At 52.4% G+C, this 230,686-nt stretch carries 209 protein-coding genes, 5 tRNA genes, 1 pseudogene and 1 CRISPR repeat array (1 of these 216 running past the window's edge); of the genes and pseudogenes, 102 read left to right on the forward strand and 113 right to left on the reverse strand.

Annotated features, from left to right (window positions below; all coding sequences use genetic code 11):
- Positions 1–6: 6 nt before the first annotated feature.
- Positions 7–852 carry a conserved phage C-terminal domain-containing protein gene (locus C3432_RS12815; RefSeq protein WP_103777009.1) on the reverse strand — a complete coding sequence of 282 codons (846 nt, stop codon included), beginning with the start codon at positions 850–852 and terminating at the stop codon, positions 7–9.
- Positions 849–1,151, reverse strand: coding sequence for a helix-turn-helix domain-containing protein (locus C3432_RS12820; RefSeq protein ID WP_103777010.1), 303 nt, complete (start codon positions 1,149–1,151; stop codon positions 849–851). Before C3432_RS12820 ends, C3432_RS12815 begins: the two co-directional genes overlap by 4 nt.
- A 98-nt stretch (positions 1,152–1,249) precedes the next feature.
- Between C3432_RS12820 and C3432_RS12825 the strand changes: the two genes are divergently transcribed.
- On the forward strand, positions 1,250–1,945 hold the full coding sequence (locus tag C3432_RS12825) for an XRE family transcriptional regulator (RefSeq protein ID WP_103777011.1): 696 nt from the start codon (positions 1,250–1,252) through the stop codon (positions 1,943–1,945).
- Between the two features lie 309 nt (positions 1,946–2,254).
- On the opposite strand, the gene dcuC (C3432_RS12830) is transcribed toward C3432_RS12825, so the two are convergent.
- A complete protein-coding gene (dcuC, locus tag C3432_RS12830; RefSeq protein WP_181012916.1) occupies positions 2,255–3,727 on the reverse strand; it encodes a C4-dicarboxylate transporter DcuC in 1,473 nt (490 codons plus the stop codon).
- A 180-nt stretch (positions 3,728–3,907) separates the two neighbouring features.
- Here dcuC (C3432_RS12830) and C3432_RS12835 point away from each other — a divergent pair, with 180 nt between their 5' ends.
- Positions 3,908–5,254, forward strand: coding sequence for a class-II fumarase/aspartase family protein (locus tag C3432_RS12835; RefSeq protein ID WP_103777013.1), 1,347 nt, complete (start codon positions 3,908–3,910; stop codon positions 5,252–5,254).
- A gap of 108 nt (positions 5,255–5,362) precedes the next feature.
- Here the strand turns inward: C3432_RS12835 and C3432_RS12840 are convergent, their stop codons facing one another.
- The 3 genes from C3432_RS12840 to C3432_RS12850 all read right to left on the reverse strand — a co-directional run bounded on the left by C3432_RS12840 (position 5,363) and on the right by C3432_RS12850 (position 7,307).
- The gene (locus C3432_RS12840) at positions 5,363–6,286 is read right to left on the reverse strand and encodes a LysR family transcriptional regulator (RefSeq protein ID WP_103777014.1); all 924 of its coding nucleotides are present in this window, start codon (positions 6,284–6,286) and stop codon (positions 5,363–5,365) included.
- A 339-nt stretch (positions 6,287–6,625) separates the two neighbouring features.
- The gene (locus tag C3432_RS12845) at positions 6,626–6,847 is read right to left on the reverse strand and encodes a hypothetical protein (RefSeq protein WP_103777015.1); all 222 of its coding nucleotides are present in this window, start codon (positions 6,845–6,847) and stop codon (positions 6,626–6,628) included.
- Positions 6,848–6,911: 64 nt separating this feature from the next.
- Positions 6,912–7,307, reverse strand: a complete 396-nt coding sequence (locus tag C3432_RS12850; protein WP_103777016.1) for a rhodanese-like domain-containing protein — start codon at positions 7,305–7,307, stop codon at positions 6,912–6,914.
- A gap of 84 nt (positions 7,308–7,391) precedes the next feature.
- Between C3432_RS12850 and ftrA the strand changes: the two genes are divergently transcribed.
- The 7 genes from ftrA (at position 7,392) to C3432_RS12885 (ending at position 15,134) form a co-directional block, all read left to right on the forward strand.
- Entirely contained in the window at positions 7,392–8,444 is a 1,053-nt protein-coding gene (gene ftrA / locus C3432_RS12855; protein ID WP_103777017.1) for a transcriptional regulator FtrA, read from the forward strand.
- 854 nt (positions 8,445–9,298) lie between these two features.
- Positions 9,299–10,015 carry a nucleoside recognition domain-containing protein gene (locus C3432_RS12860; RefSeq protein ID WP_103777018.1) on the forward strand — a complete coding sequence of 239 codons (717 nt, stop codon included), beginning with the start codon at positions 9,299–9,301 and terminating at the stop codon, positions 10,013–10,015.
- Positions 10,015–10,479 (forward strand): YjiG family protein, encoded by a 465-nt coding sequence (locus C3432_RS12865; protein WP_103777019.1) that lies wholly within the window; start codon positions 10,015–10,017, stop codon positions 10,477–10,479. The genes C3432_RS12860 and C3432_RS12865 overlap by 1 nt, the downstream gene beginning before the upstream one ends.
- A gap of 13 nt (positions 10,480–10,492) precedes the next feature.
- The gene (locus C3432_RS12870; RefSeq protein ID WP_103777020.1) at positions 10,493–11,605 is read left to right on the forward strand and encodes a M20 family metallopeptidase; all 1,113 of its coding nucleotides are present in this window, start codon (positions 10,493–10,495) and stop codon (positions 11,603–11,605) included.
- A gap of 639 nt (positions 11,606–12,244) precedes the next feature.
- Complete coding sequence (locus tag C3432_RS12875; RefSeq protein WP_103777021.1) at positions 12,245–13,267, forward strand: TRAP transporter substrate-binding protein; 1,023 nt, start codon at positions 12,245–12,247, stop codon at positions 13,265–13,267.
- Between the two features lie 81 nt (positions 13,268–13,348).
- Positions 13,349–13,822, forward strand: a complete 474-nt coding sequence (locus C3432_RS12880; RefSeq protein WP_103777022.1) for a TRAP transporter small permease — start codon at positions 13,349–13,351, stop codon at positions 13,820–13,822.
- A 31-nt stretch (positions 13,823–13,853) separates the two neighbouring features.
- Entirely contained in the window at positions 13,854–15,134 is a 1,281-nt protein-coding gene (locus C3432_RS12885) for a TRAP transporter large permease (protein ID WP_103777023.1), read from the forward strand.
- A gap of 45 nt (positions 15,135–15,179) precedes the next feature.
- Here C3432_RS12885 and C3432_RS12890 read toward each other — a convergent pair whose 3' ends face one another.
- Together C3432_RS12890 and C3432_RS12895 are read right to left on the reverse strand one after the other, a co-directional pair.
- Positions 15,180–18,038, reverse strand: a complete 2,859-nt coding sequence (locus tag C3432_RS12890; RefSeq protein WP_103777857.1) for an autotransporter outer membrane beta-barrel domain-containing protein — start codon at positions 18,036–18,038, stop codon at positions 15,180–15,182.
- A gap of 113 nt (positions 18,039–18,151) precedes the next feature.
- Positions 18,152–18,697 carry a hypothetical protein gene (locus C3432_RS12895; RefSeq protein WP_103777024.1) on the reverse strand — a complete coding sequence of 182 codons (546 nt, stop codon included), beginning with the start codon at positions 18,695–18,697 and terminating at the stop codon, positions 18,152–18,154.
- A 769-nt stretch (positions 18,698–19,466) separates the two neighbouring features.
- Here C3432_RS12895 and C3432_RS12900 point away from each other — a divergent pair.
- Positions 19,467–20,120, forward strand: a complete 654-nt coding sequence (locus tag C3432_RS12900; protein ID WP_103777025.1) for an acyl-homoserine-lactone synthase — start codon at positions 19,467–19,469, stop codon at positions 20,118–20,120.
- Between the two features lie 105 nt (positions 20,121–20,225).
- Here C3432_RS12900 and C3432_RS12905 read toward each other — a convergent pair whose 3' ends face one another.
- The 11 genes from C3432_RS12905 to tviA all read right to left on the reverse strand — a co-directional run bounded on the left by C3432_RS12905 (position 20,226) and on the right by tviA (position 34,757).
- Positions 20,226–20,948, reverse strand: coding sequence for a LuxR family transcriptional regulator (locus tag C3432_RS12905; protein ID WP_103777026.1), 723 nt, complete (start codon positions 20,946–20,948; stop codon positions 20,226–20,228).
- A 465-nt stretch (positions 20,949–21,413) separates the two neighbouring features.
- The gene (locus C3432_RS12910; protein ID WP_103777027.1) at positions 21,414–23,396 is read right to left on the reverse strand and encodes a tetratricopeptide repeat protein; all 1,983 of its coding nucleotides are present in this window, start codon (positions 23,394–23,396) and stop codon (positions 21,414–21,416) included.
- Between the two features lie 20 nt (positions 23,397–23,416).
- Positions 23,417–24,724 (reverse strand): Vi polysaccharide ABC transporter inner membrane protein VexD, encoded by a 1,308-nt coding sequence (locus C3432_RS12915; protein ID WP_103777028.1) that lies wholly within the window; start codon positions 24,722–24,724, stop codon positions 23,417–23,419.
- A gap of 22 nt (positions 24,725–24,746) precedes the next feature.
- The gene (gene vexC, locus C3432_RS12920; RefSeq protein WP_103777858.1) at positions 24,747–25,442 is read right to left on the reverse strand and encodes a Vi polysaccharide ABC transporter ATP-binding protein VexC; all 696 of its coding nucleotides are present in this window, start codon (positions 25,440–25,442) and stop codon (positions 24,747–24,749) included.
- 24 nt (positions 25,443–25,466) lie between these two features.
- Complete coding sequence (gene vexB / locus C3432_RS12925; RefSeq protein ID WP_103777859.1) at positions 25,467–26,261, reverse strand: Vi polysaccharide ABC transporter inner membrane protein VexB; 795 nt, start codon at positions 26,259–26,261, stop codon at positions 25,467–25,469.
- Between the two features lie 10 nt (positions 26,262–26,271).
- Entirely contained in the window at positions 26,272–27,339 is a 1,068-nt protein-coding gene (gene vexA, locus C3432_RS12930) for a Vi polysaccharide ABC transporter protein VexA (protein WP_103777029.1), read from the reverse strand.
- 49 nt (positions 27,340–27,388) lie between these two features.
- Positions 27,389–29,119 (reverse strand): Vi polysaccharide biosynthesis glycosyltransferase TviE, encoded by a 1,731-nt coding sequence (tviE, locus tag C3432_RS12935; protein ID WP_103777030.1) that lies wholly within the window; start codon positions 29,117–29,119, stop codon positions 27,389–27,391.
- A 5-nt stretch (positions 29,120–29,124) separates the two neighbouring features.
- Complete coding sequence (locus C3432_RS12940; protein WP_103777031.1) at positions 29,125–31,611, reverse strand: Vi polysaccharide biosynthesis protein TviD; 2,487 nt, start codon at positions 31,609–31,611, stop codon at positions 29,125–29,127.
- A gap of 32 nt (positions 31,612–31,643) precedes the next feature.
- Positions 31,644–32,690, reverse strand: a complete 1,047-nt coding sequence (locus C3432_RS12945; RefSeq protein ID WP_103777032.1) for an NAD-dependent epimerase/dehydratase family protein — start codon at positions 32,688–32,690, stop codon at positions 31,644–31,646.
- Between the two features lie 2 nt (positions 32,691–32,692).
- Positions 32,693–33,970, reverse strand: coding sequence for a Vi polysaccharide biosynthesis UDP-N-acetylglucosamine C-6 dehydrogenase TviB (gene tviB / locus C3432_RS12950; RefSeq protein WP_103777033.1), 1,278 nt, complete (start codon positions 33,968–33,970; stop codon positions 32,693–32,695).
- A 247-nt stretch (positions 33,971–34,217) separates the two neighbouring features.
- Complete coding sequence (gene tviA, locus C3432_RS12955) at positions 34,218–34,757, reverse strand: Vi polysaccharide biosynthesis regulator TviA (protein WP_103777034.1); 540 nt, start codon at positions 34,755–34,757, stop codon at positions 34,218–34,220.
- Positions 34,758–35,419: 662 nt separating this feature from the next.
- On the opposite strand from tviA, the gene C3432_RS12960 reads away from it, so the two are divergent.
- Positions 35,420–35,776 carry a hypothetical protein gene (locus C3432_RS12960; RefSeq protein ID WP_103777035.1) on the forward strand — a complete coding sequence of 119 codons (357 nt, stop codon included), beginning with the start codon at positions 35,420–35,422 and terminating at the stop codon, positions 35,774–35,776.
- Between the two features lie 42 nt (positions 35,777–35,818).
- Here the strand turns inward: C3432_RS12960 and C3432_RS12965 are convergent, their stop codons facing one another.
- Both C3432_RS12965 and tctD read right to left on the reverse strand, forming a co-directional pair.
- Positions 35,819–37,231 carry a sensor histidine kinase gene (locus tag C3432_RS12965; protein WP_103777036.1) on the reverse strand — a complete coding sequence of 471 codons (1,413 nt, stop codon included), beginning with the start codon at positions 37,229–37,231 and terminating at the stop codon, positions 35,819–35,821.
- Complete coding sequence (gene tctD / locus C3432_RS12970) at positions 37,218–37,892, reverse strand: transcriptional regulator TctD (protein WP_103777037.1); 675 nt, start codon at positions 37,890–37,892, stop codon at positions 37,218–37,220. The genes C3432_RS12965 and tctD overlap by 14 nt, the downstream gene beginning before the upstream one ends.
- A 153-nt stretch (positions 37,893–38,045) precedes the next feature.
- Here tctD and C3432_RS12975 point away from each other — a divergent pair, with 153 nt between their 5' ends.
- Genes C3432_RS12975 through C3432_RS12985 form a run of 3 tightly spaced genes read left to right on the forward strand, consistent with a single transcriptional unit; the run spans position 38,046 to position 40,994 of the window.
- Positions 38,046–39,023 (forward strand): Bug family tripartite tricarboxylate transporter substrate binding protein, encoded by a 978-nt coding sequence (locus C3432_RS12975; RefSeq protein WP_103777038.1) that lies wholly within the window; start codon positions 38,046–38,048, stop codon positions 39,021–39,023.
- Between the two features lie 11 nt (positions 39,024–39,034).
- Positions 39,035–39,469 carry a tripartite tricarboxylate transporter TctB family protein gene (locus C3432_RS12980; protein WP_103777039.1) on the forward strand — a complete coding sequence of 145 codons (435 nt, stop codon included), beginning with the start codon at positions 39,035–39,037 and terminating at the stop codon, positions 39,467–39,469.
- Between the two features lie 10 nt (positions 39,470–39,479).
- The gene (locus C3432_RS12985; protein WP_103777040.1) at positions 39,480–40,994 is read left to right on the forward strand and encodes a tripartite tricarboxylate transporter permease; all 1,515 of its coding nucleotides are present in this window, start codon (positions 39,480–39,482) and stop codon (positions 40,992–40,994) included.
- A gap of 36 nt (positions 40,995–41,030) precedes the next feature.
- On the opposite strand, the gene C3432_RS12990 is transcribed toward C3432_RS12985, so the two are convergent.
- Both C3432_RS12990 and C3432_RS12995 read right to left on the reverse strand, forming a co-directional pair.
- Positions 41,031–42,506 (reverse strand): alpha/beta hydrolase, encoded by a 1,476-nt coding sequence (locus C3432_RS12990; RefSeq protein WP_258041622.1) that lies wholly within the window; start codon positions 42,504–42,506, stop codon positions 41,031–41,033.
- Positions 42,507–42,508: 2 nt separating this feature from the next.
- Complete coding sequence (locus tag C3432_RS12995; protein WP_103777041.1) at positions 42,509–43,399, reverse strand: LysR family transcriptional regulator; 891 nt, start codon at positions 43,397–43,399, stop codon at positions 42,509–42,511.
- Positions 43,400–43,497: 98 nt separating this feature from the next.
- On the opposite strand from C3432_RS12995, the gene C3432_RS13000 reads away from it, so the two are divergent.
- The 14 genes from C3432_RS13000 to C3432_RS13065 all read left to right on the forward strand — a co-directional run bounded on the left by C3432_RS13000 (position 43,498) and on the right by C3432_RS13065 (position 60,300).
- The gene (locus C3432_RS13000) at positions 43,498–44,100 is read left to right on the forward strand and encodes a short chain dehydrogenase (protein WP_103777042.1); all 603 of its coding nucleotides are present in this window, start codon (positions 43,498–43,500) and stop codon (positions 44,098–44,100) included.
- Between the two features lie 317 nt (positions 44,101–44,417).
- Positions 44,418–45,395 carry a glutarate dioxygenase GlaH gene (gene glaH, locus C3432_RS13005; RefSeq protein ID WP_103777043.1) on the forward strand — a complete coding sequence of 326 codons (978 nt, stop codon included), beginning with the start codon at positions 44,418–44,420 and terminating at the stop codon, positions 45,393–45,395.
- A gap of 19 nt (positions 45,396–45,414) precedes the next feature.
- Positions 45,415–46,683, forward strand: a complete 1,269-nt coding sequence (gene lhgO / locus C3432_RS13010; RefSeq protein WP_103777044.1) for an L-2-hydroxyglutarate oxidase — start codon at positions 45,415–45,417, stop codon at positions 46,681–46,683.
- Positions 46,684–46,819: 136 nt separating this feature from the next.
- Positions 46,820–48,268 carry an NADP-dependent succinate-semialdehyde dehydrogenase gene (gabD, locus tag C3432_RS13015; RefSeq protein WP_103777045.1) on the forward strand — a complete coding sequence of 483 codons (1,449 nt, stop codon included), beginning with the start codon at positions 46,820–46,822 and terminating at the stop codon, positions 48,266–48,268.
- A gap of 25 nt (positions 48,269–48,293) precedes the next feature.
- Positions 48,294–49,577 (forward strand): 4-aminobutyrate--2-oxoglutarate transaminase, encoded by a 1,284-nt coding sequence (gene gabT / locus C3432_RS13020; protein ID WP_103777046.1) that lies wholly within the window; start codon positions 48,294–48,296, stop codon positions 49,575–49,577.
- 152 nt (positions 49,578–49,729) lie between these two features.
- Entirely contained in the window at positions 49,730–51,130 is a 1,401-nt protein-coding gene (gabP, locus tag C3432_RS13025) for a GABA permease (protein ID WP_103777047.1), read from the forward strand.
- 45 nt (positions 51,131–51,175) lie between these two features.
- On the forward strand, positions 51,176–51,856 hold the full coding sequence (csiR, locus tag C3432_RS13030; RefSeq protein ID WP_103777048.1) for a DNA-binding transcriptional regulator CsiR: 681 nt from the start codon (positions 51,176–51,178) through the stop codon (positions 51,854–51,856).
- A 281-nt stretch (positions 51,857–52,137) separates the two neighbouring features.
- The gene (gene eno / locus C3432_RS13035; protein ID WP_103777049.1) at positions 52,138–53,430 is read left to right on the forward strand and encodes a phosphopyruvate hydratase; all 1,293 of its coding nucleotides are present in this window, start codon (positions 52,138–52,140) and stop codon (positions 53,428–53,430) included.
- Between the two features lie 133 nt (positions 53,431–53,563).
- Entirely contained in the window at positions 53,564–54,880 is a 1,317-nt protein-coding gene (locus tag C3432_RS13040; RefSeq protein WP_103777050.1) for an MFS transporter, read from the forward strand.
- Positions 54,881–54,938: 58 nt separating this feature from the next.
- Positions 54,939–56,306 (forward strand): glycerate kinase type-2 family protein, encoded by a 1,368-nt coding sequence (locus C3432_RS13045; protein ID WP_103777051.1) that lies wholly within the window; start codon positions 54,939–54,941, stop codon positions 56,304–56,306.
- A gap of 63 nt (positions 56,307–56,369) precedes the next feature.
- Positions 56,370–57,275, forward strand: coding sequence for a D-alanine--D-alanine ligase (locus C3432_RS13050; protein WP_103777052.1), 906 nt, complete (start codon positions 56,370–56,372; stop codon positions 57,273–57,275).
- A 56-nt stretch (positions 57,276–57,331) separates the two neighbouring features.
- On the forward strand, positions 57,332–57,991 hold the full coding sequence (locus tag C3432_RS13055) for a GntR family transcriptional regulator (RefSeq protein WP_103777053.1): 660 nt from the start codon (positions 57,332–57,334) through the stop codon (positions 57,989–57,991).
- A 321-nt stretch (positions 57,992–58,312) separates the two neighbouring features.
- Entirely contained in the window at positions 58,313–59,752 is a 1,440-nt protein-coding gene (pyk, locus tag C3432_RS13060; RefSeq protein WP_374755474.1) for a pyruvate kinase, read from the forward strand.
- Positions 59,749–60,300, forward strand: a complete 552-nt coding sequence (locus tag C3432_RS13065; RefSeq protein WP_103777055.1) for a GNAT family N-acetyltransferase — start codon at positions 59,749–59,751, stop codon at positions 60,298–60,300. Before pyk ends, C3432_RS13065 begins: the two co-directional genes overlap by 4 nt.
- 50 nt (positions 60,301–60,350) lie before the next feature.
- On the opposite strand, the gene lysM is transcribed toward C3432_RS13065, so the two are convergent.
- Positions 60,351–60,797: a peptidoglycan-binding protein LysM gene (gene lysM / locus C3432_RS13070; RefSeq protein ID WP_103777056.1), complete on the reverse strand. Its 447-nt coding sequence runs from the start codon at positions 60,795–60,797 to the stop codon at positions 60,351–60,353.
- A gap of 96 nt (positions 60,798–60,893) precedes the next feature.
- Positions 60,894–61,052 (reverse strand): YqaE/Pmp3 family membrane protein, encoded by a 159-nt coding sequence (locus C3432_RS13075; protein ID WP_103777057.1) that lies wholly within the window; start codon positions 61,050–61,052, stop codon positions 60,894–60,896.
- A 176-nt stretch (positions 61,053–61,228) separates the two neighbouring features.
- Here C3432_RS13075 and C3432_RS13080 point away from each other — a divergent pair, with 176 nt between their 5' ends.
- The 3 genes from C3432_RS13080 (at position 61,229) to C3432_RS13090 (ending at position 62,348) form a co-directional block, all read left to right on the forward strand.
- Complete coding sequence (locus tag C3432_RS13080; protein WP_103777058.1) at positions 61,229–61,528, forward strand: ArsR/SmtB family transcription factor; 300 nt, start codon at positions 61,229–61,231, stop codon at positions 61,526–61,528.
- A gap of 9 nt (positions 61,529–61,537) precedes the next feature.
- Positions 61,538–62,062 carry a rhodanese family protein gene (locus C3432_RS13085; protein WP_103777059.1) on the forward strand — a complete coding sequence of 175 codons (525 nt, stop codon included), beginning with the start codon at positions 61,538–61,540 and terminating at the stop codon, positions 62,060–62,062.
- Positions 62,063–62,168: 106 nt separating this feature from the next.
- A complete protein-coding gene (locus C3432_RS13090) occupies positions 62,169–62,348 on the forward strand; it encodes a hypothetical protein (RefSeq protein ID WP_103777060.1) in 180 nt (59 codons plus the stop codon).
- A 36-nt stretch (positions 62,349–62,384) separates the two neighbouring features.
- Here the strand turns inward: C3432_RS13090 and stpA are convergent, their stop codons facing one another.
- Positions 62,385–62,786 (reverse strand): DNA-binding protein StpA, encoded by a 402-nt coding sequence (gene stpA / locus C3432_RS13095; protein ID WP_103777061.1) that lies wholly within the window; start codon positions 62,784–62,786, stop codon positions 62,385–62,387.
- A 778-nt stretch (positions 62,787–63,564) separates the two neighbouring features.
- Between stpA and alaE the strand changes: the two genes are divergently transcribed.
- Positions 63,565–64,014 (forward strand): L-alanine exporter AlaE, encoded by a 450-nt coding sequence (alaE, locus tag C3432_RS13100; RefSeq protein ID WP_103777062.1) that lies wholly within the window; start codon positions 63,565–63,567, stop codon positions 64,012–64,014.
- Between the two features lie 33 nt (positions 64,015–64,047).
- On the opposite strand, the gene C3432_RS13105 is transcribed toward alaE, so the two are convergent.
- Positions 64,048–64,389 carry a DUF2002 family protein gene (locus C3432_RS13105; protein WP_103777063.1) on the reverse strand — a complete coding sequence of 114 codons (342 nt, stop codon included), beginning with the start codon at positions 64,387–64,389 and terminating at the stop codon, positions 64,048–64,050.
- Positions 64,390–64,550: 161 nt separating this feature from the next.
- On the opposite strand from C3432_RS13105, the gene C3432_RS13110 reads away from it, so the two are divergent.
- Positions 64,551–64,877 carry a DUF883 domain-containing protein gene (locus tag C3432_RS13110; protein ID WP_103777064.1) on the forward strand — a complete coding sequence of 109 codons (327 nt, stop codon included), beginning with the start codon at positions 64,551–64,553 and terminating at the stop codon, positions 64,875–64,877.
- A 53-nt stretch (positions 64,878–64,930) separates the two neighbouring features.
- Here the strand turns inward: C3432_RS13110 and pdxR are convergent, their stop codons facing one another.
- Complete coding sequence (pdxR, locus tag C3432_RS13115; protein ID WP_103777065.1) at positions 64,931–66,265, reverse strand: MocR-like pyridoxine biosynthesis transcription factor PdxR; 1,335 nt, start codon at positions 66,263–66,265, stop codon at positions 64,931–64,933.
- A gap of 88 nt (positions 66,266–66,353) precedes the next feature.
- Between pdxR and C3432_RS13120 the strand changes: the two genes are divergently transcribed.
- The 14 genes from C3432_RS13120 to emrB all read left to right on the forward strand — a co-directional run bounded on the left by C3432_RS13120 (position 66,354) and on the right by emrB (position 80,597).
- Positions 66,354–66,785 carry a carboxymuconolactone decarboxylase family protein gene (locus C3432_RS13120; RefSeq protein WP_103777066.1) on the forward strand — a complete coding sequence of 144 codons (432 nt, stop codon included), beginning with the start codon at positions 66,354–66,356 and terminating at the stop codon, positions 66,783–66,785.
- Positions 66,786–67,089: 304 nt separating this feature from the next.
- Positions 67,090–67,335 (forward strand): glutaredoxin-like protein NrdH, encoded by a 246-nt coding sequence (gene nrdH, locus C3432_RS13125; RefSeq protein ID WP_103777067.1) that lies wholly within the window; start codon positions 67,090–67,092, stop codon positions 67,333–67,335.
- The gene (gene nrdI / locus C3432_RS13130) at positions 67,332–67,742 is read left to right on the forward strand and encodes a class Ib ribonucleoside-diphosphate reductase assembly flavoprotein NrdI (RefSeq protein WP_103777068.1); all 411 of its coding nucleotides are present in this window, start codon (positions 67,332–67,334) and stop codon (positions 67,740–67,742) included. Before nrdH ends, nrdI begins: the two co-directional genes overlap by 4 nt.
- The gene (gene nrdE / locus C3432_RS13135) at positions 67,715–69,859 is read left to right on the forward strand and encodes a class 1b ribonucleoside-diphosphate reductase subunit alpha (protein ID WP_103777069.1); all 2,145 of its coding nucleotides are present in this window, start codon (positions 67,715–67,717) and stop codon (positions 69,857–69,859) included. The genes nrdI and nrdE overlap by 28 nt, the downstream gene beginning before the upstream one ends.
- A gap of 10 nt (positions 69,860–69,869) precedes the next feature.
- Entirely contained in the window at positions 69,870–70,829 is a 960-nt protein-coding gene (gene nrdF, locus C3432_RS13140; RefSeq protein WP_103777070.1) for a class 1b ribonucleoside-diphosphate reductase subunit beta, read from the forward strand.
- Positions 70,830–71,184: 355 nt separating this feature from the next.
- Entirely contained in the window at positions 71,185–72,387 is a 1,203-nt protein-coding gene (gene proV / locus C3432_RS13150; RefSeq protein ID WP_103777071.1) for a glycine betaine/L-proline ABC transporter ATP-binding protein ProV, read from the forward strand.
- A complete protein-coding gene (gene proW, locus C3432_RS13155) occupies positions 72,380–73,444 on the forward strand; it encodes a glycine betaine/L-proline ABC transporter permease ProW (RefSeq protein WP_103777072.1) in 1,065 nt (354 codons plus the stop codon). Before proV ends, proW begins: the two co-directional genes overlap by 8 nt.
- Before the next feature lie 159 nt (positions 73,445–73,603).
- A complete protein-coding gene (gene proX / locus C3432_RS13160; protein ID WP_103777073.1) occupies positions 73,604–74,599 on the forward strand; it encodes a glycine betaine/L-proline ABC transporter substrate-binding protein ProX in 996 nt (331 codons plus the stop codon).
- A gap of 146 nt (positions 74,600–74,745) precedes the next feature.
- The gene (locus C3432_RS13165) at positions 74,746–75,930 is read left to right on the forward strand and encodes an MFS transporter (protein WP_103777074.1); all 1,185 of its coding nucleotides are present in this window, start codon (positions 74,746–74,748) and stop codon (positions 75,928–75,930) included.
- A 124-nt stretch (positions 75,931–76,054) separates the two neighbouring features.
- Positions 76,055–76,792, forward strand: a complete 738-nt coding sequence (locus tag C3432_RS13170) for an AzlC family ABC transporter permease (protein ID WP_103777075.1) — start codon at positions 76,055–76,057, stop codon at positions 76,790–76,792.
- Positions 76,782–77,117 carry an L-valine transporter subunit YgaH gene (gene ygaH / locus C3432_RS13175; RefSeq protein ID WP_103777076.1) on the forward strand — a complete coding sequence of 112 codons (336 nt, stop codon included), beginning with the start codon at positions 76,782–76,784 and terminating at the stop codon, positions 77,115–77,117. The genes C3432_RS13170 and ygaH overlap by 11 nt, the downstream gene beginning before the upstream one ends.
- A 90-nt stretch (positions 77,118–77,207) precedes the next feature.
- Positions 77,208–77,738, forward strand: a complete 531-nt coding sequence (mprA, locus tag C3432_RS13180) for a transcriptional repressor MprA (protein WP_103777077.1) — start codon at positions 77,208–77,210, stop codon at positions 77,736–77,738.
- A 125-nt stretch (positions 77,739–77,863) separates the two neighbouring features.
- Positions 77,864–79,036 (forward strand): multidrug efflux MFS transporter periplasmic adaptor subunit EmrA, encoded by a 1,173-nt coding sequence (emrA, locus tag C3432_RS13185; protein WP_103777078.1) that lies wholly within the window; start codon positions 77,864–77,866, stop codon positions 79,034–79,036.
- Positions 79,037–79,052: 16 nt separating this feature from the next.
- The gene (gene emrB, locus C3432_RS13190; protein WP_103777079.1) at positions 79,053–80,597 is read left to right on the forward strand and encodes a multidrug efflux MFS transporter permease subunit EmrB; all 1,545 of its coding nucleotides are present in this window, start codon (positions 79,053–79,055) and stop codon (positions 80,595–80,597) included.
- 246 nt (positions 80,598–80,843) lie between these two features.
- Here the strand turns inward: emrB and luxS are convergent, their stop codons facing one another.
- The 15 genes from luxS to mltB all read right to left on the reverse strand — a co-directional run bounded on the left by luxS (position 80,844) and on the right by mltB (position 92,522).
- The gene (luxS, locus tag C3432_RS13195) at positions 80,844–81,359 is read right to left on the reverse strand and encodes an S-ribosylhomocysteine lyase (protein WP_103777080.1); all 516 of its coding nucleotides are present in this window, start codon (positions 81,357–81,359) and stop codon (positions 80,844–80,846) included.
- A 148-nt stretch (positions 81,360–81,507) separates the two neighbouring features.
- Positions 81,508–83,064 carry a glutamate--cysteine ligase gene (gene gshA / locus C3432_RS13200; RefSeq protein WP_103777081.1) on the reverse strand — a complete coding sequence of 519 codons (1,557 nt, stop codon included), beginning with the start codon at positions 83,062–83,064 and terminating at the stop codon, positions 81,508–81,510.
- Positions 83,065–83,141: 77 nt separating this feature from the next.
- A complete protein-coding gene (locus tag C3432_RS13205; protein ID WP_103777082.1) occupies positions 83,142–83,570 on the reverse strand; it encodes a YqaA family protein in 429 nt (142 codons plus the stop codon).
- On the reverse strand, positions 83,567–84,133 hold the full coding sequence (gene yqaB, locus C3432_RS13210) for a fructose-1-phosphate/6-phosphogluconate phosphatase (RefSeq protein ID WP_103777083.1): 567 nt from the start codon (positions 84,131–84,133) through the stop codon (positions 83,567–83,569). Before yqaB ends, C3432_RS13205 begins: the two co-directional genes overlap by 4 nt.
- Before the next feature lie 319 nt (positions 84,134–84,452).
- Positions 84,453–84,529: transfer RNA gene (locus C3432_RS13215), tRNA-Arg, on the reverse strand.
- Positions 84,530–84,726: 197 nt separating this feature from the next.
- Positions 84,727–84,803, reverse strand: a tRNA-Arg gene (locus C3432_RS13220).
- A 197-nt stretch (positions 84,804–85,000) separates the two neighbouring features.
- Positions 85,001–85,077 (reverse strand) — tRNA-Arg (locus tag C3432_RS13225).
- Positions 85,078–85,272: 195 nt separating this feature from the next.
- Positions 85,273–85,349 (reverse strand) — tRNA-Arg (locus C3432_RS13235).
- Between the two features lie 3 nt (positions 85,350–85,352).
- A tRNA-Ser gene (locus C3432_RS13240) sits at positions 85,353–85,445 on the reverse strand.
- Positions 85,446–85,779: 334 nt separating this feature from the next.
- Entirely contained in the window at positions 85,780–85,965 is a 186-nt protein-coding gene (gene csrA / locus C3432_RS13245; RefSeq protein ID WP_000906486.1) for a carbon storage regulator CsrA, read from the reverse strand.
- A 362-nt stretch (positions 85,966–86,327) separates the two neighbouring features.
- Positions 86,328–88,955: an alanine--tRNA ligase gene (gene alaS / locus C3432_RS13255; RefSeq protein ID WP_103777085.1), complete on the reverse strand. Its 2,628-nt coding sequence runs from the start codon at positions 88,953–88,955 to the stop codon at positions 86,328–86,330.
- Between the two features lie 130 nt (positions 88,956–89,085).
- The gene (recX, locus tag C3432_RS13260) at positions 89,086–89,586 is read right to left on the reverse strand and encodes a recombination regulator RecX (RefSeq protein ID WP_103777086.1); all 501 of its coding nucleotides are present in this window, start codon (positions 89,584–89,586) and stop codon (positions 89,086–89,088) included.
- 68 nt (positions 89,587–89,654) lie between these two features.
- Entirely contained in the window at positions 89,655–90,716 is a 1,062-nt protein-coding gene (gene recA, locus C3432_RS13265) for a recombinase RecA (RefSeq protein WP_103777087.1), read from the reverse strand.
- Between the two features lie 81 nt (positions 90,717–90,797).
- A complete protein-coding gene (gene pncC / locus C3432_RS13270) occupies positions 90,798–91,295 on the reverse strand; it encodes a nicotinamide-nucleotide amidase (RefSeq protein ID WP_103777088.1) in 498 nt (165 codons plus the stop codon).
- 147 nt (positions 91,296–91,442) lie between these two features.
- Complete coding sequence (mltB, locus tag C3432_RS13275) at positions 91,443–92,522, reverse strand: lytic murein transglycosylase B (protein WP_103777089.1); 1,080 nt, start codon at positions 92,520–92,522, stop codon at positions 91,443–91,445.
- A gap of 254 nt (positions 92,523–92,776) precedes the next feature.
- On the opposite strand from mltB, the gene srlA reads away from it, so the two are divergent.
- The 7 genes from srlA (at position 92,777) to gutQ (ending at position 97,731) form a co-directional block, all read left to right on the forward strand.
- Positions 92,777–93,340, forward strand: a complete 564-nt coding sequence (gene srlA / locus C3432_RS13280) for a PTS glucitol/sorbitol transporter subunit IIC (protein ID WP_103777090.1) — start codon at positions 92,777–92,779, stop codon at positions 93,338–93,340.
- Complete coding sequence (gene srlE, locus C3432_RS13285) at positions 93,337–94,305, forward strand: PTS glucitol/sorbitol transporter subunit IIB (protein ID WP_103777091.1); 969 nt, start codon at positions 93,337–93,339, stop codon at positions 94,303–94,305. The genes srlA and srlE overlap by 4 nt, the downstream gene beginning before the upstream one ends.
- An 11-nt stretch (positions 94,306–94,316) precedes the next feature.
- On the forward strand, positions 94,317–94,679 hold the full coding sequence (gene srlB, locus C3432_RS13290; RefSeq protein ID WP_103777092.1) for a PTS glucitol/sorbitol transporter subunit IIA: 363 nt from the start codon (positions 94,317–94,319) through the stop codon (positions 94,677–94,679).
- A 17-nt stretch (positions 94,680–94,696) separates the two neighbouring features.
- Positions 94,697–95,476, forward strand: a complete 780-nt coding sequence (srlD, locus tag C3432_RS13295) for a sorbitol-6-phosphate dehydrogenase (protein WP_103777093.1) — start codon at positions 94,697–94,699, stop codon at positions 95,474–95,476.
- Between the two features lie 95 nt (positions 95,477–95,571).
- A complete protein-coding gene (gutM, locus tag C3432_RS13300) occupies positions 95,572–95,931 on the forward strand; it encodes a transcriptional regulator GutM (protein ID WP_103777094.1) in 360 nt (119 codons plus the stop codon).
- Between the two features lie 68 nt (positions 95,932–95,999).
- The gene (srlR, locus tag C3432_RS13305; RefSeq protein ID WP_103777095.1) at positions 96,000–96,773 is read left to right on the forward strand and encodes a glucitol operon DNA-binding transcriptional repressor SrlR; all 774 of its coding nucleotides are present in this window, start codon (positions 96,000–96,002) and stop codon (positions 96,771–96,773) included.
- The gene (gene gutQ / locus C3432_RS13310) at positions 96,766–97,731 is read left to right on the forward strand and encodes an arabinose-5-phosphate isomerase GutQ (protein WP_103777096.1); all 966 of its coding nucleotides are present in this window, start codon (positions 96,766–96,768) and stop codon (positions 97,729–97,731) included. Before srlR ends, gutQ begins: the two co-directional genes overlap by 8 nt.
- Here gutQ and norR read toward each other — a convergent pair.
- Complete coding sequence (norR, locus tag C3432_RS13315) at positions 97,728–99,245, reverse strand: nitric oxide reductase transcriptional regulator NorR (protein ID WP_103777097.1); 1,518 nt, start codon at positions 99,243–99,245, stop codon at positions 97,728–97,730. The two genes, gutQ and norR, sit on opposite strands and share 4 nt — an antisense overlap.
- A gap of 186 nt (positions 99,246–99,431) precedes the next feature.
- On the opposite strand from norR, the gene norV reads away from it, so the two are divergent.
- Together norV and norW are read left to right on the forward strand one after the other, a co-directional pair.
- Positions 99,432–100,880 carry an anaerobic nitric oxide reductase flavorubredoxin gene (norV, locus tag C3432_RS13320; protein WP_103777861.1) on the forward strand — a complete coding sequence of 483 codons (1,449 nt, stop codon included), beginning with the start codon at positions 99,432–99,434 and terminating at the stop codon, positions 100,878–100,880.
- Positions 100,877–102,010, forward strand: coding sequence for an NADH:flavorubredoxin reductase NorW (gene norW, locus C3432_RS13325; RefSeq protein WP_103777098.1), 1,134 nt, complete (start codon positions 100,877–100,879; stop codon positions 102,008–102,010). The genes norV and norW overlap by 4 nt, the downstream gene beginning before the upstream one ends.
- A gap of 77 nt (positions 102,011–102,087) precedes the next feature.
- Here norW and hypF read toward each other — a convergent pair whose 3' ends face one another.
- The 3 genes from hypF to C3432_RS13340 form a co-directional block, all read right to left on the reverse strand.
- Positions 102,088–104,328: a carbamoyltransferase HypF gene (hypF, locus tag C3432_RS13330; RefSeq protein WP_103777099.1), complete on the reverse strand. Its 2,241-nt coding sequence runs from the start codon at positions 104,326–104,328 to the stop codon at positions 102,088–102,090.
- Positions 104,329–104,481: 153 nt separating this feature from the next.
- Positions 104,482–105,027: an electron transport protein HydN gene (gene hydN, locus C3432_RS13335; protein WP_103777100.1), complete on the reverse strand. Its 546-nt coding sequence runs from the start codon at positions 105,025–105,027 to the stop codon at positions 104,482–104,484.
- 144 nt (positions 105,028–105,171) lie between these two features.
- Positions 105,172–106,185: a LacI family DNA-binding transcriptional regulator gene (locus C3432_RS13340; RefSeq protein WP_103777101.1), complete on the reverse strand. Its 1,014-nt coding sequence runs from the start codon at positions 106,183–106,185 to the stop codon at positions 105,172–105,174.
- Between the two features lie 262 nt (positions 106,186–106,447).
- Between C3432_RS13340 and ascF the strand changes: the two genes are divergently transcribed.
- Positions 106,448–107,902, forward strand: coding sequence for a PTS cellobiose/arbutin/salicin transporter subunit IIBC (ascF, locus tag C3432_RS13345; RefSeq protein WP_103777102.1), 1,455 nt, complete (start codon positions 106,448–106,450; stop codon positions 107,900–107,902).
- 22 nt (positions 107,903–107,924) lie between these two features.
- The gene (locus tag C3432_RS13350) at positions 107,925–109,349 is read left to right on the forward strand and encodes a 6-phospho-beta-glucosidase (RefSeq protein WP_103777103.1); all 1,425 of its coding nucleotides are present in this window, start codon (positions 107,925–107,927) and stop codon (positions 109,347–109,349) included.
- Between the two features lie 83 nt (positions 109,350–109,432).
- On the opposite strand, the gene C3432_RS13355 is transcribed toward C3432_RS13350, so the two are convergent.
- Entirely contained in the window at positions 109,433–109,897 is a 465-nt protein-coding gene (locus tag C3432_RS13355) for an OB-fold putative lipoprotein (RefSeq protein WP_103777104.1), read from the reverse strand.
- A 342-nt stretch (positions 109,898–110,239) separates the two neighbouring features.
- On the opposite strand from C3432_RS13355, the gene C3432_RS13365 reads away from it, so the two are divergent.
- Positions 110,240–110,479, forward strand: a complete 240-nt coding sequence (locus tag C3432_RS13365; RefSeq protein ID WP_103777106.1) for a SymE family type I addiction module toxin — start codon at positions 110,240–110,242, stop codon at positions 110,477–110,479.
- A gap of 91 nt (positions 110,480–110,570) precedes the next feature.
- Here C3432_RS13365 and hycI read toward each other — a convergent pair whose 3' ends face one another.
- The 9 genes from hycI to hycA all read right to left on the reverse strand — a co-directional run bounded on the left by hycI (position 110,571) and on the right by hycA (position 118,454).
- Positions 110,571–111,041, reverse strand: coding sequence for a hydrogenase maturation peptidase HycI (gene hycI / locus C3432_RS13370; RefSeq protein WP_103777107.1), 471 nt, complete (start codon positions 111,039–111,041; stop codon positions 110,571–110,573).
- Positions 111,034–111,444 carry a formate hydrogenlyase maturation HycH family protein gene (locus C3432_RS13375; protein WP_103777108.1) on the reverse strand — a complete coding sequence of 137 codons (411 nt, stop codon included), beginning with the start codon at positions 111,442–111,444 and terminating at the stop codon, positions 111,034–111,036. Before C3432_RS13375 ends, hycI begins: the two co-directional genes overlap by 8 nt.
- The gene (hycG, locus tag C3432_RS13380; RefSeq protein ID WP_103777109.1) at positions 111,441–112,208 is read right to left on the reverse strand and encodes a formate hydrogenlyase subunit HycG; all 768 of its coding nucleotides are present in this window, start codon (positions 112,206–112,208) and stop codon (positions 111,441–111,443) included. The genes C3432_RS13375 and hycG overlap by 4 nt, the downstream gene beginning before the upstream one ends.
- Positions 112,208–112,750 (reverse strand): formate hydrogenlyase subunit HycF, encoded by a 543-nt coding sequence (gene hycF, locus C3432_RS13385; protein ID WP_103777110.1) that lies wholly within the window; start codon positions 112,748–112,750, stop codon positions 112,208–112,210. Before hycF ends, hycG begins: the two co-directional genes overlap by 1 nt.
- Positions 112,751–112,759: 9 nt before the next feature.
- Complete coding sequence (hycE, locus tag C3432_RS13390; RefSeq protein ID WP_103777111.1) at positions 112,760–114,469, reverse strand: formate hydrogenlyase subunit HycE; 1,710 nt, start codon at positions 114,467–114,469, stop codon at positions 112,760–112,762.
- Between the two features lie 17 nt (positions 114,470–114,486).
- Positions 114,487–115,410 carry a respiratory chain complex I subunit 1 family protein gene (locus C3432_RS13395; protein WP_103777112.1) on the reverse strand — a complete coding sequence of 308 codons (924 nt, stop codon included), beginning with the start codon at positions 115,408–115,410 and terminating at the stop codon, positions 114,487–114,489.
- A 2-nt stretch (positions 115,411–115,412) separates the two neighbouring features.
- The gene (hycC, locus tag C3432_RS13400; RefSeq protein WP_103777113.1) at positions 115,413–117,239 is read right to left on the reverse strand and encodes a formate hydrogenlyase subunit 3; all 1,827 of its coding nucleotides are present in this window, start codon (positions 117,237–117,239) and stop codon (positions 115,413–115,415) included.
- A complete protein-coding gene (locus tag C3432_RS13405) occupies positions 117,236–117,847 on the reverse strand; it encodes a 4Fe-4S dicluster domain-containing protein (RefSeq protein WP_103777114.1) in 612 nt (203 codons plus the stop codon). Before C3432_RS13405 ends, hycC begins: the two co-directional genes overlap by 4 nt.
- 145 nt (positions 117,848–117,992) lie before the next feature.
- A complete protein-coding gene (gene hycA, locus C3432_RS13410) occupies positions 117,993–118,454 on the reverse strand; it encodes a formate hydrogenlyase regulator HycA (protein WP_103777115.1) in 462 nt (153 codons plus the stop codon).
- A 223-nt stretch (positions 118,455–118,677) separates the two neighbouring features.
- Between hycA and hypA the strand changes: the two genes are divergently transcribed.
- From hypA to C3432_RS13445, 7 genes are all read left to right on the forward strand, one after another.
- Positions 118,678–119,028, forward strand: coding sequence for a hydrogenase maturation nickel metallochaperone HypA (gene hypA / locus C3432_RS13415; protein ID WP_103777116.1), 351 nt, complete (start codon positions 118,678–118,680; stop codon positions 119,026–119,028).
- A gap of 3 nt (positions 119,029–119,031) precedes the next feature.
- Positions 119,032–119,904, forward strand: a complete 873-nt coding sequence (hypB, locus tag C3432_RS13420) for a hydrogenase nickel incorporation protein HypB (protein WP_103777117.1) — start codon at positions 119,032–119,034, stop codon at positions 119,902–119,904.
- Positions 119,895–120,167: a hydrogenase 3 maturation protein HypC gene (gene hypC, locus C3432_RS13425; protein ID WP_103777118.1), complete on the forward strand. Its 273-nt coding sequence runs from the start codon at positions 119,895–119,897 to the stop codon at positions 120,165–120,167. The genes hypB and hypC overlap by 10 nt, the downstream gene beginning before the upstream one ends.
- The gene (hypD, locus tag C3432_RS13430; protein WP_103777119.1) at positions 120,167–121,288 is read left to right on the forward strand and encodes a hydrogenase formation protein HypD; all 1,122 of its coding nucleotides are present in this window, start codon (positions 120,167–120,169) and stop codon (positions 121,286–121,288) included. The genes hypC and hypD overlap by 1 nt, the downstream gene beginning before the upstream one ends.
- Entirely contained in the window at positions 121,285–122,295 is a 1,011-nt protein-coding gene (gene hypE / locus C3432_RS13435; RefSeq protein ID WP_103777120.1) for a hydrogenase maturation carbamoyl dehydratase HypE, read from the forward strand. The genes hypD and hypE overlap by 4 nt, the downstream gene beginning before the upstream one ends.
- Before the next feature lie 79 nt (positions 122,296–122,374).
- Entirely contained in the window at positions 122,375–124,450 is a 2,076-nt protein-coding gene (flhA, locus tag C3432_RS13440) for a formate hydrogenlyase transcriptional activator FlhA (protein WP_103777121.1), read from the forward strand.
- A 101-nt stretch (positions 124,451–124,551) separates the two neighbouring features.
- Positions 124,552–124,980, forward strand: coding sequence for a TOBE domain-containing protein (locus C3432_RS13445; RefSeq protein WP_146050920.1), 429 nt, complete (start codon positions 124,552–124,554; stop codon positions 124,978–124,980).
- A gap of 42 nt (positions 124,981–125,022) precedes the next feature.
- Here C3432_RS13445 and C3432_RS13450 read toward each other — a convergent pair whose 3' ends face one another.
- Positions 125,023–125,367 (reverse strand): nitrous oxide-stimulated promoter family protein, encoded by a 345-nt coding sequence (locus C3432_RS13450; RefSeq protein WP_103777862.1) that lies wholly within the window; start codon positions 125,365–125,367, stop codon positions 125,023–125,025.
- A gap of 107 nt (positions 125,368–125,474) precedes the next feature.
- Positions 125,475–126,842, reverse strand: a complete 1,368-nt coding sequence (gene dcuC, locus C3432_RS13455; protein ID WP_103777863.1) for a C4-dicarboxylate transporter DcuC — start codon at positions 126,840–126,842, stop codon at positions 125,475–125,477.
- Positions 126,843–127,185: 343 nt separating this feature from the next.
- Between dcuC (C3432_RS13455) and C3432_RS13460 the strand changes: the two genes are divergently transcribed.
- Positions 127,186–128,079 (forward strand): MurR/RpiR family transcriptional regulator, encoded by an 894-nt coding sequence (locus tag C3432_RS13460; RefSeq protein WP_103777123.1) that lies wholly within the window; start codon positions 127,186–127,188, stop codon positions 128,077–128,079.
- A gap of 40 nt (positions 128,080–128,119) precedes the next feature.
- On the opposite strand, the gene C3432_RS13465 is transcribed toward C3432_RS13460, so the two are convergent.
- A complete protein-coding gene (locus tag C3432_RS13465; RefSeq protein WP_103777124.1) occupies positions 128,120–129,490 on the reverse strand; it encodes a class-II fumarase/aspartase family protein in 1,371 nt (456 codons plus the stop codon).
- A gap of 409 nt (positions 129,491–129,899) precedes the next feature.
- Between C3432_RS13465 and C3432_RS13470 the strand changes: the two genes are divergently transcribed.
- The 7 genes from C3432_RS13470 (at position 129,900) to mutS (ending at position 138,064) form a co-directional block, all read left to right on the forward strand.
- Positions 129,900–130,937: a porin gene (locus tag C3432_RS13470; protein WP_103777125.1), complete on the forward strand. Its 1,038-nt coding sequence runs from the start codon at positions 129,900–129,902 to the stop codon at positions 130,935–130,937.
- 10 nt (positions 130,938–130,947) lie between these two features.
- Positions 130,948–131,730 (forward strand): SGNH/GDSL hydrolase family protein, encoded by a 783-nt coding sequence (locus C3432_RS13475; protein ID WP_103777126.1) that lies wholly within the window; start codon positions 130,948–130,950, stop codon positions 131,728–131,730.
- 195 nt (positions 131,731–131,925) lie between these two features.
- Positions 131,926–132,843: a metal ABC transporter substrate-binding protein gene (locus C3432_RS13480; protein WP_103777127.1), complete on the forward strand. Its 918-nt coding sequence runs from the start codon at positions 131,926–131,928 to the stop codon at positions 132,841–132,843.
- The gene (gene sitB, locus C3432_RS13485) at positions 132,840–133,658 is read left to right on the forward strand and encodes an iron/manganese ABC transporter ATP-binding protein SitB (protein WP_103777128.1); all 819 of its coding nucleotides are present in this window, start codon (positions 132,840–132,842) and stop codon (positions 133,656–133,658) included. Before C3432_RS13480 ends, sitB begins: the two co-directional genes overlap by 4 nt.
- A complete protein-coding gene (gene sitC, locus C3432_RS13490; RefSeq protein WP_103777129.1) occupies positions 133,655–134,515 on the forward strand; it encodes an iron/manganese ABC transporter permease subunit SitC in 861 nt (286 codons plus the stop codon). Before sitB ends, sitC begins: the two co-directional genes overlap by 4 nt.
- On the forward strand, positions 134,506–135,354 hold the full coding sequence (gene sitD, locus C3432_RS13495) for an iron/manganese ABC transporter permease subunit SitD (RefSeq protein WP_103777130.1): 849 nt from the start codon (positions 134,506–134,508) through the stop codon (positions 135,352–135,354). Before sitC ends, sitD begins: the two co-directional genes overlap by 10 nt.
- A 148-nt stretch (positions 135,355–135,502) precedes the next feature.
- The gene (gene mutS, locus C3432_RS13500; RefSeq protein ID WP_103777131.1) at positions 135,503–138,064 is read left to right on the forward strand and encodes a DNA mismatch repair protein MutS; all 2,562 of its coding nucleotides are present in this window, start codon (positions 135,503–135,505) and stop codon (positions 138,062–138,064) included.
- Between the two features lie 134 nt (positions 138,065–138,198).
- On the opposite strand, the gene rpoS is transcribed toward mutS, so the two are convergent.
- Both rpoS and nlpD read right to left on the reverse strand, forming a co-directional pair.
- A complete protein-coding gene (gene rpoS / locus C3432_RS13505) occupies positions 138,199–139,191 on the reverse strand; it encodes an RNA polymerase sigma factor RpoS (RefSeq protein ID WP_000081550.1) in 993 nt (330 codons plus the stop codon).
- Positions 139,192–139,253: 62 nt separating this feature from the next.
- A complete protein-coding gene (gene nlpD, locus C3432_RS13510; RefSeq protein ID WP_258041623.1) occupies positions 139,254–140,336 on the reverse strand; it encodes a murein hydrolase activator NlpD in 1,083 nt (360 codons plus the stop codon).
- Between nlpD and C3432_RS27990 the strand changes: the two genes are divergently transcribed.
- A complete protein-coding gene (locus tag C3432_RS27990; RefSeq protein ID WP_258041613.1) occupies positions 140,269–140,412 on the forward strand; it encodes a peptidase in 144 nt (47 codons plus the stop codon). The genes nlpD and C3432_RS27990 overlap by 68 nt on opposite strands.
- A 113-nt stretch (positions 140,413–140,525) precedes the next feature.
- Here the strand turns inward: C3432_RS27990 and pcm are convergent, their stop codons facing one another.
- The 10 genes from pcm to cysD all read right to left on the reverse strand — a co-directional run bounded on the left by pcm (position 140,526) and on the right by cysD (position 148,066).
- Complete coding sequence (gene pcm, locus C3432_RS13515) at positions 140,526–141,152, reverse strand: protein-L-isoaspartate O-methyltransferase (protein WP_103777133.1); 627 nt, start codon at positions 141,150–141,152, stop codon at positions 140,526–140,528.
- Positions 141,146–141,907 carry a 5'/3'-nucleotidase SurE gene (gene surE, locus C3432_RS13520; RefSeq protein WP_103777134.1) on the reverse strand — a complete coding sequence of 254 codons (762 nt, stop codon included), beginning with the start codon at positions 141,905–141,907 and terminating at the stop codon, positions 141,146–141,148. Before surE ends, pcm begins: the two co-directional genes overlap by 7 nt.
- A complete protein-coding gene (gene truD, locus C3432_RS13525; RefSeq protein ID WP_103777135.1) occupies positions 141,888–142,937 on the reverse strand; it encodes a tRNA pseudouridine(13) synthase TruD in 1,050 nt (349 codons plus the stop codon). Before truD ends, surE begins: the two co-directional genes overlap by 20 nt.
- A complete protein-coding gene (ispF, locus tag C3432_RS13530) occupies positions 142,934–143,413 on the reverse strand; it encodes a 2-C-methyl-D-erythritol 2,4-cyclodiphosphate synthase (protein WP_103777136.1) in 480 nt (159 codons plus the stop codon). Before ispF ends, truD begins: the two co-directional genes overlap by 4 nt.
- A complete protein-coding gene (ispD, locus tag C3432_RS13535) occupies positions 143,413–144,123 on the reverse strand; it encodes a 2-C-methyl-D-erythritol 4-phosphate cytidylyltransferase (protein ID WP_103777137.1) in 711 nt (236 codons plus the stop codon). Before ispD ends, ispF begins: the two co-directional genes overlap by 1 nt.
- A gap of 18 nt (positions 144,124–144,141) precedes the next feature.
- Positions 144,142–144,453 carry a cell division protein FtsB gene (ftsB, locus tag C3432_RS13540; RefSeq protein ID WP_103777138.1) on the reverse strand — a complete coding sequence of 104 codons (312 nt, stop codon included), beginning with the start codon at positions 144,451–144,453 and terminating at the stop codon, positions 144,142–144,144.
- Positions 144,454–144,745: 292 nt separating this feature from the next.
- A complete protein-coding gene (locus tag C3432_RS13545) occupies positions 144,746–145,069 on the reverse strand; it encodes a DUF3561 family protein (RefSeq protein ID WP_103777139.1) in 324 nt (107 codons plus the stop codon).
- Positions 145,070–145,115: 46 nt separating this feature from the next.
- Positions 145,116–145,721 carry an adenylyl-sulfate kinase gene (cysC, locus tag C3432_RS13550; protein ID WP_103777140.1) on the reverse strand — a complete coding sequence of 202 codons (606 nt, stop codon included), beginning with the start codon at positions 145,719–145,721 and terminating at the stop codon, positions 145,116–145,118.
- Complete coding sequence (gene cysN, locus C3432_RS13555) at positions 145,721–147,148, reverse strand: sulfate adenylyltransferase subunit CysN (RefSeq protein ID WP_103777141.1); 1,428 nt, start codon at positions 147,146–147,148, stop codon at positions 145,721–145,723. Before cysN ends, cysC begins: the two co-directional genes overlap by 1 nt.
- Before the next feature lie 9 nt (positions 147,149–147,157).
- A complete protein-coding gene (gene cysD / locus C3432_RS13560; RefSeq protein ID WP_103777142.1) occupies positions 147,158–148,066 on the reverse strand; it encodes a sulfate adenylyltransferase subunit CysD in 909 nt (302 codons plus the stop codon).
- 253 nt (positions 148,067–148,319) lie between these two features.
- Here cysD and C3432_RS13565 point away from each other — a divergent pair, with 253 nt between their 5' ends.
- A complete protein-coding gene (locus C3432_RS13565) occupies positions 148,320–149,366 on the forward strand; it encodes an aminopeptidase (protein WP_103777143.1) in 1,047 nt (348 codons plus the stop codon).
- A 22-nt stretch (positions 149,367–149,388) separates the two neighbouring features.
- Positions 149,389–153,688: direct repeats of the CRISPR family, unit length 29 nt; unit sequence CGGTTTATCCCCGCTGGCGCGGGGAACAC.
- A 93-nt stretch (positions 153,689–153,781) separates the two neighbouring features.
- Here the strand turns inward: C3432_RS13565 and cas2e are convergent.
- From cas2e to cysJ, 11 genes are all read right to left on the reverse strand, one after another.
- The gene (gene cas2e, locus C3432_RS13570; RefSeq protein ID WP_046274804.1) at positions 153,782–154,066 is read right to left on the reverse strand and encodes a type I-E CRISPR-associated endoribonuclease Cas2e; all 285 of its coding nucleotides are present in this window, start codon (positions 154,064–154,066) and stop codon (positions 153,782–153,784) included.
- 3 nt (positions 154,067–154,069) lie between these two features.
- The gene (gene cas1e / locus C3432_RS13575) at positions 154,070–154,984 is read right to left on the reverse strand and encodes a type I-E CRISPR-associated endonuclease Cas1e (RefSeq protein WP_103777144.1); all 915 of its coding nucleotides are present in this window, start codon (positions 154,982–154,984) and stop codon (positions 154,070–154,072) included.
- Between the two features lie 38 nt (positions 154,985–155,022).
- Positions 155,023–155,616 (reverse strand): type I-E CRISPR-associated protein Cas6/Cse3/CasE, encoded by a 594-nt coding sequence (gene cas6e, locus C3432_RS13580; RefSeq protein ID WP_103777145.1) that lies wholly within the window; start codon positions 155,614–155,616, stop codon positions 155,023–155,025.
- A complete protein-coding gene (gene cas5e, locus C3432_RS13585; RefSeq protein ID WP_095715735.1) occupies positions 155,603–156,277 on the reverse strand; it encodes a type I-E CRISPR-associated protein Cas5/CasD in 675 nt (224 codons plus the stop codon). The genes cas6e and cas5e overlap by 14 nt, the downstream gene beginning before the upstream one ends.
- A gap of 2 nt (positions 156,278–156,279) precedes the next feature.
- Positions 156,280–157,368, reverse strand: coding sequence for a type I-E CRISPR-associated protein Cas7/Cse4/CasC (gene cas7e / locus C3432_RS13590; protein ID WP_095715734.1), 1,089 nt, complete (start codon positions 157,366–157,368; stop codon positions 156,280–156,282).
- A gap of 10 nt (positions 157,369–157,378) precedes the next feature.
- Positions 157,379–157,864 carry a type I-E CRISPR-associated protein Cse2/CasB gene (gene casB, locus C3432_RS13595; protein WP_233626863.1) on the reverse strand — a complete coding sequence of 162 codons (486 nt, stop codon included), beginning with the start codon at positions 157,862–157,864 and terminating at the stop codon, positions 157,379–157,381.
- Complete coding sequence (gene casA / locus C3432_RS13600) at positions 157,854–159,368, reverse strand: type I-E CRISPR-associated protein Cse1/CasA (protein WP_103777146.1); 1,515 nt, start codon at positions 159,366–159,368, stop codon at positions 157,854–157,856. Before casA ends, casB begins: the two co-directional genes overlap by 11 nt.
- A 317-nt stretch (positions 159,369–159,685) precedes the next feature.
- The gene (gene cas3, locus C3432_RS13605; protein WP_103777147.1) at positions 159,686–162,373 is read right to left on the reverse strand and encodes a CRISPR-associated helicase/endonuclease Cas3; all 2,688 of its coding nucleotides are present in this window, start codon (positions 162,371–162,373) and stop codon (positions 159,686–159,688) included.
- Positions 162,374–162,564: 191 nt separating this feature from the next.
- Positions 162,565–163,299: a phosphoadenosine phosphosulfate reductase gene (gene cysH / locus C3432_RS13610; protein WP_103777864.1), complete on the reverse strand. Its 735-nt coding sequence runs from the start codon at positions 163,297–163,299 to the stop codon at positions 162,565–162,567.
- Positions 163,300–163,376: 77 nt separating this feature from the next.
- Positions 163,377–165,089 (reverse strand): assimilatory sulfite reductase (NADPH) hemoprotein subunit, encoded by a 1,713-nt coding sequence (gene cysI, locus C3432_RS13615; protein WP_103777148.1) that lies wholly within the window; start codon positions 165,087–165,089, stop codon positions 163,377–163,379.
- Positions 165,089–166,888 (reverse strand): NADPH-dependent assimilatory sulfite reductase flavoprotein subunit, encoded by a 1,800-nt coding sequence (cysJ, locus tag C3432_RS13620; RefSeq protein WP_103777149.1) that lies wholly within the window; start codon positions 166,886–166,888, stop codon positions 165,089–165,091. Before cysJ ends, cysI begins: the two co-directional genes overlap by 1 nt.
- A gap of 305 nt (positions 166,889–167,193) precedes the next feature.
- Between cysJ and queD the strand changes: the two genes are divergently transcribed.
- From queD to C3432_RS13640, 4 genes are all read left to right on the forward strand, one after another.
- Positions 167,194–167,556 (forward strand): 6-carboxytetrahydropterin synthase QueD, encoded by a 363-nt coding sequence (queD, locus tag C3432_RS13625; protein WP_006687049.1) that lies wholly within the window; start codon positions 167,194–167,196, stop codon positions 167,554–167,556.
- Positions 167,557–167,637: 81 nt separating this feature from the next.
- Positions 167,638–168,909, forward strand: coding sequence for an FAD-dependent oxidoreductase (locus C3432_RS13630; RefSeq protein ID WP_103777150.1), 1,272 nt, complete (start codon positions 167,638–167,640; stop codon positions 168,907–168,909).
- A complete protein-coding gene (locus C3432_RS13635; protein ID WP_103777151.1) occupies positions 168,900–169,160 on the forward strand; it encodes a ferredoxin family protein in 261 nt (86 codons plus the stop codon). The genes C3432_RS13630 and C3432_RS13635 overlap by 10 nt, the downstream gene beginning before the upstream one ends.
- A gap of 16 nt (positions 169,161–169,176) precedes the next feature.
- Positions 169,177–169,752 (forward strand): glycerol-3-phosphate responsive antiterminator, encoded by a 576-nt coding sequence (locus C3432_RS13640; RefSeq protein ID WP_016154221.1) that lies wholly within the window; start codon positions 169,177–169,179, stop codon positions 169,750–169,752.
- A 50-nt stretch (positions 169,753–169,802) separates the two neighbouring features.
- Here the strand turns inward: C3432_RS13640 and C3432_RS13645 are convergent, their stop codons facing one another.
- The 5 genes and pseudogenes from C3432_RS13645 to C3432_RS13665 form a co-directional block, all read right to left on the reverse strand.
- On the reverse strand, positions 169,803–170,657 hold the full coding sequence (locus C3432_RS13645) for an electron transfer flavoprotein subunit alpha/FixB family protein (protein ID WP_103777152.1): 855 nt from the start codon (positions 170,655–170,657) through the stop codon (positions 169,803–169,805).
- Complete coding sequence (locus tag C3432_RS13650; protein ID WP_103777153.1) at positions 170,654–171,436, reverse strand: electron transfer flavoprotein subunit beta/FixA family protein; 783 nt, start codon at positions 171,434–171,436, stop codon at positions 170,654–170,656. Before C3432_RS13650 ends, C3432_RS13645 begins: the two co-directional genes overlap by 4 nt.
- Positions 171,414–172,772 (reverse strand): annotated as a pseudogene (locus tag C3432_RS13655) (MFS transporter); the annotation flags it as partial. The pseudogene C3432_RS13655 and the gene C3432_RS13650, both read right to left, overlap by 23 nt.
- Positions 172,773–172,817: 45 nt before the next feature.
- Positions 172,818–174,272: an FAD-binding oxidoreductase gene (locus tag C3432_RS13660; RefSeq protein ID WP_103777155.1), complete on the reverse strand. Its 1,455-nt coding sequence runs from the start codon at positions 174,270–174,272 to the stop codon at positions 172,818–172,820.
- Between the two features lie 55 nt (positions 174,273–174,327).
- Positions 174,328–175,113: an SDR family oxidoreductase gene (locus C3432_RS13665; RefSeq protein ID WP_103777156.1), complete on the reverse strand. Its 786-nt coding sequence runs from the start codon at positions 175,111–175,113 to the stop codon at positions 174,328–174,330.
- 318 nt (positions 175,114–175,431) lie between these two features.
- On the opposite strand from C3432_RS13665, the gene C3432_RS13670 reads away from it, so the two are divergent.
- Together C3432_RS13670 and C3432_RS13675 are read left to right on the forward strand one after the other, a co-directional pair.
- Positions 175,432–176,730: an MFS transporter gene (locus C3432_RS13670; protein ID WP_103777157.1), complete on the forward strand. Its 1,299-nt coding sequence runs from the start codon at positions 175,432–175,434 to the stop codon at positions 176,728–176,730.
- Positions 176,731–176,756: 26 nt separating this feature from the next.
- Positions 176,757–178,235 (forward strand): FGGY-family carbohydrate kinase, encoded by a 1,479-nt coding sequence (locus C3432_RS13675; protein WP_103777158.1) that lies wholly within the window; start codon positions 176,757–176,759, stop codon positions 178,233–178,235.
- A 103-nt stretch (positions 178,236–178,338) separates the two neighbouring features.
- On the opposite strand, the gene queE is transcribed toward C3432_RS13675, so the two are convergent.
- A complete protein-coding gene (gene queE / locus C3432_RS13680; protein WP_103777159.1) occupies positions 178,339–179,010 on the reverse strand; it encodes a 7-carboxy-7-deazaguanine synthase QueE in 672 nt (223 codons plus the stop codon).
- Positions 179,011–179,123: 113 nt separating this feature from the next.
- Positions 179,124–179,780 carry a winged helix-turn-helix transcriptional regulator gene (locus C3432_RS13685; RefSeq protein ID WP_258041614.1) on the reverse strand — a complete coding sequence of 219 codons (657 nt, stop codon included), beginning with the start codon at positions 179,778–179,780 and terminating at the stop codon, positions 179,124–179,126.
- Between the two features lie 383 nt (positions 179,781–180,163).
- On the opposite strand from C3432_RS13685, the gene C3432_RS13690 reads away from it, so the two are divergent.
- From C3432_RS13690 to C3432_RS13735, 10 genes are all read left to right on the forward strand, one after another.
- The gene (locus tag C3432_RS13690; RefSeq protein ID WP_258041615.1) at positions 180,164–180,796 is read left to right on the forward strand and encodes a winged helix-turn-helix transcriptional regulator; all 633 of its coding nucleotides are present in this window, start codon (positions 180,164–180,166) and stop codon (positions 180,794–180,796) included.
- Between the two features lie 401 nt (positions 180,797–181,197).
- Positions 181,198–181,728 (forward strand): fimbrial protein, encoded by a 531-nt coding sequence (locus C3432_RS13695; RefSeq protein ID WP_103777161.1) that lies wholly within the window; start codon positions 181,198–181,200, stop codon positions 181,726–181,728.
- Positions 181,729–181,816: 88 nt separating this feature from the next.
- A complete protein-coding gene (locus tag C3432_RS13700) occupies positions 181,817–182,491 on the forward strand; it encodes a fimbrial biogenesis chaperone (RefSeq protein ID WP_103777866.1) in 675 nt (224 codons plus the stop codon).
- 59 nt (positions 182,492–182,550) lie between these two features.
- Entirely contained in the window at positions 182,551–185,142 is a 2,592-nt protein-coding gene (locus tag C3432_RS13705; protein ID WP_103777162.1) for a fimbria/pilus outer membrane usher protein, read from the forward strand.
- Between the two features lie 36 nt (positions 185,143–185,178).
- Positions 185,179–186,204, forward strand: coding sequence for a fimbrial protein (locus tag C3432_RS13710; RefSeq protein ID WP_103777163.1), 1,026 nt, complete (start codon positions 185,179–185,181; stop codon positions 186,202–186,204).
- A gap of 39 nt (positions 186,205–186,243) precedes the next feature.
- Entirely contained in the window at positions 186,244–186,780 is a 537-nt protein-coding gene (locus C3432_RS13715) for a fimbrial protein (protein WP_103777164.1), read from the forward strand.
- 31 nt (positions 186,781–186,811) lie between these two features.
- The gene (locus C3432_RS13720; RefSeq protein WP_049282604.1) at positions 186,812–187,312 is read left to right on the forward strand and encodes a fimbrial protein; all 501 of its coding nucleotides are present in this window, start codon (positions 186,812–186,814) and stop codon (positions 187,310–187,312) included.
- A gap of 80 nt (positions 187,313–187,392) precedes the next feature.
- The gene (locus C3432_RS27475) at positions 187,393–188,418 is read left to right on the forward strand and encodes a fimbrial protein (RefSeq protein ID WP_146050921.1); all 1,026 of its coding nucleotides are present in this window, start codon (positions 187,393–187,395) and stop codon (positions 188,416–188,418) included.
- Between the two features lie 40 nt (positions 188,419–188,458).
- The gene (locus tag C3432_RS13730; RefSeq protein ID WP_103777165.1) at positions 188,459–188,974 is read left to right on the forward strand and encodes a fimbrial protein; all 516 of its coding nucleotides are present in this window, start codon (positions 188,459–188,461) and stop codon (positions 188,972–188,974) included.
- Positions 188,975–189,235: 261 nt separating this feature from the next.
- On the forward strand, positions 189,236–189,871 hold the full coding sequence (locus C3432_RS13735) for a helix-turn-helix transcriptional regulator (protein ID WP_103777166.1): 636 nt from the start codon (positions 189,236–189,238) through the stop codon (positions 189,869–189,871).
- Between the two features lie 46 nt (positions 189,872–189,917).
- On the opposite strand, the gene eno (C3432_RS13740) is transcribed toward C3432_RS13735, so the two are convergent.
- The 5 genes from eno (C3432_RS13740) to rlmD all read right to left on the reverse strand — a co-directional run bounded on the left by eno (C3432_RS13740) (position 189,918) and on the right by rlmD (position 197,693).
- Positions 189,918–191,213 (reverse strand): phosphopyruvate hydratase, encoded by a 1,296-nt coding sequence (eno, locus tag C3432_RS13740; protein WP_103777167.1) that lies wholly within the window; start codon positions 191,211–191,213, stop codon positions 189,918–189,920.
- Positions 191,214–191,303: 90 nt separating this feature from the next.
- Positions 191,304–192,941, reverse strand: coding sequence for a glutamine hydrolyzing CTP synthase (gene pyrG, locus C3432_RS13745; protein ID WP_103777168.1), 1,638 nt, complete (start codon positions 192,939–192,941; stop codon positions 191,304–191,306).
- Positions 192,942–193,168: 227 nt separating this feature from the next.
- Positions 193,169–193,960 (reverse strand): nucleoside triphosphate pyrophosphohydrolase, encoded by a 792-nt coding sequence (gene mazG, locus C3432_RS13750; protein ID WP_103777169.1) that lies wholly within the window; start codon positions 193,958–193,960, stop codon positions 193,169–193,171.
- Between the two features lie 93 nt (positions 193,961–194,053).
- Complete coding sequence (gene relA / locus C3432_RS13755) at positions 194,054–196,288, reverse strand: GTP diphosphokinase (protein WP_103777170.1); 2,235 nt, start codon at positions 196,286–196,288, stop codon at positions 194,054–194,056.
- 97 nt (positions 196,289–196,385) lie between these two features.
- Positions 196,386–197,693, reverse strand: a complete 1,308-nt coding sequence (gene rlmD / locus C3432_RS13760; protein WP_103777171.1) for a 23S rRNA (uracil(1939)-C(5))-methyltransferase RlmD — start codon at positions 197,691–197,693, stop codon at positions 196,386–196,388.
- Positions 197,694–197,750: 57 nt separating this feature from the next.
- Here rlmD and barA point away from each other — a divergent pair, with 57 nt between their 5' ends.
- Positions 197,751–200,507 (forward strand): two-component sensor histidine kinase BarA, encoded by a 2,757-nt coding sequence (barA, locus tag C3432_RS13765; RefSeq protein ID WP_103777172.1) that lies wholly within the window; start codon positions 197,751–197,753, stop codon positions 200,505–200,507.
- 78 nt (positions 200,508–200,585) lie between these two features.
- On the opposite strand, the gene C3432_RS13770 is transcribed toward barA, so the two are convergent.
- The 8 genes from C3432_RS13770 to syd form a co-directional block, all read right to left on the reverse strand.
- On the reverse strand, positions 200,586–201,737 hold the full coding sequence (locus tag C3432_RS13770) for a glycerate kinase (RefSeq protein WP_103777173.1): 1,152 nt from the start codon (positions 201,735–201,737) through the stop codon (positions 200,586–200,588).
- Between the two features lie 81 nt (positions 201,738–201,818).
- Positions 201,819–203,159: a glucarate dehydratase gene (gene gudD, locus C3432_RS13775; RefSeq protein ID WP_103777174.1), complete on the reverse strand. Its 1,341-nt coding sequence runs from the start codon at positions 203,157–203,159 to the stop codon at positions 201,819–201,821.
- Positions 203,160–203,179: 20 nt separating this feature from the next.
- Positions 203,180–204,520, reverse strand: a complete 1,341-nt coding sequence (locus tag C3432_RS13780; RefSeq protein WP_103777175.1) for an enolase C-terminal domain-like protein — start codon at positions 204,518–204,520, stop codon at positions 203,180–203,182.
- Complete coding sequence (gene gudP / locus C3432_RS13785) at positions 204,517–205,875, reverse strand: galactarate/glucarate/glycerate transporter GudP (protein WP_103777176.1); 1,359 nt, start codon at positions 205,873–205,875, stop codon at positions 204,517–204,519. The genes C3432_RS13780 and gudP overlap by 4 nt, the downstream gene beginning before the upstream one ends.
- A gap of 483 nt (positions 205,876–206,358) precedes the next feature.
- Positions 206,359–206,808, reverse strand: coding sequence for a flavodoxin (locus tag C3432_RS13795; RefSeq protein WP_103777178.1), 450 nt, complete (start codon positions 206,806–206,808; stop codon positions 206,359–206,361).
- Positions 206,809–206,826: 18 nt separating this feature from the next.
- Positions 206,827–207,609 carry a tRNA pseudouridine(65) synthase TruC gene (gene truC, locus C3432_RS13800; protein WP_103777179.1) on the reverse strand — a complete coding sequence of 261 codons (783 nt, stop codon included), beginning with the start codon at positions 207,607–207,609 and terminating at the stop codon, positions 206,827–206,829.
- Complete coding sequence (locus C3432_RS13805; RefSeq protein ID WP_103777180.1) at positions 207,609–207,938, reverse strand: YqcC family protein; 330 nt, start codon at positions 207,936–207,938, stop codon at positions 207,609–207,611. Before C3432_RS13805 ends, truC begins: the two co-directional genes overlap by 1 nt.
- A 636-nt stretch (positions 207,939–208,574) precedes the next feature.
- On the reverse strand, positions 208,575–209,120 hold the full coding sequence (gene syd / locus C3432_RS13810) for a SecY-interacting protein (protein WP_103777181.1): 546 nt from the start codon (positions 209,118–209,120) through the stop codon (positions 208,575–208,577).
- Positions 209,121–209,188: 68 nt separating this feature from the next.
- Between syd and queF the strand changes: the two genes are divergently transcribed.
- From queF to xni, 5 genes are all read left to right on the forward strand, one after another.
- On the forward strand, positions 209,189–210,037 hold the full coding sequence (gene queF, locus C3432_RS13815) for an NADPH-dependent 7-cyano-7-deazaguanine reductase QueF (protein ID WP_103777182.1): 849 nt from the start codon (positions 209,189–209,191) through the stop codon (positions 210,035–210,037).
- A gap of 214 nt (positions 210,038–210,251) precedes the next feature.
- Positions 210,252–211,616, forward strand: a complete 1,365-nt coding sequence (gene ppnN, locus C3432_RS13820; protein ID WP_103777183.1) for a nucleotide 5'-monophosphate nucleosidase PpnN — start codon at positions 210,252–210,254, stop codon at positions 211,614–211,616.
- A gap of 561 nt (positions 211,617–212,177) precedes the next feature.
- Entirely contained in the window at positions 212,178–213,467 is a 1,290-nt protein-coding gene (gene sdaC / locus C3432_RS13825) for an HAAAP family serine/threonine permease SdaC (protein WP_103777184.1), read from the forward strand.
- A 58-nt stretch (positions 213,468–213,525) separates the two neighbouring features.
- Positions 213,526–214,893 carry an L-serine ammonia-lyase II gene (gene sdaB, locus C3432_RS13830; RefSeq protein ID WP_103777185.1) on the forward strand — a complete coding sequence of 456 codons (1,368 nt, stop codon included), beginning with the start codon at positions 213,526–213,528 and terminating at the stop codon, positions 214,891–214,893.
- A gap of 111 nt (positions 214,894–215,004) precedes the next feature.
- Complete coding sequence (gene xni, locus C3432_RS13835) at positions 215,005–215,760, forward strand: flap endonuclease Xni (protein ID WP_103777186.1); 756 nt, start codon at positions 215,005–215,007, stop codon at positions 215,758–215,760.
- 47 nt (positions 215,761–215,807) lie between these two features.
- On the opposite strand, the gene fucO is transcribed toward xni, so the two are convergent.
- The 6 genes from fucO to C3432_RS13870 all read right to left on the reverse strand — a co-directional run bounded on the left by fucO (position 215,808) and on the right by C3432_RS13870 (position 222,581).
- The gene (fucO, locus tag C3432_RS13840) at positions 215,808–216,956 is read right to left on the reverse strand and encodes a lactaldehyde reductase (RefSeq protein ID WP_103777187.1); all 1,149 of its coding nucleotides are present in this window, start codon (positions 216,954–216,956) and stop codon (positions 215,808–215,810) included.
- Between the two features lie 27 nt (positions 216,957–216,983).
- Positions 216,984–217,631 carry an L-fuculose-phosphate aldolase gene (fucA, locus tag C3432_RS13845; RefSeq protein ID WP_103777188.1) on the reverse strand — a complete coding sequence of 216 codons (648 nt, stop codon included), beginning with the start codon at positions 217,629–217,631 and terminating at the stop codon, positions 216,984–216,986.
- Positions 217,632–217,802: 171 nt separating this feature from the next.
- Complete coding sequence (locus tag C3432_RS13850) at positions 217,803–218,801, reverse strand: LacI family DNA-binding transcriptional regulator (RefSeq protein WP_103777189.1); 999 nt, start codon at positions 218,799–218,801, stop codon at positions 217,803–217,805.
- 269 nt (positions 218,802–219,070) lie between these two features.
- On the reverse strand, positions 219,071–220,021 hold the full coding sequence (locus C3432_RS13860; protein WP_103777191.1) for an ABC transporter substrate-binding protein: 951 nt from the start codon (positions 220,019–220,021) through the stop codon (positions 219,071–219,073).
- Positions 220,022–220,094: 73 nt separating this feature from the next.
- Positions 220,095–221,078, reverse strand: coding sequence for an ABC transporter permease (locus C3432_RS13865; protein ID WP_103777192.1), 984 nt, complete (start codon positions 221,076–221,078; stop codon positions 220,095–220,097).
- A gap of 3 nt (positions 221,079–221,081) precedes the next feature.
- Positions 221,082–222,581: a sugar ABC transporter ATP-binding protein gene (locus C3432_RS13870; RefSeq protein ID WP_103777193.1), complete on the reverse strand. Its 1,500-nt coding sequence runs from the start codon at positions 222,579–222,581 to the stop codon at positions 221,082–221,084.
- 465 nt (positions 222,582–223,046) lie between these two features.
- Between C3432_RS13870 and fucI the strand changes: the two genes are divergently transcribed.
- The 4 genes from fucI (at position 223,047) to fucR (ending at position 227,655) form a co-directional block, all read left to right on the forward strand.
- Positions 223,047–224,822 (forward strand): L-fucose isomerase, encoded by a 1,776-nt coding sequence (fucI, locus tag C3432_RS13875; protein WP_103777194.1) that lies wholly within the window; start codon positions 223,047–223,049, stop codon positions 224,820–224,822.
- 183 nt (positions 224,823–225,005) lie between these two features.
- On the forward strand, positions 225,006–226,424 hold the full coding sequence (gene fucK / locus C3432_RS13880; protein ID WP_103777868.1) for an L-fuculokinase: 1,419 nt from the start codon (positions 225,006–225,008) through the stop codon (positions 226,422–226,424).
- 1 nt (position 226,425) lies between these two features.
- Positions 226,426–226,848 carry an L-fucose mutarotase gene (gene fucU, locus C3432_RS13885; protein WP_103777195.1) on the forward strand — a complete coding sequence of 141 codons (423 nt, stop codon included), beginning with the start codon at positions 226,426–226,428 and terminating at the stop codon, positions 226,846–226,848.
- A 42-nt stretch (positions 226,849–226,890) separates the two neighbouring features.
- Positions 226,891–227,655 (forward strand): L-fucose operon activator, encoded by a 765-nt coding sequence (fucR, locus tag C3432_RS13890; RefSeq protein WP_103777196.1) that lies wholly within the window; start codon positions 226,891–226,893, stop codon positions 227,653–227,655.
- A gap of 68 nt (positions 227,656–227,723) precedes the next feature.
- Here fucR and rlmM read toward each other — a convergent pair whose 3' ends face one another.
- The 4 genes from rlmM to C3432_RS13910 form a co-directional block, all read right to left on the reverse strand.
- Entirely contained in the window at positions 227,724–228,824 is a 1,101-nt protein-coding gene (gene rlmM, locus C3432_RS13895) for a 23S rRNA (cytidine(2498)-2'-O)-methyltransferase RlmM (RefSeq protein ID WP_103777197.1), read from the reverse strand.
- The gene (locus C3432_RS13900) at positions 228,817–229,212 is read right to left on the reverse strand and encodes a DUF423 domain-containing protein (protein WP_103777198.1); all 396 of its coding nucleotides are present in this window, start codon (positions 229,210–229,212) and stop codon (positions 228,817–228,819) included. Before C3432_RS13900 ends, rlmM begins: the two co-directional genes overlap by 8 nt.
- 18 nt (positions 229,213–229,230) lie before the next feature.
- Positions 229,231–230,148: a glycine cleavage system transcriptional regulator GcvA gene (gcvA, locus tag C3432_RS13905; protein ID WP_103777199.1), complete on the reverse strand. Its 918-nt coding sequence runs from the start codon at positions 230,146–230,148 to the stop codon at positions 229,231–229,233.
- Between the two features lie 350 nt (positions 230,149–230,498).
- Positions 230,499–230,686, reverse strand: the 3' portion of a protein-coding gene (locus C3432_RS13910) for a YgdI/YgdR family lipoprotein (RefSeq protein ID WP_103777200.1). The gene runs 40 nt beyond the window's last position; only the last 188 of its 228 coding nucleotides appear in the window; its start codon lies beyond the right edge, outside the window — the gene reads right to left on this strand; the stop codon is at positions 230,499–230,501.

Below are 230,686 nucleotides of genomic sequence, written 5' to 3' on the forward strand. Positions count from 1 at the left end.
TTGTCATCATCCCCTGAACCCCTGCGGAATACGGTTATCGCACTGAGCGATCGCGTTAATGTCCCGCTCTCGATTTTTATTCCAGTATTCACGAGCCGGGCGTCCCTTCTGCTCCCAACGAATGGCGCTGCTCAGATAGCCTTCGAACTTCTTCGGCCCGAACAATGTTTCAGGACGCATGTACTGGTATTGCTGGTCGTTCCCGTTCCAGTGCTCATGCTTCAGGTCGATAACACGTTTTAAATCGTTGACGCTGTAACCTTCCCGCAAACGGGCGCGAATGTTTTCCAGAGAGGTTTTTGATTTCTGGAAGCGGGATCCGCTGACCTGGTTCAGATGGGTTAACACCACAATCGCCCGATCGGTGATCAACACTTCCGGGTTGGGTTGCCCGGCAACCGGACAGGGATCTTTTTTGTTTACTTGTGGATCTTGTTTTGATTTTACTGACGGATCCTCGCCAGATCCTGACGGGTGAAAACCGCTATTCAGACCGGATTTTGATGCCTCATATTTTGATACATCAGATTTTGACGGGTCAGAATCTGACAGGTGAGCGAATGCATAAGCCTGGAGTTTTGCCACGTTTAGCTGATAAACATTGGAAGCATTACGGTTGCCCTGCCGCCGTGCTTTACGAGATAACCAACCGTCGGCCTCAAGCTTCGCTATTGCCGTTCTGACGGTGCTGGCGCCTGCGCCAAGCTGACGCGCGATGGTGTCGATGGAAGGCCAGCAGACACCTTCGTCATTGCTGAAGTCAGCCAGCCGCGCCATGATAGCCACGCTGGACAGCTTCATCCCCGATGCTGCACAGGCATCCCACACATAGCCCGTTAATTTAGTGCTCATGCTTCAACCCTTTTAAACTTCGCCATGAACCGCTCAACAGGCTGCATACCGTCAGCGATAACCGGGTTGTTAGCCGTACGATCGGTTTCATTTAGTTGAAATCGATTAGGGTACAGAATGTGTAATTCATTGATTTCTCCCTCGAAAAATCGGGCTAATCTTTCAGCCAGTTCCACGGAGGGAACCTGTTCGCCTCTTTCAATGCGACTTAACGTTGCCGGATCAACATGGACACCAGTTGCAACATGCAACAATGTGAAGCCATGCGACTTACGCAACTTCCTGAGTGGTGATTGCATATCCCCTCCTTTAATTTGCGTATTACGCATATTATTGCAGACTTGTGATTTGCGCAAGTCGCATTGCATGATACGCAAAAAGAACATGTAATAGGCGCATGAATATAGGAAACCGCGTTAGGGCACTTCGTTTAGCGAAGAACATGAAAATTGCTGATTTGGCTGATGCAGTCGGAGTCGACGCAGCCAATATTTCCCGTCTCGAGACAGGAAAACAAAAGCAATTCACAGAACAGGCACTTAGCAGAATTGCTCAAGCTTTAGGCGTTGAAGTTACCGCCCTCTTTACCTCTGACGAAAAAGATAATACTGTATATAAAACCAGTACAGATAATAGGTCATCTATTGAGGGAAAAGATGTGTTTAGAGTCGAGGTACTTGATGTGAGCGCGAGCGCAGGTTCTGGCCATATCCAAGGAAGTGACGTAATCGACGTTATTCACGCCATCGAATATAGTAACGATAAAGCAATGTCTATGTTCGGCGGAAGGTCTTCCTCTGGGGTCAAAGTCATCAACGTTCGGGGTGATAGCATGGCATCGACTATCGAGCCTGGTGATTTGATCTTCGTTGATATTCATATCAACGAGTTTGATAGTGACGGGATTTATGTATTTGGTTTTGATGGTAAAATCTACGTTAAACGTCTTCAGATGGTGCCAGACGAACTGCTGGTAATCTCAGACAATCCCAAATACCGGGAATGGTCGATCAATAAAGATAACGAACACCGCTTTTACATTTATGGAAAGGTGTTAATCAGTCAGTCTCAAACATTTAAAAGACACGGCTGATACAGACTTAGCTCCCGACAAGACCACTTCAGGTGGTCTTTTTTTGCCCTCATTAATGTGTGATACGCATTTTTGATTTTGCGCAATGCGCAATTTTAATTTATCATGATCCCATCTGATAGTGATGAAACCCGCGTAACAAAGGAATACAGCTTAAATAATGTCAAAAATAGCCCGATAACGTTTTCTGGTCATTCGACGCATAGCAAAAGCAAGCTCGTGTCGGGTAAAAGCTTGCCTGCACATTATCCCTGGCAGGCAAGCCAATCAACGCCCCATTCCGGTATACTCCACGAGTATCAATTACGATTAAAGAATAGAAATGGAAAGTGTCATCATTAAGATATAAGCAATAGTTAGTTGAACGCAGTTACGCTTAATAATTTCAAAGGGGGTGACACCAATAAACCCTGATACCGCGATAATAACGCCAGATATGGGTGAGAAACTGCGCCCCAGGCTGGCGGAAAAGTGTAACGGCACCAGCATTTTGAACACTGAAATACCCGCTCCCTGGGCAACTTCAGCGCTTAGCGGGGCGAAGGCATTAAACACTGTAGCAGTTCCCATAATCACTGACCCAAAGAAAATCAGCAGGCTGAAGAGGATAATCATCATGGTGGCATAATGATCCTCGTTGGGGATAAAGCTGAACAAGATGTCAATAAACCCAATTTTGATAATACCCGCGACCAGCACCTGGGCGCACAACAGGATTGACACCACCGTGATGAAAGATTGCCCCATTTGGTCAAAAAGTCCCATGACCTTTTCAGTGGATTTTTTAAGATCCAATGACCTGATCGAGTCAATGAGAAAAGCAATAAAGAATGACAGAATAATGGCTGATACCACATCAATTTTCAATTGCAGGAAGGAAGGCAAATGCTCTTCGATCAAACTGGAGAACGTAAACAGGATGATCATCGGAACCACGGGCAACAGAGCATAGTAGCCAGGAATATGAGAGGCGATTTCAGCCGTTTTTTCGTTTTCTTCCGGCTGCTCGTCGTTAACGCCTTCTTTTTTATCCCAGTATGCCTGCATGATCATGTGGGATATGCCAATCACAATGAACAGAATTGCGACTATAGGGATCTGTTTATCAACAAAAAAGGAAAACAAGTCATACCCGGTTATTTCGGAGATGAGTACGCTGCCCGTGGCGGATGGCCCATAATCAATACAAATCCCGGAAGCAATCACTGAAGCCACTGCCGCCCTGGAGCATCCAATCGAGCGCAATACTGGAAACAGTGTGGTCAACATTAACAGCGCCAGGCCCGACGGGCTTGAAATAAACAGTGCCAGCACCTGCATCAGAATATAACAAACGCCCAGCAGGATATATTTGGCATTTATTCTCTTTAGCGGTTTGATACACAGCTCAACCAGTTTTGCCGAGGCGCCAATGTCGTTCATATACCTCGAAAATCCGGCAATCACCATAATAATCAATCCCAGTCTGGCGATGCTGTCAGAGAAAACAGACTTGATTTCAATGAATATGTCTAAAAACGTTGAGCCTGAGGAAGCTTTGGTCATATCGACATCAGGAAAGAACAGGGCCGTAATGATTAATAAACTAATGCCTCCTGTCAGGATCACCGCCTGGGCATAATACTTTTTAGCAATGCCCATACTAACCAGAACGATAACTAAAAATGAAGCTGTCAGAACGAACGCCTGGGTACCGAACGCTAACTTCAGTGCACCTAAGGCGATAAAACCCAAAATAATGAAGAGCACTATCCTGGCTTGTTTCCCTATTACCTTTTGCATGAGCGCCACCTGTGTAGTTTCATTACTTAAATGATATAATCTCATAACCATAAAATCATGTGACATTGATCTCAAAAGTAAAAAATGCCATAAAAACGCTCACTTTCACTTTATCAACATAACACAATGCATATAACATGAGTTATGAAGTCATAATCTTTAAGTGATAAGGAGAGTGCAATGAGTACGGGAATGTTTGAGTCATGCATCACAGGACATTGGTTTAATACCAAAGCTAAAGCGATCTGGTCGGATACCGGTACCATTCAGGCCTGGCTTGATGTTGAAGCGGCACTTGCCCAGGCCCAGGCGCGACTGGGTATGATCCCTCAGGCTGGAGCAGATATTATTTCCCGCTCGGCAAACGTTGAGTTACTTGATATCGAAGCCATTAAAAACGGGATACGGGAAACTTGCCATCCGTTCGTCCCGGTATTAAAGGAATTTGAGCGGGCGTGTGGGAAAGAGGCAGCCGGATACATTCACTGGGGTGCCACAACACAAAATATTTTTGATACCGGAGCCGTGTTGCAGCTGCGTAGCAGTCATAAATTAATGTCCGATTTTCTGGCTAAGACACTGGCTGCATTGAGGGATTTGGCCGCGACGTCAAAAGATTACGTTCAAGCCGGACGGACCCACGGTCAGCATGCTTTGCCAATTACCTTTGGTTTTAAAGTTGCTGGTTGGTACGCTGAACTCTATCGCATTGAAAAAAGACTGAATGACGCTACTGAGGATGCTTTCATCGTTAGTATGGGGGGAGCGGTCGGTACGTTTTCCGCGATGGAAGGTCATGGCCGGGAAGTGCAGGAAGGGATTGCACGTTTGCTGGAGCTGTCTTCCAGCCCAGTCCCGGTTCGCACATCCTATGACGGCGTGACGCATTATGTTGCCGTCCTTGGTCAACTCGCTGCCTTTGCCGAAAAAGTCGCAGAAGAACTGATTTTTCTTCAGAGAACTGAAATTGCTGAGCTGGAAGAAAGTTTCCATCATGGGAAAGTCGGCAGCTCGACGATGGCGCAAAAACGTAATCCCCAGAACGCTCAGAATCTGGTTGGGCTGGCTCAACTGATGCAGTCGCGAATTCCTTTATCATACAGATCAATGGTGAGAATGAATGAAGGGGATGCGGCGGAAAGTAATGTCATGGATGTCACACTGCCGGAAGCTGCGATACTTTCAGTGTCGATCGCCGAAAATTTACTCAATCTTATCAGTGGATTACAGGTTTATCCCGCAACAATGCTGGAGAATATCCGCCTGACTAAAGGACTGATTCTTTCTGAGTCAATAATGATGGCCCTGGCAAAAGATATTGGCCGTTCAGAAGCTCACCATCTTCTCTATGAAGCGGCAATGGAATCGGTGCGACATCACTCTTCATTCTCCGACTGCATCCGTAATCAACTCACCAAAGCGAAAATAAACGTCTCCATTGATATCGAAAGTCTGTTGGACGAAACACGTTATATTGGTGAAGCGGTAAACTGTGTGGAGTATGTTTTGCAAAATTTAAAACATTAACCTGCAGTCGCTCCCTTTATTCAGAATGAATCTGTAAGCCCGATACTCACTCTCGGGCTTACATTGTTGTAACGCATTGTCTGACGATCGCTTCGCGATCGGCGCAAACTATTTGAAAGCAGGCTTAAATACCCTGGTCTGAGCGGTGATAAAATCGATATAATCCATACAGAAAGGATTAATGCTATTAAGCAGCGAAAAAAACATCATTTCATCATAAATATCGATATCAATATCTTTTATTATAAAATTATCCTGAGCACGGTTGGCGAGAGGAAAATCAGGAACTAAACACAATCCCAGGTTTTCGCTAACAAAGCTCAGCGCAACCAGCGAATCAGAAACCTCTGCAACCACATTAATTTTTATACCAGCCTCTGAAAATACCTTTTTTACCTTTGATGAAAGGATATTCCTTGACGTGTGCATAATTACGTTTCTGAAATTAAAATCACTCAATTCAATTTTATCTTTCTTTGCCAGTTCGTGATTTTTATGCATCAGGCAAACAATTTTAGACTTGAATATTGGGTGAGAAGATAACTCAGCGGTTCGGTTATTGATATCGGCATTTGCTAAAGCAATGTCTGCTCGCCCCTCTCTGATTTCATTTAACATATCAACTGAGTTAACCACTGAGAAGTTAACTTTTACATTATTTCTCTCTTTAATATAGCGGGCTGTCAAAGGGGCTAAAAACGAATACGCTATGGTAGGCGTGGTAATCACTCTGATTATTTGAGATGAATGGTTAGCCCAGTTATTTTCATCAATTCTTTGCAGGGAAGAGAATATGTTTAATATTTCTTCATAAAAGAAAAGAGCTTCCTTCGTGGGGGTTATTCTGCCTTTATCTCTGGTAAAAAGCACTTTCCCTGATTTTTCTTCAATATTGGCGATGACCTTACTTACCGCTGGCTGGCTGATCCCTAAGTATTCTGCTGCCTGGGTGACAGAGCCTTTTTCTATAAGGGCTTTGATAATTTCAAAGTCTCTGAATGATGCCCAGCGCACTGACAGGTTTTTTTTCATTTTTTCTTCCCACCGCAGAGATAAAGTTTGACGCAATCCAACTCGAATAGCATTTTCAGATCCTGTCCCTTAACTTTCACCATCGCCTGCAATTCTATCATATTTCGACATGATTACACGACGTCAAAGTGGATTCGGTAACCCCTCCGTGCGGTCGCGCCTTCCGGGCTTTTACCTGCTAACGCGCAGGATGTTGCCTTAAATATTGTTGCCTGTTTTTAGCCCGATTATCTCTCCCGCACACTGTTGAGCGCTATTTTTAAAATCGCAACGATTTCACGGTTGACTGTGCAGCCGTAAATAGACCCGCTTTAGCTCCATGCACTGTTGAGATCCCGGTCATTGACCCTGGCTCAAAATCAGTGCAGCACAAAACACGGCCACCATCCGCTGCGAAAATCGGTTATTAATTTTTGCATGGGTTTGCCCGGGTGAAGCTGTTCGTGTGAGATGGGGAATATCAATACGGATACCAACCTGCGGAATATTCCGGCTGAGTGAATAAAGCGGTAATAGCCTGGAAATAATAATACCGGTGAAATAAAGGAACGGGCCAATCACAGAGTCCTGCTGGAAATAGCCCGTTCAGACATATTAGCTATCAGTTTTTTGCAACAGCGTCCTTTCAGGCTGTAGCAAAAGCCAGACCTTCATCCTCCCAGCCTTTAATCCCCCCAATCATTATTTTCACCGGGCGACCGAGCTGAGCCAACTTCAGCGCCGCGCGATCGGCGCCATTACAGTGAGGCCCGGCACAATACACGACAAACAGGGTATCTCTTGACCATTGATCTAAGGACTCCGTATTTATCAGCCGATGAGGGAGATGAAGCGCTCCGGGTATATGGCAACGGGCAAAACTCTCTGCGCTACCCACCACATGTAAAAGGACAAAATCTTTTTCACCAGCGGCCATTGCAGAATGTACGTCGGAACAGTCAGTCTCCATGCTAAGACGCTGCTGGAAATGGGCGATGGCTTCTTCAGGCGTGGCGGCTGAAATATCAGTGACAGTACTCATTTTATCTTTTCCTCTTGTGGTCAAATCCGCTGTTGTGTTACCTCTTATCTCATCAAATAATTGCCATCAAAACAGCCGCTGACCATGACAGATTCCACCAAAATCACGACAACTTTTTCTCGTCCGCTGGTCGTTGTCCTCGCCTATGACGGGCTATGTACTTTCGAGTTTGGGGTCGCAGTGGAGGTTTTTGGGCTTCCCCGCCCGGAACTGGGAGATAGCTGGTATCGTTTTGCGGTTGCGTCTGTTGATCAAGGTGAGTTGCAGGCAACCGGAGGGATCCGCATCGTCGTTGATGGCGGGTATGAATTGCTTCAGGAGGCAGACACGATTGTCGTTCCTGGCTGGCGCGGGGTGAACTCACCTGTCCCGAAAGCATTATGCGATGCGCTTCGGGCAGCACATCAACGCGGTTGCCGGGTGATATCCATCTGTTCCGGTGTCTTTGTACTGGCTGCGGCAGGTTTGCTGGACGGGCGTAAGGCGACGACACACTGGCGCTACACCAGCGAACTCCAGCAGCGTTTCCCGGCAATAAACGTTGTGGACGATGTGCTCTATGTCGGTGACGACGCATTACTGACTTCAGCCGGTAGCGCTGCCGGGATTGATTTGTGTCTGCATGTGGTACGCAGCGACTTTGGTCTTGATGTTGCCAATAATGTGGCTCGCCGCCTGGTCCTTCAGCCTCACAGGGACGGTAGCCAGACCCAGCAACAGCTTCGCCCTGTCGCCCGCAGTCGGGAAAGCCAGCGTTTTGGCCTTCTGCTTGACTGGCTACATCATAATATCGCCGGGAAGCACACCCTTGATTCTCTGGCCAGCCATGTCGGTATGAGCCCCCGAACGCTGACCCGTCGATTTCAGGAATCAACGGGACTCACCCCTGCCCGCTGGCTGATGAATGAACGACTCAACCGCGCACAGCAGGCGCTCAGTACTTCCCATTTCAGTATTGAGCAAATAGCTCAGCAAACGGGGTTCGGCAGTGCTAACGCTCTGCGCTACCACTTTCACCAACGATTTGGCATCAGTCCGCAGACGTTACGCAAGATGCGTACTCCTCAACCCGAATTCACCAACAGAAAACGAGAAGCCACGGGCTTAGTCGCCATCTCTGAACATAAAGATGATTAAAATGGCAGGTTACGCCGATACGCGAAAATAATATTCCTGGCGACCGATATAACTTGACCGTTTGGTCAAAAACATCAAATCTGACGGTTTGCTGTCAGGGGGCAAATAACGTCAAATTGATGATATCGTCATCGCCGGAAGTCAGTGAAGGGATATATACGGCGACTTTAAAAACATTCATCCTTTCCTGACGTCCACCCCTGATATTATTAATAAACGTTTTCCATACCTGATACAATTATGCAACTCAACAACAACCGGTCAATTCTTAATCAATCACGTAATAATTCCTCAGGGATGGCAGAGGAATATCCCGAATAATTCTGTACGGTGATTGATGAATCGCCTGAAAAGGAAATATCTCGCCTTGCTAATGAGAAACAGCATCCCGATAAAATATAACACATTGAAATGTAATACATTAAAATAAAACACACTGCTTTACACTGAGTTTTCCCACCCGGCTAAATCAATGAAAAAGTGTGAACTACATCCAGCAAAATACCGATATTATGAGAAGAATGAGGATAAGAAAACCAGGGCTAACCGGGAAGAGTAACGTATTTTTATGTAATTTACCGGTGATTTTTTAGACAACCTGAAAAGATTAAATTCTTAGGCATGTAATCATTTCGGCCAAAATTACCAATTTTAATTTTCTATTTCCTCATACCTGAAATCGATTTCTGCGAGATGTACAGACAGTAAGCGAGCGGCAGGTTGTGCGTTATTAATCACACTTTAACGTAAGTTATTTATCGCTTTTGGAATTCAATGATTTCGGTCATTTTTCATATCAAATTCGCCACCTATCTTATCGGTATTCATAGAGATGATCGACTAAGGGGAAATATATGAATGTAAACACTGATGAACATAAGGTGGGGCCGGGTGCATATTTTGCTCTTGCATTTGCCGTGGTCTTTTTTTCCGGATTACTCGGCGGCCAGGAGTGGTACGGCGTTTTCGATTTCACGACGCTAAACGGTACGTTCGGCAGAGTCGTCAGCAAAGCGAGCCTTGAAGGGGATACGCTGGTCACCGCAACGAGCGCGTTCAGGGGAACCGGCGGTACCGGCGCAATGGATGGTTTTCTGTTTGCACTTGGGCTTATTCCGGCGGTGATGTTTGCCCTGGGCATGATAAATGTTCTGGAGCATTATGGCGCTCTCCGTGCCGCACGTCGCCTGTTAACTCCGATGTTGCGCCCGCTCCTGGGTATTCCTGGGACCACCGGCCTTGCTTTAATCGGCAGTTTGCAAAGTACCGATGTCGGTGCGTCACTGACGCGCAACCTGGCAGATGAAGGCCAAATCAGCGAGAAAGAAAAAGATGTCTTCGCTATGTTTCAATTTTCCGCAGGTGCAATGATCACTAACTTTTTTTCCTCCGGTGCGATCCTCTTTACGTTAATCGCCGTTGATGGTTCTACGGCTGTTCCGACCTCTATCGGGGCGTGTCTTGCGGTGATGTTTATCATGAAAATCGTGGGCGCTAACCTGATGCGTCTGCTCCTGACCTTTACGGATAAAGATGTCGCTATGAAAACTGACACCAAAGGAGAAGCATGATGAATACGCAAAATTCCAACCCGGTGATCACGGATGTTTTCGTCGCTGGCGCCCGGAAAGGCTGGAACATAGCCACCAGCAGTACACTGCCCAATGTCGTGATGGCATTCATTATCATTAAAGCACTGGAATTAACGGGAGCGCTGAAGGGCCTGGGGCTTATTTTCGCGCCGCTGATGGGATTATTTGGACTCCCCGGTGAAGCAGCCGCGGTGCTTATCGGCGGATGGATGTCGATGGGAGGGGGAATTGGTGTCGCCATCGGTTTGTTTGATAAAGGTATTATCAGCGGTGAACATCTGGCGATCCTCGCCCCTGCGATTTACCTGATGGGCTCTCAGGTTCAATATCTGGGTCGTATCCTTGGGGTGATCGGTACCCGAGCCAAACGTATTCCCCTGATGATTGGTATCTCCGTGCTGAACGCATTTATCGCCATGTTGCTGATGCGCATTATTGTATAGATAAGGAAGTCATATGAACCTTGAGCGCTATATTGAAGAACTTGAAACACTCGTCAACGTGGATTGCGGCACGCAGACGCTGGAAGGCGTGGCGCTGGTTGCCGAACGACTCCAGACGTTGTGGCTACAGGAAGGCTGGAATGTCGAGCAGGTTAATCTCGGCGACCAGGTTGGCCCGGCTTTACTGGTCACGAACAAGCCGCAGACGATACACTTTGACGTTCTGCTTGTTGGTCATCTGGATACCGTCTTTCCCCCAGGAACCGTCGCCGAACGCCCAATGAGCCGCGATACGGAACGGCTTTACGGCCCGGGCGTTTCAGACATGAAGAGTGGATTATTAAATATTTTGTGGGCGATTCGCGAGCTGGATGAAGCTGACAAATCCCGTCTCAGCATCGCCATCGCCATGAACCCCGACGAAGAAACCGGCTCAGTATGGTCTCATGAGTGGATTGGCGAACTGGCAAAACGCTCGCGCGTCGTGCTTGTCTGCGAAGCCGCGCGTGCGGACGGTTCTCTGGTTAAAGCGCGTAAAGGCATGGCGGGATATCACCTGACCTTCAAAGGTAAAGCGGCTCATGCCGGAAACGATCCCGAAAAAGGCCGTTCGGCGATAACCGCTCTCGGTAACAGTATCATTGCCATCAACGCGCTGGCGGATATATCGCGAGGAACCACGCTAAATATTGGGGTGATCAAAGGGGGAAGCGCAGCAAATGTGGTGGCTGACGAAGCATTTGCAGAGCTTGACGTTCGTTTCTGGGAAAATGAAGAGTACGCGCGGATAAGCCAGAGCCTGGAAAAAATGTGCCGCGAGGGTTTTCTTGAAGGCGTAACGACCTCCCTGGAGCAGGTAAATCACAAACCGGCAATGTCGGTGAATGAGAAAACAGCATCCTTGATTTCTCTGGTGGAAAAAGCGGGTGAAGAAGAAGGTATCCCGATTACCTGGCAAGCGGTCGGCGGCGGCAGTGATGCGAACCACACCGCTGCACTGGGTATTCCTACCCTCGACGGCCTCGGTCCGGTAGGCGCTGGTTTTCACAGCGCAGAGGAATATTTGCAGACAGACTCCATCATTCCGCGTATTCGCCTGTTACGTCGAATAATTTCGATGCTCTGACAGATATCCATGCGATCCTGAACCGGGGAGAATTTTGCTCCCTGGTTCAGGGAGAATAACCCCCCCGTCGTTATCGTACCAGGATTTTTGCTCCTGAAATGACATGGTTATCCCTGAAAATACAAGGTGCTTGCCGGATTGTTTTAGCTGCCTGAGCATCCGTTGGTGCTGTCATGCAATCATGGCACCCTGCGTAGCCGCCAGGCTATACGCAATGGTTGCTGATTTTTCTGTGCTACCAACAAGGGAAAACCCGACTATTCTGTTATTTCTGCTTCCGTAGTGAGCGGTTCCCTCGACGACTAATTATCCATAATTGAATAAAAATCACACTTTCTTTATCTGACGCGTGATCTTATTCACAATGAAGAGGTTAACTATTGCCCAATGGAATCGGTACCATTAATGTGGTTGTAGAGGAGTTTAATTTGTTGAAAGTGCCAGGAGTCAAGACAGAACATGGAATAGCACCTTGTACTATCTCGACTCTGCCGTACCGCCATTCCCCAAACGTATCCGAGGCAAAAAACGGAAAAACAGCGATTCAGATGTGTGGTGGGAGCCGCTGGTAGTCATACTGCTTCAGATAAGAAGGGGATTTCCACTGTCAGATAATCTTCGCAGAATGGACACTCGCCAATGAAAAAAATAACGAACATCTTTACCTCCGCCCTGATTGCCACCTCGCTGTCAATTGGCTATCTGGCTACCGCGGGAGCCGCTGATATCAGTTCTCGTTCACTCAAAATGCCGCTGGTTAACGCGCTGGATCACCCTCAGGGACTGGGTGCTAAAGCGTTTGCCGATGAAGTGGAAAAAAATAGCGACGGTAAAATTAAGATCAAGATTTTCGCGAACGGCGTGCTTGGCGGTGAACAACAGGTGGCCTCCGCCATGCAGGGCGGTACCATTGAACTGTCGATGATGTCTCCGGCCCAGCTGGTCGGCACCATACCGGAATTTGTCGTGCTCGACTTCCCGTTCTCCTTCAAGAATGAAGCACAGGCCGATGCGGTACTGGACGGACCGTTGGGAGAAAAACTGATGACCTATATGCCGGATAAAGGTTGGGTCGGCCTGGCCTACATGGAGCAGGGCTATCGCAGCGTCAGCAATAATAAACGTCCGGTCAACACCCGGGAGGATCTGCAGGGACTGAAGATCAGAACCATCCTTAATCCGCTGTATATTGACATGTTCAAGGCGCTGGGCGTCAACGCCATTCCAATGCCAATGCCGGAGCTGTACACCGCCCTGGAAACCAAAACGGTGGACGGTCAGGAAAACCCGGAAACCACTCTGGACGCCAACAAGCTGTATGAAGTACAGAAATACTTCAGCGGTACGCGTCATATCTACAACCCGCAGATGCTGATGGTCAGTAAGAAGCTGTGGGATAAACTGTCCGAAGATGAGAAGAAAATCTTCCAGGACGCTTCCTATGTTGCCCGTGACGTACAGCGCAAGGCAGCCCGCGAGATGACCGAAAAAGCCAGAACTAATCTGATCGCCCACGGCGTACAGTTAAACGAACTGCCTCCTGAAGAGCTGGCTAAGATGAAGGAAATCGTACAACCCGTCACCGACAAATATGCCGCCGAACTGGATCCCGAGTTAATTGCCCTGTTCAAGCAGGAGCTTGAGCGTACCAATAACCTGTAACCCTCAGCGCGGTGACGCGAAGACGTCACCGCGTTTCCTCCCTGCGCAAATTGCTCTGATGTTTACAGGAGTGGGTAAACAATGAAAGAGATCGAAAGATATCTGCTGCGTATTATTGATATCATTGTGGTCGGCTGCTTCTTTGTCATGACTGCCGTGGTGTTCGTGAACGTCATTCTGCGCTATGCCTTCAACTCAGGAATTACCTCCTCAGAAGAGCTATCGCGCCTGTGCTTTGTCTGGCTGACGTTCCTCGGTGCAATACTGGCAATGAAAGAAAATGCGCATATTCGCGTTGATTCCTTTGTCAGACGACTGTCGGCGCGCGGCAGGAAAAGCTGTGCGGTGATTACCAACGTATTGATCATCTACGTTTGCTGGCTGCTGTTTGACGGCAGTCTGACCCAAACGCTAATTAATCTTGATACCCAATCCCCGGCCTTAGGGATCCCTATGGCGTTTTTATACATTACCGGCGCGATATCCAGCGTAGGTATCATCATTTATGCCCTAAGGAACCTCTACCAGCTGCATAAATCGATGAACATAGATTAGCCGTAGCCGATAAAAATAAAGGATTGCTATCATGACATTAGCTATTTTTCTTGGGGTTCTGGCATTCGGTATCATCATTGGAATGCCCATCTCTTTCGCCCTGCTGCTTTCCGGCGTGGCGATGATGTGGCAGTTGGATATGTTCGATGCTCAGCTGATCGCCCAGAACGCCATAGACGGCACCAATAACTTCGTCCTGCTCGCCGCACCGTTCTTTATCCTGGCCGGAGAGGTGATGAACGCAGGAGGGTTGTCCAAACGAATCATCCGCCTGGCGATGGCCTTTGTCGGACACGTCCCCGGCGGGCTGGGCTACGTGGCCATCTTTGCCGCCATGCTGATGGCCAGCCTCTCTGGTTCGGCCCTGGCGGATACAACCGCACTGGCCGCCATGCTGCTGCCAATGATGCGTGAGGCGGGCTACAATATGAACCGCTCCGCCGGACTGATTGTCTGCGGCGGCGTTATCGCGCCAGTACTACCGCCCAGCATCCCGCTGATCCTGTTTGGTGTTGCCGCACAGGTATCCATCACCAAGCTGTTTATCGGCGGCGTGATCCCCGGAGTCATGATGGGGATCAGCATTCTGGCCGCGTGGTGGCTGGTATCGCGCAAAGACGCCGATACCGTGGTGTATGAAAAGAAACCGCGCTCAGAAGCAATCAGCGCTTTCAAGGACGGCGTCTGGGCGCTCATTCTCCCGTTGATTATTTTGTTCGGTCTGAAGTTCGGCATCTTTACACCTACTGAAGCAGGCGTTATCGCCGCGGCCTACTCGCTGTTTGTAGGTTGTTTTATCTATAAAGAGCTAAAGCTAAAAGATATTTATCGTGTCCTCCTCAACGCGGGCAAAATGACGGCGATGGTGATGTTCCTGGTGGCAGGCGCGATGGTGACCTCATGGCTCATCACCGTAGCCGACCTGCCAGGCCAGCTGGTAGGCCTGCTTGAACCGTTTATTGAGCATCCACGGCTGTTTATGCTGATGTTAGTGCTGGTGCTGCTGGTCGTTGGGCTGGTGATCGATATGACACCGCTAATCCTGATTATGGCGCCAGTGCTGATGCCGGTAGTGACAATTGTTGGTATAGATCCGGTCTATTTCGGCGTGGTATTTGTGATGACCTCCGCGCTCGGGCTGATTACCCCACCGATAGGCACGTCACTGAATGCCGCCTGTAGCATCGGCAACCTGCGTATTGAGGGCGTTTCAATCGCCATGCTCCCCTTCCTGCTGGCGGAAATTGGCGTTGTATTACTGCTGGTTATCTTCCCGGAAATCATCACGATCCCGCTCTCATATATGTTCTAAAAGAAGAAGCCCGTGGTAATCCACGGGCTTCTGTGAAAGGTTTAATTAGAAACTGTAACGGATACCCAGCTGACCACTGTAAGGCGTCTCGAGATGCTGGCCTTTTTCGTAGCTGACTTCTCCCCAGGCTGACCAGCGATCGTTCAGTTTTGCGGTCATCCCCAGGCCGTATTTGCCCGTTGTACCGGACAGGTCATGATTAAACTTCTCGGTATGGTTAATCACCACGTCGTTGTTCTTCATAAATTCATGACGAACGGCCAGTCGCGCATAGGGCTGTAGCACTGTCCCGTCCGCCAGCGCCACATTCTTACCGAAGGTAAATCCGGCTTCCCCTTTCAACGACTGGACGGCATCTGCTTTAACCGACATGCCACTGTCGAGTTTATAATGGGTCTTATCTCCAATAAACCACGATGCCTGAACGTATGGCTCAACAAACCAGTCCTCAAGCGCGATATGCTTCCCGGCTTCTACAGAAATACCGCCGCCAACGGTATTATCTTTCGCATGGGTGCGCCCGCCGTTAAAGTACGGGTTATTCTCCGTGCGGAAATAGTTGGCTTTTAACACGCCATCAACGTAACAGCCGCTGTCGTCTAGCCAGGTCGCATACAGAGCGACGCCATAGCTGTCCGCTTTGCCGTTGGTACTGGATGAGTTCAGATCCGAACGCGTATAGGAAGCCATACCGCCAGCCATGAGCGCGCTGCTTTCCAGATCAAAACGCTTATCACCGCCCAGCATCACGCCATTCATATCCTGACGGTAGCCCACGAGATCCGCTGAAACACGGTAGCGGCTACTGATGTACTTGCCCCAGGCGCCATATTCACCGTCACGCATCTGGCGAATTTCACCGAGACGGGTGCGCAGCGTTGACAGCTCAGCGTCCCAAAGGGTTGGCGTCACGTTGGCCATAGCGATAACCGCTTTGGCGCTTTCCGATAAATCCGGCTTTGTGCCTGGCCCTGGATTCGGATTAGGTGAGGGATTGGGACCCGGATCAGGGCCGGGGCCGGGGCCGGGACCAGGATCTGGCGTATTCGCACCTGGCGACAAATACCAGTTATCCTTATCGCCATCAGCGCCGTGTACCAGATAGTATTTATACGCACCAAGATCGACGCTGCCGTTCGTCATCGCAAAAGTTTCTGCCGCACTGCCATTGGCATAAATCAGATGATAAGGGATTGCGCCGCGACCGCGTAGCTCACTGCCAGAATCCCGCACGGTGACGTTAAATTGCCCCGAGACGGCTTCAGAAACGTTCAGGAAATCCCCCATCCCGCCGGATACGTTGGTATTCATCACGAAGGTACCGTTACCATCCAGCGTGGTGAGCTCAAGACGGTTAAACTGCCCCGCATTGTGCCCCTCTGGAGCGCTAAAATAGACCACGCCATTATTAGTTAAGGCCTTAATTGTAGCGACGGACTCCACGGTATCAGCATTGTGTTTCAGATACAGAGCCGAAGCAGGACCTTGTAAATCTACCGCTGCCGCCCAGGCGCCTTTGCCCAGATTGCCCGTCCAGTCGTGCAGGCTTCCCCCTTCCATCGTCAGCGAGCCATCCTCTACCGTCAGCGCTTTCGTTGAATAGCCGCCGTAGGCGATCAGGCTGCTCCCGCCGCTGCGAATAGTGGTGTCAGAGATATGCCCAAGCGCGAGCACCTCCTGGCGTCCGCCATCAATTACCGTATTACTGGCTTCACCGTACCAGGCCAGTTGCTGAAGACCACCGGCATGGACCGTGGTATTGGTCGCATTAGCCCGGATACCGCCAGTCCAGCCGTCCTGCTCAACCCACTGTCCGCCGGACCAACCGCCCTTCTGACCGCTGATGAGCTGGGTGCCATAGACCTGTGTCCCGTCCGCATTGCCAGTTTGAATACGTTGCAGGCCACCGGCATGAATGGTGGCATTTTTCGCTTGTTGCCCGTTTATGCGCACTTTTGAATCGCTGTCGGAAGTCCAGTCTCCGTCACGCCATTCACCGTCTACGCCGGTGATCACCTGCGTGCCATAAACCTGCGCATTTTCTGAAATTCCCGAGGTAATCGTTTGTCGCGCACCGCCATAGACAGTGGTATCCCGATCCGCTACCTGGTCTTCACCTTCACCGGCATAAACCTGCTGGAATGCCCCGCTATACAGGAACGTATCCACAGCCAGGCCGCTGGCAAGCTGATAACTGCCCGCGCCGATATGAGAGTTTTTCGCCGTGCCGTTATAAATGATTTGCTGGCCGCCATTTTGCACAATCGTATCTTCAACCAACGCGCTGCTGGTGACGGTCAGTATCTGGGTGCCGCCATCAATAAGGTTCGCTTGTGCATAGGCGCTGCCCCCAACCGTCTGCCTTCCGCCGGTTTTCACCACCGTATCATAGGCTTCAGAGTTGCCATTCAGCGTAAGCGCGCCATGATTCTCAACCAGCGTATGGAAGGCTTTGCCACCGGTATTAAGCTGTAAGACCCCGGTTTCAATATTCCCTTTGCTATTGGTATATTCCCCTTTTACCGTGGTATTTACCGCCTGAGAGCCTTCCGCATTGAATATCCCGTCGCCGATATTAAGCTGAACAGAGTTCAACGTATTGTTATAACTGTAAGACCGGTTTAATAAGGTAACGACCTGCTTAGAAAAATTAGGGTCGAGCAGAACAATTTCCTGATTCGCGATATATTTTTCATCTTGAATTGAGAATGAAGGAAAACCTCTACCCCATGTTTGTTCCACCCACGCCCAGCGATCGGTGTAGTCCGGATTCGACAGTAAATCGTCGGGCATCGTGGTGACCTGCACGGGTGGATAAGGCTTAGGGAGCATTTCTGCCGCCGCCAACGGACAGGCGGTTAAGCATAACGCCGGAAAAAACGTATGGTAAAAAACGCGTTTCATATCTAAATCCATAGTCCATACTTCCATATTTAACGAACATAACCATCAGACCCGCAATAGTTAAATGCGGGTAGACTCCAGAAAAACAAAGCTATTATTATGATGAGTACTATTCAGTTCAGAATAAGCAGGTGTTCGAGCTTTCTTACTTTAAATTTCTGAGCAACAGAAGTTTTCCATCCTTGCAGAGTGGAATACGCCCGGCAGTGTTGCTCCTGTAAATAACTCATACTTCCGCCTTCAAGATAATGTCGCAGGAGTAAGACATCCCTTGAAGAGAGTAAGCAGGCGGGGCCAGGAAGCGACCACGCTATCTGACGTCCGATCGCCACAGTATCCAGTCCGCGAATAACATCATCAACAGAACAACGCGTTTCAAAGATAGCGCTGACGGCTTTGCATTTCACAAGCCAGAAAAAAGCCAGGGGCATCAGACGGCAGCTTGAAATAATGATCAGCTGATACCCGCTTTTACTTAATTGAGAAAACGATCGAAAAAAAGAACTCAGCGTATATTTATTGAGATTAATAAACATATAATCTGCACAGGACTCAGCGCTGATAAACTTTCTGGTCAGTATAGAAATGCCTTTCGAAAAATAGATATCATCTTCAGGCCAGCTGGCAACATGACGCTTCTTTACACATTCCGTTGTCATACAGACTCTACTCCCTGGGTCCTGGACAGCCCCATCTATGATTCTGATCAGGGGGAGAGCCTGTTATCCGGTGAGGTTATCCATTCTGATATTATCCGGCACGCCCACCCTGCTGCTGTCGGTGTAAATATGGTAATTCGCCCCTGAATGTGACATAAGGAAAATCGATTGTCAAACCTGATCAATATGATGAAATTAATAGATGATTGCTATCATTAACAGGGCATTGATCGCTGTAATCGATCTTTTTTTCGGAATTTATCTTATTGATTATAGTTAAAACAAAAAGATACATAAAATTTATATTTTGGTAAAAATCCTATTTTTCAGTTGGTTACGTAAATTCACATGCCTTTTACGAAACATTTAGTTACATAAATCTGAAAATTTGTTTGTCATTTCAGAGACAGACGACGCTCTCCCATCAATTTTCTATTTTCGGAGATTTGTGCTGAAAAGGCCCCCCCCCAGCTCCGGAACGTCTTTTCATGGAGCTGACCCCTCTCTTCAGGACATACCGGCGTGGCTATATTGCTGGCTCTCATTCTTCACCATCAATTTATTCATTAATTTTTAAATCCCCCCATCCAGAGTGTCTGAAATAATGAATCAGCACATCAATAAAAATATAAAATTAAAAAGCCCCTTCGATTAATTCTTTATCAATACCTGTAAAAAGAATTATTATTTCTCTGCCCCGGCATGCTACTGGCAAAGCTTCACTGATGTTACCGAATGTAAATGCTACATATTGATAAAAGGTGACATTATGTTTAATGTTTATGTTGTGAATTTTTCATCGCTGAGTCATGGAACAGCAGAAGAATTTTACAGGTTAAGAAAGAATATTTTTAAAGATCGTCTGCAATGGTCAGTCAACAGTTCTGATGGTAAAGAGCACGACGAATTTGATAATGCAAATGCCAATTATATTCTTGGCATTGAAAATGGAATGATAATATGCAGTACCAGGATTATAGATATGAAACATCATAATATGCTGAATGACACATTTTCAGCGTTCTTTAATGACGTTGAGATTCCGGAGGGACATTACATTGAATCAACACGCTTTTTTGTGGATAAAGAAAGAGCTAACTTGCTACCTGGAACGCGGTATCCCGTCGCGCTGATACTCTTCCATACCTTAATCAATTACGCGCAGCGCCATCACTATGACGGCATCCTGGCGGTGGCAAGTCACGCAATGATGCATATCATCAGGAGATCGGGCTGGAATGTTACTGTACTTAAAAAAGGAATATCTGAAAAAAATGAACCCGTGTATCTTCTGCTTGGGCATACGGATGAAGCAAGTCAACAGGCGTTAAAAACCAGGATCTTCAGCCAGAGCGATACGCTGGACGACAGTCTACTCAATGACTGGCCGCTGCCAGTAAATACCCGGTCAGACGCTGAATAATGCGGGTTGCAGGCCCCGTCGTTTTGTGCGGCGCTCGCGCTGGCCCCGAAGGGACGAAGTAACAACGCCAACGCACCGGCGACCTGAAGTATAACGAGTATATAACTATTCAACCGGTTTAATCAGTTGAAGCTCCACCCCAAGTCGTACAGCATGCCGGGCGTTCGCCACGCCCATTTTTTTAACGATATTGGACATATGAAATTTCACCGTGCGTACTTTAATCCCCAGGATCATACCTGTCTCCTGATACGTCTTACCTACGCTCGTCCAGTAAAGGATTTCATTTTCTCGTTGGGTAAACGGGCTTTGTTTATCGGGTTTTTCTGTTTCTTTATGAGGGAGTGAAATCAGGGTCAGGTACGTTTCATGTACTGAGGCTAACAGTAATGAGATATCCCCTTTATTTTGAATGAGGATTTCCATTATCTCATTTCGTTTTGAGGCGGGAACAATAAAGGACAACGTGACCAGGTTATTTTGATAATCATGCAATACAAACGTATAGCCATTAATTATGCCGAACTGGCTGGCCTGATCGAATAATTTGCCAAAATTGAAATCCGGGCGTGTCAACAGTTTCTCATCCCACGAAAACGGCGTTAATTTGTTCAGCGCGGTGATGACAACCGGGTCAGTATACTGCAGGCCTTGTTCTCTGTACTGCGTCACCCACTCATCAGGATAATTGGTTACGCCAAAGATGCAGGACATATCTTTTTTCGATAACACGACATAGGCCCAGGTGAGATCGCCTAACGTATTCAACGTCGCTTCAAGTTGATGCTTTATAATCGCGTCAATATTGGCTTCGTACTCCTTTAACATCAGGTCCTCCTTGTCAGCACATGGGGCGTGTGACATAAATATAACACATGTTAAACAAATCCCCCTGACGATGTTGTTCATCTGACGTTGAGGGTACAGGTATAAGGCCAGTGCAGGCACTGTACCTAAGTCCAGATTATCATCTTAGAAAAATTGTTTTATTATCAAAGCGTAAAGAAGCAAGAAGCACGCATTACTATAAAAAAACCGAACCTCCGTCAGAGAAAGTTCGGTCGGCTAAAGGCCAGACACCAGGGAATATTACTGCGCTGGTAAGCAGACAAAATGACAGGCGGCACAACATTGGCTGTGCCTTTTCTGTTTTTTTATTTGTTACAGTTAAGCAGTCTAAACACCAGTAAAAAGCCCCCAGTCCACCACGGACTGAGGGCTTTTTTTTTGTTTGTCCTGACCCTCCCCCGTAACATCGGGGGAGGGATCATTATCCACGTTCAGTCACAACGTTTAATCCGACAGCGATTCATCCTTTCGCGCGATGTTTCGCCAGATGCCACCAGAAAGTCTTAAATTTTCGGGGCCACTTTTTAGAATCCGGGTCACACATTTCAGATAGTTGTTTTTCCAGCGTTCAGTGAAAGAGGCCTGGCTTTCAAATTTCAACGGATCGACCATTTTCTCAAGGACAAAATGGATATGCCCCTCTCGCCACACAGGCACGCCAAACACTGTCGGCAAGTGCATTTTCCAGGCCAGACGTGAGCAAAAAGTGGAGTAGGTAATCTGCTGACCGTGAAATTCAATGGTGGGCGCCGCAAGGTTCAATGCGCCATCTATTGCGACAACGATGGACTGTCCGCTATGTAAGGTCTGCACACAGGCTCTCACCACTTCAGCTTCGCTTTTATCACTTACCGAAATCAACCTTTCCCCATATCCCCCTTTTATTACGCCTGGGGTAGAAGCAACCCATTTACTGTTCATGTTCAGCAGCGACATGATCATTGGCCCGGCATACATCGCGCCAAGATGAGCTGAGACGACAATGCATCCTCGCTGATCCAGTTGCAGACGCTCAAAGAACTGTTCCACATGCGCGATATTAGCAAGACGGTACATAGGTTCATCGGCTTGCTGTCCGCGGCATTCAAGCCAGTCGAGCAGAAAATTGTCCGCCAGATATCCCCACTTCGCGCGGCGTTCCCATTCACTGCGCTCCATGCCGGATTGCCTGCCGCCGATTTCCCATGCCCAGTCGAGTCGCTCAACCGGCAGGTTAACGTGGTCAATTTTCTCATCCAGCGCCTGAAGCCCTTCTTCGAACGAATTGGCCAGATGCTCGCCTCTGGCCTGAACATAACGCGCGAAAACAGCTTCAGCGTCGTTCCTTTTCCCCGCCTGAAGCAGCGCCGCTGCCGCATAACGGTTCCATTTGCTGGTCACCCCCTTCTCTGACGCCAGGCGCATAAACTCAGCGCTGGCGGCCTCGTACTGACCTTCCTGGCGAAGCGCCCGGGCATAAAGCGCCCTGACATAAGGCAGATTAGGATGGCTCGTTAGCCAGCGTTCAAGCAACGGAATGGCCTGCGCATTCTGCCCCGTCCTGATGAGTACATCGGCATAACATGTCGCCGCCCGTAAATTATCGGGATTAAAGACAATGGCCTGGCGAAAATGCTCAGCAGCCTGAAGTTTCGCCTCCCGGCTCCGGCTGGATTTATAACAGGCCAGCCCCAGACTACGGCGTATTATCGCGCCATCCAGCCCCCTTGCTAATGCGGATTCTCCCGTCTGAATGGCCTCCCGATATTTGCCGATGGCGCTTAATGTATCAACCACCAAACCCGCCGCTTCCTGCGTGTCCACGTTCAGATGCGGAAGCAGCGAAACGGCCAGCTCTTTATCGCCTTTTTCACGGCTTTTATGTAAGAGGCTGACGCAGGCAGACAGGGCTTCACCCTGCAGGGGGTTGGCAAGCGCCTGCGTTCTGGCCAGTTCAATGGCCTGTTTTTCTTTTTCTGATAAAACCAGGCTACGTAAACAGAGGGATAAAATTAGGCTATTACCGGGGAAAGCACGCCAGGCCCGTTCAGCTAACTCTGCGACCGTATTGAAATGCCTGCATTTAATCAAACAGCTCGCGACCAGCTGTACATCCTCTGGCTGACACATATTCACGGCAAGCAGTTTATTCACAACCTGAAGAACAACATCCAGATTACGTGACGCGAGCGGCGAGATAATCCAGCGGCGCAATAGGTTCCGACTATTATTAGCCGTCAGTACGCCGTCGGAGAGTAAAGAGAGACCTGATGTCACCTCTCCCTTACGTAAATAAGCAATCGCAAATAAAAGAATATGTTGCGCATTCCCGGCAGTCTCCTCCACCTTTGTAGGATGCTGGCGGTAATATTCACACAACTCCTCCCAGTTTTCTTTTTTAAGCAGGGTGGTTGGCGATATTTTTTCAACTGTGGTGTATAAGCTCATCGAATTTCCTTCATAAACTGTTATTCACGCATACGCCTGATGGCGATCAGCAATGAAATAACTATGTACGCGACGGCAAGTAATACAAAAAACATGAGCCATTTCGCGCCATCGTCGTAGCGACGAGAATCAGAAACCACCATAGGCTGGGAAATGACCAATAAATAACGCCTCTCACGTAATGCCTGTAATTTTCCCTGTTGCAGCGTCTGCAAAGCGGATTCCCAGCGTGTTTTCGCGATCTCCCCCTGAAGACGAAGATCTTCAAAGAGAGACAGGCTTTCTGATGATCCTTGAGAACCCAGCTTGTTTGACAGACGATTACGCTGCTCACTAATCAGCTTTTTCAGGACCGTCATTCTTGCCACAAGGCGCGGGATTTGCGGATTCTGATCTAAACCGTTCGCCATCAATTGATCGTATTCTGCTTTCGCTTCCGCCCGCTGTGTTTCAAATCCAGCGATCAGTTGGTAAATCGCCGTTACCGTCTCCTGTGGCTCAATATCCTTCTGGATATGCTGTATTTTCAATAAATCCAGGCGTACCGCTGACAGATTTTCCTGTGCGGTTTTGACATCGTTTTCCAGCCATAAAATACGTTCCTGCTGCATCCTCGCCGACACCGTATTGACGTGCTGTTCGGCAAATTCCAGAATACGTTGAGCAAAAAACTCTGCCTTTTGCGCATCCAGCGCCATAACGTTCAACCGTAACATTCCCTGTTGTATATCTGCGGAAACGGAAACTTTAGATAAATAATAGCGATAGGGATCGCTGTTAATACCCAACGGGGCGTTATAACGGGAAAACAGGGCAATATCGCGTTGCGAAAAATACGTTAAAAAACCCAGTTCCTTTTCCATCCGATCCATCATTTCTTTTGAAAGAATAAATTCACGAACCTGGAATCCTTCCGACATCTCATTACCACTGCCAAAAAAAGCCGCTCCGGAAAAGTTATCCTGGCTGGCTTCGGATTGCACAATAAAGGTCGCATCGGCGCTATAAAAACGGGAAGTGAGTAACCATGACATAAACATGATCGCCAGCAGGGGTAACCCGATATAGAGAAAGAGACGACGTAATGACTGTTTCGCTTGTTCTATGCGCCGCTCTTTGATTATCAACGACGCTCTGCGGACCGCATCCGCATCCGTGGCGGCCCAGTCTGACTCTTTATGATTATCGCCTCCGTGCTGTTCAGCAGCTTTTTCTGCCTGGCGTAACAAATGCGCCTCTTCTTTTTTCCGCAGCCGGGAATCACGACTCTCTTCTGCCACCCTTGCCCTTTCCTCTTTCCATTTTTTGATACGTTCTGAGTTATCCACAATATATCCGTATGTTTTCTATTTATATATCAAAGGAATTATCATCATCTTCTGCCACCGCCCGATTTGACTGATGCCGTTCAAAAAGCGCAGTAGCCTGTGCCAAATCGGGACACATGATGATTTTTCCATGGAGCAGCACGCCGAAAGTGTGGCAATGCTCTTTTATAAGACGAGGGTTACGGGTTAAAACAACCAGACCTTTATGCTGTAACTCACGGGCAAGCGCCCCCTGCATACGCCGTTGTGAAGAACTGTCCCCGGTATAGAGTTTGTCATCGGCAATATACAGCCGACAAGGAAGCAACAGATTAATGGCAAACGCGAGATGCGCCTTCATCGTGACGGAATATGCGCTCACTTTATCGGTAAAGCGTTGCTCGAGCTGGGTCAACTGGTAGCAGAAATGGGAAAACTCATCACCATCCAGCCCATAGAAACTGGCCATCATGCGGGCATTTTCTTCACCCGTTAACCCTGGCAGGATGAAGGCGTTTCCCCCGAGCGGCAGCGCATCGCCTCGCTGTCCAACAAAGTCACCCTCATCGGGTGCCTCGATGCCGCACAGCATCCGGGTTAACGTCGTTTTGCCCGAGCCCTGCGCCGCCAGAATCCCGACATGGTCACGGTCATCCATAACAAAGTCCATCTGGTCAAAGACAACCTGAGGGCCTTTGGCAGTATCAAAATACCGGGTACAGTTTAATAATCCGAACACCAACACGTTTCTCCAGAAGCAAAATCAATGATTATCCGTGCCGTACAGCCTGCGAAAAATCACACCTGATAAAAATAACGTGGCGGAAAATGCCAAAGGATAAAGAGGTTCAACGTAAAAAGAGTGATACCCCTCAAACATCCCCTCCCTGACGATTTCATTAACATGAAGCAATGGATTCCAGCCAAGCACGCTAAATATGGAATAAGGCAATTCATTCGCGGTATAAAATACCGCCGATATTAAAAACATGGGTCTTAAAATCACAGGCACAATTTTATAAACCAGCGGGAAGCGGCCGGATAACGCATCACAAAAATAACCAAAGGAGAATCCCAGAAGCCACGCCCTTAGCATCCCGTCAAAAATCAGGATCGGTTTACAGACCTCCCATCGGGAGAAAACCATAAAATTAATAAATGATACGATAATATAAATAACTACCGCATTGACAAATTCCACGGCGGCCAGTGAAAAAGTCACGTGTCCCCTTTTTACCGGAGCGACTACCGCAAGCGAAGCGTAAAAAGATCGCGAACGCATTGTGGCGGTGATGGTATAGCGAAACAACAGATAGGGCAAAATACCGGCAATCACAAAACTGATATCGTCAGTAAATATAGGTACCGTACGTGACAACAGCTGAAAAGAGACGACCGTAATGGTGATCCATGCCAGAGGCACCGCTAATACCATCACGTAGCTTAATATATTATCATGAAATCTTGCTCTGATATCCCTCGACATTAATAAGATAATTAATTCGCAGAAAGCGAGCAGCTTTCTGAAATAATCAGCAGGCTTTGTTGAAATATTCATAAATCCATGATTAAAGCGCATTGGTGCCACGGATCAGAAAAGCATCAAATGCCGCTTTTACCTTAGCAAAGTCGGTCAACGAGGCGTTCGAGATATAGATGACGTCACCATCTTCTATCTTCAGGGTTCTGGCCCGAAACACGGAATCAGGCAGGCTCATATCGACATGATAGATGTTCGGCTTACGCACTTGCTGTTTTGCCCGTTCAGCTTCGTTATGTTTGAACAGAAAAACAGACTGGGGATCGGCAAGGTTATCGTTCAGGCCTTTCGCCAGCGCCAGGGCGTCAACCATGCTGGAGTGACGTTTAACTAACGCGTGCTTCCCCTGGACGCCCGCGGCGCCGAGGACATTCACATACTCCGTAACCGGGCGCAGGGTAATGCGATCGTCAGGCTGTAAAGCGATATCTAACGCAGGGTACTGATAGATATCAGCAAGACGGGCGCGGAACCGATGCTGCTCACGGGTAACGCTGATTTCCGTCATATCAGCACTGGCATTTTCAATTGTCGCCGCAGCCAGGAAATGACTTAAATGGTTCATGCTCTGATCAAGAGGAAAGCGCCCCGTTTTCCCACCACCACCTTCCACGGTCACCATTGCACCAGTACGGGCGGTTAGCGTGACCAAAACCTGGGGATTAAGTACCACGCGCGAAAGACGCTTTCTGATCTCTTCCGCCAGTTGAGTTACATCCAGCCCCCCCACGGCTATCGTCCCGGCATAAGGGACCCTGACGGTTTGATCCCCAGCCACGAGAATATTCTCGAAATCCGCACGATCGCCGTTTGAATTATCAGATAAATATCCCGCGCCGCCCGAAGATAAAATGGTGACGTGGAGGACATCACCCGCGGTGAGCAATGTCCATTGCCAACGATTAACGTTAAAAATGGTGTCAGGAACATTTTTCGCAATGACATCCGCATCATCTGATTTAAACGCCGATGTCACCTCCACCAGGCGATATTCAGGATCGTCCTTATTAATAAGGCTGGATTTAAATGCCGCCCTGGGGATCGTGCACCCCGAAAGCAATACAGCCACCATTAAAGCAACAATAATTTTATTCATAAATGTCTGTTTTATAGGGATGATGGAAATTCAAACGCAGCCAAAAAAACTACGTTGGCAAGGTAGTAATGGTTTGGACAAACGAATTCATCATATTTTCCACCGAGAAACGTTCCTGCAAAAATGACTGCGTTTGATCGCAAATACCGGTTCTGCTACGCCATAAAGTCACCAGTTTTTCGGCATAATGACACGCCTGTTCCAGATTAACCGTCTGCGCATCATCCAGAATATGGCCAGAGAGCCCCTCGATAAAACACTCCGCCGCACCGCCGGCTGGCGTTGAAATTACCGGCACGCCGACCATTTGCGCTTCAATAAGCACATTGGGTAATCCCTCATATCGCGAAAAGAGCATAAACACATTCATTTTCTGTAGCCAAAACCCCACATCACGCGAGACGCCAACAAACAGGATCCGCTCCAGGATCCCCATTTGTTCAGCCCGCTGCTGCGCCTCAGCCCGCAGCTCGCCGTCACCGACCAGAATAAAACGGCTGGTGGGATGTTGTTTCAGATAGCCAGCGGCGAAATCGATCCAGGCGAAGGGACTCTTATCGCCAACGAAGCGAAAAACACCACCGATTGTGGTATCAGCGTCTGACGTTTTGTGGAGGAACTGCTGCCAGATTTTGTGTGAGACCTCTGACGAAGGCTCAGTAGCCGGAGGAACGACACCGTTATAGACCACCTGGAATTTGCGCTCATCGAGCTGTAACCATTCGGCGTAGTGGCGGGCGACGCAGTGGTTATTACTCATAAAATCAACGCCAGGAACCTCCGCAAGGGCCTGGTACAGCGGTTCATATTCCGGTTTGAACAGGCGTTTACGCACCACCGGCGGCAACCCGCGCAGTCCGAGCTGAATCCTGGGCACCTCCGCAATAAGCGCCGCCAGCGCCACCATCAGGCAGGCGCCATCTTGCCAGACAGACAGATAATCAGGCTGGCGCTGGCGCAAGTGGGGCACTAAATGCTTAATCCCGTAGTTGCAGACCGGCGGAAGGTGGGAGAGCAATAAACGCAATTCAGGGGAATCCAGGGTGGTATCGTCGAAAAAAGGCTCCGTTATCTTCGCGATTTCAACCACCTCAACCTGTTCATCGGTCACTTCTTTCAGGAAAAAATCCTGCTTTAACTCCGGTGACAGCGAGCGAATGATAAGTTCAACCGGCTCTTCCACCCTGAGGCCGCCGATCTCACCGCCCTCCCGATATTTCTTCGAAATCTCAATCGCTAACCTCGAAATTTGCCGCTCGGCTCCGCCACTCCCCAGCGACCCCGTACATAATGAAATCCGCCCCAGCCGCCCAACGGGAAGCGCCCGCGTCTGTCGATGGCGGTATGACAATATGGCGTGTTTCATGGCAATAATTCGGGTATTGGTTCCGGCAGGAATGATTTCCCCTTCAAGCTGTTCCAGCAAATTGCAGATGCTATTGATTTTACCTAAGTAATTTTTATATTTTTTTAAAGACTCCTCGCCGATGCCAGCGAGGATGAACTGAGCATCTTTAGCCAGCCCGCGATTATATAAACGACGCGCATATTCATAACGTGCCTCATCGATATTCTGCGCGACTAATGCTTCATAAAGCGTATACGCACGTTCGGTGTCATTTAAGTCATGGAACAGTTCCGCTTTTTTTAGCGCCGCCGGCGAGGAGATATTGTCATCCGGCAATTCGCTATCAATGAAAGCAATGGCCTCCGCTACTTTTCCCTCTTTTTTCAGCCGGGAAACCCTTTTCGTCAATGCCTCGATATCCATTTCCGACATAATAACTACCCTTTCCTTGATGTATTTTTGCTCAGCGTCGTCTGACAGATAGCAATCTGTCTTGTAACGGAATCGGTTGGCCCACTCACTTTTTCCAGGCGTTGCCAGTACAGCAATGCCTGCTCATAATCGCGAAGATGCATTGAATTCAGCGCGGCATACTTCAACGCGTAGGTATTTTCGTTATCAAAGACGAGCAGTTTCCTGGCGTAATCCAGATTTTCGAGGGAGGTAATCACGCCGCCGCCTTCCTTGATGGAGTCATCAAACAATCTGATAATTTGTTTATATTCACGCACCAGCCGCTGAACATCAGGATCGATACGTTTCAACTTGATAAGCAAGGACAGTGCCTCATCCAGGCGACCTTCATTTTTCTTCTGGCGAACAAATTTGAGTGCCCTGGTCGCGACGTGGCGACACTCTTTCTCAAATAAAACATTCACGGAAGGATTCTGGAAAGACGGAGAAATGCTCATTAAGTCTGCGATCAGGTCAACGAGAAAGGGAATGTCATTGATATGACGCAGGCTGCGTAACGTTATTGCCTGTAGGCTGGTAATCGCCGGATTACGCATTAATGTCATATGAGACAGCGTACACGCCTCTTTCCAGGACTCAATATTCACCAGCGTTCGCGCACAATAAACCGCGCTCACGGGATCAAATTCTAACAGCGGCCAAACAATTTTCGCGCCAGCAACGATATTTTCATAGTCCTCACTCTCGTACATTTCTTTTAATTTTTCACGCCATGCCGTTTTTACTTCATTATTGAAACTTGAAATACGCGCATGCGGATAAACGATAAATGCGGAGTAGGTATAAACCAGGGAAGTGCTCAGCGAAACGAAATCATCAACTGAATGCAGGGAGAGCGCCATCGTGTTCCACGCCACAAAGACATCTTGTAATTTATCTTTATACGAAGAACTCAGCGCCAGCTGATGGCTCATATTCTTGATGGAAGAGGCGGCTCTGAAAATGAGTCCGGCATCAGGAATTGCCGACAATGCCGTTAACGCAAACCCGGATTCATGCTGGAGTAGCCACTCCAGCGTCTGTTTGAATATCAATTCATTTTTAAATGATATCGCCAGCGACAACCCCTTCTCCATAAACGCGTCGCTCAGACAATTTGACTCAACGCCGGCAAAAAAGGCCTCTGAAAATGCCTTACCATCGCGAAAATACTGGGTGCTGTTCAGGAAATTAACCCAGCCGGAGTGGGTCGCTGGATTTAATAACAGAACTCGCTTCCAGTACTGATATGACTTATCAAAAAGTTGCAGTGCATCGGCTGAATCTGCAGCGACGGTCAGGACTTCCTCATCTTCAATCTCGTTTGACAGCATCATTTCAGCCGTCGACAACGCCTCTTCCCAGTGCCCAAGCCCATGCAGGGCTTTAAGACGGCAACGCAGGGTGCTATCCGTCGTACCAATGATCTGTTCAACATCCACAATATCCTGATAAGCCTGTTCAAAATAACCTAACCGGCTAAACAGGACAGAACGTAACTGCACCAGTATGGGGTCTTGCTGCTTATTTCTCAGCGCAGCGAACAGTTTCTGCGAAGCCAGGACAATTTCATCATTAGCCAACAGTTTGTTGATAAGCAACGTCAACTCGCGCATCTGATCTTGTTTTTCTTGTCGGGTGCCATCGACATGATGAATTTTGCTGTTAATAACATCCTTAAAGATCGACGCCACGATAGCGTCACCAAACAAGTCGGTATAATGCGTGAGATCGTCACCGTTTCTTTCCAGCGACCTCTTTTGCCCCCACTTTGCCATCAGGTGCGTGGGATTAATGCAGGGGATATCCATCTTACTGGCGATAGTCTCTACATTTTTGATCAACCGACTGCGGGACTGAATGAGCGCCCCGGCACGCGTCAGGGCATTTACATGGGTCATAAACATGACGCGATCGCGACCAAGAAGCTGCACGATCTCCTGCATATCCTGCTCAATGGCCTGTTCGTCCATTTGCTCGACGTGGATGCTTCTCAGTAATTCGCGATCGTCCTGCGACATTCCGACATAGCACGGTTCTTCTTTCAGATAAGCTTCCAGTTTCTGCTGATTGCCTTTTGTCGCCAGCGACCAGTAAATGCGTGCACGTTCTGGCTTACTAAAGAAATCGTAAAAATGTCTGGTTAAGTAATTTATCTGCAGGCAATAATCGTACGCCATAATCTTTTTCTGGCTCGAGATCTCAACGATATAAAAATCAGAGAGAGCATGAATATCCGCATTCGTATATTGAATCGAAGGCCGAAAAATAAAAGGCTGCACGTTTTCCGGGATGCTCACTGTCCCCAGAATAAACCGAATTTGCTGCAATGCTTCACTGCTGGTATGGGTAAACCCATAAATTTTTTTAAAGTTAGCCTGGAAATTAAAATAAGGCTGTGCTCGCTTAACCGGGTTGACAATCCGGCAGCTGCCGATCGGCGTAAGCGTAAACATCCCTGACGATTTCATTATAGTCTTCCACGTTAAGGTAATATGAGTGCTTATAATCCCGGATATAACGCTGCCTGTTTATCGATATACCATTTCAGGGTATGTTTAAGCCCCTCTTTGATGTCAAATTCAGGCTCATAGGAAAGCAATCTTTTGATTTTATTGATATCAGCCTGGCTATGCTGGACATCGCCATCCCGAAAATCCTGATAGACCGGCTCACTGGTATTGCGCTCATCCCGCCAGTGGTTTAACCCATCACGAATGGCATAATACAGCGTATTCAATGAGGTTCTGTCACCAACCGCAACGTTGTACACCTGATTTTTTGCGGCGGCGTGTTGTGTGGTCGCTGACAGTAAATTCGCCTGAACGACATTTTCGATATAGCAGAAATCACGGCTGGTTAAACCATCACCATTAATATAAACCTGCTCGTTTTTGAGCAGCGATAATATCCAGCGAGGGATCACCGCAGAGTATGCTCCGTTCGGATTCTGGCGACGGCCAAAGACATTAAAGTAGCGCAAGCCAATCGAATGAAATCCATAGCTACGGGCAAATACCTCTGCATACAGTTCATTGACATATTTCGTCACCGCGTAGGGACTTAGTGGCCGACCTATCCGCTCCTCAATTTTTGGCAGACCAGGATGATCGCCGTAGGTACTGCTACTTGCGGCATAAGTAAAGCTGGAAACTTGTGCATCCCTTGCCGCCGTGAGCATATTTAGAAAACCATCAATATTCGCACTGTTCGTGGTGAGAGGATCTTGCAAAGAGCGTGGTACGCTGCCTAATGCTGCCTGATGGAGTACATAATCAACGTTCGCACACGCGTTCTGGCAGTCAGCAAACGATCTGATATCCCCCTTGATAAAGGTAAATCGTGACCATTGATCCTCACTGACCGATGAGCGCACATCGTCCAGATTATGCTGATAACCGGTCGAAAAATTATCCATACCGATGACGGTCTGGTTCAGGCAGAGCAACTCTTCTAATAAGCCGGAACCAATAAAACCGGCGACGCCGGTGATTAGCCACCGTTTTGGCTCAAGAACCAGCTGTAGTCTTAATTCTTCATAAGCCGTCATGATTACAGTCTCACATCTGACTGTTCGGCCGGAAGCACGTATTTCAAATCATAGAGGACATGCTTATCTTTTCCAAAACCACGGATATCATCACAGCCCATCAGTTTAAATTGCTGATGACCAACAGCGACAATGATTGCATCATAAAAGCCTTCTTTAATCTCCGGAACAGGTGAAATACCATATTCCTGCCTGACCTCGTCGACATCCACCCAGGGATCGAAAATATCCACTTTGCAGCTATAATTACCCAGTTCTTTTACAACATCGATGATGCGTGTATTTCTAATATCAGGGCAGTTCTCTTTAAAAGTGAAACCTAAAATAAGAACACTGGAACCTTCAATTCTTATTCCTTTTTTTATCATAGCTTTGATCAACTGTCCGGAAACATAGTTGCCCATATTATCGTTCAGACGACGCCCCGCCAGAATAATTTCAGGGTAATAACCAATCCCCTGGGATTTATGCGTCAGATAATACGGGTCCACACCAATGCAGTGCCCGCCGACCAGACCTGGACGGAACGGCAGGAAGTTCCATTTGCTGCCTGCGGCGCGTAAAACAGCCTCAGTATCAATATTCAGGCGATTAAAAATGATAGCCAGCTCGTTGACCAGAGCAATATTCAAGTCACGCTGCGTATTTTCAATTACCTTTGCCGCTTCGGCGACTTTAATACTTTCCGTTTTGTAGGTTCCGACCGTGATGATCTGCTGGTAAATTTCATCCACAAGATCGGCGGTTTCCGCGGTTGAACCTGAAGTAATCTTTTTGATGGTAGTCAGGCGATATTTTTTATCACCAGGATTGATGCGCTCAGGACTGTAGCCAACGTAAAAATCTTTGTTGAAGGTCAGTCCGGATACGCGCTCGAGAATAGGGACACATTCTTCTTCCGTGCATCCTGGGTAGACCGTTGACTCATAGACCACAATGTCACCTTTTCCAATGACGCTGCCAACCGTTTCACTTGCTTTAATCAATGGAGTGAGGTCTGGCTGCTTATATTCATTAATCGGTGTCGGGACGGTAATGATGTAAAAATTGCATTCTTTAATCTCCTCAATTGAGGAGGTAAACGTCAGATGGTGGGCCTCGCGTAATTCTTCCTCTGTGGTTTCAAGGTTCACATCCAGCCCTTCTTCGAGTTCAAGAATACGCTTGTGATTAACATCAAAACCAACAACCTGGCGATGTTTGCCGAACTCAACGGCCAGAGGCAACCCAACATATCCCAGCCCAATAACGCCAATTTTTACATCATCTTTGGTGATCATTCGTATCAGTCCTTTACGTAAATGTACTTATAATTTAAAACATTAATTCCTGATGTTTAATTCAGGCACGCTACCGCCCCTGGCGGTGACAGCCAGTATCTTAATTTTGTATACGCGTCCACAAACAACACCTCATAAATATAAAAATGAGAAGGTGTTGAGATAACTATATTTACGTGACAACATATAATGCTTAACATTAGCAAATAGCTGTCACGTTCAGCTCACCAGAATAAATCAGGGTAAACTATTGTTGCGCTGCTGATTCAGGTAATAACAGATGCCGGGGCTCCCGTACGCCAAACTTTACCGCCAACTCTTTTCTCCAGCGGTACATTGTTGACGGCGAGTTCATAAATCTGTCCTGTAACTCTTCCATCCCACATTCGGTGAGGAAATATTTCATCTTCACGATATCCTTACGGTTAATCTTGAAGTGGTAGTCTTTTTTTTCTTTCGGTATTTTTTCACCATCCCTGCGGCGACAAATCTCTTTTATAATGTTCTCTACCGACGTCGAGATATCAAAAGCCGCGATAACGTTGTCACACTCAGCTAACCAGAATTGCGCCAAAGGCATCAACCGCGAACTCGAAATGATAATTATAATTTTATTAATATCTTTAGTTCGGGAAAAAAAATTCAGGGCATTAAGTAAACTGTATCGATTGAGGTTCACAAACAAATAGTTTCTGTCATTTGTTGTCAGTGATACTTCATCAATAATGGTTGCAGCTCCGACTCCGAAGTAGAAATCATTCGGTGGCCAGAAATGTTGATATCTCATGAAATCTCCTTATTCTGCAATAACCCATTTCATCCATGGAAATAGGGCAAGTGATGCTTAATGCCCTCTTGCTCTGTTAACAACAAACCCAATGATAAAATTATCAAGTGTAATATTGTTAACTGTTAACAGATATTTTTGCATAGCAGAGAAGTGATATCAAACCCGATAAAGCCATCGTTAAAAACTATCAAAAAATTATTTTTCAGACACGGTTCCAAAGAAAAAAAGCGCATAATTGTGAGGAAGTGTTGAATTCACTGAATCAAATTGCCATCATGCATTTAAGAATTTCCATAAAATAAGAATAATCCTAATTCTGATTGCAACATTTTCTTACAATTTTCACAGAGATTGCCCTTTATTACATCATCATTATTTATTCGGCATTATGGAAAGGAATATTCCGATATTTCACCTGGCTGCCGGATTAAGATAATACTTTGCCTTTATTCTGTTAGCGCGGCCCGCGTTAATCAAATATACGGCATTGCGGAAATATAACGCTTCTGTTGTTGAAACGTTTAGAGGATTTAACCGTTGTCCGATCGCCACATCATTTTTATCAGACTAAATATTTACAGTTTATTCCTAAAGCCACCGCTTCGTTGGTCTGCCATGCTTTACCTCGCATATAATTGAAAACGTTAAGCGAGGATATTATGAAAAAAACAACGATCGCATTATCTGCCCTTCTGCTGGCTTCACCTGTTTTTGCTGCGACCACACATGCCACCAATGACGATGTTGCCAAAGCGCATGAAAACGCCAACACCGCGAAAGAAAAGCTGCATCAGGCGCAGAATCAGGGCGAAGAAATGAAGCTAAAGTCTGAACATGCCGCTGAAGGCAAGCGCGACAGCTTCGGCAGTAAAGTAAGCGAAGATTCACAGAAGGCCTGGAATAAGACCAAAGAGGGCACTGAAAAAGGCTGGAATGCCACCAAAGAAGGTGCTGAGAAAGGCTGGAACAAAACTAAAGAAGGCGCATCCACGCTTGAGAAAAAAGTCAGCGAGTGATCGCCATCATGTCAAAATAAGCCGCTAATGCGGCTTTTTTTATCATCCTGGCACGATCGGGAACCGCATCCGGACGCACAGCCCGCCAAGCGTTTCACTCCGTGACAGTTGGGGATGTGTGCGGTGCAAACGCGCAATATCGTTAACCAGCGCCAGACCGATCCCCGCCCCCGCCTCGTTACCCACATTGTCGAGTCGATGAAACGGTTGTAGCGCCTGATAAATCTGTTCCTCTTCGATTCCCGGCCCACTATCTTCCACCTCCAGGATGACCACGTCGCCGTCACGCTGGAGCCGTGCGGTTACCGTTCCCTGCGGCGGCGTATATTTCAACGCATTATCCAGCAGATTCGCACACAGCTCAGCGAGCAACACCTCATCCCCTTCAATCCACACGGCGTCCTGCTCACCTTCATAGCCCAGGTCGATGGCTTTGCTACGCGCCTGCGCCAGACGGGTAAAACAGCCCGCCTGCACCACCTCATACAGGTTTACCGGCAAAAACTGCCGCTCCCCCTGCTCTTTCCATTTCACCGCAGAAAGCTGTAACAACCGCTCCGTTAGTTGAATGGTGTTATCCAGCGTCGTGCTCATCGCCCGTAAACTCTCATGCCACTGCTGCGGCTGCTGGCTGGCTAACGCCACCGCCGCCTGCGTTTTCAGCACCGCCAACGGTGTTTTTAACTGGTGTGATGCATCGGCGCTGAAGCGCTCCTGGCGCGAAATCAGCGCGCGCAGACGATCGATATAGCGGTTAAAAGCCACAATCAGCAGCCGGGTTTCCGACCAGGGCAGCAGTTCCGGTAAGGGGGTCAACAGACCGGGTTCACGGCGCACCATCAGGGAAGAGAGCTGACGCATCGGTCTTAATATCCGCCGCAACAGCCAGCCGACAAGCACGAGCGTCAGCAGCACCAGTAACCCCTGCGATACCCAGGATGAAAACAACAGTTGCCCCGCCAGGTAACGCCGCGACTGCAACGTTTCGGCAACGTAGATCTCCGCCATGCCGAAAATAGCTCCTTCATTTACCGGCTGCAACAGCCGCGCCACGCGGATCGCTTCCCCGCGATAATGGGTATGATAAAACCATGCCAGAGCCGGATAGAGCCGGGTTCGCGAAGTTGCTGGCGGCATCGCGGGCAGATCGTCATACCCGGAAATCACCTTTCCATTCGGATCCACCACTTTGTAATAGAGCCGGTCGTTCATATTAAGCTCAAAGCTGTCGAGCACCACCCAGGGCACATTCACTTCCAGTTTATCGTGGCGCACCACCAGCCGCTCCGCCACCGTTCTGGCAGAAGAGAGAAGCGTCCTGTCATAGGCCTGCGTCGCTGCCTGCAACGCGCTGACGTAGCTGTTAAAAGCGGAAAGTCCCCACAGCAATATCAGCGGCAAACCAAGAAACAGCAGCAGTTGCAGATAAAGAGACTGAGGTTTAGCCCACCTCATCGCCGCACTCCAGCACGTAACCTAATCCCCGCAAAGTGGTAATACGCACGCCGCTGCCCTGTAATTTTTTCCGCAGTCGATGAATATAGAGTTCGATACTTTCCGGGCTGACCTCCTCGCTCAGGCTGAATACCTGTTCAAACAGCTGCTGGCGCGATACCGGCCGCGTTCTGCGATACATCAGCACCGTCAGCAATGCCTGTTCACGCGGGGTGAGCGCCAGCGGCTGCGTCTTCAGCAAAAAATAACCTTCCTCATGAAACGCCAGATCGCCCAGCTGTTGCAGCTCCTGCACCTGACCTGCGCTACGCCGCAGCAGCGCCCGCAGCCGCGCATCAAGCTCTTCGATTTCAAACGGCTTGGACAGATAATCATCCGCCCCGACATTCAGCCCTTTCACCCGGTCTGCCACCGCGCTGCGCGCCGTCAGCAGCAGTACCGGCAGCGTTTTCCCACGCTTACGCAGGCGTTGTACAACTTCCAGCCCGTCCAGTCCGGGCATATTGATATCCAGAACGGCCAGCGCGTAACTCTCACTGTGCAGAAGGTGATCCGCCGCCGTGCCATCAAACACGCAGTCAACGGCAAAGCCGTTTTGCGCCAGCGCTTTCTCCAGCCAGTGAGCCAGTTCACGGTTATCTTCCGCCAATAAGAGACGCATATCACATCCTGCAAAGTTTCTGCCGCATTGAAAGGGAATTGAAAGGTTATTGTTTTAACAATCACGCAACCGAACCGCTACATGTCGGCTCACATAATCACAAAAATCTTCTTCTGTACCTGAAAATCCGGTCGCCCGGCGTGAGGATAGACAATGAGAAAACCGTTACTTCGTACCCTTACTGCAAGCATTTTACTGATGAGTGCCTCTGTGCTGGCGCAGGAGGCACCGTCGCGCACCGAATGTATCGCCCCGGCAAAACCCGGCGGCGGATTTGACCTGACCTGTAAGCTGATCCAGGTGAGCATGATGGAAACCGGCGCCATTGAAAAGCCAATGCGCGTCACCTACATGCCCGGCGGCGTTGGCGCGGTTGCCTATAACGCGATTGTCGCCCAGCGTCCTGGCGAGCCGGGCACGGTGGTCGCGTTCTCCGGCGGGTCGTTGCTCAACCTGTCGCAGGGAAAATTTGGTCGCTATGGGGTGGATGACGTGCGCTGGCTGGCGAGTGTTGGTACCGACTACGGCATGATCGCCGTGCGTACCGACTCTCCGTGGAAATCGCTGAAAGACCTGCTGACCGCAATGGAAAAAGATCCTAACAGCGTGGTCATTGGCGCAGGCGCGTCAATCGGCAGCCAGGACTGGATGAAGTCAGCGCTGTTGGCGCAAAAAGCCAATGTGGATCCCCACAAAATGCGCTATGTGGCATTTGAAGGCGGTGGCGAACCGGTTACTGCCCTGATGGGCAATCATGTGCAGGTGGTTTCCGGCGATCTCAGCGAGATGGTGCCTTACCTGAGCGGCGATAAAATCCGCGTGCTGGCCGTCTTCTCTGAGGCGCGTTTGCCAGGACAACTGGCTAACGTCCCAACCGCCAAAGAACAAGGATACGATCTGGTCTGGCCGATCGTTCGCGGCTTCTACGTGGGGCCTGAAGTCAGCGACGCCGATTACCAGTGGTGGGTGGAGACCTTCAAAAAGCTCCAGCAAACCGATGAGTTTAAAAAGCAGCGCGATCTGCGCGGCCTGTTTGAATTCAATATGGCCGGCAAGCAGCTCGATGACTACGTCAAAAAACAGGTCAGCGATTATCGTGAACAGGCAAAAGCCTTTGGCCTGGCGAAATAAGCGCGGAGGCAATGATGAGCGATCGCATTTTTGCGGGTATCTGGCTGCTGCTTTGCATTGCCGGGCTGTTTATCGCCTGGCAAATTCAGAGTGAATACAGTTATGAACCGGTCGGCCCGCGTCCGTTCCCGCTGGGTATTATCGGCCTGATGGCGCTCTGCGCGCTGGCGCTGTTGCTACGCCATCCGGACACCGTTGACTGGCCCCACCGCCACGTGCTGCAAAAGCTGCTGACGATGGTGATTGTGTTGCTGATGTATGCCTGGGGTTTTGAATGGCTGGGCTTTCCGATAGCGACCGCCATTCTCACGCTGGTCATCGGCATTCTGTTCGGCGCGACCCTCCCGGCGGCGGGGATTTCCGGCGCGGTTCTCGGCATCCTGCTGTGGTATGCCTTTGACCGCCTGCTTGATGTCACTTTACCTCTCGGCGCCTGGCTGAGTTAACGGAGAAACGATGGATACCTGGATATATCTTTCTCAGGGTTTTGCGGTGGCCATGACTCCGGAAAATCTGGTGATTGCGCTGATCGGCTGCTTCGTCGGCACCATTGTCGGCCTGTTGCCAGGGCTTGGCCCCATCAACGGCGTGGCGATCCTGCTTCCGCTGGCCTTTGCCCTTCACTTACCCGCGGAGTCAGCGTTGATCCTGCTGGCGACCGTCTACATTGGCTGTGAATATGGCGGGCGCATCTCGTCGATTCTGCTTAATGTGCCCGGCGACGCCGCGGCCATCATGACCGCGCTCGACGGTTATCCGATGGCACAACAGGGACGTGGCGGCGTGGCGCTCTCTATTTCAGCCGTCAGTTCGTTCTTTGGCTCGCTTATCGCCATTGGCGGGATCATTCTGTTCGCCCCGCTGCTGGCACAGTGGTCGCTGGCCTTTGGTCCGGCAGAATACTTTGCGCTGATGGTGTTCGCCATCGCCTGTCTTGGCAGCATGATGGCGCAAAATCCGCTGAAATCATTTCTGGCAGCGCTGATCGGTCTGGGCCTGGCGACCGTCGGCGTAGACGCCAACACCGGGGTTTATCGCTTTACCTTTGACAGTGTCCATCTCTCCGACGGCGTACAGTTCATCGTCGTGGTAATCGGCTTGTTCTCTGTCTCAGAAATATTATTAATGCTGGAACATACCAGCAGCGGCCAGAAACTGGTACGCAAAACCGGACGTATGTTGTTTAACGCCAAAGAAGGCGCTCAGTGCGTAGGCGCGACGTTGCGCTCATCGGTGATTGGCTTCTTCGTCGGCATACTGCCGGGGGCTGGCGCCACCATCGCCAGCGCCATCACCTACATGACCGAGAAAAAGCTCAGCGGTAACAGCGACAGCTTCGGCAAGGGCGACATTCGCGGCGTCGCCGCCCCGGAAGCGGCCAACAACGCCTCGGCCTGTGGGTCGTTTATTCCCATGCTGACGCTTGGCGTTCCGGGTTCAGGCACCACGGCGGTGATGATGGGCGCGTTAACGCTGTATAACATCACACCGGGACCGGCGATGTTCACCGAACAGCCGGATATCGTCTGGGGGCTTATCGCCGCGCTGTTGATCGCCAACGTGATGTTGCTGGTCATGAACATCCCGCTGATTGGCCTGTTCACCCGTATGCTAACCATTCCGCTGTGGTTCCTGGTTCCGGCTATCGCGGCGGTTTCGGCGGTGGGTGTCTACGCGGTCCATAGCACCACGTTCGATCTGGTGCTGATGGTGGCGCTCGGCGTGCTGGGTTACGTCCTGCGAAAAATGCACTTCCCGATGTCGCCGTTGATCCTGGGCTTTGTGTTGGGCGAGATGCTGGAGCAGAATCTGCGCCGGGCACTCTCAATCAGCAACGGTAATTTAACAATCCTGTGGCAGAGTGGCGTGACAAAAGTCCTGCTGGCAATGGCAATTGCGATTATTGTCATTCCGCCGCTGCTGCGCCTCTTGCGCAGGCGCAACGGCAAGCCGCAGGCGGATATCGGTTAACGGGTTGCCGGATGGTGTTGCGCCATCCGGCAACGATCACTGCCGCGCCTCAATCCGTTGCAGCATATAAGGAAAGAATGGGTTCGACGTCACGCGCATCAGCGTATCCATCCCCACCAGCAGCGTGGATGTCTCTCCCCGCAGAGCAATCGTCCCCATACTGATCCCATAGCGGTTCAGCTCATCCGGTTTGAGTCCATACAATGAATCGCTCAGCGGAAACGGCACCGCCACATGCGACAGCGAATACATCTCCTGCGGCCAGGCCAGCGCCAGTCTCTGAACCTGCTCCTGGTCCTCCCCGGCCTGGGTATCTCGCGCAACGGCGTCCAGCGTATCTGGCGCCGCGTTGGTGATAATTGTCGTGCGATAGTTACGCGGCGCAGGCGGTAACAACAGGGTCATAGCGGTGTACGATGAGGTGCGTAGCAGCGGGCGCAAACTGGCAGCCTGATTGATATCGAACAGCACCAGCTCACTGCCATTGTTGCCCAGGTGACGATAAAACGAATCCACCACCGCGCGGGTACTCACCGTGGAATCCATGATTGACTGAAAGGTCAGTGCCGGCGGCAACGCATTAAGGCGAGCGCTCTGCGCATCCCGTGAAATCTGCTGCTGCAACGCTTTCGTCAACAGCCAGGACTGACGCGCGGCATTAACCGGAAACGAGTTGTATTTAAACGGATTATATTCCGGCGTGACGTTCATCCACGCGGCTTTGGCAAACGACGGAAACAGCGCGGGCAGACCTGCCAGCCCGGCAAAACGGGCAAAGGCCGTCACGCCGATCATCGGCGACATCAGAATAAGCTGCTGAGGACGACGCAGCGAGCGGTCTTCCAGCGCGTCCAGCGTATACTTGAGCGCCAGCGCACCACCGTTGGAATAGCCCACCAGGTGCAATGGCACATTGCGCCCTGCGAGCCGGGTCGCCTCGCGAACCGCCAGCCGTGCGGCAGCCAGCCACTGCTCCCACTCCACCGCCGTTAATGCCCCAGGCGCGGTGCCGTGCCCAGGCAGGCGCGGCACGACGGCAATAAAACCGCGTTGCTGGTAAGACGCCGCGATGTATTTCATGCTGTAGGGTGAGTCCGTTAAACCATGCAGTAACACAGCGACGCCGCGCGGTTGCCCCTGCGGCATAAGCACGTACGAACGATTGCCATTGGGTGATAACTGCGACGGATAAACCCGACTACCGGCATAAAAACGGTTGATGGGCGTCCGCTCATCTGGCTTCAGTTTATCCGCCACTTCTGTTTTCAGATTGCCAAACAGCGCCTCTTCCCGCGCCAGGTACTGTGGGAAGGTCGCGTTTTCCAGCTCTTTAGCGGACATTTCATTGCCCGTCCAGGTATGCCAGAGATGCAGATCTGGGCCACTTTCCGTCTGATAAATCCGCACCCCAAGAAACACCATCAGCACCACCAGCAGCGTCAGTACCACATGTTTGATGAGCGATGCCAGCCCGGACCGCATCCATTTAACCCGCCGAAAAAGCCCTTTGATCATTATCTTAATCCCAGCATTCCGTTCATCAGATGTGCCACAAACTGCGTCAGTTTAGGCAGAGGACGTAAATCCTGCCGCCACAGCAGGTGAATCGGTCTCGGCTGCGGCGTGAATGCCTCCAGCACCCGCACCAGTTTGCCGCTGCTCAACGCCTCCGCCAGCAGAACCTCCGGTTGCAGCAATAATCCCGCCCCGGCTATCGCCGCCATCCGCAGACCATGCCCGTCATTACAGCGCAGGATCGCATCACGTTTCCACCTCACCTCGCCTTCCACTCCCGGCAGTTTCCACTCGTTCCGCGCCGTCCACACCGTATGCGATAAACACAGGTGTGAGGCAAGGTCGGCGGGCGTGCGGGGCATCCCGTGACGCGCGATATACTCAGGCGAGGCACAAATCACCATCCGGTAATCGCATAAATATCTGGCGACCACATCGGTAAGGCGAATGTCGCCAATGCGGATGGCAAGATCAACACCTTCGTCCACTAAATCCACCATCCGGTTGGTCAGATCCAGCTCAATACGCACCTCCGGCCAGGCCTGCAGAAAAGTCGCCGCCAGCGGTGAAATAACACAGGCGCCGAACGACGTTGGCGCGCTGACTCTCAGTGTTCCCGCCGGGGCAACGCGCAGCCGCTCAACGGCGCTTTCGGCTATTGAGACCTGCTCCAGCACGCGTCGCGCCTCTTCAAGGTAAACGCGTCCGGACTCAGTGAGGCTCTGGCGGCGGGTATTACGTTCCAGCAGACGTGTACCCAGCAGTGACTCCAGCAGCGCGATATATTTGCCGACCATCACCGCCGACATCTCCAGCCGCGCAGCCGCCCCGGTAAAACTGCCGCTCTCCGCAACGGCGATAAAGGTTTCCATTGCCCGCAGCTTATCCATATTACAAACCTCTGGTTAGTAATCATCTAACGTTATGCCAGTTTATCCCATTTCTGTTTTATTAAAGAATTGAGGCTCACCACATACAGGAGTCGGTCATGAAAATCATCATCATTGGTGCCAGCGGCACCGTCGGACGTGCTGTGGCAGAAGAACTTAGCCGCAAGCATGATGTCATCCGCGTGGGTCGCACTCAGGGCGACCACCGGGTGGATATCACCTCGCAAGAGAGCGTGCAGGCGCTGTTTGAAAAAACCGGTCAGGTGGATGCGATTGTTTCTGCCGCAGGCGGGGTGTTCTTTGGCCCGCTGTCCGATATGACGGATCGTGATTTTAACCAGGGTATACAGGACAAACTGTTAGGGCAAATTCGCCTGGCGCTTACCGGGCAGCACTACCTTAACGAAGGAGGGTCGATTACGCTTATCGGCGGCATCATCGCCCACGAGCCGATCGCTCAGGGGGCAAACGCCGCCGCGGTGAATGCCGGACTGGAAGGCTTTGTTCGCGCCGCGGCCTGTGAATTGCCACGGGGGATCCGAATCAATTTAATCAGCCCCACCGTACTGACTGAATCCGCAGAGGCCTTTGACGGTTTCTTCCCCGGCTTTGAAAGCGTGCCTGCGGCAACGGTCGCCCACGCTTATCGCCGCAGCGTGGAGGGCGTACAAACCGGGCGAGTCTACAAAATCGGCTACTAAGAAAAGCGCTTCCTCGCCTCTTGTGTCAGGAGTGAGAGGCGAGGAAGCACGTCTGCGCAATCGCGCTTGAACATTAACCCTCTTACCTTCTGCTTTAAAATCAGGGGTTTTGGCCCCTGAAACAACGTCCGGGCATCCCTGATTCGGTCCTGTCTCGCAGCACCATGATGTTAAATATTTGTTTGTTTTGATCACAAAAACAAAACAAACAAGCTTACTTTGTGTGCGTTTATCGAAAATGTAGATATTTTTAGATTATGGCTACGAAATGAGCATCGCCATGTCTCCCTGATAATCTACTGAGAGGATCGATTCTGATGAATGCACTGACCGCCGTAAAACCGAACGCAGATGATTTAGCCCGGAACTACACCGGCTTTACCCTCACGCCTTCGGCGCAATCCCCGCGCCTGCTGGAGCTCACCTTTTGCGCGGAAACGACAGCGCAATTCTTGCAGCAGGTGGCGCAGTGGCCGGTGCAGGCGCTGGAATACAAGTCCTTTCTGCGTTTCAGGGTCGGTAAAATCCTCGACGATCTGTGCGCCAGTCAGCTTCAACCGCTGTTGATTAAAACGTTGCTGGATCGCGCTGAGGGCGCGCTGCTGATCAACGCCGTGGGAATTGATGACGTGGCCCAGGCCGACGACATGGTCAAGCTGGCGACGGCGGTGGCTCATCTTATCGGACGTTCCAATTACGATGCGATGAGCGGGCAATATTATGCGCGTTTTGTGGTGAAAAATGTCGACAACTCAGACAGCTACCTGCGCCAGCCGCATCGTGTGATGGAGTTACATAACGATGGCACCTATGTCGAAGAGATCACCGATTATGTGCTGATGATGAAGATCGACGAGCAGAATATGACCGGTGGCAACTCGCTGCTGCTGCACCTTGACGACTGGGAGCATCTGGAGCAGTACTTCACCCATCCGCTGGCGCGTCGTTCCATGCGCTTTGCCGCACCGCCGAGCAAAAACGTCAGCCACGATGTGTACCATCCGGTGTTCGATGTCGACCAGCAGGGCCGCCCGGTCATGCGCTATATCGACCAGTTCGTACAGCCAAAAGATTTTGAAGAGGGCGTCTGGCTCAGCGATCTTTCCGATGCGCTGGAAACCAGCAAAAACATCCTTTCCGTTCCGGTTTCGGTGGGTAAATTCCTGCTCATCAACAACCTGTTCTGGCTGCACGGTCGCGATCGCTTTACCCCGCACCCGGACCTGCGCCGCGAGCTGATGCGCCAGCGCGGGTATTTCGCTTATTCCACCAGTCACTATCAAACGCACCAGTAAGCGCGAAGGAAATAAGCGGATGTATGACTTTGCGATCGTTGGCGGCGGCATCATCGGCATGTCGACCGCCATGCAATTGATTGAGGTTTATCCGGACGCCAGAATCGTCTTGCTGGAAAAAGAGTCCGGACCGGCCTGTCACCAGACAGGCCACAACAGCGGCGTGATCCATGCCGGGGTCTACTACACCCCCGGCAGTCTGAAAGCACAGTTTTGTCTGGCCGGAAATCGCGCCACCAAAACCTTTTGCGATCAAAACGGTATCCGCTACGACACCTGCGGGAAGATGCTGGTCGCCACATCGGAACAGGAAATGGCGCGGATGCGGGCGCTGTGGGATCGCACCGCCGCGAACGGCCTGGAGCGCGAGTGGCTCAGTGCGCAAGAACTCCGCGAGCGTGAGCCGAACATCACCGGGCTGGGCGGGATTTTCGTCCCCTCAAGCGGAATAGTCAGCTACCGTGAAGTGGCGGCAGCGATGGCGAAAATCTTTCAGTCCAGAGGCGGAAAGATTATCTACCACGCAGAAGTCAGCGGCCTGAAAGAGCACGCGACGGGCGTGGTGATCCACACGCGGCAGGGGCAGGAATTTGAAGCCTCCACGCTGATAAGTTGCTCCGGGCTGATGGCTGACAGACTGGTAAAAATGCTCGGCATCAAGCCCGGATTTATCATCTGCCCGTTCCGGGGAGAATATTTCCGCCTCGCGCCAGAGCATAATCAGATCGTCAACCATCTGATCTACCCGATACCCGATCCGGCAATGCCGTTTCTTGGCGTTCATCTCACCCGCATGATTGACGGCAGCGTCACGGTAGGGCCAAACGCGGTACTGGCCTTTAAACGTGAAGGTTACAGCAAACGCGACTTCTCTTTTACCGACACGCTGGAGATCCTCGGCTCTTCCGGTATCCGCCGGGTGCTGCAAAAAAATCTGCGTTCGGGCTTCAGTGAAATGAAAAACTCGCTGTGTAAAAGCGGCTACCTGCGGCTGGTGCAAAAGTACTGCCCCGGCCTGACGCAAAACGATCTGCAACCCTGGCCTGCGGGCGTGCGGGCGCAGGCGGTGTCACCGGACGGAAAGCTGATTGACGATTTTCTGTTCGTCACCACGCCGCGTTCAATTCACACCTGCAACGCCCCTTCCCCGGCCGCGACTTCCGCGATTCCCATCGGCGCGCATATCGTCAGCAAAGTACAGACATTGCTGGCAGAACAGAGTAATCCCGGACGCACGCTGCGTGCGGCACGTCGCGATGACTCATTACACGCCGCCTTTACTCGCTAGCCCCTGAATAATTCGGGTTGCAGGAAGGCGGTAAGCAGCCCCCCAGAGGCGAATCAGGGATGGGCCGGGTAACAAAGCCAACACGCCTGCAACCTGAAGTATGGCGGGGATAAACATCTTAAGACAGGAAGCAAGTATGCAACTTAACGATCCAACTTTGTTCCGTCAGCAGGCATTGATCGACGGACAGTGGCGTAATGCCAATAACGGCGAAGTGATTATCGTCACCAACCCCGCCAACGGCGAGCTGCTGGGCAACGTCCCCAAAATGGGCGCAGAGGAGACTCGCGAAGCCATTGATGCAGCCAGCCGCGCGCTGCCCGCCTGGCGTGCGCTCACCGCCAAAGAACGGGCGAATATTCTGCGCCGCTGGTTCAACCTGATGATGGAGCACCAGGACGATCTCGCCCGCCTGATGACGCTGGAACAGGGGAAACCGCTGGCGGAAGCGAAAGGCGAAATAATTTATGCCGCCTCGTTTATTGAATGGTTTGCCGAAGAGGGCAAGCGTATCTATGGCGACACCATTCCGGGCCACCAGGCCGACAAGCGGCTGATCGTCATCAAGCAGCCAATTGGCGTCACTGCCGCAATCACGCCGTGGAATTTTCCGTCGGCGATGATCACCCGCAAAGCCGGTCCGGCGCTGGCGGCAGGCTGCACAATGGTGCTCAAGCCCGCCAGCCAGACCCCCTACTCCGCGCTGGCGCTGGCGGAACTGGCTCTCCGCGCCGGGATACCCGCCGGCGTGTTCAGCGTCATCACCGGCTCTGCCGGAGCCGTCGGCAATGAACTAACCAACAACCCGCTGGTGCGCAAGCTGTCGTTCACCGGCTCAACGGAAATTGGTCGACTGCTGATGGCGCAGTGCGCCAAAGACATCAAAAAGGTATCGCTGGAGTTGGGCGGCAACGCGCCGTTTATCGTTTTTGACGATGCCGACCTCGATAAAGCCGTAGAGGGGGCGCTGGCATCGAAGTTTCGTAACGCCGGGCAGACCTGCGTCTGCGCCAATCGTCTGTACGTGCAGGATAGTGTGTATGACCGTTTCGCCGAAAAGCTTCAGCAGGCGGTGAACATGCTGCGTCCCGGCGACGGTCTGCAACCCGACGTCACCACCGGCCCGCTGATTGATGAGAAAGCGGTCGCCAAAGTTCAGGAACATATCGCCGATGCGCTGGAGAAAGGCGCCAGAGTGATTACCGGCGGCAAGGCGCATGAGCTGGGCGGTAATTTCTTCCAGCCCACCATTCTGGTGGACGTCCCCAACAACGCGAAGGTTGCCAAAGAAGAGACGTTTGGCCCGCTGGCTCCTCTGTTCCGCTTTAAGGACGAAGCCGACGTCATCAGGCAGGCCAACGATACCGAGTTCGGTCTGGCCGCCTATTTCTACGCCCGCGATTTAAGCCGCGTCTTTCGCGTCGGTGAAGCGCTGGAATACGGCATTGTCGGGATTAACACCGGAATTATCTCTAACGAAGTTGCCCCCTTCGGCGGGATTAAAGCCTCCGGCCTGGGCCGTGAGGGTTCCAGATATGGCATCGAAGATTACTTAGAAATCAAATATATGTGCATCGGCCTTTAATAAAAAAACGACTGGAGAACACCTGATGAGCACCAATAAAGAGTTAATGCAGCGCCGCAGCGACGCCGTTCCTCGTGGCGTAGGACAGATCCACCCTATTTTCGCCGACCGCGCTGAAAACTGCCGGGTCTGGGATGTGGAAGGCCGTGAGTTTCTCGATTTCGCCGGGGGTATCGCGGTGCTGAATACCGGACACCTGCATCCGCAGATCGTCTCTGCCGTGGAAGAACAGCTGAAAAAACTGTCGCATACCTGTTTTCAGGTACTGGCCTATGAGCCGTATCTGGAACTGTGCGAAATCATGAATAAAAAGGTGCCCGGCGATTTCGCCAAGAAAACCCTGCTGGTGACCACCGGCTCCGAAGCGGTGGAAAACGCGGTGAAAATCGCCCGTGCGGCCACCAGACGCAGCGGCACGATTGCGTTTAGCGGGGCATACCACGGTCGTACTCACTACACCCTGTCGCTGACCGGGAAAGTGAATCCGTATTCTGCTGGCATGGGGCTGATGCCGGGTCACGTTTATCGCGCGCTCTACCCCTGCGCCCTGCACGGCATCAGCGATGATGACGCCATCGCCAGTATTCAGCGTATCTTCAAAAACGATGCCGCCCCGGAAGACATCGCCGCCATCGTGATTGAACCGGTCCAGGGCGAAGGCGGTTTTTACGCCGCCTCGCCGGCCTTTATGCAGCGCCTGCGCTCACTCTGCGACGAACACGGGATTATGCTGATCGCCGATGAGGTGCAGAGTGGCGCTGGCCGCACCGGTACCCTGTTCGCCATGGAGCAGATGGGCGTTGCACCCGATCTTACCACCTTCGCCAAATCCATTGCCGGGGGCTTCCCGCTGGCGGGCGTGACCGGTCGCGCGGAAGTGATGGACGCCATCCCGCCGGGCGGACTGGGCGGCACCTACGCCGGAAATCCGATTGCCTGCGCCGCCGCGCTGGCGGTACTGAACATCTTCGAACAGGAAAACCTGCTGCAAAAAGCCAACGAGCTGGGGCAGACCCTGCGCGATGGCCTGCTGGCTATCGCGGAAACCCACCGCGAGATCGGCGATGTCCGCGGGCTGGGGGCGATGATTGCTATCGAACTGTTCGAAAACGGCGACCACAGTAAACCGGATGCAAAACTGACGGCTGAAATCGTCGCCCGCGCCCGCGACAAAGGGCTGATTCTGCTCTCCTGTGGGCCGTACTACAACGTACTGCGCATCCTCGTTCCACTCACTATAGAAGACGCGCAGATCCGTCAGGGGCTGGCGATCATCGCCCAATGTTTTGATGAGGCGAAGCAAGGTTAACACTGTATTCGACCAATAAAAAACGCCATCCACAGGCCGGATAAGGCGGAGCCGCCATCCGGCAGACAGGGTCAATAACAATAATACGCGTGCCCCGGCGCGGGAATGCCGGGGTGCTCTCCCAAGTGAAATACTTTCGAGAGGTTTAAAAGATGGGGCAACTGTCACAATCACATGATTTAGGGGGCGGGCTGAAATCACGCCACGTCACCATGCTGTCTATTGCCGGGGTTATCGGCGCAAGTTTGTTTGTGGGTTCAAGCGTGGCGATTGCAGAAGCCGGTCCCGCGGTATTACTGGCCTATCTGTTTGCCGGATTGCTGGTGGTGGTGATTATGCGGATGCTGGCCGAAATGGCCGTCGCCACGCCAGATACCGGTTCCTTTTCCACTTACGCAGATAAAGCCATTGGACGCTGGGCGGGATACACCATCGGCTGGCTGTACTGGTGGTTCTGGGTGCTGGTTATTCCGCTGGAGGCCAATATCGCCGCAATCATCCTGCACTCATGGGTGCCGGGCATACCGGTCTGGTTGTTCTCCCTGGTCATTACGCTGGCATTAACCGGCAGTAATTTGCTGAGCGTCAAAAACTACGGTGAATTTGAGTTCTGGCTGGCGCTGTGCAAAGTGATTGCCATTCTGGCGTTTATTATCCTGGGCGCAGCGGCGATTAGCGGTTTTTATCCGTATGCCGAGGTGAGCGGTATTTCACGACTGTGGGATTACGGTGGCTTTATGCCCAACGGTTTTGGCGCAGTGTTAAGCGCAATGCTGATCACCATGTTCTCGTTTATGGGGGCGGAGATTGTCACCATCGCGGCGGCGGAGTCCGACACCCCGGATAAACACATTGTGCGCGCCACCAACTCCGTCATCTGGCGCATCTCTGTTTTCTATTTGTGTTCAATTTTTGTGGTTGTCGCGCTCGTTCCCTGGAACATGCCTGGGCTGAAAGAAGTGGGTTCCTACCGCTCTGTGCTGGAACTGCTGCATATTCCCCATGCCAGACTGATCATGGACTGCGTGATCTTACTGTCGGTCACCAGTTGTCTGAACTCGGCGCTGTACACCGCCTCCCGAATGCTCTACTCCCTGAGCCGCCGCGGTGACGCCCCGGCGATCATGGGTAAAACCAACCGCAGCAAAACGCCGTACGTGGCCGTGCTGCTCTCTACCGGCGCCGCGTTTTTGACCGTTATCGTCAATTATTACGCCCCGGCAAAAGTGTTTAAATTCCTTATCGACAGCTCCGGCGCTATCGCCTTGCTGGTCTATCTGGTGATCGCCATATCCCAGCTGCGGATGCGCAAAATTCTGCTGGCAGAAGGTGGGGAGATCAAACTGAAGATGTGGCTCTACCCGTGGCTGACATGGCTGGTCATTGGCTTTATCAGCTTTGTGCTGATTGCCATGTTATTTCGTCCGGCGCAACGGTTAGAGGTTATTTCGACAGGAATATTGGGGCTGGGAATTATTTGTACCGTGCCAATTATGTCACGCTGGAAAAAGCTGCTATTGTGGCAAAAGACACCGTTGCAAAATACGCGTTAAACCTGTTCCCGGCACCGGCCGGGAAATCCGTTCAGGAGTAAGACCATGACCGCCATTTCCCAACCGACGGCCATAGATGGATACCGCTGGCTGAAGAACGACATTATTCGCGGTATTTATCAGCCTGATGAAAAGCTGCGTATGAGCCTGCTGACCTCTCGTTATGAGCTTGGCGTTGGGCCGCTGCGCGAGGCGCTTTCTCAACTGGTGGCGGAACGGCTGGTCACGGTGGTTAACCAGAAAGGGTATCGCGTAGCGCCAATGTCAGAGCAGGAGCTGCTCGATATTTTTGACGCCCGCGCCAACATGGAAGCGATGCTGGTGAGTCTGGCCATTGAGCGCGGCGACGATGCCTGGGAGGCGGAGATCCTCGCGCGGGCGCATATGCTCAGCAAGCTGGAAGCCGTTGACGCCAGCGAACATATGCTGGAGGAGTGGGATCAACGCCATCAGGCATTCCACACTGCCATTGTCGCCGGGTGCGGCTCAAAGTATCTGCTGCAAATGCGCGAACGCCTGTTCGACCTTGCGGCGCGCTACCGGTTTATCTGGCTACGTAAAACGGTGCTGTCAGTTGAAATGCTGGAAGATAAACACGATCAGCATCAGACGCTGACCGGGGCGATTCTGGCGCGCGACGCCGTCCGCGCCAGCGAACTCATGCGTCAGCACCTGCTAACGCCGATTCCCATTATTCAACAGGCCATGTCTTTACCTCAGGAATAGTCTGTTCGTTCCCTTTCTTCGTGCGATGAGCAACGGCGGTGAAACTCAATCACCTGTTGCCTGCGCCAAAAGCCCTCATTCGGCCCCAAAATTTCCCCATAAAAATCATATAATTAAAATCAATCAAGGCAATATTTAAAAAAATTATGCCAACCCGGTCACAAAAAACCCATTTGGCATATACCCGATTGTCGACAATCGATCAATAATCAACCCGCAATGATGCGGTAGACATACCGACATTTCTTTCTCTCCGTAGATCAAAAACCAGGAGTCGAGTTATGAGTTCAAATCAAATTACTGACATTAAAGCCAGGGAAATTATCGATTGTCGCGGCTGGCCCACTGTCCAGGTTGACGTGTATGTTGATGGCAAGTTGACGGGTAGAGCGGATGTGCCAGCCGGACGCTCGACAGGTATCCATGAAGCGTTCGTATTATTAGATGGGGACCAGAAACGCTATCGTGGTTTAGGGGTGCGCAAAGCTATTGCCAACATTGTCGGGGAAATTAAGAACGCTATCCTGGGCCTGAACGTCACCGAACAGCGGAAAATTGATCAGATGATGATCGACCTTGACGGTACGCCAAACAAACAACGTCTGGGGGCAAACGCCATTCTCGGCGTTTCGCTGGCCGTTGCTCGTGCCGGCGCATTTGCCTGTGATGTCCCACTTTATCGATACCTCAACCCTTTCGGTCACGTGCTTCCGGTTCCTTTAATGAACTGCCTGAACGGCGGGAAACTTACAGCAAACTATTTAGAAATTCAGGAGTTTATGGTACTGCCGGTGGGGGCGGAAAGTTATGCTCACGCCTTACAAATGACCACCGAAATCAATGAATGCCTGCGTGAACTGGTCATCGAGAAATATGGAATTCTCGCCACAAATACGGGTGACGAAGGCGGATTCGCGACACCAATGAAAGGGATCTGGGAACCCTTTGAATACATGCAGCGCGCAGTTGAAAAAGCGGGTTACAAGGTCGGTTTCGGCGAAGATATTGTTTACGGTATGGATTGCGCAGCAAGCCACTGGTATGACGCCAAATCCGGACTGTATACGCTCGACGATAAACAGTTCTGCCGTGATGAGCTGATTGATCTTTATAAACAAGTTGCAGCAGCCTATCCTCTTGGCTCGGTGGAAGATCCGATTGATGAAGAAGATTTTGAAGGTTTCATCAAGGTAACCCATGAGCTTCCACAAACACAGATTGTGGGTGACGACCTGTTTGTTACCAACGTCGATCGTCTGCGTCTCGGCGTTGAAAGCCAAGCCGCAAATGCCATGCTGTTCAAAGTGAACCAGATTGGTTCTCTCAGCCAGGCGATGGATGCCGCGGAGTTTGCCTATCGTTATAGCTACGGTGTTCAGGTTTCCGAACGCTCCGGTGAAACCGAAGATGGCCTGATTTCAGATTTGGTTGTTGCGTTAAATAGCGGACAAATCAAAACGGGTATGCCTATTCGCGGCGAGCGCACGTCGAAGCACAATCGTCTGTTACAAATTGAAGAAGAATTAGGAAGCTCTGCTGTTTATGCCGGACATAATTTCCGCCGTCCGCGTTAATAAAATTATTATTATCTGATTAACAAAATGAACGATAGTGGTTTTACCACTATCGTCCTTCTCCAGTACCCTACACAAGAACAGAATTATTATGTATCTGCTCTGAGTACCCATTAATACCGAGGTAATCGCTATGAGTAGCAGTATTGAAGGTGATTTTGGACATGCAGAAAGACTCGAAAGAGTCTATAAAAAAGTAATCTGGCGCTTAGTTCCATTTATTTTTATATGCTATATATTTGCCTACTTTTCAAGAATTAATGTCAGTTTCGCAAAACTTGAGATGTTAGCGGATATACAATTATCTGAAACAGCGTATGGCTTCGGTGCGGGAATATTTTTTATTGGTTATGTAATATTTGCCGTTCCGAGTAATATTGTTTTATCTAAAATTGGCGCCAGACGTTGGATCTGTATTCTCATGATATCCTGGGGCATTTTCTCAACATGTTTAATGTTTACCAGAACGCCGATGCAATTTTATGTATTACGGTTACTGACAGGTGTTGCTGAGGCCGGATTCTTCCCTGGCGTTGTCTATTACTTTACGCGCTGGTTCCCCAGCGAGCGCAGAGGCCGGGTAATCTCACTGTTTATGGCTGCCATTCCTTTGTCAGGCGTATTAGGTGGACCATTATCAGGTTTCATCATGGATACCTTTGGTAATCATCAGTTAAACCTGGCAGGATGGGAATGGTTATTTCTTTTATATGGGATCCCCACCATTTTATTAGGTTTCTCTGTTTTTTGGTTTATGCCGGATAACTACAGCTCATGTACCTTTCTGACCGCGGATGAAAAACAAGTCATTGCCATTGATTTACAAAAAGAAGATCAACGAAAAGACAGTGACTGTAAGAATAACTCTGTGCTTGGCTTCTTGTTGTCACCGATGGTCTGGTATTTCTGCCTTATTTATTTCTTTATCGAAATGGGGGAATACGCAATTGGCTTCTGGATGCCTTCAATCATCAAAAGCTCCGGTTTTGAAAGCTTAAGTCTCATCGGTGTACTGAGTGCAATTCCCTACCTTTTTGCCGGTATTGTTATGGTTTACGTCGGGCGCTCTGCCGATTTACATAAAGAGCGCAGATGGCATCTTGTTATTCCTATGCTGGTGGGCATGGTTGGGCTGCTGATTGCGGCGAAATTCGCCCATAGTCCGGTCATCGCAATGATCGGGCTGACGCTTTCCACGATTGGTGTCCTGACCTCTCTGCCAATGTTCTGGACAGTGCCAAGTGCGATGTTAGGTACCGCGGCGGCGGCCGGTGGGCTGGCCTTGATAAACTCCATTGGCAACCTTGCAGGATTTTGCAGCCCTTATCTTGTCGGCTGGATAAAAGACACCACGAATAACACAGATATCGCGCTATATATTCTGGCGGGTAGTGTATTCATTGGCGCACTTTTGATTCTGCGAATTCCTAAAAAATTACTGGCTCATTAATTCCATAGCAGCGTTTATTAATTAAAAAGTGACTCTATTGCACCACAAGAGGTAAAAAATGAAATATATTAAAAATCAGGACGAGCTGATTTCAGCTCGCCCCGAGGAGAAATTACGTCGCGATATAATTGATATTGCAGAAAATGTCCTTGATTATGTAAACCCAGGTTTAATTACCAGGAAAATTGTACAACTGAAAGATAATCAGTTAGTCATTGAGAATAAATCATACCCGCTTAATCCAGAAACCCGGATTTTTATTATTGGCGCGGGTAAAGCCACCTTCCCGGTAGCAAAAGCGCTGGAAGAAATACTGGGCGACAAAATTCATAAAGGTGCCGTGATATGCAAAAAAGGAGAACAGGGAACCCTCGACTATATTGCTCTTTATGAGGGGAATCACCCCGTCCCCGATGACTCGTCGCTGAAAGGCGCACAGGTGATTACCGCGCTTCTGACAGAAGTCCAGTCCGGAGACATTGTTATCGCCTGTATCTCCGGGGGTTCATCTTCCCTGCTGGTTTCCCCTGTCCCTGGGGTGAGCCTGGAAGACAAAGCCGCAACCAGTAGAATCCTGCTAACCTGTGGTGCGAATATTATTGAGATCAACTCGGTACGCAAGCACCTGAGTCTGCTGAAAGGAGGAAAGTTAATTAAGGCGCTGCCACCAGGTACTCACCTGATTAACCTGACCGTTTCTGACGTGATCGGCGATGCCCTTGATTACATCACCGATCCTTCCGTACCGGATACCTCAACGTTCGCTGACGCTCAAAGAACGCTGGACAAATATCATCTTTGGGACAAGTTGCCGCACTCTGTCGTGGAACATATTCGAAAAGCAGACCCACAATTTGAAACCATGCGCGAAAGCGATCTGGCTCATCTTGATCGGCAGGATATCGTTCTGCTTCCGGCCGATGCAGCCTGCCAGGGTGCTATCCTCGCCGCGAGCCAGGCCGGATACACGCCACTTTTACTCTCAAATTGTTTTGAAGGTGAAAGCAGCGCCCTGGGCCGCAACTTCGTGGCTATCGCAAAACAGATCCTGCAGGATGGGCATCCGGTATCCAGACCATGCTGTGTGATTGGCGGCGGGGAAACCACGGTATTCATCTCTGGTGGCTTTAAAGGTGAAGGCGGGCCTAACCAGGAATTTGCACTGAGTGCAGCCGCGGACATGCAGGGAATGAAAGGGGTTGTTGTACTTGGGCTGGATACTGATGGTACTGACGGACCCACGCCCTATGCGGGGGGGCTGGTTGATGGTTATACCTTTGAACGAGCCAGCCATAACCAATGCCTCCCGGCCGATTGCCTGAAAAATCATGATGTTTCACAAGCCCTGATTGCGGCTAAAGATATTGTGGTTTCGGGTAACACGGGAACAAATGTGAATGATTTAAAATTAATGCTAATTCAATAATGCATTGTTCGGGGTTCAGGAGGTTTGTTGAAAGGAACTTCCTGAATCCCCGGAGGAAAAACGATGAAAAAAGTTCTTGTTCTGTGTGGTGGAATATCCAAAGAAAGAGACATTTCAATAATTACAGGAAATGCCTGCGCCGCAGCACTCAAAGAGGCAGGGTATGACACGCATATCATTGATGTAGACAGAACACTGCCTGAAAAATTGAAACTCATAAACCCGGATGTCTGCTTTAATGCCTTACACGGCCCCTACGGGGAAGATGGCTCCGTTCAGGGACTGCTTAATATCATGGGGATACCTTACACTCACTCCGGAGTCGCGGCGTCATCCATTGCTATGGATAAAATAAAGACCAAAACGATTGCTCGCCAGTATGGTATTCACGTTGCAGAAGATCAGCTTGTCGATTACGCCACCTATAAATCGATGACGATTCCTTTTCCTTATGTTCTCAAACCTGTTAACGATGGTTCCAGTATTGCGACATATATTTTTCGGGATCCCGACGCAGAAAAATTATCCGCGCAGGCATGGACCTATAACTGCCACGCGATGATTGAAAAATATATAAAGGGCAGAGAATTAACGGTAACGGTTTTTATGAATAAGCCTGTAACCGTGACAGAAATAGTACCGGCCACAGATCATCAGTTTTACAATTACCAGGCAAAATACGAAACCGGCGGTTCTTTACACAGCTTACCTGCTGACATTCCAGATCACACTTTCAATATCTGTATGGAAAATGCGTTAACTCTGCATAATTTATTAGGATGTCGGGGAATAAGCCGTTCTGATTTTATACTGGACGAAAATACAGGCGACGTCTTTTTTCTTGAGATCAATACGCAACCTGGAATGACGCCAACTTCACTGGTTCCGGAACAGCTCGCCTGGGCAGGAATTAGCTTTACGCAACTGGTGTCTCTGCTGGTTGACGAGGCAACAATAGATGTGCTTTAGCTGACTAAATCGTGTACAATTGGGTCATATCTGGACGAAAAAGATGTAATAATTTTATGAACATAAACCCAATCGTAAAAATGCCGGCCGAAGAACAAGCGACAAATGCATTGCGCGAGTTCATTGTTTCGGGCCAGATTCCTCAAGGTACACGTATTACGGAAGCAATGTTGTCCGAAAAGTTAAACCTGTCGCGTTCAACGGTGAGAACAGCACTTCACCTGCTGACGCGCGAAGGTTTAGTCAGATTAAAACCTTATTCGGGATGGATGATAACCATGTTAACCGAAAAAGATATCTGGGAATTATGTACGCTGCGTTCAGCAATTGAACGGCTGGGGGCGCGTCTGGCTGCGGAGTTTATTGATGCCAATAACAACAGTGAGAGATTAAAATTGGCCTTTAAACATTTTACTCAAACATGTGCCAGCAATGATTATGCCACCATTGCAGAGAGCGATCTTGGTCTTCATGAAGTCATTATTGAACTATCGGGAAATCAACGCCTCCAGGAACAATATAAGTTGATAAAGCGACAAACGCTTCTGTTTATACGCTCGAGCAATGACTTAATTCCTGACAGCACTGAAATACTCAATCAACATAAACCGATTGTTGAAGCAATCCTTTCAGGAAACATTGAACTGGCGGGTAAATTATCTGAGGAACATAATATAGAAGAAGGCAAGAAGCTTATTTCAAATATCGCCATGTAAGAGCCTGGCTACCCGGCGTTACTGGCGCTGGCAGTTACGACCAGCGCACAGCCACCGGCGCGTACACGGAGTACGTGAGGATGATTCGCAACGCTCACCCTTCGGACCGCAGCAAGCGGCGTGCAAAACGCTGTCGGGTTTTGTGTGAGCCCTGCCCCGGTTCAAAATAGCAGGCAAAATAGCCTGACGGAACAGGTTCTAATTCTCTTATTAAAAATATGCCCGGATATTTCTTTCTGAGCATATAAAATATGATACAACAGCCCTTTGTATTTATTTACAAGGATAGCACTCATCTTATATTTAGGGGTTATTATGGAAATTCAACACAATTACCGTCGGACAAAAATTGTCGCTACATTAGGTCCTGCAACGGATAATGACAGTAAACTCGAAGAGTTACTTGCATCAGGCGTCAACGTTGTCAGACTAAATTTCTCCCACGGCTCGGCTCAGGATCATATTAAGAGAGCGCAAAAAGTACGTCTCATTGCAGAAAAACAACAGTGCTATATTTCTATTATGGCTGACCTGCAAGGCCCGAAGATTCGCATATCCAGCTTTGCGGATGGCAAAGTGACATTGACTCAAGGACAAATGTTTATTCTGGACGTTAAACTTCCTCCCGGTGAAGGTAATAACACAATAGTGGGGTGTGATTACCGTGAATTACCGAATGAAGTCTCCAGGGATGATCTGCTGCTTCTTGATGATGGCAGAATTCAACTTCGCGTCACTGATATCAAAGGAGACCAGGTCATTACGGTGGTTATTTTAGGTGGACTTTTATCCAATCATAAGGGTTTAAATAAACAGGGAGGCGGCTTATCTGCTGACGCTCTTACGCCCAAAGATAAGGAAGATATAATGACCGCAGCCCATATTGGTGTCGACTATCTGGCCGTGTCATTTGTAAAATCTCCCGGCGACGTTGAACTGGCTCGTCGCCTCATGCGGCATGCCGGTTGTGATGCACACATAGTTTCTAAAATTGAACGCGCAGAAGTCGTCAGTAATGATGAGACAATGCAGGCCATCATACAGGCTTCCGATGCGATCATGGTTGCCCGAGGCGATCTGGGTGTGGAGATAGGCGATCCGCAACTGGTTGCGGTACAAAAGAAATTGATCGACAAAGCCTGCCGTCTTAACAGAGCGGTTATTACCGCAACGCAAATGATGGAATCGATGATTGAAAACGCCATGCCGACGCGTGCCGAAGTCATGGACGTGGCGAATGCCGTCATTGACAGAACCGATGCCGTCATGTTGTCCGCAGAAACAGCGACAGGGAATTATCCTGTAGAAACGGTACGCGCAATGTCCTCGGTGTGTATTGGTGCAGAATCCATTCCCTCGGTTCAAATTTCAAATCATCGTCTCGATGGAAAATTTGACAGTATTGAAGATGCTATTGCGATGGCTTCGATGTACGTGGCTAACCATCTCTGTGGAATTAAAGCGGTTGTCGCAATGACCGAATCAGGGAGAACAGCGCTTCTTATGTCACGCATCAGTTCGGGGATCCCTGTGTATGCCTTCTCCCGCCATCGCAGTACGCTCAATCGCGTGGCTTTGTACCGCGGCGTCACCCCCGTCCTTTATGAACACAGTACGAAGGACGTGGATGCCGCAATGGATGTGCTACGAATGCTAAAAGAGCGGAACCTTGCCCAACCAGGAGATCGCGTGATCGTCACGCAAGGCGATATTTTGGATCTGGTTGGTTCCACTAACACCTGTCGGATTCTGACAGTATGAGTCACCCGTTGGGCAACAACAGTCCGTTTCCGACCATTCTCAGTCACAGGCTGTTGTTACGCCCTTTCACAATCAGGGATATCGACGACGTTAAAAATGCGCTTTCACAACCTGAAACCACCCACTGGCTTCAGCACGTTCCTTATCCCTATACTTCCTGCGACGCTGCTGCCTGGATAGCAAATCATCCACAAGCCTGGCGTCGCGGCGTGTCGCTGGAACTGGCTATTGAGGAAAAAAACACCCAGCAATTGGTGGGAACAATAGGTTTATTTGAACTCAGGCAAAAGAACAATTATTTGGGTTATTGGCTGGCGCCGCAGTATTGGGGGAAAGGCTATTGTTGTGAAGCCGCGCTCGCCCTGGCGCAATGGGGTTTTGAGCAATTGTCTCTCAGCACACTCAGGGGACGCTGTGTAAGAGAAAATATCCGCTCAGCGCGTACCTTACAAAGAATGGGCATGACTCTTGAGAAGATTGAGTATCACTCCCGACTTATTAACGGCACCCTGCATGATGTAATGTGCTACAAGATGCCTCCAGACTAACCCGACGATGTCAGTGGTCGGGTCAGGTATATGCCAAAATCTCTTATGGATTATTCCGGAATACGTAATACCTGCCCGGGATAGATTTTGTCCGGGCTTTTGAGCATTGGCTTATTGGCCTCAAAGATTTTGTTATACAGGCTGGAATTACCGTAAACCTGTTTCGAAATGGCGCTTAGCGTATCACCGGATTTAACGGTATAAAATTGACTTTCCGCTGCTGGCGCAGTGGTTTTCACCTCGTCCTCAACGCTGGCAATACCGGCAATATTACCGACGGCAATCAGGATTTTCTCTTTCGCTTCCTGGCTTAAGCCATCACCTGTGACGGTCGCCTTACCGTCAGCAATTTGTACGTTCACTTTATCGGCATCCGGGATACCGGTTTTATTCAGGTGCTCCTGCACCTTCTTCGCCAGGTCGTCTTTATCATGATTGCCGGTGACGGCATCCCAAAGTTTTTCCCCGGCATCTTTTACAAAATTGAAAAGTCCCATATCCACCTCAGCTGTCAATAATAAACACTCCAAAAGTGTAGCAGAGGGAAACGGATCCATGAGACAGCGGCACCATGATGCCGCTGTGGCGAGAGGTTAGCTGCGGGTTTGGATCCAGAAGGCATGGATCAGCCCGGGGATATAGCCCAGCAGCGTCAGAATGATATTAAGAATAAATGCCCAGCCGAACCCCTTACCAAGAAGCACACCCAGCGGGGGTAAAATGATCGTGAAAACAATTCTCCAGAAACCCATATCTTTTTCCTACAAGCAAAAGTTAATCATTGTTTAAAAAGAGATTTTATCTCTAAGCGTAGTTATTTTAGCGAAGTTCGCCAGTTTACCTTCGCACGTTTACCCTCTTTTACGTGCTTTACGCTGCCCTACATTTACTTTAGACTTTACTTAATTAAGCAACTTCTAAAATAAATATGACAGAACTCGAACAACTTCAGGCCAGCGCAGAACAGGCGGCGACCCTGCTCAAAGCAATGAGTCATCCGAAACGTCTGCTGATCCTGTGCATGCTGTGCGGTTCACCCGGCACCAGCGCGGGCGAACTGGCGCGAGCCACCGGGCTTAGCCCGTCAGCCACATCACAACATCTGGCAAAAATGCGCGAAGAGGGGCTGATCGACAGTCAGCGCGATGCACAGCGTATTCTCTACTTTATTAAAAATGCGGCGGTGAACTCGCTCATTGCCACACTAAAAACCGTTTACTGCCCATAAGGAGCGATCATGACCGCCAGGACACTTTCCCCGCGCGATGCGCAGGCGTTAATCGCGCAAGGCGCGACGCTGATTGATATCCGTGATGCAGATGAATATCTGCGTGAACATATTCTCCAGGCAAAGCTGGCGCCATTGAGCGCGCTTGAACAAGGGATCTTCCCTGATAATCTCAGCGCCGGGCAGGTCATCTTCCAGTGTCAGTCCGGGAAACGTACGCAAAACAATGCGGCAAAACTACAGGCCATTGCAGCACCGGCCCCGGTCTGGCTGCTGGAAGGCGGTATCGACGGCTGGAAAGCCGCCGGGTTGCCGGTTGAAACAGATAAATCTCAGCCGCTACCGCTGATGCGTCAGGTACAGATTGCCGCCGGTGGACTCACGCTGCTCGGCGTGGCGCTGGGCTATGCTGTTAATAGTGGCTTCTTCCTGCTCAGCGCCTTCGTCGGCGCCGGGCTGATGGTTGCCGGAGTGACAGGTTTTTGCGGTATGGCGCGACTGCTCGACAGGATGCCCTGGAATCGACGGACTTAGAGCCTGGTGGACCCGCCCCATATTGAGCGGTAACCCATAAAACAGCGCTGCACCTGCCATCGGGTGTGGTCTAAGATAAATTTTACAATTAAGAGAGGAGGACGGAATGTTTCAACCTGGCGATCTGGTTCAACCGCGTATGGGCGGACCAAAACTCAAAGTGATTGAAGTGAATGATGATGAAATTGTGGCTGAACAAGTCAGCAATGCAAGCGGCGAAAAATTCACCCTGAAAGTAGCAGATGTCACGCCATATAGTGAAGACGGCGACTTCGGCGTCTGCTGAAAATAAGCGGTGAGGCCACCCTCACCGCCATTCGGATTAAATCAGAAAATCATCCAGCGATTTACCCGCCGCCAGTGCCTGAGCAATCGCTTTTGGCGTACGTCCCTGGCCAGTCCATGTTTTTGCCTCACCGTTAAAATCGGTATAGCGATATTTTGCCGGACGCGGCTGACGTTTATTACCCGTGCGAGCAACAGCGACATCGCCTCCTAACAACTCTTCCGGATTAATGCCTTCGGCTTTTATCAACTCCAGCCAGGTATTAATTTTCTCCTGCTGCTCTGCGCGCAGACGCTGTTGCTGTTCTTCTTCTTCACGTCTTTCTTTAGTGACAACCCTGAATTTTTCGAGCATTTCTTCAAGGACGTCAATGGAGAATTCGCGAGCCATTGCACGGAGTGAACGGATATTATTTAAGCTCTGTAACGTTAAGTTCATAATAGTCAAAACCTTTTAACACAACAACCAAAAGAAGGTATTACAGGACGTAGTGTATTAGATTAAAAAATATTTTTCCAGTCTCTTTAATTTATCCAGATATTATCACATGAATAAGCCCTTAAATTATTTCTCTGCGGTGCCAGTGATTATATTCATATCACATGTGAAAATCCGCTTTAAATAAAGAAGGCAGACGGAAATAGTTACAAAATATTATTAGCGCAATCATGCATATTTACTCAAGAAAAACGAATTCTCAGTCAGCAGATAATGGCGAAACTTCATGCTACTAAACAGGGTTTTTTAGCATTTAAAATGCTAAAAACAGGATAATCACCGTACCAGGCGAATTCTCTGCCATTTCTGGCGCTTTTTAAAACCACGCCTGAAAATACCGAAAAAAGAAAAATAGCTAATGCATTGTTTTACAAATAAAAAAATTTAAAAAAGAACGAAAAACCTGCATCGCATAAAAAACAGACAACACCAGAGCATTTTATCTACAAAAAAGTAAAAAATAAAAATTTTTAACTAGTTGATAGTTATTATCCAGCGATATACCCTATGCGCATAGGTATACAGCAACTTAAACCACTAATTAAAACCGTTTGGCACCGATATTTTCCCTTTTTACACTCAACATCATTCGGGTTGCGGGAAAAAACGGCGTAGTCGTTTTGAACAGCGCTTACGCTGGCCCCTGAGGGGCGAAGCCCAGGGATGGAGCGGGTACACCCACAACCTGAAGTATAACGAGTATATAAGGAGTATTAGCATGTTCTCACCGCAGTCACGCTTGCGTCACGCCGTAGCAGACACGTTTGCGATGGTTGTTTACTGTTCAGTCGTGAACATGCTGATCGAGATATTCCTCTCCGGGATGACCTTTGAACAATCGCTTTCCTCCAGACTGGTTGCCATTCCGGTGAATATTCTAATCGCATGGCCATACGGCATGTATCGTGATTTCTTTATGCGCGCTGCGCGTAAAGTAAGCCCTGCAGGCTGGGCAAAAAACCTGGCGGACGTGCTGGCCTATGTCACCTTCCAGTCCCCGGTCTATGTCGCAATTTTGCTAACAGTCGGCGCGGACTGGCATCAGATTATGGCAGCGGTAAGTTCGAATATCGTGGTTTCAATGCTGATGGGGGCGGCTTATGGGTATTTCCTGGATTATTGCCGCCGCCTGTTCAAGGTCAGCAGCTATCATCAGGCAAAAGCGTGATATAACATCGCGACTGGCGTGGCCAGTCGCCTTTCAGATTTCGCCAAAAAGTCCATTCAGATAACGTTCAAGTGCAATCCGCGAACTAAATCCGTGCGGAATACCGTAATGCTCGTGAGTTTCCCCGGCTAAATAAAGCGGGAAATGTTGATAATGATCGCAGGTTTTAATATCTGACGCCGGTTCTGCCAGCGACGAACTGCGTTCTTTTAAGGTTGGATGAATCACCAGGGCAGTACGTCCCATACGCGCTTCACGATTAACATAAACATAATTTTCGCCACGTCGATAACCGTACGTTTTCTGTGTCACCACATCTACGGTAAATCCCACTTTTTCAAGAACGCGCGCCACCTCATCAGGTCGTAAATACATATATTATCCTCGTTATCTTTTACAGCGGGCTTACCTTACCTGATTCAGCATTAGCAACGCTTTCAGAAAAGTCCATAAACGCGCGATAACGCCGTGACACAACTCTGAAGTTAAAAATATGCGCTAAGCTTAAGGTCACAGTTAAATCAATGGAGGATCATATGTTTAACAAACAGAACCGGAACGACGTTGATGAAGGCGTGCAGGATATTCAGAACGATGTCAGTCAATTAGCTGACAGCCTTGAAGAGGTTCTGAAATCCTGGGGAAGCGATGCCAAAGACGAAGCCGACGCCGCACGACGCAAAGCGCAGGCGCTGCTGAAGGAGACCCGGGCGCGGATGCACGGTCGTTCTCGCGTTCAGCAGACCGCACGAGATGCCGTAGGTTACGCAGATACATTTGTGCGGGAAAAACCCTGGTGTAGCGTCGGGACCGCAGCGGCGGTCGGTATTTTTGTCGGTGCCCTGCTGGGTATGCGCCGCTAACCAAAGTGATGACAATGACACCCCTTCTCCCCCGTGAGCCTGCTCCGGGGGTTTTACACGATGGCCTGGCGAAGCTGCCGCGCAACCTGTTCCGCCATTTCAGCGCTGGTGATGTTAGTAAAAGAGAGTAGCATCCCCCCCTGCCCCGTTGATTTTATTCGCCAGCAGCTTAGCGCCTGAACCGCCAGTCCGGCTTTATTGGCCTTGCGCACCAGCGCAACATCATCGCCGTCTACCCAGATAACCAACTGTATGCCCCCTTCCTGCGGCGCCACCTTAAATCCCTGCTCCGTTAGCGCCTGGGCTATCCATTGTCTTCGCCCGGCATAGTGTTGACGCATCTTTTTCAGGTGTCGCCAGAAATGGCCGTCGCGCATAAAATCCGCCAGCGTTAACTGCCATAACACCGGAACGGTACAGGCGATCAGGGCAGCCTGCTGACGGAAACGGGCCACCTGGTCAACCGGCACCACCAGCCACGCGGTGCGCAAAGCCGGAAAGAGCGATTTGCTGAACGTTCCGGCATAAATCACCCGCTGTGGGGCATCCAGGCTTTTCAGCGGCGGCAACGGTTTACCCTGGTAACGAAACTCGCTGTCGTAATCATCTTCAATAATCCATGAACGGGCAGCGTCAGCCCACGCCAGCAATTGATGCCGTCGGGTTAACGACAGCGCGGTACCCAGTGGACTTTGATGCGCAGGCGTGAGCAGCGCAAAGCGGGCATCCGGGTAATCACCCGTTCCGGCGGCAACATCCAGCCCGTCCTTATCAACCGCCACCGGCAGCAGGCGTACGCCTTCCCGCTCGATAATCGGTCGAATCAATGGAAAACCCGGATCTTCCATCCACATGCCGTCACCCGGCTGCGCCAGAGAACGCAAAATTAACATCACGGAAGAGGCATAGCCGGAGGTGATAAACACCTGTTCCGGTACACACTCAATGCTGCGTGAGATCCGCAAATAGTCAACGATCGCCTCCCGCAGCGCGGCTTCCCCGCACACATCCCCCAGTGCCAGATCGAATCGCGTCTGGGTACGCAAACGCCGCCCCATTACCCGCGCCCAGACCTCACGTGGAAAGAGATCCAACGCCGGTAATCCCATCTGGAACGGCTGCGGCGTGTGGCTTTCTCCGGCAAAAACAACGGGGCTCGTCGGCGTTTGCTGGGGGTGCAAGCGCCCGCTGACAAACGTTCCGGCCTGACCGCGTCGTTCCAGCCAGCCCTGCGCCACCAGCTCAGCGTAGGTATTTTCAACCGTCGAACGTGAAACACCCAGCTCCTGAGACCAGGTCCGGCTGGAGGGGAGTCTTGCGCCTGGCTTTAGTTCACCTTGCTCAATGGCTGTTTTTAACTGGCGGGCGATTTGCTGATAGCGGGGCATATGGTCTGCTTTTTTTATCAAAATATGGCTCTCTTTGGCAGTCCATTATAGTGCTACATTGCGGGACATCCAAACGAGGAGAAATACCATGACGACGTTACGCCAGCCTTACTATGAACTCAGCCCTGAAGTCTACAGCGCCCTCGGGCAGGCAAAAAAAGCGCTGGAGAATGGCGCCCTGGATACCACGCTGATGGAGTTGATCTTCCTGCGTATTTCGCAGATCAACGGCTGCGCATTTTGTCTGGAAATGCACAGCAAAGCGCTGCGTAAATCAGGTGTTGAACAGTGCAAACTGGACGCGCTGGCAGGCTGGCGGGTCAGTCATCACTTTAGCGCTCAGGAGCAGGCCGCTCTGGCATGGGCGGAATCGCTGACGGATATTGCCAGAACCCACGCCGAGGAGGAGGTTTACCAGCCGCTGCTCGATCATTTCAGCCCCCATGAAATCAGCGATCTGACGTTTGCAATTAGCCTGATGAACTGCTTTAACCGCCTGGCGATCGGGATGAGAATGTAAATTCCCTTGCCGGATGGCGACGTAAACGCCTTGCCCGGCCTACAGGTCGGCTTTAGCCGCTCACACCCTATTCTGGGTTCAACATCCCCCCTGGCCCGATTAGCGTCAGCGCCATCGGGCAACGTTTCACCCAATTCCTCCCTTCCCCGCTGAGCTCATCCGTGGGGAGCAATCAATCTAAAAATCCCATATCTTGTATGGTTGAAAATTAATTCATCTACATCTAGTATTCTCTCTGTCAAGACACACACAACCCGACGCGTATTATCGCGCCGTCGTTTAATTTTAAATGGAAATACGAATCATGCGCATTACTATTTACACTCGCAATAACTGTGTTCAGTGCCATGCCACTAAGCGGGCGATGGAAAGCCGCGGATTTGAGTTTGAGATGGTGAACGTCGACCAGGTGCCGGACGCGGCTGAAACCCTGCGCGCCCAGGGTTTTCGCCAGTTACCGGTGGTCATTGCCGGAGAAACCCGCTGGTCAGGGTTCCGTCCGGACATGATTAACCGGTTGCATCCTGAACCTCGCGTGGCCGGCGCATGAGCCAGCTCGTCTACTTCTCCAGCAGCTCCGAAAATACGCACCGCTTTATGCAGCGTCTGGGGCTGCCCGCCATTCGCATCCCGCTGAATGAACGAGAACGTATTCAGGTAGATGAACCGTACATTCTGGTTGTGCCCTCTTACGGCGGCGGCGGCACAGCAGGCGCGGTCCCGCGACAGGTGATCCGCTTTTTAAATGATGAACACAACCGGGCGTTAATTCGCGGCGTCATCGCCTCCGGCAATCGCAACTTCGGCGAGGCTTACGGTCGCGCTGGCGAAGCGATCGCGCAGAAATGCGCCGTCCCCTGGCTGTATCGCTTTGAACTGATGGGAACGCAAAGCGACATCATCAACGTACGAAAAGGAGTGAGCGAATTTTGGCAACGACAACCGCAGAACGCGTAATGCAGGAAACGACGGATTTCCACGCCCTGAACGCCATGCTGAATCTGTACGACAAAGCAGGCCACATTCAGTTCGACAAAGATAAACAGGCGGTGAACGCGTTCTTCGCTTCCCATGTTCACCCTAACTCCATCGTTTTTGCCAGTCAGGAGGAGCGTCTGGACAGGCTTGTAAGCGAAGGTTATTACGACGAAAGCGTTCTGAGTCGGTACGATCGCGTTTTTGTGGTGAAACTGTTTGCTCACGCCCACGCCAGCGGCTTTCGTTTCCAGACCTTTCTCGGCGCCTGGAAGTTCTACACCAGCTACACGCTGAAAACCTTTGATGGCAAACGCTATCTGGAACACTTTGAAGACCGGGTCGTGATGGTTGCGCTGACCCTGGCGCAGGGTGACGAAACGCTGGCAACCCGGTTGACCGATGAGATGCTTTCCGGTCGTTTCCAGCCCGCCACGCCAACCTTCCTCAACTGCGGCAAGCAGCAGCGCGGCGAACTGGTGTCCTGCTTCCTGCTGCGCATCGAAGATAATATGGAGTCGATTGGCCGGGCGGTTAACTCCGCGCTCCAGCTTTCCAAACGCGGCGGCGGGGTAGCGTTTCTGCTTTCTAATCTGCGGGAAGCCGGAGCGCCGATTAAGCGTATTGAAAACCAGTCCTCCGGCGTGATCCCCGTCATGAAAATGCTGGAAGATGCTTTTTCTTATGCGAACCAGCTTGGCGCGCGTCAGGGGGCTGGCGCGGTATATCTGCACGCCCATCATCCGGATATTCTGCGTTTTATCGATACCAAACGTGAGAATGCCGACGAAAAGATCCGCATCAAAACGCTCTCGCTCGGCGTGGTGATCCCGGATATCACTTTCCGTCTGGCGAAAGAAAATGGGCAGATGGCGCTGTTCTCACCGTATGACGTGGAGCGCATCTACGGTAAACCGTTCGGGGATATTGCCATCAGCGAGCTGTACGACGAGCTGGTCGCCGATACGCGCGTGCGTAAAAAGTACATTAATGCCCGCGATTTCTTCCAGACCCTGGCGGAAATCCAGTTTGAATCCGGGTATCCCTATATCATGTTCGAAGACACGGTTAACCGCGCCAGCCCGATTGCCGGTCGCATCAATATGAGCAACCTGTGCTCGGAGATTTTGCAGGTCAACAGCGCCTCCACTTACGACGATAATCTCGATTATGCGCAGACCGGGCGCGATATTTCCTGCAATCTCGGTTCGCTGAACATTGCCCACACCATGGATTCCCCCGACTTTGCTCAGACGGTTGCCACCGCCATTCGCGGCCTGACGGCCGTTTCGGACATGAGCCATATTCGCAGCGTGCCGTCTGTTGAAGCGGGCAACGCAGCATCCCACGCCGTCGGCCTCGGCCAGATGAATCTGCATGGCTACCTGGCGCGGGAAGGCATTGCTTACGGTTCGCCCGAAGGACTGGATTTCACCAACCTCTATTTTTACACCATCACCTGGCATGCGCTTCATACCTCAATGCTGCTGGCGAAAGAGCGCGGTCAGACCTTCGCTGGCTTTAAGCACTCACGCTACGCCAGTGGTGAATATTTTGCCCAGTACGTAGAGAGCGACTGGCAGCCGAAAACGGAGAAAGTCCGGGGGCTGTTTGCCCGTAGCGGCATCGTGCTACCCACGCGCGAAATGTGGTTGCAACTGCGGGATGACGTGATGCGCTACGGCATTTACAACCAGAACCTGCAGGCGGTTCCTCCAACCGGTTCGATCTCTTATATCAACCATGCCACCTCCAGCATCCACCCGATAGTCTCGAAAGTGGAGATTCGCAAAGAGGGGAAAATCGGACGCGTTTACTACCCGGCTCCGTTTATGACCAATGAAAACCTGGATATGTATCAGGACGCCTACGAAATTGGCCCGGAAAAGATTATCGATACCTACGCTGAGGCCACACGCCACGTCGACCAGGGGCTTTCGTTAACGCTGTTTTTCCCGGATACCGCAACGACTCGCGATATCAATAAGGCGCAGATCTACGCCTGGCGAAAAGGCATCAAGACGCTGTACTACATCCGACTGCGCCAGCTGGCGCTGGAAGGGACCGAAATAGAAGGCTGCGTGTCATGCGCGCTGTAAGGAGAGCAGAATGAAACTATCCCGCGTGAGCGCCATCAACTGGAACAAAATTCAGGATGATAAAGATCTGGAGGTGTGGAACCGCCTGACCAGTAACTTCTGGCTACCGGAAAAAGTACCGTTGTCGAATGATATCCCGGCCTGGCAGACGTTAAGCGAGGCGGAAAAGCAGCTTACCATCCGCGTCTTTACCGGGCTGACGCTGCTCGACACGATTCAGAATATCGCCGGAGCGCCGTTGCTAATGGCGGATTCGTTAACTCCACATGAAGAGGCGGTGATGTCGAATATCAGCTTCATGGAGGCGGTGCATGCCCGCTCCTACAGTTCGATCTTCTCCACCCTTTGTCAGACCAGCGATGTGGATGCGGCCTACGCCTGGAGTGAAGAGAACGCGCCATTGCAGCGTAAGTCGCAAATTATCCTTGAACATTACGCCAGCGACGAGCCGTTAAAGAAGAAGATCGCCAGCGTATTTCTGGAATCATTCCTGTTCTATTCCGGCTTCTGGCTACCCATGTATTTCTCCAGCCGCGGTAAGTTAACCAACACCGCCGATTTGATTCGCCTGATTATTCGCGATGAAGCGGTTCACGGTTATTACATCGGTTATAAGTATCAAAAAGGTCTGGAGAAACTGCCGGAAAGCGCACGTGAAGAACTGAAGAATTTTGCTCTTGACCTGCTGATGGATCTTTATGACAACGAAGCCCGTTATACGGAAGAACTGTATGCGCAAACCGGCTGGGTTGACGATGTGAAAGCGTTCCTCTGCTACAACGCCAATAAGGCGCTGATGAACCTGGGTTACGAAGCGCTGTTCCCGGCAGAAATGGCCGACGTGAACCCGGCAATTCTGGCTGCGCTTTCGCCGGGTGCCGATGAAAATCACGATTTCTTCTCCGGTTCAGGTTCGTCTTACGTGATAGGTAAGGCGGTCGACACCGAAGATGATGACTGGAATTTCTGATACCTGACATTATGGGGAATATCATTACTATATTTTGGCTAATATTTTAAGCCGGTTCCCTTTTTATCACACGATTATTCTGGTGTGATCTACACTCAATATCTGACGCATTATTCGCCTGAATTTCAGCAATTCAGGCGCATTTGCAGTGGTCCTTACAAAAAATATTACCTGACGCGCATTCGCCCTCAGCCCTTAGAGCATGGGAAGCTCCGGCAAATCCCCCCATGGAATATTTTCCCGATGAGCACATTCAGGGTTGTCTCAGATTCTCAGTATGTTAGGGTAGGAAAAGGTAACTATTTCTATCGGGTATTATATCGACATATATAAATAACAGGAATCTTTCTATTGCATGGCAATTAAATTAGAAGTTAAAAATCTATATAAAGTATTTGGAGAGCATCCACAACGCGCCTTCAAATATATTGAAAAGGGACATTCGAAAGAGCAAATTCTGGAAAAAACAGGGCTATCGCTTGGCGTAAAAGACGCCAGTCTGGCCATTGAAGAAGGCGAGATATTTGTCATCATGGGATTATCCGGTTCGGGTAAATCCACAATGGTACGCCTTCTCAATCGCCTGATTGAACCCACCCGCGGACAGGTACTGATCGACGGCGTCGATATCGCCAAAATATCGGATGCCGAACTCCGCGAGGTGCGCAGAAAAAAGATTGCGATGGTATTCCAGTCATTTGCGCTAATGCCACATATGACCGTTCTGGACAATACGGCATTTGGCATGGAATTAGCCGGTGTTTCTGCTGAGCAACGTCGCGAAAAAGCGCTGGAAGCATTACGCCAGGTGGGTCTGGAAAATTACGCTCACGGATATCCGGATGAACTTTCCGGTGGGATGCGTCAGCGTGTCGGTCTTGCCCGCGCATTAGCGATTAACCCGGACATCTTATTAATGGACGAAGCCTTCTCAGCGCTGGATCCCTTAATTCGCACCGAAATGCAGGATGAGCTGGTAAAACTACAGGCAAAACATCAGCGCACCGTGGTCTTTATTTCCCACGATCTGGATGAAGCGATGCGCATTGGCGACAGGATTGCCATTATGCAAAATGGTGAAGTGGTACAGGTCGGCACACCGGATGAAATTCTCAATAATCCGGCAAATGATTATGTCCGCACCTTCTTCCGCGGCGTCGATATTAGCCAGGTGTTCAGCGCAAAGGATATTGCCCGTCGTAGCCCTGTCGGACTGATTCGCAAAACGCCAGGTTTCGGCCCTCGTTCCGCCCTGAAATTATTGCAGAATGAAGACCGGGAATATGGCTACGTTATTGAGCGCGATAACAGGTTTGTCGGCGTGGTGTCGATTGACTCCTTAAAAGCGGCGCTCAGCCAGGCGCAGAGTATTGACGGAGCCTTGATCGGCGAGCCGATGGCCGTAGATGCGCAAACCCCTCTGAGCGAACTGCTCTCTCACGTTGGCCAGGCCCCGTGCGCGGTGCCGGTTGTCGATGAAGAACAACAGTATGTCGGGATTATTTCAAAACGCATGCTGCTACAGGCTTTAGATCGCGAGGGAACAAATAATGGCTGATCAATCTTCTCCGTGGGATACCGCACCCGCGGCCGATAGCGCCGCACAATCCGCTGACGCCTGGGGCACGCCAACCGGCACCCCCGCAGACGGCGGCAGTGCCGACTGGCTGACCAGCGCCCCCGCGCCGGCGCCAGAGCATTTCAACATTATGGATCCGTTCCATAAGACGCTGATCCCGCTGGATAGCTGGGTCACCGAAGGGATCGACTGGGTGGTGACCCATTTCCGTCCCGTCTTCCAGGGCATTCGTGTTCCGGTGGATTATATTCTTAACGGTTTCCAGCAGATGCTGTTGGGTATGCCGGCCCCGGTGGCAATCATTATTTTTGCGCTGATCGCCTGGCAAATTTCCGGTGTCGGAATGGGGGTCGCTACCCTGATCTCGCTGATCGCTATTGGCGCTATTGGTGCCTGGTCGCAGGCGATGATCACGCTGGCCCTGGTGCTGACCGCCCTGCTGTTCTGCGTGATCATCGGCCTGCCGATGGGGATCTGGCTGGCCCGCAGTCCGCGAGCGGCGAAGATTGTTCGCCCGCTGCTGGATGCGATGCAGACGACGCCAGCGTTCGTTTATCTGGTGCCGATTGTCATGCTGTTCGGTATCGGTAACGTCCCCGGCGTGGTCGTGACCATTATCTTCGCCCTGCCGCCGATGGTTCGTCTGACAATTCTTGGGATTAACCAGGTTCCGGCGGATCTGATTGAGGCTTCGCGCTCGTTCGGTGCCAGCCCGCGTCAGATGTTGTTCAAAGTACAGTTACCGCTGGCGATGCCCACCATTATGGCGGGCGTCAACCAGACGCTGATGCTTGCGCTCTCCATGGTTGTCATCGCCTCCATGATTGCCGTCGGCGGGCTTGGGCAGATGGTGCTACGTGGGATCGGCCGTCTCGATATGGGGCTGGCTACCGTTGGCGGGGTCGGTATTGTGATCCTCGCCATCATCCTGGACCGCCTGACCCAGGCCGTGGGCCGCGATTCGCGCAGCCGTGGTAACCGTCGCTGGTACACCACCGGTCCGGTGGGTCTGCTGACCCGCCCTTTCATCAAGTAATTCACCTGTCGCCCGGTCGCATTATGGCTTGCCGGGCATACAACTCATAAACTTTACACAGAATCATTCACGCCGCGTCCAGGCCGCAGGTGACAAAGATGAATGCGCCCGGCCAACGCAGAAGCCGCGTGAAGAATGAAGTGTATTAAAGGAACAACGATGCGACAGAATCTAATCATTGCCACAGCGTTTGCCACCCTTGTCTCTACCAGCGCCTGGGCTTCCGACCAGCCAGGTAAAGGCATTACCATACAACCGATACAGAGCACCATCACAGAAGAAACCTTCCAGACGCTGCTGGTCAGTCGTGCGCTGGAAAAACTGGGTTACACCGTTAATAAGCCCAGTGAAGTCGACTACAACGTGGGCTACACCTCCATTGCCTCTGGCGATGCCACGTTCACCGCCGTGAACTGGCAACCGCTGCATGATGATATGTATGCTGCTGCGGGCGGAGATAAAAAGTTTTATCGCGAGGGGGTATTTGTCACCGGTGCCGCGCAGGGTTATCTGATCGACAAAAAAACCGCAGAGCAGTACAAAATCACCAATATCGCTCAGCTCAAAGATCCGAAAATCGCCAAAATCTTTGATACTAACGGCGATGGAAAAGCAGACATGATGGGCTGTTCTCCAGGCTGGGGCTGCGAAGCAGTCATCAACCACCAGAACAAAGCCTTCGATCTGGCTAAAACCGTCGACGTCAGCCACGGTAACTATGCTGCGATGATGGCTGACACCATTACCCGCTTTAAAGAAGGCAAGCCCATTCTGTACTACACCTGGACCCCGTACTGGGTGAGCGATGTCATGAAGCCGGGTAAAGATGTGGTCTGGCTGCAAGTACCGTTCTCCTCTCTGCCGGGTGAGCAGAAAGATATCGATACCAGACTGCCGAACGGCGCGAACTATGGCTTCCCGGTAAACACCATGCACATCGTGGCAAATCTTGCCTGGGCAGAGAAAAACCCGGCAGCGGCGAAGCTGTTTGCCATCATGAAACTGCCGCTGGCGGATATCAACGCACAGAACGCAATGATGCATGCCGGTAAAGCGACTGAGGCAGACATCCAGGGTCACGTTGACGGCTGGATCAAAGCCCACCAGCCGCAGTTTGACGGCTGGGTGAAAGAGGCGCTGGCCGCACAGAAATAATCTTTTCAGCCGGGGACGCACGGTTCCCGGCATCCTGCCCTCTTCCCCAACCGCACAATCCACCACGCAACAATCCCCCTCCCGCCACAAACATCCGCTATTATTTATTTCCCTGGAAATCACTTCCCGACTCACGATTACAAATCATGACCAAACCCACTCACGGGCTTAGCCCGGCGCTGATTGTTTTAATGTCTGTGGCAACCGGTCTGGCCGTCGCCAGCAACTATTATGCGCAGCCGCTTCTCGACACCATCGCAAACAATTTCTCGCTTTCCGCCACTTCGGCAGGCTTTATCGTCACCGCCGCACAGTTGGGCTACGCCGCCGGGCTACTGTTTCTGGTACCGCTCGGCGATATGTTCGAACGTCGGACGCTGATCGTTTCTATGACGCTACTGGCGGCAGGCGGGATGCTTATCACCGCCAGCAGCCAGTCGCTGACGATGATGATCCTGGGTACCGCACTGACAGGGCTGTTCTCCGTCGTCGCCCAGATTCTGGTACCGCTGGCCGCCACGCTCGCCACGCCGGATAAGCGCGGTAAAGTGGTTGGTACCATTATGAGCGGTCTGCTGCTGGGGATCCTGCTGGCGCGAACCATCGCCGGGCTTCTGGCGAGTCTTGGCGGCTGGCGGACGGTCTTCTGGGTTGCCTCGGCGCTGATGGCTCTGATGGCCCTTGCCCTGTGGCGCGGTTTGCCGAAGGTCAAATCCCGGACGCATCTCAACTATCCGCAGCTGCTGGGTTCGGTATTCAGCCTGTTTATTCACGATAAACTCCTACGCACCCGCGCGATGCTGGGCTGCCTGACGTTCGCCAACTTCAGCATTCTCTGGACCTCGATGGCCTTTTTACTCGCTGGCGCGCCGTTTAACTATTCCGAAGGGATAATTGGCCTGTTCGGTCTGGCAGGCGCTGCCGGTGCGCTGGGCGCGCGTCCAGCGGGTGGTCTTACGGATAAAGGGAAATCCCATCTCACTACCACCATCGGCCTGCTGCTGCTGTTGCTCTCCTGGCTGGCTATCTGGTTCGGACATACTTCGGTCGTGGCGTTAATCATCGGCATTCTGGTCCTGGATCTCACCGTTCAGGGCGTGCATATCACCAACCAGACGGTGATTTATCGTCTCCATCCGGACGCCCGTAACCGTCTCACGGCGGGTTATATGACCAGCTACTTTATCGGCGGTGCCGCCGGTTCGTTGATTTCGGCCTCCGCCTGGCAGCATGCTGGCTGGGCGGGTGTTTGTCTGGCAGGTACGACCGTTGCCCTGGCCAACCTGCTGGTCTGGTGGCGAGGTTTTCACCGTCAGGAAGCCGCAATTTAAGCGGTTAGCAAGCGTTTACGTCTGTTTGGACTCCTTAGGTTGTTAAGGAGTCCCGCAGTCTGTTAAGGTTACAGGATTCATTTATTCTGATTATTTTATTATCGGTAACAACGCGCGACATCCTATGGAAATCCCTGCTCCCCAGTCCGAACCCAGCCCTGCATCCTTCACGGAAGGATTTAAAGACAGTTTACCGATAGTTATCAGTTATATTCCGGTCGCTTTTGCGTTTGGACTTAATGCCACAAAACTGGGATTCACTCCTGCTGAAAGCGTCTTTTTCTCCTGCATTATTTATGCTGGCGCCAGCCAGTTCGTTATTACCACCATGCTCGCCGCGGGCAGTACCTTATGGGTCGCCGCACTCACCGTTATGGCAATGGACGTACGCCATGTGCTGTACGGTCCCTCTTTGCGCAGCCGCATCATCCAGCGCCTCAGTAAACCTAAAACCGCCCTGTGGGCATTTGGCCTCACCGACGAAGTGTTTGCCGCCGCCACCGCGAAGCTGGTGCGCGACAACCGTCGCTGGAGTGAAAACTGGATGACTGGCATCGCCTTATGCTCCTGGGCCTCCTGGGTTTTCGGCACAATTATTGGTGCCTTCTCCGGCAGTGGATTGTTGAACGGGTATCCGGCGGTGGAGGCGGCATTAGGTTTTATGCTGCCCGCGCTGTTTATGAGCTTCCTGCTCGCATCATTCCAGCGCAAACAGTCGCTGTGCGTCACGGCAGCCTTAACCGGTGCGCTGGCTGGCGTGATACTTTTTTCTATTCCTGCGGCGATTCTCGCAGGGATCGTCTGCGGATGCCTGACGGCGCTGCTCCAGTCTTTCTGGCAAGGAGCGCCCGATGAGTTATGACGTTTTGCTACTGGGCCTGCTGGTCGGTGGCGTTAATTATTGTTTTCGCTATCTGCCACTACGCCTGAGAGTCGCCAGTACCCGACCGACCCGGCGGGGACCGACTGGCGTATTACTCGACACTATCGGCATAGCATCAATTTGCGCCCTGCTGGTGGTGTCTACCGCACCGGAAGTGATGCACGACGCCCGTCGGTTTGCGCCAACTCTGGTGGGGTTTGCTGTGCTGGGTGCAAGCTTCTATAAAACTCGCAGCATTATCATTCCAACGTTATTGAGTGCTCTGGGCTATGGACTGGCCTGGAAAATGCTGACGATTATATAGATTGAAGGAATAATTTTAATTTAATAATACATTTACTTTATTTGTCACTGTCGTTACTATATCGGCTGAAATTAATGAGGTCATGCCCAAATGGATAGTTCGTTTACGCCCATTGAACAAATGCTAAAATTTCGCGCCAGCCGCCACGAAGAATTTCCGTATCAGGAGATCCTTCTGACCCGACTCTGTATGCATATGCAGGGCAAGTTGCTGGAAAACCGCAATAAAATGCTGAAGGCTCAGGGGATTAACGAGACGTTGTTTATGGCGTTGATTACGCTGGAGTCTCAGGAAAATCACAGCATTCAGCCATCTGAACTGAGCTGCGCGTTGGGTTCATCCCGTACCAACGCGACACGTATTGCCGATGAGTTAGAAAAACGCGGCTGGATCGAGCGTCGTGAAAGCGACAACGACCGTCGCTGCCTGCATCTGCAGCTGACTGACAAAGGTCACGCGTTTTTGCGCGAGGTTCTGCCACCGCAGCACCATTGCCTGCATCAACTCTGGTCCGCCCTCAGCATTGCTGAAAAAGATCAACTTGAGCACATCACCCGTAAGCTACTGACCCGTCTCGACCAGATGGATCAGGATGGCGCTATTCTTGAGGCGCTACGCTAACGCGTCGACACGCTCAAAAATCCAGATTGATAAAAAGAAAACTGACTGGCCAGCACTCAACCTGCTGGCCTTTCTGACAAACAAGTCGGCTCAGCCGATGTGAGAATAAGATCGTGGAGAACAACATGAGCGCAAATGCGGAGACTCAAACCCCGCAGCAACCGGTGAAGAAGAACGGTAAACGTAAACGTATGCTGATCATTCTCACCTTGCTCTTTATTACTATTGCCGTGGCATATGGGATCTATTGGTTTTTGGTACTGCGTCATATCGAAGAGACGGATGATGCGTACGTGGCAGGAAACCAGGTACAAATTATGGCTCAGGTATCGGGCAGCGTGACGAAAGTCTGGGCCGATAATACTGACTTTGTAAAAAAAGGCGACGTACTGGTTACGCTTGATCAAACAGATGCGAAACAGGCATTTGAAAAAGCCAAAACCGCGCTGGCCTCCAGCGTGCGCCAGACTCACCAGTTGATGATCAACAGCAAACAGCTGCAGGCAAGCATTGAGGTGCAGAAAACCGCACTGGCACAGGCGCAAAGCGACTTTAACCGCCGCGTGCCGCTGGGCAACGCCAATCTGATTGGCCGCGAAGAGCTGCAACATGCCCGCGATGCCGTTGCCAGCGCCCAGGCGCAGCTGGATGTTGCTATTCAACAATATAACGCCAATCAGGCGATGATCCTCGGCAGTAAACTGGAAGATCAGCCTGCGGTACAACAGGCGGCGACCGAAGTTCGTAACGCCTGGCTTGCGCTGGAGCGTACTAAAATCGTCAGCCCGATGACCGGCTACGTCTCGCGCCGCGCCGTACAGCCAGGTGCGCAGATTAGCCCGACGACCCCGCTGATGGCGGTGGTTCCCGCGACCAATCTGTGGGTGGATGCTAACTTCAAAGAGACGCAGCTGGCACACATGCGCATTGGCCAACCGGCAACGATTATCAGTGATATTTACGGCGATGATGTGAAATACACCGGTAAAGTCGTCGGCCTTGATATGGGGACAGGTAGCGCCTTCTCCCTGCTCCCGGCGCAGAACGCGACCGGTAACTGGATCAAAGTAGTTCAGCGTCTTCCGGTACGTATCGAACTGGACGCGCAGCAGCTGGCACAGCATCCGCTGCGAATTGGTTTATCAACGCTGGTTACAATTGATACCTCAAATCGCGACGGGCAGGTGCTGGCAAGCCAGGTACGCACCACGCCGGTCTCTGAGAGTAACGCCCGTGAAATCAGCCTTGTTCCGGTCAATAAGCTGATCGAAGAGATTGTGCAGGCCAACGCAGGCTAACGCTGAGGTGCGTGTGATGCAACAGCAAAAACCGCTGGAGGGCGCGCAGCTCGTCATTATGACGATTGCGCTGTCGCTGGCGACATTCATGCAGGTGCTGGACTCCACCATTGCTAACGTGGCGATACCCACTATCGCCGGGAACCTTGGCTCTTCACTGAGCCAGGGGACATGGGTGATCACCTCCTTCGGGGTGGCGAATGCCATCTCAATTCCTGTTACTGGCTGGCTGGCGAAGCGCGTCGGAGAAGTCAAACTGTTCATGTGGTCAACGGTGGCGTTTGCCATTGCCTCGTGGGCGTGCGGCGTTTCCAGCAGCCTGAACATGCTGATCTTCTTCCGCGTGGTTCAGGGGGTGGTTGCCGGGCCGTTGATTCCGCTTTCGCAAAGTCTGCTGCTCAATAACTATCCCCCCGCAAAGCGCTCTATCGCCCTGGCGTTGTGGTCGATGACGGTTATCGTCGCCCCGATTTGCGGCCCGATTCTTGGCGGCTATATCAGCGACAATTACCACTGGGGTTGGATCTTCTTCATCAACGTGCCTATTGGTATTGTGGTGGTGCTGATGACGCTGCAAACCCTGCGTGGTCGTGAAACCCGTACCGAGCAGCGGCGAATTGACGCTATCGGCCTGGCGCTCCTGGTGGTTGGGATCGGCAGTCTGCAAATCATGCTTGATCGTGGGAAGGAGCTGGACTGGTTCGCCTCCCAGGAGGTCATCATTCTGACCGTGGTGGCGGTGGTCGCTATTAGCTTCCTGATTGTCTGGGAGCTGACTGATGATAACCCCATTGTCGATCTCTCGCTCTTTAAGTCGCGAAATTTCACCATCGGCTGTTTGTGTATCAGCCTCGCCTATATGCTCTACTTCGGCGCGATAGTCTTGTTGCCGCAGCTATTGCAGGAGGTGTATGGGTATACCGCGACATGGGCAGGCCTGGCATCCGCTCCGGTTGGGGTGATTCCGGTGATTCTGTCGCCGATTATCGGGCGCTTTGCGCATAAGCTGGATATGCGCAGGCTGGTGACGTTCAGCTTCATCATGTACGCCGTCTGTTTCTACTGGCGCGCATACACCTTCGAACCCGGTATGGATTTCGGCGCATCGGCCTGGCCACAGTTTATTCAGGGCTTTGCCGTGGCGTGCTTCTTTATGCCACTGACCACCATCACGCTCTCCGGCCTTCCGCCTGAGCGTCTGGCGGCGGCATCGAGCTTGTCCAACTTTACGCGAACGCTGGCGGGCTCCATTGGCACATCCATTACCACCACAATGTGGACCAACCGCGAATCCATGCACCATGCCCAGCTGACCGAGTCGGTGAATCCGTACAATCCCAATTCCCAGGCAATGTACGATCAGCTACAGGGATTAGGAATGACGCAGCAGCAGGCTTCCGGCTGGCTGGCCCAACAGATCACGAACCAGGGGCTGATTATCTCCGCGAATGAAATCTTCTGGATGTCGGCGGGGATCTTCCTGGTGTTACTTGGACTGGTCTGGTTTGCCAAACCGCCCTTTGGCGCGGGCGGCGGCGGCGGCGGCGGCGGTGCGCACTAAGCACTAAGATAAAGGGATCTGCGGATCCCTTTTTTATTGCTTACATTCCCTTTTAACCGACCGGATGCGGGAATGATGCGCATGGCAGCGAAACCGGAAGTACCACAACCTGACCTAGCGCACTGCGTGGAGTATCGGGTGGTGGATGTATAAACAAAGCCGGGTAGCGCTAACGCTTACCCGGCTTACAGTTGCTCAGGACCAGGGCCTTAGAAGATGCTTTAGCATCGCCATCCGGCACTCCAGCTAGATGTGCAGTTCCTGAAGTTTCTCTTTCGGCAGAGCCAGCTCGTCATTGCTGTTAATGCGAACATCATGATCCAGGATGTGACGCGCGATATCCTGAGCCTCGCTCAGAGAGTGCATCTGATACGTACCGCACTGATAAACGTTCAGCTCCGGGATCTGATTCTGATCCTGCACTTTCAGTACGTCAGCCATCGCCGCTTTCCACGCATCCGCCACGCGCTGCTCGTCAGGCGTACCAATCAGACTCATATAGAAACCCGTACGGCAGCCCATCGGAGAGATATCGATAATCTCAACGCCGTTGCCGTTCAGGTGGTTACGCATAAAACCTGCGAACAGGTGTTCCAGCGTATGAATCCCCTTTTCCGGCATCACTTCTTTATTAGGGATGCAGAAACGCAGATCAAACACGGTAATGGCATCGCCATGCGGGGTGTTCATCGTTTTGGCGACACGAACAGCAGGTGCTTCCATCCGGGTATGATCGACAGTGAAGCTATCTAACAACGGCATTTAGCCACCTCCGATAATTTTTTTAAAATAAACTGAACTCTTTATTCCGGGGCGAGTCTGAGTATATGAAAGACGCGCATTTGTTATCATCATCCCTGTTTTCAGAGATGAAATTTTGGCCACTCACGAGTGGCCTTTTTCTTTTCTGTTACGCGTGCCGGGCAAGCCACGTCGCAAACGGCTCAGTGTCCGCCGCTTCAACCTCAAGCTGGCGACGTTTTGACGCGTCACGCTCAGCAATGAAATCCTCTTCCTGCAAAAGCTCCAGCGGCTCTTCGCGCAGCAGATTCCGGTAAGCTTCACCCAACGCTTTACCGGTACCGCCAATGCCTGTATCAAGCATAGACCGCAGAATGCGCGCTGAGAACGTCAGCTCAGGATTATCAAAGCTGGCGACAAGTTCATCACACACTTTTTGATACTCTTCTCCGCCGTGAATGCTGTCCAGCGTGTGTGCCACACGCTTCAGATCGCGGAACAGATCTTTACCCACTTTCGGCAGCGGGAACTGGGCGGCCTCACAGCCAATGCCTAACGTCAGTCCCGGCTTGCGACCTTCCAGAATCACCCGATTCCAGTTGGTGCGGGTACACAGCAACTCGTCGCTGCTCATTTCAGGCGCATCGGCCAGTACACACCAGACCATAAACAGATCCAGGAAACGCACCTGCTGCTCATCCACGCCAATTGGCGAGAACGGATTAATATCCAGCGAGCGGACTTCAATATATTCGATACCGCCGCGCAGTAGCGCATCCGAAGGCGACTCCCCGCTGCGCGTTACGCGTTTCGGACGGATTGGCGCATACAGCTCGTTTTCAATTTGCAGCACGTTGCTGTTGATTTGCAGGCGTTTACCATCCTTCTCCAGCCCGATATTCGCATACTCATCAGAAGGCGTTTTAATCGCCCGCTTCAATCCTGCCACATATTCGTACAGATCGTTAAACGTGATCCCGAGATTGCTTTGCGACTTATTGGTATAACCCAGATCGCTCAGACGCAGCGACGTCGCGTACGGCAGGTAATACATCCCGCACTCCATTTTCTCAAACGGCAGCGTGGTCGGCTTACCTTGCAGGAAGGAGGAGCAGATCGCCGGAGAGGCGCCAAACAGATATGGAATGACCCAACCGAAACGGTAGTAGTTGCGAATCAGACGGAAGTAACCGGCGGATATTTTTTCCTTCGCATCTTCACCTTCAGTAACGCCGCACTTCGCCTGCCAGAACGCCATCGGCAGCGAGAAGTTGTAATGCACGCCTGAGATGGTTTGCATCAACGCGCCGTAACGATTTTTCAGGCCTTCGCGATACAGTGTTTTCAGACGACCCACGTTAGAGGAACCGTACTGCGCCAGCTCGATATCCTGGCCTTCAGCAATATAGCAAGGCATGCTCAACGGCCACATACGCTCGTCGCCCAGATTTCTGGCGGTAAAACGATGCAGGTCGCGCATGAAGGTCAGCATATGATCAATATCGCCGTCTACCGGAGTAATAAACTCCAGCAGAGCTTCAGCAAAATCGGTGGTTATCCATTTATGCGTCAGCGCTGAGCCTAACGCCTCCGGATGACCTGTTGTTGCCAGTGTGCCGTCTGCATTAACGCGCAGTGTTTCGCGCTCCAGTCCACGCTGAATCCCCTTCAGTGCCTGAGGGTGCTTTTCCAGCCAGGCCAGAGCCTGTGATACGTCCGGGATCAAATTGACCTCCCGCCTGTCAAAATCGTTTTAATCAGCATAACGGTAATGGTTACCCTAAAGGCTATTCCACAACACAATTAGTGCCACCATATCATGCCCTGAACCGTAGCCGCTGCGACAACAACATAGCGCAACGCTTTACCAAGACATAAAAAAAATATCACCGGTCCCCATGGGATGCGCATCCATCCCGCCAGCAGGCACAGCAGATCACCCACAACCGGCATCCAGCTTAATAATAGTGTGACAGCGCCATAGCGCTTCAGCCAGCCAGTGGCTTTTTCTTGCCAGCGCGATGTTTTGCGCAACGGAAAGAAACGCCCAAGGATAACGTTAGTTAACCCTCCAAGGCTATTACCCATTGTTGCTGTTAACACTAAGATCCAGGGATGACTCACCCCGGACAGTAGCATCGCCACCAAAACAACTTCAGAGTTTCCGGGCAACAGCGTAGCGCTGAGAAAACTACTGGCAAACAGGGACAGGAGTGACAGCCCGTCACTCACAATAGTCGGACATCCACAGCATCCATCCCTGCTGCGCATGCGGCCTGCAAACCGAAGTCTGCATCTTCAAACACCACGCAGTGCGCCGGTATCACGCCCATACGCTCTGCGCACAGCAGGAAGGTATCCGGAGCAGGCTTGTGACGCTGGACGTGATCGGCAGCGACGACAGCGGCAAAGTAATGACGCAGCCCCAGGTGCGCCAGCAATGCTTCTGCAATCATGCTCTCGCTTCCCGTTCCTACCGCCATCGGTCTGCGCCCATGCCAGGCTTTAACCACCTCAACCAACGGCAGAGGCTCTACGCTGTCAAGCAACATACTTTTTACAGCAATGGTTTTTTCATTTGCTAACGCGTGGGGATCAAGATCGGCATGATTGAGTTCAATGATCGACTGCGCAATACGCCAGGTTGGGGAACCATTAAGCGCCACAATGGCGTGTTCATCAAAGTGGAGGCCATAGCGCCTTGTTACCTCGCGCCACGCTTTACGGTGCGTCGGTTCGGTATCCAGGATGGTACCATCCATATCAAAAATTAAACCCGCATAACGTTCGTACATCGTCTTCTCACAAGCCGAATAACCAGACGTTACTTTATCGCAATTGTCTCTTTTTGTCGCTGGCGGAGATAATGAGGATTGTTCAGGGTGTGATGTTAAGAAGTGTTTTAAATTCGGGAAGATGGCTCACTGGCGCGTGCGATTATTACCGCCACCGGGTTCATGCCTTCAAAGAACGGAGAATATGGTGCATCCGGGAGGATGACTCGCCTTGCGGCTCGCCCTTCGGGCCGTTGCTGAAGCAACGTTATCTTCCCTGGTGCCTGCGATTACTGCCGCCACCGGGTTCATGCCTTCATTGCTGAAAGAACGGAGAATATGGTGCATCCGGGAGGATTCGAACCTCCGACCGCTCGGTTCGTAGCCGAGTACTCTATCCAGCTGAGCTACGGATGCATCGGGACTTGCTGATTTACTGCTGATACCAGGTATCGCGTCAACGCCATACTGGCTAATAGATGGTGCATCCGGGAGGATGACTCGCCTTGCGGCTTGCCCTTCGGGCCGTTGCTGAAGCAACGTTATTCTCCCTGGTGCCTGCGATTACTGCCGCCACCGGGTTCATACCTTCATTGCTGAAAGAACGGAGAATATGGTGCATCCGGGAGGATTCGAACCTCCGACCGCTCGGTTCGTAGCCGAGTACTCTATCCAGCTGAGCTACGGATGCATCGGGACTTGCTGATTTACTGCTGATACCAGGTATCGCGTCAACGCCATACTGGGTAATAGATGGTGCATCCGGGAGGATAACTCGCCTTGCGGCTCGCCCTTCGGGCCGTTGCTGAAGCAACGTTATCTTCCCTGGTGTCTGCGATTACTACCACCACCTGGTCCATACCTTCATTGCTGAAAGAACGGAGAATATGGTGCATCCGGGAGGATTCGAACCTCCGACCGCTCGGTTCGTAGCCGAGTACTCTATCCAGCTGAGCTACGGATGCATCGGAATTACTGCTTTACTGCTGATACCAGGTACCGCGTAACCGCCGTACTCAAGTAAGATGGTGCATCCGGGAGGATGACTCGCCTTGCGGCTCGCCCTTTGGGCCGTTGCTGAAGCAACGTTATTCTCCCTGGTGCCTGCGATTATTACCGCCACCTTGTCCATACCTTCATTACTGAAAGAACGGAGAATATGGTGCATCCGGGAGGATTCGAACCTCCGACCGCTCGGTTCGTAGCCGAGTACTCTATCCAGCTGAGCTACGGATGCAAATGGCGGTGAGGCGGGGATTCGAACCCCGGATGCAGCTTTTGACCGCATACTCCCTTAGCAGGGGAGCGCCTTCAGCCTCTCGGCCACCTCACCACACGCCTCTTACGAGTGCTTCGAAGAACTTGTTTCTGCTCATCGTCGCTGCGTGGCGCACATATTACTTTCTGGGACTTATAAGTCAAACAATTTTTCCTGTGCTTTTATCGTTTGCACATTTCACGCACAATTAGTCTGCTAAAACGACAAAAAGAGTGTTTTATCAACAGATAAATCGGTACCTGACGCAGGCTGAACGGCATAAGGAAAACGGTCCGGAAAGAAAAGAGAGAGAAGCAAAACAAGAGATAAAGCAGCAGAGTGCAAAAACAGGGAGGTAAAGCGGGTGATTCAGGTTGCGTCTCACCCGTAAAGGTGAGACGCAGAAACCTTAGTAACTGGACTGCTGGGATTTTTCAGCCTGAATACGCTGGTAGATCTCTTCACGATGGACAGAAACTTCTTTCGGGGCGTTTACGCCAATGCGTACCTGGTTGCCCTTCACCCCTAAAACTGTCACGGTGACCTCATCTCCAATCATGAGGGTCTCACCAACTCGACGAGTCAGAATCAGCATTCTTTGCTCCTTGAAAGATTAAAAGAGTCGGGTCTCTCTGTATCCCGGCATTATCCATCATATAACGCCAAAAAGTAAGCGATGACAAACACATTACATGTAAGCAGTCATGGCATCACATTCTGTTAAACCTAAGTTTAGCCGATATACACAACTTCAACCTGACTTTATCGTTGTCGATAACGTTGATGCAAACGCCGCAGAGCAGACTCCGCGGCGCTGGCGAACGCTTATACACTTCATCCTTCAGGCTGCCTTTTGTTGGCTGCGCTCATTCATCCCAGGCCTGTACGACTCCGACATTACGAGGGACTCATTCACTTGCCGCCGCAATGCAGCATGAATGATTTTGTGTATATATTTTATAGTTTTGCGCTGACCCAGGCTTGCACACTGGCTAACGCAGCTGGCAGAGCTGCGGCGTCCGTACCACCGGCTTGCGCCATGTCCGGACGACCACCGCCTTTGCCGCCTACCTGCTGAGCGACCATACCTACCAGTTCCCCTGCTTTGACACGGTCTGTCACATCCTTAGACACACCAGCAATCAGAGAAACCTTACCTTCAACTGCCGTTGCCAGCACGATAATGGTCGACCCCAGTTGATTTTTCAAATCATCAACCATAGTACGCAACATTTTCGGCTCAACACCCGCAAGCTCACTCACCAACAGCTTAACACCGTTGATATCCACTGCCTTACTGGAAAGATTCGCACTTTCCTGCGCTGCAGCTTGTTCTTTCAACTGCTGTAACTCTTTCTCAAGCTGACGCGTACGCTCCAGCACGGAGCGAACTTTGTCACCCAGATTCTGGCTATCGCCTTTCAGCAGATGCGCAATATCATTTAAGCGATCGCTTTCGGCATGTACGGTGGCAATCGCCCCTTCACCCGTTACCGCTTCGATACGGCGTACGCCTGCCGCGGTGCCGGATTCAGACACAATGCGGAACAGGCCGATATCACCGGTACGGCTGGCATGTGTCCCGCCGCACAGTTCGGTAGAGAAATCACCCATGCTCAGCACGCGAACGCGCTCATCGTATTTCTCACCAAACAGCGCCATTGCGCCTTTCGCTTTCGCCGCGTCAAGATCCATTACGTTGGTTTCAACGGGCAGGTTACGGCGAATTTGCGCGTTCACCAGATCTTCAACCGCACGGATTTCAGCAGGTTTCATCGCTTCATTATGAGAGAAATCGAAGCGCAGAATCTTGTCATTAACCAGCGAGCCTTTCTGCGCCACGTGTGTGCCCAGAACCTGGCGCAGCGCTGCGTGCATCAGGTGCGTCGCTGAGTGATTCAGACGGATACGCGCACGGCGAGCTTCGTCCACGTCAGCCTGTACCGCATCGCCCACTTTCAGAGAACCCGCAGAAAGTTTGCCGATATGACCAATCGCCTGACCATATTTTTGCGTATCGCTGACAGCAAACGCGAAGCCCGCGCCTTTCAGTTCGCCTTTATCGCCAACCTGACCGCCTGATTCTGCATAGAACGGCGTCTGATCCAGCACGACAACCGCATCCTGGCCCGCATTAATTGCATCAACAGCTTTGCCATCCACAAACAGCGCAGTCACTTTGCCGTTCAGCTCCAGATGGTCATAGCCTTTAAATTCAGATGCGCCATCAACGCGGATCATCGCGTTGTAGTCTGCGCCAAAACCGCTGGCTTCACGCGCACGACGGCGCTGCTCTTCCATCGCCGCTTCAAAACCGGCTTCATCCACTTTGATGTTGCGCTCACGGCAAACGTCCGCCGTCAGATCAACCGGGAAGCCATAGGTATCATACAAACGGAAGGCGGTTTCACCATCCAGCGTATCGCCGGAAAGTTTCGCCAGCTCTTCGTCCAGCAGCGCCAGACCACGCTCCAGCGTGCGGGCAAACTGCTCTTCTTCTGTTTTCAGCACCTGCTCAACCTGGGCCTGCTGACGCTTCAGCTCTTCGCCCGCGGATCCCATCACCTCAACCAGCGGACCAACCAGCTTGTAGAAGAAGGTCTCTTTAGCGCCCAGCATGTTGCCATGACGAACCGCGCGACGAATGATACGACGCAGTACATAGCCACGGTTTTCATTGGACGGCAGCACGCCATCAGCGATCAGGAATGCGCAGGAGCGAATATGGTCAGCAATAACGCGCAGCGACTTGTTGCTCAGATCGGTTGCGCCAGTGACTTTCGCGACGGCCTGAATCAGCGTGCGGAACAGGTCAATTTCATAGTTGGAGTTAACGTGTTGCAGCACGGCCGCAATACGCTCCAGCCCCATACCGGTATCCACGGACGGTTTCGGCAGCGGCTCCATTGTACCGTCAGCCTGGCGGTTGAACTGCATGAAGACGATGTTCCAGATCTCAATATAGCGATCGCCATCTTCTTCCGGGCTTCCCGGAGGGCCACCCCAGATATGGTCGCCGTGATCGTAGAAAATCTCGGTGCACGGACCGCAAGGACCGGTATCCCCCATCTGCCAGAAGTTGTCAGAGGCATACGGCGCGCCTTTGTTGTCGCCAATACGAATGATACGTTCGCGCGGAATGCCGACTTCTTTTTCCCAGATTTCATAGGCTTCATCGTCGGTTTCGTAGACGGTGACCCACAAACGCTCTTTCGGCAGGGCAAACCAGTTATCACCGGTCAGCAGTTCCCACGCGAACTGGATAGCATCATGTTTGAAATAGTCGCCGAAGCTGAAGTTGCCCAGCATTTCGAAGAAGGTATGGTGACGCGCAGTGTAACCGACGTTTTCCAGATCGTTGTGCTTACCGCCCGCGCGTACGCAACGCTGGGAAGTGGTCGCGCGGGAATAATTACGCTTATCGAGCCCAAGGAACACGTCCTTGAACTGGTTCATCCCGGCGTTGGTGAACAGCAGAGTGGGATCATTGTTTGGTACCAGGGAGCTGCTGGCAACTACCTGATGTCCTTTACTATGGAAAAAATCGAGAAACGCCTGACGGATCTCAGCGGTGCTCTTGCTCATAATTATCCTGAAATCAAGCTAACGAAATATCATTACCAGCATCAGCGCTCATATACCCTGCCCGGCTGGCAATTGAAAAAGTGGGAATAAGATAAGTTTTCTTCACGGGGAAGTAAAATCCCGTATGCAGTCAATCTTCAAAATTTCGCCATATGTCCTGGATATCCTCCATCAGATACCCGCGATAAAGCAAAAATTGCCGGACTTTTACCTTTTCTGAAAAGGTTGAGGGTAACGGCTCGCCGAACTTCCGCATGGCCCGTTCGCGCGCCAGAACGCCCCAGTCAATATCACATTCACGCATCGCTTTCTCAATGGCTGCCCGTGCAATGCCTTTCTGATTTAGCTCCTGCCGAATACGTGCCGGGCCATAACCTTTACGACTTCGACTGGCAATTAAGCGCACGACAAAGCGGTTATCATCCAGATAGTTATGCTCGTAGCACCAGGCGATAACGCGATCATAATCCTCTGGCGTTGCATCCATCTCTTCAGGCCCGTTTTTCCCCATGACCGGGGCGGACAGCTTGCGTCTGAGCTCCTGTTCACTGTGGTCGCGCACCGCCAGGATGCGAACAGCGCGATCTAACAGACGGGAATATGCGGGTCGGCGCGGTGTCGGTTGACTCATACAAAACCTGTTGCGGTTAAAAAGCAAAAGGGCCGCATAAGCGACCCTTGGGGGATTAAAGCAGACTATCAGAAATCTTCGTTGGTTTCCGCAACGCCTGCGCCATCATCAACGGAGAAATCCGGTGTGGAATCCTGGTTGCTCAGCAGCTGCTCACGAACCTTTTTCTCGATCTCTTTCGCCGTCGCCGGGTTATCTTTCAGCCAGGTCGTCGCATTCGCTTTACCCTGACCAATCTTCTCACCGTTGTAGCTGTACCAGGCACCCGCTTTTTCAATCAGCTTCTCTTTCACGCCCAGATCGACCAGTTCGCCATAGAAGTTGATGCCTTCACCGTAGAGGATCTGGAACTCAGCCTGTTTAAACGGCGCCGCGATTTTGTTCTTCACAACCTTCACGCGGGTTTCGCTACCGACAATGTTATCGCCCTCTTTCACCGCGCCAATACGACGGATGTCCAGACGAACGGATGCGTAGAATTTCAGCGCGTTACCACCGGTAGTGGTTTCCGGGTTACCGAACATCACGCCAATCTTCATACGGATCTGGTTGATGAAAATCAGCAGCGTGTTGGACTGCTTCAGGTTACCGGCCAGCTTACGCATCGCCTGGCTCATCATACGTGCCGCGAGGCCCATGTGAGAGTCGCCGATTTCGCCTTCAATTTCCGCTTTCGGCGTCAGCGCCGCAACGGAGTCGACAACGATAACGTCAACGGCACCTGAACGCGCCAGCGCGTCACAGATTTCCAGCGCCTGCTCACCGGTATCCGGCTGAGAGCAGAGCAGATTGTCGATATCGACACCCAGCTTGCGGGCATAAATGGGATCCAGCGCGTGTTCCGCATCGATAAACGCACAGGTTTTACCTTCACGCTGCGCGGCGGCAATCACCTGCAGAGTCAGGGTCGTTTTACCGGAAGATTCCGGCCCGTAGATTTCGACGATACGGCCCATTGGCAGACCGCCTGCACCCAGTGCGATATCCAGTGAAAGCGAACCGGTGGAGATCGTTTCCACATCCATAGAACGGTCTTCACCCAGGCGCATGATGGAGCCTTTACCGAATTGCTTTTCGATCTGGCCCAGCGCTGCCGCCAACGCTTTCTGTTTGTTTTCGTCGATAGCCATTAATTACTCCTGTCATGCCGGATAAAACCGGATAGTGAATTCTGTACTGTTGAGGCAATTATACTGTATAGTCATACAGTATCAAGCCTTTTGTAGAAATTGTTGCCACAGGGTCTGTAACGCATAAGCGGTTGCCTGTCGACGCACCGCATCGCGGTCACCACGGAAGCACTCCCGACGGGTGATCCCTTCTCCATTTGCGCAGGCAAAAGCAAACCAGACGGTACCCACGGGCTTTTCTTCGCTGCCGCCATCCGGCCCGGCGATGCCGCTAACAGAGAGAGCGTAATCCGCTCGCGCCGCTTTTAACGCGCCGATGGCCATCTCAACCACCACCTCTTCACTCACCGCGCCATGCTGCGCCAGCGTCTCTTCACGTACGCCAATCATTTGCGCTTTGGCTTCATTGCTGTAAGTCACAAACCCGCGCTCAAACCAGGCGGAGCTCCCGGCGATATCGGTAATGGATTTCGCCAGCCAACCGCCGGTGCAGGATTCGGCAGTCGTCACCGTTGCTCCGCGCGCTTTCAGCGCCAGCCCCACCTGCTCGCTTAACTGCATCAGTTCACTGTCAGTCATTTCAGCCTCTGTCAGTTAAAAAAATATGCCGGACAAGATAGCACTTTCCTGACAGAGATGGGGATGAGGTCACAATTTTACGAGGAGGATTCAGAAAAAACGTTGGGGAGACGAAGGGAGGTCACGGCCTCCCTTCATCAGCATACCTTATTGTACGCGCGCCAGTGCAACAGCCTGACCAAGCTGCCAGACCGCCATCGCATAATGCGTACTGTGGTTATAGCGGGTAATGGCGTAGAAGTTCGGTAAGCCGTACCAGTACTGATACCCCGTTCCGATATCCAGACGCAGCAGGCTGGCCTGCTGATGGTTACCCAGCGATTGCTGCGGCGTGAGTCCGGCAGCGGCAAGCTGCGAGACACTGTATTGGGTTTTGAAGCCATTCGCCAGCCCCGACGTCTGACCGTTCGCCATCACCGCTACCGCGTCGCCTTTCACCCAGCCGTGCGCTTTAAAATAGTTCGCCACGCTGCCGATGGCATCAACAGGATCCCACAGGTTGATGTGTCCGTCGCCGTTGAAATCCACCGCATATTCTTTGTATGACGACGGCATAAACTGACCATAGCCCATCGCTCCTGCGAAGGAACCTTTCAGATCCAGCGGATCGTCCTGTTCGTTACGCGCCATCAGCAGGAAGGTTTCCAGCTCACCGGAGAAATACTCTGCCCGGCGCGGATAATTAAACGACAGCGTCGCCAGCGCATCCAGAATGCGCGTTTTCCCCATGACGCGGCCCCAGCGCGTTTCCACACCAATGATACCGACAATAATCTCAGGCGGTACGCCGTATACCTGCCACGCGCGGTTCAGCGCATCCTCGTACTGATTCCAGAACGCCACGCCATTTTGCACGTTATCCGGGGTGATGAACTGCTTGCGATAGCGCAACCAGGCGCCGTTCGGTCCGGCTGGCGGCTGAGTGGTTGGCGCCTGACGATCCATCAAACGCAAAACATAATCCAGCCGTTTCGCCTGCGACAGAATCTCCTGTAGCTGCTGACGATCAAAGCCGTGCTTGCTCACCATTTTATCAATGAACTGCCGGGCATTCGGGTTACTGGCGAAGTCGCCGCCCATCTGCATCACATTATGCTGCGGCTCAAGCAGGAAGCCGCCCGTCGGCGTCCCTGTGGTCGTTTGACTCTCTGCGGGTTTCGGCTTGCTGCTACAGGCGGCAAGCAACACAAAAAAGGGAAGTAATGCTACATAACGACGCTTGAACATGAGACATCCATTAAACAAATTCAGCCAGAGCAATTATGGTAAAGCATCCGCCGTCACACAAGGAAGCAGTAGTCACTCTCTCTGACCGAATTTATGCCTCCCGTTATTCAAATCTCCGTTTCCCACCTGTAAACTTTCACTTTAAAATATTTATCTTTCATTTTGAGATCAAAATAACACTTTCATATCTTTCAATGTGATTAAAATATTGTACCGTTTAGCAAGATAACAATAAGTTCCTACAGGAGAGAACAATGATTGAAACCATCACACAGGGTGCAGAGTGGTTCATCGGGCTGTTCCAGAAGGGCGGAGAGGTGTTTACCGGCATGGTGACCGGCATTCTCCCGCTACTGATTAGCCTGCTGGTTATCATGAATGCGCTGATTAATTTCATCGGCCAGCAGCGTATTGAACGTTTTGCCCAGCGCTGCGCCGGAAACCCGTTATCCCGCTACCTGCTGCTGCCGTTCATCGGAACATTTGTTTTTTGTAACCCGATGACCCTGAGTCTGGGTCGCTTTATGCCAGAGAAGTACAAGCCAAGTTATTACGCTGCGGCGTCCTATAGCTGCCACTCAATGAACGGGCTGTTTCCGCATATCAACCCCGGCGAGCTGTTTGTTTATCTGGGTATCGCCAGCGGTCTGACAACCCTGGGACTTCCTCTCGGCCCACTCGCAGTGAGTTACCTGCTGGTCGGTCTGGTCACCAATTTCTTCCGTGGCTGGGTAACGGACCTCACGACCTCACTCTTTGAGAAAAAAATGGGGATTCAACTTGAGCAAAAAGTCCATCTGTCAGGAGCGACATCATGACGCGTATTCGTATTGAGAAAGGCACCGGTGGCTGGGGCGGCCCGCTGGAACTGGACGCGACTCCCGGAAAGAAAATTGTCTACATCACTGCCGGAACGCGGCCTGCCATTGTCGACAAACTAGAACAATTGACAGGCTGGCAGGCGGTGGATGGATTTAAGGAAGGCGAACCGCCAGAGGAGGAGATTGGCGCCGCGATTATCGACTGCGGCGGCACGCTACGCTGCGGTATCTATCCAAAACGCCGAATTCCAACCATTAACATTCATTCGACAGGGAAATCGGGGCCGTTGGCGCAGTATATCCTGGAGGACATTTATGTCTCCGGGGTGAAGGAAGATAACGTCAGCATTGTGGGTGAGGCATCAGCCGCACCGCAATCTGCCGCCAAAACCGGGCGCGATTACGACACCAGCAAAAAGATCACCGAACAAAGTGACGGCCTGCTGGCGAAAGTCGGTATGGGTATGGGTTCGGCCGTGGCGGTGCTGTTTCAGTCTGGTCGCGACACCATTGATACGGTGCTGAAAACCATTCTGCCGTTTATGGCATTCGTTTCGGCGCTTATCGGCATCATCATGGCCTCCGGCCTCGGTGACTGGATCGCCCACGGTCTGGCACCGCTTGCCAGCCATCCGCTGGGCCTGGTAACGCTGGCGCTAATCTGCTCATTCCCGCTGCTGTCGCCCTTCCTCGGCCCTGGCGCGGTGATCGCGCAGGTTATCGGCGTACTGATTGGCGTCCAGATTGGTCTGGGTAATATCCCTCCCCATCTGGCGCTGCCCGCCCTCTTCGCCATTAACGCCCAGGCCGCGTGCGACTTCATTCCGGTTGGTCTGTCGCTGGCAGAGGCCCGCCAGGATACGGTCCGCGTTGGCGTGCCTTCCGTACTGGTTAGCCGCTTCCTGACCGGGGCGCCTACCGTGCTTGTTGCCTGGTTTATTTCTGGTTTTATTTATCAATAAGAGGTTCCGACATGACCGTGATTTATCAGACCACCATCACCCGTATCGGCCAGAGCGCGCCGGATGCGCTTTGCGATCGGATGCTGATTACCTTTCGTGAAGGCGCACCTGCGGATATTGAAGAGTTTTGCTTTATCCACTGCCATGGAGAGCTGCACGGCACGCTGCAACCCGGCGCACAGTTTGAACTGGGCGAACGCCGTTATCCGGTTACCGCGGTCGGGAGCGTGGCCGAACAAAACCTGCGGGAACTGGGGCATATCACCCTGCGCTTCGACGGACTGAACGAAGCAGAATTTCCGGGCACCGTCCATGTGGCGGGGCCGGTACCGGGCGATATCGCACCGGGCTGTATTTTGAAGTTTATCGCTTAAGGCTAAAGGAGAGAAAAATGAATCAGGTTGCCGTTGTCATTGGTGGAGGCCAGACCCTGGGGGCGTTCCTCTGCCGTGGGCTTGCTGCGGAAGGTTACCGCGTAGCCGTGGTCGATATCCAGAGCGATAAGGCCGTCAGTGTGGCGCAGGAGATTAACGCCGAATTTGGTGAAGAGATGGCGTACGGTTTTGGCGCTGACGCCACCAGCGAACAGAGCGTTCTCGCCCTTTCTCGCGGAGTCGATAAAATCTTTGGGCGTGTGGATCTGCTGGTCTACAGCGCGGGTATCGCCAAAGCGGCGTTTATCAGCGATTTTCAGCTTGGTGATTTCGACCGCTCGCTGCAGGTGAATCTGGTGGGGTACTTCCTCTGTGCGCGTGAGTTCTCGCGCCTTATGATCCGCGATGGTATTGAGGGACGCATTATTCAGATCAACTCCAAATCCGGGAAAGTGGGCAGTAAACACAACTCCGGCTACAGCGCGGCGAAGTTTGGCGGCGTGGGCTTAACCCAGTCGCTGGCGTTGGATCTGGCAGAGTATGGCATTACCGTTCATTCGCTGATGCTGGGCAACCTGCTGAAATCTCCCATGTTCCAGTCTCTGCTACCGCAGTACGCCACCAAACTCGGCATTGAACCACACGAAGTGGAGCAGTATTACATTGATAAAGTGCCGCTGAAGCGCGGCTGCGATTATCAGGACGTACTGAACATGCTGCTGTTCTATGCAAGCCAAAAAGCGTCGTACTGTACCGGACAGTCGATCAACGTAACCGGCGGTCAGGTGATGTTCTAAGGTGAAGATTGCCCGGTGGCGCTGTACTTACCGGCCTTCGCAGGCCGGTTCGGGCGCAGCCGCCATCCGGGGAATCAGTCAATAAGGAGTACAATATGGTATCGACACTGATTACCGTCGCCGTGATTGCGTGGTGCGCCCAGCTGGCGCTCGGCGGCTGGCAAATTTCTCGTTTTAATCGCGCGTTCGACAAGCTCTGCCAGCAGGGGCGGGTCGGCGTGGGGCGTTCCGGCGGGCGCTTTAAACCGCGTGTTGTTGTCGCTGTTGCGCTGGATGAAAAGCAGCGCGTGACCGATACGTTATTTATGAAAGGACTTACCGTATTCGCCAGACCAATGAAAATAACCTCGATGTTAGGGAAACATCTTGATGAATTAGAGCCTGATGTGATCTTTCCCCATGATCCTCTGGCGCGGAATGCACTATCATTGGCGCTTAAACTGAAACATGGGTAATTTCGTTGTGAATGCTAATAGCTTGCGAAATTATCATTTCGCAAATTTAATCCAAGGTAATCACGCCTATGAAACCTCGTCAGCGTCAGGCCGCGATTCTGGAACATCTGCAAAAACAGGGAAAATGCTCGGTTGAAGAACTGGCCCAGTACTTTGACACCACAGGCACCACCATTCGCAAAGATCTGGTCATTCTGGAAAATGCCGGCACCGTTATTCGCACCTATGGCGGCGTGGTGTTAAACAAAGATGAATCCGACCCGCCTATCGATCACAAAACGCTGATCAACACCCCTAAAAAGGCGCTGATAGCTGAAGCCGCCGTCAAATTTATCCATGACGGAGACTCCATCATTCTTGATGCCGGAAGCACCGTTTTACAGATGGTGCCGATGCTGGCCCGCTTTAGCAATATCACCGTGATGACCAACAGTCTGCATATTGTTAACGCCTTGTCAGAACTGGATAACGAACAAACCATCCTGATGCCCGGCGGCACGTTCCGTAAAAAATCGGCGTCATTTCACGGACAGCTGGCGGAAAATGCCTTTGAGCAGTTCAGTTTTGATAAACTCTTCATGGGCACCGACGGCATTGACCTTAACGCCGGGGTGACCACCTTTAATGAGGTCTATACCGTCAGCAAAGCAATGTGCAATGCCGCTCGCGAAGTAATTCTGATGGCTGACTCATCGAAATTTGGCCGCAAAAGCCCCAACGTTGTGTGCAGCCTGGAAAGCGTCGACAAACTGATTACCGACGCGGGTATCGACCCGGCGTTTCGACAAGCGCTGGAAGAGAAAGGAATTGAAGTGATCATAACCGGAGAAAGCAATGAGTGAAGCACTACTGAACGCAGGCCGTCAGACGTTAATGCTGGAGCTACAGGAAGCAAGCCGTCTGCCGGAACGTCTGGGCGATGATTTTGTCCGCGCCGCCAATATCATTATCCACTGCGAAGGCAAAGTGATTGTCTCCGGGATTGGCAAGTCGGGCCATATTGGCAAAAAAATCGCCGCGACCCTTGCCAGCACCGGCACTCCGGCCTTTTTTGTTCATCCAGCGGAAGCGCTGCACGGCGATCTGGGGATGATCGAAAGCCGCGACGTGATGCTGTTTATCTCTTACTCCGGCGGCGCGAAAGAGCTCGATCTCATTATTCCACGCCTGGAGGATAAAGCCGTCGCCCTGCTGGCGATGACCGGCAAGCCAGCCTCCCCGCTGGGTCTGGCAGCAAAGGCCATTCTGGATATTTCCGTTGAGCGTGAAGCCTGCCCGATGCACCTGGCGCCGACCTCCAGCACCGTCAACACGCTAATGATGGGCGATGCGCTGGCGATGGCGGTAATGCAGGCTCGCGGTTTTAATGAAGAAGATTTTGCCCGCTCACACCCTGCGGGGGCGCTGGGCGCGCGTCTGCTCAATAAGGTTCATCACCTGATGCGTCGTGACGACGCGGTGCCACAGGTTCAGCTATCCACCAGCGTGATGGACGCGATGCTGGAACTCAGCCGCACCGGGCTGGGGCTGGTTGCCGTCTGTGACGACCAGATGCAGGTAAAAGGCGTCTTCACCGACGGCGACCTGCGTCGCTGGCTGGTTGCCGGCGGCGCGCTCACCACGCCGGTTAGCGAAGCCATGACCCACAACGGCATCACCTTACAGTCGGAAAGCCGCGCAATCGACGCCAAAGAGATCCTGATGAAGCGCAAAATCACTGCCGCACCGGTGGTGGATGAAAACGGCAAACTCACTGGCGCCATTAACCTGCAGGATTTCTATCAGGCGGGGATTATCTAATCCTTCAGACCCAGACGCTTCGCCAGCCGGTGCAGGTTGGCGACGTCGGTTTCCAGCGCCCGCGCGCTTGCCGCCCAGTTGTGGTTATTTTGTGCCAGCGCACGGCGAATGATCTCCCGCTGGAAAGCGTCCGTCGCCTCCCGCAAACTATGGTTGAACGGTAACGCCTCCGCGACTTCCGGCGGCGGCGCTACCGTTTCCTCCTGTAAGGCAAAATGCTGCGCTTCCAGCACCACCTCCTCTCCCGCCCGGGTTGCCCTGGCGAGTACTACCGCACGATGAATCGCATGTTCCAGTTCGCGCACATTGCCAGGCCAGCCATAGCTCAGCAAATGGGTGCGGGCGCCGGGACTCAGTACCACGCGGGATAGCCCCAGCCGTAGCCGACACTGTTCGCAAAAGTAGCCCGCCAGCAGCACGACGTCCTCACCCCGTTCCCGCAGGGGGGGAACAGAAAGCGGGAAGACGCTCAGACGATGGAACAGATCAGCACGAAAGCGTCCGGCCAGCACCTCTTCACGCAGCTCCCGGTTGGTTGCCGCCAGCACGCGAACGTCAACGCGCAGGCTACGATCGTCACCTACACGCTGAATATCGCCGTACTGCAACACGCGCAGCAGCTTAGCCTGTAGCGCTAATGACAATTCACCAATCTCATCGAGGAACAGCGTGCCGTTATCGGCCATTTCAAATTTGCCGCTACGGTTGCTGATTGCGCCGGTAAACGCCCCTTTCACATGACCAAACAGCTCGCTCTCCGCAACGCTTTCTGGTAGTGCGGCACAGTTGAGATACACCAGCGGGTTCGCCGCTCGTGGTGAACCTTCATGAATCGCCTTCGCCACCAGCTCTTTCCCGGTGCCGGTTTCACCGCTGATTAAGACGTTGAGATCGGAACCCGCCACAATCTCAATCTCTTTTTTCAACTGCATCATATTGGGTGAAAGACCAATCATCTGCGTCTCTTTCACCTGCTCAAACGGGGGGAATGAACCCGGCAGCATGTTCTGGTTTTCCAGTTGTTCAATCAGCAGCGCATTGCTGAGTGCTCCTGCGGCGAGTGCCGCAATCAACCGAAGCTCCTCATCGCTGAAAATATCAAACTGATCCGGCGACATACCATCCAGCGTCAGCGCGCCAATCAGGTTTTGTCCGGCAAAGAGCGGCAGGCCGATACAGGCGTGCACCTTCAGACTCTCCTGCCCCGGAATCAGTCCGTCATAGGGATCAGGCAGGGAGCTGTCCGCAGGAAAGCGCACCACATCACCGGCGCGGGCGATAGCCTCCAGACGCGGATGCCCTTCCAGCGTGAAACGTCTGCCCAGCACATCGCGCGCCAGGCCATCAATCGCCAGCGGAATAAACTGTCTTGCTTCATAGCGCAGCAGCGCGGAGGCATCACACTCCAGTACCTGACGCAGGGTGGTAATCAGACGTTGAAAACGATCCTGATGACCGACACCGCGCTGTAGTTCAATAGCGATACCGGCCAGCACATCAACAGAAAAACTCATGGCAGCCTCATTGTCATTTTGACTATTCACATTGTCATATTGACAGCATCAGGGATAGTCATTTTGACTACCACTTAATAAGCATATGATTTTAATTCATTGAAAAATAACAAAATAAAAAACTGGCACGCAACCTGCAATCCACAATACAACTTTTTGGAAAACGCTGAACAAATTGAGGTTGCTATGTCTATTCTGGTTAAAAATAACATTCATTGGGTTGGTCAACGTGACTGGGAAGTGCGTGATTTCCACGGCACCGAATACAAAACGCTGCGCGGCAGCAGCTACAACAGCTATCTCATCCGCGAAGGTAAAAACGTGCTGATCGATACCGTCGATCATAAATTCAGCCGTGAGTTCGTGCAAAACCTGCGTAGCGAAATCGATCTGGACGCTATCGACTACATCATTATCAACCACGCGGAAGAAGACCACGCCGGTGCCCTGAGCGAGCTGATGTCTTGTATTCCGAACACGCCCATTTATTGCACCACCAACGCCATCGACTCTGTCAACGGCCACCACCACCATCCGGAGTGGAACTTCCACACCGTGAAAACCGGTGACTCGCTGGATATCGGTAACGGCAAACAGCTGATCTTCGTTGAAACCCCCATGCTGCACTGGCCTGACAGCATGATGACCTACATGACCGGCGACGCGGTGCTGTTCAGTAACGATGCTTTCGGCCAGCACTACTGCGACGAACACCTGTTCAATGACGAGGTGGATCAGACTGAGCTGTTCGAGCAGTGCCAGCGTTACTACGCCAACATCCTGACCCCCTTCAGCCGTCTGGTCACGCCAAAAATCACCGAAATCCTTGGCTTCAACCTGCCGGTGGATATGATTGCCACCTCGCACGGTGTGGTATGGCGTGATAACCCAACGCAAATCGTTGAGCTGTATCTGAAATGGGCGGCGGATTACCAGGAGGATCGCATCACCCTGTTCTACGACACCATGTCCAACAATACCCGCATGATGGCGGACGCCATTGCGCAGGGCATCAATGAAGTTGACCCGAACGTGGCGGTGAAAATCTTTAACGTCGCCCGCAGCGATAAGAACGAAATTCTGACCAACGTCTTCCGTTCTAAGGGCGTGCTGGTGGGCACCTCGACCATGAACAACGTGATGATGCCAAAAATCGCCGGTCTGGTTGAAGAGATGACCGGCCTGCGCTTTCGTAACAAACGCGCCAGCGCCTTCGGTTCCCACGGCTGGAGCGGCGGCGCGGTAGACCGTCTCTCCACCCGTTTGCAGGATGCCGGTTTCGGGATGTCGCTAAGCCTGAAGGCCAAATGGCGTCCGGATCTTGACGCGCTGGAAGTTTGCCGTCAGCACGGTCGCGAAATTGCGCGTGAGTGGGCGCTCGCTCCGCTGCCTGAACCCCGCGTAAAAGCAGCGGCGAAAGAGGAAGAATGCGCCTGCCCTGCGGCGACCGCAGCCGACCCCGGCCCCCGTATGCAGTGCAGCGTTTGCCAGTGGATTTACGATCCCGCCAAAGGTGAACCATTGCAGGATGTTGTCCCCGGCACGCCGTGGAGCGACGTGCCGGATAATTTCCTGTGTCCTGAATGTTCATTAGGTAAAGACGTGTTCGACGTGCTGGCAACGGAGGCAAAATGAGCCGGGGAATCATCATTATCGGATCGGGCTTTGCCGCCCGCCAGTTGGTCAAAAATATCCGTAAACAAGATGCGAATGTGCCGTTAACCCTGATAGCCGCTGACAGTATGGATGAATACAACAAACCCGATCTCAGCCACGTTATCAGCCAGGCGCAACGCGCTGACGATCTCACCCGTCAGCCAGCAGGTGACTTTGCCGAACAGTTCAATCTGCGCCTGTTCCCGCACACCCGCATTACCGATATTGATGCCGATGCCCACGTGGTGAAAAGCCGGGACAAGCAGTGGCAGTATGACAAACTGGTGCTCGCAACGGGCGCATCGGCCTTTGTGCCACCGGTTCCCGGACGTGAGTTAATGCTTACTCTGAACAGTCAGCAGGAGTATCGGGCCTGTGAAACGCAGGTGCGAGACGCACAGCGGGTGCTGATTATTGGCGGCGGCCTGGCTGGAAGCGAACTGGCGATGGATTTTTGCCGGACCGGTAAAGCGGTTACGCTGATCGACAACGCCGCCAGTATTCTGGCGTCACTCATGCCGCCGGAAGTGAGCAGCCGCTTACAGCATCGACTGACCGACAGCGGCGTGCATCTGTTACTGAAATCACAGCTTCAGGGGCTGGAGAAAACCGAATCCGGCATCCGCGCCACGCTGGATCGGCAGCGCACCATTGAGGTGGATGCCGTGATTGCCGCCACCGGGCTGCGTCCGGAAACCGCGCTGGCGCGCCGCGCCGGGTTGACCATCAATCGCGGCGTCTGTGTCGACAGCTATCTGCAAACCCGCAACCCGGATATCTGCGCCCTCGGCGACTGTGCGGAAATCAACGGCCAGGTACTGCCCTTCCTGCAACCGATTCAGCTCAGCGCAATGTACCTGGCGAAAAATCTGCTCGGCGGCAACGTGCCGCTGAAACTCCCCGCCATGCTCGTAAAAATTAAAACGCCGGAACTGCCGTTACATCTGGCAGGGGAAACCCAGCGTCGGGATCTGAGCTGGCACATCGTCACAGAATCCGACGGGATGGTTGCCAAAGGCATAAACGCCGAAGGCCAACTGTGCGCCTTCGTGGTGAGTGAAAATCGCATGAAGGAGGCTTTCGCCCTGCTGAAAACGCTCCCCGTGTAGATGACAGCGTGCCGGATAACGGCCACGACCGCTCCGGCCAGCTCAGAAACTCTCGGCAGGCCGGATAAGCCGTGCGCTCAGGCATCACCCAGCCAGCGCGCCGCGGCAATCACGCCCTGCCCCAGAGACAGGCCGCCATCCCCCGCCGGTAGCTGATGTGGAAACAGAAGTTTAAAATCAGCAAGATAAAAGGCCAGACGTGCCGACAGTAACCGGTTGTGCATCACTCCACCGCTGAACACCAGCGTCGTAATATTTAACATGGCAGCCTGTTCACGCATCAGAGCCGCAAACCCTTGCGCAAGCGCGTCGTGGAAGGCCCACGCCCTTTGGGCTGGTGTGGCCTGCCAGTTCAGCCACTGCTGCCAGAAAACGGCTAAATCGAGCTGGCTGGCGTTAAGCGGCAATGTGACCGGATGCTCAACGCCCGCGCATCGCGAGGCCAGCGCCTCCAGCGCACAGGCGGCCTCCCCTTCGTAACTGAGCGAAACTGGCGCGCAATCCAGCGCCGCCGCGACGGCATCAAACAAACGCCCACATGACGAGGCTAACGGCGCGTTGATTCCGCGCTCAATAGCACGCGCCAGGACGCGCCAGTTTTGCCTTTGCAGCACCGCCGTTTCCGGATACTGCTGCCAGTCGGGGACAAAGCGCATACACTGCGCCAGCCAGTTACGCCACGGCTGTTTTGCGGCGAGATCGCCCCCCGGAAGCGCCACGGCGGGTAAGCCACCGAGATGCTCGCATTCACGATAGTTGACCCGCAGGCACTCCCCGCCCCACAGCGCACCGTCCTCGCCCATGCCAATGCCGTCCAGCGTCAGGGCAAGAACATCCCCTCCGTTCAAGGGCCAGCCATGTTCAGCCAGGCACGCCGCCGCGTGAGCATGGTGATGCAGCACCCTGTCCGTCGGCAAATCCATTTCACCCGCCCACTGGCTGGAGACGTATCCCGGATGCGCGTCACAGACAATGCGTTGTGGCGTAAAATCATAAATATTCTGGGTCAGCCGCAGCGCGTCCCGCCACTGAGCCTGAATGCCGTCATCACTGAGATCGCCCAGATGTTGACCCATCACCGCCTGCTCACCGCGTACCAGACAGAAGGTATTTTTGAGATCGGCCCCCAGACACAGCACTGGAGGCACATTCTGAAAACCCGGCGGCAGCGCCAGGGCATCCGGCACATAGCCCCGCGAACGACGCAGCATCTCCCCGCTGGCCCGCACCACGGAATCGTCCATGCGCTGCACAATATCGCGGTTATGTAACAGATAACCGTCTGCAATATCCCGCAAATCTGCCAGCGCCTGTTCGTTGCCGATCGCCGGCGGTTTGCCGCTAAGATTGCCGGAGGTCATCACCAGCGGGCAGTTCATGGCCTGTAACAACAGATGCTGCAATGGATTTGCGGGCAGCATCACGCCGACCTCCGTAAGCCCTGGCGCAATGCCCTCGCACAGGGAGGCAACATACCGTTTATCAACCAGCACGATCGGTGCCGCGGGCGTGGTCAGTAACCGACGTGCCGCTTCCGGCAACGCTTCTGCGTCAGGCAACATGACCGCCAGCGGTTTCGCCGGACGACGCTTACGCGCGCGCAGGAGAGCCACGGCGTCACCGTTGCGCGCATCGCAGACCAGATGAAATCCGCCGATACCTTTGACCGCGGCAATGCCGCCCTCTTTCAGTAACGCAACCGCCGCCTGTAGCGCCGCCTCTTTTTCTGCCTTTGTATCCGCACTCAGCCATTCCAGGTGCGGACCACACGCCGGGCAGGCGACAGGCTGAGCGTGGAAACGCCGGTCATACGGATCCCGATACTCTTTATCACATTGCGGACAAAGCGGAAAAGACGCCATCACCGTAAACGGACGGTCGTAAGGCATGGCGCGAATAATAGTGAAGCGCGGACCGCAGTGGGTACAATTGATGAAGGGATAACGATAGCGCCGCTCGCCAGGCGTATTCATCTCGACCAGGCAGGCGGGACAGGTCGCCGCATCGGGAACGATTTGCGTATTCATCGTGCCGCCAGCGCTCTGACGAATGACGAAATCAGCAGGCGGTTGCGCCCACACAAACGATTCGCCTTCAACGCTGTCGATACGCGCCAGCGGCGGGCAGCGCAGATGCAGTTCGGCAATAAATTCCGCCGGTTCTTCCAGCAACCTCACCACCACACCGTCACCGTCATTACACACATCGCCATGCAGCCCAAGCTGCTGCGCCAGCTGCCAGACAAAAGGACGAAAACCAACGCCCTGCACCTTACCGCGGATGCGAAGCTGTACGCCGGAGTGGTTGTTTATTGCCATGATGAATTCCCGCGGTCATGTTTCCCTGAAACGTTCGATTGCCGGATAGCGGCTTCGCTTATCCGGCCTGCGCTGTCTGTCCTCACCGGCCCGATAAGGCAAAGCCGCCATCAGGCATAATGAACGGAGCCATTTTACGCGGATTTTCAGAGATCAGAAAAGCAAAGACGCCGTCGGATCCAGCGCCGCACGGCGACGTTTTTGCGCACTGAGCTGCTCGAGCGTGTTGCGATCAACACAAATCAGGGCGTGAGTCGGGCAGGCTTCCATGCAGGCCGGACCCGCTTCGCGGTGGTGGCACAGGTCGCACTTATTTGCTTCCGCTTTTTCCGCACGCACGTTCAGCCCGGCACCGCTGTTACGCACAACCGGACGCACAACGACCTCCATCGCACCGTAAGGACATGCCACGACGCAGGTTTTACAGCCAATACAGCGCTCCTGCATGACATGGACAAAGCCTTTATCACGGCTGATGGCACCGTTCGGGCAGACGTTCGCGCAAGGTGCGTCTTCGCACTGGCGGCACAACGTGGCGGTGGAGACGTTAACACCTTTAATCACATGGATACGCGGTAAAAAGGTTTCAGGGGTCAGTGACGCGCAGTCCTGGTTTTCCTGATGGGATACCACGCAGGCCACTTCACAGGTACGGCAACCAATGCATTTATTGGCGTCTGCAATGATGAAACGGTTCATCAAATTCTCCAGCAATGACGGATGATGTACCGACGTATTCATAAATCATGCCAGTTTTTAATGCATTGTTATTTAAACACTTTGATTTTAAATAATGCCGTGAGAAGGTGTCATCGTCACTAGTGACGATGACAAATGACAACCTTAGCGTGGCGATGGCGGTACAACGGAATCCCGGAAGATAAGCGTGCCGGTGAAATTTTTCGCCGGGGTGTACGCGCCACTATCGAGCATGAAAATGAGTCGACCAATCGTCTCCTGGATCATTTCCGTCACCGGAATTTTAACGCTGGAAAGTGCCGGAATGGTGTAAGGCGCCATCGCGATATCATCAAAGCCAATAACAGAAACCTGCTCAGGCACGGCAATTTTGCGCTCGTGCAGCTGCTTCATTGCCCCAATCGCCATATCGTCGTTACTGGCCACCAGCGCCGTGAAGTTAACGCCGCGTGAAAGCAACGTCCCGACCCCTTCTGCGCCGCTGGCTGGCGTCCACTTACCGTTCACAATCCGCTCACTATTGAGTGGGATACCGTGATGTACCAGCGCATCTTTGTAGCCAGAGAGACGCTCAACCCCGGTCGGAGAATCCATCGAACCGGTAATGAAAGCAATCTCCCGATGCCCTTTGGCGATAAGCTCCGCCACCGCGTTGAAGCTGGTCTGTTTATGATCGCACCAGACGCTATGGCTGCTGTTTTTACGGAGTCGACGGTTCAGCACCATAATCGGCTGGGGATGCGTGTCGATAATGTCGTCTATCTCATCAACGCTGAGAAAGCGCGGGTAGATCATAATAGCGTCACAGCGTAAATCCAGCAGATACTGAATTGCCTCACGTTCCTCTTGCGCGCTGTGCTTACCATCCGCCAGCAATAGCTGCCGTCCTTTGTCTTCCGCCATCCGCGCAGTATGAAATAACAGCTCGCTAAAATAGACGCCATAATAAAGGGTATTGGTCACCACCAGTCCCAGCGTCTGGGTGCTCTTTGCCGCCAGGTTGCGCGCCAGCAAATTGGGGCGATAACCACTCTCCTCGATCGCCTGAAACACCCGGTCTTTGGTCTCCTGGCTGACGTAACCGTTACCAGAAAGCACCCGGGAAACCGTTGCTTTCGACACTCCGGCACGCTTTGCCACCTCCAGCATCGTCGTCATATTACTCATCCATTTACGCTTAATGAAGCGCAGTGTACTGCACCGTTTCGTCATTGTCCCTGATGGTCATTCAGCCCTGAAAATCACAAGTGACTGAAATCACATTTATTAAAAAATATTAATTTTTATCTTGCCATTAAATAACAAACTATTCATGATTTTGTGGAACCGGTTTCTCATATGCTTTCATCATCCCCGGAATGCACACTAACCGGATGGAAAAATAAAACGTACCTTACAAATAAAACAGGATAAAAATCCTATGTCCAAGAATTATGCAGCGCTGGCGCGCTCCGTAGTGACGGCTCTGGGCGGCGTCGACAATATCATCGCAGTCACTCACTGCATGACGCGTCTGCGTTTCGTTATCAAAGACGATTCTCTGGTGGACAGCGCCACGCTGAAAACCATTAGCGGCGTGCTTGGCGTGGTTCGTAATGACAACCAGTGCCAGGTGATCGTCGGCAATACCGTCTCGCAGGCATATCGCGAGGTCGTCAGCCTGCTACCGGGCGAAATGCAGCCCGCAGAGCCTGTTGGCAAGCCAAAGCTGACGATAAAACGAATTGGCGCAGGGATCCTTGATGCGCTGATCGGCACAATGTCACCACTGATCCCCGCGATTATCGGTGGATCGATGCTGAAGCTGCTGGCGATGATCTTCGAGATGACCGGTCTGCTTGAGAAAGGTTCTTCGACGTTAACTATCCTGACGGTGATTGGCGATGGCGCATTTTTCTTCCTGCCGCTGATGGTTGCCGCGTCAGCCGCGATTAAATTCAAAACCAATATGTCGCTGGCCATTGCTATCGCGGGCGTGCTGGTTCATCCAGGTTTTATCGACCTGATGGCCAGAGCGGCGCAGGGTGAGCACGTGGAGTTCGTGCTGATCCCGGTCACCGCGGTGAAGTACACTTATACCGTGATCCCGGCGCTGGTCATGACCTGGTGCCTCTCTTATATCGAACGCTGGGTGGACAGCATCACCCCGGCGGTCACCAAGAACTTCCTGAAGCCAATGCTGATCGTCCTGATCGCCGCCCCGCTGGCCATTGTGCTGATTGGGCCGATTGGGATCTGGATCGGTAGCGCGATTTCTGCGCTGGTTTACACCATCCACGGCTATCTGGGCTGGCTTTCTGTCGCCATCATGGGTGCGCTGTGGCCGCTGCTGGTGATGACCGGGATGCACCGCGTCTTTACGCCAACCATCATCCAGACCATTGCCGAAACCGGCAAAGAAGGCATGGTGATGCCATCAGAAATCGGTGCCAATCTGTCGCTCGGTGGTTCATCGCTGGCGGTGGCATGGAAAACGAAAAATCCGGAACTGCGTCAGACAGCACTGGCCGCGGCGGCCTCGGCTATCATGGCGGGGATTTCAGAACCTGCGCTCTACGGGGTGGCAATACGCCTGAAACGCCCGCTGATTGCCAGCCTTATCAGCGGCTTTATCTGCGGCGCGGTCGCCGGTATGGCGGGTCTTGCCAGCCACTCGATGGCGGCTCCCGGCTTGTTTACCAGCGTACAGTTCTTCGATCCGGCAAATCCAATGACCATCGTCTGGGTGTTTGGCGTCATGGCGCTGGCCGTCGTGCTGTCATTTATTCTGACGCTGCTCCTCGGCTTTGAAGATATTCCGGTCGAAGACGCCGCCGCACAGGCCAGAAAAAATCAGGCAGCACAAACCGGTACGGTAAATGGGGCCAGCGTCTGACTGGCATTAATAGAGGTTGACTATGTCTGTATTTCCGCAAGGATTTTTATGGGGCGGCGCACTGGCCGCCAACCAGTCTGAAGGAGCGTATCAGGAAGGTGGCAAAGGATTGACCACTGTCGATATGATCCCACACGGTGAACACCGGATGCCGGTAAAGCTGGGGCTGGAAAAACGCTTTCAACTGCGGAATGACGAATTTTACCCAAGCCATGAGGCGATCGATTTTTATCATCGTTATAAAGACGATATTGCCCTGATGGCAGAAATGGGATTTACCGTTTTTCGCACCTCAATCGCCTGGAGCCGTCTCTACCCAAACGGCGATGAACTCACACCTGACGAGGACGGCATTGCGTTTTATCGCGCCGTGTTTGCTGAGTGTAAAAAACACGGTATCGAGCCACTGGTGACGCTGTGCCACTTTGATGTGCCGATGCATCTGGTCACGGAGTATGGCTCCTGGCGTAACCGCAAAATGGTGGAGTTTTTCACCCGCTATGCGCGCACCTGCTTTGAAGCCTTTAATGGTCTGGTGAAATACTGGCTCACCTTCAACGAAATCAACATCATGCTGCACAGCCCCTTCTCCGGTGCGGGTCTGGTATTTGAAGAGGGTGAAAACCAGGATCAGGTGAAATATCAGGCGGCGCATCATGAGCTGATCGCCAGCGCCCTGGCGACAAAAATCGCCCATGAAGTGGATCCGCAAAACCAGGTTGGCTGCATGCTGGCGGGCGGTAATTTTTATCCTTACTCCTGTAAGCCGCAAGATGTCTGGACGGCGCTGGAGAAAGATCGCGAAAACCTGTTTTTTATCGACGTGCAGGCGCGTGGCGCGTATCCGGCCTACTCTACCCGCGTGTTTCGTGAGAAGGGCGTGGTGATTGAGCAAGCCCCGGAAGACGACGCGATCCTGAAAAATACCGTTGATTTCGTCTCTTTCAGCTACTACGCATCCCGCTGCGCCTCTGCGGATATGAACGCCAATAACACCAGTGCCGCCAACGTGGTGAAATCGCTGCGCAATCCGCACATTGAGGTCAGTGAATGGGGCTGGGGCATTGACCCGCTCGGTCTGCGCATCACGATGAATATGATGTATGACCGCTATCAAAAACCGCTGTTTCTGGTCGAAAACGGTCTTGGCGCAAAAGATGAGATAGATTGCAACGGCGAGATCAATGACGATTATCGTATCAGCTATCTGCGGGAACATATCCGTGCCATGGCCGACGCAATTGAAGATGGCGTGCCGCTGATGGGTTACACCACCTGGGGTTGTATCGATCTGGTTTCGGCTTCCACCGGCGAAATGAGCAAACGCTACGGCTTTGTATACGTTGATCGCGACGACGCGGGTAACGGCACGCTGGCACGTAAACGCAAAAAATCGTTCTGGTGGTATAAGAAAGTGATTGCGAGCAACGGGACCGATCTGGAATAACAATGTTGCCGGATGACGGATGACGCCGCCATCCGGCAACACGTATTATTCAGAATATATATTCCCGCTGGCTGTCATCATTTTTATTGCACAACTTTAGGATTTTGCAGCACCGGCAAAGGCGCTTCGCCCAACGCGTGGACCTGACCAATAATTGTCGCGCTCCGGCCAATCTGTAATGACTCAACATTCGTACTATTATGGGAGCCAAACTGGAACTGAATCACTTTGTTCGTTTTATTATTTTCGTCTTTCAGGCTGACAAGATAAGAATAAGCATTGGAAATACCATTAACTTTACGAATATCAGCAACAACGCCCCGCAATTTCACCCATTCACCAAGATAATTCTTATTCGCCTTAACGGGATTCAAGGTATAGGGCGCGACAAAATCAGCGACGGACAAGGTTGGCATTGACGCAGCTGACGACTCCCCCGGTTGAAATAATCTGTCTCCCGCAGAGAAGAACGCATCAGCCGCCGTCTCACACCCGCTAAGAAGAGAGGAAATAATAATTAAATTCACCAAACGAATACCTGAACGCATAAATAGCTCCTTTATATTAATTTTCCGTATATTCATACTCTAAATAATTCGAATTGCAGGAAGGCGAGGACGAAGGACAGGTCGGGTAACAAAGCCAGCTTATCTGCAACATGAAGAATGAGGAGTATATAACGTCCCTGAACAACGCCGAAATATAATATAATTACCGTTTCAGTCAGAGAAGAGAATATTCCCCCTGTCGTTATCGACTTCTCTTTCTTTTGCATTATTTGCATTCTGTTTTCTGGATCTGCCTTCCAGTTTCGGGTTTGCCCTCCCCCATTTTTACTGGCATTTTATTCAGTAGTTTTCCATCGCTTTATTCGTAACAAGGGAGTGTTTATGTCTGGTGAGAATGGCAATGCCGAAGCGGTTATCAACAAACCCTTACGTCATTTTAAAGTCAGCTATGTCAGAGTACGGCATGAAGATCGCAAGACCGGTTTTACACGCCGTATAAGCCGTCATGCTTCACTCACGCTGAACGGAGACTGGCTGGAACAGGCAGGTTTCCCAACGGGCACGTCGGTAAAAGTGTCGGTTACGCAGGGGAAATTAATTATTGAACAAGCGGGTGAATAGTCTGTTTCGATGGCGTCGACGTTATCCGGATGGTGGTAATGCGGCACACCATCCGGTATTAAGTGCCCTTAGCGCCTGATGGGCCAGATGCTCAGGCTTCCGGCGCCTCTAATTCAGCGAACCCACCGTGGCCCTGCCACGCTTCCAGGCGCTGATACACGGTTTCTACCGCTTCCTTGATTGCCTGAGTCATTGGATAACAGAAGCCCACGATATCCGGCTGAATCCCGAGGAAAATCACCTCGCCGACGTCGTCTTTCAGCTGGTCAATCAGGAAATTGAGCGGCATGTTGTGGGTGGTCATCATAAACATTTCGGCGATATCATCCGGATCGATAATGCGGATCTCACCGGGATTAAGTCCCATATCGGTGGCATCGACAATTAACAGTCGATCCGGGTGCCGCTCGCGGATCGCCACAATATCGTTTTCCGGCGCGCTGCCGCCGTCGATAACAATCCAGTTCCCTTTGGCCTGCTCCGCGCACATTTGGGCCAGCAGCGGCCCCGCGCCGTCGTCGCCCATCATACTGTTGCCAACACACAATAAAACGTCAGTCACGGTGTCTCCTGACCATCAAATAAATGGCGCTTTCCTGATGAATATTATGCAGCATACTGAGCATCAGCTTGCTCCATGCCTGCTGCTGCGGCGTCTGTACCGCCCGTGCGTTGTCAAACGCGGGCGCCAGCATTTGCACGTGGTTAAAATCAATGACGATCTCACCATACTTCGGCACGCCTTCCATTTTACGCCTGGCCTCGCTTCCCTCTTCCAGCGTCGAAATCCATGCCAGATACTCTTCCCACGGGCAGGTCAGCGCCGCTTCGAGGCAGTCGATGATCCCAAGGTGATGACCAATCGCCAGGCTGTAATAGACAACCTGCTGGGCCTCGGTGGGCGTCGCATCGTTCTCATCAATAAACTTACGGCTCAGTTGACTGAACACCACCGTTTCACTCATCGGATACGCGCCTCTTCAACAACATGGTTAAGGTGAGTGACGATTTCGGTCAGACGCGGATCGTTTTCCGCCTCCAGCCAGCGCGCCACCTGATGTTCACCCTGCCCCAGTTGGTTAAGGTAACTATCGGCGATCTGACGACCATAGCGATAACCCGCCAGCCGCCGCGCTTCGCGGTCCACCTTCACACGCAGCGGCTGTACCATATCGGGATGCAAAATATCTGCCGGCTGGTCGTCCCGTTCACCGGGTGCACGAGCGTGAATTTTCTGCTCCAGCAGGCCAAGCGCCATCGCAAAACCATACAGCGTAGCCGCAGGCGTTGGCGGGCATCCCGGAATGTAGACATCCACCGGTACGATTTTGTCAGTCCCGCCCCAGACGCAGTACAGATCGTGAAAGATACCACCGCTGTTGCCGCAGGCGCCATAAGAGATACAAATCTTCGGATCCGGCGCGGACTGCCAGGCGCGCAGCGCCGGAGAGCGCATCGCACGGGTCACCGCCCCGGTAAACAGCAGAATATCCGCATGACGCGGAGACGGTACGACTTTGATACCGAAGCGTTCAGCGTCAAACAACGGGGACAGAGTAGCAAAAATTTCAATTTCACAACCGTTGCAGCCGCCGCAGTCCACACGGTAGACGTAAGCCGAACGCTTAATATTTTTCAGTAAAGACGCCTTCATGCTGGCGATGGACTCATCCACCGTCATCGGTACCGGAATACCGTTAGCGTCACGTGGGCCTAATAAATTGCTCATCAGCTGGCCTCTTTCATATGGCGAGTCAGTTCAATACGGTCGGACGGCACCAGGCATTTCTGACGCTTGCAGTCCGGGCAGGTCTCAAAGCTTTCGCGGTGATGTTCCGCGCGGCTGTCACCGTTGTGCTTCAGCAGCGCAATGGCATAATCAACCTCTTTCTGCACCGCGAAAGGACGATTGCACACCCGGCAGTTGCACAGCGCAAAGCGTGACTGCTGAAGGAAATCCTCTTTTTTCCACACCGCCAGTTCATACTCCTGAGAGAGCTTAATCGCCGCCGTCGGGCACACCTCCTCGCAGCGAGCACAGAAGATGCAGCGCCCCAGATTGAACTGCCAGGCCAGCTCGCCGGTGGCAAGCAGTGTTTCAACCGTCAGGGCATTCGACGGGCAGGCATTCACGCAGGCCGCGCAGCCAATGCACTGCTGCGGATTATGTTCCGGCTTACCGCGGAAATTTTTATCAACCGCAATCGGCTCCAGCGGGTAAGACGAAGTCGGCGCGCCGGTTTTGATGACTTTTTTGATAAAGGTAAACATGGCGATTCCTTATTTCAGCGGTGAGTTTTTACGCTCAATGCTGTAGCGCTCAAGTTCTTTGTACGGCACGACTTTGCTCTTTTTCTTACGCACGTCCACCACGGTCATGCGGTCGGTACAGGAGTAGCAAGGGTCGAGACTGCCAATAATCAGCGGCGCGTCAGATACCGTATTGCCACGCAGCATGTAGCGCAGGGTCGGCCAGTTGGCGTAGGTCGCCGCACGGCAGCGCCAGCGGTACAGCTTCTGGTTGTCACCGGTCATGCTCCAGTGGATATCATCGCCACGCGGCGCTTCCGAGAAGCCCAGCGCAAAGCGATGCGGAATATAGGTAAAGCCTTCCACCATCAGCGGGCCGCCAGGCAGATTGTCCAGACCGAAGTCGATCATATTCAGCGAGGTGTACACTTCGTTGATGCGCACCTTCAGACGGGAGATCACATCGCAGCCCTGCTCGCTGTGAACTTCCATCGGCAGCAGGCCATAGCCGACAAACGGGTGATCGGCACGGGTATCGCGGGCGTGGCCGCTGGCGCGCACCATCGGACCAACGTTGCTGAAGTCACGGGCAATTTCCGGATCCAGACGGCCAATCCCCACGGTGCGCTGCTCCATATTTGGCGTGCTGAGCAGCATATCCACCAGCTCCTGCACGTCGCGACGCATCTGCTGCGCCAGTTGCCGGGTCTGGATCATGTCCTCTTTCAGCAGATCGCGACGAATCCCGCCGATCAGGTTCAGGCCATAGGTTTTGCGCGCCCCGGTGAGGATCTCCGCCATCTTCATGGATGTTTCACGCACCCGGAAGAACTGCATAAAGCCGGAGTCAAAACCGGTGAAGTGGCAGGCCAGCCCGAGGTTCAGCAGGTGTGAATGCAGGCGCTCCACCTCCAGCAGAATGGCGCGGATCGTTTGTGCGCGTTCCGGCACCACGATCCCCATCGCATTCTCGACGGAGGTGGTATATGCGGTACTGTGGGCAAAGCCGCAGATGCCGCACACGCGGTCCGACAGGAAGGTGACTTCGTTGTAGCCCATGCGGGTTTCCGCCAGTTTTTCCATACCGCGATGGACATAGAAGAGACGATAATCCGCGTCAATGATGTTCTCACCGTCTACAAACAGGCGGAAATGCCCCGGTTCATCAGAGGTGACGTGTAACGGACCAATCGGCACCACGTTGTTTTTCTTGTCACCCAGCTCGTTGATGAATTCATAGGTTTCGGTATCGGTGGTCGGCGCCGGACGCTGGCGATAATCCATGCTGTCTTTACGCAGCGGATAGAGTTCGTCCGGCCAGTCATCCGGCAGCACCAGACGCCGTTCATCCGGCAAACCTACCGGGATCAAACCGTACATGTCGCGCACTTCACGTTCGCCCCAGACGGCGGCCGGCACACGCGGCGTCACCGACGGGTATTCCGGTTTGTTCGGATCCACTTCAACACGCACCGTTACCCAGCACTTCGTCCCCTGCTCCATCGACAGCACATAGTAAACGGCGTAATGCCCGCACAGCTGGCGTTCGTCGTTACCAAACAGCACGGAGAGCCATCCCCCCTGTTTGTAGTAGAGAAACTCCACCACTTCCGGCAGAGAGTTCACCTTCACGGTGATGGTTAGCTGATCTTTGGTCTGCCAGGCTTCGTCCAGCACCACGCCCGGAAACGCCTGGTGCAGCGCTGCGAGATATTGTTGACCTGGTTTTTCTTCTTTCATTGTTAAATTCTCTTAAATCACGCCGCCAGCAAGGAGACGAATGCTAAAAACGCAAACCCAAAACCGGCCCAGGTCACGCGTGAAGTGGCGCAAAAACGCAGGCGCGCCATGCTGTTTTCAAACAGGGCGATCGCCAGCACGCCGAGGATCAGTTTTACAATGGCAATCACCAGCGCCAGCAGCAGCCCACCGACGCTGAAGGTTTCCATCTGCCCCCAGGGCAGGAATACGCCAACAAACATCTGTAATACCACCAGCTGTTTCAGGCTGATCCCCCACTTCAACACCGCAAAGCCGCTGCCGCTGTATTCGGTTAACGGTCCCTCCTGAAGCTCCTGCTCCGCTTCCGCCAGGTCAAACGGTAGCTTGCCCATTTCGATAAAGGTGGCGAAAGCACAGGCGCACAGCGCAAGAATCAACGGAATGCTACGGGCGACAGGCCAGTGGTAAATGGTGTCGGTGATATTGCTGATATGGGTAGAGCCAGCGACCTGCGCGGCGACCCACAGGCCCAGCAGCAGAATCGGCTCCACCAGCACGCCAAGCATGGCTTCACGGCTCGCCCCGATAGCGGTGAACGGGCTACCGGTATCCAGACCGGCGATGGAAAAGAAGAAGCGCGCAATCGCAAAAAGGTAGATCAGGGTGATCAGATCGCCCAGCTGCGGCAGCGGGGAACCGATCGTCACCACCGGCAGCGCGGTAGCGATAGTCAGCATGACGCCCACCATCACAAACGGCGTCAGACGAAAGACCCAGCCGGAATCGGCAGGCGCAACGCTCTGACGACCCAGCAGTTTGATAATATCCCGGTACTCCTGCAACACCCCCGGACCGCGACGATTATGCAGCCGGGCACGCGCCACGCGGGTAATGCCGGACAGCAATGGCGCAGCGGCGAATAACACCAGCGCCTGAATTAACGGATATAACACACTCATTCTCAGGCTCCTCGTGAAACCACAATCACCACCAGTACCGCCAGCTCTATCAGTGCCAGACGACGGAACAGAACCGGTGCGGCTGCGTTCTGCCAGCCCGGAACCCGCGATACCGGGTTTAGCCATTTACGCAGTTTAAGCACCGGGGCAAACGCCTCTTTCACCGGCATAGCAAAACCGTGAGCGGTAATCACCATTGACTGCTCATGGTCGTAGCCGCAGACCCATGCCGCACCGCGTGAACGTGACGGCAGACGGTTACCTTTGAAAATGACCATGATGATGAACGGCAGCAGCGGACAGGCAATCAGCAGCAGCGTGATCATTGGCTGAGAAACGGTGGTATTCGCCGTCTCCAGCGGCAGCGGCACTGCAGCCGAGAGCATTGGCAGCAGCCACGGCGCGGCAACGCCGCCCGTTACGCAGCAGATAGCCAACGCAACTACGCTAACGCCCATCAGGACTGGCGCACAGCAGGCGTTTTCCGCTTCTTTCGTACGCGGCGCGCCCAGGAAAGTGACGCCATAGACCTTCGCCATACACATCACCGCCAGCGCCCCGGTAATCGCCAGGCCGACAGCCAGCAACGGCCCCAGCAGACGCCCCACAAATGCCCCGCTGTTACCCAGTTTGAAGAAGGATTGATAGATAACCCACTCACCGGCAAACCCGTTCAGCGGCGGCAGCGCGGCCATCGCCATCAGTCCCACCAGCATCGCCAGCGAGATAACCGGCATACGTTTACCTATGCCGCCCAGCTTTTCGATGTCGCGGTGCCCGGTGCGAAACCAGATGCTGCCCGCGCCCAAAAACAGCACGCTTTTGAACAGGCTATGATTCATCAGATGATAAAGACCACCGGTCAGACCAAGTGCCACCAGCGCCGGTTGATTCAGGGCGATCCCGGCCACCCCCGCGCCCAGGCCGAGCAGAATGATGCCGATATTTTCCAGAGTGTGGTACGCCAGCAGACGCTGAATGTTATGTTCCATCAGCGCATACAGACCGCCGACAAACGCGGTGATCATGCCGAGCACCAGGAGCAACACGCCCCACCACAGCGGCGCGTTACCGCCAATCAGCGACAAAGAGAGAATGCCCAGCAGACCGACCTTCATCACCACGCCAGAGAACAGCGCCGCGGCCGGGGCGCTGGCGTTGGCGTGTGCCTGCGGCACCCAGCCGTGCAGCGGGATGATCCCGGCCAGCAGACCAAAGCCCGCCACGCCGGTCAGCCAGATATCGGCGCCGAGCGGTAGCTCCTGCGTGCGCAGATCGAGCAGGCGCAGATCCAGGGTGCCATAGCGCTGCCACACCAGACAGCAGACGATCGCCAGCAGCAGCGTACCGATACGCCCCAGCGCAAACCACAGCTTGCCCTCTTTGCTGCACCCGGTCAGAAATACCGCGCACAGCGCCATGATTTCCGCCATCACCACCAGCGCGCCGAGATTGCTGGCAACCACGGCGCAAACCGCAGCCGCCAGCAGCAGGTTCAACAGCAGCCCGTTAGCCTTCACTTGCGAATGCCGGTGCCAGTCAATGTTGTACAGGCTGACAAACAGCCCGCACAGACCCAGCGTAATCAGCCAGATGGAATTCAGCGGCGTAATTTGCATACCGTGCCCAATCAGCGGCATCACGCCGCTGACCGCAATGGCGTGAGTCAGCACGGTGAAACCGGCGGCGGCCGTACACAAACTGCCAACCGCGCCGCCAATCCCGGCAATCCAGCCGCTCAGCGCTTTATGGAAGGAGAAGAGAAATGCCAGAACGGCGGCGGCAGAAAACCAGGCCACCCCGCTGTTAATTAGTGAAATTGCGCTCATTTTGCATCCCCACGTTGAGCCTGCTGAAACAAGGTGAGATCGCCGAAATCGGTATTGAACGTCAGCTCACGTTTACGTTTGCTGGCGCGAGCGATATCCCTGTTATTCACCAGATGCAGAGCTTTGGTCGGGCACATCCGCACACAGGCCGGTCCCTGCTCATCAAAGCTGCACAAATCACATTTCACGGCGATGGCGCGTACGCCCGGAACCCAGTCCAGCAGCGTGCTGACGCGAGCCGGGGCCGGTGGCGCGGGCGGCGCTTTTGGCGAGTTGGCGTTAGCCGGAATGTGTAGCGGACGGCTGCCGGAGAATTCAATTGCCCCAAACGGACAAGCGATCCCACACAGTTTGCAGCTCACGCACAGGCTTTCATTCAGCTGTACGGCACCATTAACGCGATTGATGGCGTTGACCGGGCAGACCCCGGCACAAGGCGCATCTTCGCAGTGGTGACAGAGCTGCGGTGCAGATTCTTTTTCATTAAGCATCACTTTCAGGCGCGGCATTGACTGCAGGCCGTGCTGGCGATGCGTCTCTGAACAGGCGGCCTCACAGGTGTGGCAGCCGATACACAGAGAGGAGTCAGCAATTACAAAACGATTCACCAGGCATTCCTCAGGTGATAGTCATTTTTGACGAAAACATGCCGATGAAATGTCATTTTCGACACCCATCGACACGCCCATCCCCAAAACCATCGCGACGCTGCGTGCAGCAACATCGCGAAGCAAAACGGGCAGCGCCTCGCCCTCAATTCGCCGGGCACTGTCCCTTAACCAGCTGGCTCAGATTGACGGGGGAATTGGTTTCCACCGCGGCATATAAGCTGTCGTAAACGCTGGCGATTTTCCCAAGATAGTGTTCCAGCACCTGTCCGCGATCGCGGTTGCTGACCTGGTTGTCAACGTTGCCGTCAATATCCAGCTGCGCGCGCGCAACGAGCTGCTTATCTTCGCCATCCTGTGTTTCGACGTAATACTCGATGGTATGGCTGTTAAAGCCATCCGCCAGCGTGACGTAGATACGGAAGTGTTCGAAAAGAACGAAGCAGAGGTCTTTTTCCGGCGCACAGCTCATTGCATGATGCAGACGCGCTTTTGACAGGGTGATCCCCTGAACCAGCGAATTGCAGTAAATATGCCACTGGTCCTGTAGGCGACGATGCCGCTGTGCGATGTAATCGGCTTTTTCGCTTATTTCCCAAATAGTCATGTCAGGTTACCCGTTTAACTGAGATAGCCTGCCTTAAGCATTTTTCATGCCATATTTTAATCCATTGTTTTATATGAATTTATAAATAATTCGTCAGGTTTCGACGCCGTGACGACGTGTCATTTCGTCATTGTCGACATCCCTGAAAAATGCAGATTTTCACTCTGGCATGGTTATTGCTTGCTATCGACCGGTATGGCGGGTAACAACTTTGGGAGGCGATATGCACGAAATCACCCTCTGCCAGCGGGCACTGGAATTGATTGAACAACAGGCGGCGCAACATAGTGCCAGGCGGGTAACCGGGGTCTGGCTCAAAATTGGCGCATTTTCTTGCGTCGAAACCAGCGCTCTCACCTTTTGTTTTGATCTGGTATGCCGCGGCACCGTGGCGGAAGGTTGTAAACTGCATCTCGAAGAGCAAGAAGCCGAGTGCTGGTGCGAATCTTGTCAACAATACGTCACGCTACTGACTCAACGCGTACGCCGTTGTCCACAATGCAATAGCGCGATGCTGCGTATTGTGGCCGATGATGGGTTACAGATTCGACGAATAGAAATAGATGAGGAGTGAGCGATGTGTACAACATGCGGTTGCGCTGAAGGCAACCTTTATATAGAGGGTGACGAGCATAACCCTCATTCCGCGTTTCGTAGCGCCCCCTTTGCCCCGGCAGCCCGCCCGGCGCTCAATATTACCGGCGTGAAAACGGCTAATTTTACTCCGGACCAAACCGCAGAAGGCGACTTGCACTATGGCCACGGTGAAGCCGGAACCCACGCGCCGGGCATGAGCCAGCGCCGTATGCTGGAAGTGGAAATCGACGTGCTGGACAAAAATAACCGTCTGGCAGAGCGTAACCGCGCCCGCTTCGCCGCCCACCAGCATCTGGTTCTCAACCTTGTATCCAGCCCCGGCTCCGGTAAAACCACCCTGCTGACCGAAACGCTGATGAAGTTAAAAGACAGCGTGCCGTGCGCCGTGATTGAAGGCGACCAGCAAACGGTGAATGACGCCGCCCGCATCCGTGCAACCGGTACGCCCGCCATCCAGGTTAACACCGGTAAAGGTTGCCACCTCGACGCGCAAATGATCGCTGACGCCGCCCCACGCCTTCCGCTGGAGGATAACGGCATTCTGTTTATTGAAAACGTCGGCAATCTCGTCTGCCCCGCCAGCTTTGATCTCGGCGAACGCCATAAAGTGGCGGTGCTTTCCGTGACCGAAGGCGAAGACAAGCCGCTGAAGTATCCGCACATGTTTGCCGCCGCCTCGCTGATGCTGCTCAATAAAGTCGATCTGCTGCCGTACCTGAATTTCGACGTTGAGAAGTGCCTCGCCAGCGCCCGGGAAGTGAACCCGGAAATCGAAATCATCCTGATTTCCGCCACCAGCGGCGAAGGGATGGATCAATGGTTAAACTGGCTGGAGGCACAGCGATGTGCATAGGCGTTCCCGGCCAAATCCGCACGATTGATGGCAACCAGGCGAAGGTTGATGTCTGCGGTATTCAACGCGACGTCGATCTGACGCTGGTTGGCAGCAGCGACGAGAACGGTCAGCCGCGCCTGGGTCAGTGGGTGCTGGTTCATGTTGGCTTCGCCATGAGCGTGATTAATGAAGCCGAAGCGCGCGACACCCTCGACGCGCTGCAAAATATGTTTGATCTGGAGCCGGACGTCGGCGCTTTGCTGTATGGTGAGGAGCGATAATGCGTTTTGTTGACGAATACCGGGCGCCGGAACAGGTGATGCAGTTAATTGAGCATCTGCGTGAACGCGCCGCCCATCTCCCTTATACCGCCGAACGTCCGTTACGTATTATGGAGGTCTGCGGCGGCCATACGCACGCCATTTTCAAATTTGGCCTCGACCAGCTGCTGCCCGATAACGTGGAGTTTATCCACGGTCCCGGCTGCCCGGTCTGCGTGCTGCCGATGGGCAGAATCGACAGCTGCGTGGAGATCGCCAGCCATCCGGAGGTGATTTTCTGTACCTTCGGCGACGCCATGCGCGTGCCGGGCAAACAGGGGTCGCTGTTACAGGCTAAAGCACGCGGTGCTGATGTACGCATCGTCTACTCGCCGATGGATGCGCTCAAACTGGCGCAGGACAATCCGACCCGCAAAGTGGTCTTCTTCGGCCTGGGCTTTGAAACCACCATGCCGACCACCGCCATCACGCTGCAACAGGCCAAACTGCGTGACGTGCAGAACTTTTACTTTTTCTGTCAGCACATCACGCTCATCCCGACGCTGCGTAGCCTGCTCGAACAACCCGACAACGGTATTGACGCATTTCTCGCACCGGGACACGTCAGCATGGTCATCGGTACCGGCGCCTATCATTTTATTGCCAGCGAGTTTCACCGCCCGCTGGTGGTCGCTGGATTTGAACCGCTTGATCTGCTGCAAGGCGTGGTCATGCTCGTTGAGCAGAAAATAGCGGCCCACAGCCAGGTTGAGAATCAGTATCGCCGCGTGGTGCCGGATGCCGGTAACCTGCTTGCGCAACAGGCTATGGCTGACGTTTTTTGCGTCACCGGCGACAGCGAATGGCGCGGACTGGGCGTGATCGAATCCTCGGGCGTACATCTGACCGCCGATTATCAACGCTTCGACGCCGAAGCGCATTTCTGCCCGGCGCCGCAGCAGGTGTATGACGATCCGCGCGCCCGCTGTGGTGAAGTGCTGACCGGCCGATGCAAACCGCATCAGTGCCCGTTGTTTGGCAAAACCTGTAACCCGGAAAGCGCGTTCGGCGCACTGATGGTCTCTTCCGAAGGGGCATGTGCCGCGTGGTATCAGTATCGTCAGCAGGAGTGTGAAGCGTGAATAATGTACAACTCGCCCACGGTAGCGGCGGCCAGGCTATGCAGCAGTTGATCAATAGCCTGTTCATGGAGGCCTTTGCGAATCCGTGGCTGGCGGAGCAGGAAGATCAGGCGCGTCTTGATCTGGCGCAGCTGGTGGCAGAAGGCGATCGTCTGGCCTTCTCTACGGACAGCTATGTCATCGACCCGCTCTTTTTCCCCGGCGGCAACATTGGCAAGCTGGCAATTTGCGGCACGGCCAACGACGTTGCGGTCAGCGGGGCGATCCCTCGCTATCTCTCCTGCGGCTTCATTCTTGAAGAAGGTCTGCCGATGGAGACGCTGAAAAGCGTGGTTAACAGCATGGCTGCCACCGCGCGCGAAGCGGGCATCGCCATCGTCACCGGTGACACGAAAGTCGTCCAGCGCGGCGCGGCGGATAAGCTGTTTATTAACACGGCCGGAATGGGAGCTATTCCGGCTAATATTCACTGGGGCGCACAAACGCTGACGGCGGGTGACGTCTTGCTGGTCAGTGGCACCCTCGGGGATCACGGCGCCACCATTCTCAACCTGCGTGAGCAGCTGGGTCTGGATGGTGAACTGGTCAGCGACTGTGCGGTATTAACGCCGCTTATCCAGACGCTGCGCGATATCGCAGGCGTGAAGGCGCTGCGCGACGCCACCCGCGGCGGCGTTAACGCGGTGGCCCACGAGTTTGCCGCGGCCTGCGGCTGTGGAATAGAGCTGTCTGAATCCGCACTGCCGGTGAAACCCTCCGTGCGCGGCGTTTGTGAACTGCTGGGGCTGGATGCGCTTAACTTTGCCAACGAAGGCAAACTGGTGATTGCCGTTGAGCGGCAGGCTGCGGAACAGGTCCTGAACGCGCTACGTGCGCATCCTTTAGGCCGTGATGCCGCCCTGATTGGTGAAGTGGTTGAACGTAAAGGTGTTCGCCTGGCCGGTCTTTATGGCGTGAAGCGTACCCTTGATTTGCCACACGCTGAGCCGCTCCCTCGTATATGCTAATCACCTTCAACCCGTTCCTGTATCTATAATTCATTGACCGTTTTCGCACCGCTTTGCGGTGCTTTCCTGGAAAAGCAACATGTCGTATACACCAATGAGCGATCTCGGGCAGCAAGGATTGTTCGATATCACTCGTACATTATTACAGCAGCCCGATCTGGCTTCACTCACTGACGCGCTTTCGCAACTGGTAAAACGGTCAGCGCTTGCCGACAGCGCGGCTATTGTGTTGTGGCAGGCGCAAACGCAGCGCGCGTCCTATTACACCACGCGTGAAAATGGTGACCCCGTCGAGTACGAGGACGAAACAGTACTGGCGCACGGCCCGGTTCGCCGCATTCTTTCTCGCCCTGATGCGCTGCACTGTAATTATCACGAATTCTGTGAAACCTGGCCGCAGCTCGCTTGCGGCGGGCTTTACGCGACGTTCGGGCACTATTGCCTGCTGCCCCTGGCGGCGGACGGGCGCATCTTTGGCGGCTGTGAATTTATCCGCAAGGAGGACCGCCCCTGGAGCGAAAAAGAGTACGAACGTCTGCAAACCTTTACGCAGATTGTCGGGGTCGTTGCCGAGCAGATTCAGTGCCGGGTTACCAATAATGTTGACTACGATCTGTTATGCCGCGAGCGCGATAATTTCCGTATTCTGGTTGCCATCACTAACGCCGTGCTGTCCCGACTGGACATTGATGAACTGGTCAGTGAAGTCGCCAAAGAAATTCACCATTACTTCAACATTGACGACATCAGCATTGTGCTGCGCAGTCACCGCAAGAATAAGCTGAACATCTATTCCACACACTATCTGGATGAGAATCATCCCGCCCACGAGCAAAGTGAAGTGGATGAAGCGGGCACGCTCACTGAGCGGGTGTTCAAAAGCAAAGAGATGCTGCTGATTAATCTGAACGAGCGGGATGCGCTTGCCCCCTACGAACGAATGCTGTTCGATACCTGGGGTAACCAGATACAGACGCTGTGCCTGCTGCCGCTGATGTCCGGCAATACCATGCTCGGGGTGCTTAAGCTGGCGCAATGCGAAGAAAAAGTGTTTACCACCACCAACCTGAAGCTGCTGCGCCAGATTACGGAACGCGTGGCCATTGCCGTCGATAACGCCCTCGCCTACCAGGAGATCCACCGCCTGAAGGAGCGGCTGGTGGATGAGAACCTGGCGTTGACCGAGCAACTCAACAATGTCGACAGTGAATTCGGTGAAATCATCGGCCGCAGCGAGGCAATGTACAGCGTCCTCAAACAGGTTGAGATGGTCGCCCAGAGCGACAGTACCGTGCTGATTCTTGGCGAAACAGGCACGGGTAAAGAACTCATCGCCCGGGCTATCCACAACCTGAGCGGGCGTAACGCACGCCGGATGGTGAAAATGAACTGCGCGGCTATGCCCGCCGGACTATTAGAAAGCGATCTGTTTGGTCATGAACGTGGGGCCTTCACCGGTGCCAGCGCCCAGCGTATTGGTCGCTTCGAACTGGCGGATAAAAGCTCGCTGTTCCTCGACGAAGTGGGTGATATGCCGCTGGAGCTGCAACCCAAACTGCTGCGCGTATTGCAGGATCAGGAATTTGAGCGCCTTGGCAGTAACAAGCTGATCCAGACCGACGTGCGGTTGATCGCCGCCACTAACCGCGACCTGAAAAAGATGGTTGCCGACCGTGAATTCCGTAACGATCTCTACTATCGTCTGAATGTATTTCCAATCCAGCTGCCGCCGCTGCGCGAACGCCCGGAAGATATCCCGCTGTTGGTTAAAGCTTTTACCTTCAAAATAGCACGTCGCCTGGGACGCAACATCGACAGTATTCCTGCGGAAACTTTGCGCACGCTCAGCAATATGGAGTGGCCGGGGAACGTACGCGAGCTGGAGAACGTGGTGGAGCGCGCCGTGCTGCTCACTCGCGGCAACGTACTGCAACTGTCGCTGCCGGATGTCAGTATTACGCCGGGCGTCCCGCCGGTTGCCACCGAAGTCGCCCAGGAAGGAGAAGACGAATATCAGCTCATTATGCGGGTACTGAAAGAGACAAATGGTGTTGTCGCAGGGCCAAAAGGGGCAGCACAACGGCTGGGGCTTAAGCGTACGACCCTGCTGTCGCGCATGAAGCGTTTAGGGATTAATAAGGATATGCTGGCTTAATCAACATCGCGGTACGGTTGTCTACCCGACAGATGATGCCTTGACGTGCTCTGAAAGATGGTATGTTTATACACGATAATAACGCATTAAAAGGAGGCACTATGGCAGTATCAGCACGTAATCAACTGACCGGAACAATTAGCGCAGTCGCAACGGGCGCAGTTAACGATGAAATTGAACTGACGCTGGAAGGTGGTGCAAAACTGGTGGCCATTGTCACTCACAGCAGCCAGCAGGCGCTGGGTCTGGCAAAAGGGAAAGACGCTATTGCTCTGATCAAAGCGCCATGGGTGACGCTGGCGACAGAAGATTGCGGTTTGAAGTTCTCTGCCCGTAACCAGTTTGCGGGTAGCGTTTCTCAGGTAACTGAGGGCGCGGTCAATGCGACTGTGCATATCAAAACCGATGCAGGTTTTGAAATTGTGGCCGTTGTCACCAACGAGAGCCAGCAAGAGATGAAACTGAGCCTGGGCAGTCGCGTTATCGCACTGATTAAAGCCTCAGCGATTCTGATTGCGACCAAAGCGTAATCAGAATCAATTGCCGGATAGTGCATTTCCTGTCCGGCATACTTACTTCTTACGCTGATATTTTTCCGGCAGTTCCGGTACGGGACGCCTGTCGTCAATAAGATGACGCACGGTCAGAATGGGATGACGCCATAACATTCCCGGCCCAGCCCAACGCATGATTTGCTTCATCTCTTCGCGTTTCGCAGGCTGGTAGCAGTGTACCGGACACTGCTTACAGGCCGGTTTCTCCTCACCAAAAATACACTTGTCCAGGCGCTTTTGCGCATAGGCAAGCAGCGCGTCGTAATGCCCTTGTTCTTCTGAGGCTTGTGGGCATCGACGCTCATACAGCGCAATCATCTTCTCTATCGTCAGTTTTTCGCGAACGATACGCTTTGAGGACATGGTACCTCCAAAAATAAGTTGCATAAATAATACACCTTAATACTGGAGGCAACCAGAGTCGCACGCTGTCTGTTCAGAGGCTGCAATCCATCAGCACCAACAGCCTCTCAAATCAGCACATAGTTTGCTATTAACATCACGACAATCCCCGCCAGCGCCGGAGGTAATGTTCTTCTGACAATCATAAACGGCGAGCATTCACCCGCTTTACTCACAGCGATAATGATACCGGCAACCGGTGAAATGGAGCGCCCCATTCCCGCCATCAGCTGCATCGGCAGGATCATATTGACCGCGTTTTCACCAAATTTTGCCGCAATAGAGGGAGCCAGACCAGAAAAGGAGAAAAATGCCGCCACCCCAGACCCGGTCAGCACAGCGGTAACCCCCACCAGGGCAGTCATCACCAATGTCATGCTGGTGAAGCCCAGCCCCGCGCTTTGCACAGAGTGCAGCAGATAATCTACGGCGCCAATTTTTTGCAGGCCCTGCGCGTAAATATCGGCACACACCAGCAATGAGACGATGCTGGTGAACATACTGCCCATGCCTTTAAAAAAGACTTGCAACCCTTTGCAACAGGCCTTGAAATCGCGAGTTGAAATCAGTTCAAAAAAGAATGCAACCACCGCCCCTAATATCATCGCGGTAACCACGTCGATTTTAATCGCTTTGACCACCAGTGGGCTAAATACCAGGACCAGAATAACGGGTAAGACGGGTAACAGCGCATAAATAGCGGGCACATTACGCCCCGCCTCTTCAGCTTCAGCCACTTCCTGCGATCCTGGAACAAAGCCGTCTTTTATATCGAAAAATTTCGCGGTAAAGAAAATAACGACAGCCACGGTGACCATCACAACAGCAGCAACCGGCATTTGGTAATGGACAAAATAAATGGCGCTTTCCATTCCTGCATGATTCGCCGCCAGATTGGCCGTTCCGACTGCCGGTCCCAAATCCATAAATGCGCATAAACCGATCATCGCAGCGGCAGAGGCTTTACTTACGCCCAGGCGCACCAGAACAGGAAAGAAGGTCACCAGCAGCAACATGGCTAACCCCGCGGCGCTGGAAATCGCGACATGCAGCAGCTGCGCACAAATATAGCCAAGAGCAAGGATCAGATAAGGCGCTTTTATTACTTGCAGAGGACGAATACACATATTTACCATCGCATTGGAGGCTTTTATGTGATCCATATAACTGGCAAATCCCCCTGCCGCCATGATGATTAAACCAATGCCGGCAATTTGCGTAGTCAGTGATTCTTTCGCAAAACTAAAGATATCCAGCCATGCTGAACCGGTGGATTTTGCTTTCCCATAAAGAATACTATTTTCAGGATAAAACAGAGTTGTCACCGTTAATAATGTTAACCCTGCAAATAATAAAACAGTTTGCGGCTGGTAATTTTTCACAATTAGCCATGCAGCAATTGCTGTTATGACTATTGCGATAATAAATGCAGTCATAATAATAATCCCTATACCATGCAAATCATATATTTCAGCATTATGCAATAAGTTTTTTCCATCTGCCATGTAAAAAAACATGCGCATATGCCATGAGAATATGTCCGTCGTGTAGTGTATTAAACTTAATTTTGCATTTTGATCGTAATTGATTGCGCCACAGCAAAACAGGGGAAATATACTTTCCCACTTTTTTTTGTGAGTAAGATCTCAAGTTGTCTGATTATTCTGTAATATGTCTTGTATGAACGTAAATCAATCTATTATCTGTGCCTGAATCATTGACGGCAGGGGTGCATTTGCATATAACATTCTTAATATAAACGGCTACTGGATGCTGCGCATGTACAGAAAAAACAGTTTAAGTCTGGATGAGTATAATTCACTCACGCCAGATCCTGACGATCTGACAGAGTCAGAATCACGGCTCAATGAATATATTAATAAGCACTTCAGCGAATTGCCCTACCACGGAATTGTAGACTTATCGCAAAATGCGATGGTCAGTAAAGCGACGATTGGCCGCTTTCTGAATAAACTGGGGTTCACAGGCTACGCGGCATTCCGAAGAGCATTAGATACAACGCTTTCAAAAAATAAAATCGCCGCACCATTTGAAAAAAACATCCGTCAGCGCGATAAAAACAACGCCAACACGGAACAGATTGTTGCGACATTTAACAGCAATATTACATTGTTATTCAATGAATTTAAAAATAACATCGATATCAACAATCTGAATAAATTTATTGATCTGATTTTAAATGAGCAACGTCAGATTTACGTCGTTGGCCCCGCCTCATCTCACGCGATAGCAATTCATTTTTGTACGCTGCTGAAGTACTTCCGCAGCAACATCACGTTACTTTATACGGATGTAAGCGAACTCCCTAAGCAAATGATTAATATAGGAGAAAATGACATACTTATTGTTTTCTCCTATTATCGATTTAATCGGGTTGCGCTCAATATAGCTAAGTGGTTCAGAAAGAGAAATGCCGTTGTCGTGTTGATCACCAATTCTGAGGCAAACCCTTATGGAAAATTTTGCGATTTCCAGTTTGTCCTTCCCAGCGACGCAGGATCAATATTCCAGAGCCGGATTCTGGGGTTCTTTTTTGTTGAATTGATTCTGCATCTCGCGTATGAGAAAAGCGAGAGTGAAGGAAATTTCGCCAGTCTGGAAGAACTCTTTGTCTTCTTTGAAACATTTTCGGCTTTTTCATATAACAATTGATCGGGTGAGATCGGGAGGTTCTTCCTCCCGAACAGGCATATTATGCAATCGCCATTGCTCTCAGCTCATCAAATACCGCGACGACTTCTTTGATGAGGGCATCATTACTGCCGATATAAGAGAGGGGATCGCAGGCCTCACTCATTTCCTGCAAAGACAACGAGGCGCAAATTTCCGGGTGGTTTCTGGCCAGCTCGATAAGGTTTTGTTGTCCATTAACATCCTTGAGCATATTCTTAACCAGATTATACGCAGGCTCACGACCAATCTTAGAAGCAAGTCTCATACTCAACGATTCTGACATGATAAAGAACTGAGAGCAGTTAAAATTAGCGAGCATCTTCTCTTCATTAACAATCAGATGAGAAAGCAGGCTTCTGGCTCTTTTCAGGCTGGCGGATAGCGCATTCGACGCTTCCGGCAGGATTGTCCAGTTAAGTACCCTCATGGATGCCGCGCGCACATCCTGCTGATCGAGCATTGCTGGCGCGCCAGAGGCATACATCCAGCCCATTCTGGCCAGCGTTTGAATCATGTTGCTGGCGCGTGGATTGGCTTTGTGCGGCATGGTGCTGGATCCGCCGCCGCCTTCGCCTTCCAGTACTTCCGCAACAGGCGTACGCCCCATTGTTTCCACATCATTTGCCAGACGACATAGCGTGCCATGAATAAGCGCAAAGCACTGCACAACCTCCACAATCGCATCCTGGCTGGCATTATTAACGCCACTGGGCACATTAAGTCCCAGTGCCTTCATCAGCCGATCGCGCGTCACCATTCCCTGCGGACCGACAGAGGCAAGGTTCCCCACCGCACCGCCAAACAGGCCGGTAATGGCTCGCGGGTAGATTTGCCGGAGCCGGATAAGATGGCGGTTAATTTCCGTCAGATAGCTGGAGACATGTAGTCCCCACGTCGTGGCTGAAGCATCAACTGAATTCGTCCGCGCCACCATGACGGTACGAATATGCCTGAGCGCCATGGATTTCATCTCATCGCCAACATCCGTCAACTGCTGATACAGTAACCGCAGCGTCTGCTGTAATCTCATCGCCACACCGGAATCCAGTAAGTCCTGAGTGGTGCATCCCCAATGGAGATACTGGCTCACTAACGGCGTACCGGCAGCAGAAATCTGATCAATTAGCGGCTTTATCGCCATTCCGACAGTTTGCGTTCCCTGTGCCAGCGCTGGCCAGTCAACGTCCAGTTTCTGACACGTGTGCTCAATTTCATCTGCCGCCTGTAAGGGAATAATCCCCAGCTCGCTCTGAACGCGGGCGATTGTCGTTTCAAATTTTAGCCAGCAGTTCACCAGATTCTCGTCGGACCAAATTTGATGCATTCTTTCTTCTGTAAAAAGCGGAGAATAGAGATCAGAATCAAATACTGTTGTTTGTTTCCCGTACATAAAGCGTCTCTCCAGCGATGAAAGCGAGATGATATAAAATGTAGTTAATGAATCTTGCGGGATCTGAAGGTACATTAACAGGGGAAAATGATATTCCCATTCATGAAGCGGTCATGAGAATTTTGTTTTCCCTCATTTTCTGACGGCCTCGAGAAAAAATGGGATAAGATTCACAATTTTTCGATAACGACGTGAGATGCAATCTTCATTTAATTTATTAGCCCACAAAAAATATTAGACATTTTTATATATGGATAATATCTGACATCTTTATGCGCCAAAAGTCACATTTTGTCATGAGAAATAATAATTCCCATATCAACTGACTTCTTTTTGCTCAAACAATCTCCGGGAAGTAAATGGCGCATTCTACCAGATGGACAATTTGATTGTTACTTTGAGGGATAACATGAATATAAAATATATTTATCTTCTTTTACTGACCGGAATCTCGACCTCTTCGTATGCCATGAATATCTATAATAAAGATGGGAATACGCTGGATATCTATGGACGTATTGAGGGAAAAATAGCGAATGGCGAGAACTCTTATGCCGGAAGTGAAACACGAACCAATCTTGGAGGTCGCTTAGGGATTTATCTTACCCGTGAGTTAGAGTTTATTCCTGAGACCAGCATTGTCGGGCGCCTGGAATGGCAGGTACGAACCGAAAAAAACGACAGTAATACCGGTGAAAGTGACCTGAAAGCCCGCTATTCCTGGATCGGTTTATCAAACAAAACCTGGGGAGAACTCATTGTCGGTAGAACCCGAAACCCAATGTACCAGGTGATGAAAATGACTGATAAATATAAAAACTTCACCCCCAATGTATACAATTACGGGATCACGACCATTGATAACTCTTACCAGTACAACCGTCAGGACGGTACCGTACAATGGAACGCTAAATTTGCAGGTAATGAGATACAGCTGGCGTGGATCGCAGGCAATGGTAGCAGTAATGATACCCTCGATTATGGCGCTATGGGGAGTTACCGAAACACGCTCAGATTGGGTGATTTCAGGTTGACGCCTGCCGTCGCCATCAGTCGCTACAAGCGCCAGGACGGCGTTGTTACAACTGACGGGCGGAATCAAAATGACCAGATCATGGCCGGTCTGCAGCTCAGTTATAAGGACTTTGAAGCAGCGGTCACGGCATTACGGACATCCATTGCACGAGACAATAAAAGCGATAATAACTTTAAAGGCATGGACTCACTGATCTCATGGAAAATGGGAAAATTCAAGTTTCTTACCGGTTATAGTTTTTTAGATGAACAGGATAAAGATATCTATGAAAAAGAGGACTGGCGTGTTGAAACCCAGGTCACGCTGGCAAATAACACGTGGTTATCATTTACTTACGATAAAGCATTCGCTAATAAAAATCAGAAAGTGAATGATGACGCTTTCATTGTTGGTCTCCGCTACGACTTCTGACAGGTGATTTATGAAGAAAAAATTATCGTGCGCTATCGGTATCTTATTTTTATTCGGCAGCGCCTGCACATATGCAGATACCTTATTAGCCTCCTCACCACGAGCAAAAATGGAAGGCGATAATAAAATTATTGCATTGTATGGAAATTCATTCACTTTTTATAATAATAATATTAATACCCGACTGCGCGATCTGAGCCGTTCGCTATTAGCCGATCACGCCAGGGGATACCAATACCGGGGGATCACCATTTCCAGCGGTCGTTTGGGCTGGCAGATCGATAACCTTGCTTTTCAGAATACATTGCAAAAATGGGATGTTGTTATCCTGCAAGGCAATTCAATGGAGCCTATCTCTAAAAAGGAGAGTACCCGCCAAAATTTTGTCGAATCCGCAACCAAAATGGCTGATATGGCCCATAAAGCAGGCTCAAAAGTGGTTTATTTTATGACCTGGCCTGGTCGTGATAAGCCGGAAGATGGTCAGAAACTTGCCGACGCTTACCTTTCTGTCGCGCAAAAAACCGGTGGCTACGTCGCGCCGGTAGGGCTGGCTTTTGACAGGGCCAGCAAAACGCATCCGGAGATTAATCTTTACTACCATGACGGCGTGCATCCTTCGATGGCAGGAACCTATTTAGCCGCCTGCGTGTTCTTTGCAACCTTATACAACCAGTCCCCCGTAGGAGGCGCGCTCCCTGTCGATACGGACATGACCCCGGAAACTGCAAAAGCCTTACAGCAGATCGCATGGGAAACGGTTACTGACTTTCAAAAACCATCAACACGCTAAGATAGCGTAACGTCCCGTTCACTACGCCTTAAATATCCGGCACGCCGACCCCTCCACGGGCGGTGTGCCCCACTTCCGATGTGACTCCCCCGCCACGCAAATAAGAATTATTTTCATTTATTCATACCCTGTGCTATATAACATAGCACAGGCTATATTCGATGATTAATTAACCACCTTGTTTAGAGGGATACTATGTCAACTCTGCCTCGCCTGAAATCGTTCTTTATTGCTGGCGTCCTTGCAACGCTCGCGCTCTCTCCTGCGTATGCAAAAGATAAATTTAAAGTGATTACCACCTTTACCGTTATCGCCGATATGGCGAAAAACGTCGCGGGGGATGCGGCAGACGTCAGCTCTGTTACCAGGCCAGGGGCAGAGATTCATGAATACCAACCCACTCCCGGCGACATTAAACGGGCGCAGGGGGCACAGCTGATCCTCTCTAACGGCCTGAATCTGGAATTGTGGTTTGCCCGCTTCTACCAGAATCTGTCCGGCGTGCCGGAAGTGACCGTCTCTGACGGCATTAAGCCAATGGGCATTACGGAAGGTCCGTACAACGGCAAACCCAACCCGCACGCCTGGATGTCAGAAGAGAATGCCCTGATCTACGTGGATAATATTCGCAACGCGCTGGTGAAATACGATCCGGTAAACGCGGCGACCTACCAGAAAAATGCCGAAAGCTACAAAGCGCAGATCCGCCAAACAATGGCGCCCTTGCGTGCGGCGCTGGCTAAAATTCCCGCCGACAAACGCTGGCTGGTAACCAGCGAAGGGGCGTTTTCTTATCTGGCGCGCGACAACCATCTCAAAGAGCTGTACCTCTGGCCGATCAATGCCGATCAGCAGGGCACGCCAAAACAGGTTCGCAAAGTGATCGACGCGATCAGAGAACATCAAATTCCAGCCGTATTCAGCGAGAGTACCGTCTCGGATAAACCGGCTCGTCAGGTCGCTCGTGAGTCCGGCGCGCACTACGGCGGCGTCCTGTACGTCGATTCTCTGAGCTCAGCCGATGGTCCGGTGCCAACCTGGCTTGATCTGCTGCGCGTCACCACCGAAACCATTGTCACCGGGATTAACGACGGTATGAGGAGTCAAAAATGAGTCAATCTGCGATTACCGTTAACCACGTGACGGTGACGTATCGCAACGGACATACCGCGCTGCGGGATGCCACCTTTCAGGTACCGGGCGGCTCAATTGCTGCGCTGGTCGGGGTCAACGGTTCCGGCAAATCCACGCTGTTCAAAGCGCTGATGGGCTTTGTCCGGTTGGCCAATGGCAGCATTTCTATTCTCCGGCAGCCCGTCGGTAACGCGCTGAAGCAAAATCTGATCGCCTACGTGCCCCAGTCGGAAGAGGTGGACTGGTCGTTTCCGGTGCTGGTGGAAGATGTGGTTATGATGGGGCGTTATGGTCATATGGGCTGGTTACGCCGACCGAAAGCGCACGATCGCGCCTGCGTCGACGCGGCGCTGGCGCGGGTGGATATGCTGGAGTATCGCTATCGTCAGATTGGCGAACTCTCCGGCGGACAGAAAAAACGCGTCTTCCTCGCCAGGGCTATCGCTCAGGATGGTCAGGTTATCCTGCTCGATGAGCCGTTTACCGGGGTGGACGTCAAAACGGAAGCCCGAATTATCGCGTTGCTCAGAGAGTTACGCGACGAGGGACGCACCATGCTGGTCTCAACGCACAACCTCGGCTCGGTCACTGAATTCTGCGATTATACGGTAATGGTCAAAGGCACCGTGCTGGCAAGCGGTCCCACCGACACCACCTTTACTACTGAGAACCTGGAGCAGGCGTTCAGCGGTGTTTTGCGCCACGTGGCGCTGAGCGGTGGTGAAGAACATGTGATTACCGATGACGAGCGTCCGTTTATTTCGAGGCGCGCGGCGGGAGGGAAGTCATCATGAACTGGCTGACAGAACCGTTTGGTTATCAGTACATGCTTAACGCCATGTGGGTTTCGGCGATGGTCGGCGGCCTGTGCGCCTTTCTCTCATGCTACCTGATGCTCAAAGGCTGGTCGCTGATTGGCGACGCCCTGTCGCATTCCATTGTGCCGGGCGTGGCGGGCGCATACATGCTGGGTCTGCCCTTCTCGCTCGGCGCATTTCTCTCCGGCGGCCTGGCGGCCGGCAGTATGCTGTTTCTCAACCAGCGCTCACGGCTGAAAGAAGATGCCATCATCGGCCTCATCTTCTCCTCTTTCTTTGGGATCGGGCTGTTTATGGTTTCCCTCAACCCGATGTCGGTGAATATCCAGACCATTATTCTCGGCAACGTGCTGGCTATCGCGCCGGAGGATATTGCGCAACTGGCGATTATCGGCGCAGTGTCTCTGCTTATCCTGATGCTGAAATGGAAAGACCTGATGGTCACCTTTTTCGATGAAAATCATGCCCGCTCAATTGGCCTCAATCCGGGTCGCCTGAAGCTGCTGTTTTTCACTCTGCTTTCGGTCTCCACCGTCGCCGCGTTGCAAACCGTCGGCGCCTTTCTGGTTATCTGCCTGGTCGTCACTCCCGGCGCAACCGCCTGGCTGCTGACCGATCGCTTTCCACGTCTGTTAATCATCGCGGTCGCCATTGGCAGCCTGACCAGCTTTTTCGGCGCATGGCTCAGCTACTGGCTGGATGGCGCAACCGGGGGGATCATCGTTGTTCTGCAAACCCTGCTGTTTCTGCTGACATTCATTTTTGCGCCGAAGCACGGTCTTCTGGCCAGTCGCCGTCGCGCCCGGCTGAATAAGGAGCCAACATGTTCTTAACCACGTTACTGGAACCTTTTCAGTTCGACTTTATGGTCAACGCGCTCATCATCTCCGCCATCGTTGCGATTCCCTGCGCGCTGCTGTCTGTTTTTCTGGTGCTAAAAGGCTGGGCGTTGATGGGCGATGCCATGAGTCATGCCGTCTTTCCGGGGATCGTTCTGGCCTATATTGCAGGTATTCCCCTGGCAATTGGCGCCTTTATCGCCGGGCTGTTCTGCGCTGTCGCAACGGGCTGGCTGGACGACAACAGCCGTATTAAGCGGGACACCATCATGGGGATAGTGTTCTCCGGCATGTTTGGCTCTGGGCTGGTGCTGTACGTGTCTATCCAGTCGGAGGTGCATCTTGACCATATTTTGTTTGGCGACATGCTTGGCGTATCGGTAAGCGATATCTTACAAACGGCGTTGATTGCGCTGGGGATAGCACTGGTTATCGGACTGAAATGGAAGGACTTATTGCTTCATGCCTTCGATCCGCATCAGGCGAAAGCCAGCGGTCTGAACACCACATTGCTGCACTATGGTTTGCTGTGCATGATTGCATTGACCATCGTGGCAACGCTGAAATCGGTAGGGATTATTCTGTCAATTTCGCTGTTAATTGCCCCTGGCGCGATTGCGATCTTACTGACTCGCCGTTTTGCCATCGCGCTGATGCTGGCAGTAACGCTGTCGGTGGTGACCTCATTTCTGGGCGTATATCTGTCGTTTTTCCTCGACAGCGCCCCTGCACCAACCATCGTTTTATTGTTTACGGTGACCTTTATTGCCGCATTTATCTGGTCCACTTTGCGCGATCGGCATTGCGAAACGCTGCACAGGCAACAGAGTTAAAAATCTGAACTGGAATCAGGATCGAGAAGTCACCTCGCGCCACTTTCCCTGAAATGCGTATCTCCGCTATTATGTGCCCCTTATGTGATAACAATGACAAAGAAGAACATCACAACCTATTTAAAATCAGGGAACTGGACACAACCCCATGAGTACAATCGATAATCTCGACGCCCATACCCCCATGATGCAGCAGTATCTCAAGCTGAAGGCACAACATCCGGAGATCCTGCTGTTTTATCGCATGGGCGATTTTTACGAATTGTTTTATGACGATGCCAAACGTGCATCGCAACTGCTCGATATCTCGCTGACCAAACGCGGCGCATCTGCGGGTGAACCGATTCCAATGGCGGGTATTCCGCATCATGCGGTAGAAAACTATCTCGCCAGGCTCGTGAATCAGGGGGAATCCGTCGCCATTTGCGAGCAGATTGGCGATCCGGCAACCAGCAAAGGACCGGTCGAGCGTAAGGTCGTTCGCATCGTGACACCGGGCACCATCAGCGATGAAGCGCTGTTGCAGGAGCGCCAGGATAACCTGTTAGCGGCTATCTGGCAGGACAGTAAAGGTTACGGATATGCCACGCTGGATATCAGTTCCGGGCGTTTTCGCCTGAGCGAACCCGCAGACCGGGAAACCATGGCCGCTGAACTACAGCGCACCAATCCAGCAGAATTGCTGTACGCCGAAGATTTTGCCGAGACGGCGCTGATTGAAGGCCGCCGTGGTTTACGTCGTCGTCCGCTGTGGGAATTTGAAATTGATACCGCACGCCAGCAGCTAAATCTCCAGTTTGGCACACGCGATCTGGTTGGCTTCGGCGTAGAAAACGCCCCACGTGGACTGTGCGCCGCAGGTTGCCTGCTGCAATATGTCAAAGATACCCAGCGCACCTCCCTGCCGCACATCCGTTCTGTCACGATGGAACGTCAGCAGGACAGCATCATTATGGATGCCGCCACGCGCCGTAATCTGGAGATTACCCAGAATCTGGCCGGGGGGGTGGAAAATACGCTGGCCTCAGTGCTCGACTGTACCGTCACACCGATGGGCAGCCGTATGCTCAAGCGCTGGCTGCACATGCCGGTGCGCGACACCAAAATCCTGACCGAACGCCAGCAGACCATCGGTGCCCTACAGGATGTGACCAGCGAACTGCAACCCGTGCTGCGTCAGGTGGGCGATCTGGAGCGTATTCTGGCTCGTCTTGCCCTGCGTACCGCCCGCCCGCGCGATCTCGCGCGTATGCGTCATGCCTTTCAGCAACTGCCTGAGTTACGTGCACAGCTGGAAACCGTAAACAGCACGCCGGTACAGATGCTGCGTGAAAAAATGGGCGAATTCGGCGAACTGCGGGAACTGCTGGAACGCGCCATCGTTGATGCACCGCCGGTACTGGTTCGTGACGGTGGGGTGATTGCGCCGGGGTACAACGAAGAGCTTGACGAGTGGCGCGCGCTGGCTGACGGCGCGACCGACTACCTGGACCGGCTGGAAATCCGCGAGCGCGAGCGTACCGGACTGGATACGCTGAAAGTGGGCTTTAATGCCGTGCACGGCTATTACATTCAGATCAGCCGTGGGCAGAGCCACCTGGCGCCGATTAACTATGTTCGTCGTCAGACGCTGAAAAACGCCGAACGCTACATCATTCCCGAACTGAAAGAGTACGAAGACAAAGTTCTCACATCTAAAGGCAAAGCGCTGGCGCTGGAGAAACAGCTGTATGACGAACTGTTCGAACTCCTGCTGCCGCATCTGGCAGATCTACAGCAAAGCGCCACTGCGCTGGCAGAACTTGATGTGCTGGTGAACCTCGCAGAACGTGCTTATACCCTGAACTACACCTGCCCGACGTTCTCTGACAAGCCAGGCATTCGTATTACCGAAGGCCGCCATCCGGTTGTAGAACAGGTGCTGAACGAACCGTTTATCGCTAACCCACTGGACCTTAGCGCACAGCGTCGAATGCTGATCATTACCGGGCCAAACATGGGCGGTAAAAGTACCTATATGCGTCAGACCGCGTTGATTGCTCTGCTGGCCTATATCGGCAGCTATGTTCCTGCGCAAAAAGTGGAAATTGGCCCGATCGATCGCATCTTTACCCGCGTCGGCGCGGCGGATGACCTGGCCTCCGGGCGCTCCACCTTTATGGTGGAGATGACCGAAACAGCCAACATCCTGCACAACGCCACTGAAAACAGTCTGGTCTTAATGGATGAAATCGGGCGCGGCACGTCAACCTATGACGGGCTTTCTCTGGCGTGGGCATGTGCGGAAAACCTGGCGAATAAGATCAAGGCGTTGACGCTGTTTGCCACCCACTATTTTGAGCTGACGCAGCTGCCGGAAAAGATGGAGGGCGTCGCCAATGTCCATCTCGACGCTCTGGAGCACGGCGATACTATCGCCTTCATGCACAGCGTACAGGATGGCGCAGCAAGTAAGAGCTACGGTCTGGCCGTCGCCGCGCTGGCGGGCGTGCCGAAAGAGGTGATCAAACGTGCGCGCCAGAAACTGCGCGAGCTGGAAAGCCTCTCACCGAACGCTGCCGCGACCCAGATCGATGGTACGCAAATGTCGCTGCTGTCGGTAGCGGAAGAGACCTCTCCCGCCGTTGAAGCGCTGGAAAATCTCGACCCCGATACCCTGACGCCGCGCCAGGCGCTGGAGTGGATTTATCGGCTGAAGAGTCTGGTGTAACCGTTCACGCACCGTGTTCGCAAAATGATGGGCTTAATCCTGCCGGATAGCAGCTACCCTATCAACAATGCCCGACATAGAAAAAAGAAAAAAGCCAGCCTCAAAGAGGCTGGCTTTTCTTGACAGAACTTTGCTTACTCGCGGAACAGCGCTTCGATATTCAGCCCCTGAGTCTGCAGAATTTCACGCAGACGACGCAGACCTTCAACCTGAATCTGACGAACACGTTCACGCGTGAGACCAATTTCGCGGCCCACATCTTCCAGTGTCGCAGCTTCGTACCCCAGTAAACCGAAACGACGTGCCAGCACTTCACGCTGTTTGGCGTTCAGTTCGAACAGCCATTTGACGATGCTCTGTTTCATATCATCGTCCTGCGTGGTGTCTTCCGGCCCGTTTTCCTTTTCATCGGCCAGAATATCCAGCAACGCTTTTTCGGAATCTCCACCCAGCGGGGTGTCGACCGAGGTAATGCGTTCGTTGAGTCGAAGCATACGGCTGACGTCATCAACCGGTTTATCCAGTTGTTCAGCAATCTCTTCTGCGCTCGGTTCGTGGTCCAGTTTATGCGACAACTCACGCGCGGTACGCAGATAGACGTTCAGCTCTTTTACAATGTGGATTGGCAGTCGAATGGTACGGGTTTGGTTCATAATGGCCCGTTCAATCGTCTGGCGAATCCACCAGGTTGCGTATGTTGAGAAGCGGAACCCGCGTTCCGGGTCAAACTTCTCGACTGCGCGGATAAGTCCCAGATTGCCCTCTTCAATCAGGTCCAGCAGCGCCAGACCACGATTGCCGTATCGACGGGCAATTTTCACCACCAGACGCAGGTTACTCTCAATCATCCGACGGCGAGAAGCGACATCTCCACGCAATGCGCGACGCGCAAAATAAACTTCTTCTTCGGCCGTTAACAGTGGTGAATAACCAATCTCACCAAGGTAAAGCTGAGTCGCGTCCAACACACGCTGTGTGGCCCCCTGCGATAACAGCTCTTCTTCAGCCAAATCGTTATCACTGGGTTCCTCTTCAACTAAGGCTTTTTCGTCAAAAACCTCAACTCCGTTCTCATCAAATTCCGCATCTTCATTTAAATCATGAACTTTCAGCGTATTCTGACTCATAAGGTGGCTCCTACCCGTGATCCCTTGACGGAACTGGCAAGTGAAAGCCTGGTTCCGCCGATTTATCGCTGCGGTAAATAACGCAGCGGGTTTACGGATTTCCCCTTGTAACGAATTTCAAAATGCAAGCGTGTAGAACTGGTTCCGGTGCTACCCATGGTCGCTATTTTTTGCCCCGCCTTAACTTCTTGTTGTTCCCGGACCAGCATCGTATCGTTATGGGCGTAGGCACTCAGGTAATCATCATTGTGTTTAATGATGATTAGATTACCGTAACCGCGCAGCGCGTTACCGGCATAAACGACGCGCCCATTTGCGGTCGCGACAATTGCCTGTCCCTTACTGCCTGCAATGTCGATCCCTTTGTTGCCCCCCTCGGTAGCAGCGAAGTTTTCGATCACTTTGCCCTCAGTCGGCCAGCGCCATGTGGAGATTGGCGAACTGGTAGACATACTGCTTGCAGTTGATTCGGTAGTGCTAACTGCCGGAGCCGTTACAGGCGCTGTGACGACCGTCCCAGCAGGCTTGTTGTTAGGCAACATTTTGTTAGCACTTTGTTCACCTGAATCCTCAGAATACGTAATTGTTGGTTTCGAAGCAACAGCAACGGTGGAATTTTGTGCAGGATTGGTCACAACTCCCTGCTGTGCATCATCCGCACGGGTGATCGCATTTCCGCCAGTAATCGGGGCACCAGATGCGTTACCTACCTGTAGCGTTTGCCCGACATTCAGGCCATACGGAGCCGGGACATTATTGCGCTGCGCGAGGTCGCGGAAATCGTTCCCGGTAATCCAGGCGATATAAAAAAGCGTATCGCCTTTTTTCACCGTGTAGGTACTGCCTCCGGTATAGCTGCCTTTCGGAATGTTCCCATACTGACGATTGTACACAATGCGCCCATTTTCCATCTGTACGGGTTGCTGAGCGACAGGCTGGATCGTTGTGGGCTGAGTGACCGTAGGCTGTTGTACTGGCTGAATTTGTGGGGTTTGCTGTGCCGCTGGCGTTGACGTCCCCATTTTAGGTGGCGGCGTAATCAACATTCCGGAACTGGTGTTTGATGGCGCGCTGCCGTTGACGGAGCTAACCGGAGCAGGTGGATTAGACGAATTCGTACAACCTGCCAGCCATAGCGAAACCAGTGACAATGCCGCAATGCGGCTAACGGTGAATTTTTGGCTTCCCGCGCTCATTTATCCCCCAGGAAAAATTTGGTAAACAACCAGTGACGTAATAACCGTGCAAAGCATCGCAGAGGCACTGGAAAACGCGTCCACGATACTCTGACTTGTTCCAAAATATCCAGGAAAACTCCGGGTATTCCAGAGGCCTTAAGCGAGCTCACCCTTGACTAAAGGTACAAAGCGAACGGCTTCCACGGTATCGATAATAAATTCGCCGCCCCGACGACGCACCCGCTTCAGATACTGGTGCTCATCGCCCACGGGTAAGACGAGAATGCCGCCTTCATCCAGCTGCGTCATTAACGCGGTCGGAATTTCCGGCGGTGCTGCTGTCACAATGATAGCGTCAAACGGGGCTCGCGCCTGCCAACCTTGCCATCCATCGCCGTGACGAGTTGAAACATTGTGTAAATCGAGCTGCTTCAGGCGGCGTCGAGCCTGCCATTGCAGCCCTTTAATGCGCTCCACCGAACAAACGTGATGAACCAGATGCGCAAGTATCGCCGTCTGATACCCGGAGCCGGTGCCAATCTCCAGCACTCGGGACTGCGGCGTCAGTTCGAGCAGCTCGGTCATTCGCGCCACCATATAGGGCTGAGAAATCGTCTGCCCCTGACCAATTGGCAGCGCGATGTTGTCCCAGGCTTTATGTTCAAACGCTTCATCAATGAATTTTTCACGCGGTACTAAGGCAAGCGCCTCAAGCACATGCTCATCTTTGATACCCTGAGCGCGTAATTGTTCAAGAAGGGTGTGTACGCGTCTGCTTACCATTGCGTGTCAACTCCCACGCTGTCTAACCAGTCCGAAAGCCTATCATGCGCGCTGTGGGCGGTTAAATCCACATGCAGCGGCGTGATGGAGACGTAACCTTCATCCACAGCAGCAAAGTCTGTCCCCGGCCCGGCATCGCATTTGTCACCCGGAGGACCAATCCAGTACAGCGTGTTGCCGCGGGGATCCTGCTGTGGGATCACCTTCTCCGCCGGATGTCGGCTGCCGCAACGCGTCACACGGATGCCTTTAATCTGGTCCAAAGGCAAATCCGGCACGTTGATATTCAAAATACGCCCGGTTCGTAACGGTTCCCGACATAATGCCCGCAGGATCGTGCAGGTCATTGCGGCGGCGGTATCGTAGTGTTTGTGACCGTCCAGCGAAACCGCCAGCGCAGGAAAGCCCAGATGGCGGCCTTCCATCGCCGCAGCGACCGTCCCGGAATAGATGACATCATCACCCAGATTAGGACCTGCGTTAATACCTGAAACCACAACGTCCGGGCGTGGACGCATAAGCGCATTGACGCCCAAGTAAACGCAATCGGTAGGCGTTCCCATCTGGACGGCGATATCGCCATTCCCGAAGGTAAAAGTGCGAAGCGAGGATTCCAGCGTCAGTGAGTTTGATGCACCGCTGCGGTTACGATCGGGGGCAACCACCTGTACGTCAGCAAACTCACGCAGCGCTTTCGCCAGCGTTTGTATACCGGGTGCGTGAACCCCGTCATCGTTACTCAGCAATATGCGCATAATCACCCAATGTATTGATAAGTTCCCTTACAACACTGGTGGCAAAACTACCTGCCGGTAGCCAGAATCGTAACTCTACGGTTACATCATCCCACCAGTTCCAGCTTAATTGTTGCGGATAAAGCAGCATCGCCCGACGTGCCGCTTCGACTTTTTCTCGCAGCAGCAAAGATTGCAGATCGGTTTCGTCCGCAATGGCGGCTTGTTCAAACGCCAGCGCGTCACGCTGGGTCCCCCATTCGCCACTGCCGGGCAGAGATGCGGTAACCATCAACGCTTTTTCATCGACGCGACTCTGCAATTCGCTCAGCTCTTCATGGGCGGCGACAAACCAGCTTCCGCGTCCCGTTAATTGTAGTGCATCGCCGTCAACAACTTGATTAAAGTCTGGTTTTTTCAGTCGTTCGCTGACAATCTGATTAAACAACGCGCTACGGGCTGCCGACAACCAAAAACTACGTTTATTGCGATCGCGCACCGGCGCATTGCTCTGCGCCCAGCGCAAAGCGCCCAGTAAATTGCTGCCGCCAAGACCAAAACGCTGCGCGCCAAAGTAGTTCGGCACACCGCGCACGCCAATGGCCTGCAGACGAGCCTCAACGTCATCCCGATCGCTGATTTCACGCAGCACCAGCGTGAACGCATTGCCTTTCAATGCGCCCAAACGCAGCTTACGCTTGTGACGCGCGTATTCCAGCACTTTGCAGCCTTCAAGCTGAAAAGCGCTGAGGTCGGGCATCTCTTTTCCTGGAACGCGTGCGCACAGCCACTGCTCCGTTACCGCGTGTTTGTCTTTCTGCCCGGCAAAGCTCACTTCGCGGGCATGAATTTTCAGAAACTTCGCCAGCGCGTCGGCGACAAAACGGGTGTTACAGTCGTTTTTGAGGATCCGCACCAGGAGATGTTCACCTTCGCCATCCGGCTCAAAGCCAAGATCTTCGACGACCACAAAATCTTCCGGATTCGCCTTCAGCAACCCTGTGCCTTGCGGCTTACCGTGCAGATAGGTCAGGTTTTCAAACTCTGTCATTTTGTTGCCTTAATGAGTAACGCCACCGCTTCGCAGGCAATCCCTTCCCCACGTCCGGTAAAACCGAGTTTTTCCGTGGTGGTCGCTTTTACGTTCACATCATCCATATGACAACCGAGGTCTTCGGCAATAAATATGCGCATTTGTGGGATATGCGGCAGCATTTTCGGAGCCTGAGCGATAATCGTCACATCGACGTTGCCAAGGCTGTACCCTTTGGCCTGAATACGCCGCCAGGCTTCACGCAGTAGTTCGCGGCTGTCTGCTCCTTTAAATGCCGGATCGGTGTCCGGAAAGAGCTTGCCGATATCGCCCAGCGCCGCTGCGCCGAGCAGTGCGTCGGTCAGCGCATGCAGCGCGACGTCGCCATCAGAATGCGCCAGCAGCCCTTTTTCGTACGGGATGCGCACGCCACCAATGATAATTGGGCCTTCCCCGCCAAAGGCGTGTACGTCAAAACCGTGTCCAATTCGCATTATGTATTCTCCTGGTGGATAGTACGGGTCAGATAAAATTCAGCCAGCGCCAAATCCTCCGGACGCGTCACTTTAATATTATCAGCGCGTCCTTCAACAAGCTGCGGATGAAAACCGCAATATTCCAGTGCCGAGGCTTCATCAGTGATCGTCGCGCCTTCGTTCAGTGCGCGAATCAGACAATCATGCAGCAGCTCGCGAGGGAAAAATTGCGGAGTCAGCGCATGCCATAAATCCCGACGCTCTACGGTATGGGCGATGGCCGTTTTGCCAGGTTCTGCGCGTTTCATGGTGTCACGCACGGGTACGGCGAGGATCCCGCCGGTTTGGCTGCTTTCGCTGAGCATCAGCAGACGCGCTAAGTCATCCTGATGAAGACATGGACGAGCGGCGTCATGCACCAGTACCCACGGCACGTCACCCGCGGCTTTTAGCCCGGCAAGCACGGAGTCTGCTCGTTCCTCGCCACCGTCAACCACCGTGATTTGCGGATGCTGCGCCAACGGCAGTTGGGCAAATCGGCGGTCTCCGGGGCTAATGGCAATCACGACGCGGCTCACCCGGGAATGCGCCAGCAGCGCATCAACCGAGTGTTCAAGAATGGTTTTATGACCGATTGAGAGATATTGCTTAGGACATTCTGTTTGCATTCGGCGGCCAAATCCGGCAGCCGGAACCACGGCGCAAACATCCAAATAAGTGGTTGCCATGTTAAATCCCTGGATGGTTTATCGATTATTTTGCCCCGCAGTCTGAGCGCGTTTAGATGCGTCAGGCACCAGACGATAAAAGGTTTCGCCCGGTTTGGTCATGCTGAGTTCATTGCGTGCACGTTCCTCGATAGCCTCCTGACCGCCATTGAGATCGTCAATTTCGGCGAAGAGCTGATCGTTACGCGCTTTAAGTTTGGCGTTAGTTGCCTGCTGTGCCGTCACGTCATCATTGACGCGACTGTAATCATGTATACCGTTCTTACCGAACCACAGCGAATACTGTAGCCAGACCAGTAGAGCCAGCAACAGCAGCGTTAGTTTACCCATCCTGCCCCCTGAAAAACGGCACCATCATCCCATACTTTCGCAGACGACTCTATGTCTGCGGGCGGGAGTGCCGCGACAACGCGGGCAAATGTACCACATTTGTCCCTTGTTACGTATATCCCCTGAATAATTCGAGTTGCAGGAAAGTGGTCTTCGGAGAGGGATAACGATGTCCCTTATTTATCCCCGGAAGCGTACACGAAGCACGTGAGGATTATTCGCGACGCGCCCCCTTCAGAGCGCTGCCAGCAGCGTTCAAAACGCTGTCGAATTTTGGCGGACACAGCCCCTCTTAGCCCAGCAGCCACATGAATAATGCGCCAAACATCGCCCCTACCGTCAGCAGAGTCGACACAATGCTGTACAGCAGTTTGCCTCCCATCAACGAATGTAAGGCAATCCCCACCACCACAGCCACAGGCATCAGCGCCAGAAAGAAAGGCCAGGTATAAAGGAAGAAAAACAGCGTGTTAGGGCCATAAATCAGAAAGGGGATCCCCAGGGACAGTAACCACGACACAAAACCGACAGCGGCACCCGGTAATGACCAGGTGGTTTCATCGTCGGTCATGAAGGTATCTGACCTTGTGATAGTAATGTTATGGCTATTACGCATATTAAATCCTGTGACATTGACTGACCGGGCACACAGGCCCGGTGTCTCAGGATCTGATAATATCTTCCTGTCTCAGCAGGTCTAATAATTGGGGGACCAAATTTGTTACCAATTGTTCACCATCCAGATGAACATCCGGGGATTCAGGCGCTTCGTATACCGAATCAATGCCAGTAAAGTTACGCAGCTCCCCCGCCCGCGCTTTTTTATACAACCCTTTCGGATCGCGCTCTTCACACATGGCCAGCGGCGTGTCAACGAAGACTTCGATAAAACGCCCCTCTCCCACCCGTTCACGAACCATCTGCCGCTCGGCCCGGTGTGGAGAAATAAACGCCGTAAGCACCACCAGCCCCGCATCTACCATCAGGTTCGCGACTTCCCCCACCCGACGAATATTCTCTTTGCGATCGGCATCGCTGAAGCCCAGATCGCTGCACAGGCCATAGCGCACGTTATCTCCATCCAGTAAATAGGTGCTGACCCCCAGTTGATGCAGCGCCTCTTCCAGCGCCCCCGCCACCGTTGACTTACCGGAGCCGGACAGCCCGGTAAACCACAGCACAACGCCACGATGACCGTGACGCTGTTCACGCTGTTGCGGTGTAACGGGATGGGCATGCCAGACGATGTTTTCGTCATGCCTTGCCATTATTTGTCTCCCGACAAATCGCGCACGCCCCAGTGAGGGAAATGACGGCGCACCAGGGCATTCAGTTCCAGCTCAAAAGCGCTAAACGCCGACGGCGCGGCAGACACATCAACGACAGGTTCACGCACCATCCCTGCGCCGACGGTCACGTTACTCAGGCGATCGATGAAAATTAAGCCCCCGGTCACCGGGTTTTGTTGATAGGTATCCAGCACCAACGGTTCGTCAAAGGTCAAATCCACCAGGCCGATGCCGTTGAGCGGCAGACTTTCCGCTTCACGCTGGGTCAGATTGTTGATATCCACCTGATACTGCACGTTATCAACGCGCGCACGCGTCTTTTTCCCGGCGATTTTAATGTCATAGCTCTGGCCCGGAGACAACGGCTGCTCCGCCATCCACACCACGTCAATGGACGCGCTCTGCACCGCAGGCAACGTCTCATCGGCGGCAAGCAGCAGATCGCCACGGCTGATATCGATTTCGTCTTGCAGAACCAGGGTGATCGCTTCGCCCGCAAAAGCTTCTTGCAGATCGCCATCAAATGTCACAATACGCGCCACGTTCGACTCCACGCCAGACGGCAGCGCTTTTACGCGCTGTCCGACCTTCACGCTGCCAGAGGCCAGCGTTCCGGCATAACCACGAAAATCGAGATTCGGGCGGCTGACATACTGCACCGGGAAACGCATCGGCTGTGACTCCACCACGCGCTGGATCTCAACCGTTTCCAGGACTTCCAGCAGGGTTGGACCGCTGTACCAGGGCATACTTGCACTCTGGGAAGCAACGTTGTCGCCTTCCAGCGCGGAGAGCGGGACAAAACGGATATCCAGATTGCCCGGCAGTTGTTCAGCGAACGTCAAATAGTCTTCGCGAATGCGGGTAAAGGCTTCTTCACCGTAATCCACCAGATCCATTTTGTTGATCGCCACCACCAGGTGTTTGATCCCCAGCAGCGTAGCGATAAAGCTGTGACGACGGGTCTGATCGAGTACCCCTTTACGCGCATCAATCAGCAGGATAGCCAGATCGCAGGTCGACGCGCCGGTCGCCATATTACGGGTATACTGCTCGTGCCCTGGGGTATCGGCGATAATAAATTTGCGCTTCTCGGTGGAGAAATAGCGGTAGGCAACATCGATGGTGATCCCCTGCTCGCGTTCAGCCTGCAAGCCATCCACCAGCAGCGCCAGATCGAGTTTCTCCCCCTGGGTGCCGTGACGTTTACTGTCGTTGTGCAGGGAAGAGAGCTGGTCCTCATAAATCTGCCGCGTGTCGTGCAGCAGGCGACCAATCAGGGTACTTTTACCATCGTCCACGCTGCCGCAGGTTAAGAAACGCAGCAGACTTTTATGTTGTTGGGCGACCATCCAGGCTTCGACGCCGCCTTCATTAGCGATTTGTTGGGCAAGTGCGGTGTTCATAGCGATTCCTTAGAAATACCCCTGACGTTTCTTCAGCTCCATGGAGCCAGCCTGGTCACGGTCAATCACGCGGCCCTGGCGTTCACTGGTGGTCGAAACCAGCATCTCTTCAATGATCTCCGGCAGCGTCTGCGCGTTAGATTCGACTGCGCCGGTCAGCGGCCAGCAGCCGAGCGTACGGAAGCGCACCATCCGTTTTTTGATCACTTCCCCTGGTTGCAGATCGATACGGTTGTCATCGATCATCATCAGCATGCCGTCACGTTCCAGTACCGGGCGTTCAGCCGCCAGATACAGCGGGACAATCTCAATGTTTTCCAACCAGATGTACTGCCAGATATCCTGTTCGGTCCAGTTGGAGAGTGGGAACACACGAATGCTTTCGCCTTTATTAATCTGTCCGTTGTAGTTGTGCCACAGCTCCGGGCGCTGATTCCTGGGATCCCAGCGATGGAAGCGATCGCGAAACGAGTAAATACGTTCTTTCGCTCGGGATTTTTCTTCATCGCGGCGCGCCCCGCCGAACGCGGCGTCAAAGCCGTATTTGTTCAGCGCCTGCTTCAACCCTTCGGTCTTCATAATGTCGGTATGTTTGGCGCTACCGTGGACAAAAGGATTAATCCCCATCGCCACCCCTTCCGGGTTTTTATGCACCAGGAGTTCACAACCGTAAGCTTTGGCGGTACGGTCGCGGAACTCATACATTTCACGAAATTTCCAGCCGGTATCCACATGCAGCAGGGGGAACGGCAGCGTGCCTGGATAAAACGCCTTACGCGCCAGGTGCAGCATGACGCTGGAATCTTTACCGATAGAATAGAGCATCACCGGCCTGGAGAATTCTGCCGCAACCTCACGGATGATGTGGATGCTCTCTGCCTCCAGTTGCCGCAGGTGGGTAAGTCGTTTTTGGTCCATAACCGTTCCTATGCAATACCGCTATTTTTCGAGTTTGTCTGACAACCGACTATAGGGAGCGCAGAAGAACGAATGAAATTACGAATTGGAATGAGTTGTTCCTCAAAGGAATAACGATCTGGCAAAGCAAATATCAAAAAGTGCTTAACTGACCGGATTTCGGGCATTTAGGAATAAATGAAATTGTGTTAACCAGATCACAGTTTCATACTATGCGGGTTAAAAATTTCTGCTCTGTATTTAAGGACTCATTATGTTTTCCGCACAGCGCCATCGTATTGCTGCCTTAGCGATCGGCGTATGCTCCATTCTTCCCGCGCAGGCAACGCTGCCTAAGACCGGTGAAATAGCGAATACTCAGGCACGACACATCGCAACAATCTTCCCAGGCAGAATGACCGGAACGCCAGCGGAGATGCTGTCAGCCGATTATTTGCGTCAACAATTTGCGTTGATGGGATATCGCAGCGATATTCGGACCTTTGGTAGCCGTTATATTTATACCACCAGGAATAACCGTAAAAGCTGGCATAACATAAACGGCAGCACGGTCATCGCGGCGCATGAAGGGAAAGTACCGCAGCAAATTATCATTATGGCGCATCTGGATACCTATGCCCCACAAAGCGATGCCGACACCGAAGCCAATCTCGGCGGTTTAACCCTGCAGGGCATTGATGATAATGCCGCCGGTCTGGGCGTGATGCTTGAACTTGCCGAACGTCTGAAAGATGTCTCTACCGAATACAGCATTCGCTTTGTCGCCACCAGCGGTGAAGAAGAAGGAAAACTGGGTGCGGAAAATCTGCTTAAACGAATGAGCGCAACAGAGAAGAAAAACACGCTGCTGGTGATCAACCTCGATAATCTGATCGTGGGTGACAAACTCTATTTCAACAGCGGGCAGAATACGCCGGAAGCGGTGCGGAAATTAACGCGTGACCGGGCGCTGAAAATCGCCCACAGCCACGGCATCGCCGCCAGCACAAACCCAGGACTGAACAAGGACTACCCGAAAGGGACGGGCTGCTGTAACGACGCAGAGGTGTTTGATAAAGCCGGGATTTCGGTGCTGTCCGTCGAGGCCACCAACTGGGGGCTGGGCAAGAAAGACGGTTATCAGCAGCTTGCCCGGACCACCGCCTTCCCCGCAGGGAACAGCTGGCACGACGTGCGTCTGGATAACCAGCAGCATATCGACAAAGCGCTACCCGACAGAATTGAGCGCCGCAGCCGCGACGTAGTGCGCATTATGCTGCCGCTGGTGAAAGAGCTGGCGAAGGCAGAGAAAGCGTCTTAATTTTGGTTAAAAGACTTCATTCGCGGTTATCCCCGCGGGTGCGGGGAACACTTTAAAGATCGCCCTTCAAGCCGCTTTCGCGGCGGTTTATCCCCGCTGGCGCGGGGAACACACGATATTCAGCGGATAGCACACCAGCGCCCGCGGTTTATCCCCGCTGGCGCGGGGAACACTCATTGCGGTCATACCGTGGACTCAAAACCCGCGGTTTATCCCCGCTGACGCGGGGAACACCTCTTTTGCTGCAATCGCTGCCCGATCTCTCTCGGTTTATCCCCGCTGGCGCGGGGAACACGTTCAAACCGGGACTTTTGCTACCGCGATTGGCGGTTTATCCCCGCTAGCGCGGGGAACACGTATGATTATCCAACGGAGTATGTTCCGTACCCGGTTTATCCCCGCTGGCGCGGGGAACACATTTCCTGATGCTGTTATCGTTGAATATTCAGCGGTTTATCCCCGCTGGCGCGGGGAACACCGTGACGAGCGTGATCCCGATTTCCTCTACAACGGTTTATCCCCGCTGGCGCGGGGAACACACCAACAACGGAAATATTAACGGTGGAGATTTCGGTTTATCCCCGCTGGCGCGGGGAACACATGGTAACGGACCAGAATCCAAACAGCAGATACGGTTTATCCCCGCTGGCGCGGGGAACACTTAAAATGTCTCATGATTCTCGTTTAGATAAACGGTTTATCCCCGCTGGCGCGGGGAACACGTAAACATGCGCCGGTTCTCTGAGGTCCGGCGCGGTTTATCCCCGCTGGCGCGGGGAACACACTTTTAGGAACGTCCCCGGGGAAGCGTTCTGCGGTTTATCCCCGCTAGCGCGGGGAACACGATTTCGGTGCGCCTTTTGTGGATTTTACTGGCGGTTTATCCCCGCTGGCGCGGGGAACACCTACAGGTCTTGCCATTTCTAATGCCGATGCTCGGTTTATCCCCGCTGGCGCGGGGAACATGTATTTGGGCGGGTGCGTGTGAAATCACCGAACGGTTTATCCCCGCTGGCGCGGGGAACACTTGGGACTGCCCGCGCCAAGGTTGGGAAGGGGCGGTTTATCCCCGCTGCCGCGGGGAACACGTCCTGGCGCTGCTTTCCCGCGTCCATGTGTGAGGTTTATCCCCGCTGGCGCGGGGAACACTTCGCTAGTTTGAATATATGAAGTTATATTATCGGTTTATCCCCGCTGGCGCGGGGAACACTTTCATCCGAATCATGGATTGAAAAATAAAGTCGGTTTATCCCCGCTGGCGCGGGGAACACCTACGCGACATTGATATTTTAGATACAACACCCGGTTTATCCCCGCTGGCGCGGGGAACACCACGTAGCGAAGGCATGGCTGCACTGGCTCGGCGGTTTATCCCCGCTGGCGCGGGGAACACTGTACCTGCGCTTTTGCAAATACGCATATAGCCGGTTTATCCCCGCTGGCGCGGGGAACACGTTGTTGTATGTGGCTACTACGATGAATATGTCGGTTTATCCCCGCTGGCGCGGGGAACACTGGATTTCAAAAATACCACTAGTTACAATTGCCGGTTTATCCCCGCTGGCGCGGGGAACACCTGGTATTCATCTGCCACCTGAGCGGCAATCGCGGTTTATCCCCGCTGGCGCGGGGAACACGGCAGACCCTCGATGTTGAGTTCTCCGGACGGCGGTTTATCCCCGCTGGCGCGGGGAACACATGCCAGGGCGCGACAAATAGCTAACTGTGGGCGGTTTATCCCCGCTGGCGCGGGGAACACTGGATAACATTTTCGTATAGTAATCGACAAGCCGGTTTATCCCCGCTGGCGCGGGGAACACACATCCCGCGATCTAAGTAGTCCCGACGAAGCCGGTTTATCCCCGCTGGCGCGGGGAACACTTCACGCCTGTCACAAAGAAAAAACGAGGGTGCGGTTTATCCCCGCTGGCGCGGGGAACACAGCCGCTTTTTCCTGATAGTTACAGTCGTCATCGGTTTATCCCCGCTGGCGCGGGGAACACTTTCCCCGTTGAAACGGGTGGTGCCGTCAAAGCGGTTTATCCCCGCTGGCGCGGGGAACACCAGGCAAAAGAAAGCCCCGCGTGATGGAGGGGCGGTTTATCCCCGCTGGCGCGGGGAACACCATGCCGACTGAATACCAGTGAGCAGTATAGACGGTTTATCCCCGCTGGCGCGGGGAACACCCAGGTGACGTATGTCACAACTGCTGCAGTAACGGTTTATCCCCGCTGGCGCGGGGAACACCGCACCTTTAACTTCTTTCCCCGCCTCGATCGCGGTTTATCCCCGCTGGCGCGGGGAACACACCATTCTGATACCTGCCAGTTGGTTGTTCGCCGGTTTATCCCCGCTGGCGCGGGGAACACCAGTGAGTACGTCATGGATCTGCATAACAAGGGCGGTTTATCCCCGCTGGCGCGGGGAACACCCCAGCGGGGTTTTATGAGTTGCACGAATCATCGGTTTATCCCCGCTGGCGCGGGGAACACTACCAGCAATAGACGTTGATCACATCATACCGCGGTTTATCCCCGCTGGCGCGGGGAACACAAGACCAAAAGTTAGATCGTCAAGAGGATGCGCGGTTTATCCCCGCTGGCGCGGGGAACACAAGACCAAAAGTTAGATCGTCAAGAGGATGCGCGGTTTATCCCCGCTGGCGCGGGGAACACTCTTCTATACGCTGGCGCACGGGCTCTGTGAGCGGTTTATCCCCGCTGGCGCGGGGAACACTCGTCCATCGCGTCGGCCCGCTCGGTCAGCATCGGTTTATCCCCGCTGGCGCGGGGAACACACGTGGGAAGTCATCAGACCGAGTTTTATGAACGGTTTATCCCCGCTGGCGCGGGGAACACGCGATGTATGCCTCTTTCAACCTGGCGGCCTTCGGTTTATCCCCGCTGGCGCGGGGAACACCGTGTCGGGCAACCCAGGGTAGGCTGGGTATTCGGTTTATCCCCGCTGGCGCGGGGAACACGGTAAAACCCATCACCAGAAACATGAAACCGTCGGTTTATCCCCGCTGGCGCGGGGAACACTGTTGTTCCGGCTCTCCTGAGCCTGTAAGCCGCGGTTTATCCCCGCTGGCGCGGGGAACACAAATCCGTGTGCGCCCGGATCTGGAAATCACCCGGTTTATCCCCGCTGGCGCGGGGAACACCTGAACCTCAAAAATATATGCAGTAACAAGAACGGTTTATCCCCGCTGGCGCGGGGAACACGTCATTGCAGCCACGACCCAGCAATTTTAAATCGGTTTATCCCCGCTGGCGCGGGGAACACTACCCGACATAGATATAAGACAGAATCAGGTTCGGTTTATCCCCGCTGGCGCGGGGAACACAGTTACGCGTCAATGGGTTCCAATAGTTACTGCGGTTTATCCCCGCTGGCGCGGGGAACACCTGAATGCGTTCATCGCGCATCATGTTGCTGGCGGTTTATCCCCGCTGGCGCGGGGAACACTGTCGTTCTGAGAGAGGACAAATTCAATGTAACGGTTTATCCCCGCTGGCGCGGGGAACACATTGTCGGAAACAGCGATTCGTCACAGATGGACGGTTTATCCCCGCTGGCGCGGGGAACACACCAGTCTGGACCGGTTCCTGCCCGTGCCAGCCGGTTTATCCCCGCTGGCGCGGGGAACACTTGAGCCAGATCGCGCTGCTTACGCGCGTTTTCGGTTTATCCCCGCTGGCGCGGGGAACACCACGTTGCGCACATCAACGACACCGCATGACGCGGTTTATCCCCGCTGGCGCGGGGAACACTGCTGGGGATAACGGTAGCGATACTGCGAAAACGGTTTATCCCCGCTGGCGCGGGGAACACGCGCCCTAAAATATATAATACAATGTTTAAATCGGTTTATCCCCGCTGGCGCGGGGAACACGTCGACAACAAAACCAACACAAACACCAGACGCGGTTTATCCCCGCTGGCGCGGGGAACACTTGGAAGGAAAGGGTAGTTATTCTTGCGATATCGGTTTATCCCCGCTGGCGCGGGGAACACTACGTCAGCGTGACCATGTAACCAGTTCTGCGCGGTTTATCCCCGCTGGCGCGGGGAACACGGAAGTATGTCATCCGTGAACATGTTCATCATCGGTTTATCCCCGCTGGCGCGGGGAACACCATGCTGGAACCTAAGAGAATCGTCAAAGGTTCGGTTTATCCCCGCTGGCGCGGGGAACACTATTTTGTTTTGCAGTACGTTCCGGCTATACCCGGTTTATCCCCGCTGGCGCGGGGAACACAACAATCTGCGGTGGAACTAATTGCGCAAATGCGGTTTATCCCCGCTGGCGCGGGGAACACTCTAAAACTATATCACTGATCTAAAAGGGATTATAGCCGTAGAAAAATTTCACCAAATTTTCCACATTATTAAAGAACTATAACCCATTGATTTTACGAAGGGTGGAATGACACTAACCTTAATCCATCCAGTTCCACCGCCATGCGCCTGTTTTCACCCCATGTTTGAAAATCAAAACCAGACTCATTATTCACCGCCCAGGCCATGACAACATTACCTTCGTCTGCCAGGGTAGTGACCTGATGCCAGATCATTTCTCGCACCTTACGTGAGGTATCGCCAACGTAAACACCTGCGCGAACTTCTAATAACCAGACAGCCAGACGACCGCGCAAACGAGCAGGAACATTTTCGGTGACAACAACAAGCATACTCATGCGCTACCCCCTGTGCCCTGCATCGCCCAATGAAACAGGCTCAGGGATCGCCGGAGGCTGGGCATCTTCAAAAGGTTTAGGGATTTCAATCTCCCCGGCAGCCAGCACTTCTTCAATCAATGGGATGATCCGCGCCAGCGTTTTCTGGCTGCGGAATATATCCCGACAGGCCAGACGAACCTCTTTATCTGGACTGACTGGCGCACGGGCAGCAATCTCGAACGCAACCGGAACAACACCATCAAATTTGACGATATCAGCAATGTCATACACAAAAGAGAGCGGCTTACCGGAATGCACAAAACCAATAGCAGGTGCATAACCTGCGGCTAATACCGCGGCTTCGGTAATACCATAAAGGCAGGATGTGGCAGCACTAATACACTGATTAACCGTGTCGCCCTTTTTCCAGTCTTTAGGATCGTAACGTCGACCATGCCACTTCACACCGTAGCGCTCTGCCAGCAGAGCATAGGTCTGGCGTACCCGCGCTCCTTCGATGCCACGCAGTTGTTCAACGGAGCGACGGCTGGGAGCAGGCTCACCAAAACGCAATTCGAACATTTTACGCACCACTTTCAGCCGGAGTTCTTCATCCAGAGCCAGCTTTGCCTGATACAACAGTTTGTCTGAACGCGCACCCCCCGGCTGTCCGCAGGCGTACAGTCGTACACCTGCTTCACCAACCCATACCAGTAAGGTGCCCGTGGTTGCCGCCAGTCGCACTGCGGCATGAGAAACACGCGTGCCTGGCTCCAGCATAATGCAGGCTATCGATCCCACCGGAATATGCGTTCGTATCCCCGTTTTGTCGATCAGCACAAACGCTCCATCGATCACATCAATCTGCCCGTATTGCAGAAAGATCATTGAGGTACGATCTTTCATTGGGATGGGTGACAAAGGTAAATAAACCACAACGACACCTCTATATATATCAAACAAAATTAATGACTTCAGGCGATTGACAACAAACCACACCCCATCGCTTTTGCAGGCCCAATTCCTTGTATCAATATTTGATTGAACTTATCAGTATCCGAGACCGTCAGAAATCCATCAAAACAAACTGGCTGGATTTTTCCATTCCGATTGTTTTTCTGAAAAAATAAGGCTTTCTCCTGGGTAATGCGACATTGTTCCAGAACAGCAATACCCGATAATTTCCGTTGTAACCATGCAGTCTGTTCACCTTCATCGATTAAAGGCACACGGCAACTTTTCACTTCTCCACGGCTATTTTGCCGACGTTGAGCGTCCTTAATCGTTTTGACCGGATTAGCTCTCAGCCTGAAACGTAATCTGGCATTTTTTTCTAATCTAAAACCAAGCGGCTTACTCGCAACCACCTGAGCAACGATTGCATCACAAGGTGAAAGCATTGATTGCAGTAGTACCACGCCCCCCTTCCCGGTATGCAATTCTTCCAGACGGAAAAGGAAATCACGTGATATATCAGCGCGATCCGGGAAAAGTTGCCATAAGGCTCGATGAAGTTGATAAGGATCTCTGGCCCATCGCCAGTTAACAAAAATTTTACTCAGATACATTTCTTTTCCCCTTAATGACAAACCACTCCCTTGCGGCAAACTGACGGGGTAATGAAATGATAGGTTCATCCCTCATGCGAAAACGTTGATTTGCCGAACCAACGGCCTCTTCACAATAGATGTCCCCACCTGTCGGCGCATAATTCATCAGCGCATTTTCAGGATCTACCGCCTGGCAATCACCAACAAAAAGCGGCTCTGTCATAGGGCAAGAGCGTCGCCCCAGATAAGGTGTAAAATAAGGTTTACGAACGGCTTCGCTAAGCATTTCAACGTTAAAATCAGTCGATGGCAGACACCACACTGCCACCGTAAATGACGCGTCGCACAAATACTCACGCCAGGTTTGTATTGTCTGGTGGCATTTCAAACCTACGTAGTCTTCGCGTGCATCCTGGACCGTATGGTAGTCAATAATTTTTGTTACCTTTAACGGGTGGCTATCAACCATTTTCTGGTCACAGCGGATAGCAAAACGTACGCTGTTCGCAAGCTTTTGCAGGCTGTCCTTATTATTACGCCGAATCCCAAGGCATGCCCCCAGCAACCCAAGTAATCCACTACGCGTAGGAAAAGCCGCCGTTGGCCGCGTACCTTCGAATGTCGGTAATCCCCAGAATTGCATCGGACCCGCAAGGCGCAGAATCAGATACCGATTCATAATCAAACCTCACCGCTATTACGGATCCACTGCTTCAGTTGCTCAAGGCTCTCCATCTTAGCGACTCCGGCAGGCAAACTGTCGCCGGTTAGCAAGAATTCAGCAGCAGGTCCCGTCAGGCCATAACCTTTCGAGACGCGTTCCCAGTATTCAGTGAATGCCTCAATTGAAGGTTTCAGATACCCCTCTTTGGCCTTAACCGGACACTCAAATGCATTAGCGAGCGAGAGAGGGAAATCAGAGAAATTAACCATCACTAAATCAGCAGGGTTAAACGCAGCAAAGGTACGTTGTTTGGCATTCGGTGTTTCAGTTGCCAGCATATGTGCCAGATGGGAGGCAATTTCCAGAACCTTACTACGATCAACACTACCGAGATTTTCCTGCAACTGACTGATATTCAGACTAGCGTAACGATAAAACACACCGGAGGAGAATTCTTGAGTACCAAGATGACCCGAGCCTAATTCTTGTAGATCATCCACAGCGGTAAACCAGTCAATATCAGAATCAACGTGATGTGTCGTAATTGAGTGAGCAATCGACATAGCGCCATCAACTTTACCTAATTCACTCATCATCCCGCTTGTCGCCATACGACCGCTCAGGGCAATATCTACGCCATTCTGCAAATTCACACGCATTGCAGCCACTTGTTCTTTCAGCTTTTTGATGAGTTTTTTTTCATCCAGACCTTCTTCATCACCTATTTTCACCTGCTCGCAAAACCATGCAAATTCCCCCAATACCCAAGGGGTTACGGCGTCTGCATCAATTTTTTCTGATTCATCGATTGGTTTCCCGGATAATAAAAAAAGCGTACGATCGATTAACGCTTTATCAAAACGTTCACCCAGGTCTTTGCGCAGGCGCTCCCTTAATAACTCCAGATGAATGGTTCGAATACTCGATTCTCCGAGATGGCGAGCATAATATTCACTTTTTCTCATTGCTCTTTTCAGACTCTGGCTGGATATCCGTACCCGCCGTTTACCACCAAAAAAAGCATCTTTCTGCATGTTCATATCGTCGCGGTTCAGGCATGAAGGGCTGTGGGAAATAAGAATGTGGAAATTGATAAAATTATTCATGAACGTATCCTTACTGATTTTTCTTTTGAGGGCTTGCAATTACAAAATCTTCCAGAAGCTGACGGCGTTCTTTTGGACTCCACCAGATAAGCTGGTTAGCAAAATCCGGCCAATATAAAATCGGTTCCGCATGTGCTAACAAGCGGCGCAGCTGTACCATATCAGCAGGCCATTCAGAGCGAAGAAGCTGAAAAACCCGACGCTCATTGATACGCTGCTGACTATTTGCCAACGCTTTACCTACGCTAATACCATATTTTTCCTCAGCTTCCTTTTCTTTATGGCAAACAGCATTTCTGCCTGCCGTAAGGCAAAACACCATGCGTAATAACGGTTTTTGATTCACTGGGTTATCCCAGCCAAAGGAAGAAACCAACCGATAAAAAACCGGAATATCTTTTAACTCATCGGGTTCTGAAACCCGCCGGAGTTGAGCCCTGGCTCCGTTATCAAGCTGTTCCCATGCACGGTAAAGCGCCATGGTGTTAATCGACATTGTTATTACCTCCTTCTGGTTGTAATGCACCAAGATGTTTGTACAAACTTCGACGAGCAACGGCCAACGTAAGAGCCAGCTTAGGATGGTGTATATAGGGGGCCGTAGCATCCTCGAATAAGCGTTCACAAACTTGATGAAGGTTCCTTCTCAGGTGTTCCAGAGCGTTGTCCGCATTCTCATAATCCAACGACGCAAGCAGATCAGGAATAATTAACTCACTTTGACGATAATAGTGACGCTCAGCGCTTTCATGCACCGCAACACCAGCGCCTTTAATTCCACTGGTATTAACGCCCACGGAGAACGTATAAAGAGCTTTGCGTAACGCAGTTTTATAATTCAACCCCGTTTCTACGATCTCATTAACGAGATCCAGGAACTGCTGCCAGCCCTGATTAAAGACTAAAACATCATGGCGCCGTTCGAGGATTGATGCCTGATTGGTACGATAACCGCCAATAATAAGCTGTAATCGTTGACCACGAAGCAGCTCCTGCGCTTGCTTAACAACGGCTGCAACACGATGCCCTTCAACATTCTTCGCTGCAGCTTTTTCTACCAATATTCGGCTTACCTGGGTCCATGAGGGTATTGAGGTCGTAAAAGACAAAAATTTCTCTTCCGGTTGGCCTTTCCTGGTTTGCAACAGGCGGGGTGAGTGGGGATGAGGCCATATTTCTTCAACGTTAAAGCTAAATTTTTCTTTCAGGAAACCATCATAACGCTGTTCGGCATTCTGACCGCAACCACTGCAAATTCCACCCGCTATTGTCGGGCATAGTTCAATATGTGCAGGCTGCCAGAATAGTCCCCTGAATAAACCAATACTGGCTGCCGGAATTTTTTCCCCGCTTTTGATCGGATCCTGCCAGACGAAACTATCATTTTGAGGTAGCTCGCTATCCAGAAATATTTCCAGGTGCTGAGTAGTAAGCACATTAAGCCACACGGTAGTACGCAGATCGTTTCCCTGTACCAGGGTGGTTACCGGGGATCCACCGCGTAACCCACTCTTGAATCCACCGCCAAACCCGGGTGCATTATTTGCCTGATTAAAAAGCGCAATTGCCGTACATCCACCGCAAAGTGCGTTCCCCTGTCCTGGTTCGTTAACAAAAGCACAGTTTGTTGCTCCGGTTAATCCCACCAATAACTTATCCATCCCTGTAGCCTCTTTTGCCGCCACGCCTTTTGTCTGCATAAAAGGCGCATCAGGATGGTTAAGCTGGAAAACCTCATTCCAGCCAGACACAGCATCGGTAAAGAGTGAATCAGAAAGTGGGTTGCTGAGGCGCTGCCGAAGCACCGGGTAATCCTGCACAGGTAAAATGACCTGAACCAAACAAATCAATAGCTGTAGTGCAGCCAACTCCATGTCATCACGAGGTAAACAGAGACCCCATGACTGCGAGTCACAAAGCAGAGTCTGTAACGTAATTATCTGCGGAGAACCGCCATGCAAAGGACGGACCGGTATCCATTTATCATTCAGAAGATCCATTCTGTTTTCCTTTTTGATTTTTACTGGCTTCTCAAAACAACAACCAATGCCAGCATCGCTATGACTAAGGCAATAAACGTAATTGCCAAAGGTGTGATTCTGTTCAGTGAGTCAATAATTCTCTTTAAATCCATAGCTAACCACCTCCTGTCCAAAGAGTGAGCAGGCTATAGCTCCAAAAATAAAAAATCAAGTAATTCTGAACTCGATTGAATATTGACCTTTTTACCACTTACTTCTATCATTTAAACTCTTCCCCGCACCGGCGGGGATAAACCGTAATTATGAACACGAATGCGCAAACAACGTTCCCAAACTTATTTGGGCTCAGCAGGGATGGTTCTTACCATCCCTGTTTCCACGGTGTAAGTGAGGGAAAACCGTTTCCCCTGGTATTGCCAGCCCCCTGAATCAATGTTCCCTTCCAGCCATAGCAATCCATCCTCATCAACTTTTTCAGTAAAGACCTTCTCCCAACGATGCGGCACACCAACACGATTCAACATTAAGGCTTCACGCAGCAAATAATTATCCAGTTGTTCAACAAGTTGCCCATTTAATAAACATTTCCCCTGAGATGTCATCACGTAAGGTATTATCGGTAAGCTCATTTCACCATCACGCGTCACAGCACGAACGTTCTGATCGTCATCCGTCAGCACGGTATTCTTAGCCCAGTCCAGCATCAAACGAACACTATGCCTTTTAGTGCATTCCGTTTTCTGATACTCATCCATTCCGGCTGTTACCCATTCCGGCTCATTCATTTCCTCCGCATCGTCGTAAATCGGCTCAATCCAGCCACGATATGCCTGCGGGAAAACCAGAGGGGTATCACCTAAAGCCTCAATATATTGCTGAGTGCGCCACATCACGCGGGTATGGCTGTAGATAAGATTATGTTCGCCATAATCATCACCATCCGGGAGTAAAACGGTGGCTTTCGGAACAGAAAAGGCCGCCGGTCGCCAGTTCTCTTTATGGCGATGTAAGCGCCCCAACCGTTGGAATAAGTGATCCACAGGACACAATTGCGTAATTAACCAGTCAAAGCAGACATCTAAACTGGCTTCAATTACCTGGGTTGATACCAGGATCCGCCCGCAGCTACGATCGCCTTTCTTACCAAAATAGCTCAGCACCCCGCGCTCTTTTTTCTGACGATCAATCAACGTAAACCTGGCGTGAAATAACATCACCTGAATATCTGTATCGGCCTGCGCCTGAATCTGCCGGAACACACGCTGCGCCACATCAACCAGGTTACAAATAATGCAGACTTGCGCTCCTGAGCGTGCGGCGGCAACCATCCTTTCGATCAACGTTGAGTCTGGCATTAACTCCGCGACATGGAGCGCTTCAAGGTAAAGCTGGAAAGCAGGAGGCAAATGTTCAGGTTTATGCTGCAAATCGAGTTGCTCTTCCCGTTGCGCATCGCACCAGCTAATTAGCGGATAAGGCTCAGGAAGAGGCGAGCGCCGCGTTACGACAGAATCAGATTTACCATGAGAAAGCAGGCGCTGGCGCTGTTTCGCCGACAGTGTTGCGGAAAGCAGAATCGCACTTCCTCCGGCTGCAAGTTGCTCACTTAAAACAGCATCGAGTAATCCATTCATATAGCTATCGTACGCATGAACTTCATCAACGATTAAAACGCTGCGTCCGGTGCCCAATCCCCGAATAAAACGATGACGGACAGGTAACACAGAAACAAGCACCTGGTCGATGGTGCACACTCCTACCTGCCCAAGAAAAACACGTTTATGCCCCTGGGAAAGCCACTCACAGCACTGACTCCAGGCCTCCTCCCCCTGTGGGTTAGCACCTGCGTGTTTTAATGCCTTAAAGGTTGGGTTAAAGTCAGCATTGCCATGTGCCAGAACAATATTCGGATGTTCAAATATCTGGAGCGCCAACGTTCCCATCCGTTCCAGCATCGCATTCGCAGTAGCCTGCGTCGGCAAAGCAAAAATAATGCTATCGGCTAGATCGTTATCCAGTAATTTCCAGGCATAAGCCAATGCAGTTTCCGTTTTTCCTGAGCCTGTCGGTGCTTCAATTAATGTCACACCAGAAGCGACAGGTATCTCATCAACCAATATTTGTAGTTGTCGTGGAACATACCCTTTTTCAAGCAACGCCTGCGTACCAGAATAAGAGCTCACCGTCGTCAGTAAGCCACTGCGTTCTATAACTAGCGCCGCATCTTCCTCATACCGTTTTGTAAAATAAGATTTTAATGCTTCGTCGCTTTTCGGCAGGGTTGCACAGAACTGAAAAGTATCTTCACTGCGCCAGGAACCCAACCAATCGGAAACTGAACAAAATCCTGCTAAAAGCGTTGATACCTTCGGGGGAATACTTTCCAGTGTGAGGCTGGCAGGTTGCAGAAATAAAAGTTCGAGAACCTTGATCCATTCCCAACGCGCCGCTTTATCTCGCGCAGCGAAAGATTGACAGAGGTGAGGCATTTCGTACTGACTTGATGAAATATGTGCTGCTTGCCGCACGTAGCCATGATGACCTGTCACGGCTTCAATCCAGGGAAACCAGGAAGCGTAAGGATGTGCAGATGGTTCATCAAAACTTAAGAAACCGTTATGATTTATTGTGGGTTGAAAGTCTTCAATAAACCAAAATAAACCGCCCACTCCGTGATCAAAATGTCGGCAAGTCTCCAGTGAAGGGCGTTGTAGCTTACCGTCTTCCGGATGTAACTCCAGCCATGTTGCGCACACCTTGCACTGGAAGCGAATGTCCCATTTGCCGAGATCATGCAGGGCAGTAAAAAACAGCAGCCATGCACGAATTTCGCTCTCTGTCGCCAATCGATCGCAGCAAAAATGACGACGCATGGCAACACTATGATCCCACCAGTACGCCGCCACCGCCACCACATCCAGACAGTGATAGGGCAGCAGATGGTATGCATCCCCCTGGGCGTGAATATTTTCCTGTTTACCGGTTTTTCCCCAGTATGCAAAATAAGATGCGTAATTATCCATTTATTAATAACAAGTCCGAATCCAAATATATTAACAGAATTACAGACTAAGAAATAATATCGTTGATCAGAATCACACCTTAACGCGCAAAATAAAGTATTTTTTCAAGAAAATAATAAAAATGAATAAGATAAATTAAATAAATAAGCACCAGAAATATTTCCCTCTATTTTCCGGTGCTGATGAGACGATCACCCCTCGTGCAATCCGCACTCGCGCTTCAATCCGAAGAACCGCGTCTCTTCTTCCGCCATACCCGGCTCCCACTTACGGGTGGTGTGAGTATCACCGACGGAGAGATAGCCCTGATCCCACAAGGGGTGATATTTCAGGCCATGCTTTTGCAGGTACTGGTAAACGGTACGGTTATCCCAGTCGATGATGGGCAACATTTTAAACACGCCGCGCTGGATAGCCAGAACCGGCAAATGCGCCCGGCTGCCCGACTGCTCGCGGCGCAGACCCGCAAACCAGGTTTGCGCGTTGAGTTCTTTAAGCGCGCGGTTCATCGGCTCGACTTTGTTGATCTCATTGTATTTCTCAATGCCTTCAACGCCCTGCTCCCACAGTTTGCCGTAGCGCGCTTCCTGCCAGGCCGCGCTCTCCTTCGCCCGGTAGACTTGCAGATTAAGCTTGAGCTTGTCCGTTAACTCATCAATAAACTGGTAGGTTTCCGGGAACAAATAGCCGGTATCGGTGAGGATCACCAGGATATCCGGGTGAACCTGATTCACCAGGTGCAGGCTGACCGCCGCCTGAATACCAAAGCTCGATGAGAGCACGTATTCACCTGGCAGATTCTCCAGCGCCCACGCCACGCGTCCTTCAGCATCGCGTTTTTCCAGTTCACCGTTGGTTTCTGCCAGCGCCAGGACGCGCTCAACTTTCGGCAGTTCGTTCAACGCGTTGAGATCGAGTACGGACATAAATACCTCGCTGTTTACCTTGCCTGATGGCGCTGCGCTTATCAGGCCTACGCGTAGCGCCATCGGGTAATCGGATGTTATTCCCAGAAATCCCGCGCCGGATCGAGCACCGGACGAATGATGCCCGCACGCACCGTAAAATCGCCGAAGCCTTCACCCGCTTCGCGCTCTTTCGCCCAGCGCCCAACCAGTTCGTCAACGGAGTCGAGAATTTCCGATTCCGTAATATTTTCGCGATACATACGCGGAATGCGCGTGCCCATGCGGTTACCACCAAGGTGCACGTTGTAGCGCCCCGGCGCTTTACCCACCAGGCCCAGCTCCGCCAGCATCGCGCGGCCGCAGCCGTTCGGACATCCCGTCACACGCATCACAATATGCTCGTCAGGAATGCCGTGTTTTTCGAGAATGGCTTCCACTTTATCAGTGAACGATGGCAGGAAACGTTCGGCTTCCGCCATCGCCAGCGGACAGGTCGGGAACGACACGCAGGCCATCGAGTTTTCACGCTGCGGCTTCACCGCATTCATCAATCCGTGATCGCGCGCCAGCTTCTCGATCTTCGCTTTTTGGCTTTCCGGCACACCAGCAATGATCAGGTTCTGGTTGGCGGTGATGCGGAACTCGCCTTTATGGATCTTCGCGATTTCCAGCAGCCCCGTTTTCAGCGGGCGTCCGGGATAATCCAGAATACGCCCGTTCTCAATAAACAGCGTCAGGTGCCATTTATTGTCGATCCCTTTTACCCAACCGATGCGATCGCCGCGACCGGTGAATTCATAAGGCCGGATCGGCTCAAATTTAATGCCCGCGCGACGTTCCACTTCTTCTTTGAACGTCTCAACGCCCACGCGCTCCAGGGTGTATTTGGTTTTCGCGTTTTTACGATCGGTGCGATTGCCCCAGTCGCGCTGGGTGGTGACCACAGCTTCCGCTACCGCCAGCGTGTGCTCCAGCGGCAGATAGCCGAACTCGCTCGCGGTGCGGGCGTAAGTTTTCTTATTCCCGTGCTCAATAGACAAACCGCCGCCCACCAGCAGGTTAAAGCCCACCAGCTTGCCGTTTTCGGCAATCGCCACGAAGTTCATGTCGTTGGCGTGCAGATCGATATCGTTCTGCGGTGGGATTACGACCGTGGTTTTGAACTTACGCGGCAGATAGGTCTGGCCGAGGATCGGTTCTTCATCCGTCGTGGCGACCTTTTCCTGATCGAGCCAGATCTCCGCATAGGCACGGGTGCGCGGCAGCAGATGCTCAGAGATCTTCTTCGCCCATTCATAGGCTTGCGCGTGCAATTCAGACTCGTAAGGGTTGGAGGTACACAGCACGTTACGGTTCATATCGTTGGCGGTTGCCAGCGAGTCCAGACCAACGGAGTGCAGCATCTGGTGTACCGGCTTCACGTTCTTTTTCAGAATGCCGTGAAACTGGAACGTCTGACGGTTGGTCAGGCGGATGCTGCCGTAAATCGTGTTGTCATGGGCGAACTTATCGATCGCCTGCCACTGTCTGGTGGTGATCACCCCACCCGGCAGACGGCAGCGCAGCAGCATCGCGTGACGCGGCTCCAGCTTCTGCTCTGCGCGCTCGGCGCGGATATCGCGGTCATCCTGCTGATACATACCGTGGAAACGGATCAGCAGGAAGTTGTCGCCTTTGAAACCGCCGGTCAGACCGTCATTCAAATCTTCGGCAATGGTGCCGCGCAGGTAGTTACTCTCTACCTTCATGCGCTCGGCATCAGACAGTTTGCCTTCGACCACCAGGGGGCCAGGATGTTTTTCGCTCATTAGTAGACATCTCGCTGATAACGGCGCTCTACGCGCAGCTCACTTAAAAATTCATCCGCCGTTTCGGCATCCATACCGCCGAATTCGGCAATCACTTCCAGCAAAGCCTGCTCAACGTCTTTCGCCATGCGATTAGCGTCGCCGCAGACATAAATGTGGGCACCTTCATTGATCCAGCGCCACAGCTCCGCGCCCTGTTGGCGCAGTTTGTCTTGTACGTATATTTTTTCTTTCTGGTCACGGGACCAGGCCAGATCGATACGGCTCAGCACGCCTTCTTTGACGTAGCGCTGCCATTCCACCTGGTAAAGGAAATCTTCGGTAAAATGCGGGTTGCCAAAGAACAGCCAGCTTTTGCCCTCTGCCCCGTCCGCCGCGCGCTGCTGCATAAAGGCGCGGAACGGCGCAATCCCCGTGCCTGGTCCAATCATAATGACCGGCGTTTGCGGATTCGCTGGCAGACGGAAGTTGTCGTTATGCTCAATGAACACACGCACTTCGCCATCCTCTTCAACGCGATCGGCGAGGAAGCTGGATGCTCCCCCCGCACGGGCACGACCTTCGATGTCATAACGCACCACGCCCACGGTTACGTGCACTTCGCTTTCCACTTCCGCCTGGGAAGAGGCAATAGAATACAAACGCGGCGTGAGTGGACGCAGAAGATCAACCAACGTTTGGGCATCCAGCTGCGCTGGGGAGAAACGCACCATATCGACGATTGGCGTGGTTGCGGCGTAATGCTGCAACTGTGCCTTATCACCCACCAGCGGCAGCAGGGATTCGCTACGGGTTAAAGTGGCATAGTTCTCAACGATATTGCCGGTGTTCACCGTCAGCTCAAAATGCCACTGCAGCGCTTCGGTAAGCGACAGGGTTTTGCCGTCAACCGTGACCGGTTCGTCGCCTTTCAGCCACAGCAGCTCAACCAGTTCTTTGACCAGTGCCGGATCGTTCTGATACCAGACCCCTAAGGCATCGCCCGGCTGGTAGCGCAGGCCGGAATCACCCAGATCGATTTCGATATGGCGCACATCTTTTTCCGAGTCGCGACCGGTGATTTTCTGGTTAACCGACAGGCTCGCCGTCAGCGGAGATTCTTTGGTATACGGGCTGGAGTGGATCTCATTTACCGCTCCGCTGGCAATGGCCTGAGCAGGCGCGGCGACCGGCGCACGGGATTTCAGCACCTCAACCACGCGCGCACGCCATTCGGCGGCTGCGTTCTGGTATTCCACATCGGCATCCACGCGGTCCAGCAGACGCTCACCGCCCAGCTCAGCCAGTTTTGCATCGAAGTCTTTTCCTGACTGACAGAAAAACTCGTAAGAAGTGTCACCAAGACCAAACACGGCAAAAGCGGTGTTATCAAGCTTCGGCGCTTTTTTCGAGAACAGGAATTTATGCAACGCTACGGCTTCTTCCGCCGGTTCACCTTCCCCTTGCGTCGACGCCACTACGATCAGCAATTTCTCATTGGCGATCTGTTTGAATTTATAGTCGCCAGCATTGATGAGAGTGACGTTGAGCTTCGCGGCCAGCAGATCGTCACGCAGGGCTTCCGCCACCCGACGCGCATTACCGGTTTGCGAGGCGGAGATGAGGGTTATCCCCGGCATTTCAGCAGCAGGCGCAGGTGCCGCCACGGTGCTGCCCGGCTGCTGATTCAGCACGCCCCAGAAATAGCCAGAAACCCAGGCAAGCTGCGTGGGGGTAAGGTCGGTCGTGGCCGCCTGAAGGCGTGCCAGCTGCTCCGGGTTTAGCGGAAGCAAAGCGGAAGGTGGGGCCTGTGTCGTCATGCGTTGTCATGTTCCAGTAAGCAAAGCGGATTTCAGCAATAAAACCCAAACTGAAGATAAGGTTAACGGCGTGAATAGTAACAACTAAAGAAGGGATAGAAATAACAAATAACCAAATGAACTAACCTGTTTTAGTTGTCGTTGTTAACGGCAAAAACGATTTAATAAGCATATGATATCTAGAGTGTTATTAAACATTCATAATGGAAATATGCCGTTCTGATGTTCAGCGCCCTTTTAACTAATGATAAAAAATGTACTTTACGGTACCCTACGGCGTTTTTTTGCATTCTTGAGAGTAAATAATGTCCACCACTTTGTTTAAAGATTTCACCTTCGAAGCCGCTCACCGTCTGCCGCACGTCCCGGAAGGGCATAAGTGTGGCCGCCTGCATGGTCACTCATTTATGGTGCGTCTTGAAATTACCGGTGAAGTCGATCCACATACCGGTTGGATCATGGACTTTGCTGAGCTGAAAGCGGCATTTAAGCCGACTTACGATCGTCTTGATCACTACTATCTGAACGATATTCCTGGCTTAGAAAACCCAACCAGTGAAGTACTGGCAAAATGGATTTGGGATCAGGTTAAACCGGTTGTCCCTCTGCTGAGTGCAGTGATGGTGAAAGAGACCTGCACGGCGGGTTGTGTTTATCGCGGGGAATGATTGTATCGTCTGTGGCAACGGTCAATATTCCTTAACTAACACTCTGTTAGGGTTATGTGCTCTGGATATCTGGAGCACAACATGTCTGACGATTTCGATATTATTATCATCGGTGCAGGGATAGCGGGCACCGCTTGTGCTTTACGTTGCGCGCGCGCAGGGCTTTCGGTTCTGCTCCTTGAGCGCGGCGAACTTCCCGGCAGTAAAAACCTTTCAGGCGGGCGTCTGTATACTCACGCGCTCGGTGAACTTCTTCCCCACTTCCAACATTCAGCCCCACTTGAACGCCGAATTACCCAGGAAAATCTCTCGCTGTTAACTCGCGATGGCGCAACGACGTACTCCAGCCTGCAACCGGATGGAGACTCATGGAGCCTGCTGCGCGCCCGCTTCGACCCGTGGTTTGTCGCCCAGGCCGAGGCCGAAGGCGTACAGTTTATCAGCGGTGTGACGGTTGAGGCGCTCCATATCGAAGAGGACAGAATCTGCGGTGTCATTGCTGATAACGAGACGCTCCGCGCCCGTTATGTGGTGCTGGCGGAAGGGGCAAACAGCGTGCTGGCAGAGCGTTATGGATTCCTGCCGCGTCCCTCGACAGCCGCAATGGCATTAGGTATTAAAGAGACGCTGGCGCTGGATAAAACGCGGCTCGAAGAACGTTTTCGCTTATCCAGCGATGAGGGGGCTGCAATGCTGTTCAGCGGAGAAATCTGCGGCGAACGGCCCGGCGGCGCGTTTCTCTATACCAATCAGGAGACGCTCTCTCTGGGCGTGGTTTGTCCGCTCTCCTCTTTGGCACAGAGCGATGTCCCGGCGGCTGAACTGCTGGAACGGCTCAAGACGCATCCGGCGCTGTATCCGCTGCTCAGAGGCAGCGAAACGCTGGAATATGGCGCACATCTGGTACCAGAAGGCGGCCTGCACAGCCTGCCCGTAAAGTACGCCGGAGACGGCTGGCTGCTGGTGGGCGATGCGCTGCGCAGCTGTGTGAATACCGGTTTCTCCGTTCGCGGCATGGATATGGCGCTCATTGGCGCTCAGGCGGCGGCGCAAACATTGATTAACGCCTGCCGGAAACGCGAGCCGCAAAATCTGTTTCCGGCTTATCACCACGACATCCAGCACAGCCTGCTGTGGGACGTTCTGCAACGTTACCGGGATGTTCCGGCGTTGCTCCAGCGCCCCGGATGGTATCGCCAATGGCCCATGCTGATGGAGGCTATTTCCCGTGAAATCTGGCATCAGGGTAATCATCCGGTAGCCCCGCTGCGCCAGATCGTCTGGCGTCAGTTTCGTCGTCACGGCCTGCGTCATCTGGCAGGCGATATCATCAGGAGCTTACGATGTCTGTAGCCCGTAACGTCTGGCGTCCCGCCGACATTTCACATATCGTTCCTGCGACCGTTATTGACAGCAAAACGGCACAACGGTTGATTACGTCCTGCCCCGCCGGACTGTTTTCTCTTACGGCGAAAGGTGAGCTACGGGTCAACTTTCGCGGCTGCCTGGAGTGCGGCACCTGTCGACTGCTGTGTGATGAAAAAACGCTGCAACAGTGGCGCTACCCCGCGTCCGGCTTTGGCATCACTTACCGATTTGGATAATTTAATAGGATAATTTATGCCCCTGTTACACCTGCTTCGCCAGAATCCGGTTATTGCCGCCGTGAAAGACAACGCCAGCCTGCAATTAGCCATTGATTCCGAGTGCCAGTTCATTTCTGTGCTGTACGGCAATATCTGCACCATCAGCCATATCGTGAAGAAGATTAAAACTGCCGGTAAATACGCATTTATCCACGTTGATCTGCTGGAGGGCGCATCCAATAAAGAGGTGGTGATCCAGTTTCTGAAGCTGGTCACCGAGGCCGACGGCATCATCAGTACCAAAGCGTCGATGCTGAAAGCGGCGCGGGCGGAGGGCTTTTTCTGTATTCATCGCCTGTTTATCGTCGACTCCATCTCCTTTCACAACATTGACAAGCAGGTCGCACAGTCAAACCCGGACTGTATTGAAATCCTGCCGGGATGCATGCCGAAAGTGCTGGGATGGGTGACGGAAAAAATACGCCAGCCGTTGATTGCCGGTGGTCTGGTCTGCGATGAAGAGGACGCCCGCAATGCGATGAAAGCTGGTGTGGCGGCGCTTTCAACTACCAACACCGACGTCTGGACGTTAGCCAAAAAGCTGCATTAACCCGAGCTGCCGGATAGCAGTGTAAACACCTGATCCGGCCTGCCCCTGAATTAATTTTCTGCGATGGCTGCCAACGCCTCCAGCACCGGCAGCCAGTCATCCACAATGCCGACATCCGCCTGTGAGAAGACCGGCGCACTGGCGTCACTGTTTATCGCCACGACGAACCGGCTCTGACGAACCCCGGCCATTAGCGCCGCCGCGCCGGATGCCCCCGCCACAATGCAGACATCCGGCGCAAGCAGATGCCCCGATATCCCAATCACGCGCTCAGCGTCAAAGCCGCCATTCATCACCCGTGCACGGCTGTATCCCACTTCGGCATCGATTTTGCGACCAAGAGCGGTAATTTTTGCGGCGTCGGCGTCACCTCTTCCCTGCCCGACCACCAGCACACGCCCGGCCTGCAACAAAGGATGAGCTGTAACACGGTCAATGCTTTCTACGCTATCCAGCCAGCCCGGAGGTGTCGTGGGGGCAATCCGGCGCTCCGTCATCGCTGGCAGCACGTTGCCCGACGCGCTCGTTTCCGGTTGTCGCGCCAGTGAAAGGCACAAGGGACGCGCGGTGATTTGCAGCGTAGCCGTCAGCGCATTCCCCCAGTGGGATTTCGTCACCAGCCCCTGTTGCGCATCCAGCGTCTGCACCTGGCAAACGCTGCCGCCATGCAGACGCCAGGCCAGCCGCGTCGCAAGCTCATCCCCCAGCGCACCCGCCGGGAAAATCAGGATGTCGGCTGGCGTCAGCAACCACTGCGCCGCCAGCGCGTCCAGCACCTGCTCCGCCACGTCCGGCATCGGGTCGAGCGTCCAGCGTTCCAGTTCTGCTGCATTAAGCGCGTTTTCTGCAATCCAGCCTGCCAGTGCAGCGCATTCCCCCGATTCCGTAATCACAACGATCTTCATGGCTGCATCCTCTGGCGCAAATAATCATTCCACAATATCCGGGCTTTTTCCTGCGCCGTCGCGCCGTCGATAATCGTGGCGCTGCGCCGCTGCGCCGGTCGCACCAGCTTCTGACATTGCACGTTCGGGGTTTCATCACTGGACGCTGGCTGACGTAAAATCTCCGCTTTTGCCGCCGCCAGACGCTGACGCATTCCGGGGACGGGAAGCGCCACTTCACCACACTGCCTGACGGCAATCACTGCCGGAAGCCGCACCCGGCAGCGGCGTAACCCGGTTGTCGTTCGCTGTTCGACAACAATAAAAGGCGGCGTCAGCGTAAAACGCTCCACCAGGGTAAAGCAGGGCCAGGCCAGCATTTCAGCCATCATAAATGGCGTTTGCCCGTTCTGTCCTTCGCTACTCTGACAGCCAGTGATAATCAAATCCGCGCCGTGATGACGCTGCCAGTCAGTTATTTGCCGGGCAATGAATTCCGGCGCAAAGCGCAGATCCGCCGTCGTTTCCAGCAACACCGGCTTATCAAAACCCAGCGCGGCAAAATAGCGCAACCAATGAATCGCACGCTCATCGCTAATGCTTAGCGCGGTTAACGTCATATCACAACCTTCACGACGTTGCGCCAGCAGTAATGCCGCAGCCGCCTGCTCATCGGCACCAGGAGAACAGCGCAGCAGCGCGGTGTCCGGGCCACGGGTATCTTCCGTCGCCGCCAGCCAGTCTTTTTCCGCCAACATGCCGGAGTCTGGTTCGGCCTTAAACGCGAACAGAATGTTCATTTGCTCCTCCCTGTCTTTTCTCCACACTTCCGGCCGCCACCAGCGGCAATGCCTTCGTTTCCGGTGCCCATAGCCAGGTCACCACAAATCCAATGAGGAGCACGCCAGCCAGCAGCAGCAGCGTAACCTGCATCCCCCATTGCGCCAGCGTCCAGGGCAGCAGGCCGGTGCTGATTGCCGCGCCCAGTCTGCTCATCGACGTCGCAAAACCCACGCCCAGCGAACGGATATCCGTCGGGAAGCTTTCAGCAGGCAGGATCCCTACCAGATTACTGACCGCAGAAATTGTGGTGCTGAACATGACAAAAAGCAGCAGCGTCAACGGGCTGCCGGGCGGTAAAAAAGCCATCACCACCAGCGTGGCAGCCAACAGAAAAAAACTCCCAAGCAGAAACCGACGGTGCGCCAGCAGATGTGTCAATACCAGCCCCAGCAGTGCGCCAACGATTAACAACGCATTCAGCAGCAGGCTGGCGGTGAGCGCATCCTCCAGGCCGATGGTCCCGGCAATGGTGGGCAGCCAGGTGTAGATAACAAACCACGGGATTACCAGACAAACAAAAAAGACGCTGTTAAACGCGGTTCGCCGCCAGTAGAGGGGGGAAAAGAGCGTTTTGATGTGCTTTCCGGAGGCCGTCGACACTTCGTCGCCGAGCAATACGTGCGCCCCCAAATATCTGTGAACAATAGCGTGGGCTTCCGCGAAACGCCCCTGGCGCAGCAGCCAGCGGGGAGATTCCGGCGTTCCCCAGCGAAGCAGGGTAATCAATAGTGCAGGCAGCGCCGCCGACGCCAGCAGCCAGCGCCAGGCATCCGGGCTTTCGGTAACAAAATGGTGTCCCGCCAGGCTTGCCAGCACATAGCCGATGGTCCATACCACGCTGAACGCCCCCAGTAACACTCCCCGATGGCGACGCGGTGAGAACTCAGCCAGCAGGGTGTGCCCCACGGAATAATCGCCTCCCAGCCCAATCCCAATCAGGATGCGTAAACCAATAAGCTGTTCCGGCGAGGTGGCGAAAAGCTGTAAAAAAGAGGCGATGGTGATCAGCACAAAGCTGAAAGTGAAGATCTTCTGTCGACCAATGTGGTCTGAAATCCAGCCCAACACCAGACTACCGAGAAACAACCCGAGCAGCGCCGAACCGCCAATCATCCCGGCCATAAACGGCGTGAGCTGCATGGCAGGTGTTAACTGAATAATGGCATAGCCGACAACGCCAAGAACATAGCCGTCGGTAAGATGAGCGCCAAAGGTCAAGGCAGCAATACGACAGTGAAAACCGTTAAGCGGTAAATCGTCCATTCGCACCGGTGAAGTGTTCATTTCTACCCCTGTCCGGTAAAATTGTGGCTTCCCGGTCAGGAAGCCAGCTGATGTTTATTTCTCAATCGGGTAGATCGTTCCCGTGTTCATAATACCGTTTGGATCAAACTGACGTTTCAGACCTTCCAGCAGCGGCCACGCGCTGCCATGCTCCAGCTTGCTCCAGTGAACGCGGTGCTTACCGATGCCGTGGTGATGCACCATTGAGCCGCCAAGACGGATCGTCTCTTCGCAAATAATTTTGTTAAGCGGGTTGTGGTACTTATCAATCTCCTCTTCCGGCTTGCAGTCCACCACGTTGTAGTCATATACAAAGTACATGTTGGTACCGTTGATATAACTATGGGAAGAGTGACCGCCCAGCATGGTGATGTCATCCGCGTGTGGGAATTCAGTACGGATACGATTGATCACGTTTTCGTAAATTTGATGGATACAGCTCCAGCTGCCGGAAACTTCCGTCGTAAAGCCCATATTGCCAGTCTTCAGGATCTGCACGCGTTCGGCAGCCACTTTTTCCGGGCCCCAGTTCAGATGGTTAAACCAGTTCTCAATCAGCTTGCTGTCCACACGCTTACACTGTGGATAACGCGCGACGATCTCCGCAATGCCCTCGCCAGTGGCTTGCGCCATTCGCGGATTGCCCTCAGCCATGAAGATCAGCACGCATTTCCCGTCAGCGAAGTGTGTGAAGTGCTGGGTACCATCCTCGGCGTCATACAGGCGTGCAATCGAAGGACGGTAGCCTTCCACCATCACCTCACGCAGGATGTCGAAACCGGTTTTCATATCGTCCAGAATGTAGCCGTAAAAAAGGTTATTTTCCGGCGTGAACCTGAAGATTTTCACCGTCACTTCAGTGATATAGCACAGCGCACCTTCGTTCCCAATGATGATGTGGCGAATGTCCGGACCGGCAGCCCGGCGTGGCACGTTCTTGATGCGGGTTACCGTGCCGTCCGGCAGCACCGCCTCCAGCCCCACGACCATATCTTCAATGGCTCCGTAGAGGGTGGAGAACTGCCCGATGCTGCGGGTTGCAACCAGGCCGCCCATCTGCGCCAGCGGCTTAGACTGCGGCGAATGCCCGGTGGTATACCCTTTTTCGCGCAATGCATTTTCCAGAATCTCAAGCGGAACGCCGCATTGAGCCGTCGCCTGCATATTTTCAATATCAATGCTCAGGATCTGGTTCATCCCTGCCCCGTCCAGCACCACGGAGTCTTTGACCACCGTTTCCAGACCCCCTTCCGTCGCGGATGCGCCGGTACGCGGAACCCCATTGATTTTATGTTGGTTCATAAACGCCAGAACGCGGGAAACCTGCTCTGTCGAACCGAGTTTTACCACTGCCGCCGGAATGGGTAGTGTATAAATACCGTGAATGTCGGCATATTTACGAAAGCGGTCAATGCTGTTTTTCTTTAATACGGTTTCATCGGTAATTACGCGTTCGGACCCAACAACTTCTTTTAGCTGGTCAACAATCGCTTCGCGAGATAAAGGCATAGTCGTTCCTTCCTGATCAGGAATAATTGATAAAAACAGAAATCATCGGTAGATATTAGCGAACTAAATAACCGCCATCGACGACCAGTAAATGACCGTTAACATAATCAGACGCATGGCTGGCAAGGAATATCGCGGCCCCCATTAAATCCTGGGTATCGCCCCAACGATTGGCAGGAATATGGTCCAGTACGCGCTGATTTGTTTCCGGATTGCTGCGCGTGGCCAGCGTAATATCCGTTGCATAATATCCTGGGGCAATACCGTTAACCTGAATATTATATTGTCCAAGTTCATCGCAATACGCTTTGGTAAAACCGGCAAGCGCATGTTTGGTTGCCGAATAAGCCGGAGACCACTGACCACCAAGATAAGAGAACAAAGAACAGATATTAAGAATTTTACCGCTGTTTTGCGGAATCATAATTTTTGCCGCTTCGTAGCTCAGTTCAAATGCCGCCGTCAGGTTGACGTCAATCATCGGATCCCAGTCCGCACGACCAAAGTCCAGTACCTTATTCAGCTTACAAATTCCGGCATTGTTCACCAGAATATCCACCGTGCCAAAACGCTCGCAGCAGGCGGCAATAATCTTCTGCGGGGCCCCTTTTTCGGTAATATCCACCTGCATGAATTCAACTTCAACACCCTGTTTCTCAATGATTTCCTTCGTTTCACCGTTATCTTTTACAAAACTTGGGATAAACAGATTCGCCCCGGCTTTCGCCAGCGCCATCGCAAAAGCCTGACCCAGACCGCTGTTGCCGCCCGTTACGATCGCCGTTTTTCCTTTCAGGGAGAAAAAATTCATTGAGAATGCGTTGAGAGATTCGATTGACATAGTTGGCTCCAAATTCCTTCAGGCAAAAAAAAAGAAAGGCAACTTCCCCCGCCAGGGGGAAGTCACCTTTCTCATTATCTCTGGTAACTGGAATGAATTTTTAGCATAACGAGAAAATATCTAACGTGATCAAAATCACAGATATTTTGTTCATTTTGTATTGATAACTAAAAACAAGAAGCGTGATTATTCTCACACTATAACCCACACTTCCATGTTATTTCTAAGCGCAATTACTAGAGACCTGAGAAAAGTAATCCACCTGAAAGGGCGGTTTACTTTTCTCTTTTTTTTGTCTGCATAAAATGAGAGCCCGATATGCAACAATCCTCATATCGCCGTTGGATAACACTCGCCATTATTAGTTTCAGCGGTGGCGTTAGTTTTGATTTAGCCTATTTACGTTATATCTATCAAATTCCCATGGCAAAATTCATGGGATTTAGCAATACCGAAATTGGATTAATAATGAGTACCTTTGGCGTTGCCGCTATTATTCTGTATGCGCCCAGCGGCGTTATTGCCGATAAATTCTCCCATCGCAAAATGATCACCTCAGCCATGATAATTACCGGATTGCTCGGTCTGCTGATGATGACCTATCCACCGCTGTGGGTCATGCTCTGTATTCAGGTCGCGTTCGCGATCACGACGATTTTGATGCTGTGGTCGGTATCGATTAAAGCCGCCTCGCTGCTGGGGGATCACAGTGAACAAGGGAAAATCATGGGCTGGATGGAAGGCCTGCGCGGCGTCGGCGTCATGTCGCTGGCGGTATTTACCATGTGGGTCTTTTCTCGCTTCGCTCCGGACGACAGCAACAGCCTGAAAGCCGTGATCCTGATTTATAGCGTGGTTTACATCCTGCTGGGAATTTTGTGCTGGTTCTTCGTGAACGATGGCAACAGCCGCAGCCACGGTGCGAAAGAGGATAAGCAGGCGTTTCAGCTCAAAGATATCATCGCCGTGCTGCGTATCAGCACCACCTGGTATTGCAGCATGGTTATTTTTGGCGTCTTTACGATCTACGCCATTCTCAGCTACTCCACCAACTATCTGACCGAAATGTACGGCATGTCGCTGGTCGCGGCGAGCTACATGGGGATCGTCATCAACAAGATCTTCCGGGCTATTTGTGGGCCGCTGGGCGGCATCATCACCACCTACAGCAAAATTAAGTCGCCAACGCGCGTGGTTCAACTGCTTTCAATTGTCGGCGCCGCTGCGCTGATTGCCCTGCTGGTGACGAACTCAAATCCGCAGTCCGTGGTCATGGGGATCGGCCTGATTCTGCTGCTGGGCTTCACCTGCTACGCCTCGCGCGGGCTTTACTGGGCCTGTCCCGGCGAGGCCAGAACCCCTTCTTACATCATGGGAACCACCGTAGGGATCTGCTCGGTTATCGGTTTCCTGCCCGACGTGTTCGTCTATCCGATTGTCGGCCACTGGCAGGATACGCTCCCGGCGGCACAAGCCTATCGCAATATGTGGCTGATGGGACTGGCGGCGCTGTGCATGGTCATCCTCTTCACGTTCTTATTGTTTCGCAAAATTCGCACCAACAACGCCGCACCGGAAAAGATAAGCTCACTGGCCGCAGAAACCTCCGGCGAGTGAAGATGGAAAATTAAAGGAGAATGACAATGGCAAAGAAATACATCATTGGAATTGATGGCGGAAGTCAGAGTACCAAGGTTGTGATGTACGATCTGGAAGGTAACGTGGTGTGTGAAGGAAAAGGTCTCCTGCAACCGATGTTTACTCCCGACGCCGATACGGCGGAACACCCCGATGACGATTTATGGACGTCGTTATGTTTTGCCGCCAGAGACTTAATGAGCCAGTTCGCAGGAGACAAAAAAGACATTGTCGGGATTGGTCTGGGCTCCATTCGCTGCTGTCGCGCATTGCTCAAAGCAGACGGCACGCCCGCGGCGCCATTGATCAGCTGGCAGGACGCGCGCGTCACCCGCCCTTATGAGCACACCCATCCTGATGTGGCTTACGTCACCTCATTTTCAGGTTATTTGTCACATCGCTTAACCGGTGAATTTAAAGACAATATCGCCAACTACTTTGGTCAGTGGCCGGTGGATTACAAAACCTGGTCATGGAGCGACGACCCGGAGGTGGTTAAGAAATTCAATATCCCGCGCAGGATGCTGTTTGAGGTGCAGATGCCGGGAACCGTGCTCGGGCACCTGACCGACGCCGCGGCGAAAGCGACAAACTTCCCCGCCGGATTACCGGTGGTTTGTACCACCAGCGATAAACCGGTAGAAGCCCTGGGCGCAGGATTGCTGGACGACGAAACCGCGGTTATCTCATTAGGTACCTATATCGCCCTGATGATGAACGGCAAAGCCCTGCCCAAAGATCCGGTCGCTTACTGGCCTATTATGTCTTCAATTCCGCAAACCCTGCTCTACGAAGGCTATGGCATTCGCAAAGGGATGTGGACGGTCAGCTGGCTGCGGGATATGTTGGGGGAATCGCTGATCCAGGATGCGAAAGCGCAGGATCTGTCGCCGGAAGATTTGCTGAATAAGAAAGCGGCCAGCGTACCACCCGGTTGCAATGGCCTGATGACCGTCCTGGACTGGCTGACCAACCCCTGGGAACCGTTCAAACGCGGGATCATGATTGGCTTTGATTCCGGCATGGACTACGCCTGGATTTACCGGTCTATTCTGGAGAGCGTGGCGCTAACGCTGAAAAATAACTACGACAATATGTGTGATGAAATGAACCACGTGGCAAAACAAGTGATCGTCACTGGCGGCGGTTCAAACAGCGATCTGTTCATGCAAATCTTTGCCGATGTGTTCAACCTTCCCGCAAGGCGGAATGCCATTAACGGTTGCGCCAGCCTCGGGGCGGCAATTAACACGGCGGTAGGGCTTGGTCTGTATCCGGACTATGAGACCGCGATAGAAAAAATGGTACGGGTGAAAGATGTATTCATGCCAATAGAAAGCAACGCCAGACGCTATGACGCGCTGAACAAAGGGATTTTCCGCGATTTAACCCAGCACACCGATGTGATCCTGAAAAAGTCGTATGAAGTGCTGCATGGCAACCTGGATAACGTTGATTCGATTCAGAGCTGGTCTAACGCGTAGATAAACCGCGAAGGCCGGATGGCTGCTGACGATTCATCCGGCCTGCACATTTCAACGCCAGGCCCGATAAGCTTGCGCCATCGGGCATTCCACCATCCGGTGCTCAGGCAATATTCAGGTATTTATGGGTCTGCATCGACAGACGCCAGTTGCGGGCGATACAGGTTTCAATACACAGGCGCGTCGCATCTTCCTTCTGACTGACAGGCTGTAGCGCAATCACGCGCTGTTTTTCATCCGTCAGCGTCGCCAGCAGTTCATCCAGCGCTTCAATGTCGCGCACGCGACCAACCGGATGTTTAATCTCATCGGCCCGCTCCAGCGCCTGGGACAGCACATCGTAACCACCACGCATGTTCACTTTGGGCGATACCGTTACCCAGGTGGCGTGGGAACAGCGCACCTCATGGGTTCCACTGGTTTCAATCTGGCAGCTGTAGCCGTTCTTTTCGAGCAGTCCGGTCAGCGGCGTCAGATCGTGAATGCAGGGTTCGCCGCCGGTGATCACCACGTGGCGTGCCGTCCAGCCCTGGCGGCCAATAATCGCCAGCAGATCTTCCGCACTTCCGGCCCCCCACTTATCACTCTCTTTGGTTTTCGCCAGAATGCTGAACAGCGACACTTCCCGATCTGCGAGTTTATCCCACGTATGTTTGGTATCACACCAGGCACAGCCAACCGGGCATCCCTGTAAACGAATAAAGATAGCGGGAACGCCAGTGAAGTAACCCTCGCCTTGCAGGGTCTGGAACATCTCGTTAATCGGGTACTGCATAGTCATCTCTGTGAGGGGGATAAAGAGTAAGTATCGCAGATTTCGGTCATCAGGTCATGTACGGGAGCCGCCGCGCCTCTGCAGCTTCAGGTGCTGTCGCCAGCGGTGATGGTTTAATATTTTGAAGGTATGTTGTTTATCGCTCTGAGCAGGCCTTTTTCAGTCTCGATATAGTTTCCGGTCTTCAGCTGAGCCAGTATCTTCATGATGCTGCTGCGTGACAGAAAGGTACGGCTTAAAATATAAGAAACAATGCTGACATTATTTCTCACCTCTTCTGTTTCATCCATCAGTTCATAGAGCTGATAGCATATAATCTCATAAGAAGATAATGCCGAGATCTTCGTGCAGTGATCGAACATTCTTGTCGCACTATAAATTAACAGCGCGGCTACGCCTTTCCACAAGTTACTCCTGTCGATAATCCGGTTGGCATCGTCAATAGAGAGAACGCTAATTTCAGACGTCTCATTCGTTCTGATATAGAAATAGTCATGCTCCAGCATTTGCGTGCTTAAGCCAAATATGTAGGGAGCTGATTCTGAATTTAAGGCAATACCGTCGGCATGACGATAAAGCGTAATGTTACCGTGATGAAGTAAAAAACATTTATGCTGCCCGTCCACTCTAAAGTTAAGTGACTGCTTATCGGCGAGCGTCAGCTTATTGGCAAAAGGTGTAAGGATGCTTATCAGTTGATTGATATCAGCCAGAGGCTTTTTGTGTCTGATGCTGTAACTTATTGAGGTAGCTCTTTTTTTATTATTCACAAATAAATCCCTCCATAGGCTTATGAACATCCCCCTAACGTACTTCCCTCACGCAAACGATAATTATGATAATTATTTTAAATTTTTAAAAGTTGTTTATGGGTGTAAAATTACACCCATAAACAACTTGCATAAATAGCTATAATACCATTATGGGAACTGAATCCATTTTTCTTAAAAATCATCCTGTTTGATATTCCAGCCGGTTGGGCAAAAGGCAAACAGTAATAAAAGATTAAAATATTTATCAGGAATATTTTGTTATATAAACAAACTTCAATATTACTTTGAACCTATTGATTTAAAAAGAAATAAGATTAAAATTCATCAGATAATTCTGATCTGCATTTTAAATGAGCATCAATCAACAGGAGGCGTATTTTATGGACATCGAACATCCGGATCGCAGTCAGATCCTCTCTGCAACCGCCGAACTGCTGGAAAGCCTGGCTCCCCTGGCGACTTTTGCTATGTATCCTCCCAACACCCGGTTATATCTTTATAATAATGGCGTTGCGTACTGCTATCTGGTACGAAGCGGCGTGTGCAACGTCTATCATCAGACGAGTGAAATTCTGCTGGGGACGCTGTATGTGCCAGGGATCATGGGCCTCAGTGGAACACTTTACGCCGAGGCGGGAATGTTTATTCAGACCCACAGTACCTCTGAGATCGCCATTACCCGCACCGATAAGGTCAACCAGTTCGTCACCGAACACAATCTCTGGAGGCTGCTGGCCTGCCATACCCTCAGAGTCACCTCACGACTGTATACGATAAATACCAGACTCATGGCCACCTGTGCCTATGAAATTGTCCGCATTCAGCTACAGGAATTGATGAGTGAACCACCGGAATACAGACAGGATGTTTCTGCCGCGCAGTATATCCAGCAGAAAACCAGCCTTTCACGTAGCAGCATTATGAAAATCCTCGCCCAGCTTAAAAAAGGGGGCTATATCAGCATTGAAAACGGCATCCTTATGACAATCGGGCATCTTCCGCTAAAGTACTAACCTACTGTTTCAACGAGAAAAATAATGCGTTCTCTTCGATGAAACGTTTGCCTTTATAATATGTTCTTGTTTTGTTAACTGGCAGTCGCTATTTTCCCGAGACTTACCGCCCCCCTCTGGCATAACCCTTTCATCACGGAAAACACACAGGGTGTAAAATTACACCCAAAAAAGTGTTGCCGGATATTTTCAAATGAATAAGAATAATCCCATACAAATTATAACGCTTGACAAACTTGTTTTAAATATAAAATCAGGGAACTGTCATTGTTATTAATATTATCTTTAGAAATCTGTGAACCTGGAAACGGGACACTATTCTATTGATAAATTTCAACAAGTTGCCGTCTGCCTGGCAATATATTAATACCAATAAATTGAATATACTCAAGGAATAGATCATGAAAAGCAAATTACTGCCACTGGGAGTGCTGATTTCATCTCTGGCTGGATTTTCAGCGATGGCAGCTGATGGGGAGGTGAATTTTAACGGCGAGATTATTGATGCCGCCTGTAAAGTCACCAATAGTCCGGCCAGCCCGCTGACGGTCACATTAGGTCAGGTCAGTAAGAGCGCCTTTACCAACTCAGGCTCTACCGCTGCGCCGACCAAATTCACGTTGCAGCTCACGGATTGCCCGGTAAGCGCAACCAAGGCGGCCGTGAAGTTTGACGGTACCCCGGTGCCGGGAAATCCTGGCGTGCTGGCCCTGACCGCAGAAACGGGCGTGGCAGGCGGCGTGGGGATTCAATTATACGACGATGCCAATACCGCGATTCCGCTGTATAACGCATCCAGACAATACCCCCTGACCTCAGGCACCGGCGTGGTGAATAATCTGGATTTTATTGCGCGCTATATCGCCACATCGACAGCAGTTACCGTAGGTAAGGCTAATTCAATGGCAAGCTTCACCATTGTTTATAATTAATAGCCTGTCATATCTGCATAGCGAAATTGTTATTCGGGCCGGTGGATTATTGTCGGTCCGCCCTCACTCTTTTAATGAATGATTAATGATGAAACTTATTCCTCTCACCTTGCTGACTGCACTAATAATGACCTCCGGGTTAGCTCAGGCTGGCCTGATTGTGGGTGGCACCCGCTTAATTTACGACGGGAGTAAGAAAGAGTCTTCAATTAATGTGAGCAACCCGGACCAGGCACCTTATCTGGTACAAAGCTGGGTCGAGCCCGAAATTAATCGCGCAGAGAAAACGCCGTTTGTGATCACCCCGCCGTTATTTCGTCTGGACGGCGGTCAGGAAAATGTCCTGCGCGTCGTGCGGGCGGGCGGGAATCTCCCGCAGGACAGGGAGTCGCTGTACTGGCTGAATATTAAGAGCATCCCCTCGATAGAAAAAGATCAGGGTAAGAACATGTTGCAGATCGCGGTCAAGACGCGCATCAAACTGATCTATCGCCCTGAAGGTTTAAAAGGATCGGCGGAAGCGTTAACCCATAAGCTGTCCTGGCAGCGCCGCGGCAACCGGCTGGAGGTGAGTAACCCGACTTCATTTTATATGAATTTCCAGAGCGTTATCGTTGCAGGTAAAGAGCTGGAAGATGCCCGGTATGTTGCGCCGCAAAGTAGCGCCAGTTTTGAATTACCTGGCGGTGCGGGTAATAGCGTGAGCTGGAAAATTATTAATGATTACGGCGGAATCGGCGAGCTTCATCGTGCTCCATTCTGATAAATAACAGCACAGGCATCCGGCGTTAATTATTTACCCCTCAGGGAAGGACTACACAGATGAGGAGCCCAAAAAACCTGCGCGAATATCCACAGCCCAATAATATTGGCAGGCTGATTTATCTTTTTTCGGCACCCTTTTTACTATTGAATTTAACAACTTTTGCCTCACACGCCAGGGAATATTTTAATCCGCTGATGCTGGAAATTGACAATCCGCATCAGGGAAAGACCGATCTTAGCGTATTTGAAGAGGAAAACGGTCAGGCGCCAGGTATTTATCGGGTCGATATCTCTGTCAACAATCAGTTTCAGGAAACCCGGGAAGTGGAGTTCAGCATGCAGCCCGGCCCGGACGGGAAAGCGCTTCTGTCGCCATGCCTGAGCGTGAGCCAGCTTAGCGCGATGGGAGTCAAAACCGCCCTGTTCCCGGATCTGGGCGATGCCGCCGCGCCGTGCGCCAGGCTGGACGCGATCCCGCAGGCCAGCGCTGAGTTTCGCTTTAGCGCGCAGCAACTGCTGTTGAGCATTCCGCAGGCCGCCATTGTGATGAATCCACGCGATTACGTTCCTGAAACGCAGTGGGATGATGGGATCACCGCCCTGCTGCTTAATTACAGCGTGAACGGCGCCAGTACCCGGGCGCGGGATCGTAGCGGCACGGACAGTACGACCCAGTACGCCAACCTGCGTCCCGGTATGAACATCGGTCCCTGGCGGCTGCGTAATTACACGACTTTTCAGCGGGATAATAACGGTCGCGACAGCTGGGACACCGTCTATACCTATTTGTCCCGTGATATTCGCGTCCTGAAGAGCCAGCTGGTGCTGGGAGACAGCGCCTCCCCGTCCGATATTTTCGACAGCGTTCCCTTTCGCGGCGCGCAGCTGGCGTCCGACGAGGAGATGATCCCCGACAGCATGAAAGGCTATGCGCCGGCGATCAAAGGCATCGCGCGAACCAACGCGCAGGTGATTATCCGGCAGAACGGGTATGTTATTTATCAGAGCTATGTGGCGCCGGGTGCATTTGAAATCAACGACATGTACGCCACCGGCGGCAGCGGGGATCTCTATGTGACGATTAAAGAAGATAACGGCAGCGAGCAGAATCTCGTCGTACCGTTTGCCTCGCTGCCGGTGCTCCAGCGTGAACAGCGGCTGAAATATTCGCTGACCAGCGGCCAGTATCGTTCGTATGACCGCAGCGTGGAAAAGACGCCGTTTAGCCAGGCGACGCTGATCTACGGCCTGCCCCGGGGTTTTACCCTCTACGGCGGCGGCCAGTTCGCGGATCACTATCAGTCGCTGGCGCTGGGAGTCGGTAAAAATCTGGGGGAAATTGGCGCGATTTCTCTGGATGTCACCCAGGGCTGGTCGAAGATACAGAACCAGCCGAAGGAGAGAGGCCAGTCATGGCGGATCCGCTACAGCAAAAATATTGTCGAAACCGGGACTAACTTCGCCATTGCCGGTTATCGCTACTCGACCGACGGCTATTACACGCTGGCAGAAGTCATGGATACCTGGCGCGGCGGGAGCAACCCGACGTTTTTCGAGCGCAGGCGTAACCGTACTGAACTGTCGCTGAGTCAGAACTTGTGGGAAAGAGCGGGCTCGCTGTCGCTGAGCCTGATAAACGAAGACTACTGGAACAGCGGCCGGACCCTGCGGTCGATGAGCGCCGGTTACAACAATAGCTGGAACGGCATCAGCTACGGGTTTAATTACAGCTATAACATTAACTCGACGTCGCGCAGCGGGCGCTCCGGCAAAGAAAAGGTCTATGAGCGCGACCAGGTGTTCTCACTGAACGTCAGCATTCCACTGAGCCACTGGTTGAGTAATACCCACGCGTCGTGGAACGTCAGCAGCAGCCAGAAAGGAGACACCAATCACACCGTGGGTCTCAATGGTACGACGCTTGAGGGCAATAACCTGAACTGGAGCATCCAGCAGAGTTACGGCAGCCAGGGGACGGGCAACGGCGGCAATCTGAACGCTGACTATCGCGGAACCTATGCTGAAGTCACCGCTGGTTATGCTTACGACAAAAACAGCCAGCGGCTGAACTACGGTCTACAGGGCGGGATAGTCGCGCACGCCAGCGGCGTCACCTTCGGCCAACCGCTGGGTGAAACCATGGCGCTGGTTCAGGCACCGGGAGCCTCCGGGGTTGGCGTGAGCAATCAGAGCGGGGTGAAAACCGACTGGCGCGGCTATGCCATCGTGCCTTATACCTCGCCCTACCGTAAAAACCAGGTGCAGCTGAATACGCTGACGCTGCCCGATAACGTAGAGCTGATGCAGACCACCCGCAACGTGGTGCCGACGCGGGGAGCCGTGGTGCAGGCCAGCTTTAACGCCAGCGTGGGCCAGCGCGTGATGATGACGCTATTGCTGCAAGGAGGAATGCCGGTGCCATTTGGCGCGACGGTCAGCGATACCGCCCAGAAAAGCGCCCAGGCGTTTATCGTTGGCGATGGCGGACAGGTATATCTGACCGGTCTGGCCGACAGCGGCAAACTAAGAGTGAAATGGGGGAAAGGCGCAGAGCAGCAGTGTCAGGTGAACTATTCCCTGGATAAAGCGACGCCGGAAAATAGCGGCATTCAGATTATAAACGGCCAGTGTCGCGAAATGGGTTATTGAGAATAGCCACCTGAAATAACGGTGAGGGTATGCGTTATGTTACAGAAAAAAAATAATCATATATTCCCCCTGGTATTAGGGTTAACCGGTGCGTTTACTGCCTCTGTTGAAGCGGCCAGCTGTGTAAATTCCGGCGGGTATTATACGTTCTCAGGAACGTTAAATTATCAACGTGACGACGCTACCATGAATGTTTTCAGTCATAAATTTGAATCTAATGGTAGCAAAGTATGGGGGCTGGTTTGCACCGGGGATCCTGACGCCGACAGAGATGTGTACTTGCGTTTACAGGTTAATTCAGCCCCCGTTGCAGGTTATACCGATGTCTATCCCACGAATATTGACGGAATTGGCGTTCGTTATAATTTTGCCCTGAATACAGGCTCACTGTCTTTTTGCCCGGTGCAGTTTGACGATCATATTTCAAACTCAACCCGGACTTACACCTGCCATCTACTTAAAAAGGACACGCAGGGTTTATCCATGGGAGCATCACTGCAATTTGTGAAAACAAAGCCCAGTGTCTCCTCAGGAGCAATAACGACAATACCGTCTCTAACCTCAGGCTATTCGTTAAATAATCAAAGCGGACAGTGGGATTTAAATCCCATCTGGTCAGGCTCGGGGTCTGCGGTAGTGACGGTCCAGGCCTGCGCAATAAATAACTCGAGTATCGCTGTCCCCCTGGATCCGGTATTAGCGGATAGTTTTAGCGGTGCAGGATCCACCAAAGGCGAGCGGACCTTCACGATAGATCTTAACTGCGATGCAGGTGCCCGGATTAACGCATCGTTAAGCGGGACGCAAAATGCTGAAACCTCCAATGACAGTATCCTGGCGTTATCGGGAGCCGGGACGTCAGGGGTTGCGAGCGGAATCGGGATCCAATTGCTGTATGGCAATACGCCTCTGAAGCTGAATAGCAACATCGTGCTGAAAACCTCAGCAGGCGGGCAGGAATTCCCTCCGGGAGCCTTTACCGCACGCTATTTTCAGACGAAAGACAACGTGACCGCGGGCAGCGCTAACGCCACAGCGACGCTCAATATTACTTATCAGTAGACGGCTCCGCCATCAGAGTTATACAAGGAGAGGAATAAAATGAATATTCATAAAAGATTCATTCATCTGGCGCTGGCGGGGCTGTATTTAGCGGCAACAATCAATATTGCCGGGGCCGAACCGGTCAATATTAATGTTACCGGCAAAGTCGTCGCCTCACCTTGCACCGTTGACACCACCAAATCACAGCTCAATGTTAATTTGGGTGATGATATTCAGGCCACCGCCCTGGCACAGCCTGGTAACGTCACAACATTCAAAATCTTTTATTTAATCTTAAAAGATTGTCCTTTCGGCACAACATCGGTAACGGCGGCCTTTTCCGGAACGCCAGCAGCAAACAGCCCCGGGGAGTATGCCAATACCGGGACGGCAACCAATGTTAACGTACAGCTTAAAGAGAGTCTGGGTTCCGGTAACGGTAAGTTTTTAGGTCCGGGAACCACATTAAAGCGTAATGTTGCAACCGACCGCACTGTCTCCTTCCCGATAGGCGCACGCGCCATTGCCGCAGCGGCAGACGTCATGCCCGGTACGATAGTGAGCGTTTCACAAGTCACCTTCACCTATCAGTAAACCTGACTTCTCTGCTCAACGGGTGTTTATCATGCAGCAACAAATGAAATATGTTCTCCCCGCACTTTGTCTGGCGTGCCCTGCATATGCTGCGGAGATCAATATCGGTGGTCATGTTGTGGCTTCTCCCTGCGTAGTCGATATCGCCTCGCAAAACCAGAGCGTTAATTTCGGCCAGCTCCGCTTAAATGAAATGCGCGCCGACGGAAATGCTTCCGCGTGGAAATCGTTTGAGGTGAAGCTTTTCAAATGCCCGGCAGGAACGACATCGGTGGACGTGACGTTCAACGGACAGCCGGCCGCAGAAGATCCCACGTTGTATGCCAGTACGGGGACCGCCGCCAACGCCGCCGTGCAAATGGCCCGGGACACGAACAAGGCGCAGGTGCAGGGAAACGGCAGCAGCATGAACGTCCCCGTTGACGCTCAGCGCAAGGCGACCTTCTTACTGGCTGGTCGGGTGATTGTCTCTGACACTACCCTACCGGGTACGTTTAATTCCCTGGTACAAATGAATTTTACTTACCGATAAACAAAACCACCCTGCTTAGAGCCAGGCTCTGAATGGGTTGCTGAGAATAGTCACCTTAAATAGCGGTGAGGGTATGCGTTATGTTACAGATACAGAAGAATCATATATTCGTCCTGGGACTTGGGTTAACCGGTGCGTTTACTGCCTCTGTTGAAGCGGCCAGCTGTAATAATTCCGGTGGGTATTACACGTTCTCAGGAACGTTAAATTATCAACGTGACGACGCCACCATGAATGTCTTCAGTGATAAATTTGGATCTATTAGCAGCGAAGTATGGGGGTTGGGTTGCTTTGGGGATCCTGACGCCGACAGAGATGTGTACTTGCGTTTACAGGTTAATTCGGCCCCCGTTGCGGGTTATACCGATGTCTATCCCACGAATGTTGACGGAATTGGCGTTCGTTATAATTTTGCCCTGAATACAGGCTCATTGTCTTTTTGCCCGGTGCAGTTTGACGATCATATTGCAAACTCAACCCGGACTTACATCTGCCATATACTTAAAAAGGACACGCAGGGTTTATCCATGGGTGCATCACTGCAATTTGTGAAAACAAGGCCCAATGTCGCCTCAGGAGCAATAACGACAATACCGTCTGTAACCTCAAGCTATTCGTTAAATAATCAAAGCGGGCAGTGGGATTTAAATCCCATCTGGTCGGGTTCGGGGTCAGTGGTGGTAACGGTCCAGGCCTGTGCAATAAATAACTCGAGTATCGCTGTCCCCCTGGATCCGGTATTAGCGGATAGTTTTACCGGAGCAGGAACCACCAAAGGCGATCGGACTTTCACAATAGACCTGAACTGTGATGCGGGAGCCCGCATTAACGCATCGTTAAGTGGGACGCAAAGTGCAGAGACCGCCAATGATAGTATCCTGGCGTTATCGGGAGCAGGAACGTCAGGGGTTGCGAGCGGAATCGGGATCCAGCTGCTGTATGGCAATACGCCCCTGAAGCTGAATAACAACATCGTGCTGAAAACCTCAACAGGCGGTCAGGAATTTCCTCCGGGAGCCTTTACCGCACGCTATTTTCAGACGAAAAACAACGTGACCGCAGGCAGCGCTAACGCCACTGCGACGCTCAATATTACTTATCAGTAAGCAACTCGGCCATCAGAATTATAAAAAGGAGAGGAATAAAATGAATATTCATAAAAAGTACATTCATCTGGCGCTGGCAGGACTGTATCTGGGGACGACAATCAGTATTGCCGGGGCCGAACCCACCAATATTAATATTACCGGGAAAGTTATTGCGTCCCCGTGTGTCGTAGCCAGTGGCAGCAATATCAATGTTAATTTAGGAGACATCCCGGCTGCAGATATTGCAGTGGCAGGTACAACATCTACCCCGGTTAATTTTACCATTAACCTTGCCAGTTGCCCGGTGGGGACCACCAGCGTAGTCGTGACGTTTACCGGAACGGAAGATCCCGACTTTCCGGTACGCTATAAAAATACCGGAACGGCGAACGTTGCGATAGAACTGATCCAGGTCAGCACCGGTTATCTGAAAGGAAATAAAACAAATATTACTCAATCGGTACTCGCCGATCGTACCGTTACATACAATTTACGTGCCCAGGCCTATTCCAAAGGCAATGTGATGCCGGGAACGATCTCTGGTATCGTTCAGGCCAACTTTACTTACAATTAAATGACCGTGTCGCAAGTTACAATGACTTACCAGTAAACCGAAATATTTCGGTGTAAAGGATATTTCTCATGATGCAACAAATGAATTATTTCATCCTGGCGTTTTGTCCCTTATATCCGGCGACCTTTTTACTGGCTGGTCGGGTGAGCGTCTCCGTCCCCGGTACGTTTAATTCCCTGGTACAAATGAATTTTACTTACCGATAAAAAACCACCCAGCTTATTATTAAAAAAGCCTCTGTTGGCTTTCGGTATATTAAAGATGAAAATACTCATACAGGATCCTTATGAATTTTATCACGATGGATTAAAACATTTTTTTATGGAGATTTTCTTTGGAAGAATCGCTAAGAAAATTAGCTTCTTAACGCCTCACTCCCAACAAAACTTTGATAAAGCAGATATCGCTGTTATTTCTCTGGCTCCAGGAGAGCATCTCATGTGTTTTCCTGAACTGCAGAACAGGAAAACAGGAATTATTATTGGCTTAATCGATGAGGTGATTGATTCCCCCTCCGATCTGCCCTTTTGTATTGCCCGGATCATTTTTATTCACCGACAGGACTCGCTGTCGACAATCAAAGAGAAAGTACTAACTGCCTGGCGGGAATCAAGAAAACAGAAAATACAATACGGGAAAGCATTATGTTTTCATTGCCCGCAAAAAGTCCTGACCAGACAGCAAAGGCGCATCATGTCCTTTATCTGTCAGGGCATAACAACATCTGAGATTGCCCACAACATGTCAATCTCAGAGAAAACACTCTATGTGCATAAATGCATCATCCGCAAGAAGTTTAATCTGCGGACGAATCATGCGCTATTTTGCTTCCTTCAGAAACTCGCCGGTAAAAACAGCCAGCAGATTTATCTGCGTCCAGTTCCGCTGAACACATAAAAAAACCCGCCGAAGCGGGTTTTCTCTTAAGAGTGAAAGCTCAGAATTACTGACCTTTGATCTCTTTACGACCGTTGTACAGTGCTTTTTCGCCCAGCGCTTCTTCGATACGAATCAGCTGGTTGTATTTAGCAACACGGTCAGAACGGCTCATAGAACCCGTTTTGATCTGGCCAGCAGCGGTACCAACAGCCAGGTCAGCAATGGTCGCGTCTTCAGTTTCACCAGAACGGTGAGAGATAACGGCAGTGTAGCCAGCATCTTTAGCCATCTTGATTGCAGCCAGAGTTTCGGTCAGAGAACCGATCTGGTTGAATTTAATCAGGATAGAGTTAACGATGCCTTTCTCGATACCTTCTTTCAGGATCTTGGTGTTGGTTACGAACAGATCGTCACCAACCAGCTGGATTTTGTCGCCCAGAACTTTAGTCTGGTATGCGAAACCGTCCCAGTCAGACTCGTCCAGACCGTCTTCGATAGAAACGATCGGATACTGTTTGGTCAGCTCTTCCAGGAAGTGAGTGAATTCTTCAGAGGTGAACGCTTTGTTGCCTTCGCCAGCCAGAACGTATTTACCGTCTTTGTAGAATTCAGAAGCCGCGCAGTCCATCGCCAGAGTGATGTCTTTGCCCAGCTCGTAGCCAGCAGCTTTAACCGCTTCAGCGATGACAGCCAGTGCTTCAGCGTTGGAACCCAGGTTCGGCGCATAGCCGCCTTCGTCACCAACAGCCGTGTTCATACCTTTAGCTTTCAGAACTTTAGCCAGGTTATGGAACACTTCAGAACCCATACGTACCGCTTCTTTCAGGGTTTTCGCGCCAACTGGCTGAATCATAAATTCCTGAATATCAACGTTGTTGTCAGCGTGCTCGCCGCCGTTGATGATGTTCATCATCGGAACCGGCATGGAGTATTTGCCCGGAGTACCGTTCAGCTCAGCGATGTGCTCGTACAGCGGCATGCCTTTAGCGGCAGCGGCTGCTTTGGCGTTAGCCAGAGACACGGCCAGGATTGCGTTCGCACCGAAGTTGGATTTGTTTTCAGTACCGTCCAGGTCGATCATGATCTTGTCAATGCCAGCCTGATCTTTGGCATCTTTACCCAGGATAGCCTGAGCGATCGGGCCATTAACTGCGCCAACAGCTTTCAGTACGCCTTTACCCATGAAACGGGATTTGTCGCCATCGCGCAGTTCCAGCGCTTCGCGGGAACCAGTAGAAGCACCTGACGGAGCTGCTGCCATACCAACGAAACCACCTTCCAGGTGTACTTCGGCTTCAACAGTCGGGTTACCACGGGAGTCGATGATTTCACGACCGATGACTTTAACGATTTTGGACATTAGGTTTTCCTCAGTACAAGTTAAACTAAAACTCCAGACAAACAACGCGCACCTTTGGTACGCGTTGCCGTTCTAACTTTTTTTACTTCATTACTTCGCCTGACGCTTCTGGTAATCGCTGGCGGCTTTCACGAAGCCTGCAAACAGCGGATGCCCGTCACGCGGCGTTGAAGTAAATTCCGGGTGGAACTGACATGCCACAAACCACGGATGATTTGGCACTTCGATGATCTCGACTAACTGATCATCCCCGGAGCGGCCCGCAATGCGCAGACCCGCAGCTTCAATCTGTCTCAACAGCATATTGTTGACTTCGTAACGGTGACGATGGCGCTCGGTAATTGTCGGCGTACCGTACATCTGGCGAACCAGGCTATCGTCAGAAAGCTGACACGCTTGCGCGCCAAGACGCATGGTGCCACCGAGATCGCTCTTCTCGGTACGGACTTCAACGTTGCCGTCTTCATCACGCCATTCGGTAATCAGCGCCACAACCGGATACTTACAGTCTGGCACAAATTCCGTAGAGTTGGCGTTTTCCATGCCCACAACGTTACGAGCAAACTCAATCAACGCAACCTGCATACCCAGGCAAATGCCAAGGTAAGGAATATTGTTTTCACGCGCATAGCGTGCGGTAGCGATCTTACCTTCTACGCCGCGGTAGCCGAAGCCGCCAGGGATCAGGATCGCATCCAGATCTTTCAGAATTTCGACGCCACGGGTCTCAACATCCTGCGAATCAATCAGCTTGATGTTGACGGTGACGCGATTCTTCAGACCACCGTGTTTCAGCGCTTCAATCACTGACTTATAGGCATCCGGCAGTTCAATGTACTTGCCGACCATACCAATAGTGACTTCACCTGCCGGATTGGCTTCTTCATAGATAACCTGTTCCCATTCAGACAGATTAGCTTCCGGACAGTTCAAGCTGAATCGTTTACAAATATAATCGTCCAGGCCCTGGGATTTCAACAGGCCCGGGATTTTATAAATGGAATCGACATCTTTCATTGAAATAACGGCTTTTTCTGGCACATTACAGAACAATGCAATTTTTGCACGTTCGTTGGCCGGAACCGCGCGATCTGAACGGCAGATCAGAATATCTGGCTGAATACCGATAGACAGCAGCTCTTTCACGGAGTGCTGAGTCGGTTTAGTTTTGACTTCACCGGCAGCCGCCAAATAAGGCACCAGGGTCAGGTGCATGAACAGCGCGTGTTCACGACCGATATCCACCGCCAGCTGGCGAATCGCTTCAAGGAACGGCAAAGATTCGATATCACCGACCGTACCACCGATTTCAACCAGCACCACATCATGACCTTCGCCACCGGCAAGGACGCGCTCTTTAATGGCATTCGTGATATGGGGGATAACCTGAACGGTAGCGCCAAGATAGTCACCACGGCGCTCTTTACGCAGAACGTCAGAGTAGATACGACCGGTAGTGAAGTTGTTGCGGCGGCTCATTTTGGTGCGGATGAAGCGCTCATAGTGCCCCAGATCCAGGTCGGTTTCAGCGCCGTCTTCAGTAACGAACACTTCGCCGTGCTGGATTGGACTCATGGTACCCGGATCGACGTTGATGTACGGATCCAGTTTCATCATGGTCACATTGAGGCCACGGGCTTCAAGAATAGCTGCGAGGGAGGCTGCGGCAATGCCTTTACCCAGAGAGGATACGACCCCGCCGGTCACAAAAATATAGTTCGTTGTCATGCTGAACCTGAGAAGTTAGGTTTAAAAGACGATGGAATAACCAGGACGGGAAAGCAGTATACCCGAACATGACCCAGGCCACAAACTTTCATTATCCCTCCTCTTCGTCAGCTCACATTTAACATCGGGAGTGAGAAAATAGCTTCTTTGGGCTAAATGTTTTTGACGTAAATCAAGAGCTTGTTATTTAAAAAATCACACAAAACGCCCTTGACCGCCTAAAACCTTTAGAGATCAATTTCCTGGCGTTTTACCTCCTGCCAGACCTCCTCCATCGTCTCCAGGTCAATGCCCGTCATTTCCAGGCCCCGGGCGGCAACCATCCGCTCCACTTCGCGAAACCGGCGCTCAAATTTTTCGTTGGCTTTTTGTAGCGCAATCTCTGCTTTCGTCCCTAAATGGCGAGCCATATTGACGGTGGCAAACAGCAGGTCGCCCATTTCCTCCTCCAGTTTAGCCTGGTCTACGACAGCCTGCCGCGCTTCGAACATCACCTCATCGATCTCTTCATAGACCTTGTCGACTACCGGTCCCAGCGTCGTCCAGTCGAAACCAACGTTTGAGCAACGCTTCTGAATTTTTTGCGCCCGCATCAGGGCCGGTAAGCTGCGAGGGATATCATCAAGCGCCGAATGCTGCGCTTTCTGCGCGCGTTCTTCGGTTTTTATCTGCTCCCAGCGGCTCAGCGCTTCAGTGCTATCTCTGGCTGAAACATCAGCAAAAACATGGGGATGGCGACGAACCAGCTTGTCGCTGATGGCGGCGCATATATCGTTAAAGTCAAAGCGCCCTTCTTCCTGCGCCAGTTGCGCATAAAACACCACCTGGAACAGCAGATCGCCCAGCTCGCCGCGCAGGTCATCGAAATCTTCACGCGCAATAGCGTCAAGCACTTCGTAGGTTTCTTCGAGGGTATAGGGGGCGATGGTCGCGAAGGTCTGCTCTTTATCCCACGGGCAGCCATTTTCCGGGTCACGCAGGCGCTGCATAATATCGAGCAGGCGGTTGATCTGGTTCATTAAGGTATCCTGAAAACGTAGATCCGATAAGCGTAGCGCCACCGGGCAAAAAAGGCCGGATAGCGGCGTACCGCCCGATCCGGCCTGCAACGATTAATTCCCGTGCAGCCGTCGGGCATCGATCACATCGGGGACCTGATTCAGTTTACTGAGTACGCGTCCCAGAACCTGCAGGTTGTAGATTTCGATAGTCATATCGATGGTCGCAAGCTGCTGTTTCGTATCGCTGCGGCTGGCCACCCCCAGCACGTTCACCTTCTCGTTGGCCAGAATGGTGGTGATGTCGCGCAGCAGACCGCTGCGATCGTTGGCCTGAACGCGCACCACCAGCGAATATCCCGCAGAGTAGCTTTCGCCCCATACCGCATCCACAATACGTTCCGGTGCATGAGAGCGCAGCTCCACGAGCTGTTCGCAGTCCGCCCGGTGAACGGAGATACCGCGCCCCTGGGTGATGAATCCCACGATTTCATCGCCCGGAATGGGCTGGCAGCAGCGCGCGATATGGTGCATCAGGTTGCCAACCCCTTCGACGACCACGCGCCCATCGTCTTTGCGCCGGTTCTGCGGGGCATACGTTTTCTGCTGCAGCTGTTTGAGCGCAGCGGCGTCTTGCTCGGCAGCGCTCGGCTTATTGAACTGCGACTGCAGGAAGTTCACCATCTGGTTAAGACGGATATCGCCGCCGCCAATCGCCGCCAACAGCTCTTCCGGTTCGTTGAAGTTGTAGCGCGGCAGCAGATGTTTTTCGGCTTCTTTCAGGCTGATGCCCAGATGCGCCAGTTCATCATCGAGGATCTGCCGCCCGGCAAGGATATTTTTGTCACGATCCTGCTTGCGGAACCACGCATGAATTTTCGAACGGCCACGACCGGTCGTCACATAGCCCAGGTTTGGATTCAGCCAGTCGCGGCTGGGGTTCGGCTGCTTCTGGGTGATGATTTCGATCTGGTCACCCATTTGCAGCTGATAGGTAAACGGCACAATGCGACCACCGATTTTCGCCCCAATACACCGGTGTCCGACATCGCTGTGAATGTGATAAGCAAAGTCCAGCGGCGTGGATCCGGCGGGCAAATCAACCACATCGCCTTTTGGCGTAAAGACGTAAACGCGATCGTCAAAGACCTGGCTGCGCACTTCGTCCAGCATTTCGCCGGAATCTGCCATCTCTTCCTGCCAGGCAATCAGCTTACGCAGCCATGCAATCCGGTCCTCATGACCCGATCGCGCCCCGCCTGCCGCAGCGCCCTCTTTGTACTTCCAGTGAGCGGCGACGCCGAGTTCGGCATCTTCGTGCATCTGTTTGGTACGAATCTGGATCTCAACGGTTTTACCGCCCGGCCCTAACACCACCGTATGGATAGACTGATAACCGTTCGGTTTCGGATTCGCCACATAGTCGTCAAACTCATCCGGCAGGTGGCGATAGTGCGTATGCACAATCCCCAGCGCGGCGTAGCAGTCCTGCAAGCGTTCAGCGACGATACGCACGGCGCGCACATCAAACAGTTCGTCAAAGGCCAGATGCTTTTTCTGCATTTTGCGCCAGATGCTGTAGATGTGTTTCGGGCGTCCATAAACTTCCGCCTTCACGCCTTCGGTTTTCATTTCAGAACGCAGGTGCCCGACAAACTCTTCGATGTAGTGCTCACGGTCAAGGCGGCGTTCATGCAGCAGTTTGGCGATTCGCTTATATTCCGCCGGATGCAGATAGCGGAAGCAGTAATCTTCAAGCTCCCATTTCAGCTGTCCTATGCCTAACCGGTTAGCCAGCGGGGCATAGATATTGGTGCACTCTTTCGCTGCCAGCACACGCTCATCTTCCGGCGCGTCTTTAACCTCGCGCAGGTGCGCAATACGTTCGGCAAGTTTGATTACCACGCAGCGGAAGTCATCCACCATCGCCAGCAGCATACGACGAACGTTATCCACCTGCTCTGAGGAGACGGAATCGGTGTGCGTGGCTTTGAGCTGGCGAATCGCCGCCATGTCACGCACGCCATGAATAAGATTGACGATGGACTTGCCTACGCTCTCGCTCAGAATGTCTTCGCTAACCACGCTGGCATCCGCCAGAGGGAACAGCAGCGCTGCCCGCAGCGTATCGATATCCATACTCAGGGTTGAGAGGATTTCCACCATCTCCACGCCACGCCACAGCAACAGCTCTGCATCGGGGTGTCCCTGCGTCTGTTGCAGGCAATACGCCCAGGTTTCGGCTAAGCGCTCACACGACTGCTGGCTGGAGATCCCCAGACTTGCGATCCATTTCTTTGGATCAAACTCACCAGCTTTATTTATATGTGCACTTCTTACCGCAACCATCGTCCTCTCCTTAAAGGCTCAGGCCTGTCGAAATCGACAAGCCCTACCCATTGTCTTTCAAGCTGCATTGAGGCGGCAACTCGAAATCTGTTGGGTATTAAATACATGACAAACGCTCAAACAAAACCATCGACTCCAGGTGCCCAGTGTGCGGGAACATGTCGAGCATCGCCAGCCGCTGAATCTGGTATCCTGCATTCAACAACGATTCGCTATCCCGGGCCAGCGTGGCAGGATTACAGGATACATAAACAATGCGCCCGGGCTGCAATTTTATAATATGTTGCATCACACCGGCAGCCCCCGCCCGCGCAGGATCGAGCAAAACTTTATCAAAACCGTTTCTGGCCCACGGCTGCTTTGTCACATCGTCTTCAAGATTTTCGTGAAAGAATGTCACATTATGTAACTCATTTTGCCGCGCATTTTCCTGCCCTTTCTCGACCAACGCAGGGACCCCTTCCACGCCGACAACGCTTGCCGCACGGGTTGCCAGCGGCAGAGTAAAATTGCCCATACCACAGAAGAGATCCAGAACGCGGTCCTGAGGCTGTACGTCCAGCCACTCCAGCGCGCGGGCGACCATCTTCTGGTTCACCCCTTCGTTGACCTGAATAAAATCGCGTGGGCTGAAGCTTAATCGTAGCCCGTTTGATTCATACCAGGGCATCTCACCGGAAATCACGTCCAGTATCTCGCTTTGCGGCGCCAGAAACAGAGACAGCCCCTCTGAATGCGAAAAGCGTTCCAGTTTTTCTTTATCTGCCGAACTTAATGGCGCGGTGTGACGCAGGATCATCAGGGTACCACTGGCCGCCTGCACCAGTTCGACGTGACCAAGATGGCGTATCCCCTGCAGGCTGGCGATGCATGCCCTGACGGAGGGCAATATTGCCTCAAGCTGGGGCACCAGGATGGGGCAACACTTCACATCCACAATGTCACTGGAACCCGCTTTGCGGAACCCCATCTGCAACCGCTGCGTTTTAGGCTGCCAGCTCAGACTCAAACGGGCGCGACGACGGTAGCCCCACGGTTTGTCAGCAATCACGTCGCTGACCTCATGTTTCATCAGACGCGCCAGCGCCGCGCTTTTGCTACTCTGTTGCAGAGCGATACTGGCGTGCTGCTGCTGGCACCCGCCGCAAACGCCAAAATGCGGGCAACGCGGCATTTCGCGTTCCGGGCTATCATTCAGGCGATGCTTCACCTGCGCACGGGAAAATTGCTTTTTGTCTTCTGAAATCGTGACTTCCGCCCGCTCCTGCGGGAGTAATCCCGGTATAAACAGCGCTTTTCCGTTATGACGAGCAACGCCCTGGCCAAAAGAATCAAGGTCATTGACTGTAACGGTTATGATCTGGCGCGTCGTCACGCGCCGTTTTGCAGAGTAGAATTGCGCCATCGACGAGATTGTTCTCAAATTAACAGTGTGACCCTAATTGTCCCATAACGGAACTCCATGACCAACTACAGCCTGCGCGCTCGCATGATGATTCTGATCCTGGCCCCGACCGTCCTCATTGGTTTACTGCTCAGTATCTTTTTCGTGGTGCACCGCTATAACGACTTGCAGCGTCAACTGGAAGATGCCGGAGCCAGCATTATCGAACCGCTGGCGGTTTCCACAGAATATGGCATGAATCTGCAAAACCGCGAATCGATCGGGCAGCTCATCAGCGTACTGCATCGTCGGCATTCTGATATCGTGCGGGCAATTTCGGTTTATGACGAAAACAACCGGCTGTTCGTCACCTCCAATTACCATCTCGACCCGACGGAGATGCGGCTCCCGGACAACACGCCGTTTCCCCGGCGGTTGAGCGTCATGCGTCGCGGCGACATACTGGTCCTGCGTACGCCAATCATCTCTGAAAGTTATTCACCAGATGAATCACCTATCACCGATGCTAAAAACGCGAAAAATATGTTGGGATATGTGGCGCTGGAGCTGGATCTCAAGTCTGTACGGCTACAGCAGTACAAAGAAATTTTCATTTCCAGCGTTATGATGTTGTTTTGTATAGGCATCGCCCTCATTTTTGGCTGGCGTCTGATGCGCGACGTTACCGGGCCGATCCGTAATATGGTCAATACGGTTGACCGTATTCGTCGCGGGCAGCTCGACAGTCGCGTGGAAGGTTTCATGCTGGGCGAGCTGGATATGCTGAAAAACGGCATCAACTCTATGGCCATGTCGCTGGCGGCGTACCATGAAGAGATGCAGCATAATATCGATCAGGCGACCTCCGACCTGCGGGAAACGCTGGAGCAGATGGAGATTCAGAACGTCGAGCTGGATCTGGCGAAAAAACGCGCCCAGGAAGCCGCACGAATTAAATCTGAGTTTCTGGCCAACATGTCGCATGAGCTGCGTACCCCGCTCAATGGCGTGATTGGTTTCACCCGCCTGACGCTGAAAACCGAGCTTAATACGACCCAGCGCGATCATCTCAACACCATTGAACGTTCTGCCAATAATTTACTGGCAATCATCAACGACGTACTCGACTTCTCCAAGCTTGAAGCGGGCAAGCTCATTCTGGAAAGTATTCCTTTCCCACTGCGCAGTACGCTGGATGAAGTGGTGACGCTACTGGCCCATTCCTCCCATGACAAAGGGCTGGAACTGACCCTCAATATCAAAAACGACGTGCCGGATAGCGTGATTGGCGACCCGCTGCGCCTGCAACAGGTGATCACCAATCTGGTTGGCAACGCCATTAAATTCACCGAGAGAGGCAATATCGATATACTGGTTGAGAAACGCGCTCTCAGTAATACCAAAGTACAAATTGAAGTGCAGATCCGCGATACCGGCATCGGCATTCCGGAGCGCGATCAGTCGCGCCTGTTCCAGGCCTTCCGCCAGGCGGATGCCAGTATTTCGCGCCGTCACGGGGGGACAGGGCTGGGGCTGGTGATTACGCAGAAGCTGGTCAACGAAATGGGCGGGGATATCTCCTTCCACAGCCAGCCAAACCGCGGCTCCACCTTCTGGTTCCACATTAATCTCGATCTTAATCCGAACGTGGTTACTGACGGGCCTTCTACCGGCTGCCTTACCGGTAAACGCCTTGCTTATATTGAGCCTAACGCCGCCGCCGCGCAGTGTACGCTGGATATTCTGAGCGAAACACCGCTGGAAGTGGTTTACAGCCCAACGTTTTCTGCCCTGCCGCAGGATCACTACGATATTATGCTGCTGGGGATTGCGGTCACCCTCCGCGAACCGCTAACAATTCAGCATGAGCGACTGGTGAAAGCGACGCAAATGTCTGACTTCCTGCTGCTGGCGCTTCCTTGCCATGCACAAGTGAATGCTGAAAAACTCAAGCAGGATGGCGTCGCAGGCTGTCTGCTCAAACCGCTGACCTCCACACGCCTGCTTCCGGCTCTGATGGCATTTTGCCATCAGAATCAAAATGATGAGCTGGTCATGGCGGATGAAAACAAAATCGCTATGGCAGTGATGGCCGTCGATGATAATCCCGCCAACCTGAAGCTTATCGGTGTATTGCTGGAAGATCTGGTGCAACATGTTGAGCTGTGTGACAGCGGGCATCAGGCGGTGGATCGCGCCAGGCAGATGCAGTTCGATCTAATCCTGATGGATATTCAGATGCCGGATATGGACGGCATCCGGGCATGTGAGTTGATTCATCAGCTTCCCCATCAGCAGCAGACGCCGGTCATTGCGGTGACGGCACATGCGATGGCGGGACAAAAAGAGAAGCTGTTAAGCGCCGGGATGAATGATTATCTGGCGAAACCCATTGAAGAAGAGAAGCTGCATAATCTGCTATTGCGCTATAAACCCGGTACCGGGATATCGACACGGGTCCTGACGGCAGAGAGCGCTGAACCGGTTATCAATCCAAATGCCACCCTTGACTGGCAGCTGGCGCTGCGACAGGCCGCCGGGAAACCCGATCTGGCGCGAGATATGCTGCAAATGCTGATCAATTTCCTGCCGGAAGTCCGCAATAAAATTGAAGAACAGCTGGTCGGCGAAAACCCCGGGGGGCTGGTGGATTTGATACATAAACTGCACGGCAGCTGTGGCTATAGCGGCGTGCCGCGAATGAAAAATCTTTGTCAGCTGATTGAAGGCCAGCTTCGTAACGGCACCCGGGAAGAAGATCTGGAGCCGGAGTTCCTTGAACTGCTGGATGAAATGGATAACGTTGCGCGTGAAGCAAAACGGATATTAGGATAGTGGATTTGCATAAGCCGGATAAGACGCTGATGTCATTATCCGGCATGTGAATTTTCCGTTCGCCGGATGGTGCTGCGCTTACGCGTCTGGCACCATTAACTGCCCAACCTTAATCGCTGCGGCCACGTTTCGCGCCGTCATCCGCACGTTTTCGGCAGCATTCTTCAGCGCATCGTCCAGCGTACAAATGGTATAAAGCACGCTGAAAACCGCATCCAGCCCGTGCTCATGGACGACGCCGACATCCGCCGTCAGGCTACCGGCAATCCCGATAACCGGCTTATTGTACCGCTTTGCCACCTTCGCCACGCCAACGGGAACTTTACCGTGAATCGTCTGACTGTCGATACGCCCCTCACCGGTGATCACTAAATCCGCATCGGCAACGCATTCATCCAGATGCAAAGCATCGGTGACAATCTCAATGCCGCGTCGCAGCTGTGACCCGCAAAAGGCATACAACGCGGCCCCCATGCCACCCGCCGCACCGCCGCCTGCAAGCGCCAGGACATCCACATCCAGATCGCGGGCGATAAGCTGTGCATAGTTCACCAGCGCCTTATCTAACCGTGTAATCATTTCCGGCGTGGCCCCTTTTTGTGGGCCGAACACTGCGGATGCGCCCTCTTTTCCGGTCAACGTATTGGTCACATCGCAGGCCACCTCAATACGACATGCCGCCAGGCGCGGATCCAGCTGACTGATATCAATTCTTGTCAGGTTTTCCAGCGCCGCCCCGCCCTGCGCAATCTCGTTGTTCTGCGCATCAAGTAGCTTCGCTCCCAGCGCCTGGACCATTCCGGCCCCACCGTCATTGGTTGCGCTGCCGCCAAGTCCAATAATGATATGCTCCACGCCCGCGTCCAGGGCATGGCGGATCAGCTCGCCGGTTCCCCATGACGTGGTTTTGAGCGGATCGCGTAACCTCAGGGGAACCTGCTCCAGCCCGCTGGCCGCGGCCATCTCAATAAAGGCCGAGCGTTCGTCGCCGGACAAACCATAAAAAGCTTTGACGCGGTCACCAAGTGGCCCGGTGACGTCAACATGAATAATACGGCCGGATGTCGCCTCAACCATGGCTTCAACCGTTCCTTCACCACCGTCAGCAACCGGAAGCTTTACATAATCCGCATCTGGCCAGATCTCTCTGAAGCCCTGCTCAATGGCAGTCGCTACCTCAAGCGCACTCAAACTTTCCTTATAAGAGTCCGGTGCGATCACTATTTTCATAAAGCGTCCTTACGCATGTTGACTCTGTTAAGCATACACCAGGAGAGAACCGCCCCACTTATGGGAGCGGTCCCAATGCGCTTAGCGTACCATGCACGGACGCTTGTTGTCGAATGTCCAGTTCGGGATCAGATACTGCATTCCCATGGCATCATCACGCGCCCCCAGTCCATGTTTCTGATACAGCTCATGCGCCTTCATCACCTGATCCATGTCGAGCTCTACGCCCAGACCTGGTTTCACCGGTACCTGTACCATACCGCCTTTGATTTCAAACGGTTCTTTGGTCAGACGCTGATTGCCCTCCTGCCAGATCCAGTGTGTGTCGATTGCGGTGATCTTGCCTGGCGCCGCTGCGGCGACGTGAGTGAACATGGCCAGTGAAATATCAAAGTGGTTATTAGAGTGTGAGCCCCAGGTCAGGCCGAACTCATGACACATCTGCGCCACCCGTACAGACCCCTGCATGGTCCAGAAGTGTGGATCCGCCAGCGGGATATCCACGGACTGCAACGACAGCGTATGTCCCATCTGACGCCAGTCGGTGGCGATCATATTGGTCGCGGTCGGCAGGCCAGTCGCGCGACGGAATTCGGCCATCACCTCACGACCGGAGAACCCCTGCTCTGCGCCACACGGATCTTCGGCATAGGCCAGAGAGCCTCTCAGGTATTTACCGATTTTGATCGCCTCATTCAGCGACCACGCGCCGTTTGGATCCAGCGTTACGCGCGCCTGTGGAAAACGCTTCGCCAGCGCAACGATAGATTCCGCTTCTTCATCCCCAGCCAGGACACCGCCTTTCAGTTTGAAATCGTTGAAGCCATATTTTTCATACGCGGCTTCAGCCAGACGCACGACCGCATCCGGGGTCATCGCCTCTTCATGACGCAGGCGATACCAGTCGCACTTCTCATCCGGCTGGCTCTGATACGGCAGCGGCGTCGCCTTACGGTTGCCGACAAAGAACAGATAACCCAGCATTTCGACTTCGCTACGCTGCTGGCCCTCCCCCAGCAGAGATGCGACGTTAACGCCCAGATGCTGACCCAGCAGATCCAGCAGCGCCGCTTCAATCCCGGTAACCACGTGAATCGTGGTACGCAGATCAAAGGTCTGGAGTCCGCGTCCACCCGCATCGCGATCGGCAAACTCGTTGCGTACTGCATTCAACACGTTTTTGTATTCGCCCAGCGTTTTACCCACCACCAGCGGGATGGCATCTTCCAGGGTCTTACGGATTTTCTCGCCACCCGGTATCTCACCCACGCCGGTATGACCAGAGTTATCTTTGATAATCACAATATTACGCGTGAAGAATGGAGCATGTGCGCCGCTCAGATTCATCAGCATACTGTCATGCCCTGCAACCGGAATCACCTGCATCGCGGTTACGACTGGGGTAGTAAATTGTGTGCTCATAATTAAATCCTTATTCAGAATCAGTGACGACCGAAAACGGGGCGTTTACGATCAAAGCTCCAGCCGGGGATCAGGTACTGCATAGGACCCGCGTCATTACGCGCGCCGCCTGGCAGTTTTTTATAGGCTTCATGCGCCTTCTGCACCCGATCCCAATCCAGCTCCACGCCCAGCCCGGGCGCGTCCGGAACGGCAATTTGTCCGTGCTTAATCTCCAGCGGATTTTTCGTCAGGCGGCAATCGCCTTCCTGCCAGATCCAGTGGGTGTCAATCGCCGTTGGCTTACCCGGTGCCGCCGCCCCCACGTGAGTAAACATCGCCAGCGAGATATCAAAGTGGTTATTCGAATGGCAGCCCCAGGTCAGCCCCCAGTCATCGCACAGCTGCGCGACGCGAACCGCGCCGGAAAGCGTCCAGAAATGCGGGTCAGCAAGCGGAATATCGACAGCGTTGAGCATCACCGCATGGCCCATTTCACGCCAGTTAGTGGCAATCATATTGGTTGCCACCGGCAATCCTGTCGCGCGGCGGAATTCCGCCATGACTTCACGCCCGGAGAAGCCCTGCTCCGCGCCACACGGATCTTCTGCGTAGGTGAGTACGTCATTCAACCCTTTGCACAAAGAGATGGCTTCGTCCAGCAGCCAGGCGCCGTTAGGATCAACCGTAATGCGCGCATCCGGGAAACGTTTTTTCAACGCCCGGGCCGTTTCAATCTCCTGCTCGCCCGGCAACACGCCGCCTTTCAGCTTGAAGTCCTTAAAACCGTAGCGGTCCTGTGAGGCCTCGGCCAGCCGCACCACGGCTTCGCCGTCGAGCGCCTCCTGATGGCGCAGGTGATACCACTCGTGGTTGCCCGGCGTGCTCTCCAGATAGGGCAGATCGGTCTTTGTGCGATCGCCCACGTAAAAGAGATAACCCAGCACGGTCACCGCATCACGCTGCTTACCCGGCCCTAACAGCTCGCAAACCGGCACATTCAGCGCTTTACCTAACAGATCAAGCAGCGCCGCTTCAAGCGCGGCCACCGCGTTAACCCGCAGTTCAAAGGTCCAGGCGCCTTTACCGAAAGTATCAAAATCAGCGGCCTGGTTACCTTTATGCACCTGCTGCACCACTTTATTCAGACGAGCCACTTCCTGACCAAGCACCATCGGAATGGCTTCCACCAGCGTCTGCCAGATAACCTCGCCACCCGGCGCTTCACCCACGCCGGTATTTCCGGCGTTATCAGTCAATACGACGATGTTACGGGTAAAGTACGCATTATGCGCCCCCCCGATGTTAAGCAACATGCTGTCGTGCCCGGCCACCGGAATGACCTTCATATCTGTAATAACGGGGCTCGATTGTGTTGTCATGATGATTGTCCTGCTACGGGTTTCAGTTCAATACGTTTGATATCGCCCACCAGCACCAGATAGCTCAGTACTGCGACCAACGCATGTACGCCCACATAGATCAGCGCACCGTTGAAGGAACCGGTGGTGCCAACGATATAACCAATCGCAATTGGGGTAACGATGCCGGAGATATTACCGAACATGTTGAACAGGCCACCGCTCAGACCGCTGATCTCCTTCGGTGCGGTATCCGCCATCACCGCCCAGCCCAGCGCACCAATGCCTTTACCGAAGAACGCCAGCGCCATAAAGCCGATGATCATCCATTCCACGTTGACGTAGTTACAGAACACCATCACCATCGACAACAGCATCCCCATGACGATTGGCGTTTTGCGGGCAATATTCAGCGAGCCGGTCCGACGCATCAGCCAGTCAGAAATAATGCCGCCAAGCACGCCACCGATAAACCCGCAAACCGCGGGCACAGACGCGACAAACCCGGCTTTCAGAATTGACATTCCGCGCGCCTGCACCAGATATACCGGGAACCACGTGATAAAGAAGTAGGTTAAGGCGTTGATACAGTACTGTCCGATATAAACACCGATCATCATGCGTGACCCCAGCAGCTGTTTGATCTGCCCCCACTTCACGCTGAACGGCACTTTTGCTTTGGTATCTTTTTGATCCATATTGATCAACGCGCCACCCTCAGCAATGTACTCCAGCTCTTTTTTGTTGACGCCCGGATGCTGGTTCGGTTCGTGGATCACTTTCAGCCAGATAAAGCTGATGATGATCCCAAGCCCCCCCATGAAGAAGAAGACGTGTGACCAGCCCACTTCGTGGGTCAGCCACCCCATGATTGGGGCAAAGATAACGGTGGCAAAGTACTGCGCGGAGTTAAAAATCGCCACCGCCGTTCCCCTCTCCTGTGCCGGGAACCACGCCGCAACAATTCGACTGTTTCCGGGGAAGGAAGGCGCTTCAGCCAGGCCGACAAGAAAGCGCAGGGTAAACAGCGCCACAATGATGCCGAAGCCGCTAAAGATATCGACGAAGCCTTGTAGCAGGGTAAACATGGACCAGATAAAAATGGACCAAAAGTAAACGCGTTTTGAACCAAAGCGATCCAGCAGCCAGCCGCCCGGGATCTGCCCGATAACGTAGGCCCATGAGAACGCGGAGAAAACATACCCCATGCCGACCGGATCAAGGCCAATATCTTTGGCCATCTCCGAACCGGCAATGGATAAGGTGGCGCGGTCGCCATAGTTGAAGGATGTGACGATAAATAGCATCACCACTATCCAGTAGCGCGCGTTAGTGCGTTTTTCCGCACCGCTCGCAGCCTGACTTAATGAACTCATTGTTGCACTCCTGAATTTTCGCGTTAGCCACGCTCACTCTGAACTGCACAACCGGTAGGGGAATCAGAGGTGACGTTTCGTTTTTTGCAGCTTCTTATGAGGTCGTCCGCCTTGCTTACTGCATTTTTTAATAACTGGCATCAGCAGTATAAGAAGCGTCTTGCGCGCTCTCACCGTGCAACAACACAACATTTCAGTAACGTATTTCGTATATTTGTGGCAAAAGCCCAGGCTAGTGGAAGCAACGTCACGGAAATGAAAACCCCGGCGTTAAAAGAGGGGGGACAGGCTTTGAAAAGGAAAGAGTGTGAAACAGGTCGCTTGATCTTATGAAAATGCCTGTAAAAATCCTTTCATATGAAGGGCTTTTACAGGCATCTGCCCGACGCTAACACGATTCAGTTTTTATAGAATAGCTTCAGGTCGTTATGACTGCTTACTGGCATAAGCAGGTCACCCTCCCGCTGGCGGGAGGGTTTACCCTCAGGATAACAGCGTACCCCAGTGTTCAACCCAGGGATTCGACTCGCTTTCGGGTTCTGGATGTTCACTGGCGTCAATCAGCAGTACTTCCCCTACGCGCTGGGCGCTTTGCTCCTGCAGCAGGGCATCAAACTGCTTTCCGCCGTTGCAGAAATTGACATAGCTACTGTCACCCAGCGCAATCACGCCGTAGCGCAGATTTGGCTGAAAGCCGAGATGATCTTTGATTCCTTGAAACAACGGGACAATACTGTCCGGGAGGTCGCCCTGCCCTGTTGTCGAAGTCACCACCAGCACATATTTATCCTGATACGTCTGCCAGTCGTTAAGCTCAGGATCTTCAAAGACCGTCGCTTTATGGCCTTGCGCGGTCAGGATCGCTTCAGCCTCTTCGGCAACCAATAGCGCGTTTCCGTACATCGTACCGACAAAAATACCAATTTCCGCCATTCACATTTTCTCCCTGGATTAAGAAGGTATCCCTTCATCCTGACCCGACGACTCGACGAACTCAACCCTTTCATTCTCAGGGAGAAGACCACGCCAGCCAAACTGTGATAACGCCTGCATCCAGACATCGTCCAGTCCGGCGTGAATCGTCAGCGGCTCACCGGTGAATGGATGAGTGAGTGACAGCTGGCTGGCATGCAGCATCAGTCGGGCGCAGCCAAAGTGTTCCGCTGCGCTGCGGTTTTGCCGCAGATCGCCGTGTTTGCTGTCGCCGATAATCGGATGACGCAGATGCGCAAGATGACGCCGAAGCTGATGCTTACGCCCGGTCTTAGGTTCAAGCTCCACCAGGCCGTAACGCGTGGTCGGATAACGCCCCGTCGCCACCGGCATTTCAACGGTAGACAGCCCACGATAATGCGTCACGGCAGGCTGCGGGCCTTTATCATCCCTGGCGAATTTGTCAGCGATTTTATCCAACTCTTCCACCAATGGATAATCCAGTAACGCCTCTTCCATTAACCAACCGCGCACAATCGCATGGTAACATTTTTGGATCTGATGCTGTTCAAACTGCTGCGCAAGCAGCCGACCAGCTTCGCTGGACAAGCCCATCAGCAGTACCCCTGAGGTGGGTCTGTCAAGGCGATGGGCGGTAAACACATGCTGACCAATCTGATCGCGCACGGTCTGCATGACCACCACTTTTTCATCGCGATCCAGCCAGCTGCGATGCACAAGCCAGCCTGACGGTTTATTGACGGCAACCAGCCATTCGTCCTGATACAGTATTTCCAGCATCAGGATTCATCACGCTCAAACAGCGCATCCAGCGCCTGCAATTCCGTCAGCAGAATATCGCGTTGCGGATGGTCAGCCGCCAGCGCCATCTCATAATAAGGCGCCACGGCAAACGCCGTCGGCAGAGGCTGCGCGTTATCCAGCAGGGCGTGCATCCGCGGGATCAGCACCCACTGTAACCACTCAACCGGCTCCATCGTATCCATACAAAAAGGCTGAGAGCTGGTAAACAGGTGCGCCTCTGGCTCATCTGTTCGCCAGTAGTGATGCTCACGCAGCAACGCTTCAAGCGCATGCAGCTGTTGGCGCACGCGGTCATGAGTTGTCATGAAAGTAACCTCAATGATGAAAATCTGGCGCGAAGGATAGCATTGAGTTCAAAAGAAATAAAAAAAGGGAGCACTGTAAAAACAGTGCTCCCGGTTCGTTTCGCAGCATTCCGGCTACTTTTGGTGCTCCCTGCTCATCCGTGACAACTTTTCCAGCGGCCTTACGACCTGTGCGCTCATCCTGAACTGTTGCATCCTGCTCACATCACCCCCGATGCGATAACTTCATCCTGAAGTGTCCTGGCCATCCTGACCCACCGAACATCCCGACCGACTCTCGTTCTCCCTCCTGGAGGTGTCCTTTAACGCGTCCTGCGCTTTCCTCTTTACTTCATCCAGAAGCCTTTCCTTGCAACACCGTCCTGGTGTGTCCTGCCGAAGTGCCATCATCCTGATGTTCACTTCATGTTGCGACTCCTTGTCGACGGAGATAGAATCCCCTTTTTCGCCCTCTCTTACAAGATGCCTACAGGAAATACCTTAAGAATATTTTCATATGAAAGCCACCAAAAAAGCAACAACCACTTGATTTATATGAAATTAGTTTAAATTTGGTGATTTAAGCATTAGCTTATTTCCTGGCGATCTCCTACAGAGGTTGTAAGAGATCTCTCACACAATTGTGGGCAAAAAGGATTACAGAAGAGGCTTAAGTTGAGTGAGAAAATCCGCAAGAGAGGCGGCCAGGACAGTACGATTACGCGTGCCAAGCGTCTCTTTACATACCTCGCCTGTCAGGTTGCACACCGAAATCACCTCAAGTTCGCTTTCCTGCGTGGCGATAAAAAGCGTTGGTGGTAACTTCAGACGTTTCTGTGTCACCAGATGACCAATCAGGTTTTCCTGAACTCGGCTGAAATCATCCACACTCCAGGTTTGCAACAGCGTCAACGTTTGATCGGCAAACTGCGCGTGCATATCCCCGGCAAACTGAGCGGTGTAAAACGCGTGGATTGCAGGTTGTACCACAATATCAAACGCACGCTCAACCGCGTTTACATTTCGTTCACCTTCAAAAGGCTGTGGTTGCCAGTAAACTGCGTCGCTGGTTGTTGAAATAATGCATGGCGAAGGCACGCCATACAGCTCTTCACTGAGCGGCCAGCTGTTGTTTTTCTCGTGCCAGGCATCGCAATAACGCGTCGTAAAAGCCTTCAGGGCAATAGCGGTCTGTTCGTCCACTGATTTCTCTCTTCATAAAAGCCAGGATACACTTGCAGCATAGTGTATCTGGTTTATGACGGTGAAACATGTCCTCTTATGAAAACCATCAGGCGTTAGACGGCCTGACGCTCGGAAAATCAACCGATTACCGGGATAATTATGACGCCAGCCTGTTACAGGGCGTCCCACGTAGTCTGAACCGCGATCCGCTAGGATTACACGCCGATAACCTGCCGTTTCGCGGTGCGGATATCTGGACGCTGTATGAGCTTTCGTGGCTGAATGCGAAAGGTTTGCCGCAGGTTGCGGTAGGTCACGTTGAACTGGATTACACCAGCGTTAATCTGATCGAATCGAAAAGCTTCAAGCTATACCTGAACAGCTTCAACCAGACGCGCTTTGACTCCTGGGATGCGGTACGTCAGACGCTGGAAAAAGATCTGCGCGCCTGCGCCCAGGGCGAGGTCAGCGTAGCGCTATACCGGATTGATGAACTGGAGGGGCAGCCGATTGCTCACTTCCACGGCGCCTGTATCGATGAGCAGGATATCAGTATTGACCATTATCAGTTCAGCACCGACTACCTGGAGAATGCAGCCAGCGGCGAGAAAGTCGTCGAAGAGACGCTGGTGAGCCATCTGCTAAAATCCAACTGCCTGATCACTCACCAGCCGGACTGGGGCTCCATACAAATTCAGTATCGTGGGCACAAAATCGATCGTGAAAAACTGCTGCGTTATCTGGTCTCTTTCCGCCATCATAACGAGTTTCACGAGCAGTGCGTGGAGCGCATTTTCAATGACATTTTACGTTTCTGTCAGCCAGAGAAACTGAGCGTTTACGCACGCTACACGCGTCGTGGCGGGCTGGACATTAATCCGTGGCGTACCAACACCGATTTTGCTCCCGCTACGGGCAGACTGGTGCGTCAGTAATCTTTTTTCACCATTTTGCGCGCCTGATTCCACGCGCAAGGTTGTGAAAGATCATAAGCCAGCGCTATTGTAACCTGTTCTAAATAATTCGAATTGCATGAAGGCAGCGAAGCCGCGGCCCCGAAGGGGAGACGGGCCGGGTCACAAAGCCTGCAGCTTGAAGTATGACGAGTATTTGTCGGGAATGACGTCTGGCGTCTCATAAGGAGTTTACTTGATTACACATATTAGCCCGCTTGGCTCAATGGACATGTTGTCGCAGCTGGAAGTCGAATTGCTTAAACGCACGGCCAGCAGCGACCTGTATCAACTGTTTCGTAACTGTTCGCTCGCCGTTCTCAACTCCGGCAGTTTAACTGACAACAGCAAAGAGCTGCTGTCCCGCTTTGAAAGTTTCGACATCAACGTGCTGCGCCGAGAGCGCGGCGTGAAGCTGGAACTGATTAATCCTCCCGAAGACGCCTTCGTCGACGGGCGAATTATTCGTGCCCTCCAGGCCAACCTGTTTGCCGTACTGCGCGACATTCTTTTCGTTAACGGTCAGATCCACAATGCAGGGCGTTTCCAGCATCTGGATCTGGAAAGTTCCGTTCATATAACCAACCTGGTGTTCTCCATTTTGCGTAATGCCCGGGCGCTTCACGTTGGCGAAGCCCCTAACATGGTGGTCTGCTGGGGTGGACACTCGATCAACGAGAACGAATACCTCTACGCCCGTCACGTCGGCACCCAGCTAGGCCTGCGTGAACTGAATATCTGTACCGGCTGTGGGCCGGGCGCGATGGAAGCGCCGATGAAAGGTGCGGCTGTCGGCCATGCCCAGCAGCGCTACAAAGACAGCCGTTTTATTGGCATGACTGAACCGTCCATTATTGCTGCCGAGCCGCCTAACCCGCTGGTCAATGAACTGATCATCATGCCGGATATCGAAAAACGTCTGGAGGCATTTGTGCGTATCGCCCACGGGATTATCATCTTCCCGGGTGGCGTGGGAACGGCTGAAGAGCTGCTGTATCTGCTGGGGATCCTGATGAACCCGGCAAACAAAGATCAGGTTCTACCGCTGATCCTGACCGGTCCGAAGGAGAGCGCTGATTACTTCCGCGTGCTGGATGAATTTATCGTACATACGCTGGGTGAAGAGGCGCGTCGCCATTATCGCATCATCATTGATGATGCGGCAGAAGTGGCACGATTGATGAAAAAAGCGATGCCGTTGGTGAAAGAAAATCGCCGCGATACCGGCGACGCCTACAGTTTCAACTGGTCAATTCGTATTGCGCCGGATCTACAGATGCCGTTCGAGCCTTCTCACGAAAATATGGCCAGCCTGAAGCTGTATCCCGATCAGCCGGTCGAGGTACTGGCCGCAGACCTGCGTCGCGCCTTCTCCGGAATTGTGGCAGGGAACGTGAAGGAAGTCGGGATCCGCGCCATCGAAGAGTTTGGTCCGTATAAAATCCACGGCGACAGCGCAATGATGCGCCGGATGGACGATTTGCTGCAGAGTTTTGTTGCACAACATCGTATGAAGTTACCGGGTAGCGCTTACATTCCTTGCTACGAAATCTGCTCCTGACGGTGAATGCCCGCAAGCACGGGTTTGCGGGCATTAAATCCCTTTACTCCACAAGGCGGGAAAGGTTATTTTACCGCCCGTTTTTTTATTGATACCAGTCACATAGCAAAATCCATTTAATAAATAACGTTAATACATCATACAATTACCAGCAATACGCAAACGATTACTCAGCGATCCCGACCGGGTTTTATCGCCACAAATTCTGGTTTCTCGTCAGAATCCACCAAAAACATTGGTTTTTACAGCCAAAGCTCCGTATCTTGCGCCACAGCCTTTCGGGTCATATACCGTTAATGTTAGCCTTCGCGCCCGTAAATTCGCTTTGACTTTTATTTAACAGACTAATGGTCCAAATTTATCCACATAAAAAGTGAATTATTGCATTTGAGATCGCGATCACTGATACATTCATTAGTAAACTGTATCTTTCCGCCCGCAAATTATTACGGCGAAAAATTATATAAAAATCGCCACTGTAAGAATTTCCTTTTACCGTCAGGTACTTTTTCATTGGATTCGACCAGAAACCTGATTTTTAGCTTCCTCCAGGAGAAACAGATGGAAACCACTCAAACCAGCACTATTGCTTCGATTGACTCTCGAAGTGCATGGCGCAAGACAGACACCATGTGGATGCTGGGCCTTTACGGCACGGCTATCGGTGCGGGCGTACTGTTCCTGCCAATCAACGCCGGCGTCGGCGGTATGATACCGCTGATCATCATGGCAATTATCGCGTTCCCGATGACCTTCTTCGCACACCGCGGTCTGACCCGCTTCGTGCTGTCCGGTAAAAACCCGGGCGAGGACATCACCGAAGTGGTTGAAGAACACTTTGGGATCGGCGCGGGTAAGCTGATTACCCTGCTCTACTTCTTCGCTATCTACCCGATCCTGCTGGTTTACAGCGTGGCGATCACCAACACCGTGGAAAGCTTCCTGACGCACCAGCTGGCAATCACTCCGCCACCGCGTGCGATTCTTTCCCTGATCCTGATTGTCGGCATGATGACGATTGTCCGCTTCGGCGAGCAAATGATCGTTAAGGCGATGAGTATCCTGGTATTCCCGTTCGTTGCAGCCCTGATGCTGCTGGCTCTGTACCTGATCCCACAGTGGAGCGGCGCGGCGCTGGAAACCCTTTCTTTTGATTCCGCTGCCTCTACTGGCAATGGTCTGTGGATGACGCTGTGGCTGGCGATTCCGGTTATGGTCTTCTCCTTCAACCACTCACCGATCATCTCCTCCTTCGCCGTTGCGAAACGTGAAGAGTACGGCGAAGCAGCAGAGAAGAAGTGCTCTAAAATCCTGGCATTCGCTCACATCATGATGGTGCTGACCGTAATGTTCTTCGTCTTCAGCTGTGTACTGAGCCTGACTCCGGCAGACCTGGCGGCGGCAAAAGAGCAAAACATCTCGATTCTCTCTTACCTTGCAAACCACTTTAACGCACCGGTTATTGCCTGGATGGCACCGATCATTGCGATTATTGCTATCACCAAATCCTTCCTCGGCCACTATCTGGGCGCCCGTGAAGGCTTCAACGGGATGGTTATCAAATCCCTGCGTGGCAAAGGTAAATCGATCGAAATTAGTAAGCTGAACAAAATCACTGCGCTGTTCATGCTGGTAACCACCTGGATTGTTGCCACGCTGAACCCGAGCATTCTGGGCATGATTGAAACCCTGGGCGGTCCGATCATCGCGATGATTCTGTTCCTGATGCCGATGTACGCTATCCATAAAGTACCGGCAATGCGTAAGTACAGCGGCCATATCAGCAACGTCTTCGTTGTGATTATGGGTCTGATTGCCATCTCCGCAATTTTCTACTCCCTGTTCAGCTAAGTTCTGTAGCGCCGCTTCCGGCGGCGCTTCTCTCTGATATAACCGCAATGGATGCCCTATGATTAGCGTATTCGATATTTTCAAAATCGGCATTGGCCCTTCCAGTTCTCACACCGTGGGACCAATGAAAGCAGGCAAGCAATTCACGGACGATCTGATTGCCCGCAATATTCTGACTGACGTAACCCGTGTTGTGGTGGATGTTTATGGTTCTCTGTCCCTGACAGGCAAAGGCCACCACACCGACATCGCCATAATTATGGGTCTGGCGGGTAATTTGCCGGATACCGTCGACATTGATGCGATTCCGTCCTTTATTCAGGATGTGAACACCCACGGACGCCTGCTGCTGGCGAACGGGCAGCATGAGGTCGAGTTCCCGGTCGATAAGTGCATGAATTTCCATGCTGACAACCTGTCTCTGCATGAGAACGGGATGCGCATAACCGCGCTGGCGGGCGATAACGTCCTCTACAGCCAAACTTACTACTCTATTGGCGGTGGGTTCATCGTCGATGAAGCCCATTTCGGTCAGACAAACAGCACGCCGCTTAACGTACCGTATCCGTACAAATCGGCAGCCGATTTGCAGAAACACTGCCAGGAAACCGGCCTGTCGCTTTCCGGCCTGATGATGCAAAACGAGCTGGCGCTGCACAGCAAAGAAGAGCTGGAACAGCACTTTGCCAACGTCTGGGAAGTGATGCGTGGCGGCATTGAGCGTGGGATCACCACCGAAGGCGTATTGCCGGGCAAACTGCGCGTTCCGCGTCGTGCGGCAGCGCTGCGTCGTATGCTGGTAAGTAGCGATAAAACCACCACCGATCCGATGGCGGTCGTGGACTGGATCAACATGTTCGCCCTGGCGGTAAACGAAGAGAACGCCGCGGGTGGGCGCGTGGTGACGGCGCCAACCAACGGCGCATGCGGTATCGTTCCGGCAGTACTGGCTTACTACGACAAGTTTATCCGCGAAGTGAACGCCAACTCACTGGCTCGCTATATGTTGGTTGCCAGCGCAATCGGCTCCCTGTACAAGATGAACGCCTCTATTTCCGGTGCGGAAGTGGGCTGTCAGGGGGAAGTCGGCGTAGCGTGCTCAATGGCCGCTGCGGGTCTGGCTGAACTGCTGGGCGGCAGCCCGATGCAGGTGTGCATTGCCGCAGAAATCGGCATGGAGCATAACCTCGGTCTGACCTGCGATCCCGTTGCCGGACAGGTACAGGTTCCTTGCATTGAGCGTAACGCTATCGCTTCGGTCAAAGCGGTCAACGCCGCGCGTATGGCGCTGCGCCGTACCAGCGAACCGCGCGTATGTCTTGATAAGGTGATCGAAACCATGTACGAAACCGGTAAAGACATGAACGCCAAGTACCGCGAAACCTCTCGTGGCGGCCTGGCAATGAAGATTATCACCTGCGATTAATCTTCCTCGAAGAGGCCTCTTTTGCGGGGCCTCTTCCCGTTTTGCTTCCAACTATTAGCCTCTCCCCGCCGTGAATGTTATCCTGGGCGCTGATTGATAAGGGAGAACACCGTGGCTGTCCATCTGCTCATCGTCGATGCACTGAATCTGATTCGTCGTATCCATGCCGTTCAGGGATCTCCCTGCGTGGAAACCTGCCAGCACGCGCTCGATCAATTGATTGTCCACAGCCAGCCCACCCATGCCGTGGCGGTGTTTGATGATGAAGCGCGTAACAGCGGCTGGCGTCACCAACGTCTCCCTGATTACAAAGCGGGTCGCCCGCCAATGCCTGATGAGCTACATAATGAGATGCCCGCCCTGCGTACCGCCTTTGAACAGCGCGGCGTCCAGTGCTGGGTGTCGAGCGGGAATGAAGCCGATGATTTGGCCGCCACGCTGGCCGTCAAAGTGACGCAGGCAGGTCATCAGGCAACCATCGTTTCCACGGATAAAGGCTATTGCCAGTTACTCTCTCCTGCGCTGCGTATCCGCGATTATTTCCAGAAGCGCTGGCTGGATGCGCCATTTATCGAAAAAGAGTTTGGCGTTCTGCCACAGCAGCTACCGGACTACTGGGGGCTGGCGGGAATCAGCAGTTCGAAGGTGCCCGGCGTGGCCGGTATTGGCCCCAAAAGCGCGACTCAGCTGTTAACTCAGTTTCAGACGCTGGAAGGGATTTATGCGCATCTGGACGACGTCCCGGAAAAGTGGCGCAAAAAGCTGGAAGCGCATAAAGAGATGGCGTTTCTCTGTCGCGATATCGCGCGTCTGCAAACGGATTTGCATATCGACGGAAACTTGCAGCAGCTGCGGCTGACGCGATAGTTGTGTTGCCGGATGGCGCTGCGCCATCCGGCAGTCACCGGGCTAAATTACCAGGCCGTATTATACAGCTCGACAATATCGGCAATACTGGCTTCTCGTGGGTTGCCACCGGTACAGACATCGTCAAATGCCGCCTGCGCCAGCGCCGGAATATCTTCCTTACGCACGCCGACATCCCGCAGGTGTAGCGGAATACCCACATCGCGGTTGAGTGCAAATACCGCCTCCACAGCGGCACTACGTGCCTCTTCAAGACTCAGCGCTTCCACTTTCTCGCCCATCGCGCGGGCAATGTCGCGGAACTTCTCGCCGGTATATTCGGCGTTGTAGCGCATAATATGCGGTAGCAGAATAGCATTCGCGACGCCGTGTGGAGTGTTGTAAAACGCGCCCAGCGGATGCGCCATGCCATGAACCAGCCCAAGCCCGACGTTGGAAAATCCCATCCCGGCGACATATTGCCCCAGCGCCATCGCTTCTCCGGCATCACGTTCACCGGCAACCGAACCGCGCAAGGCGCCAGCGATAATCTCGATTGCTTTGATATGTAATGCGTCCGTCAACGCCCACGCGCCGCGAGTGATATAACCTTCAATCGCATGGGTCAGCGCATCAACGCCGGTCGCCGCTTTCAGCGCGGGCGGCATTCCGTCCATCATATCCGCATCAATAAAGGCCACCTGCGGGATGTCATGCGGATCGACGCAAACAAACTTACGTCGTTTTTCTTCGTCGGTGATCACATAGTTAATGGTCACTTCCGCCGCCGTGCCTGCCGTGGTCGGAATGGCCATCACCGGCACGCTGGGTGTATGGGTGGGTGACAGTCCTTCCAGACTGCGTACATCCGCAAACTCCGGGTTATTGCTGATAATGCCAATCGCTTTACAGGTATCCTGCGGAGAGCCGCCGCCAATGGCAATGAGATAATCCGCCCCGCTTTGCTGGAATACGCTTAGCCCCTCTTTCACCACGCCGATCGTCGGGTTGGGGATCACGCCGGAATAAATCTCCCACGCCAGACCCGCCGCATCCATCTTATCGGTCACTTTCGCGACCACACCGAACTCCACCAGCGTTTTATCAGTGACGATCAATGCCTTACTATAACCACGACGCTTAACCTCATCGGTTAATGCCTCCACTGCCCCCCGGCCAAACCACGCCGTTTCGTTCAGAATCATTCTGTTCGCCATCGTCCATCTCCTTTTTCGGTTGCGAAATTACGCTTCAATGCGTAATCCATAGGTTTTGAATTTTTCCAGTACTACAGCAATTTCATCATCATCCAGAATCGGCACCGGGTCGGTGATTGCCAGCGTACTCAGATACAGCTGCGCCAGCACTTCCACTTCATGCGCCAGCCACAGCGCTTTTTCTAAATTAACTTCACAGGCTATCAGCCCATGATGCTGGAGCAACGTTGCTTTGCGATTTTTGAGGGCTACCGCAACAATTTCTGACAATGCCTGCGTGCCAAACGTGGCATACGGGGCGCAGGGAACGGAATTTCCTCCTGCGGCCGCGATCATATAGTGAATTGCCGGGATAGGACGATTGAGGATCGACACGGCCGTACAATGCACGGCATGGTTATGAACGACCGCATTGGCATCGGGTCGGGCCTGGTAGGCCGCCAGGTGGAAGCGCCATTCGCTGGAAGGCAACTGCCGCTCGTCGTACTTTCCATCATTATCAACATACACGATCATATTTTCAGTCAGTCTTTCGTAAGGAATGCCGCTGGGGGTGATCAGCATTCCATTCTCATAACGTGCACTCACATTGCCTGCCGTTCCCTGGTTCAGCCCCAGGCTGGTCATTTCAAGACAGGTTTCAATGATTTCTCGCGACAAACGCATTCTTTCCATAATTATTCTCCGGGTACAGTTTCCCCTCGTCTTTCATTGCGAAAATAGCAATCGCAGCATAAGACGGGTCAGGTTTCAGATATGGGTAGCCGCTGAATGTATTTATTCAGATTCGGCTAACTGATTTATCTATACTCTAAATAATTCGAGTATAACGAATTAACGTGCGTGTTATTTTTGTCTTACACGCTTAATTAATTTCATCTCAACTTTTACTGTCTCTTTAATTGGCCGATCTTCAATTGCACTCATCATCATATCGAATGCTTTTTCAGCCCAAAGATTTTCATCCTGCTGCATTGACCAGACGTTATTTGCCAGAAACCCCAGCATGGGGTGTTCATCGAATGTGCCAATATTGATCTCTGGCGGGATAGCGCCATAACGATTGCGAATGGCAATAACGGCCCCTTCCAGCACAGGCAATGAAGAGGCAATAAACGCCTGCGGGCAGCCCTGCTCGTTGAGCAGTTTCTCCATGAGGCGGTATCCCCCTTCGGGCGTATTATCCGGTCCTTCAATCACCCAGTCCCGATGCGTAATCCCTTCTTTAGTTAACGTATTAAGATACCCACTCAGACGATCCCCGATACTTGGCAGTCCGGTATCTCCCACTAAAAACCAAATCGGCGATTTTCCGGCATTAAACATACTTTGCGTAAGCTGCTCACCGCCTAAGATATTATGACTTTCCACCAGAGCGTTGTCGGTATACTTAAAATCACGGTCAAGTAATACCATCGGTTTTCTGACCTGACGCAAATGATGCTGTTGATTTTCTAATGTTGAGGGAACAATAAAAAGACCATCGACATTGCGGGCAATTAACGCCTTCGTTAATTTATTCTCATAATCAACATCATCATAGGTGCAGCTAATCGTTAACTGATAACCGGAACGACGACAGCGTTGTTCGAGTTTCTCCGCCAGCGTGGCAAAAAAGACGTTGGAAATATTGGGCACAATCAGGCCCAGCGTATCCGTTTTATTCAGCTTCAGGCTACGGGCCGAATGGTTAATGATATAGCCATACCGCTCAACGTACTCCTTAATGCGAGTTTGGGTTTTAACACTGATTCGGTACTGTTCAGCTTTCCCATTTAACACCAGTCTCACGGTCGTAACCGATAAGTTCAGATCGCTGGCTATCTGTTCAACTGTTTTAGCCATTTATGTGCCCCAATCCACATCCAAACGTCAATTCACAATCATAAAAGTATTTTAAACATTTGTCTTACTACATCAGTTGGTTAACCGCGTGTTGTTGATCCCACAACGTAAGGCAGACCTGATACTTGCGGGCGAAAAATTCCAGTCGCGCCGGATTTGCCATAGAGCCTGAACCACCGGCATACACGTAATACGTGAGGATGGCGAGGTGAAATCGGTCCATGCTCTGCGGGTTGAAAACGAGGGGCGAGATCTTCGCCCCAACGCCCTTACTTCTTACCAAACGGATGTAATAATTTCTCTATCTCCGGCGTATTAATGTTCTGCGCATTAACGTATTTCACCGGAATGTCGATCTCTTTTGGCACAGACTGACCAGACACCGCCGCATTCAGCGCTTTAATCCCCTGGTAGCCAATCTGGTAAGCATCCTGTACCACAAAACCCTGTATTACACCGGATTTCAGGAAGGCAATAATGGCCTCCGTGCTGTCAAAGCCAATCACCTTGACCTTCCCCTTCAGGTTTTGGCTATCGATAGCGTTGGCGACGCCAAGCGTTGATCCTTCGTTCGTGCCATAGATCCCCGCGATATCAGGGTTCGCCTGAATCATATCGATCGTTTTATCCATCGCCTTTTGCGGATCGCCATCGCTGTACTGAACCGGCAGAACCTGAATATCCGGATATTTTTCCTTCATCCGCGCCATAAACCCTTCCGAGCGTTCAATCGCAGAAGAGGTGCCCGCCACGTGGGCGATAATACCGACTTTCCCTTTATTGTTGACCTGTGCGGCAAGCGCATCTGCCGCTTCCGCACCTGCTTTACGGTTATTGGTTGCCACAAAGCTGGCCGGGATATCGGAATTTACCCCAGAATCAAACGTCACCACCTTAATGCCGCGCGAATTGGCCGTTTCCACCAGCGGTGCGAGCGCATTGGCGTCTAACGCCGCCAGCAGCAGTCCGTTGGGCTTTTGCGCCATGACGTTTTCAACCAACTGAATCTGCTCGGCAATTTGGGTTTCGTCCGCCGGGCCGACATAGCTGGTTTTATCACCCAACTCTTTCGCCGCCGCTTCTGTGCCCATTTTTACCGTTTGCCAGAATTCATGTTGAAAACCTTTACTGACAACGGGAAGATTCAAATCTTTAGCCAGTGCGCCGGACGTGATGCAGGCCAGCAGGGATAACGCATAGACAAAATGCCTGGTTCTCATTGTTGTACTCCGTTTTGAGTGAGTCACCCTAAACGTCAGGGTCATGGTGCCCCGCAACTTTGGGGAGCGTAAATCAACGTATCTTTTTACGTAATGTGTCGAGATAGACGGCGGCCACGACCACAATGCCCATTGCCACCATTTGCCAGAACTGGGAAACGCCCATCAGATTCAGGCCATTTTTCAACACGCTCATAATGAATGCCCCAATGATGGTGCCGCCGATCGTACCAATCCCCCCCATCAGGCTTGTGCCACCGATCACGACCGCCGCAATGGCTTCCAGTTCATAGCCCACACCGACCGTTGGCTGGCCCGAGTTCAGACGCGAAGCCAGGATGACCCCGGCAATCCCGGTTAATAAACCACAGAAGGCGTAGACGAAAATTTTGACGCGCTGAACTTTGATCCCGGAAAGATGAGCCGCAACTTCATTACTGCCCACGGCATAAACGTAGCGTCCAATAACCGTTTTCTTCAGGATATAGGCGGCGATCAAGGCCACGACGACCAGATAAAAGACCGGATAGGGCAGCACATCAAACAGGCGTCCCTGAGCCAGCATTTTGAAGGTGGGATAATCTGCAAAGTAAATCGCGCGTCCATCGGTCATCACCATATTGATGCCTCTGACGGACATCATCAGGCCCAGGGTGGCAATAAAGGGAGGAATCGTCATTTTTGTAACCAGCAACCCATTTACGTACCCACATAATCCGCCAGCCAGCACCCCTGCCAGAATACAAACCGGCAGCGGCAGACCAAGGGTGCCGCAAATCCCTACCGCCACGCCGGAGAAGGCCACAACGGATCCGAGGGAAAGATCGATCCCGGAGGTGATAATGACGAAGGTGACGCCGATAGCCATAATCCCAATCACCGAGGTTTGCAGGGCGATTGTCATAATGTTTTCTGTATTAAAGAAAAACGGTGAGCCAATACTAAAAAATATTATCAGAATGATCAGACTGAAAAGCGGCGCAAGGCGCATCAACAGTTCTTTATTAATTTTTATTTTCTTATTATTGCTGTCTGAAGAGGTTACAGAGATAGTCATAAATTAATCCTCTAACGTCGCGTATTGCATGATTTTTTCTTGCGTGGCGTCATCAGAAGCTAATTCTCCGGTAATACGCCCATTCCGCATGACTAAAATGCGATCGCACATACCCAGCACTTCCGGAAGTTCAGACGAAATCATAATAATTGATTTCCCTTTTGCCACGAGTCGATTCATTAATTCATAAATTTCCAGCTTTGCCCCGACATCAATCCCGCGGGTTGGCTCATCAAAGATGAGAATATCGGTATCCTTACATACCCATCGGGCAATAATGATCTTCTGCTGATTGCCACCGCTTAAATTCAGGGCAGCCTGCTCAAGATGAGGCGTTTTAATTCGCAGCGCTTTCACCTGTTCCAGGCTGGTCTGCTGACAGCGTTGAGTCTTCACGTTGCCATAGCGGTCAGAATACTCAGGATAATTGCCCAGCATAATATTGCGCTCAACGGATAGCCCTAACGCCAGCCCCTCTTTTTTCCTGTCTTCCGTTAAATAGCTGATACCTTGTCTGATGGCATCCGGAATATCTTTGACCACCGTCTCTTTGTCGTTCAGCTTAAGCGTCCCGGCATCAATCGGATCTGCACCGAAAATGGCTCGCGCCAGTTCAGTACGCCCTGCCCCCATCAGACCGGCAAACCCCAAAATCTCCCCCTGATGCAGGGTAAAATGGATGTCATTCAGCACGCCTTTACGTGTCAGACCGCTCACTTCCAGCACCGGTATCCGCTGGGTTAACGGCTCACGGCGAGGATAGATATTGCCCAGATCACGTCCGACCATCATCGCAATCAGATCGCTGATTTTTACCGAATCATAGTCAACGGTGGCAATGAACTGCCCATCTCGCATCACGGTGGCACGATCGGCAATCAATGCCAGCTCTTCGAGGCGATGAGAGATATACACGATCCCGGTCCCCTGCTCTTTAAGCAAACGGGTCACCTGAAACAAACTTTCGATTTCCGTTTCCGTCAGCGCCGCGGTCGGTTCATCCATAATCAAAATTTTGGCATTAACCGATATCGCTTTTGCAATCTCAACCATTTGCTGCTGCGCCACGGTAAGGTCGGCGACCAGAGTCTCTGGCGAGATATTCAGGTTTAATTTTTGCAAAATATTGATAGCCGCTTTTCGCTGCTGTTTTTCATCCAGACGCCAACGACTATTTTTGCAAAACTCCCTGCCAATAAATATATTTTCTTCAACGGTGAGTTCAGGAAAAAGATTAAATTCCTGGTGAATAATCGTGATCCCCGCGTTTTGCGCACTCAGCGGATTGCTGAATGAAACGGGTTTATCTTCAAAAACAATATCTCCTTCATCCGGTTGATAAACACCGGATAATATTTTCATTAGGGTCGATTTTCCCGCGCCATTTTCGCCCAGCAATGCGTGAATTTCACCTTTGCGTAAGGCAAAATTCACATTACTTAACGCTAATACTCCGGGAAATCGTTTCGTAATATGGCTCATCTGTAGAAATGTTTCGGACATTGCTGCTTTCCTCAATCATCAGAAACCGTAATCAGTGAATCAGGCGAAAACAGTGTTGCCAGAGAGCCATCGTCACCGTTAATGCGAATACTGCTTAAAAGTCCACATATGCTGTTTCAATTTTGCTAACTCGAGTTAGCGATTGCCTTTTAAAGCTATTTTAGCTACCAAAAATAACCAAATTATTTGGTTTAAAATTGTGATACTGAACAAGCAATTTATTGTATCCATCTAATTTAAAAGAAAATTAAATTAAATACGGGAAATGTTTTATTTGACGTAGATCGAATTTTAACCACTTCTCGTGAAGTCTCTCACATATCCACCACAAAAAAGTTGTGTAAAAAACTCGCCGATACCTAAGCTAACTCGAGTTAGCAAAAATAAACAATTCAGCCAACTGCTTCAGTGGGGTTCTCATATCCGCTTCGGCAGCCCGGCATAAAGTGAGACGAGGAACCTCGAATGGAAAAAATCAGCTTACCGAAAATAGGTATCCGCCCGGTGATTGACGGTCGTCGTATGGGGGTACGCGAGTCGCTGGAACAGCAAACTATGAATATGGCGAAAGCTACCGCCACCCTGCTCAGCGAAAAACTCCGCCACGCCTGCGGCGCGCAGATTGAGTGCGTGATTGCAGATAGCTGCATCGCAGGGATGGCGGAATCTGCCGCCTGCGAAGAAAAGTTCAGCTGCCAGAACGTGGGCGTCACCATTACTGTCACCCCGTGCTGGTGCTACGGTAGCGAAACGATCGATATGGATCCCCTGCGTCCAAAAGCCATTTGGGGCTTTAACGGCACTGAACGTCCAGGCGCGGTTTACCTCGCTGCGGCGCTGGCTGCGCACAGCCAGAAAGGTATTCCGGCATTCTCAATTTACGGCCATGACGTACAGGATGCGGATGACACCTTCATCCCTGCGGATGTTGAAGAAAAGCTGCTGCGCTTTGCGCGGGCGGGTATCGCTGTTGCCACCATGAAAGGTAAAAGCTATCTCTCCGTCGGCGGCGTTTCGATGGGGATCGCCGGTTCCATCGTCGATCACAACTTCTTCGAATCCTGGCTGGGGATGAAGGTGCAGGCAGTTGACATGACCGAACTGCGCCGTCGCATCGACCAGAAAATTTATGACGAAGCCGAGCTGGAAATGGCACTCGCGTGGGCGGATAAAAACTTTCGCTACGGGGAAGACCAGAACGCGCAGCAATATAAGCGTAACGAGGAACAGAGCCGTGCAGTGCTGAAAGAGAGCCTGCTGATGGCAATGTGCATCCGCGACATGATGCAGGGCAACAAGGCGCTGGCGGACAAAGGGCTGGTCGAAGAGTCACTGGGCTATAACGCGATTGCCGCAGGTTTCCAGGGACAGCGCCACTGGACCGATCAATATCCGAATGGCGACACTGCTGAAGCGCTTCTGAATAGCTCATTTGACTGGAACGGCGTACGTGAGCCCTTTGTGGTTGCCACCGAAAACGACAGTCTGAACGGCGTGGCGATGCTGATGGGCCATCAGCTGACGGGCACAGCCCAGGTGTTCGCCGATGTGCGAACCTACTGGTCGCCGGAAGCGGTAGAGCGCGTCACCGGTAAACCTCTTACCGGACTGGCCGAACACGGCATCATCCACCTGATTAACTCCGGTTCTGCTGCACTCGACGGCGCCTGTAAGCAGCGCGATGGCAAAGGCAAGCCGACCATGAAGCCACACTGGGAGATCAGCCAGCAAGAGGCGGATGCCTGTCTGGCGGCAACCGAATGGTGCCCGGCGATTCATGAATATTTCCGTGGCGGCGGCTTCTCTTCCCGCTTCCTGACCGAAGGCGACGTGCCGTTCACCATGACCCGTGTGAATATCATTAAAGGTCTGGGACCGGTACTGCAAATCGCTGAAGGCTGGAGCGTAGAATTACCGAAAGAGATGCACGATCGGCTTGATGCCCGAACCAATTCAACCTGGCCGACAACCTGGTTTGCACCGCGCCTTACCGGGAAAGGCCCGTTTTCGGACGTCTGGTCCGTGATGGCGAACTGGGGGGCCAACCACGGCGTGCTGACTGCCGGTCACGTCGGCGCTGACTTTATAACCCTCGCTTCTATGCTGCGTATTCCCGTCTGCATGCATAACGTGGAAGAGGCAAAAATCTATCGTCCTTCCAGCTGGGCCGCACACGGCATGGACAGTGAAGGTCAGGATTATCGCGCCTGCCAGAACTACGGGCCGCTGTATAAGCGTTGATCTCTAACGTCTTTTATAACGAAAGGATCTCATCCCCTAAATAATTCGAGTTGCAGGACAAAACGGCGTAGTCGTTTGAACAGCGCTTGCGCTGGCCCCGCAGGGGCGAGGCCCAGGGATGGGCCGGATAACAAAGCCAACACACCTGCAACGTGAAATATGACGGGTATGACGGGAGTGATTATGAAACAAGACGTCATCCTGGTTCTCGACTGCGGCGCCACCAACGTGCGGGCGATTGCCGTTGACCGTCAGGGTAAAATTGTCGCCCGCAGCGCAACGGCCAACGCCAGCGATATTGCCGCGGAGAACAGTACCTGGCACCAGTGGTCGCTGGACGCCATCCTGCAACGTTTCGCAGATTGCTGCCAGAAACTGACCACCGAATTGTCCGCCTGTCGGATCCGCGGGATCACGGTGACCACCTTCGGCGTGGACGGCGCACTGGTCGATGAGCACGGCAAACTGCTCTATCCGGTAATCAGCTGGAAATGCCCGCGTACCACGGCGGTAATGGAAAACATCAGCCGCGTTATGCGTCCACAGCAGCTCCAGGAGATCTCCGGCGTTGGCGCGTTCGGTTTCAACACGCTGTATAAGCTGATATGGCTTAAAGAAAACCATCCGCAATGGCTGGAACAGGCCCACGCCTGGCTGTTTATTTCATCATTGATCAGCCATCGTCTGACGGGGGAATTCACCACCGATCTCACAATGGCCGGAACCAGCCAGATGCTGGACATCCACCGGCGAGATTTCAGCGCTGAGATTTTACAAGCCACCGGCCTGCCACGCCGCCTGTTTCCGCGTCTGGTCGAGGCGGGCGAGCGGGTGGGAACCCTGCAACCCGATGCCGCAACCTTACTGGGTCTGCCCGTTGGCGTGCCGGTGATTTCAGCCGGACATGATACCCAGTTTGCCCTCTTTGGCGCAGGTGCCGGACAGGATGAACCCGTGCTGTCTTCCGGCACATGGGAGATTCTGATGGTGCGTAGCGCCGAGGTGAATACAGCGCTGCTTAGCCACTATGCGGGGTCGACCTGCGAACTGGACAGCCAGGCGGGGCTGTATAACCCCGGTATGCAGTGGCTGGCGTCGGGCGTCCTCGAATGGGTACGTAAACTGCTGTGGACGGCAGAGACGCCGTGGCAAACGCTGATTGAAGAAGCGCGGGCGATCCCTGCAGGCACCCAGGGCGTGAAGATGCAGTGCGATCTGCTTACCTGTCAGAATGCAGGCTGGCAAGGGGTGACGCTCAATACCACCCGTGGTCATTTTTATCGCGCCGCGCTGGAAGGCCTGACGGAGCAGCTTGCGCGGAATCTGCAAACGCTGGAAAAAATCGGCCACTTCAACGCAACCGAGCTGCTGCTGGTCGGCGGCGGTAGCCGAAACACGCTCTGGAACCAGATCAAAGCCAATATGCTCAATCTTCCCGTCAAGGTGCTGGACGATGCCGAAACAACCGTTGCTGGCGCGGCGATGTTTGGCTGGTATGGCGTCGGTGAATACGCCAGCCCGGAGCAGGCCAGAGCGCAGGTGAATTATCAGTATCGCTACTTCTATCCACAAACCGAACCTGAGCTTATAGAGGGCGTTTAAGATGCTAAAAACTATTTCACCATTAATATCCCCGGACCTGCTGAAGGTACTCGCGGAAATGGGACATGGTGACGAAATCATTTTTTCTGATGCCCACTTCCCGGCGCACAGCATGGGACCGCAGGTCATTCGGGCCGACGGTTTATTAGTGAGCGATTTGCTAAAAGCGATTATTCCGTTGTTTGAACTCGACAGTTATGCCCCGCCGCTGGTCATGATGTCAGCGGTAGAGGGCGACACTCTCGACCCTGGCGTGGAAACCCGTTACCGCGATGCGCTTTCCGTGCAGATGCCTTGCCCGCCAGTCAATCGTATCGACCGCTATGCGTTTTACGAGCGGGCGCAAAAAGCCTTTGCAATCGTAATCACAGGAGAGCGCGCTAAGTACGGGAATATTCTTTTAAAAAAAGGGGTAACACCGTAATCTCATTCTGGCAGGAGAAATCGAAGGATGAGGTGAGAACAGATGAAAGCGGCGCGACAACAAGCGATAGTCGATCTGCTGATCAACCAGAAAAGCCTGACGACCAAAGCCTTGTCCGTCGGGCTCGGCGTCAGCAAAGAGACCATTCGCCGCGATCTCAGTGAACTCCAGGCGCAGGGCATAATCCTGCGTAACCACGGGCGCGCCAAATACATTCATCGGGAAAACCAGGACAGCGGCGATCCCTTTCACATTCGGCTGAAAAGTCATTATGCGCACAAAGCGGACATTGCCCGGGAAGCGTTAACCTGGATTGAAGAAGGAATGACGATCGCGTTGGATGCCAGTTCCACCTGCTGGTATCTGGCGCGGCAGCTGCCGGATATCAACATCCACGTCTTTACCAACAGCCATCCCGTTTGTCAGACGCTGGGCAAACGTGAGCATATTCAGCTCATCAGCGCCGGTGGCCTGCTTGAGCGCAAAAATGGTTGCTACGTCAATCCTTCACTCATCTCGCAGCTTAAATCACTCGATATCGATCTGTTCATTTTTTCCTGCGAGGGGATCGACAGCAGCGGCGCGCTGTGGGATTCCAATGCGATAAACGCCGACTTCAAATCCGTTCTGCTTAAGCGCGCATCGCAATCTTTATTACTGATCGATAAGAGTAAATTTAACCGTTCGGGAGAGGCCCGGATTGGGCATCTGGATGATGTGACGCATCTTGTGTCGGACGAGGCAGGTCTGATAAACGTAGCGCCATCTGGCAGTCAGCACACATTGCCCGATGACGGCTTCGCCTGACTCGACCTACCAGTGAACCGTAGCCCGGGACAAGCGCCAGACTTCCCGGGCCACGAGTGATGGACGAATTAACGTTCGTCGCGACGTCCACCCACTGCCGCCCACAGACGACGCACGTGCACGGTCACCTCTTCACGATCATGATATAACTGACGCGCCTGGATCTGCGCGTTAACACCGTGTTCGTCCAGCTGCGCCTGAATGTACGCCAGATTCTGTGACACCTCTTCGTAGCGTTTTTTCATCGGCAGCTTGAGGTTGAAGATCGTCTCCCGGCACCAGCCGTTTACCAGCCATTCCGCCATCAGTGCGGCGACCTTTGCAGGCTTTTCGACCATGTCGCACACCATCCACGAGATGTTGTTACGGCTGGGGCGATACCTGAAGCCATCTTCACGCAGCCAGGTCACCTGTCCGGTATCCATCAGGCTTTGCGCCATCGGACCGTTGTCCACGGAGTACACCCACATGTTGCGTTGCACTAACTGATAAGTCCAGCCGCCAGGACAGGCACCGAGATCCACCGCATACATACCGTTCGCCAGACGCTCATCCCACTCATCTTCCGGAATAAACACGTGCAGCGCCTCTTCCAGCTTCAGCGTCGAACGGCTGGGGGCATCCGCAGGGAACTTCAGGCGCGGAATACCCATATAGTATGGCGAATTGTTATTTGTATAAGAGTAACCCGTATAGCAGCAGCCAGGAGCGATAAAGAAAATATGCACCACCGGACGTTTCGGCGTCTCGTAGTGGGTCAGCACACCCGCCTCACGCAGCGCGGCGCGCAGCGGCACCGTAAACTTACGGCAAAACTTCATCAGCTCTTTGCTTTCATTCGTATCGGCCACTTCAACGCGCAGATCGCCGCCCTTCTCCACCACGCCCTGCAACATTCCCACAATGGGGGTAATGCGGTCTTCGGGTGGTAAATGCTGAAGCAACTCGCCGACAACAAACCACTGGCGAGCAAAAATGAGCGAACTGAACGGCAGCCCGGTAATGATTTTTTCGGCGTCTTCCGCCTGATAGCATTCGTAGATGACATAACCCGCGTTCTCTTTTACACGGGCAAAACCAAATAACTCCCGACGACCTGCTTTGTCGGTAATTTCTGCGGCACACTCTTTTTCAAAGCCCGGGCGACACAGCAACACAACCTTATTCATGACCAACGCCCTTACGCTTCAGACGAATAGCGCCAATTAACATCAGCGCCCAACCTGCCAGGAAACTCACGCCGCCGACAGGGGTAACAAACGCCCACAGGCGCAAATGAGACAACGCCAGGCAATAGAGGCTGCCGCTAAACAGCACGGTACCTAACGCCAGAAAAACGCTGCTCCAGTAAAACCAGATGCTGATACGGCGCTGCATCGCGACCGCCAGACCAAAAATCGCCAGCGTATGAAACGCCTGATATTCAAGGCCGGTCTGGATCCAGCCCATTTCAACCACCCCAAGTGTTTTGCTCAGGACGTGGGCCCCAAAAGCCCCCAGAGCCACAAAGATAAAGCCGCTGATGGCGGCAAAAATCAGCATAAAACGGCTGGTCATGGTCATACCCTAAGTCAATTATTGTTCGTAACGAAAGCGGAATTTTTCTTGTTCAGTGGCCGCTTTGGCCAGAATCCACTGGCGGAAGGCGGCTATTTTACCCAGTTCTGCCTGACTGTCATGACAAACCAGATAAAAAGCATTCTTACTGACCAGTACATCATTAAACGGACAGACGAGTCGCCCGGCCTCGATTTCGGATTGCGCCATCACGTTGTTCGCCAGCGCAACCCCCTGTCCATGGATGGCAGCCTGTAGCACCATTGCGCTATGGCTGAAGATAGGTCCCTGCTGCACGTTGATATGATTCAGCCCCAGCTGGCGCGTATAGGTTTGCCAGTCACGCCGCGAGGCATCATGCAGTAATGTGTGTTTTGCCAGATCCTCTGGCGATTTCAACGGCTTTTCACCGGTCAGCAATAAAGGCGAGCAGACCGGCAGCAAGTATTCCGCATACAATTTCTCTACACGCAGGCCAGGCCAGTTGCCCCGACCATAAAAAATAGCCACGTCCACGTCATCTGCCAGTTTATCCTCCTGGCGGTCCACCGCCTGGATCCTGACATCGATTCCCGGATAAGCTGCGTTAAAGCTGGAAAGGCGGGGCACCATCCATTGGATGGCAAAACTTGGCAATAAACTGACTGTCAGTGCGCCTTTTGCACTACGTGCCTGAAGTTTACGCGTCGCTTCGGTTAATTGCGAAAAAATCTCTTTGATGTCGAGGAAATAGCTTTGCCCCTCTTCCGTCAAAAGAAGTGAACGGTTGCGTCGACGGAATAGCTTTAGCCCCAAAAAATCCTCAAGTGACTTGATTTGATGACTTACTGCGGCCTGCGTCACAAAAAGCTCTTCTGCTGCCCGGGTGAAGCTTAAATGGCGTGCGGCGGCATCAAAAACACGCAGTGCATTCAGAGGTGGAAGTCGTTTTGACATGGCTTTTAGGTTTTGATGTTAAATGAATTTAACAATTAGGCTACAGCATGCAACCTATTAGTTTTTTTAATCTGAGCCATTATAATTTGTCCGTTGAGGTTCTACCAGCAAATACCTATAGTGGCGGCACTTCCTGAGCCGGAACGAAAAGTTTTATCGGAATGCGTGTTCTGGTGGGCTTTTGGCTTACGGTTGTGATGTTGTGTTGTTGTGTTTGCAATTGGTCTGCGATTCAGACCATGGTAGCGAAGCTACCCTTTTTCACTTCCTGTACATTTACCCTGTCTGTCCATAGTGATTAATGTAGCACCGCCAAATTGCGGTGCTTTTTTTTTGCTTACAATAGTCTGTTATTTCTCCAGAGCGACCATCTCCTTCACATCGCTGCGGTTGATCTGCTGTTTGTTGCCGTTAGCATCTTTATACGAAATCATGCCGGTATCATTATCAGTCTGCGGCTTACCATCAGACACGATGCTCCGTCCGTCATTAGTGTGCATCACATAGTTCGGACCAGAACAGGCACTCAGGGCAAAAG

This window comes from Citrobacter amalonaticus (genome assembly GCF_002918555.1).
Classification (GTDB): domain Bacteria; phylum Pseudomonadota; class Gammaproteobacteria; order Enterobacterales; family Enterobacteriaceae; genus Citrobacter_C; species Citrobacter_C amalonaticus_A.

Coding starts and splice junctions, on each gene's coding strand:
- C3432_RS13170 (WP_103777075.1), top strand. CDS start 76,055: ATGGAAATCCCTGCTCCCCAGTCCGAACCCAGCCCTGCATCCTTCACG.
- srlB (WP_103777092.1), top strand. CDS start 94,317: ATGACCGTGATTTATCAGACCACCATCACCCGTATCGGCCAGAGCGCG.
- norV (WP_103777861.1), top strand. CDS start 99,432: ATGTCTATTCTGGTTAAAAATAACATTCATTGGGTTGGTCAACGTGAC.
- cas2e (WP_046274804.1), bottom strand. CDS start 154,066: ATGAGTATGCTTGTTGTTGTCACCGAAAATGTTCCTGCTCGTTTGCGC.
- fucK (WP_103777868.1), top strand. CDS start 225,006: ATGAAACAAGACGTCATCCTGGTTCTCGACTGCGGCGCCACCAACGTG.
- ascF (WP_103777102.1), top strand. CDS start 106,448: ATGTCCAAGAATTATGCAGCGCTGGCGCGCTCCGTAGTGACGGCTCTG.
- ftsB (WP_103777138.1), bottom strand. CDS start 144,453: ATGGGTAAACTAACGCTGCTGTTGCTGGCTCTACTGGTCTGGCTACAG.
- luxS (WP_103777080.1), bottom strand. CDS start 81,359: ATGCCGTTGTTAGATAGCTTCACTGTCGATCATACCCGGATGGAAGCA.
- C3432_RS13120 (WP_103777066.1), top strand. CDS start 66,354: ATGACGACGTTACGCCAGCCTTACTATGAACTCAGCCCTGAAGTCTAC.
- C3432_RS12870 (WP_103777020.1), top strand. CDS start 10,493: ATGAACCTTGAGCGCTATATTGAAGAACTTGAAACACTCGTCAACGTG.
- lhgO (WP_103777044.1), top strand. CDS start 45,415: ATGTATGACTTTGCGATCGTTGGCGGCGGCATCATCGGCATGTCGACC.
- C3432_RS13050 (WP_103777052.1), top strand. CDS start 56,370: ATGAAAAAAGTTCTTGTTCTGTGTGGTGGAATATCCAAAGAAAGAGAC.
- cas7e (WP_095715734.1), bottom strand. CDS start 157,368: ATGAATAATTTTATCAATTTCCACATTCTTATTTCCCACAGCCCTTCA.
- C3432_RS12905 (WP_103777026.1), bottom strand. CDS start 20,948: ATGTTAAAGGAGTACGAAGCCAATATTGACGCGATTATAAAGCATCAA.
- proV (WP_103777071.1), top strand. CDS start 71,185: ATGGCAATTAAATTAGAAGTTAAAAATCTATATAAAGTATTTGGAGAG.
- C3432_RS12815 (WP_103777009.1), bottom strand. CDS start 852: ATGAGCACTAAATTAACGGGCTATGTGTGGGATGCCTGTGCAGCATCG.
- C3432_RS13165 (WP_103777074.1), top strand. CDS start 74,746: ATGACCAAACCCACTCACGGGCTTAGCCCGGCGCTGATTGTTTTAATG.
- srlE (WP_103777091.1), top strand. CDS start 93,337: ATGACGCGTATTCGTATTGAGAAAGGCACCGGTGGCTGGGGCGGCCCG.
- cysC (WP_103777140.1), bottom strand. CDS start 145,721: ATGGCAAGGCATGACGAAAACATCGTCTGGCATGCCCATCCCGTTACA.
- C3432_RS13000 (WP_103777042.1), top strand. CDS start 43,498: ATGAAAATCATCATCATTGGTGCCAGCGGCACCGTCGGACGTGCTGTG.
- C3432_RS12880 (WP_103777022.1), top strand. CDS start 13,349: ATGAAAGAGATCGAAAGATATCTGCTGCGTATTATTGATATCATTGTG.
- C3432_RS13465 (WP_103777124.1), bottom strand. CDS start 129,490: ATGTACGGGAAACAAACAACAGTATTTGATTCTGATCTCTATTCTCCG.
- C3432_RS13715 (WP_103777164.1), top strand. CDS start 186,244: ATGAATATTCATAAAAGATTCATTCATCTGGCGCTGGCGGGGCTGTAT.
- cysJ (WP_103777149.1), bottom strand. CDS start 166,888: ATGACGACACAGGCCCCACCTTCCGCTTTGCTTCCGCTAAACCCGGAG.
- C3432_RS12890 (WP_103777857.1), bottom strand. CDS start 18,038: ATGAAACGCGTTTTTTACCATACGTTTTTTCCGGCGTTATGCTTAACC.
- C3432_RS12835 (WP_103777013.1), top strand. CDS start 3,908: ATGAGTACGGGAATGTTTGAGTCATGCATCACAGGACATTGGTTTAAT.
- hycC (WP_103777113.1), bottom strand. CDS start 117,239: ATGAGCGCAATTTCACTAATTAACAGCGGGGTGGCCTGGTTTTCTGCC.
- vexA (WP_103777029.1), bottom strand. CDS start 27,339: ATGAATAAAATTATTGTTGCTTTAATGGTGGCTGTATTGCTTTCGGGG.
- C3432_RS13085 (WP_103777059.1), top strand. CDS start 61,538: ATGACCGCCAGGACACTTTCCCCGCGCGATGCGCAGGCGTTAATCGCG.
- srlA (WP_103777090.1), top strand. CDS start 92,777: ATGATTGAAACCATCACACAGGGTGCAGAGTGGTTCATCGGGCTGTTC.
- C3432_RS13565 (WP_103777143.1), top strand. CDS start 148,320: ATGTTTTCCGCACAGCGCCATCGTATTGCTGCCTTAGCGATCGGCGTA.
- C3432_RS13365 (WP_103777106.1), top strand. CDS start 110,240: ATGTCTGGTGAGAATGGCAATGCCGAAGCGGTTATCAACAAACCCTTA.
- C3432_RS13080 (WP_103777058.1), top strand. CDS start 61,229: ATGACAGAACTCGAACAACTTCAGGCCAGCGCAGAACAGGCGGCGACC.
- C3432_RS13045 (WP_103777051.1), top strand. CDS start 54,939: ATGAAATATATTAAAAATCAGGACGAGCTGATTTCAGCTCGCCCCGAG.
- C3432_RS12840 (WP_103777014.1), bottom strand. CDS start 6,286: ATGAAAAAAAACCTGTCAGTGCGCTGGGCATCATTCAGAGACTTTGAA.
- rpoS (WP_000081550.1), bottom strand. CDS start 139,191: ATGAGTCAGAATACGCTGAAAGTTCATGATTTAAATGAAGATGCGGAA.
- dcuC (WP_103777863.1), bottom strand. CDS start 126,842: ATGACTGCATTTATTATCGCAATAGTCATAACAGCAATTGCTGCATGG.
- ispF (WP_103777136.1), bottom strand. CDS start 143,413: ATGCGAATTGGACACGGTTTTGACGTACACGCCTTTGGCGGGGAAGGC.
- C3432_RS27475 (WP_146050921.1), top strand. CDS start 187,393: ATGTTACAGATACAGAAGAATCATATATTCGTCCTGGGACTTGGGTTA.
- truD (WP_103777135.1), bottom strand. CDS start 142,937: ATGACAGAGTTTGAAAACCTGACCTATCTGCACGGTAAGCCGCAAGGC.
- cysH (WP_103777864.1), bottom strand. CDS start 163,299: ATGTCCGTACTCGATCTCAACGCGTTGAACGAACTGCCGAAAGTTGAG.
- eno (WP_103777167.1), bottom strand. CDS start 191,213: ATGTCCAAAATCGTTAAAGTCATCGGTCGTGAAATCATCGACTCCCGT.
- nrdF (WP_103777070.1), top strand. CDS start 69,870: ATGAAACTATCCCGCGTGAGCGCCATCAACTGGAACAAAATTCAGGAT.
- fucR (WP_103777196.1), top strand. CDS start 226,891: ATGAAAGCGGCGCGACAACAAGCGATAGTCGATCTGCTGATCAACCAG.
- C3432_RS12875 (WP_103777021.1), top strand. CDS start 12,245: ATGAAAAAAATAACGAACATCTTTACCTCCGCCCTGATTGCCACCTCG.
- emrA (WP_103777078.1), top strand. CDS start 77,864: ATGAGCGCAAATGCGGAGACTCAAACCCCGCAGCAACCGGTGAAGAAG.
- eno (WP_103777049.1), top strand. CDS start 52,138: ATGAGTTCAAATCAAATTACTGACATTAAAGCCAGGGAAATTATCGAT.
- sitB (WP_103777128.1), top strand. CDS start 132,840: ATGAGTCAATCTGCGATTACCGTTAACCACGTGACGGTGACGTATCGC.
- proW (WP_103777072.1), top strand. CDS start 72,380: ATGGCTGATCAATCTTCTCCGTGGGATACCGCACCCGCGGCCGATAGC.
- hycF (WP_103777110.1), bottom strand. CDS start 112,750: ATGTTTACCTTTATCAAAAAAGTCATCAAAACCGGCGCGCCGACTTCG.
- C3432_RS12940 (WP_103777031.1), bottom strand. CDS start 31,611: ATGAAATCGTCAGGGATGTTTACGCTTACGCCGATCGGCAGCTGCCGG.
- gutM (WP_103777094.1), top strand. CDS start 95,572: ATGGTATCGACACTGATTACCGTCGCCGTGATTGCGTGGTGCGCCCAG.
- ygaH (WP_103777076.1), top strand. CDS start 76,782: ATGAGTTATGACGTTTTGCTACTGGGCCTGCTGGTCGGTGGCGTTAAT.
- C3432_RS13055 (WP_103777053.1), top strand. CDS start 57,332: ATGAACATAAACCCAATCGTAAAAATGCCGGCCGAAGAACAAGCGACA.
- C3432_RS13860 (WP_103777191.1), bottom strand. CDS start 220,021: ATGAGAACCAGGCATTTTGTCTATGCGTTATCCCTGCTGGCCTGCATC.
- hypD (WP_103777119.1), top strand. CDS start 120,167: ATGCGTTTTGTTGACGAATACCGGGCGCCGGAACAGGTGATGCAGTTA.
- C3432_RS13850 (WP_103777189.1), bottom strand. CDS start 218,801: ATGGCTAAAACAGTTGAACAGATAGCCAGCGATCTGAACTTATCGGTT.
- csiR (WP_103777048.1), top strand. CDS start 51,176: ATGACCGCCATTTCCCAACCGACGGCCATAGATGGATACCGCTGGCTG.
- flhA (WP_103777121.1), top strand. CDS start 122,375: ATGTCGTATACACCAATGAGCGATCTCGGGCAGCAAGGATTGTTCGAT.
- sdaC (WP_103777184.1), top strand. CDS start 212,178: ATGGAAACCACTCAAACCAGCACTATTGCTTCGATTGACTCTCGAAGT.
- C3432_RS13090 (WP_103777060.1), top strand. CDS start 62,169: ATGTTTCAACCTGGCGATCTGGTTCAACCGCGTATGGGCGGACCAAAA.
- relA (WP_103777170.1), bottom strand. CDS start 196,288: ATGGTTGCGGTAAGAAGTGCACATATAAATAAAGCTGGTGAGTTTGAT.
- fucU (WP_103777195.1), top strand. CDS start 226,426: ATGCTAAAAACTATTTCACCATTAATATCCCCGGACCTGCTGAAGGTA.
- gabP (WP_103777047.1), top strand. CDS start 49,730: ATGGGGCAACTGTCACAATCACATGATTTAGGGGGCGGGCTGAAATCA.
- C3432_RS13375 (WP_103777108.1), bottom strand. CDS start 111,444: ATGAGTGAAACGGTGGTGTTCAGTCAACTGAGCCGTAAGTTTATTGAT.
- C3432_RS13635 (WP_103777151.1), top strand. CDS start 168,900: ATGTCTGTAGCCCGTAACGTCTGGCGTCCCGCCGACATTTCACATATC.
- barA (WP_103777172.1), top strand. CDS start 197,751: ATGACCAACTACAGCCTGCGCGCTCGCATGATGATTCTGATCCTGGCC.
- C3432_RS12960 (WP_103777035.1), top strand. CDS start 35,420: ATGAAAAAAACAACGATCGCATTATCTGCCCTTCTGCTGGCTTCACCT.
- sitC (WP_103777129.1), top strand. CDS start 133,655: ATGAACTGGCTGACAGAACCGTTTGGTTATCAGTACATGCTTAACGCC.
- lysM (WP_103777056.1), bottom strand. CDS start 60,797: ATGGGACTTTTCAATTTTGTAAAAGATGCCGGGGAAAAACTTTGGGAT.
- C3432_RS13665 (WP_103777156.1), bottom strand. CDS start 175,113: ATGTCAATCGAATCTCTCAACGCATTCTCAATGAATTTTTTCTCCCTG.
- hycA (WP_103777115.1), bottom strand. CDS start 118,454: ATGACTATTTGGGAAATAAGCGAAAAAGCCGATTACATCGCACAGCGG.
- cysD (WP_103777142.1), bottom strand. CDS start 148,066: ATGGACCAAAAACGACTTACCCACCTGCGGCAACTGGAGGCAGAGAGC.
- hypA (WP_103777116.1), top strand. CDS start 118,678: ATGCACGAAATCACCCTCTGCCAGCGGGCACTGGAATTGATTGAACAA.
- C3432_RS13670 (WP_103777157.1), top strand. CDS start 175,432: ATGCAACAATCCTCATATCGCCGTTGGATAACACTCGCCATTATTAGT.
- C3432_RS13475 (WP_103777126.1), top strand. CDS start 130,948: ATGAAGAAAAAATTATCGTGCGCTATCGGTATCTTATTTTTATTCGGC.
- C3432_RS13445 (WP_146050920.1), top strand. CDS start 124,552: ATGGCAGTATCAGCACGTAATCAACTGACCGGAACAATTAGCGCAGTC.
- surE (WP_103777134.1), bottom strand. CDS start 141,907: ATGCGCATATTGCTGAGTAACGATGACGGGGTTCACGCACCCGGTATA.
- C3432_RS13900 (WP_103777198.1), bottom strand. CDS start 229,212: ATGACCAGCCGTTTTATGCTGATTTTTGCCGCCATCAGCGGCTTTATC.
- hypF (WP_103777099.1), bottom strand. CDS start 104,328: ATGGCAATAAACAACCACTCCGGCGTACAGCTTCGCATCCGCGGTAAG.
- gabD (WP_103777045.1), top strand. CDS start 46,820: ATGCAACTTAACGATCCAACTTTGTTCCGTCAGCAGGCATTGATCGAC.
- hycG (WP_103777109.1), bottom strand. CDS start 112,208: ATGAGCAATTTATTAGGCCCACGTGACGCTAACGGTATTCCGGTACCG.
- srlR (WP_103777095.1), top strand. CDS start 96,000: ATGAAACCTCGTCAGCGTCAGGCCGCGATTCTGGAACATCTGCAAAAA.
- C3432_RS13480 (WP_103777127.1), top strand. CDS start 131,926: ATGTCAACTCTGCCTCGCCTGAAATCGTTCTTTATTGCTGGCGTCCTT.
- C3432_RS13660 (WP_103777155.1), bottom strand. CDS start 174,272: ATGCCTTTATCTCGCGAAGCGATTGTTGACCAGCTAAAAGAAGTTGTT.
- srlD (WP_103777093.1), top strand. CDS start 94,697: ATGAATCAGGTTGCCGTTGTCATTGGTGGAGGCCAGACCCTGGGGGCG.
- C3432_RS13105 (WP_103777063.1), bottom strand. CDS start 64,389: ATGTATTTACGACCTGATGAGGTGGCGCGCGTTCTTGAAAAAGTGGGA.
- queD (WP_006687049.1), top strand. CDS start 167,194: ATGTCCACCACTTTGTTTAAAGATTTCACCTTCGAAGCCGCTCACCGT.
- dcuC (WP_181012916.1), bottom strand. CDS start 3,727: ATGCAAAAGGTAATAGGGAAACAAGCCAGGATAGTGCTCTTCATTATT.
- csrA (WP_000906486.1), bottom strand. CDS start 85,965: ATGCTGATTCTGACTCGTCGAGTTGGTGAGACCCTCATGATTGGAGAT.
- C3432_RS13805 (WP_103777180.1), bottom strand. CDS start 207,938: ATGACAACTCATGACCGCGTGCGCCAACAGCTGCATGCGCTTGAAGCG.
- C3432_RS12910 (WP_103777027.1), bottom strand. CDS start 23,396: ATGAGCTTATACACCACAGTTGAAAAAATATCGCCAACCACCCTGCTT.
- C3432_RS12900 (WP_103777025.1), top strand. CDS start 19,467: ATGTTTAATGTTTATGTTGTGAATTTTTCATCGCTGAGTCATGGAACA.
- tviE (WP_103777030.1), bottom strand. CDS start 29,119: ATGTCGGAAATGGATATCGAGGCATTGACGAAAAGGGTTTCCCGGCTG.
- C3432_RS12985 (WP_103777040.1), top strand. CDS start 39,480: ATGGATACCTGGATATATCTTTCTCAGGGTTTTGCGGTGGCCATGACT.
- C3432_RS13690 (WP_258041615.1), top strand. CDS start 180,164: ATGGACATCGAACATCCGGATCGCAGTCAGATCCTCTCTGCAACCGCC.
- C3432_RS13780 (WP_103777175.1), bottom strand. CDS start 204,520: ATGACAACACAATCGAGCCCCGTTATTACAGATATGAAGGTCATTCCG.
- alaS (WP_103777085.1), bottom strand. CDS start 88,955: ATGAGCAAGAGCACCGCTGAGATCCGTCAGGCGTTTCTCGATTTTTTC.
- tviB (WP_103777033.1), bottom strand. CDS start 33,970: ATGATCACCAAAGATGATGTAAAAATTGGCGTTATTGGGCTGGGATAT.
- queE (WP_103777159.1), bottom strand. CDS start 179,010: ATGCAGTACCCGATTAACGAGATGTTCCAGACCCTGCAAGGCGAGGGT.
- C3432_RS13040 (WP_103777050.1), top strand. CDS start 53,564: ATGAGTAGCAGTATTGAAGGTGATTTTGGACATGCAGAAAGACTCGAA.
- emrB (WP_103777079.1), top strand. CDS start 79,053: ATGCAACAGCAAAAACCGCTGGAGGGCGCGCAGCTCGTCATTATGACG.
- C3432_RS13870 (WP_103777193.1), bottom strand. CDS start 222,581: ATGTCCGAAACATTTCTACAGATGAGCCATATTACGAAACGATTTCCC.
- C3432_RS13865 (WP_103777192.1), bottom strand. CDS start 221,078: ATGACTATCTCTGTAACCTCTTCAGACAGCAATAATAAGAAAATAAAA.
- C3432_RS12850 (WP_103777016.1), bottom strand. CDS start 7,307: ATGAGTACTGTCACTGATATTTCAGCCGCCACGCCTGAAGAAGCCATC.
- C3432_RS13795 (WP_103777178.1), bottom strand. CDS start 206,808: ATGGCGGAAATTGGTATTTTTGTCGGTACGATGTACGGAAACGCGCTA.
- C3432_RS13695 (WP_103777161.1), top strand. CDS start 181,198: ATGAAAAGCAAATTACTGCCACTGGGAGTGCTGATTTCATCTCTGGCT.
- C3432_RS13735 (WP_103777166.1), top strand. CDS start 189,236: ATGAAAATACTCATACAGGATCCTTATGAATTTTATCACGATGGATTA.
- ftrA (WP_103777017.1), top strand. CDS start 7,392: ATGACAGATTCCACCAAAATCACGACAACTTTTTCTCGTCCGCTGGTC.
- C3432_RS13770 (WP_103777173.1), bottom strand. CDS start 201,737: ATGAAAATAGTGATCGCACCGGACTCTTATAAGGAAAGTTTGAGTGCG.
- C3432_RS12980 (WP_103777039.1), top strand. CDS start 39,035: ATGATGAGCGATCGCATTTTTGCGGGTATCTGGCTGCTGCTTTGCATT.
- hydN (WP_103777100.1), bottom strand. CDS start 105,027: ATGAACCGTTTCATCATTGCAGACGCCAATAAATGCATTGGTTGCCGT.
- C3432_RS12825 (WP_103777011.1), top strand. CDS start 1,250: ATGAATATAGGAAACCGCGTTAGGGCACTTCGTTTAGCGAAGAACATG.
- nrdI (WP_103777068.1), top strand. CDS start 67,332: ATGAGCCAGCTCGTCTACTTCTCCAGCAGCTCCGAAAATACGCACCGC.
- cas6e (WP_103777145.1), bottom strand. CDS start 155,616: ATGTATCTGAGTAAAATTTTTGTTAACTGGCGATGGGCCAGAGATCCT.
- recX (WP_103777086.1), bottom strand. CDS start 89,586: ATGAGTCAACCGACACCGCGCCGACCCGCATATTCCCGTCTGTTAGAT.
- C3432_RS13340 (WP_103777101.1), bottom strand. CDS start 106,185: ATGACGACGATGCTGGAGGTGGCAAAGCGTGCCGGAGTGTCGAAAGCA.
- C3432_RS13075 (WP_103777057.1), bottom strand. CDS start 61,052: ATGGGTTTCTGGAGAATTGTTTTCACGATCATTTTACCCCCGCTGGGT.
- C3432_RS13730 (WP_103777165.1), top strand. CDS start 188,459: ATGAATATTCATAAAAAGTACATTCATCTGGCGCTGGCAGGACTGTAT.
- C3432_RS13355 (WP_103777104.1), bottom strand. CDS start 109,897: ATGCGTTCAGGTATTCGTTTGGTGAATTTAATTATTATTTCCTCTCTT.
- C3432_RS13395 (WP_103777112.1), bottom strand. CDS start 115,410: ATGAGTGTGTTATATCCGTTAATTCAGGCGCTGGTGTTATTCGCCGCT.
- C3432_RS12975 (WP_103777038.1), top strand. CDS start 38,046: ATGAGAAAACCGTTACTTCGTACCCTTACTGCAAGCATTTTACTGATG.
- yqaB (WP_103777083.1), bottom strand. CDS start 84,133: ATGTACGAACGTTATGCGGGTTTAATTTTTGATATGGATGGTACCATC.
- fucO (WP_103777187.1), bottom strand. CDS start 216,956: ATGGCGAACAGAATGATTCTGAACGAAACGGCGTGGTTTGGCCGGGGG.
- cas3 (WP_103777147.1), bottom strand. CDS start 162,373: ATGGATAATTACGCATCTTATTTTGCATACTGGGGAAAAACCGGTAAA.
- casB (WP_233626863.1), bottom strand. CDS start 157,864: ATGTCGATTAACACCATGGCGCTTTACCGTGCATGGGAACAGCTTGAT.
- rlmD (WP_103777171.1), bottom strand. CDS start 197,693: ATGGCGCAATTCTACTCTGCAAAACGGCGCGTGACGACGCGCCAGATC.
- cas5e (WP_095715735.1), bottom strand. CDS start 156,277: ATGAATCGGTATCTGATTCTGCGCCTTGCGGGTCCGATGCAATTCTGG.
- stpA (WP_103777061.1), bottom strand. CDS start 62,786: ATGAACTTAACGTTACAGAGCTTAAATAATATCCGTTCACTCCGTGCA.
- C3432_RS13650 (WP_103777153.1), bottom strand. CDS start 171,436: ATGAACATTCTGTTCGCGTTTAAGGCCGAACCAGACTCCGGCATGTTG.
- C3432_RS12945 (WP_103777032.1), bottom strand. CDS start 32,690: ATGACGGCTTATGAAGAATTAAGACTACAGCTGGTTCTTGAGCCAAAA.
- sitD (WP_103777130.1), top strand. CDS start 134,506: ATGTTCTTAACCACGTTACTGGAACCTTTTCAGTTCGACTTTATGGTC.
- vexB (WP_103777859.1), bottom strand. CDS start 26,261: ATGAATATTTCAACAAAGCCTGCTGATTATTTCAGAAAGCTGCTCGCT.
- tviA (WP_103777034.1), bottom strand. CDS start 34,757: ATGAGATATCAACATTTCTGGCCACCGAATGATTTCTACTTCGGAGTC.
- C3432_RS12820 (WP_103777010.1), bottom strand. CDS start 1,151: ATGCAATCACCACTCAGGAAGTTGCGTAAGTCGCATGGCTTCACATTG.
- alaE (WP_103777062.1), top strand. CDS start 63,565: ATGTTCTCACCGCAGTCACGCTTGCGTCACGCCGTAGCAGACACGTTT.
- mutS (WP_103777131.1), top strand. CDS start 135,503: ATGAGTACAATCGATAATCTCGACGCCCATACCCCCATGATGCAGCAG.
- C3432_RS12895 (WP_103777024.1), bottom strand. CDS start 18,697: ATGACAACGGAATGTGTAAAGAAGCGTCATGTTGCCAGCTGGCCTGAA.
- gudD (WP_103777174.1), bottom strand. CDS start 203,159: ATGAGCACACAATTTACTACCCCAGTCGTAACCGCGATGCAGGTGATT.
- nrdH (WP_103777067.1), top strand. CDS start 67,090: ATGCGCATTACTATTTACACTCGCAATAACTGTGTTCAGTGCCATGCC.
- mprA (WP_103777077.1), top strand. CDS start 77,208: ATGGATAGTTCGTTTACGCCCATTGAACAAATGCTAAAATTTCGCGCC.
- hypC (WP_103777118.1), top strand. CDS start 119,895: ATGTGCATAGGCGTTCCCGGCCAAATCCGCACGATTGATGGCAACCAG.
- C3432_RS13460 (WP_103777123.1), top strand. CDS start 127,186: ATGTACAGAAAAAACAGTTTAAGTCTGGATGAGTATAATTCACTCACG.
- fucI (WP_103777194.1), top strand. CDS start 223,047: ATGGAAAAAATCAGCTTACCGAAAATAGGTATCCGCCCGGTGATTGAC.
- sdaB (WP_103777185.1), top strand. CDS start 213,526: ATGATTAGCGTATTCGATATTTTCAAAATCGGCATTGGCCCTTCCAGT.
- pdxR (WP_103777065.1), bottom strand. CDS start 66,265: ATGCCCCGCTATCAGCAAATCGCCCGCCAGTTAAAAACAGCCATTGAG.
- C3432_RS13710 (WP_103777163.1), top strand. CDS start 185,179: ATGTTACAGAAAAAAAATAATCATATATTCCCCCTGGTATTAGGGTTA.
- C3432_RS13545 (WP_103777139.1), bottom strand. CDS start 145,069: ATGCGTAATAGCCATAACATTACTATCACAAGGTCAGATACCTTCATG.
- C3432_RS13640 (WP_016154221.1), top strand. CDS start 169,177: ATGCCCCTGTTACACCTGCTTCGCCAGAATCCGGTTATTGCCGCCGTG.
- C3432_RS13450 (WP_103777862.1), bottom strand. CDS start 125,367: ATGTCCTCAAAGCGTATCGTTCGCGAAAAACTGACGATAGAGAAGATG.
- truC (WP_103777179.1), bottom strand. CDS start 207,609: ATGCTGGAAATACTGTATCAGGACGAATGGCTGGTTGCCGTCAATAAA.
- C3432_RS12885 (WP_103777023.1), top strand. CDS start 13,854: ATGACATTAGCTATTTTTCTTGGGGTTCTGGCATTCGGTATCATCATT.
- C3432_RS13630 (WP_103777150.1), top strand. CDS start 167,638: ATGTCTGACGATTTCGATATTATTATCATCGGTGCAGGGATAGCGGGC.
- gudP (WP_103777176.1), bottom strand. CDS start 205,875: ATGAGTTCATTAAGTCAGGCTGCGAGCGGTGCGGAAAAACGCACTAAC.
- C3432_RS12865 (WP_103777019.1), top strand. CDS start 10,015: ATGAATACGCAAAATTCCAACCCGGTGATCACGGATGTTTTCGTCGCT.
- rlmM (WP_103777197.1), bottom strand. CDS start 228,824: ATGAATAAGGTTGTGTTGCTGTGTCGCCCGGGCTTTGAAAAAGAGTGT.
- C3432_RS12860 (WP_103777018.1), top strand. CDS start 9,299: ATGAATGTAAACACTGATGAACATAAGGTGGGGCCGGGTGCATATTTT.
- norR (WP_103777097.1), bottom strand. CDS start 99,245: ATGAGTTTTTCTGTTGATGTGCTGGCCGGTATCGCTATTGAACTACAG.
- mazG (WP_103777169.1), bottom strand. CDS start 193,960: ATGAACCAGATCAACCGCCTGCTCGATATTATGCAGCGCCTGCGTGAC.
- C3432_RS13705 (WP_103777162.1), top strand. CDS start 182,551: ATGAGGAGCCCAAAAAACCTGCGCGAATATCCACAGCCCAATAATATT.
- ispD (WP_103777137.1), bottom strand. CDS start 144,123: ATGGCAACCACTTATTTGGATGTTTGCGCCGTGGTTCCGGCTGCCGGA.
- fucA (WP_103777188.1), bottom strand. CDS start 217,631: ATGGAAAGAATGCGTTTGTCGCGAGAAATCATTGAAACCTGTCTTGAA.
- pcm (WP_103777133.1), bottom strand. CDS start 141,152: ATGGTAAGCAGACGCGTACACACCCTTCTTGAACAATTACGCGCTCAG.
- gabT (WP_103777046.1), top strand. CDS start 48,294: ATGAGCACCAATAAAGAGTTAATGCAGCGCCGCAGCGACGCCGTTCCT.
- C3432_RS12965 (WP_103777036.1), bottom strand. CDS start 37,231: ATGAGGTGGGCTAAACCTCAGTCTCTTTATCTGCAACTGCTGCTGTTT.
- hycE (WP_103777111.1), bottom strand. CDS start 114,469: ATGAAAGAAGAAAAACCAGGTCAACAATATCTCGCAGCGCTGCACCAG.
- C3432_RS13350 (WP_103777103.1), top strand. CDS start 107,925: ATGTCTGTATTTCCGCAAGGATTTTTATGGGGCGGCGCACTGGCCGCC.
- proX (WP_103777073.1), top strand. CDS start 73,604: ATGCGACAGAATCTAATCATTGCCACAGCGTTTGCCACCCTTGTCTCT.
- cysN (WP_103777141.1), bottom strand. CDS start 147,148: ATGAACACCGCACTTGCCCAACAAATCGCTAATGAAGGCGGCGTCGAA.
- recA (WP_103777087.1), bottom strand. CDS start 90,716: ATGGCTATCGACGAAAACAAACAGAAAGCGTTGGCGGCAGCGCTGGGC.
- norW (WP_103777098.1), top strand. CDS start 100,877: ATGAGCCGGGGAATCATCATTATCGGATCGGGCTTTGCCGCCCGCCAG.
- glaH (WP_103777043.1), top strand. CDS start 44,418: ATGAATGCACTGACCGCCGTAAAACCGAACGCAGATGATTTAGCCCGG.
- C3432_RS13700 (WP_103777866.1), top strand. CDS start 181,817: ATGAAACTTATTCCTCTCACCTTGCTGACTGCACTAATAATGACCTCC.
- C3432_RS13645 (WP_103777152.1), bottom strand. CDS start 170,657: ATGAAGATCGTTGTGATTACGGAATCGGGGGAATGCGCTGCACTGGCA.
- C3432_RS13470 (WP_103777125.1), top strand. CDS start 129,900: ATGAATATAAAATATATTTATCTTCTTTTACTGACCGGAATCTCGACC.
- cysI (WP_103777148.1), bottom strand. CDS start 165,089: ATGAGCGAAAAACATCCTGGCCCCCTGGTGGTCGAAGGCAAACTGTCT.
- pyrG (WP_103777168.1), bottom strand. CDS start 192,941: ATGACAACGAACTATATTTTTGTGACCGGCGGGGTCGTATCCTCTCTG.
- casA (WP_103777146.1), bottom strand. CDS start 159,368: ATGGATCTTCTGAATGATAAATGGATACCGGTCCGTCCTTTGCATGGC.
- C3432_RS13110 (WP_103777064.1), top strand. CDS start 64,551: ATGTTTAACAAACAGAACCGGAACGACGTTGATGAAGGCGTGCAGGAT.
- gutQ (WP_103777096.1), top strand. CDS start 96,766: ATGAGTGAAGCACTACTGAACGCAGGCCGTCAGACGTTAATGCTGGAG.
- hypB (WP_103777117.1), top strand. CDS start 119,032: ATGTGTACAACATGCGGTTGCGCTGAAGGCAACCTTTATATAGAGGGT.
- tctD (WP_103777037.1), bottom strand. CDS start 37,892: ATGCGTCTCTTATTGGCGGAAGATAACCGTGAACTGGCTCACTGGCTG.
- mltB (WP_103777089.1), bottom strand. CDS start 92,522: ATGTTCAAGCGTCGTTATGTAGCATTACTTCCCTTTTTTGTGTTGCTT.
- C3432_RS12995 (WP_103777041.1), bottom strand. CDS start 43,399: ATGGATAAGCTGCGGGCAATGGAAACCTTTATCGCCGTTGCGGAGAGC.
- gcvA (WP_103777199.1), bottom strand. CDS start 230,148: ATGTCAAAACGACTTCCACCTCTGAATGCACTGCGTGTTTTTGATGCC.
- C3432_RS13720 (WP_049282604.1), top strand. CDS start 186,812: ATGCAGCAACAAATGAAATATGTTCTCCCCGCACTTTGTCTGGCGTGC.
- C3432_RS13675 (WP_103777158.1), top strand. CDS start 176,757: ATGGCAAAGAAATACATCATTGGAATTGATGGCGGAAGTCAGAGTACC.
- pncC (WP_103777088.1), bottom strand. CDS start 91,295: ATGACTGACAGTGAACTGATGCAGTTAAGCGAGCAGGTGGGGCTGGCG.
- queF (WP_103777182.1), top strand. CDS start 209,189: ATGTCCTCTTATGAAAACCATCAGGCGTTAGACGGCCTGACGCTCGGA.
- C3432_RS13065 (WP_103777055.1), top strand. CDS start 59,749: ATGAGTCACCCGTTGGGCAACAACAGTCCGTTTCCGACCATTCTCAGT.